Below are 212,210 nucleotides of genomic sequence, written 5' to 3'. Positions count from 1 at the left end.
AAGATCTTTATTTTTAGCCTCTCAGCTACCCTCTTTTTCAATCGGGTTGCAAAAGTAAAAACTTTATTTTATTTAACCAAAAATTTCTTATTTATTTTTTTAAACTTCTCTAAGCTTAAAACCCTTTCTTGAACCGGGTTGCAAAAGTAATCCCTCTATTCCTAATCACCAAATTTATTTTATTCTTTTTTAAAACTAATCGGCTCATTATCACTCCCTTACAACACCTTAAGATCTAATCCCTTTTTCTCAATCGGGTTGCAAATATACAACCTCTATCCTTACCAACAAACTTATTTTTTTAACTTCTACAACCTCTCCCCCAAAACACAAGCCCATCCTCAATCTTACAACTAAAAAAAATTTATACAAAAGAAGGTTTATAGGAAAATAATATGCTTTTATGAGCAGATGATAATAAATAAGTATTGGTAATGAGAACCAAGGAAATAAATGCAATACCATATAATGCAAAAAGGTTGATTGTATTAATAAACAAATACAATCAACCTTTTAAGGTGATATAAACAAAATCTATTTTATAGAGTATTTATCACTGTATTTTTTATTTAACTGTTTGTGCTTATCATCTAAATTAATATCTCTACCATTAATATATGCTTTGGTAATTACACTGGTACGCATATCTAATACATCGCCAGTGCTAATAATAATATTGGCATCTTTACCCACTTCTATACTACCAGATTTATTTGCTACACCTAATATTTTTGCTGCATTTAATGTAATGGCTGCTAATGCTTCTTCTTTAGTTAAACCGTAAGCGGCAGCTGTTCCAGCATTAAACATGAGGTTACGGCCTGTACTTTCAGCATGCTCATCAGTTATGGCAAATAAAACACCTGCTTTTTGTAGTATAGCTGGGGTTTTAAATGGTTGGTCAATATCATCATCTACTGAAGTGGGCAATGAGTGCATTTCTTCCAATATAACGGAGATATTATTTTGTTTTAATAGTGGTGCAATTTGCCAGCTTTCACTAGCGCCTACCAACGTTACATCAAACCCAAATTCCTTTACAAAATCAATAGCGGTTAGCATTTCTTTTACCACGTTGCAGTGTATGAATAGTTTCTGCGATTTATCAAACAACCCTTTAACTGCTTCAAACTTTAAATTGGTAACACCATTATTATTGCTAGCATTATAAGCTTTTGCTAAACGAAAAAACTGTTTCACATTTTCTATTCTATCTCGAGCAGCTTTTATAGGGTCAAAATTAGGATCAACGTTGTTACGGCCTGGTCTTGATAATAATGATGGCATGTAAAAATGTTGGGCGTTATCTTTTAAGTAAACAGCGTCTTCCCAATTCCAAGCATCAAATTGTACTACTGATGAAGTACCAGCTATTAATGAACCACGAGGCGTAACATTCGCAAACAAAATACCATTGCTTCGTAACGTATTAATAATTTTTGATTCGGTATTGTAGGCTACAATACTTTTGATGTTGGGGTTTAATTCACCTAATTCATTATAGTCGTTACTTGCTTTTACTTGATTGGCAATTTCACGTAAACCAATATTGGTATTTGATAAAATAAATCCAGGATATACTTGCATACCTGTTGCATCAAAAATGGTTGCACCAGTAGTATTTAAATTGATATCATTTCCAATTTTTTCAATTTTGCCATTGTTGACTTGGATGCTGGTATTCGCTAAAACAGTTCCTGTACCGGTGTGTATAGTACCGTTTTTAATAATGGTAATTCCTTTATTAGCAGGTGCAGGAGAAATATTATCCTGCGCTATAGCATTACTTGCAATGCTAGTGAGTAATATAAATAGTATTTTTTTCATTTCTAAATGAGTTTAATTGTTGCAGTTGAAATTTAGTTTTGATCATCATCTTCAATGTCTAACAAGCCATGTCCATGGTCATATGTTTCGCATTCGTTCACTCTACGAACTGAGCCACGTGCAGGTGTTGTTGCACCGCCGTCTTTTTTCTCATCGAGCAACTTTTGAATTAATCTATTTCTTTCTGCAGCAATATTTTTACGCATTGCAGCATCCATTGCCAAATCGTAATACAAAATACCGTCAACATAGGTTTTCTCAGCTTTTGCATAAATGCTCAACGGATTATCTGACCATAAAACGATATCAGCATCTTTACCCTTTTTAATACTACCCACTTGTTTATCAATGTGCAACATTTTAGCCGGGTTGATGGTTACCATATTCAATGCATCTTCTTCTGAAATACCACTGTATTTTACAATTTTTGCAGCTTCTTGGTTGAGTCTTCTAGCCATTTCAGGGTCATCGCTGTTGATGGCAACGTTTAAGCCCATTTTGCTCATTATACCTGCGTTATATGGTATTGCGTCTTGTACTTCTACTTTATAAGCCCACCAATCGCTAAAAGTTGATACGTTAACGCCATGGGTTTTCATTTTATCAGCCACTTTGTAACCTTCTAAAATGTGAGTGAATGTATTAATATTGAAACCAAACTTTTCAGCAAAACGCATGGTTTCTACTATTTCACTTTGTATGTAACTATGGCAAGTGATGAAGCGTTTACGTTCCATAATTTCCACCAATGCATCTAACTCCAAATCACGTCTTACCAATTTACCATTAGGGCCTCTTAATGCTGTGGCGTAATCTTTTGCTCTGGTAAATGCATCAATTTGTACTTGTTCAACCCCCATACGACTATCAGGAAAGCGGTTGTTACTTTGAGCTGGTGTACGCTTCACATTTTCACCCAAGGCGAATTTGATGAAGGGGTCAGCACCTGCAAACTTTAACGCAGTATCATTAGCACCCCAACGGTGTTTAATTAATTGTGTTTGTCCGCCAATGGTATTGGCACTGCCGTGTAAAATATGGGAAGTTGTAACACCCCCACCTAGTTGGCGATAAATATCAACATCATCAGGATCAAGGTTATCAGCAATACGTACTTCAGATGTAACGGATTGGCCACCTTCGTTGATAGATGCTGCGGCAATATGTGAGTGTTCATCAATGATACCGGCGGTTACATGCTTGCCCGTACCATCAACAATTGTAGCGTTTTTGTTTTCAAGATTTTTGCCTACAGCTGCTATTTTACCATTTTCAATTAATACATCGGTATTTAATAAAATACCTTCTTTTTCGCTTGTCCAGACCGTAGCATTTTTAATGAGTACTGTAGTGGCTTTAGGCATTTCTGTATAGCCATAAGCCATGTTAGGATAAGTAAGTGTTCCTATTGATACTGGTTTTTCTCTTCTTGCACTATCTATTTTTGTAACAAGGTCGCTCACAAAATCGGCTGACCAAACAATAGATGCGCCAGTACTATCTGTACCAGTTCCGTTCCACTGTTTGCCATTATTACTACCACTTAAACGATAGCCTTTTTTTGCTTTTTTTGTTTCGTTAAAATTGATTTTAACTGATTTGCCATCATTGCTATATTTGGTAGCGATGGTATCGTTTAAAATTAAATCAGCGCTTGTATTGTCTTTTACATCTATTACAAAATTTTTATTACCATTGCTGTTATAGATAGTAAGATTGTATTTACCTCTTGCTTCAGTACCAGCATCATCTTTCACTACATATTTTTCACCTTGTACCCAGTTTTGTAAAATGGTTGTTTTGTCAGCGAAAATGGGGCCATTGGTAATTATAAAATTTGCCAACTTACCAACTTCAATACTACCTGTTTCATTATACATATTTAATAACTGAGCCGGCACTTTTGTTAAGGCATCTAAAGCTGTTTTTTCTGAAAGTCCGTACTGTATTGCTTTACGTAAGTTTGGTAAAAATTGTTTAGGATCACGTAAATCAGCCGCTGTTAAACAAAAATTAATACCAGCTTTTTCAAAAGCAGCTGGGTTTGTAGGTGCCATTTCCCATTGTTTTAAATCGGCTAACGATACAAAACGAGTATCATTAGGATCTTCCACATCAATAGCAGCAGGAAAGTTTAAAGGTAAAATATAAGAAGCTTTTGTTCCTTTAACTTCGGCAATGCGTTGGTATTCGTTTTGGCCTGCCTTAATAATAAATTGATAACCAAATTCATCTCCAATTCTATCAGCCCTCAAATCATTCCACTTATCATTTGCTTCAAAAATTAACGGAAGGTTTAAATTATTATTCCATGCTTGTAAGCTTAGGTTGGTACCTTCGGTTGCTGGTTTATTTTTATACCATTGTGCATCTAAAAATGTTTGTCGTAACAAAGCAATTGAACCCATTAAACTACCCGGATAGCTTTGTGTAGAAGTTCCTTTATTGAAAGAAAAAAAAGATGCTGCTTTTTCTTTTAGCATGGCTAAATTTTCTTTTCGTTCAGATAAATCTACCACTGCACCAGTACCCCTAGCTATACCATCTTTTTGGTGAGTGAGTACAACACCAAAACCAATTTCTCTCAATGATTTTGCTTTGGCTTCATCAGTATTAAATAAATTAGCTCCATTTACTTCAGATTTTATTGCTTGGTTGCTACCAAAAGCTCCTTTTGTATTGGTACTTAATTGTGCCTGTGCAAAAAAGTTAAAAGCACCTGCAGTACGTGTTGGTGTTGCAATACCATAATCAGCAAATAAATCAATAAACGAAGGATAGATGAATTTGCCTGTTCCATCAACCACCACAGCATCAGCAGGAATAGCAGCTTTGTTGGCAACCGCTACAATTTTTCCGTTTTTGATGATTAAAGTAGCGTTGGTAATAGTGGTTTGTGCATCTTTTACAATGGTAACATTGGTAAAAGCATAACTGCCACTTCTAATATCTGCTACGCCATTAACGGATGCTGTTTCTTGAGCAACACTTGCAAGGCCACACAAAACGAGTACCAATAGCGGAACTGTTTTTCGCAATAATTTCATGTTTTATGTAAATTTTGATTAAAAAAGAACGGTAATTTAACAAAAGAATAGCAATCTTTTCCAGTTTTTATATGAGTGGATTTCAATTAAGTATTAGTGATGTTAAAACATTTAATGCTTCAACAAACTCAATGCCTTTCACTATTTTTGTAGTATGAACATAGCATCATACATTGACCACACCATATTAAAACCTACCACCACCGTTGCTGAGGTTGGCAAACTTTGCAGCGATGCAATGCAGTATGAGTTTGCAGCCGTTTGCGTACCACCATTATTTGTAAAACAAGCAAAGGCAATTTTACAAAATACGAATGTTAAGGTAGCCACTGTTATAGGTTTTCCTTTTGGTTACAGTGCTATTGAAGCAAAATTGGCGGAAGTTTTGCTAGCCATTGTTGATGGTGCTGATGAACTCGATATGGTCATTAATATTGCCGCATTAAAAAACAATGATTGGCAATACTTAGCTAGCGAATTAAATACCATTTTGCCTGTAATTAAGAGTAAACAAAAAGTAATAAAAATAATTATTGAAAGTGGTATTTTAACCAACGAAGAAATAATACAGTGCTGCGATTTATATGGTATTGCAGGGGTAGATTTTTTAAAAACATCAACGGGTTATGCAGAAAAAGGCGCAAGTATAGAAGCAGTAACTTTAATGCGAACGCATTTGGCTGATACCATTAAAATAAAAGCAAGTGGCGGTATTAAAACTTATGCATTTGCTAAAGCATTATTTAACGCAGGGGCAGATAGGTTAGGTTGTAGTAGTTCCATCCAAATTGTTGAAGAAAGTAATAAATAAATAATGAAAAAGATTTTTCAAATAGTGTGTGTTATGTTGCTTTTGCAGGTGAGTGTAAAAGCACAAAAAAATATTGATACTATACCAAATGGTACTTCTGTAGTGTATAAAGATGCTCGAATTGATATACTAGGAAAAAAAATGGCCGAGTACAATGAAAACCTTGGGTTAAATGCCAATGGCTTAAAGGCTGCAAAAGGCTATAGGTTGATGGTAATAAGTACCAACGATAGGGCTTTGGCTATGAAATTGCGTTCACAGCTATATCAAATTTTTCCAGATCAAAAGCAATACATGAGTTACCAAATGCCTAACATTAAAATTAAGTTTGGTAATTTTTTAGAAAAAGATGATGCTGAAAAAATGCGTAAACAAATAATGGCACTTAAGTTAGTAAGTAACAATATTTACGTTGTACCAGAAGTGGTAGAGGTGAAGCCAGAAAAGAAAGATAGCGATAGTAATAAATAAAGTATCTACACAAAAACTAACTGCCTTGCTACAACAAATAAAAGCCTTAGCTGCACAGTATAAACAAGATTTTATTGGTATACGCCAACATTTACATGCCAACCCAGAGTTGAGCTATGAAGAGTTTGAAACATCTGCTTTTATACAAACTACATTAACTAATTGGGGAATACCTTTTAAAGTATTGGCCAACACAGGCGTAGTGGGTATAATTGAAGGCAATAACCCAATAAGTAAGGTTATTGCCTTAAGGGCAGATATGGATGCATTGCCTATTACCGAACAAAATGATGTGCCGTACAAATCAACCAAGCCTGGCGTAATGCATGCTTGTGGGCATGATGTACACACCACTTGTTTGTTAGGCGCTGCAAAAATTTTGAATGAAACAAAACAACATTGGAGTGGCACTGTAAAATTGATTTTTCAATTGGGTGAAGAAAAAAACCCTGGTGGTGCTAGCTTAATGATCAAAGAAGGCGTATTGGACAACCCAGCTCCTTCAAAAATATTTGCTTTACATGTACACCCCGGTATGGAAGTTGGTACTTTTAGTTTTAGAGGTGGTATGGTTATGGCTAGTGCCGATGAAATTTATATTACCATTAAAGCCAAAGGAGGCCATGCTGCTGCACCACAATTTACGGCAGACCCTATTTTAATTGCATCACAATTAGTGGTATCGTTGCAACAAATAGTAAGCAGACAAAATGATCCATTTAACCCAACGGTATTATCTATCACTGCATTTAATGCAGGTAATACAACCAACGTAATTCCTAGTGAAGTAAAGCTTATGGGAACTTTTAGAGCTATGAACGAAGACTGGCGTTTTAAAGCCCACGATTTAATTAAGCAACAAGCCAAAGCATTGGTAGAATCTATGGGCGCTACTATTGACATTACGATTGATGTTGGTTACCCTTTTGTAAAAAATGATGTTAACTTAAGTGCTGCGGCTAAAGTGCTTGCTATTGATTTTGCTGGGGCCGACAATGTTAGCGAAACTGAGTTACGTATGGGTGCTGAAGATTTTGCTTATTACTCACAATTAATACCTGCTTGCTTTTTTAGATTGGGTGCAGGTAACAAAGCAAAAGGCATTACCAACAGCGTACATACACCCGTTTTTGATGTTGATGAAAATTGTATTGAACAAGGTATGGGCATGCTTGCATGGTTGGCTGTTAATAATTAATAAAAAGAAGATAATTTTTAAAGAAAAAGCAGTTGCGTTATTACATAACTGCATTTTTGTTGCTTCAAAATGTTGAATAAATGCACATTAGTTGCGCCTAGCCCCGGTTGCAATGAAAATGGGCAAGGCACGCAGCCCATTGTAATGTAAAACGGGTAACCACTGCTCAATAATGTTGATATGTTGCTGCTCCACAACATAAAAAATCAATAACTTACGTATACATTTTAACCATCTTAAATTCGCAATATGAATATAAGTTTTCATGGTGCTGCACGTACCGTAACAGGCTCAAAACATTTGATAACATTAGATAATGGCAAAAAATTGTTGTTAGACTGTGGTATGTTTCAAGGTATGGGTAAACAAACTATTGAGCTCAATAATAATTTCGGTTTTGATGCTAGTACGATAGATTATATGATACTATCGCATGCACATATTGATCATTGTGGCTTATTACCCAAGCTTGTTAAAGATGGTTATAAAGGCGTTGTATTTGCTACACCTGCAACAAAAGATTTAGCTAGTGTTTTGTTAGAAGATAGTGCCGGCATTCAAGAAAACGATGTAAAATTTGAAAATAAAAAAAGAGCCTTACAAGGTTTACCTTATGTAAAACCGTTGTATACTACTGATGATGCATTGTTGGCCATCACTCGTTTTAAAACGGTCGATTATAATACCTGGTTTGCCATAGATGATAGTATTTCATTTTGTTTTACCGATGCTGGGCACATCATAGGTAGTGCTGCTGTACATGTACGCATTGCCGAACATGGTAAAACTACACAAATAACTTTTAGTGGTGATGTAGGTAGGTATAGAGATATTATATTACGTTCGCCAGCAACTTTTGAACAAGCTGATTATATTATCATTGAATCAACCTATGGTAACAGCTTACATGAAGCATTTACATTTACTACTGATGAAATATTACATTGGATAGAAAAAACTTGTATTGAAAAGAAAGGCAAGCTCATTTTACCAGCATTTAGCGTTGGTCGTACACAAGAAATTTTGTACGCACTTAATCAATTAAGTTTAGAAAATAGGTTGCCAAAAGTTGATTACTTTGTTGATAGCCCTTTAAGCATGAAGGCTACAGCTATAGTAAAAAATTATCCGCAATACTTTAATGATACCATTCAAAAAGTTTTGGCGCATGATGATGATCCTTTTGGGTTTGATGGTTTACAATTTATACAATCTATTGATGATTCAAAACGCTTGAACTATACTAAAACGCCTTGTGTTATAATATCAGCAAGTGGTATGGCCGAAGCTGGTAGGGTAAAGCACCATATAAGTAACGGCATTGAAAATAGTAATAACAGTATTTTGTTAACTGGTTATTGCGAACCAAATTCACTTGGTGGTAAATTAAAACGCAACCCAAAAGAGGTGAGTATTTTTGGACAATGGCACCAAGTAAACGCTGAAATTGGACAAATTCGCAGCATGAGTGCCCATGGCGACTACAAAGATTTATTACAATTTTTAAGTTGCCAAGATGTTGCTAAAGTAAAAAAAGTATTTTTAGTACATGGTGAGTATGAGATGCAACAAGCATTTAGTGAAAAACTTCACCAAAAAGGGTTTACTTCTGTAGTAATACCCGAACCTCACCAAACAGAAAATTTATAAATAGGGTGTAATAGCTGCTTTGGTTAATACATTATTTACCGTTCTAAAAATACCTAATGGGTTTTCATTTTGAAGCTCCTTTGGCAACAAAGCATTGGGCCAGTTTTGGTAGGTTTGTGGTCTAGCAAAGCGTTTCATACCATCTGCACCTACTGATGTAAACCTACTATCAGTACTTGATGGGAACGGCCCTCCATGCTGCATCGCTAAACAAACCGTAACGCCGGTTGGTACATTGTTAAAAATAATTCTACCAGCTAAGTTTTTAATTTGTTGCATAAGAGTTGGGTGTTGTTCAAATCCTGCGTCAGTGGTAAAAATAGTGGCTGTTAATTGTCCTTTTAAATGTTGTGCAACAGCTTGCATTTCATCAATATTTTTGCAACACACCATTAATGAGAATGGACCAAATACTTCATCTTGTAAAGCTATATTAGCTAAAAATGCTTGAGCGGTTGTTTTAGCAATAGTTACAGCAGCTTCGGTTTCATTACTATTGTCAATTAAAGTAGTAACAGTTTGTTCTTGCAACATTTGTTGCTTCTTATCTTTAAAATTTAGGCCAATGCCCTTGTTCAACATGGTTTGCGGCGTTACTTTTTTACATTCAGTAACGAGCAGTGTTTCAAAATTATTATACGCTTCATCATTTACACAAACAATAATACCAGGGTTAGTGCAGAATTGACCTACATCTAACGTTATTGAAGCTGCAAGCTTTTGGGCTATATGTGCACCATCAATAGCTAATTTTTCAGGTAAAATAAAAACTGGGTTTACACTACTCATTTCAGCAAAAACAGGAATAGGTATTTCACGTTGGTTGCCCCAATCAAAAATTTGTTTACCGCCTTTATACGAGCCAGTAAATCCTACTGCTTTTGTAAGAGGGTGTTTAACAAGGGCCTCACCCGTTTCAACACTTATATCTTCAATATGTATAAAAATATCTTCTGGCAAATTACATATTTTTATAGCCTCACGTACGGCAGCGGCCACTAATTTGCCGGTTTCAACATGGCCTGGGTGTGCTTTTACAACCACAGAACACCCAGCTGCCAAACCCGAAGCAGTATCACCACCTGCTGTTGAATAGGCAAAAGGAAAGTTAGCTGCACCAAACACTAGTACTGGACCTAAGGGTACCATCATTTTACGTAAATCTGGTATAAGATGTTGTTGGTCGCTGGTATTATGGGTATCAATTCTTATATCCATCCATTCGCCAGTAGCACAATAATCGCCATAATTTTGCAATTGAAAAATGGTGCGTTTAATTTCTGTAAGTAATCTTTTATGCGATAAATGGGTTTCAGTTGCGGCAACTTCAATTAATGTTGATGAAATTTGTTGAATAGAATCGCCTATTTGGTGTAATAAAGTAGCTCTTTGTTGTAAGGTGCTGTGTTGGTAAATTTCAAAAGCCTTTTGCGAAGCTTCCATATAATGATGAACCGATTGGTAATTGTTGGGCATATTGTATATTTGATGCTGTAAAGTAAGGTTGAAGAAAGATTTTAAAAAATTTTTACAATAAAAATCTTCTTTTTTTTAAGAAGTTGTCAAAAATATTTGGTTGACAAAAAATCACTCCTTATCTTTGCCGTCCGAAAACGGAATGCCGCGTTGGTCAAGGGGTTAAGACGCTTCCCTTTCACGGAAGAGTCACGGGTTCGATTCCCGTACGTGGTACAAAAAAACCTTGCTATTTAGCAAGGTTTTTTTATTTTCAGTTAATTATAAACCCCTTTTTATATTATTGATTTTTCAAATTAACACTTTCCTCTATTGCAACAACATATCAAGTAAATCATATTGAGAATGAAAATTAGCAATCAATATGGAGAAACAAATATAGTTTTCGGTTAAAAGAAATAGCTACATATATGCTAAGGCTTTTAAATGCTTCTTATTGATATAGAATTGGTACAATTTTAAACTATATATTTTATGAGTTAGTTACATAAAAACATAACATTAATAACGCATTAATAACGACCTAAGCAAGTAATCTATAGCCTTAAAGTGGCTCTTATTGGTTTTACAAACGAATAGGTTAATTTACTATTTCCTTGATATGATAAAAAAGTATAGTTTTCGTAAACCTATTATCTCTGATACTATTTAATGGCTATTTAAGCTGATTTTTATTATCTTGAATTCTATTGCTGATAGATAGATTTAAAAGAATTAAATTATAAAATTTTTGAACTAGGTTAGATACAATAAAAAGGCTGCTCAAATGAGCAGCCTTTTTATTGTATCTAAGAAAGAAATATTAATTAGAAAACAATTACGCTTCCTGTTTTAATACGCTCACCTCTATTGTTCGTTAATTCAACTCTGTAAATACCAGCGTTGTGTACACCAAGGTTTACCCTCATTTGAGTGTATGGACCTACAATTGTATAACGTTGTGTGAATACTCTTGAACCTTTGCTATCATAAACATTTAACTGAGTTGCCTCATTAATTGTAGCAGATGCATTAGCATTATAGTATCTAACCTGGAATGAACCATTATTAGGACTAGGGTAAATATATAATGTGTTTGATGCACTAGCTGATAATAAAATATCAACAGGTGTACTAGAAACTGCGTTACATAAGTTTGCATCATTTACTCTAACAGTGTAAGTACCTAAACCATTTACATCAGCCACATAGGTGTTAGCAGTTGCACCTGGTATTGCAACACCATTGCGGAACCATTGGTAAGCAATTGGAGCTGTTGCTGAAGAAACAGCTGCTGTTAAAGTAGCCGTAGTACCTGGTTGAATTGTATTTGTTGGAGCAATGCTAATTACCACTACAGGAGCAGTATTAACAACACTTAACGTAGAAGCATTAGATGCTACCGCAGTACAGCCACCAGAAGTTACTAAAACTCTATATTGGTTGTTAACAAAAGAAAGCGGAATGTTATTAATTGTTAACGCTGAAGTTGTTACGTTAGCATAGTTAGCACCATTAGCTAAGTTAGTAAAGCTAACACCTCCATTAGTACTTACTTGCCATTGATAAGTTAAAGCATTACCAGCGCCTAAAGCTGCAATAGTTACTGAACCAAATTGGCAACCAACAAATGATGTTGGTGGTTGTGTTGCTATAGTTGCAGGGTTATTTACGCTTAATGTACTTGCTGTGCTTGTTAAGTTACCACCACAAGCACCAGTTACTAACACTCTAAATGAATTTCCAGTAGAAGTGATTGGAGCACCAGTAATAGTTAAGGTAGCAGTAGTTGCACCAGAGTAAATACCACCATTGGTAACGTTAGTCCAAACTGGAGTACCAGGAGCTGGAACTGTATTTATTTGCCATTGGTAAGTAGTACCATTAATTGTATTTACACCTACAGAAATTGTTGCGTTATTGCCTACACAAACATTAGTAGTTGCAGCAGGTTGCGTTGTAATAGCAACTGGAGGTGTAATCGTTATTGTTGCAGTACCAGATAAACCACTACCTACACAACCATTAGCGCCAGTAACAGATACTAAACTGTATGTAGTTGTTACATTAGGCGTAACATTAATTGTACCACCACTTGGATAGTTATTGTAAGTGATGTTGTTAGTACCGTCAGAATAAACAAGATTATAAGGACCAACACCACCTGTAACTGTTACAATTAAATTACTTACAGTATTAATACAAGTAGCAGCAGCAGGTGTTGAGTATTGTACTCTATCTAAACCAATAAAGTTTGAGTTAGCTCCAGCCGGACCACCATTAGGAACGAAATACCTGAATGCTAAACGGCCTGAAACTGTACCCGTTATACCAGAAACAGTGGCCGTGTATTGCGTCCAATTTTCAGGATAACCAGTTGAGGTTAAACTAGGATTCACAGTTAATATTAAAGTTGTAAAATCACCTACAGAAGTAGTCGTACTGCCCACATTGGTACTTGCGCCATTAGTGCTCAATCTTACCTCTAACCTATCTGGGAAAATACCACCACCAGTTGCAGCTCTTGTATAGAATGAAATATTATCTCCGTTTTTAATATTAATTGTTGGTGTAAATAACCAAGTACTAATATCAGCAACACCAGCACCATTATTAAAGTTTGCACCAACAGCTGCTGTAGGAGCTCCATCAAATGCTGGGAAAACAGCATTAGTACTTAAGAACCATGAGGTTGTACCTACTGGGTTACTATTATTTGTGATTAACCAACCTGCAGGTGCAGCATCAAAACCTTCGTTAATTTGGAATGTAGCTGCAGAAGCTGAGGTTAATACCGCAGCTGTAGGGGCACTATTTACCAAAGCTGTTGCAGTATTAGTACAACCTGTTGCGGTATTGGTACCTGTTACGGTATAAGTAGTAGTTGTTGTTGGGTTAGCTGTTACAGTTGCACCAGTTGTAGCATTTAAACCTGCAGCTGGTGTCCAAGTATATGTATTTGCACCACTTGCTGTTAATACGTTTGAAGGTGAACCACAAGAAGTTGTAGGAGAAACCGCAACTACTGGTAATGGGTTAACATTTACTGTTACATTATTAGCACCAGCACAAACACCACCAGAAAAAGTTGCAGTATATACAGAAGTTGCAGTAGGCTTTACAAACACTTGAGAAGCATTGCTACCAGCTACATAAGGTGTAGTGGCCGCTGCGTTCGTAAATATGGTACCTGCAGGACCTGTCCAGTTAATAGTAATTGCAGGAGCAAAAGTAATACTCCAACTAGTGATTTGACCAAAGTCACCAGCAAATTGATCAACACCATATAAACTCCATGTACCATTAAAGTTACCTGTAAAAGCAGACAGAACAGGGTTTACGTTATTTACAGTTCCAGGACCAGGGGCAGGAAAATTATCTCCACCTGCAGTGTTAGTACAACCGTATGTTCCACTTGGGATAGGATTTACCGATGGAATTGTTGGGAATCCATCTCTAAAAACCAAGTTAGCGTTTATAAAATCATTTGCACCTGCTGCATCCGACATTAAAATTACAGTAGTACCATTTGGGGCTACTAAAACTAAATCAAGATCAGAAGCGAATGTGTGTGAAACACCATTCAATTGTACTGAAGCAACTTGTAAACCTGTTGTAGGTATACCAGTTACAGAAATAGAAGATGGATAAGGGTTAAAGTTACCAGATGAAGGAATAGTGGTAACATTATTGTTGGAAAACGTTAAAGGAACCCCAGCAGGGTTAGCAGTTAATTGTTGTACAGCGCCAGCACAAATTGTAGGCGACACAGGTGTAATACACTGTGCTTGCACAAAATTCGCAAAAGCTGTAACAAAAACTGCAAGAAGAAGTATAATTCTTTTCATTTTGTTGTTTTTATGTGATTGATAGATATTACTTGTTTGAACGCTTTTTGTTTTCAGCATTAATTAATGCTAATTTCTTAGCTTCTGCTGCTTCTTGTTTTTGTTTTTCTTCTTTTTCTTTTACAGCTTTTAAATATTGCTGTTTAGAAATGGTTTCTGTTTTCTTTTGAGTTTCGCCCAATTTTTGAACTTGCCCAAATGAAATTAAACCGCATAAAACCAACAGGTTTAAGATGATTATTTTTTTCATTTTTATAAATTTTGAGTAAATGTATTTAAAATTAAAGATAAATATTAAGTTTTTGATAACTTTTTTGTGTAAAAAAAGTATTAAAAGTAAAAATTTCTACCAACTACCACTTGCGCCACCGCCACCACCGCTGCCGCCACCAAAGCCACCAAATCCACCACCGCCTCCGCCGCCTCGGCCACCGCTATTTAACAGCGCATTCCAAAATAGTACATCAGCAACACCGCTGTTTCTTATAACTGAACCACCACTGTTACCTCTTCCACCAGAAAGAATGGATATAATGATAATGATGATAAAAATGATAAAGAAAATATTGGAGCCGCCTTTACCTTTTTTTACCCTTGCAACTTTGTATTCGCCTTTAACAGCTTTTACAATAGCATCGGTACCGGCATCAACACCTCGGTAATAATCGTTTCCTTTAAAATTTGGAACGATAATGTTATTAATAATATCTGATGCAACTGCATCGGTTAAAGCACCTTCTAAACCATACCCTACTGTAATATCAAGCTTACGATCGTTTTTTGCAATTAATAAAATAACACCATTGTTATTTTGTTTTGAACCTACGCCCCATTTACGCATTAGTTCAACATTATAATCTGCAATGGTAGCGCCGTTTAATGTAGGTATTATTACCACAGCAATTTGTGTGGACGTACTATCATCTACCCTTACCAGTTTGGCTTCTAAACTTTGAATTTGCTCTGTTGTTAGGGTATTAGTGAAGTCGTTTACTAATTTTGGAGGGTTGGGCCTATCTGGCAAAGTTTGCGCTATTGCAAACACTGCAGTTAATATAAAAGTCCAAAATAGTATTATGTATTTAATATGCTTCATTATAAAATGTAAGGTGGTTATTCACCGAAGATGATATCATCCGGCAATTCATTGATATCCGTTTGCTTATTGTATGGAAATGTAGATTTTAATGTTTGTCCTACTTGATGAATGCAGTTTACAATACCTTCCACCAGTTCATCTTGTTTAAATTGTTGCAACATATTTGCTACAGCATTGTTCCAATAGGCAGCGCCTGTTCTATTGTAAATACCTTCATCACCAAAAAGCGCCACATTTTTATCTTTTACAGCTAGGTAAAGTAATACCGCATTTCTGTCTGCCGTTTTATGCATATCAAAATGAGCAAACACTTCTTTAGCTCTATCTACTGCATCTACATAAGCATTGCGACTTTCAACATAAATGCGAATTTCGCCACTGGTTTGTTGTTCGGCTAATTTTATAGCTTGTACAATTTTCAGTTTTTCAGCTTCAGTAAAAAAAACTGGTTTCTTCTTTATTGAAAAAATACCCATTAGAATTTTATTTCGGTGGCTTTATCTGTACCAGCATCTGCTGTAAAACCATCGTAAGTTTTAAAGCCTGTAAAAGATGCCACAATTTTTGACGGAAAATTTCTTACACTACTATTATAGTTTTGAACGGCTTCATTAAAATCTTTTCTAGCGACTTTTATACGAAGTTCTGTTCGCTCTAGTTGTGTTTGTAAGGTTGAAAAAGCTTGTGCCCCCTGCAATTCAGGGTATTTTTCAACAGCAATTAACAATCTATTAGTTGTTGCTGCTAATTCGTTTTGAGCAGTACTTTGTTGTTGAAAACTAGCACTATCTATTCCACTTACATTTATAGCCGTTGCTTTAGCCCTAGCATTTACAATGGCTTGTATGGTGTTGGCTTCAAATTCAGCTGCTCCTTTTACGGTGTTCACTAAATTAGGCACTAAATCAAGTCTGCGCTGGTAAGCATTTTGAACTTCGTTCCATTGTGCTTTTACCCTTTCTTGTTTTTTAATAAACCCATTATAGGTAACAATGAAGTACAATACCAACACTGCAAATATTGCACCTATAATGAGTATTAATTTTTTATTGTTCATGTTATTACTTAAACATTAAAATTTTACTTCTGGCGCTTTTTCTGCACCAGCATCAGCTTTAAAACCTTCTTTAGCTTTAAAACCAAACATACCTCCTAAAATATTCATTGGGAAAGAGCGTACTTTACCGTTGTAATTTTCAACAGCTTCGTTGAAAATTTTACGGGTGTTTTTGATATTGTTTTCAATACCTTCTAACTGACCTTGCAATTTGGTAAAATTTTCAGTGGCTTTTAATGTAGGGTAAGCTTCAACTGTAGCTAATAAGCGGCTTAATGAACCACTCAACTGCCCTTGAGCAGCCTGAAACTCTGCAATTTTTTCTGGTGTTAAATTATCTGCATTAATATTTACACTGGTAGCTTTAGCCCTAGCTTCTACTACTGCTGTTAATGTATTTTGTTCAAAATTGGCGGCACCTTTAACGGTGTTTACTAAATTACCTACTAAGTCTGATCTGTTTTGATATTCAGCCTGTACGTTGTTCCAAGCTTTTTTTACACTTTCATCTTGCTTTACTAAACCGTTGTATCCGTTACAACCCATAAAAAAAATGATGGCAATAATACCAAGTGTAACTAATAATCCTGTACGTTTCATGTTGTTTTATTTTAATTTTAGAAGTTAAATGTAATCAATTTTATATGTATTGATTATTCGTTTTTATATCATCAATTTTATTTCCATTTTTAATTTTGGTACTAATATGACAAACTGCTATTTATTTGACTTACAAATAACTCAATTTGGTCGTATGAAAAACATCAAAAGTTGCCAAAATGGCTTTTGGGTTTACGAAAATGAAAAATTAATGTGTAATATGGCGCATTTAAATTTGAAAGAGGGTATTCATTTAAAATATTTCTCCATTGCATCGTAACAAATTGTAGTTTTGCAACGCAAAATTTAATCATTACAAAATTTCTAATTATGAGTTCAGTAAAAGTTGCCATCAACGGTTTTGGAAGAATTGGTCGTTTAGTATTTCGCCAAATTCACAATTTAGATGGTATTGAAGTAGTAGCCATCAATGATTTAACCAGCCCTGCAACATTGGCTCACTTATTAAAATATGATAGTGCACAAGGTCGTTTCAACGAAACAGTAACCGCAACTGATAATGCAATAGTAGTAAATGGCCATGAAGTAAAGATATATGCCCAAAAAGACCCAGCACAAATTCCATGGGGTAGCCATGATGTTGATGTGGTAATTGAGAGCACCGGCTTTTTTACGGATAAAGATAAAGCTCAAGCACATATTACTGCAGGAGCAAAACGTGTAGTCATTTCTGCACCTGCAACAGGCGACTTAAAAACAGTGGTTTATAATGTAAACCATGCTATTTTAGATGGTTCTGAAACCATCATTAGTTGTGCAAGTTGCACCACTAACTGTTTAGCACCAATGGCTAAAACTTTAAATGATAACTTTGGTATTGAAACTGGTATCATGAGCACCATTCATGCATATACCAATGATCAAAATACTTTAGATGCGCCGCATGCAAAAAATGATTTAAGAAGAGGCCGTGCAGCAGCTGCTAATATTGTTCCAAATAGTACCGGTGCTGCGAAAGCCATTGGCTTAGTATTACCTGAGTTAAAAGGTAAGCTAGATGGTGGTGCACAACGTGTACCTGTAATTACTGGTTCAGTAACAGAGTTATACAGTATATTAAATAAAAAAGTAACTGCTGAAGAAGTAAATGCAGCAATGAAAGCAGCAAGCAACGAAAGCTTTGGTTATACTGAAGATGAAATTGTAAGCAGTGATGTTATTGGTATTACCTATGGTTCATTGTTTGATGCTACACAAACCAAAGTACAAACGGTGGGCGACAAACAATTAGTAAAAACCGTAAGTTGGTACGATAATGAAATGAGTTATGTATCACAATTGGTACGTACAGTTCATTTTTTTGCAGGTTTAATTAGCAAATAAATTACCACTATATTTTTTTAAAAGGCTTCCAATATTGGGAGCCTTTTTTTATTCAAAAAATTGAATTTGATGATAAAAGTTATACAACTCATAAAAATTTTAAAATTAGCAATCTGTTGTGAACATATAATTTAGGAGGCATTTAATTTCAATAAATCATTTTTAACCAAACTAATTATTATGACACAGAAACCATCAAACGCCTTTAAAGCTGCATCATGGATAGCACTAGGCATTGGCATTGTAGGATATTTTATTGGATTATGGAGAGCAGACATGCCACTCAACGAAAAAGGGTATTATTTTACAGTAGTAATGTTTGGTTTATTTTCAGCTGTTTCTGTACAAAAATGTGTACGTGACAAATTAGAAGGTATTGCTGTAACTGAAATTTATTATGGCTTAAGTTGGTTCAGCACTATACTATGTTTAGTATTACTTTCAATAGGTTTGTTTAATGCAACATTACTGCCAAGTGAAAAAGGGTTCTATGCTTTTGCCTATGTATTGGCTATATTTGGGGCTATTGCGGTTCAAAAAAACACCCGTGATACACAAAATATTAACCAAACTAAATAACGCTTATGGCTTTTACCATTGCAATTTCTCCCAACAGAACACCGCTTTTAAAAAACCGCTGGTTGCAATTTTTTATTATAGTATTCACTAGTGTGTGGGTGAGTACGCTTGTAGGTACTACAGATATGGCCAATTGGTTAATGGAAAATACTTTGGTGTTCATTTTTTTAATTTACTTAATAGCTAGTTTTAAAAAACACCAGTTTAGCGATGTAAGTTATTTACTCATTACCATTTATCTATGTTTACATGTATATGGTTCAAAATATACATACGCTGATAATCCATTTGGTTATTGGCTACAAGAAGTATTGCATACACAACGCAACCACTATGATCGTATTGTACATTTTTCATTTGGTTTTTTATTGGCCTACCCAATGAGGGAGCTTTTTTTAAACTATTTTAAATTTCCGGCATGGGTAGCATGGTCGTTACCAATTGAAATAACCCTCTCTATCAGTGCTTTTTACGAATTAATAGAATGGGCTGTGGCCGATATATTTTTCCCAGCACAAGGCGATGCCTATTTGGGTACACAAGGCGATATTTGGGATGCTCAAAAAGATATTTTTCTTGCATTTTCAGGTGCTATCATTGCCACTACAATTGTAACCATCATAAAAAAAACATTTAAGGTGTACCAAAAAGTAAACTAAAAAATACCCTTTAGTAAGTGTATATTTGGTTCATTATTTTATACATACAAAAGCTAATAAACAATGAGCACATTTGCTGATTTTAATTTTAAAGGATTAAAAGCATTGGTACGGGTTGATTTTAACGTACCGTTAGATGATCAATTTAATATTACCGATGATACCAGAATGACAGCTACAATTGGTACCATAAAAAAAATAATGAACGATGGTGGTAGCGTTATTTTAATGAGCCATTTTGGTAGACCTAAAGATGGCCCAACAGATAAATACTCCCTTAAGCATTTGGTAAAACATTTACACCAATTATTGGGTGGACAAACACCTGTTTTTTTTGCTGATGATTGTATTGGTTCGCAAGCTGCACTTACTGCAAGTATGCTAAAAGCAGGCGAAGTTTTATTGTTAGAAAATGTTCGTTTTTATAAAGAAGAAGAAAAAGGCGATGCCGAATTTGCAAAAAAACTAAGTACGCTGGGTGATGTATATGTAAACGATGCATTTGGTACAGCACATAGAGCACATGCTTCAACAGCAGTTATTGCTCAATACTTTACAACTGATAAACGCATGTTTGGTTTATTAATGGAAGCAGAAGTTAAAAGTGCCGAAAAAGTAATGCACCAATCAGAAAAACCATTCTGTGCTATTATAGGTGGAGCAAAAGTTTCTGATAAGATTTTAATAATCGAAAATTTATTGAACAGAGCTACTGATATTATTATTGGTGGTGGAATGGCCTATACGTTTATAAAAGCAAAAGGAGGTAATATAGGTAGTTCACTTTGTGAAGATGATCGCCTAGATACCGCCTTAGAAATATTAGATAAAGCACGTGAAAAAAATGTAAGCATTCACTTGCCAGAAACATCTGTTATTGCAGATAAGTTTGCAGCAGATGCTCAAACAAAAGATTGCCCTAGCGATCAAATACCTGATGGTTGGATGGGCCTTGATATTGGACCAAAAGCTATAGGCATTTTCAGTGAAATTATTCAAAAATCAAAAACCATATTATGGAACGGGCCCATGGGTGTTTTTGAAATGGAGGCTTTTCAAAAGGGCACTAAAGCCATAGCTGAGGCTGTAGCTGCTGCAACCCAACATGGTGCTTTTTCATTAGTAGGCGGTGGCGATAGTGTTGCTGCCGTTAATAAATTTAACTTAGCTAAAGAAGTGAGTTATGTAAGTACCGGTGGCGGTGCTTTATTAGAATATTTTGAAGGGAAAGTATTACCTGGTATTCAAGCAATTAAAGCATAACAAATAAATTTATAATGGAAGAAAACAAGTGTTGAATTACCTGTTTTCTTCCATTTTTTTTAATTGCTCTTTTGATAATTTACCTTCTGCTTCTAGCATACGCATACTTTTTGCATCTTGTAAAAACTCCGATGCAAAAATAAATTCATTGAGTTGTTTGTTATCAGAAAAAATAATGTCTTTGCTATTGCCTGTCCACTCTTTTTTACCTTGTACCATGTACAAAATATTATCGCCAATTTCCATCACACTATTCATATCATGTGTATTAATAATGGTGGTGATATTATATTCAATTGTAAGTTCATGAATCAGTTTATCAATTACCATCGATGTTACAGGGTCTAAGCCAGAGTTAGGTTCATCGCAAAATAAATACTTTGGGTTGAGTACAATAGCCCTTGCAATACCTACCCTTTTTTTCATACCGCCGCTAATTTCAGAAGGAAATTTTTTGTTAGCTCCCTTTAAATTAACCCTTTCTAACACTTCATTTACACGATCCATTTTTTTAGCATTACTATCTTTGCTAAACATGTTTAAGGGAAACTTAATATTCTCTTCCACCGTCATACTATCAAACAATGCAGAGCCTTGAAAGAGCATACCAATTTGTTGGCGCAACATTTTACGTTCCTCTTCATCCATTTCTGTAAAACTTCTACCATCGTAAATAATTTCGCCTTCATCTGGCTCAAATAAACCAACCAAACATTTTTGAAGTACTGTTTTACCACTACCACTTGTACCAATAATTAAGTTTGATTTACCAGTTTCCATTACATGGCTCACACCATCTAACACCACTTTATCACCAAATTGTTTTTTTATGTTTTTAAATTCAATCATAACAAATGCTTGTGAAAGTTGGGTTGTTAAAGTAATAATGCAGCCAAAACATAATCGGCCAATAATATCATAATGCAACTAATAACGACTGCTTTGGTTGAAGATCGCCCAATTTCGAGTGCACCACCGGTAACATGGTAACCAAAATACGCAGGTATTGAACTAATGATGAAAGCAAAAGTATAAGCTTTTATTAAGGCAAACCAAACATTGAATGCAGTAAAATTTTCGGTTAAACCTCTATCAAAAGTATCGTTCGATAATATGCCCGATGCATTACCAGCTAATCTTCCGCCCCAAATACCGAGCACCATTGATATTACCACTAATAAAGGGATCATTAATAAAGCAGCGGCAATTTTGGGCATTATTAAATAGGTTTTTGTATTAATACCCATAATTTCCAATGCATCAATTTGCTCACTTACCCTCATGTTACCTAGCTCACTGGCGATTTTACTCCCCACTACCCCGGCTAATACTATACAAACCAACGTGGGTGAAAATTCTAAAATAACCGTATCTCTTACAATTTGTGCAATGGTTGTTTTGGGAATTAACGGACTTACCAACTGATACGCCGTTTGCACAGCACTTACCGCTCCCATAAAAACTGATACAATAGATACAATACCGAAAGAACCAATGCCGATGTCGTTGCATTGAACCATAAACTCTTTCCAATAAACTTTAGCATTTTCGGGTTTGGCAATCATATCTTTCAACATGATGGTATACCTACCCAAGTGCGTAATAAAATTCATGTATCGTTTTATTTACTGATGATGTTGTACTCAACCATTAATTATGCCGAATTTTTGGTTCTACTTTTCCACCATTTATTGCGTTTAATTTCTTCGGGTGTAACAGGTGTTGTAATGGCACCTTTTTTACTTTTCGCTTGCGCATCTACCACTGCAATAACCACCATATTAAATATACTACGAATACTACTTCCCAATTGTAGTACGTGTACTGGCTTATTTAAACCCAATAAAATCGGACCAATACTATCAGCGCCACCCACCTCTTGCAACAAATTGTAGGCAATATTACCTGCTGCCAAGTTGGGGAAAATAAGGGTGTTTACATCTCCGTTTATAAGTTCAGAAAATGGATAGTTATCTTTTAAAATTTCTTTATTAAAAGCCAATATACCTTGCATTTCACCATCGCAAATTAATGATGGCTCTTTTTGTTTTACTATAGTATGCGCATCTTGTACCAAACGAGCTTCTGGCGAATCGCTGCTACCAAAGTTGGAGTATGATAGCATGGCTACTTTTGGAACAATATTAAATTGGCGTACTTCTCTAGCTACCAATAAAGTTATTTCTGCTAACTCTTCGGCGGTTGGGTTAAAATTGACGGTAGTATCTGCTAAAAATAATGGGCCTCGTTTGGTAAATAATAAATACATACCAGCAATTTTTTTAATACCTGGCTCTGTACCAATTATTTGTAATGCAGGACGAATAGTATCTGGATAATTTCTACTCAACCCACTGATCATACAATCGGCCACACCTGTTTCAACCATCATACAACCAAAATGGTTGCGTTCTTTCATGGCTTTGTTCGCTTCATACCTATTTACCCCTTTACGCTGGCGCTTTTCAAAGAAAATTTCACCAAACGATTTACGCATTTCTTCTGTATCATCATCTTTAGGGTTGATGATAGGCATACCTTCTAAATCAACTGAATTATCTTCTGCAATTTTTCTGATACGTTTTTCATCGCCCAATAAAATTGGGTATCCAATTTTTTCTTCTAACACCAACTGTGCTGTTTTCAACACTTTTGCATTTTCGGCATCCGCAAAAACAACTCGTTTAGGATCTTGACGAGCCTTGTTACCAATAGCCCTGCTCAATTGGTTATCTAAACCTAACCTACTATTCATTTCAATTTTATAGGCATCCCAATCTGTAATAATTTTACGTGCCACACCACTTTCAATAGCTGCTTTGGCTACTGCTGGTGCTACTGTTGCTAACAAACGAGGATCTAACGGCTTGGGTATGATGTAGTCGTTACCAAAGGAAAGATTTTTTTCATTGTAAGCAAGGTTTACAATATCTGGTACAGGGGTTTTAGCCAAATCAGCCAAAGCTTTTACAGCCGCTAATTTCATAGCTTCGTTTATACCAGTTGCTCTTACATCTAATGCACCTCTAAAAATATATGGAAAACCCAATACATTGTTTACTTGGTTGGGTGTATCGCTTCGTCCGGTAGCCATTATCAAATCTTTACGAGACTCTTTTGCCACATCATACATAATTTCTGGCTCAGGGTTGGCCATTGCGAAAACAATGGGATTTTTTGCCATTGATTTCACCATTTCTGGCGTAACAACATTACCTACACTTAAACCTAAGAAAACATCAGCATCTTTCATAGCACGAGCCAAATCCCAGTTGCTGAATTTTTTATCTTTTGTAAATTTTAATTGTACAGGAGGTATATCTGTACGGTCGCTGTGCAAAATCCCATCTTTATCAAAAACAAAAAAGTTTTCTGGTTTGGCACCTAATGATACATATAAATTCATACATGCGGTAGCCGCTGCACCTGCACCATTAACCACAAAATGTACTTTGTCTATTTTTTTCTTTTGTAACTCTAATGCATTTAGCAACGCTGCTGATGATATAATGGCGGTACCATGTTGATCATCATGCATTATCGGGATATTACATTGCTTTTTTAACTCTTGCTCAATGTAAAAACATTCTGGTGCTTTAATATCTTCTAAATTAATACCACCGAAAGTAGGCTCCAATGCTTTTACTATTTCAACAAATTTTTTAGGATCGGTTTCATTGATTTCAATATCAAACACATCAATATCAGCAAATATTTTGAAGAGTACACCCTTACCTTCCATTACCGGCTTACTTGCTTCAGGACCAATATTACCTAAACCCAATACAGCTGTACCATTTGAAATTACGCCTACCAAGTTACCTTTTGCGGTGTATTTATAAACATCTTCAGGGTTATTGGCAATTTCTTTACAAGGCTCTGCCACACCAGGTGAATAGGCTAATGATAAATCTCTTTGTGTTTTAGCTTCTTTAGTAGGTACCACCTCAATTTTACCTGGGCGACCTTTTGAGTGATATTCTAATGCTAGTTGTTTTCTTAATTCTTTTGCCATAAAATTTACAATTATGCCATGCAATACACTACAAAGTACAGCTATTTTAAACAGCGCTATTAACTTCGTATTACACCAATAAAGTGCAATTTACACAATAAAAAACAAGCGGTATTTTTATTAGGTTAAACCTTGGTTGTTTTGAGTTTAAACGACCATGTTACAGTGAATGAAGCAATTGTATTGCCTTCTTTATCAACACCCGTTGCATAAGCATTTACCACCATTGCCTTACCTGTTGCTTTTGCTTCGTTAATACATGCTAATATACGCTTCCCGTCATCGCAAGTAAAAGAGGTAATTCCGGTTGCTTTTTTTATAAATGTACCTTCAATTTTTTGCACTAGCATGCTTACTTGAGGTTCATTCTTATATAAATGCCCCATTGCCAACACACCGGTACTCATTTCAGCTGCCATTGAAAGGCAAGCAAAATAAGTACTATTGAATGGGTTTCGAGAAAACCATTTGTAAGGAACGGTTACCAAACATTTTTCTTGATCAACATAGCGAACCCTTACGCCACTGAAAAATGCACTGGGTAATTTTTTTAATAAAAATAAACGAAAACTAATAGGGTTATTGATTACATTGATGAACTGCTCGAACATTTTTTGTTGTTTTGGTAGGGTAAAAATAAGCATTTGCCAATAAAAAATGCCCCCATAAGGAGGCATTAGTACAATACATAATGATGTTATTTTTTTTCGCCATACATGGCTGGGTTTAATGCCCACGGACTCCACATTTCTAAAAAACTTTGCACTTTACGTTTATCATAACTACCCTTACCATCTTCTAAATACTCACTGTTTTGAGTGTGTATACGTTGCCCTTTTCCATTTAAAATAATGAAAGCAGGGTAACCAAAACGTTGCGGATATTGCAGTTTAGCAAACATGGCTTTATTGGTATTTTCTTTACTGTAATTTAAATGATACCAAACATACGCTGTTTTAATAACAGAATCTATTTGTGCATCAGCCTTTGCAAAACGGGCAAACTCAATACACCATTTACACCAGTTACCACCTGCTTGAATCAAAACGTATTTACCTTCTGCATTGGCTTTTTTGATGGCAGCAGCAATGTCTTTTTCAGCATTGGCCTCAGGGTTATACAGTTTGGCCTCTTGCGCTGTTGTTAGTAAGCTACATAAACAACCTATTATAATTAAAAAGATATTTTTCATAAAACTATTTTAGCAAATATAAACTTAAAGGAAGTAGTGGTTGTTGTAAAAAATGTTATTGTTTTTCAATTTCAACCAAACAAGCCACCAAGGCTTTTTCGCTAGTACCAGCGCTAAAATGTATAGCGCCATTACTTCCTTTACTATAATCAACATCTTTTGTTACAGCGGCAGCTACAGCATTGTTAAACTTGCGGTTAAAATCAGCTCCTGCACTATTGTTGATAGCTGTGTTCAGTGCTTTATAATCAAGCTCAGTTTTACTTACTACAATGCCCATAACATCTTTATTACCAATTTCATCAGCCTGTATGGATTCTTTTCGAGGAAATAACCTGTACCCAGTAATGCCACAATATGCAGAATGTATAGGTTTATAAGGAAACAACACTTCTGTTTGTCCGGCAGTATTTGGTGTAAAAATGTAAATGTAACAAGCTACTTCATTTTTAATTTCAATTTTAAATTTGTCGCCTTTTTTAATTGGACTAGCCGTTTTAAAAACGTTGCTACCACTGTATTGCATGGTAATATTTTGCTTGGTGCCGGTATTAAATAAACCTATATTACATTCAAACGTAGCATTTAAGGCAGCGCCTCTTTTTGGTAATGGATCTAACCCGTAAGCTTCTCTCACAAAATTTTTAAAATCGCCATAGCGTACATAAGCAAAACCATTTTGCCCCCACTCAGGCCCCCAGCTATTCATAATTTGAAAAGCGCCCCCTTCAATACGATCATCGTAACCCACTACACACATAGCATGCCCACCAAAACCAATCATTTGAGCATCGTCATTTGTTGGGTGCCACACTTTTGCCCCCATCATTTCTTGCATAAATGTACCGCCTACCATCATACCAATTACTACAGGCGCATCTTTTGCTAAGTGCTCTTTAATAGCACGGATGTTGATTCCGTTTACATCATCAGTTTCTGTTAAACGATGAAACCCATGAATTTTATTTTGATCAGCAACTTGAAATAATGTATTGTTGGCTTGCCTGCTACAATTATTTTCATCATAAGGAAAATCGTTGTACGATACTGCTCCACGTTGTTGCATAAACTCCATGGCACGTTGAATATAGGAGCCTTGGCAATCTTCTAAAGCGATGTTGTTGTATAAAAACGCAGGACTGTAAGCAATGCTATTAGGATCTTGATTAGTACTTACAGCTTCTAAAATTGTACGAGCTGCATATGCGCTACTCCATGCCACACAACTACCTTGTTTACCTTGATTTTGTACAGTAGGTGCAAAAGCAGCTAATGAAACCCTTTCTGGCAATGGGTTTTTAGCATTGTCATCTTCTAAACCTTCATACACTTGTGCTTTTTTAGTTTCATTAGGGTTAAAATTGTAGCCACTTTGTGAAAATAAACTGTTGGTAACATCTGAGTTAACAATATTGCTACAACTATTTTGGTTTAAAAGAAAATAACCAGCTACGGCAAGCACCAGTACAATTAATATACCTTTACCACCACAGCCACCACGGCCACTGCTGTTATTACCACCACCCCTGCTAAATAAACCTATTAAGAGGGGGAGAAAACTTAATAAACCGCCACCACCACTCATACCACCACCGCCAGTATTACTGCCGCCACCACTATTATCATCAACATAATCATCTTGACCATCTGGATCATCAACCATGTGTAAAGCCATACATTATTATTTTTAATAAAATTAAATAGATTTTTTTTAATGTGCTTTTTTAGACTATACTTTGCCTTTTAAAAGAATAAAAAATATGGAAAATATTGCCATTGAAATACTACAAACAAAAAATTGGATTGAGCAAGTGGTCATGGGTTGTAATTTTTGTCCGTTCGCAGCTAAAGTATTTCATGAGCAACGTATACGTTATGTTGTAGATAATAATAGTAACCCAAACAATACAATAGATTTGTTAATGGCAGAGTGCAATTATTTATCCGACAACCCTAGCACTGCCACTACTTTTATTATAATACCTAACAATTATAAAGACTTTTTTGAATATCTAGATGTAGTTATTAAAGCTGAAAAACAATTAAAAAAAGCTGGGTTAGAAGGGGTTTACCAAGTAGCTAGTTTTCATCCACAATATTGCTTTGCTGGTTCAAATAATAATGATGCAGCAAATTATACAAACAGATCGCCATACCCGATGTTACATATACTAAGGGAAAATGATGTAACAGCTGCATTAAATTTTTATAAAAACCCCGATGCTATACCTGAAAAAAATATTGCTTTTGCACAACAAAAAGGATTGGCGTACATGCAACAGCTTTTTAACAACAGCTTGCAATAATTATTTGTTTTCATCAATAATTTCAAACAGTCGAGTGATAGAAGCGCCTGTTTCATCAGTTAAAGTAATACTGTGTTTACCTGTGGCAGGGCTCAATGCTAATTGATGGTATTGTTGGGTTGTGCCTACAAATTCATTGTCCATCATCCAAAAAATTTTGGCTTGAGAATTACGATGAGTAGCAGTAAAAATAGTTTTACCTTTTTGCCCATCTATTTCTTTTGGTACATAAATTTTTGCATCAGATTGAGGATATACCAAATCCATTTGCTTTGTAACATTACTTACATTACAGCCCGGTTGAAAAGGCGGCAACACTTTATACGATGCACTGTGTTGCTTATAATAAAACTCCATAATCGGTGGCAAAATAAACCAACTAGCATGTTGCATAGTAGCAGGTGATGCACAACTTTCATTTACTTGAAATGTACCCGTAGCATCTAACTGTATAATTTTATGGTACGGACAAAGTGGCGACCGTAAAGCATTTGGAGGCATCAGTAACGTATCAACTTCGTTACAATCAATATTTGCCCTAAAGCCAGATTGCTTACAAACTGCTGTAAATACATAATTGTATGTTGGTTTTAAAAACCAATCAGCAGCGGGCAATTGCCTAAAAATATCGAACATAACTGGCGCTGCCACTTGTACGCCTATTAAACCTGCTTTACCTTCACCACTGGTGTTACCTGCCCAAACAGCTACCACATATTTAGATGTAACACCAATGCTCCAAGCATCTCTAAAACCAAAGCTTGTACCCGTTTTCCAAGCAATTTTTTGAGATGAGGTAAAGCGTTGCCATAACCCTTCTTCTCCCGGTCGCATTACCTCTTGCATGGCAGCAAATGTGTAGTAAATAGATGTTGCATCAATAGCTGGTAAAGTAGTAGTATTTGATTTTTTTATACGCTTATTTTGTGTGTATTGTGGTGGATGAAAATCAGCCTCATCAACAATACCCTTATATTTTTTTTGATGATTAAGCACTCGAGCTAATGATGCATACACACCTGCTAGTTCCCACATTTTAACTTCGCAACCACCTAAAATCATACTAAGGCCATAAAAATCTGCAGGGTTGTTTAAGGTATGAATACCACATTGTTGCAGCACTTCATAAAAGCGCTGGTATTTATATTGCTGTAAAATTTTTACTGCAGGTATATTTAAACTTCTGCTCAGGGCATTACTTGCTGGCACTGCACCATCATAATTTAAATCAAAATTTTGTGGGTTGTATCCACCAATTTGTGTTGGTACATCTGGCACTAAACTGTTGGGTAAAATAACCCCATCACTCAAAGCAGCAGCATACAAAATAGGTTTAAGTGCACTGCCGGGGCTACGAGGGGCATTTATTACATCTACATCACTTTGAATATTCATATCATTTACATGATACACATTACCAACATAAGCCAAGGTGTTTCCTGTTTCAACATCTAACACCAAAGCACACATATTATTGATGCCATTACTTTGCAAGTAAGGATGTTGCCGTTCGATAATTTGTGTAACTTCTTGTTGTAAAGATGTTTGTATAGTGGTAGTTATTTTTGTGACTGCACATGTAAGATTTTCTTGCTTAAACCTTTGTAATAAATGTGGTGCTAATTGCGGTAGCGGTAAGGGTTTTGTTGGTAAGGCTTCTGCTTTAGCCAAATTACATTCATCGACCGATAGTTTTTTATTAGCACAAAGTTTATCGAGTAAGGCATTACGTTTAGCTAATAATACAGTAGTATTTTTTCCCGGGTGCACCAATGCCGGGGCGTTAGGCAATACGGCTAACATTGCATACTCGGCCCAACTTAATTTTTGGGCCGATCTACCAAAGTATCGCCAAGCTGCAGCATCTAACCCCACCACATTACTACCAAACGATGCATTGGATGCATACAAGGCCATTATTTCATTTTTAGAATAACTTAACTCAAGTCTTAGTGCTAATAGCGATTCTATCGCTTTATTGAAAATAGAACGATTGGTATGTTGCAATGATAAACGCATTACTTGCATAGTAATGGTACTACCACCTTGTGTATTTTTATTGCCAGTAACATTGGTTTTAAAAGCACGAGCAATGGCACTCATATCAACACCTGCATGGGTATAAAAACGTTTGTCTTCATAAGTAGTGATACAGTCAATAAAATGTTGCGGTACATCATCATTATAAGGGAAACGCCATTGCCCATCAGCAGCAATTGTAGCATTTAATAAATTACCATCTGCATCTTCAATTACATAACTGGTAGGCGCTTTAAATAATGTACGAGGCAACAGAAAATAAAACAACAAAAGGAAACCTACCACTGCAAAAACAGTGATACGTTTCCTTAATGACCATTGCAATACAGTATGATAGAGCGATGTAAACAAAAGCAATTTTTAAAATGCTAATGTAGTTTTTTTGTATTGGTTGTTACGTTAATGGGTTATCTAATTTTGTATCTTTTTTTACATCCATCAACTCCATCAACTTCATACCTAATAAACCGTTTATGCCACCATCGGTTCCGTTGCTACCGCCAATTAAAATATCTGGCATCACTTTAATATTGCCTTTACCTATTTCTTCTGTTACTTTAAAACGAGTAAAGTTATCGCCACCCATAGCTTTTACTTGTAGCTCATACGCTTCAGCCGTTGATTTACCAATTGCCATAATTTTTTCAGCTTCTGCTAAACCTGTTTTACTAATTTTTTCAGCATCGGCACTTGCATTTAATTTGGTCGCTTCTGCTTGTGCACCTGCTCTTGCTTTGGTAGCCTCTGCTTCGGCATTCGCCCTCATTTTAGTAGCTGTAGCTTCCGCATCTACTTGTAGCTTTAAACTATTAGCATCGCCTTCTGCTTTTTTTACAGTAGCATCAGCTGTACGTTGCGCAATTTCAACACTTTGTTGTGCTTTTACAATTTCTTTTTGCATATCAGCAATAGCCGTTTCTTTTTCCATACCTTGACGTTGCTCTTGCGCCATTTTTTGGGTTTGATACGTTTTTTGTTCTTCCTCTGCAATTTTTCTATCTGTCAAGGTTTTCATCAATGCCTCTGGGGGAACAATATCACCAATTAAAGTATCCACCGCATTTACATTATACTCTTCTAAAACTTCACGTATATGCTCTTTAGCACTGCTTTGGCGTTCTTTACGAGTACTTAAGAAAGAGATTACATCACTGTCTTGTGCAGAGTTTCTAAAATAGTTACCAATGGTTGGTTCTAAAACTTGACTCACTAAATTATTCATACTACCAAAACGTGCAATTACTTTAGGTGCTTCGTTAGCAGGTATGTGAATGATTTGGCTTACATCTAAATTAAACGGGAAACCATCTCTTGAACGTACGGTAATAGTGCTTAAGTTTTTATCGAGTTGATGACTTTCGCTACGAGCATTTGCCCAATTAAGTACAAGGTTGGTAGTAGGCACCAATTCAACCTTCATAGTGTATTTATTAATGGGGTATTTACCTGGTCCGAAAGCTTCCATCCACACACCACGTTGTCCTTTACTTACAATATTACCATGTTTAAAACTATCGCCAGTAAGGTCTTTACCATCTTCACCAATATAACTAATAACAACACCTACATGGCCAATAGGTACATCTGTCATCGGCACTTCTTCTATTTGAATAGCCCAAGGGTTAATGTTGTAACTACCAGCCAATACAATGGTTGGTTGCAAACCTCTGTTACCATCATTTTTTAAGAAGGTATCAAAATCCTGAAAGTTATTATGACCATCAATGTACTTACCAGCAATTTGTCCACTTTCAATAGGGTGACCATCAAGCGTTGTTACAATACCTACCATGTTTTCATGAATGATTACCATATCAGCAATAGTAATGGTAAATGCGAATGTATTGATACGATAGGTACCTGCTGTGATGTAGGCGGTTTGACGACCTTTTTGACCACCATTAACCAAAAACTTTTCAGCATCTTGAAAGTTATCGCTATCTACTTTACGAGCTAATATAGCACCTGTAGGTATTTCTGCTCCATCGTTAGATAATACCAAACCAATTTTACCTTCAGGTATTACAGTGAACGATTGCATATCAACGCCATACTGCCAAGGCCACATGCCCCAGTAAAGGCCTGGTGCTAGTGCTTTTGCTTGAAAACCAGCTTCACCCTTTGTAGCAATAATACGGCCATCAGGCAATTCTTTGTTAGCACCGAAGAGTACAAATTTTTTGGTAACTAAACCAATACGGTTTTCGGGTACAATGACCATACCGAAGAAAACCCTGAGTACAAACTTGTAAAAAAGTACCAATAAAATAATTACGAATACCCACCAATAATGGGCAAAAAACAGTTGATAATCCATTGTTTGATTTTATTTAATTGTGATTGAAATGTATATGCATTTGGTAGTACAGATATATCGTAAGGGTATAACAATAACCAATATTATTACTTTTAATGTTACAATAAAACTGTAAATACAAAAAGATATTCAGTAGAAATTAACAGTAGCTGCCGGAAGGTGGTTTTACGTTTTGACGGTAGTTAAAAAGTAATGCAGCAAGTAAATGGCTCATTTTGTTAGTAGTGCTAGGCACTGGTTTATTTTGATACATCAAAGGTATATGTGTGTAATATTATTTGCCTAAATGATTGCGATAATTGGTACTTTGTTATTCACGAATGGTAAAGTATGTATGATGAATGGTAAGTAAAAAAAGATTTACATTTGGGTATAAATTGCTTTACAAACGTATCCTTATTAGGCTCCATACTCAACAAATGAATAACAATAATACACCGCTTAATACTGAAGTTAACCAGCCTAATAACCTACCCATTATTGTAATTACCCAAACACACAACAAAAAAGATACGTTACTTGAAAAAGAAATAAAAAAGTTTAACCACTACATTGAAAGTATTTATGAATATGAGCAAGAGGCTAAACGTATTGCTTTTGAAAAAGCACAGTTAGATACTTTGGTACGACAAAAAATTGTACCCCAATTGGTAGCCATAGCACAATCAAAAGTAAAATTGGTGCAACATGCTCAAAATATAATTACACAGCAAAGAAAAATACCAAAAGCCATTCATGAAAATTTTATTGTGTTTGCTATTGCTATGTTGAGCGATACGGTAAACTATAGTGAAGCTGCAAGAAATTTATACAATGAATTTGTTACACAACAAGCACAATTATTAAGTACCAAACAACAAAAGGTTAAAGAAAAAAACAAACAAAAGCAACAGCATAACAGTACCCAATATGCCAACAATGAAAACGAAACAGTTGAAAATGAAACCATACATGATAACACGGCTTATTATGACATTATAAAAGAAACCACAGCGGCACCTAATACCACTATTAAAGATCTTTATAAAACTTTAGCAAAAATGCTTCATCCAGATATGGAGCAAGATGTTGCAAAAAAGAAGCAGAAAGAGGCTTTAATGCAACAACTCACCGCTGCAAGAGATGCTGAAGATTTATTAGCCATGTTGCAATTACAACAACAAGCAAACGTATTAAATGCAGTAGTGGATACACAAAGCTTTTTTTCTATCGATAAATTAAAAGCATTTAATAAAGTACTTCGCCACAAATTATTACAACTTAAAAATGATGTAGATGAACATATTTTTGGACAAGCATGGCGGAAAGCAACACATACATCAAAACGAAAAAAAGTAACAACACCTCATGACAATGTCAACAAAGAATTAAAAGATTTAAAGCGCATAAAAAAATCGTTAGAAGATGACATTAAAAATATACACGATATAGATGATGTTGAATTTATGTTGATGGGGTTTATTAGTGATTTTTAAACAACATCTACTACTTTGATAATTGTTGTTCTTTATAAAAAATATAATAATACGTCAATAATAAAATGCCCACTGCAAAAGGTAATAAAGCAATATGTTTATAGGTGATAGCGCCTATTACAACCATTGTATCAAAATGTAAAAATTCGCTAATCATCCAATAACTATTGGCGGTGATCCAAAATGCAATGGCCAGGTTATGAAATAATTCACTCACAAATTGCCTTGTACGCCATGCAATTAAAATAGCAATAAACATAGTAGGTATAATCATTAAAATGCCCAAGGGTTTCCAAACCATACACCATGCAACATCTTTAAACAACCAAAAAACTATGTGTAGATTTTCTATTTTACGATAACGTAATGGTATGTTGTACACTGCATCATGCTGGCTCATCAATATAATTTTTGTATTTAAAATTAATTTAAAATACAAAAAAAGGAGTGTTCATCACACTCCTTATAAAAATCTTTTTTAAAATTTTTATGGTACCGCAGTAACCCTTACACCTTCGCTATTACTTGTAAACTCAGGTGCATACATACATTGAATGGTTGTAATGCCATTACTAAAATTACCAGCTGCAGTTACAAATAAACTATACTCAAACACATACATACCCTTAGGTATATTACTAAAAAAGAAGTTCGTACTAGCATCTTTAGTAGTTTCATAATACCCCAAACCTCCTTGCCATTTGTAACTGCTCAACGTGTTTAGGGGTTCCATACAAGCAGCACGTAAATCTTTCATATGCACATACTCCAAATCTCTATCTGTTTTCAGAGTAATTTTTACTACTACTTTATCGCCAATTTTTAATTCATCGCCTTCGCTAATAGGTGTTAATACCGGCCCTTTAAATGTATTACGTTGTAGATACAATTGCTTATTTAAACGTAAAGCAGTTGCTGAAGTTGTTACTTTATCAGCATCCTCAAAATATTGCCAATAAACAGCGCCATAAGAAGTTGTATTTTTTGTATCACCTGTTAACCTAACGGCAATATTGCCCATTTGAGTTGTAACTTTATCGGCAGGTATGAGTTTTTTAAAATAACCTGTACCAGCTTCTTTAGGTTGATCAGTACTTTTTATAACAGTATTACCCAAATTGATAGTTACTTCCTTATTATCATCTAACCAATTACTACCATTTAACAACAATGCATAACATGCTGCAGCAGTGGCCTTAGTACTAGCCCATTGTTGGGTTTGCTTTTGTTTAAGGAGCCATGTTTTTAATGCATCAACAGTAGCAATGTTTCCATCAATTTCTGAAAAAGCTTCAATTAATAAAGCTTGTGCCTCAATAGGTGCTTGGTGCCAATAGTAGCCAGCTTTGCTCATATCTTTCCAATACATCCCCATTTCATCATTTACAATGGCTGATTGTTGTAATGCTTTTATGATTGCCTTCGCTGTTTTTGAATCGCCATTTCTCTCTGCTGTTAAAGCAATCATTGCTTGTAAATATTTAGTTTGTGGCAACCAATACTTATTAGCTTGCTGTGTATAATATGCAACCGCTTTTTTATTTTTTGAAGCGATGTCAACCTCTTTAAAGAAGCTACGCATATACAAATAATGAACAACATTGGTAGACAGATTATTACCAGTCAAATTCGCTTTATACTTTATCAAATTATCGTACTGTTTTTTTATTTGCTCATCAGTAAAAGCAATTACTTTTAACAACATAGGTTGCAGCGTTGCCATATCTGCTTTTGAAATAGCTTGTAGCTTTTGTAAATGCCCAAAACTTTCAACAATGTATTGTGTAATATAAACATCTGACTGTCCACCTTTAAACCAAGCAAAACCACCATCGCCCAACTGCATTTCTTTCAGCTTATTAAACATGGCTATTTTCTCAGCATCTAACTTCAACAAATTAAATAATAACCCTATCTGCTTTTTTTGTTGTTGTTCATTTTGTGCATTTAAAACCCAAGGTGTTTCCTCTAATAAAACAGCTTTTAAATTTTCATTTTTTTGTAGGTTACTTAAAAACGCATTGGCGTTATTATTAGTACTATCATTTGCCCACTCATTAAAAATTGATTTTATTTTTGGAGTAGCACTAACAATTTGTGATGCTACCGCATTGGCAAAATACCTATTGAATGTTTGTTCAGCACACTCGTATGGGTACTCCATTAAATAAGGTAATGCTTGTACAGCATACCAAGCAGGGTTGTTCGTAAACTCTACTGTAATACCTTTTTGTGTTAAAGTGTTACTTTGTTCACTATTCAATAATTTTAAAAATTGAAACGATTTCGCTGTTTCATTTTTTAAATTAATGGGCAATGTTTCTGTAACTAAAATTCTATTACTTAAAATAGGTATTGCCGCCTCTTCACCATCGGTAAACATTTTATCGTTAGATGTTACCGTAATACGATACACTAGAGAACTATTAAAGTTACTAGGAATAGTAACCGGAAATTTTATAGCAACACTCTGCTGTGCTGGAACCGTAAAGTACTGTTGCGGAAATACGTTTTTAAACCAACCATCAACTGGTTGATTAGTGATAGCGTCTATTAATGTTAATGTAGCTGTACCTGTAATTTCTGTAGTAGCTGTGTTTACTACCTTAGCAGCCATTTCAAAAGAATCGCCTTCACGTAAAAAACGAGGTACAGTCGGTTGTACCATTATTGGTTTTTGTGTAATAGTTGTAGCCGCAGCCATACCACTAGCAGCCTCTTTTGTGTGGGCTAGTACCATCGTTTTCCATTGGGTTAAAGCCTCAGGCATCGTAAACGAGAAATGAATATCGCCTACACTATCTGTTTGTAACTCAGGAAAAAAGAAAGCTGTTTCGTTGAAGTTTTTTCTAACCTGAACTTCTTTAACAGGATCCTTGATATTGTTATTATTATTACTCTGCGAAACAATTGCATTATCATTGGTTTTAAAATTGAATTGCACTGAATCCATTTCAATACTTTTATCTACAACAACTATTTTAGACTTTGTAGAAGCGAATGTTGAAACGCCACGTATCATAATTTTTGAACGCATATTGATCAAGCTGTTATCGATTATAGTAGTATATATTTTAACTACCTCTTCAATAAAACCGCCTTTCTTTAAATCGTTTACTAAAGATGTTACTTTCTCAAAAGTGTTTGCGGTATAAAATGACGTATTGAATTTTGTTGACCAAAGCTCATTCAAATCATTCCAACTATGTGGTTTAATGGCATCTAATGAGGCGTCGTACATACTAATCAATGCTTCGGCAGCAACTTTATCAGCATGCTTACCTTTTATGTTAATCGTCCATTTTTCATTGCTACCCGGCAGTACTTTATCTCTAAAAGTGGTGTAAGTAATGTCTAATTGTTTATTAGTCCAAGGCACATCAATTAGTGTTGAGCCAGTATAAAACCGATTATGGTACACAGCAGCATATTGTAATTGAACGCCTCCTCTATCAGCCTCACTAATTTGTATAGTGTTATTCAACGGTTGCTGGTTTGAAAAAGTTGGATACGTAATTTTATATTGTTCATTTACAGTACTAATATTTTGTACTAACCAAACTTTATCAAATGCTGTAGAAATGGTGTAGGGCAATGCTTCTCCGGGTTGTACCATCTTTTTTGCTGTAGTTATTTTAATCGCTTCATCATTCAATATACTAGCGGCATTCATAATTTCTACAAAACGTTCTGCTGTAATCGTTGTACCATCAGTACTTAAAGTAGTTACTACAAATTTGTACCAACCAAGTTGTAAAGATGATGACCATTGCCATTTACCCATTGCCGAAGTAGTATCATTTTTTTGATAAACAACATCACCCTGCTCCCAAGTTGCAGGATCGTTTTCGTTTGCATATAAATCATCAGGGAAATTAGTATAATAGGTTGTTTTGTCCATCAGAAATACATCTGGCACTTCCCAATACCTTTCTCTAAAAAATTTATTAGGTGCTTTTAAAGCTATTACTTTTACCTGAATAGGCGTTTTTACAAAATCGTTATTAATATTATTACTTGTTATTCTTATTTGATGTACACTATCTTTCAATACTTTATCAGCTGCATCAATATTTAAAAATATATTTTGGTATGAAGCATTGATGGTTTGTGTGCCTGTTCTTGTTTCACCATTGATATCAGTAACATCTGCCACAATTTTAAATTGAAAAGTTGGCTGTGATTTTTTATCGATTGTTTCATCGGGCAAAGCCGTAAAAACAATATCAAAATTGCCATTAATGTCAGTTGTGGTAATACCGTTGGTTACTTCTACCTCTTTTACATTATAAATGGGTAATCTACTTTTATAAAACCACCAAATGGGGTAATCTACTGTTCGCAATACCCTATAACTCACTTTAGCACCATCAATATTATTACCTGCAAAAGCCTTTGCATTACCTGTAACTTTTATGCGGTCATTTAATTTAAAGATTCCTTTAGATGCAGCAATTGTAGTAGCAAATTTTGGACGTTTATATTCTTCTACACTAAAATATTGTTGCTTTTTAGTTAATGAATCTTGCAAATAAAATTGACCATTTAATAACCCCTGCGGTATGCTGAAACTACCATTATATGAGCCATAATTATTGGTGATGAGGTTTAAACGAGCTACTTTTTGTTGGTTATTATCATACAATACTACTGTTGTTTTTTGATTGGGCAATACTTGTGCATTTTTACCTAAAGTATCGGTACCTATCATAATACCTTTAAAGAATAGGGTTTGTCCTGGTCTGTAAATAGCCCTATCAGTAAATAAAAAACTGCTCTTTTGGGCAACTACTTTATTGTAACTATTGTATTGGCTTAAGTAAAAATAATCATCAGTAAACAATTGTTCGTTGTTGTAATTAATTTCAATTCTTTGATTATTATAATTTTTATCGACAGCTAATTTTACATATCCATTCTTATCAGTTATGTAACTTTTATTTTTTTGTAACTGATATGTTGATGTTTTACTATCGTATATACTATTATATATTTGAACCGTTGCCTTTTCAATAGGTGCGCCAGTAGTTCTATTGAGTACATATAATTCATTGTTATTATTACTAAAATAACTGATGCTACTCACATTGGTAACAGCACTGTTTAGAATATTATCACTCAATGAAAAATCAGGCTTTAAACTAGTAACTAAATAATACACACCTGCTGGTAAGCCATCTACCTTAATTTCTGCACCATGCATTTGATAATCATTTTGAGCCGGTATAGTAACAGTCCAACTTTTTAGAGCTGGCAAGTTTACTAACTTCTGCCATTTCATTTGTTCATCTTCTCCACGAAATAGGCTTACTTGTTCTTTATTGGTTTTTATAATTTTACAGTAAATAGTAGTTACGTTTTTAAAAGTAAGCAATGCCCTAAAAGCTTGGTTGGGTACATTTACTTCCTCTATTTGAAATGATATATTTGGTTGATCAATTTGAGCTATTAAATTTTTACAATTAATACCTCCTTCACTTTTCGGAAAGTTTTTATATCCCTTTTCTGCAATAGCCCTAGCAGTAACCAAGGCGAATTGATGGGTGGTGTTGGTATAAGCCTTGTACTCATTACCTAATTGTTCGTATATACTTGCTCGTAAAAAAGTAGCTTGTGCACTAACGGCGCTGTTGCTATAATTGTTTTCAATATTTTGTAACGCTGCTTCATACAATGTTTGTTTGTTATTGATGACAGCATGCTCGTTTACAAACGATATATATTTAAGGTATACATCTAACAAAGCATCAGCTTGTGCATCTTTTACATGAAACTTGATCAAATCTTGCATTAGTATTAAAGCATTGTAATACAAAGCAGACGTATCTTTTGTTGTAAAACGATGTTGTACCAATGCTGGTATGGGTGCAAAGACAGCCGTATCATTTATAATAAATTGACTGGTTGCTTCAGTAACATCATTTTCGGTACTCATAAAAAAACCTAACGCTTGGTGTGCCAACACATCATACAAAGTAGGTCGTAAGTGCTCTGTATTTTTACCCTTCTCCATAATGGCATTGTAGCTTGTGTATGGCGTATTTTGCAACAATGTTTTTTGTTGTAATGATGCTTTGTATAAATCAATAATTTTATTACGAAGCTGTTGTATACTCCATGTTTTAAAATCAGTATTGGTTTGTGCAGCTGTACCCTCAGTGGTACGATTGTATAAATTATACCGATTATTTTGTAAGTACGATAACAACATTTGTGCTTGCATACTTTGCAAAATATTTTTTGTAGGTGCTGTAGCTTTTTTTATAAGCGAATCAATAAGTTGGTAGTTTTTAGTTTCGCTATCATCAACCAAGGTTTGTTGAAAACGCATTTGGTACATCAATGCTTTCATTTGTTGCGGTTCGTTTTTTGTTTTTACAGCATCGCTATAAATTTTTAATACTTCTTGCAAACCATCTTTCACTAAACCTTTTTCTTCAAAAGCCTTTATTTTACTCCACTGTGTGTTGTACTCGTTTTTAATTTGTGCTTTCAACTGTATAAAATTTACGGATAATATTATGGCTAAAAGAGTGATTTGTTTCATGTTACTGCTCATTAAATGTGTTGTAAATTATGTGTTTTAGGTAGATGTGCTGTTAAGTTTTTTTACATAAAAGCCCTGCATTATTTTTCTTTAACTTTTTATTTTGTATTGTAATTTTTAATCGGCATATCATTTGAAATACATGGTATAAATACGATTCATCACTTTTTAAATTTAACCAAATGAAACAATTTTTTACACTACTCATTTCTTCGTTGGTTGCTTTAAGCAGTTTTGCTAGGCCACCACAAACCATTTTAAGCGTTTCTTCGTTTTCAAACACGAACCTACGCATTACCATAGATGGCTACAATTACAACTTTAATAACGATGATGATTTTGTACTGAACAACATTCAGCCTGGTCAACATCAAATTAAAATTTACAAAACAAAAAACAGGGGCTACGGTTATGGTAGCAATAATAGCACCATCATTTACCAAAGTAATGTCTTTTTACGAAATAACTATCATACTGATATTACCATTAATAGGTTTGGTAAAGTGTTTATTGATGAAGCGCCAATTGGTTTTGGTGGTTACAATAATTATCCAAATAATTATCCAAATAACTACCCAAACCAAACTTATAATAACCCAATGGGATTAGTAGGGTTTGAGGCTTTAAAAAGTTCAGTAAATAAAGAACGTTTTGATGACAGCAGGCTCAACATCATTAAACAAGCAGCCATTAACAACTACTTTAGTACTGATCAAATTAAACAGTTAATAGGCCTTTTTAACTTTGAAAGTACCAAACTGGAGTTAGCAAAATTTTTATATGGTCGTGCAACTGATAGAGAAAATTATTTTATCATTAACGATGTGTTTTCTTTCAGCAGCAGTAGAGATGCCTTATCTAAATATATAATTGAGTACAGACCGTAATAATAAAAAGAGCAAGTTTTTCAACTTGCTCTTTTTTTATCTTAAAAATCGTTCATTTTATTTTATAACAGAAGCCATTGTTTTACCAATATCAGCCGGGCTAGCCACTACATGTATACCACATGCAGCCATAATTTTCATTTTTGCAGCAGCGGTATCATCTTCACCACCAACAATAGCACCAGCATGGCCCATTCTACGGCCCGGAGGCGCTGTTTGTCCTGCAATAAAGCCCACTACTGGTTTTTTATTACCAGTGCTTTTAATATACTCTGCAGCTTCTGCCTCCATACCACCACCAATTTCACCAATCATTACAATGGCATCCGTTTCATCATCATTCATAAACAACTCAACTGCTTGCTTAGTAGTTGTACCAATAATTGGGTCGCCACCAATACCAATTGCAGTCGATATACCTAAACCGGCTTTCGCAATTTGGTCAGCAGCTTCGTATGTTAATGTTCCACTTTTTGATACAATACCAATACGGCCTTTCTTAAAAATAAAGCCTGGCATAATACCTACTTTACATTCATCAGCTGTAATAACACCTGGACAGTTAGGACCAATTAAACGGCTACTGCTACCTTGTAAATAATTTTTTACCCTTACCATGTCGCTCACCGGAATACCTTCTGTAATACAAACTACCAAAGCAATACCAGCATCTACTGCTTCCATGATAGCATCAGCCGCAAAAGCAGGTGGTACAAAAATGATACTTACATCAGCACCGGTAGTTTTAACTGCATCAGCTACTGTATTAAATACTGGCTTATCTAAATGCAAAGTGCCGCCTTTGTTGGGCGTAACACCACCTACTACATTCGTACCATATTCAATCATTTGTGTAGCATGAAAACTACCCTCTGTACCGGTAAAACCCTGTACAATTACTTTAGAGTTTTTATTTACTAAAACTGACATGTTAAATGTTATTGTTTAATGATTGTTGTAAAATTTCGGCAAAGATAAGGGTTGTACTAATAAGTAAATATATCTCTGCAACAAATAGCTACTTTTTAGGTTTAAATGCACTTTCATACTGATCTATCCATTGTTGTACTGTTACTTTACTAGCCAATTCACCAATTAAATCAAAAGGTATTTGGTCTACTTTTTTAAAGCGTATACAACTTTTGCCCATATCTAATTTTCCCTTAACCCTTTTAGCATATTCAGCGGCAAACCAATCATGCAAATTTTTATCAGCATACACCATCATGTGGTACACCGCAATAAAGTTTTTTTGTGAAGCTATATTCATAAAAGGCAATGGCAATTCAGGTGTACAATGGTAACCTGCAGGGTACAGTTTATGAGGTACCACATAGCCAATCATACCATAACTCATTACCTCTTCAAAGCCCTTCGGTATGTTTTTTTTAATAACTTTTCTCAGTTGTTCAATGGCATATTTTCTGTCATAAGCAAGGCTGTCAATATAAGCAGTAACGGTTGTTGCGGTTGATTGCATGGTATTTTTCTACTAAAATAATAAAAAATATGGGGCAGTCAACATATAAATACATGGCAACAGTGGTTCCGGCTATTCGTTGCAATGGGGCGCCTGCGTTGCCCCTATTTTCACTTCTATCCGGCAGCCTTTCAGCTATTAGTTCATTTTTCAGCTAATAATAATGTAGGTAACGAGGTAAACAAATAATGGTTATTCAAAGTGGTAAATGGTTAGCATAAAAGCATTGGTCGAAATAAAAATCAACTTCATCGATACAAAATAGCCTCACATTAACACCATCCTATATTTACAACAATATAAATAGCATTAATATTCTGTTATGAAAAATTTGTTTAAAATCGTTCTGTCATCATTGTATTTGTTGGCAATAACAAACATAGTTAGTGCACAAACTAACAGTAATATTTGGAGGGTTAGTAGTAAAGTAAGAACATTCCCTAACGGACAAAAATTTTTGTACGAATACACTTATGATAAAACAGGCAACATACAAACAGTAAAATATTATTCAGCTTCTGGTGTTTTAACCACAACCACCAATAATTTTCAATTTAATACCAAAGGCAAACCCACTGCCTACGTTGTAAATTGGAACCGAGAAAATGCCAGCGCCAAAGTTACCCTATCATACAACAACAATGGGCAACTTACCCAATTACAAAAGCTGTTAAACAATGGCGATAAAACTACCTACACATATAGGTATAGTAGTGGCAAAATAACTATTGTGGAGCAACTACCTAACTCATATACCACTACTAGCAATAGTACACTCAGTTATTATACTGATAATGGTGATTACGCAGTAAGCAATACTGATGCAGCCGCTAAAACTATAACCACAATAATTACAGTAAAACAAAACCCTGTACCAGCGCCAGAAAATGAGCCCACAGTGTTTTTTGGAGGGTATGAAGCACCTGCATTTTTAGGTACATCAACCAATGCAAATGACCCCACAATTACCTTTACCAAAAATGAAAATGGACTTATTACGACACGTACTATTACAAAACAAAACGGTGTACTCACCAACACGTATCAATACATTCATTTAAAAACGCCTATTGTTGAAACCCCAAGTAACGTAACCAACATTAAAACAAACATCAATTGTATACAAGGCAAACAAATAGTTGAACGAGTTTTAAAAGCACAAGAAGGTGTAACCAATGCCACTGTTGATATTAATACAGGTATGCTTGCACTCGATTATAGTAGTGATGGTACGCCCTATACTCAAATAACTAAGTTAATAAATGATGAGGGTTTCGATGCTGATAAAACAACATCCACACAACCCAATAAAAATCCATGTGCAACACCCACCTTTGAGTATGTTCAAAAAACGGGCAAAAATATTTTTGATGCTAGAAAAGGCTTTGCAACAACACCCATAAAATTTGTACCATTTGTAATAACTCCCGATGCTGCAAAAAAAGGGTTTAAACTAGATAGTGTGTACAAATGGGTAGCGCCTGATGGAAAGCAAAAAGTAGCTACAGGTGCTCAAATTTTACAACAAGTAAATGAAATGGAAGCCGAGTTAAATGCAAGGGGCCGTACACTCCGTAAAAAAAATGCATTTGCGGCACTTAGTTATAAACTGGTTAACCCTAATGCGCTTTTAAAAGTGCCACCCGTAGTACCCAAAAAATTAACTACTGCCATGTTAAATACCGGTGCTGGTAAAGTGTTTAACAAAATACCTATTATTACTACCAAACACAATACAATACCCAATGTTACAGGCATGTTGGCTAACATCATTAATAGCGATGTAGGTGTTTATTTTGGCCGTATCAGTAATACTTCTGGTGAATTTCAAGGCAATATTAGCACCACTAGTTTTGTTGATAATAGTAAATGTGTAAAGCAATGCCCTATTGATATAACCATTAGTATGGATGCAGTTAAAATAAAATCACTAAACATTACCAACACTATAGTTGAAATTTCAGCAAACCCTAATAGGTTGCCCAACGATAATGAAGTGCCTTTAGCTACTGGTAATTTCAATTTCAAAAACCCAATACGCACCAAGTACGGGTCTGAAAATATGATCGTAAGTGGCGATGCTCCCCCATCATTTCACACATTATATTATTTTTCAGTTACTTTAAACGATTTATCAAAATTGGGCATTGCCGAAGTTAAGCCTAAAAACTTTTACGTTTATATAAAGTTTTACAATAACAAAGGTGAATTATTGAGTTACAGTACCTACAATACTGCTATACTTCAAAATAAAATTGATGCCCCCATTTTTATAGCACAACAAAAAGAAGTAAAAGCTCAGTTTGATGATGCCTTTACTGACCCAACAGGCTTATTTGGCATGTACTACAAATCATCCAACATAAGTGCAACATATAAAACAGATAGAGATGATGCCACGTTAGTTGTATCTGAAAACAGCGAAGTAAATGGCCAAGTTGAAATAGGGGCACAATACTACAACTTTTGGTATTTGTTAGATGATGCACAACCAAAGTATGAAAGAAAATCGTTTGTTGCTGCCAACTTTACTTCAAAATATACCAACAAATACACTGAGGGTCGCCCATCTATAAGAATACCAGGGTACAGAAGCAATGAAATGAATAATTACGCTGGGTATGAGCTCAACTATTCTATTTATGATGGCAAAAAAAATAAAACGTATAACAAAGCATCTAACAGCACGGAAGCCGCTTCAGTTGAATATAATATTTTTGATGAACGCTTTTTTATTGGTCCTGTACCATGCCGTATTAAAGTTGATGTGAGTGGCAATGCTAGCTTTACCCGAATAGCCACTATGGATACTTTAACAGATGGTAAAGTAAGCATGGCCACCACTGTTACACCACATCTCGATCTTACTTTAAAAGGCGAAGGTGGTGTGGATGCTGCCATTGCTTATGCAAAAATTGTAGCCAATGTTAAAGTAATTGAGGTTGACCTACCCATTACCGCTATTGCTAGTAGAGAGGCAGATTTAAAAGCCGATTTAAAAATTACAGCCCTCTCTGGTCAAATCTATTTTACGGCAGGGCTCTGTATTCCCATACCTTGGTTTGATGATATATGTACCGATTTTAGGGTCGATATTTTTAACTGGACAGGCCCTAACAAAACATATACTTTGGTAAAATAGCAAACCGTTAAAAATAGTTTTCAATAATACCATCATGCATTATATAAAATTCATTTTCCTTTTAAGTACTAGCTTTATATCGAGTATAACCACTTATGCAAAACAAACCAATGATACGGTTCCGCCTTGTATTAAAAAAATGCTCGAAGCAAATATTCAACTAACCTTATCAATGTACCAATACAAAGGGCAACGGTGGTACGGTATCAGTGAAAACAAAAGTTATGCAGCTCAAAAAAAAGCCAATTATGTACGCACTATTTATTTGTATAACAACCATTGTTTATTGATGGCTACTTGGCAAACGGGTGGTAATGGTATCATCATCATCAACAAAATAGTACCTGATACGGTTGATACAAAAGCCATCAAAAAAATTATTAAAACAACATAAACAGCAGCACCCCAAAATAAAAATGATTACACAGTTCCTTATTTTTTTACATATTGGGGCTGTAAACTACCACAACATAGCAGCAGTTTTTCCGGCTATTCGTTGCAATAGGGGCGCCTGCGTTGCCCCTATTTACACTGCTATCCGGCAGCCTTTCAGCATAGTACTATAATCAACATTAAAAAAGCCGTTTCAACTCAATGAAACGGCTTTTTACAATTGTAGTTATATTTACACTGCACCTGCACCATGGCATTGCTTGTATTTTTTACCACTTCCACATGGGCAAGCATCATTTCTACCAATTTTTGGTTCTACTCTAATTGGTTCTTGCTTCACGGCTTCGCCACCACTTGGGTCAAAATAATCATTTTGGTTAGCAGCGTAATCATCACCAGCAGCTTCAATTTGCGCCTTATTCATGTTCATTTTACGCATATCTGTTTTTGCTTCTCTCCCCTCTTTAATTTGGCCTGCATTGGTTTCTTCCATTGGTATACCTGCATGGCATAAAAAGCTTACAATATCTCTGTTCACTTTATCATCCATTTCTTTAAAGGCAGCAAAAGCTTCTATTTTATAAATCACCAAAGGGTCTTTTTGCTCATACCCTGCAGTTTGTACACTATGTCGTAAATCATCCATCGCCCTTAAGTGTTCTTTCCATGCTTCATCAATAGTTGCTAAAGTAATGCTACGTTCTAAAGCAAAGCCCAGTTCAGTACCATTGCTGGCAAGGTATTTATCTAAATTGGCTAAAGCCTGTATCGCTTTTTTACCATCAGTAAAAGGCACGGCTACATTTTCAATATGGTTGCCTTGCTCTTTACGAATATTGCTTATAATAGGAAAGGTTTGTTCTGCTAAAGCTGCTTTCTTTTTAGTGTAGTTGGTTACAGCTTCTGCATATAATTTTTCAGCTAAAGTAGGCGCTGGTAGCTTTGCTAAATCATCTTCTGTAATGTTGGTATCCATTGCAAAATTAATGATGACAGCCAACTTGAAACCTTCGTAATCAGCAGCCTCTTTAAATGAATTAATTAAACCTTCAGCAACACTGTAAAAAGAATTATCAAGGTCAAGTGCCAAACGTTCGCCAAACAAAGCATGGTTACGTTTACCATACACAACATTCCGTTGTTTGTTCATTACATCATCGTACTCTAACAAACGTTTTCTGGTACCAAAGTTATTTTCTTCAACTTTTTTCTGTGCTCTTTCAATACTCTTAGTAATCATGCTATGCTGAATTACTTCACCTTCTTTATAGCCCATTCTATCCATTAAACCTGCAATACGTTCACTACCAAACATACGCATTAAGCTATCTTCTAACGATACAAAAAATATTGAAGTACCAGGGTCGCCTTGCCTACCAGCACGACCTCTCAACTGCCTATCTACCCTTCTACTTTCGTGTCGTTCCGTACCAATTATAGCCAAACCACCAGCTTCTTTAACGCCTGGGCCAAGTTTGATATCTGTACCACGACCAGCCATGTTGGTTGCAATTGTTACAGCACCTGCTAAACCAGCTTCAGCTACAATTTGTGCTTCTTTGCTATGTTGTTTTGCATTTAATACATTATGAGGTATACCTCTTTGGCGTAACGTACGACTAATTAATTCACTCACATCAACCGAAGTAGTACCTACTAATGTTGGGCGACCAGCAGCTCTGTTTTTTTCAACTTCATCAATAACAGCCTTGTATTTTTCACGGGTGGTTTTGTACACAAAATCTTCCCCATCAATACGAATAACTTTTACGTTGGTTGGTATGGTAACCACATCTAATTTATAAATGCTCCATAACTCTGCTGCTTCGGTTTCGGCAGTACCCGTCATACCTGCTAACTTATGGTACATTCTAAAATAATTTTGTAATGTAACCGTAGCATAGGTTTGGGTAGAAGCTTCAATTTTTACATTTTCTTTAGCTTCTAGGGCTTGGTGCAAACCGTCAGAATAACGCCTGCCCTCCATAATACGCCCCGTTTGTTCATCTACAATTTTTACTTCATCATCAATCACCACATACTCCACATCTTTATCAAATAAAGTGTACGCTTTAAGTAGTTGTTGTATGGTATGAATACGTTCTGATTTGGTAGCGTATTCCGTTAATAAATTGTCTTTTCGCTGTAACTTTTCTTCTGCAGTTAAATCAGTTTTTTCTATTTCAGCAATTTTTGTAGAAATATCTGGTAGTACAAAAAAATCAGGATCTTCACCAGTACGGGTAATTAAGTTTAACCCATTTTCAGTAAGTTCAACTTGGTTATTTTTTTCATCAATACTGAAATATAGCTCTTCATCAACTTTAGGCATTTGCTTTTGTTGATCAGCTAGGTAGTAGTTTTCGCTTTTTTGTAATTTAACTCGGTTACCTGGTTCGCTTAAAAATTTAATAAGTGCCCCATTTTTAGGCAAGCCACGGTAAGCCCTCATTAAAGCCAAACCTCCATCTTTTGGGTCATCATTACCTTCTGCAATTTTCTTTTTTGCTTCTATTAAAAAGTTGTTAACGGCTTTACGTTGTGTTTCAACTAATTTTTCAATACGTGGTTTTAAATCAAAAAACTGTTGGGTATTATCGCTATGTCCTACCGGACCACTAATAATTAAAGGCGTACGGGCATCATCAATCAATACACTATCTACCTCATCTACCATAGCAAAATGGTGCTTACGTTGTACCATTTCGTCAGGTGAGTGTACCATATTATCTCTCAAATAGTCAAAACCAAATTCGTTGTTGGTACCATAAGTAATATCAGCATTATAGGCTTTTCTACGAGCATCGCTGTTAGGTTCATGTTTATCAATACAATCAACACGAAGGCCCAACCATTCAAAAATAGGTCCGTTCCATTCGCTATCCCTCTTCGCCAAATAATCATTCACCGTTACAATGTGCATACCTTCACCTGCCAAAGCATTTAAATAGGCTGGCAAAGTACTCACTAAGGTTTTACCCTCACCTGTAGCCATTTCAGCAATACGGCCTGAGTGCAAAACAGCACCACCAATCAACTGCACATCATAATGTACCATGTTCCACTGTACAGTTGTACCGGCGGCTAACCAACTATTTTTATAAATAGCTTTATCGCCTTCAATAATTACATTTGATTTTTTAGTAGCCAATTCTCTATCTAAATCTGTAGCGGTAGCAACTACATTTTCATTTTCTTTAAAACGACGGCTTGTTTCTTTTACCACAGCAAAAGCTTCTGGCAAAATTTTAGTGAGAATTTCTTCAATTTTAGCATCTCTATCTTTCTTTAATGCATCTATATCTTTATAAATAGCATCTCTTCCGTCAATATCCGTAACAGCTAAAGCAGCGGCTAGTTGTTGTTTTTCTTCAATATCAGCATCTGTTGCGGCTAAATACTCCTTAATACGAGCTTTAAACTCCGTTGTTTTGGCACGAAGTTCATCGTTAGTAAGTGATGCATAAGAAGCAAAAAACTGATTCGCCTTTTCAATTTCTGGAAGAATTTTTTTTACGTCTTTTTCACTTTTATTGCCACCAAATAATTTAGAAATAAATCCAAGCATAAAAATATTTTAATATAGTGATGTTCTATTTATAATTGCCTTTGTCAAATATGGTGCTGCTATTCGCAGTTAGCCAAATTGGCATGGGTTGCAAATGTACAAATAAGTTTTTTTGTAGCGCATTACCTTATAATAACCTCAATTTTGTGAAATATAACCCTTTTGCCGTACATTTGCGCCCTAAAACTGAGTTACTAATACAAAAATAACTAAGGCATGAGTGGTGCATTAAAAGAGGTTAGAAACCGAATAGTAAGTGTTCAAAGTACACAACAAATAACCAAAGCCATGAAAATGGTGAGTGCGGCAAAATTACGTCGTGCACAAGATGCTATTACACAAATGCGCCCCTACGCACAAAAATTGCAAGAAATGTTGAGCAATATTGTGAGTAGTACCGAGGGTGATTTAACCAACAAATTAGCTGCAGAACGTACCGTTGAAAAAGTGATGATTATTGTAGTAACAAGTGATAGAGGTTTATGTGGTGGTTACAATAGTAATTTAATAAAACTTGCAAAATCGGTAGCTAAAGAAAAATATGCCTCACAACTTGCAAAAGGTAACGTAACTTTTTTACCAATTGGTAAAAAAGGTTACGAACATTTCACAAAAAATGGCTTTAATGTTATTGACAGTTTTTGGGAAATATTTTCAGGTTTAAGTTTTGAAAAAGTACAAGCAGCAGCTACTTATGCAATGAACGCCTTTGAAAAAAATGAGGTAGATGCTGTAGAAGTTATTTACAGCGAATTTAAAAATGCCGCTACACAAGAATATATTGCTGAGCAATTTTTACCAATAAAAAAAGCAACCAATACTGCTTCAAATAAAAACAGCGACTTTATTTTTGAACCTAGTAAAGAAGTGTTGATTGCTGAATTGATGCCTAAAATTTTGAATACACAATTATACAAAGCTGTGTTAGATGGTAATGCAAGCGAACATGGTGCACGTATGACAGCTATGGACAAGGCTAGTGATAACGCTAACGAATTATTAAAAGCATTGAAAATTAGCTATAACCGTGCAAGACAAGCAGCTATTACAACCGAACTTACTGAAATTGTAAGTGGTGCAGCTGCATTACAAGGTTAATAATCAACCTCGTTTTCTTATAACAAATATTAAATGCTATTACCTGCAACTCAATAATAATTGCAGTAATTAATAAAAATGGAAATATCTCAAATTATACCGCATATTGAAGCGCTTATTTTTGCAAGTGATAAAGCCTTATCAGCTGCTGAAATTACAGAGCTAATCAATACTGCATTGGGTTTTATTGAAGATAGGGCCGATATTGAACAAATTGAAACCGCCATTGAAGGTATTAAAGAAAAATACCAAGCTGAGTTTTACTCATTTGAATTAAAGCAAAGTGGCGGTGGTTGGCAGTTTTTAACCAAGCCGGCGTACCACAAAACAGTCGCATTAATTAATGGCGATAAATTCATTAAACGCCTCTCTACCGCTGCACTTGAAACGTTAAGCATTATCGCTTACAAACAGCCTATCACAAAAAGTGAAATAGAAAGTATACGTGGTGTAAACTGCGATTATGCAGTACAAAAACTTTTAGAGAAAGAACTCATTATCATCAGCGGTCGTAATGAAGATGCTGTTGGTAAACCGTTGATATATGCTACTTCAAAATCATTTATGGATTATTTTGGCATTAACAGTGCTGATGAATTACCCAAAATAAATGAAGTGTTTTTTGATGAAGTAGTGAAAGCAACTGAAGTAAGTAAAATTGAGTTTGATAGAAACGAAGCAATTGTTGAAGAAGACGAAACAACTACAGAAATTAATGAAAATAACAGCGACAACGCCTTAGTTACTGATGAAAATTTGGATGATACCAATAATGTAACTGCAACAGATACAACCTTAACTGTTGATGCTACTGATATGGAAGAAACTGAAGAAATAAAACAAAAGAAACAGAACGAAACTGACCCAGAGAATGTGTCTTAAAATATTTTAGTACCACTAATTATTAAAGCATTTCTCAAAAAGAAATGCTTTTTTTATATCAAAAAAATAAACTAAAAAAAATGACAAATCATCTTTCACACCAACAGTTAAACGAATTGGCCAACCAGTATGGCACCCCATTGTATGTTTATCAATCAGATAGTATTAAACATCAATACGAAAAATTAACCCATGCTTTTCGTAACTGTAATGCAAAGATATTTTATGCATGTAAATCGCTCACCAATGTTAATATTTTACGCTACCTACATAAATTAGGTGCCTCGTTAGATTGTGTGAGTATTAACGAAGTTAAATTAGGTTTATTAGCAGGTTTTGATAAATCTAACATATTGTATACCCCCAACTGTGTTGACTTTGAAGAAATTTTAGCAGCAAAAGAATTGAGTGTAAACATCAATATTGATAACATATCTATTCTTGAACAATTTGGTAATAAATTTGGCAACAGCTACCCCATTTGTATTCGTTTAAACCCACACATATTGGCTGGTGGCAATTATAAAATTTCAACCGGACATATTGATAGCAAATTTGGCATTTCTATTCACCAATTACGCCATATTGAACGTATTGTAAAAGCTACTGATTTACACGTAGAAGGTATTCACATGCATACTGGTAGCGAAATTAAAGACATCAACGTTTTTTTAGAGGGTTTAGAAGTAATGTTTAGCATGGCTACTCATTTTCCTCACTTAAAATATATTGACTTAGGTAGTGGCTTTAAAGTACCTTACCAACCTGGCGAAAAAGAAACCGATGTAAATTTATTAGGAGAAAAAGTAGCCGAAGCCTTCAAAAATTTTGAAGCAGAAACTGGCAAAAATTTACAAGTGTGGTTTGAACCTGGTAAATACCTCGTAAGCCAATGCGGTTACTTAATTGTGAAAGCCAATGTTATTAAACAAACAACTTCTGCAGTTTTTGTTGGGGTTGACAGTGGCTTTAACCACCTCATTCGCCCAATGATGTACGATGCTTATCATCATATCGAAAATGTAAGCAATAGCTTTGGTACATCACGTATTTATACCATTGTGGGCAATATTTGTGAAACAGATACTTTTGCTTGGGACAGACCATTACCCGAAGTACGTGAAGGCGATTATTTGGCATTTTATAATGCAGGCGCCTATGGTTTTGAAATGTCATCAAATTTTAACAGTCGCTTGAAACCTGCCGAAATTATGATAGAAGAAGGCGATGCTAGAATAATTAGGCGTAGAGAAGTTTTTGAAGATTTATTAAGAGGACAAGAATTATAAAACTTGCTTTCATCAATTTATGTAAACCCTTGGCAAATTGCTAAGGGTTTTTGTTTTGTAATATCAAAAAATAATGTAACATTTATATGGGCAACTTTTAACCTTTGCCTTTAAAAATTACCATCATGTACGCCTCATCATTCAAAAGTAACATCAACATTTTTACAAAGCTTATTGTCATTTTTTTTGGAATAACCATCATCGCTGTTAGTTGTAAAAAATCATCCAATAAGTGGATTGATGTTGACCCTGCCTTCGCAAAATATGTAGAAGCTTATACAACAGGTGTTATTTCAAAAACAAGTAGCATTCGTGTACAACTTTCAACAGAAGCAGCCACCACACACACTGTTGGGCAACCTGTTGATGATAATATTTTTGAATTATCACCATCAGTAAAAGGAAAAGCAACTTGGGTTGATGCTCGTACTATTGAATTTAAACCAGAAAAAAATTTAGTACCCGATCAATTATATAAAGTAAATTTTAAACTAGGTAAAACAACTAAAGTACCATCAAAATTCAACGAGCTACAATTTAATTTTCAAACTATCAAACCTTCGTTTAAAGTAACGAACGATGGTTTGCGGAGCGATGGTACAAAAAATAAGATGTTTTTAAATGGAAGTATTATCACTGCAGATGTTGAAGATGGTAAACTTGTAGAAAAATTATTGTCCGTAAAACAAAATGCAAAATCATACAACATTGTTTGGCAACACAATAATAACAGCAAAATTCACCAATACAGCATCAATAATATTGAACGTAGTGCAAACGGAGCAACACCTTTGTTGTTGAAATGGGATGGTGATGCATTAGATGTTAAACTAAAGGGCGAACAACCATTAGAAGTGCCTGCAGTGGGCGACTTTAAAGTACTTAACATTGTGCCTGTTAACGAAACACAACAATACGCATCAATACAATTAAGCGACCCCATTGCCATTGGGCAAGATTTACTTGGTCTTGTAAACATTAGCAATGAGCCAGATGTATCGTACAGCATCAATGGTAGTGAAATAAAATTATATTCAGATAAGCCGTTAGAAGGTAACTATACAGTAAATGTAAATACAGGTATCAAAAATAATTTTGGCGACAATTTACCATCAGGCTTTACGGGCAACATCATTTTTGAAAATACCAAACCATCTGTAAAAATATTAGGCAAAGGCAACATCTTACCCACATCAGGTAAATTAGTATTACCATTTGATGCCATAAATTTAAACGCAGTTGACATCAGTATCATCAAAATATTTGAAAACAATGTACCCCAATTTTTACAACAAAATGATTTGGGTGGTAAAGAAGATTTACGAAGGGTTGCAAAACCAATTGTTCAAAAAACATTGCGTTTAGATGATGATAAAACGTTAGACCTGCATACCAAACAACGCTTTTCGTTAGATATTGATAAATTTTTAAAAACAGAACCAGGCGCCATTTACAGCGTTACCATTGGGTTTAGACCATCGTACTCATTGTATTCAAAAACTGCTGTAGATACTACAGCAAATAATGAAAATAATGAAGATGAAGAAGGCTATGAAGATGAGTACAGTTACAATAATACCAGCGGTGTTGATGATGACGATGCCTTTTGGGATAATTACGATAACTACTACCCCAACGGTTATAATTGGGAACGCAGAGATGACCCTACAAGTAAATCGTATTACAATAAAGACAGATGGGCTACCCGAAATATTTTAGCCAGTAACATAGGCTTAACAGCAAAACGTGGTGGCGATAAAAACTTAATTGTTGCAGTGAGTAGCATACTTTCAACCGAACCTTTAAATTCTGTTGAACTTTTAGTACTCGATTATCAACAGCAAGTAATAGGCAAAGGAAGCAGTAGCAGCGATGGATTTGCTACCATCGATATCAAACAAAAACCTTACTTACTCATCGCTAAAAAAGGGGCTGAAAGAGGCTACCTTAAATTAGATGACGGCAATGCCTTACCGTTAAGTAGGTTTGATGTTAGTGGTGAAGCTATTAAAAATGGTATTAAAGGATTCATTTTTGGAGAAAGGGGTGTATGGCGACCAGGTGATAGCTTATTTATAAACAGTATTATTGCCGACCAAACCGGCAATTTACCCAACGATATTCCTGTTGAATTTAGTTTGTTTACACCACAAGGTCAGTTATACAAAAAAATATTACAAACCAATGCCAAAGATGGTTTCAATGTTTTTAAAACCACTACTGATGCTACATCACCAACAGGTAATTGGTTGGTACAAGTAAAAGTAGGTGGTGCTATTTTTGAAAAGCGATTAAAAATAGAAACCGTAATGCCTAATCGATTAAAAATAAATATCGATTTTGGAAAAGATGCAGTGCTGGGCAACGGCTCATTAAACGAAGGCAGTTTAAACAGTAATTGGTTATTTGGTACGCCTGCAAAAAATTTAAAAGCAAAAGTAGAAGCTTCTTTATATGCACGAAAAACTGTTTTTACAAACTTTAAAGATTTTACTTTTGATAATCCAACGTCTAATTACAATACCCAAACAAAAGTAATTTTTGATGCTACGTTAGATGAAAATGGACATGCAAATATAAAGCCCGATTTTCAAGTGGATGGTAATGCCCCGGGCATGTTAACCGCATCATTACTCACAAAAGTATTTGAACCTGGTGGTAGTTTTAGTATTGATAATATTACCATGCAGTACAGTCCGTACAAAACATACGTAGGCATAAAATTACCCACTGGCGAAAAACCTTTCAATTACTTACTTACTGGCAAACAACATACAGTTGATATTGCAAATGTTGATAGTAAAGGCAATGCATTAAGTGGTGCTCAAGATGTTGAAGTACAATTTTATAAAATTCAGTGGCGCTGGTGGTGGGATGAAGGAAGTGATAACCTCAGCAACTTTACGCAAGACAATTACAATAAACTCATTAGTAAAAATGATATAAGTTTAAAAAATGGCAAAGGTAATTGGAGTTTTAAAACCGGTAACAACGAATGGGGCAGGTATTTAATATTAGTAAAAGATAAAGTGAGCGGCCACATAACAGGTACAACTTTTTATGTAGATGAGCCCGGTTGGCAAAGTCGCTCAGGTAACGATGATCAATCTGCTGCCAGTATGTTATCATTTAGTAGCGATAAAACAAACTATAATGTAGGCGATAATATTAAACTAACCATACCTTCAGCAAAAGGTGGCCGTATGTTAGTGAGTATAGAAAGTGGCAGCAAGGTTTTGAAAACTTTTTGGCAAGAAACTACCCAAGGGCAAACAACAGTAAACATAAAAGCAGAGGCGAATATGGCACCTAATGTATATGCCAACGTTAGCTTATTACAGCCACATGCACAAACCATTAATGATTTACCTATACGAATGTATGGTGCTATTCCATTGTTTGTATCTGACAAAAACACCGTACTTACGCCACAAATAAGTATGCCTGAAACAGTAAGACCAGCAACAAATGTATCAGTAACCGTGAGTGAAAAAACTGGTAAAGAAATGACGTATTGCATTGCTGTTGTTGATGATGGCTTACTCGATTTAACCCGATTTAAAACACCTGACCCACATGCAGCATTTTTTGCAAGAGAAGCATTGGGTGTAAAAAGCTTCGATTTATTTGACCAAGTAATTGGCGCATGGGGAGGCGATTTAGAAAGAATATTAACCATAGGGGGCGATGAAGAAGCTGGTCCAGTGAAGCAAAAAACTGCCAACCGTTTTAAACCTGTGGTGAAATATTTTGGTCCGTTTACAATTGGCAGTGGCCAAAAACAAACACAAACTTTTATGATGCCGAATTATATTGGCTCCGTAAGAACCATGGTGGTGGCTGCACACAAAGGAAGTTATGGCTTTGCAGAAAAAACGGTAACGGTTAAAAAACCATTGATGATTGTTACTACTTTACCAAGGGTATTGGCACCATCAGAAATTATTAAAGTACCTGTTACCGTTTTTGCGATGGAGCGTAATATCAAAAATGTAAGTGTGCGTTTGCAACCCAATAATTATTTTGACATCATTGGCAACAATACCCAAACGTTGGTATTTGAAAAAACTGGTGAACAAGTAACTTATTTTGATGTAAGGGTAAAAAACATAACAGGTATCGGTAAAATAAATGTATTAGCTACAAGTGGTACTGAAAAAGCTACTGATGAAATTGAGTTAAATGTGAACAACCCTAACCCTACTATTAGTAATGTACAAGCTATTACATTAGCACCAAACCAAACATGGAATGCCACTATACAACCCATTGGTATAGCAAGTGCAGGCAGTTCAGTTATTGAAATATCAAGCATACCTGCTATGAATTTACAAAAGCGATTGAATTATTTAATCACTTATCCGCATGGTTGTATAGAGCAAACTACCTCATCAGTATTTCCGCAATTGGTATTAAATCAATTAACTGATTTGAGTGATGTACAAAAAGCAATGATCGATAAAAATGTAAAAGCAGGCATTGCTAAAATTCAACAATTTCAACGATTTGATGGTGGCTTTGGTTATTGGCAAGGTGCCAACGAAAGTGATGATTGGGGTACTTCATACGCAGGAAATTTTTTAATAGAAGCTCAAAATAATGGGTATGTGGTAGGCGATCAATTGCTAAACCAATGGAAACAATTTCAAACAGGTAAAGCCAATACGTGGGTACCAAGCACAAGTAATTTTTATGGAGGCGATTTAGCACAGGCCTATCGGTTGTATACTCTAGCATTAGCAAAAGCACCAGCGTTAGGTGCTATGAACCGTTTAAAAGAATTTAAATATTTATCTAATGAAGCAAAGTGGCGCTTGGCAGCGGCATACAAACTAGCCGGACAAGACAATACCGCTCTTGATTTAATAAGTGGCTTACCTACGAGTGGTACCATCGTAAAACAAGCAGGCTTTACATACGGCTCTAGTGAGAGAGATGAAGCCCTTATTTTAGAAACACTTACGCTCTTAAACAAACGATCACAAGCAGCCAGTATGGTAAATATAATTGGAGGTAAATTAGCATCAGATAATTGGTACAGTACACAAACTACTGCCTACAGTTTATTAGCCATTGCAAAGTATTGTGGCAAAAATGCATCGGGCAGTAAAATTATAGTGAATGCAGTGGTTGATGGTAAAACAAACAGCATAAACATAGCTAGTTACTTAAAGCAAATGCCCGTTGCTCTAAAGCAAACAGGCAATACGGTAAGTATGGTGAACAAAGGCAACAACCAATTGTATGTACGCATTATCACACAAGGGCAACCACTTACAGGCGATACCACTACCAAAGCAAGTAACAGCGCAGGTTTGAGCATGAGTGTAAGTTATATATCGCAAAATGGCACGGCTATAGATGTAAGTAAGCTCAGCCAAGGCACTGATTTTATTGCAAAAATAACTGTAAAAAATACAGGCGTAAGTGGCACGTATACACAAATGGCTTTGTCAACTATTTTCCCTGCAGGCTGGGAAATTTTAAACCCACGAATGATGGATGGTGAAAGCGCATTTAAATCATCGTTCAGTACTTATCAAGATGTGAGAGATGATAGGGTGTATACATATTTCAATATTAAACAAGGCGAAACACTCACTTACTATGTACAATTAAATGCAGCTTATGCTGGTAGGTATTATGCAGCAGGCGCCAATTGTAGTGCTATGTATAATAATAACATCACCGCAAATAGTATGGGCAAATGGGTAGAAGTATTGGTAAGTAATTAGAAAGTAATTGATGATGTAAATGATTAATAAAATGCATTGTTGGGGCTGTCAGCGGTAGTACAGTAGCAGCAGCTGTTCCGGCTATTCGCTGTACCTCCGCCGCCGCAGCGGCTACGGTGCCGCTGCTATCCGGCAGCCATTCAACAGTATCAATAAATGTTACAAGTGTAAACCTATAAGGTTTTAAAAACCTTATAGGTTTCGTAGCATACAAAAGTTCAAAAATGTACAACAGTACAAGGGCTGCGGCTGACGTTGGGATGTGTGTTGGCTTGCGCCGCAGGCCATAAGCCAACATACGGCACACCAACGGCACCGAACCTATGCTGCTACGTTGTTGTGGATGAAAGCCCCAAATGCTACTCCGTAATTTCTATGTTTTTGATGCTATTTTGTCCGTAAAAAATAGGGAAATACATAAGTGAAACTTTTGCTGGATTAATGAAATATTTACCCGTATAACGAACCTGCAATGGTATTTGCTGTGTAAACATACCTTTCTGTAAATTGGGTACAAACATTAAAATTTTATCTTTATAAAACTCTTTATAAATACCATTTTGATAAGCATTTTTTTGAGCCACATTACAGCCAGCTGGTATAGGAATTTCAATCATAACGTACTCCGCTTCCTTTAATGCATTGATAGTAACATTCATAATTACTGACTCACCAGCTTTTAATTGAGTAACTGTATTATTTGATTGTAAAAAAGATGTTTGTACAACAAAATTGGTATCAACAGTAATGGGGTTTGCATCAAAAAATTGTTGAAACGATGTAAAATAAGTGATACCATTACCCGATTTATTGATTTGTAAATTTTTGGAAGTACTACTTGTAAAAGATGCTTTGTAAGGAAACTTTGTTACAACAATATTGGTATCGCCTGCAATTGTAACTTTTGTGGGTTGCTGAACATCATTATTATTTTTTAATACTTCCGGCAAAATTGTTTCAATAATTGATGCAGTTTCAACGGTATTACTCCAGTAGCCATTGCCTCTTTTGCTAATAAAATATTGTATAATTTTGGGTAACATTGATTGATAAGCTGAATTATTTTCGAACACTTTATAGGCAATTAAAGTAGTAGCCACTTCGTTTGACTCCCAACGATAGTTTTGTGTACCCCAATGAATATCACCTAAAATGCCTGTTGATGCGGCTTTCATAACTTTTGTTAACTGATTGGCATAATCCATTTTCTGATTTTGTAAAATGCGAACATACTGCCATTGTGCATGTATGGATAATGAATCAAATTTTACTTTATTTAACCAACCCTCATAATTAATTACATGTTTACCCTCACTCAAAGTATGTAATGTAGCTATTAAACGCTCATTTGACAAAACGGGTAATTGATTTTGAAGGTATAAAAAGGCATTTCTGATATTTGATGCAACAGATGGATCATTATTAAATTTCAACAACACTTTTGTGATGTAGTTGGTTACATACACATCTTCATTACCATTTGGCCACCATGACCATCCACCGCTATACAATTGGTTGGTTTGAATTTTATTCAACAACATTGTTAATAGCTTTTGATCATCAAACGGCTTTTTTAATTTTTCGTTAATAATTTTAGTGAGCTGCAAGCCCATTAATTTAGAGGTAGTTTGTTCCATACAGGCGTATGGGTAATTTTTCAACTGTGCTAATTCATCAAGTAAAATATCAATAGTATTATTTACAATACCAATATGTAATGTTGCATTGGTGTTTGATGATGGTAATGCAAATGTTGTGTCGTTTGTTAATACCCAAAAATTACCAATAGCTTTTTCAGTACCTCTTTTAAAAACAGGAATACTGCGTTCCTCCGCATCAGTAAAACCAGTAGTGGTCTCAATACTAAAGGTAGTTTTAATACTATCACTATTACTAGCTTTCACCCATTGCTTGTTAATGTGAGCATCTGATGCATTAATTGTTGTAGTACGTTGGGCTGTAATATTATTATTAATTTTAAAAGTACTATTAACGGTATAAGCATCTGTAGTATAATTTAATACCTTACTTACATATGCGGCACTATCTCCTTCAATTAAAAAAGTAGGTGCATTTACTTGTGCTGCTATGGGTTTAAAAGCTTGTGTAAAAATATTAGTATTTAATATCCTATTCTTTATATCCATGCCTACTATAAAAGTTTTCCACCCCGTTATATTATCAGGGTACTTTACATCAAAACTAGCCTGGCCATTTTTGTCTGTAAAAAAATTGGGTACCCAAAAAGCATAGTCTTTAAAATTTTTACGAATGCCTTGTGTTTTTGTTTTTACCATAATAACCCCGTTGGCTCCTTGTGCACCAAACAATATAACGGATTTTGTTGCATCTAAAATATCAACTGATAAAATATCAGCTGGATTTATATCACTAAACTTTTTTGCATTTTGTATTATGCCATCTATTACTATCAAAGCTTCGTTGTTACCTGTTAAACTGCTGAGACCTCTTAACGAAATGCTTTCGCCAATAAATACACCATTATTGCTATTGGTAATATTGACCCCAGCAACTTTACCATTTAAAGCAATACTTACATTATCATTTGAACGGATAGATGCTGCTGCTCCTACCATTGAAAATTTCCGTTGCGTAGTAGCATAACCTGTTACCACCACTTCTTCTAATGACATTTTGCTTACACTAGCATAAATGGTAAGTGAAATATTTTGTGTATTTAAAGTAACGGTATAAAAATTGGTATTGTAACCAACTGCACTCACTAATAATTGATACGTTCCTTTACGTAAATTTTTAAACTGAAAAATACCTTTATCATTGGTGCTAGTACCATTTTGGTATCCATCTATCCGAATGGTTGCAAATGGAATAGGCTCTTTTGTTTTCTCATCAAGTAATATACCTCTTATACTTACTGCATCTCTAGCATCAAATAAATAAGGCTCCATTTGTGTTGGGTTGGATTGTTTAGTAAGTGAGAGAGCATACTGTAATTCTAATTTTTGCTGATATAAAATGGCCTCAGCTTTCAATTGAGTAACTATAGGATGATTGGGTACAAAAGTGAGTTTACCCAACTTTACAAAAGTGCTACCATATGGCATAACAACAATATGTTGTTTTGTAAATACGGTATTATTTGTAGTAATCAACAATACATCATACATTCCTGGTTTAATATAATCAATGTTATTATAGTAAAAATTATTAACCAGATACACGGTATCACAATGCATTAATACTACATATTTAATACTACTATCCGTTACAAATTGCAATTGTAACTTACCGTAGGGCAATTTATTACGCAATGCAGCAGCCCTAACGTAAGCATTGTTTTTTTCTATAAAATTAATGACAGTAGATTTCGGTATTTCGTTATAAGCTATTACTGGAGGTGCCACAAGCGTATCGCCCCAATTTGGTAGCAATGTATTTTTTAATTGTAATCGGTTATTGGTATCCTTAACAGGAAAGAGATACATTTTTTCAAGTCTAACTTTTTTAGGAGCAAAATCATATAAATAAGGTGATTCTAAATCAACATTAATATCAAAATGGTTAGGTTTATAAAATTGAACAGTACCATTATTAAAAGGCCCTATAACATAATCATTTTGGTTATTTACTAAATTAAAAACCCTATCGCTTTGCCAAATAAATGCACCATTGTTATTGTATGATTTTTTTACAACCATTATTTGTTTTTCAATCAAATTCATTTCTGCGATACTCCAATACTTTTTATTAGGTACAACCCTTGCATGTTTTGGCAAATCGGCCATATCAATAAAAAAATCATATTTATAGTTTGGTTGTACATACACACTATCTAAATAAATTGTTTTATCTAATAATCTAATTTCAAACTGTGTGTAACCAGGTTGCACTTCGTAAGCATACTTTTGTGGAACATTAACAGCATTATAATACACAAATTTTTTATTGACATAAAGCAAAAAGATTGGCTGTGGTACCATTTTATCAAATACCGAAATAGCCACTTGTGGCATTGCTGTATATATTACTTTCTTACTTGTATATACCTTATTTTGTTGAAGTAATATTTTATAATAATCCATTGTATCTAAACCAAACTTATGAACCCATCCACTGTTTTTTGAAAAGAAACTTTTTTCGTAAACATTATTTAAATCATCGTTTAAAAAAGTTTCGTAGTTAAGCGATTTTAACTGATGATAATTTACTAAATAAGGTAACTTAGGATATTTAATATCTTTATTGAATTCGTTATTATATGATACAGCAGTTAGATTGACACCCTGTACTGGCGTACCTTTATAATCAATTACGTTGAGCTGTATATTATCAATTTCGCCAGGGAATACGGTTGATTTTGCAGTAACATTTGCCGATAAAATATTATATGGAATAGTAAGATATTGTAACAAAGATTGTTCAACACCTCCCCAATAATATTGATATCGAACTTCGTAAAAATCCTTACTATTTTTTAAAAGACGTTGCCATGTAATATTTTTAGCTGAATCTTTACCTTGATAAATAATATCATTTTTATTAAATACCGTGTAATAAACAGGAATTTTATAGGGGTTGAATATTCGAAAACCTAGCGTATCTTTTTGAGTAATTTTTTCAAATTGTAATACATTACTCTTTGCATCAATTTCTAAAGTTTGAGTTGTTGCATTACTATCAACAGATTTTAATGTAATAGTTGCAACCAAAGGATTAATGGGTTGCATAAAGGGTAAATCTATTGTAAGGAATGGGGCATCATTAATTTGTATTAAGGCTTTTTTATGTACACTTTTGTTATTACTCAAAAAAGTAGCATAAACAGTATCATTTTTTTGTAGGAGTAAATAAGCTGATTTTTCGAAGAAGTAGTCTATATTTTTTTGCTCTGTATGTGTTTCATTATTTGCATTTGAAAATTTCAAAACAGCACTTAATGACATATTTGCTTTCGGAAAAAGTGCAGTAGGCACTTTAAATTTTGTATCGCCATTTGCTAATAATTTTGTAGTGGCAATATAAAGGGTATCAGCCACAAAAACAGTATCCGCAAAAGTTTCATACACTTGTGCTGTTGTTATAGTCAATGCTACAGTAGCATCTAAAACATTTAGTTGATTGGCATCTTTTGCAGAAGCAGTAAATTCTAATGTATCATTCAAATAATAATCTGTAGATGAACTACTAAATTGATAACTACTTACTTGATCTAACAAATAATCTTCTGTACTAAAACTAGCGGCTTTTAATATTCGTTGCTTGTATTTGAAACTAACACTATACGTTACATCTAAGGGCAATGTATCACTTAGTACAAATGAACCAACATAATCGCCTTTTGTAATAGGCGCTAAAGTATCTAAAACTTGTTCAACATATTTACCTTTATTTTTGTAATTCAAAATAACTTGTAGCGACTTTTCAAAAGGCTTTAATTGATCGTTGAGTAAATAAGCTTTGTATTTAACCGTATCCTTTATTTTATATTTGGGTTGATTAAAAATAATGTACCCATTGGTATTATATACTGGCTTACGGTGTTTTTTAAAGATGTTTGCAATTTTAGTAGGAATAAAATGTAATATTTTATAAAAAGTTGTCGTTTTAAATACTGCCTTTTTTTGATTGGTAATACTTACATCAGGTGATTTATCAACCGCTATGTTCGTATACAATGTATCATTTGAGGCATATACTTTTACAAAGGCCTCATCTATATTTCTGCTTTGTACTAAATATGTTTGTGATGCTGTATTAAATAGTACTTCTTTATTTTTTACAAAAACTTGCGCATTATTTAAATAAGTATTATTAGTTGTAGCTACTACTAACTGCAATTTATTTTTATTGTTTACGGTAAGCAATTTTAATGAAGAAATATTGATGAGTGTTGCTGTTATATGATAATCAACTATATCAATTTTTACATAGTTACCATTAGGTAATACATTTATATAAGTACTATCTGCATTTAAAATAAATTGAGGCGTAAATTTTTCAAAGCTTTCAATGGGTATGGAATCAATGGCTGTAAAATATTCAAATTGTTTAGATGTTATTTTATAATAATGACTAACCCAGCTTTTTTTTCGAATTTGATCAAATTTTACTTGTGCCTCACCATTGATTGCAATGAATATGATAAGTAAGCTGTATAATTTTTTCATAAGTATACCTTTTAAAATAAAGCAGTTAGGGGTACATTGTTAGAGATAAAAATATACATAAATGCTGCACGGCCGAAAAATGAACTATAGGCCAAGGGCTGCGGCTGACGTTGGGATGTGTGTTGGCTTGCGCCGCAGGCCATAAGCCAACATACGGCACACCAACGGCACCGAACCTGTGCTGCTACGTTGTTGTGGATGAAAGCCCCCATTATTAACAAACTTAATAAAGCACCATTTTTGATTGGTTTTTAAAGCCGTAAAATTCAATTATCTTCGCAGCCAAATAAGCTTACAATATGTTTAGATCGCATACTTGCGGCGAATTACGCATCGCTGATATTAGTAAAAGTGTAACCCTTGCTGGTTGGGTACAAACGGTTAGAAAATTTGGTAGTATCACATTCGTTGATTTAAGAGATCGCTATGGTATTACCCAATTATTGTTTAATGAAAGTTTAAACCATTTATTAGATGCTAACCCATTGGGCCGTGAGTTTGTGTTGCAAGTAAAAGGTATTGTAAACGAACGTAGCAATAAAAACAGTAACCTCCCAACAGGCGATATTGAAATATTGGTTAATGAATTTTCTATTTTAAATAAATCTATCACCCCTCCTTTTACCATACAAGATGATACCGATGGTGGCGATGATTTGAGAATGAAATACCGCTTTTTAGACCTGCGAAGAAATGCAGTAAAACGTAATTTAGAGCTCCGCTATGCTGTAGGCCGCAGTACCAGAAATTATTTACACGAAAATAATTTTATGGATATTGAAACACCTTTCTTAATTAAAAGTACGCCTGAAGGTGCTAGAGATTTTGTGGTGCCAAGTCGCATGAATGCAGGTCAATTTTATGCCCTACCACAAAGTCCGCAAACGTTTAAACAATTATTGATGGTGAGTGGTTACGATCGTTACTACCAAATTGTAAAGTGTTTTAGAGATGAAGATTTAAGGGCCGATAGGCAACCAGAGTTTACACAAATAGATTGTGAAATGAGCTTTGTAGAGCAAGAAGATATTTTACAAATGTTTGAAGGATTGGTACGTCGTATTTTTAAAGATGTAAAAAATATTGATTATACTGATGTAATTGAACGCATGACATGGACCAATGCCATGTGGACTTACGGCAACGATAAGCCCGACATTCGCTTTAATATGCAGTTATGTAACCTAAAATACCCAACACATACTTTTAGTGATAAACCAGTAATTGAAAACTTAATTAACGGTGCAGATTTTAAAGTGTTTGATGAAGCCGAAACTGTTATTGCAATAGCAGTACCAGGTTGTGCTGCTTATACTCGTAAACAAACAGATGACCTTACGGAGTGGGTAAAGCGACCACAAATTGGTATGAAGGGATTGGTGTTTATAAAGTGTAATGAAGATGGTACTTTTAAAAGCAGTGTTGATAAATTTTATAACGAGGAAAAACTCAAAGCCATTGCCGAAGCTGCACATGCCAAAGCAGGTGATTTAATTTTAATAGTAGCCGGAGCTGAAGAGCGTACCCGTAAAGCTGCTAGCGATTTACGCATGTACATGGGTACTACATTGGGTTTAAGAAAGGCTAATGATTTTAAATTATTATGGGTATTAGATTTTCCGTTATTTGAATACGCAGAAGAAGAAAACCGTTGGGTAGCAAGGCACCATCCGTTCACATCACCCAAGCCAAGTGATATTGATACCATGATCAATAATGAACCAAGCATTGCTAACCCTGCTGAATACTTAAAACACCCATACGCAAATATTAAGGCCAATGCGTATGATATGGTATTGAACGGTAACGAAATTGGCGGTGGCTCTATCAGAATTTTTCAAAAAGATTTACAACAAAAAATGTTTGCCGCTTTAGGAATGGATGAGCATGAGCAGCAACATAAATTTGGCTTTTTACTTGGTGCATTTGAATATGGTGCTCCTCCACATGGCGGCATTGCCTTTGGGTTTGATAGGCTTTGTAGCATTTTAGGCGGAAGTGAAAGTATTAGAGATTTTATTGCCTTCCCAAAAAACAATAGTGGTAGAGATGTTATGATTGATGCCCCATCAACCATTGATGAAAAACAATTCGACGAATTACAAATTAAGTTGGATATAAAAGAAAAATAGTTTTATATACGTATTAACATATTTCACATACATTTTATTAAACTAAAAGTTTTAAGTATTAATTTGCTTAAAACTTTTTTTATGCGTAGTTACGTCAGGTTAGCAATTTTGTGTACCACTTTAATGTTAGCTGCTTGTGGTAAAGATGAAAGTACTGGCAGCATACCACAAACAAATAATAATGTAGTAGCAACAAGTTTGCTTAATGTTGCATATGGTACTGATGCAGCACAAAAAATGGATATTTATTTACCGGCTAACAGAAATACTGCTTCAACTAAAACAATTGTATTGATACATGGAGGCGCTTGGAGCAGTGGTGATAAAGCTGATTTCAACAGTTTTGTAGATACGCTTAAAAGAAGGCTGCCAACTTATGCCATTGCAAATATTAATTATCGTTTAGCAGCTGCACCAGCAACCAATACTTTCCCCACACAAGAGCAAGATGTAAAAGCTGCATTTGATTTTATTGCTTCAAAAAGTAATGAATTTATTATATCAAATAAAACTGTAGCATTAGGCGCTAGTGCAGGTGCACACTTAGCCTTATTACAATCTTACAAATACAATTCAAACAATAATATAAAAGCCGTGGTTGATTTATTTGGCCCAACAGATATGACGGCTATGTATAATGACCCAGCATCGCCGCTTGCACCAAGTTCATCTATTGCATTATTATTAAATGGCACACCAGCTAGCAATGCAACATTATACAACAGCAGTAGCCCCATAAATTTTGTTACAAGCAGTACTATCCCAACTATTATATTTCATGGTGGCAGTAGCGATTTTTTGGTAAAAACGAGTCAGTCAACAGCATTAAGAGATAAGTTGGTACAAAACAATATTACGGTGCAATACACCATTTACCCAAATGAAGGCCATGGTTGGACGGGTAGCAACTTAATTGATACCTTTAACAAAATAGAAAGCTTTCTAACCCAATATGTACAGTAATCAGTTAAAATATGTGCTACTTACAACGTTTACCGTTTGCTGTAACTTATTAATACTTGCACAAAACAACCTGCCTGTTTTTAAAGACGCTGTAGCTAGTAAGCGAACTAAATTTTATACTACTTTAGTAAATAGTATTGAAAAAAATATACAACTGCCTATAACAAATGAAGATGCATGGCTTAATTGCTTTAACAACATTAATTTAATTAAGTATAAAGCTGATGTTGTAAAACAAAAACTCGACAATATAGCCAACAACATCCAGGTAGCTAGCCCTCATTTTTGGCGTAGTTTTTTAGAATTAATTAATAGTGATTACCCAAATCAATACAAAAAAGCAGTTACATATATTTATAACAATAGCAAAGATGATGTTACTTTAAAAGCAATGGCATTACATTATTTAATGCAACATGCGGATAGCAATAACCTCCACAAATGGATAAATGAAATTACCATCTTACTAAAAGCAAATAAAGAAGAAGTAGTATTACAAGAATTATTGTACAATTTAGAAAATCAATTACAACCAAAAAACATAACTGCTATATCATCTTTTTTTGATACAAATTATTTGCCTAAACATTTATTGGTATTTAGTTTACAAAGAAAAAATAGAAATTACCCCGGCATTGTAATTGTTAGAAAACCAGATGGCTCTTTTTTAAAGCATGATGACAATACTTTTTTTAGTGTACCACAATTAGCAAGAAGTGCTAGCAATATGCCAAGTTATATTAGCTTAGGCAATACGCCACAGGGTATTTTTAAACTCACAGGTTTTGATACTTCTAAAAGTTTTTTTATTGGCCCGAGTACCAATATTCAATTATCAATGCCGTATGAATATTGTAAAGTCACTATTAATAATCAGTTAGTAGATACTACGTGGACGCTGGAACAATATTGTAATTTACTTCCAAAGCCATTGCAACAATATCATCCCCTATACGGCTCTTATTTCGCTGGCAAAGCTGGTCGTAACGAAATAATAGCACACGGCACAACTATTGATCCATCTTACTATAAAAACGAAACCTATTACCCATTAACCCCCACTGCCGGTTGCCTTGCTACCACCGAGTTTTGGGGCAATACTACAGGACAAATACAACAAAGTGATCAATTACTATTAACGCAAGCCATACAAAAAGCTGGTGGACCCAAAGGTTATTTAATAGTGATAGAATTGGATGATGAACAACGTGCAGTTGAATTAAAAGATGTAAAACAATATTTACATTAAGGCTTTCCTAATATTACTGTAGTAGGATTTTCAAAAATATCTTTAGCATGCGCTTTTAATTGCAATGATAAACTTGATAACTCTGGTAAATAATTTTCTCTAGAAAGAACAAGTGTTGAAGGATGTTGCTTTAAATAAATATTAAGTAGAGTAACTGAATCAAAAACTACGATATTTTTATTTAAGTAAAAATTATAAGCAGGATTATAAATTTTGTAAGCCACTATTTCATTTTGTTGTTGCCACACATGTTTTGTTTGCTCTACAGGGTTGAGTTGATACAATGCTGGGTATGCAAATAACAACAGCACTATATTAAAAAGAATAGTGGCAATCAAAAACACTGAAACAGACAGTGCCTTATGTTTTGCATTTATAAACCATGCCACAAAACAACCAATAGGTAAAATAATGATACTAAAACTTACCCAAGCTAACTTTTGTGTTAGCCTATCATTTTTTAAAAGAAAAAAAACGGCAACAGTAAGTATCAAATAAAATAAAGCAATAAAAAAATATATCCTTTTATTTACGTTGGGTTGGTGATACCAATACAAAAATAACTGACCAATTATTATAGCAGCAAACGGATAACATGGCATCGCATAATTGGGTAATTTAGTTCCAGCCACACAATAAAAAATCAAATAAACTAAAACAACAATACTAGAAAATTTAAATAAATCATTTTCAATAAATTGAGTCTTCAATATTTTTACATTAAACAACCAAGCTGCTGCTGGCATTAAACCTATTAAAGCAAAAAGCCAAATCAAAATAAATACTCCACCATGTCCTTCCATAGGTGCCTTAAAACGATCTACATTATGCTTTAAAAAAAATAATGTTGTAAAATCTCCGTTTGTGTATTGATGAACAAGGTAAAACCAAGGCAAGGCAATTATAAAAAAGAAAACAACAGCAAACAGAATGTGAAAATTAAAAATACTTTTATAATTCTTTTTAAAAACAGCGAATATAAAAAAACTAATAATCGGCAATGCAACACCAACTGGGCCTTTACATAAAACAGATAAAGCCGCTAAAAAACTAGCAGCATACAAAAAATAAAATTGTTGCCGTTGTTGGTAATAAAATAAGCAAACTAAACAAGCTGTATTAAAAAAAATTAAATATGGATCGGGAACTGCCAATCGACATTCAAATAAAAAATGGGTTGACAAAGCTAAAGCCCATACTGCAGCAATTGCCCATTGCTCACCTCCAATTCTTTTAACAAACCTATAAATAATTACAATGGTAAATAACCCAGCTAACACTGAAAATAGACGAGCACCCATACTATTACTACCTAGCAAAGTGTAACCCAACTTCATCGCATAATAATGTAAGGGTGGTTTTTGTGCCCTTAACTCATTGTTGAAAGTGGGTACTATCCATTCATGTTGCTGTAGCATTTCTCTTGCACATTGTGCATTTCGAGCTTCATCTAATATATAAATTGTAGGCTGGTTTAGGTTACCTAATAAAACCACCGCAACATAAGCATACAGAAAAATAGGTTTTTTAAACCAATGCATCAACAGCTTCATGTGTAGTTTTAAAAGGGTCAGAAAAAATAAAATAGCAACCAGGTAATGCTGCCAATAAATTAACCAAATAAAATAGAAAGCCAGCAGTAACTGCTGCTGCTGCATCTATATCTAACCAATGCGCTCCCCACAAAAAAACAATTTCTCTAGCACCTATGCCACCAATACTTAATGGCAACACTGCTACTATACTAGCAACAGAAAATATAAACAATAACTGCAAAATATTATTACTACCAAGAGCATTCAAAATAAAAAACATACAAACCATTTGTAAAAACTGTACCGCTATACTCCAATAAAAACTATCAAATTTTATCAACCGAAATGAGTTCATAAAAAAGTGAAGTACTAAAAAATAAATTCCAATAATAGATAGCGCAACGGTTAACACTAATATTGAAATAACATTTAACCTAAATAAACATAACCAGATAATACTAGCAATAAAAGTTAACGCAGTAACACCACTCACTCTATCTAATAAAATACTCCATGTAAGCCACTTTACTGTTCCTAACTTTTTCTTAAAAAGATAAGCAACTTTAAAGGCATCGCCACTTATTGATCCTGGCAAAAACTGATTATAAAACATACCTAACCAATAAAGCCTGATGTTATTGTTGTGAGTAATTTTTGTACCTGTTGCACTAAAAAATTGATGAAGCCTATATGCAGATAAAATTTTTGAAACAATAAAAATACCAATTGCCGCCAATATCCATAACCAATTTGTTGTATATAAAACCGATACTATTGTTTCCCATGATAATTTATAATAAACATACATTAAGCAAGCAAGGCTTATTATTATTTTTAAAATTAATTTAGCAGTATTACTAAAACCTACATTATTTTTTACTGAAATATCAATTTGCATGAATAGTATTTTTAGGTGTGTTTTTATTTAGTTTTACCCCATCCAAATATTTACGCCAATTGAGTTTAGGGTGCAATACTAAAAAAGTAATTACTAAGCCTATGATACCACCTGCTAATACATCTTCAGTAAAATGTTGTGATAAGTACACTCTTGAAAAAGCTACCATAATTGAGAAACTAGCACACAACAATTGCCACCAAATTTTCTCACTCAAATAAGCAAGCGTACAACCAATTAAAAATGCTGTTGAAGCATGTCCAGAAGGGAATGTTCGACTAAGATTCATTTTAACATGATTGATGATATATAATGGTTTACCTAAGTCCCTAAAAACAGCAACTGGCCTATTTGCATCGGGAAACAAATAAAATTTACTGATCCATATTAATAACGAAATAAGTAGCAAAGCCAACATCATTTTAATAGCTAACATTGTATTTCTAAAAAATAAAATGATGCATATTAAAATAGCACACATTCCATCACCCAAATGCGTAATCATCGAAAAAAAATAATCAAAATATGTTGAATGAAAACTGTTTACTTTACTATGAAGTTGTATTGGCTCAACCAATAAAATAATAAGGAAAGTAAATAAAAACACCAAAGAACATAATGTCAAATAAAAACTAATTAATGGCGATGTTTCATTTTTTGCAATCCATTTCATGATGCAATTTCTCAAGTGAGTGTTAAGAAATTGTAAGTGAATAATTAAAGAAATGATAACCAATTGTTATGAACACATAAACATATGTGGCTTTACTTATTTGTATATTTAAGCTTAAATTATTGATATGATTAATGTTGCTATAATAGGCTTTGGATTATCTGGCAGGTATTTACAAGCCCCATTTTTCGAAGCAAACCATGCATTTGAACTGAAAACAATTGTAAGTAACAGTCAAAATCCGGCTTTGTTTTTTCCAAATGTAAAAGTTGAAAAAAATATTGAGGCTGTTTTAAATGATGATGGTATTGACTTGGTAAGTATTTGTTCGCCCAACGAAACACATTTTGAATATGCTAAAAAAGTATTGTTAGCAAATAAGCATGTATTGGTTGAAAAACCATTTACTGCTACCGTTGAAGAAGCTACCACATTAATAAATATAGCGAAGCAACAAAATAAAGTAATCGCTATTTTTCAAAATAGGCGTTTTGATAGTGATTTTTTAACCATTCAAAAAATCGTACAAAGTAATGTATTAGGCAGTTTGGTAAATGTTCAAATTCAATATAACCGATACAAACCATTACTCAACCCAAAAAAATGGAAAGAAACCCCTGCCCCAAGTAGCGGTATTATTTACGATTTAGGAGCACATATAATTGATCAAGCAATTGCACTTTTTGGTGAGCCACTTAAAGTAGAAGGCTACACTTTTACACAAAGAGTAAATTCATCAATTGATGATGCCTTTGATATTACATTGCATTACAAAACTCTGAAAGTACAGCTACGTTCAAGTTTATTAGTAAAAGCTGATACACCTCGATATATTTTACATGGCACCGAAGGGTCATTTATAAAGTATGGTATTGATGTACAGGAAGATCAATTAAAATTAGGCTTACAACCAACAGATGATACATTTGGTGTGGAACCAATAATACAAAAAGGAAGTATAACCACCACCATTAATGGTATTGAATTGCAAGGTACCGTAACAACCGAAAAAGGAAATTGGATGTTACTATTTGACAACTTAGCAAATGCAATCAATAATAATGAACCATTAATAGTAGCACCAGCGCAGGTGGTAGCACAAATAAAAATTATTGAGGCTATAAAACAACAATGCGTTCCAATTTAGAAAAATTGCAACGCATAAATTTGTTGAGACCGAATTAAAACCAAAACTTCAGATATTACCACTATCCTACTAAGTTTCAATATTTTTATTAGAGTGTTACCAAGGCATCTTCCTTAACAGTAACATCTTCTACTACTTTTGTATTTGCTGTAAATGATTTTTGATATTCTTTTCCACCTGTTGAAAAATTGAAAACAATTTGTTGACCATCTTTCTTTTCAATTTTAAAAATTTGGTAAGGTGCTTTGCTTACCCAGTTTTGTGAATACAATTCACCTTCTGATTTATCATTAATTCTTAAAAGGCCATTATTACTAACTGCTTTAAACTCAACTTTAAAAACCAGGTAATTATCTTCTACACCTTCATACTTCACTACAAAATTTTTATCATCAACAAAACGTACTGCTTTAAAATTTTGTGCATTTACTGAACCAATTAACACAAAAAATGCTGTTACTGCTGTTGCTAAAACTTTTAAACTTTTCATACTTCTAGATTTTTTTGTTACTTATTTGAAAGCGATAATTTGATTGTGTTTCACTTTCATAATGTAAACTTACACCCACATGGAAGGATAAATAAATCGAATTTTTATTGATTTATTTATTCCAAAATAAAAATATTATTTACGAAACCCTTTACTGTATTGCGTTTTAATGATTTTATTTTATTATACCCAACCATTTTTGGAGAGTGAAAAAAAATTAAAAAAAGGAGATTTTTATTAGTCTATTATACAAATAGACTACTTTTTACTTACAGAAGACAAGTATTTTTCATGTAAAATAACACTCATCGGTTTTTTATGAACCTTTGCCTCAAGCCAACTTATTATATCTAAATAGGCGAATACCCTAGTTTCAAAACGATTACGCTCTAAATCTTTTATTTTATGCAGAAATAACTCTAATTCATGTTGCAACATTGATTTTGAAACGTGGAACGACTTCCTTAAAAACTTAAACATAGCATCTTCCACCACCGTAAAACTTTCTTTTTTTGACATAAACCTGTAAACAGATTTTGTCAACGATTCCATCAATTCATAATTACCTAACTCAAAATGAGCAATAAGGTGCATTAAACGGGCATAGCTTTGTAAATCGTTTCTTACTTCACCGCTTTCATTAATAATTTTTTGGAGATAATCAATACATACATCATAATTACCATCTCCAAAATACATACTGGCAATTTTATAGTTAAATACCATAATGCGATGCTCATCAATAAACAAAGCATCTTCTTCTAACTGTTGCAAAATGGCTGGCACTTCTGCAATACCTTCTTTAAATGTTCCCAACATATTATGCTGGTTAATTTTGGCACTATTTATATAAATGAAAGCTTGGGTTCTAAAATTATCATGCAACCGAACCCTATCCGTTTTTGCAAATGCTTCAAACTGCTTTAATACTTTATCAAACCTGTGAAAACTTCTCAAATCAAATAAGGCATTCAATAATGTATGAAAACCTTTTATGTAGTGGCCCGTTTCAACCCTCACCATCATAGGTTGTTCATCAAATAAATTCACCCACTTTTGAGCATATTTAAAATACAATAAAAAATCTTGCAATATATAGGCATACCAACTATAGCTTTGGTATAAATACAATCTTTCATAAAAGCCTTGCGCTTCCCATGCATTTGCAGGCAATTGTTCTTCTAAATATGCTTTTACATTTTGTACATCGGCAGCGTTTCTTACATGTCCGTTTTTTATAAACCAACTGTGCAAAAGCATTACTAAATTACTGAGCCTTGAGAGGTTGTCAATTTTATGGTTCACCTCGTTAATTTCTGCAGTTAACAACTCTGCCCTCAACTGCATCGATCGATTGATATGTAAGGTTTCAATCCTTTTTTCTAAAGTGATGGCTTGTAATAAAAAATTTACCTTTTGATTGGCTTTGGCTGTTTCTTTGGCCTTATCTAAAATTTTTAAACTTTGGTGGTATAGCCCTTTTTTGTAAAGTATATGAGCATAATCAAATTGTTCATTGAGCTGCAAATCAATACTATCAGCACTTTTAAGCAATCGCAAGCTAGCTAATAGCTGTTTGTACAAATGTACTTTTATATTGGCCAACTGCGGTTTTTTAATACTCTTAAGCTTTTTAAGCAACACCGCTTCATCGTAAGAAGTTAATTTATCTAAGGCATCAAACAGCTCTATAATTTTTAAATCTTCGTTACCTGAATTACGTTTAATGAATAATTTAAAATGACGTTTTTCAGACTTCTCCAAAGACTGCACCAATTGAAACAACGTATCCGTGAATGTATTGGTCATATTAAAAATTTAATGCCTTATAAAATATCGATTGACACTTTACAATTTTTACAAAGATGTAATAAATATTTTAAAAATAGTAATATACTATACTGAAACGATAGACTGATAAAAAAATTCATATTAAAAATAACTAACCTTTAAAAGCCAACCAAAAATCATCGCTTTGTAGTACTTATTGATTAAATTTGGAAAGATGTGCCACAGCACAATCAACCCAAACAAATATTAATTGAATATGAAGAAATTATTAAGTCTTATAACATTTACCATCATTATTACAAATGTAATTGCACAAGCAAATACGAATAAGCAAGATGCTGCATTTGATGCTTTTAAAGAACGATTTATTTTAGCCCTTTGGCAACAATACCCCAATTGGGCCAGCAGTGAGGGTTTTCATAAATATGATGCTGTTTTGAGCATACCAGATCAAACAACTCGTAACAGTAATAATTCATTTTGTAAACGCTATTTAGACTCACTCAAAAAATTTGATACCAAAAATTTATCAGTAAATAACCAAACAGATATTGCACTCATTCAAAATAAATTAACATCATCTATTTGGTACAATACTACTTTTAAGGCATATGAATGGAACCCAGCACAGTATAATGTTTGCGGACAATTTGCCGTAATGTTAGCGGATGATTATGAACCGTTAGATAATCGCCTTCGCAACTTTGCAAAAAAAATGGATGGCATTAGTGCCTACTACAAAGCAGCAAAGGCAGCTATTAATAACCCTACTGTTGAACATACCCAATTAGCTATTGCTCAAAACAAAGGTGGACAATCTGCTTTTAAACAAGACCTGCAAGCCGCTCTTGAAAAATCAGGTTTAACAGACAATGAAAAAGTAGCCATTACAGCTAAAGCTGCAGAAACTGTTGCTATTATTGATGACTACATTAATTTTTTAACCAACCTCAAAAACCCAACGCCAAGGAGCTTTCGCATTGGTTTAAATTTATACAGTAAAAAGTTTGAATACGATATTCAATCAGCTTATACAGCTTCGCAAATATTTTCATTTGCGGTACAAGAAAAACAAGCTTTGCACATAAAAATGTACCAACGTACCAAAAAGTTATGGAGTAAATATTTTGCTCAAACACCTATGCCAACTGATACTTTAATAGCCATCAGAAAAATGATTGATACCTTATCTATCAACCATGTTAGTGCTGCTGCTTTTCAAACAGAAATTGAAAAACAAATACCGCAATTGGTAGCGTTTGTAAATGAAAAAAACTTACTCTATCTCGATCCTTCAAAACCTTTGGTAGTACGTAAAGAGCCAGATTACATGGCTGGTGTTGCCGGAGCATCCATATCTGCACCGGGCCCTTACGATAAAAATGCTAATACATATTATAATGTTGGTAGCATTGCCAATTGGGATGCTGAAAGAGCCGAAAGTTATTTAAGGGAATACAATGAGTACATCTTACAAATTCTCAATATACACGAAGCAATTCCTGGTCACTATACACAGTTAGTATATTCTAACCAATCACCGAGCATCATCAAAGCTATTTTAGGTAATGGCGCTATGGTAGAAGGTTGGGCCGTATACACAGAACGTATGATGCTCGAAAATGGCTACGGTAATTTTGCAGATGAAATGTGGCTGATGTATTATAAATGGAACCTACGTACCGTTTGTAATACCATTTTAGATTACAGTGTGCATGTAAATAATTTAAGTAAAGAAGCTGCCATCAAATTATTAATAAACGAAGCGTTTCAACAAAAAGCAGAGGCAGAAGGCAAATGGAAAAGAGTTTCCGTTTCGCAAGTACAACTTTGCTCATACTACACCGGATATAAAGAAATTTATGATTTAAGAACCGCCCTTCAAAAAAAGCAAGGCAGTCAATTCAACCTTAAAAAATTTCATGAAACATTTTTAAGCTTCGGTAGTGCACCCGTAAAATACATTAGCACTATTATGAACCCATAATTTAAAAAAAATACAAAACTGCTTTAATTCACTTTAAAGCAGTTTTTTTATGCACCTACACACACATAACCGTTTAATAAGCTTTTACTTTGCACTATATTTCAATTGTGTATTATGAACAATAGCCCATTAGCAGAACGTTTACGTCCGCATACTTTAGATGCATTAATTGGCCAGCAACACTTAACAGGAAAGGGCAGTATTTTAAGAACCGCAATTGACAGTGGTAAAGTACCTTCAATGATATTATGGGGCCCACCAGGCGTTGGTAAAACCACCATTGCCAACATTATTGCCCATACTTTACAACAACCCTTTTATACGTTAAGTGCCATATCATCTGGCGTAAAAGATATTAGAGAAGTTATTGAAAAAGCACAAGCACAACAAGGCGCTATCTTATTTATTGATGAAATACATCGTTTCAATAAATCACAACAAGATGCACTGTTAGGTGCTGTTGAAAAAGGTACCATTACACTCATTGGCGCTACAACTGAAAATCCTTCATTTGAAGTAAACAGTGCCTTACTCAGCAGAAGCCAAGTGTATGTTTTAAAAGCTTTGCAAAAAGATGATTTAATTCAATTACTACATCATGCCATTAAAACTGATGCTCGTTTACAACAATACAACATCACCCTACAACAAACGGAAGCACTCATCAATATTTCTGGTGGCGATGCTCGTAAACTATTGAATTTACTAGATTTGGTGGTAGAAACTACCATTGCACAACAAAAAAATAATGACGTCATTATTACAGATGCTTTGGTAATGCAAGTAGCACAACAACGCATTGCACTGTACGACAAAAAAGGCGAACAACATTATGATATAATTTCTGCCTTCATAAAAAGTATGAGAGGTAGCGACCCCAACGGAGCCGTGTATTGGTTAGCTCGTATGATTGAAGCAGGTGAAGATGTAAAATTTATTGCTAGGCGTATGCTCATTTTTGCAAGTGAAGATGTTGGCAATGCCAACCCCAACGCATTGCTGCTAGCCAACAATACTTTTCAAGCAGTGGCCGTAATTGGGTATCCGGAGAGTCGTATTATATTATCGCAATGTGCCATATACTTGGCCACATCAGTGAAAAGCAATGCTAGCTACATGGCTATTAACGATGCGCTAGCAGCTGTGAAGTTGCAGGGCGATTTACCAGTACCATTACATTTACGAAACGCTCCCACAACACTAATGAAAAAAATGGATTATGGTAAAGATTATAAATATGCACACAACTACGAAAACAATTTTGCAGAACAAGAGTTTTTACCAGATGCTATCAGCAATACCACGTTTTACACACCGCAACAAAATGCAAGAGAAGAAGAAATTCGAAAATTTTTAAAAGTACGTTGGCAACATAAATATGGTTATTAGCAGGGGCTTTCAGCAGCAGTACTTTTAGCAACATGGGTTCGCTGTTCGCCTACAATATTTTGTTCGTTCCTCACAAAATGATTTTCGGCTAAACAGCGCAGCCCTTCAACAAATTTTAATAATGTAGCCAACAAGGCAACTAACAAAGAGAAAAATATGCAATGGCATTGTAAACATTTTAATGAATTAACCGCTCAAGAAATCTATTCAATTTTGCAAATACGAAGTGCCGTTTTTGTAGTGGAGCAAAACTGTGTGTATCAAGATGTTGATGATAAAGACACGAACGCTTATCACCTATTTGCAATAATTAACCAAGAGATAGTGGCGTATGCAAGGTTATTAGCACCAGGTATATCATATACAGAAGCTAGTATTGGCAGGGTTTTAACAGCACCAAAGCACCGCCAATATGGTTATGGAAAAATACTCATGCAACATGCAATTACACGTACACAACAATTATTTAATGTAGAGAGCATTAAAATTGGTGCTCAATTTTATTTGCTTCAATTTTATAATAGCTTGGGCTTTGTACAAACCAGCGATTTGTATGATGAAGATGGCATTGACCATATTGAAATGAAATGGATTGCAACACAATAAAATAATACCAGCGCCGTTATATACCTGAGAAAGCAAAATATATAACAGAAGCTGGTATTAATAAAGTAATTATAATCTTATACATTACTTACCTCTGAAACCACATCGATACTGATTTCGTTACTATTTTTTGCGTAACTTCTCAGCAAGTTTAAATTCTTCTTTAAGGTATATTGCTGTAAAACTTTCTTTTACATTAAGCATACCTTTGGGTTCACCTTGGTACAATACTTTACCACCGCCGCTACCCCCTTCGGGGCCAATATCTATTATATGATCGGCCACTTTTATCATATCTAAATTATGTTCAATTACCATAACGGTATTGCCTCTGTCAACTAATTTATTCAAAACATCAAGCAAGTGTTGAATATCTTCAAAATGCAAACCTGTGGTAGGTTCATCTAAAATATAAAATGTTTTACCCGTATCACGTTTACCTAATTCAGTAGCCAATTTAACTCGTTGTGCTTCGCCACCACTAAGGGTTACAGCACTTTGCCCTAGTGTGATATACCCCAAACCAACTTCTTGCAACACTTTAATTTTACGGTAAATAAAAGGTACAGCATTAAAAAATTCAACAGCAGTATCAACTGTCATATCTAACACATCACTAATAGATTTTCCTTTATATCGAATTTCAAGTGTTTCTCTATTATATCGTTTACCGTTACATTTTTCACAGTGCACATACACATCTGGTAAAAAGTTCATTTCAATTGTACGCATACCACCACCTTCACATACTTCACATCTTCCACTTTTTACATTGAATGAAAACCTACCGGCATTGTAGCCTCTAATTTTAGCTTCAGGCACCGCAGCAAACAAGGTTCGTATATCAGTAAAAAAACCACAGTAAGTAGCAGGGTTACTCCTTGGTGTACGACCAATGGGGCTCTGATCAATTTCAATCACTTTATCTACATGCGCTAACCCACTTATTGACTTATAAGGCATTGCTGCACCTTTACTGTTATAGCAATGCGTAGCTAGTAAAGGGTATAAAGTCTCATTTACCAATGTTGATTTTCCACTACCGCTAACACCTGTTACTAAAATCATTTTACCCAATGGTAATTGAACGGATACATTTTTTAAATTATTGCCCGTTGCTCCTTTTAATTCTATAAAAGCTCCATTACCTTTTCTTACTTCTTTGGGTATGGGTATCCATTTTTCGCCTTTGAGGTATTTCGCAGTTTCTGAACCTGATGCTAGTACTTCTGCTGGTGTACCTGCGGCAACAACAGTACCACCGTAGGTTCCAGCTTTCGGACCAATATCTATTAAATGATCGGCAGCTAACATGATGTCTTTATCATGCTCTACCACCAAAACACTATTACCAATATCTCTCAAGTTTTGTAATGCCGTAATTAACCTTGTGTTATCACGTTGGTGTAAACCAATACTAGGTTCATCTAAAATATAAGTAATGCCTTGCAACTGACTACCTATTTGTGTAGCAAGGCGTATACGTTGGTATTCACCTCCGCTTAAACTTTTTGAAGGACGATATAAAGTCAAATATGTTAAACCTACGTTTATTAAAAAAGATAAACGTTCCCTTATCTCCTTCAACAAATCTTTGGCAATCGTATTTTGTTTGGCATTTAAACGTTTCTCCAATTTTTCAAACCAATTAAACAAAACATCTAAATCCATATTGCTGATATCAGCAATATTTTTTTCATCAATCTTAAACCATAAGCTTTCTTTACGTAACCTAGTACCAGCGCAACTTTGACAGGTACTTAATTTCATAAATTGTTCCGCCCATTCTCTTACACTTTCACTTGAAGTACTGGCGGTAAACCATCTTTTAACCATCGTAACCACCCCTTCATATTCTGTTTGATAAAAGTTTTCTGAAGGCTGTTCCATATCCATATCAACCTCGGTACTCACAGCAACTTCATCAATGGTTTCTTTACCATACAATAACACATTTAATGCTTTTGTTGGCAAATCTTTTATAGGTTTGTCTAAAGCTATTTTATATTTTTTTGCAATACCTACCACTTGCTTATAAGTAAACGCTTCTCTTTCTTCGCCCAATGGTGCTATACCACCAGCTTTTACGGTTAAGGTATTATCAGGTATAATGGCATCCATATCTATCTGATAAACGGTACCCAAGCCTTTACAAACAGGACAGGCACCGTATGGCGAATTAAATGAAAATGCATTTGGCGAAGGTTCTTCGTAACTAATGCCTGTATCAATACACATGAGTTGCTTACTGTACTGTGCCAACTCTTTGTCGTCGTTTACTAAAATAAACAACAAATCTTTACCCATTTGTAAGGTACGTTGCACACTTTGGCTCAGCCTAAACTTCATATCATCTGTAACCTGCAAACGATCAACCACAACTTCAATATCATGTACTTTGTAGCGATCAACTTGCATACGAGGCACTAAGTCAAGCACTTCACCATCAACCCTCACTTTTAAAAAACCTTTTTTTCTAATATCTTCAAACAGCTCTCTGTAATGCCCTTTACGGCCACGTACCAAAGGTGCTAACAGACTAATTTTTTTATTGGCATATTTTTTATAAACAGATTGTACAATTTCTTCTTCAGAAAACTTCACCATTTTTTTACCGGTGTTGTAACTGTAAGCCTCCCCCACTCTAGCATACAGCAAACGCAAAAAATCGTAAATCTCTGTAATGGTACCCACAGTACTACGTGGATTTTTATTAGTAGTTTTTTGTTCAATTGAAATTACTGGAGAAAGACCCGTTATTTTATCAACATCTGGTCGTTCCATATCACCCACAAATTGCCTAGCGTACGCTGAAAAACTTTCCATATAACGACGTTGCCCCTCGTTATAAATGGTATCAAATGCCAACGATGATTTACCGCTACCACTTACACCAGTAAAAACCACTAACTTATTTTTGGGAATACTGATATCAATATTTTTTAAATTGTGCTCTCTTGCACCAAACACTTCAATCATTTCTGCTGCCGCTATTGGCAAAGCCTTCGTTGCTTTTTTTGTAGCCATAATGTTACTCCTTGTGGTAAAGATACAAACAATATCAACGCTTCATTTTCTAAATAGGTAGTAAATATACATTACTTTAAAAAAAATAATTACACGTAAACCCTTATCCACATTGAATTATAGAATGCAACAACAACAATAAACAAAAATAAATTTGGAAATAAAATATAACCGACAATATATTTGCAATAGATCTTAACACATACTTATCAAGAAAGGTAGAGGGTAATGGCCCGATGATACCTTGACAACCTCCTTCAAATTTATTTGAAGAAAGGTGCCAAATCCATCCGCTGCAAAGCGGAAAGATAAGTCAGACACAGCTACTCAAAAATATTAACATATTTTAAAAAGCTCATCTGATGTATCGGATGAGTTTTTTTGTTTTATGCAATAGCTCATCTGGTATTACACTCACACTCTCTGATAAGTGTTATTTTATAAAAATTAAAAAACAAATATCATGAGCAACGCAACACAACTCATTCACAGCATTCCAACAGATCCATTAACTGGTTCATTAGCTGTACCTATTTACCAAACCAGTACGTTTGTACAAGAGTCGCCCGGTGTAAATAAAGGCTACGATTATGCAAGAAGTGGTAACCCTACAAGAGCCGCATTAGAAAAGGTGATAGCACAACTAGAAGCTGGCACCACAGGTATTGCATTTGGCAGTGGATTAGCTGCTATTGATGCTGTACTCAAACTTTTAAAAGCCGGCGATGAAATAGTAGCGGTTGATGATATTTATGGTGGTGCATTCCGTTTATTTACGCATGTGTATGAAAAATTTGGTATTACCGTTCATTATACTGACACAACTGATGCTACAAACGTGTTCAATGCCATTACCCCAAAAACTAAGTTGATTTGGATAGAAACACCTACCAACCCAACCTTAAAAATTAGTGATATAAAAGCTATTGCAAAAATCGCTAAAGCGCATGCCTGTTGGCTTTGCGTTGATAATACTTTTGCTTCACCCGCCTTACAACAACCTCTTTTATTGGGAGCTGATATTGTAATACACAGTGCTACTAAATACTTGGGCGGACATAGTGATTTAATTGCAGGTTTGGTGGTTACAAAAGATGAAGTTTTAGGTGCTAAAATTAAATTTATTCAAAATGCTAGTGGTGCCATACTATCTCCATTTGATAGCTTTTTAGTAATACGTGGTATTGAAACTTTGCATTTGAGGGTACAGCAACATTGCAGCAATGCCCAAGCGGTGGCTGAATTTCTTGCAACGCATCCTCTTGTAGAAAATGTGTATTATCCCGGTTTAACATCACACACAAACCATAACATTGCCGCTTCACAAGCCAAAGGCTTTGGAGGCATTGTATCATTTACTTTAAAAAATGATACCGAAGCTGCAGCTGTTGCATTTGTAACCAATACACAATACTTTAAACTAGCTGAAAGTTTAGGCGGTGTAAAAAGTTTGCTTTGCCACCCAGCACAAATGACCCATAAATCAATACCAGTAGAGAAAAGAAGAAGTGCAGGTGTTACCGATAGTTTAATAAGGCTAAGTGTAGGTTTAGAAGATGCCGCAGATTTAATCAATGATTTAAAGCATGCTTTTAAAGCGGTAGCTACGCTTGAATCAGCCATCAAACAAACAACCAACATTTAAACTTAATAAGATGTCAAATTCAAAAAAATTACAAATTGGCTTAGTGGGATTTGGTGTAGTGGGTAAAGGATTGTATGATGTGTTACAAGCTACGCCAACATTGCAGGCCAACATCAAAAAAATATGTATAAAAAATGCTCAAAAAAAACGAGCAATTGATGCCTATTATTTTACTACAGCAATTAATGAGTTGTTAGATGATGAATCTATAAATGTAATTGTTGAACTAATTGATGATGCAACAGCTGCTTATGATATTGTTACCGCTGCATTTAAAAAAGGTAAACATGTGGTAAGTGCAAATAAAAAAATGATTGCAACACATTTTAAAGAACTTTTATTATTACAACAGCAGTATAAAGTAGCATTTTTATATGAAGCAGCATGTTGTGCAGGTATACCCATTATTAGAAATTTAGAAGAGTATTATGATAATGATTTATTATCGAAAGTATCTGGCATCGTTAATGGCTCAACCAATTTTATTTTATCAAAAATTGCAGCCGAGGGTTTAACTTTTGAAGAAGCCCTATATATTGCTCAACATGAAGGCTTTGCCGAAAGTAACCCTGCATTAGATATTGAAGGGCATGATGCAGCAAACAAATTAACCATACTAGCAGCACATGCTTTTGGAACCATTATTGCTACTCACGAAATTATTTATACTGGCATCACACAAATTAACCCAATCATTAATCAATGGGCAACACAACATGATTACACTATCAAACTATTAGCCCATGTTATAAAGGTGGATGATAGCTATTTCGCTGCATTTGTATTACCGCAACTCGTGAAAAAAGACAGTGATTTTTACAATGTAAACAATGAGTTTAATGCACTGGAAACCGAAAGTTGTTTTGCGGATAAACATTTTTTTAAAGGTAAAGGTGCTGGTGCTTTTCCTACAGCTGCTGCGGTGTTAAGTGATATTGCAGCATTGCGATATGATTACAAATACGAGTATAAAAAAATACAGTTGGGGCAACAAATTTCATTGACTTACAACTACCATTTAAACATCATCATAACAGCTAAAAGCCTTGAGCATATTAACTTACAAGCCTTTACTCAAATTGAAGTTTTAGAGCAAACCTCTTCGGCTGTTTTTATTAAAGGGAAAATTGCAGCACAACAACTCATCAAAAATAATTGGTGGAAAGAAAATGGGGTTTCACTTGTATTAGCTGCTGATGCTATTGCTGTACTTAACAATAAAGTAGCTATTCAATCAAGTACAGCAGCTGCAATTACATAATTTTTATAATTAGAAAAGGCTACCACTGGTAGCCTTTTCTAATATAATCTATCATTAAATGATGTTTATCTTCTTCCCATACCCGGCATACGGCCCATTGGCATTTTATTCATCATTTTCATCATTGATTTCATTTGCTCAAATTGTTTTAAAAACTGATTGAGTTCATTCAAATCTTTGCCACTTCCTTTTGCAATCCTATTTTTTCTACTTGGATTGATTAAATCAGGGTTACGCCTTTCTTCAATCGTCATTGAATTAATCATGGCTTCAATACCTTTAAAAGCATCATCATTAATATCAACATCTTTCAACTGTTTACCAACACCAGGTATCATACCCATCAAATCTTTGATGTTACCCATCTTTTTAATTTGTTGGAGTTGGGTTTTAAAATCTTCAAAATCAAATTGGTTTTTACGGATACGTTTTTCCAATTTTGCCGCTTCAGCAGCATCAAATTGTTCTTGCGCTTTTTCTACTAAACTCACAATATCACCCATGCCTAAAATACGCTGGGCCATACGCTCAGGGTAAAACACATCTAACGTATCCATTTTTTCGCCACTGCTCATAAACTTGATAGGTTTATTCACCGTGTACTTAATAGATAACGCAGCACCACCTCTGGTATCACCATCTAACTTGGTTAATACCACACCACTAAAATCTAACCTCTCATTAAATGCAGCAGCTGTATTAACTGCATCTTGACCGGTCATACTATCTACAACAAATAAAATTTCATGAGGGTTCACAGCTGCCTTCACGTTGGCGACCTCTGTCATCATTACTTCATCTACAGCTAAACGACCAGCAGTATCTATAATTATAACATTTTTGTTTTTTGAACGGGCTTCTTTTATAGCATTCTGTGCAATTGAAACAGCGTCTTTATTTTCTCTTTCACTATAAACATCTACCCCAATTTGACCACCCAATACTTCCAATTGATCAATAGCCGCCGGACGATAAATATCTGCCGCTACAAGTAAGGGTGATTTCCCCTTTTTGGTTTTAAGATAGTTAGCTAACTTACCACTAAAAGTTGTTTTACCAGAACCTTGTAAACCTGCAATTAATATGATGGCTGGGTTACCAGTTACATTAAATTCACTTTCAGTACCACCCATTAAAGCCGTTAATTCATCCTGCACAATTTTAACCATTTGCTGGCCAGGATTTACGGATAGCAATACTTTTGAACCTAGTGCGGTTTCTTTTACTTTATCAGTAAACTCTTTCGCAATTTTATAATTCACATCAGCATCTACTAATGCCCTTCTAATATCTTTTACCGTATTGGCAATGTTGAGCTCACTAATTCTACCCTCACCTTTTATATTTTTAAAAGCACTTTCGAGCTTTTCACTTAACGAATTGAACATAATAATTCTCTATTTAAAATAACCTAACCTAATGTATTATATACTAAATGCCGTATCAATAATTTCTGCTTGCTCTTTTGCATGAATTTTTGAATAGCCCGATGCCGTTGATGCACTTGCTTTTCTGCTGATGATATGGAAATTGATACCTTCAACATTCATACGTAAATAACTTGCAGCACCCATATTTAATGGCTCTTCTTGCACCCAATACCAAATAGCTTTACTGTATTTTTTGTACAACTCATCTAACTGGTGTTGTGGTAATGGATACAATTGTTCTAAACGAATAATGGCAACATCTTTACGTTGATCTTTGTCTCTTCTATCAGCCAAATCAAAATATATTTTGCCCGTACACAACAATACTTTTGTAACAGCCGTTGAATCAATATTGCTAACATCGTCTATCACTTCTTTAAAACCACCTTCAGTAAACTCAGTAACTGCACTGTATGTTGCTGGTAAACGCAAATTTGCTTTTGGTGAGAAGTTGATCAATGGTTTTCTAAATGGCCATGCTAATTGCCTGCGCAACATGTGGAAGAAATTAGCAGCCGTAGTTATGTTGGTTACTACAATATTTAACTCAGCACATTGTTGTAAAAAGCGCTCTAACCTTGCACTGCTATGCTCTGGCCCCTGGCCTTCGTAGCCATGCGGTAACAACATCACTAAACCATTCATGCGCTGCCATTTGGTTTCTGCGGCTGCAATAAATTGATCAATAATAATTTGTGCACCGTTTACAAAATCGCCAAACTGAGCTTCCCACAACACCAATGCGTTGGGGTTAGCTAGAGCGTACCCATATTCAAAACCTAAAACAGCGTATTCACTTAATAATGAATTGTAAATTCTGAAAGGTGATTGTGTTTCGTTGAAATGATTTAAACGGTTGTAGCCTTCATTGGTATTTTCATCATAAATAACTGCATGGCGATGGCTGAAAGTACCACGTTTAACATCCTGACCACTCATACGTACATCATTACCATCTAACAATAAACTAGCGTATGCCATTAACTCAGCTGTAGCCCAATCAATTTTTTGGGCATCAGCAAATAATTTTACTTTATCTGCAATTAACTTCTCTACTTTTTTTAATGGTTTAAAACCTTCTGGCCATTTCATTAAACCATCAAACAATTGCTTTACTTGCTCTTCTTTTATGGCGGTAATAGGAGAGCGTACAAAATCATCAGCCGTTGCTTTACGTAATTGGTTCCACCACTCTTCTGGTTTTTGGTACGTGTATGGTAATGGGTGTTGTTTTACTTCATCTAAACGCTCTTGCAACTGTGCCAAAAAGGTTTGCTCCATTTCTTTAGCAAGTGCCTTAGCATCTGGCTCACCATTTTCAATTAAATATTGGGTGTACACTTCCCTAGCATTCATGTGCTTATCAATTAATTGATAAAGCTTAGGTTGCGTAAACTTAGGTTCATCACCTTCGTTGTGGCCGTGCCTGCGAAAGCACACCATATCAATAAAGATATCGCTGTTAAATGTTTGTCTGTAACGAGTGGCTATTTCAGCTACTTTTACTACTGCCTCAGGGTCGTCGCCATTTACATGTAATACTGGCGCTTGCACCATTGCGGCAACAGAGGTACAATAATCTGCACTACGGGCATCATCAAAATCGGTAGTAAAACCAATTTGGTTATTAATAACAAAGTGAATGGTACCACCTGTATAATAACCTTTTAAATCGCTCATTTGTAATACTTCGTACACAACGCCTTGCCCGGCAACTGATGAATCGCCGTGTATTAAAATTGGTAACACTTTATCAAAATCGCTATTGTACAAAACATCTGCCTTGCTACGTACGTAACCAATAACAACTGGGTCAACGGTTTCGAGGTGAGATGGGTTAGGTGTTAGTTTTAAGTGAATTTTTTCGCCATCAAATGTTTCAACTTCGCTGCTAAAGCCCAAATGGTATTTTACATCGCCACTACCCATGGTGGTGTCGGGTGTTGCCGTACCTTCAAACTCAGTAAATATTTGTTCGTATGTTTTACCTAAAATATTAGCCAATACATTCAGCCTGCCCCGGTGAGCCATACCAATAACGGTTTCTTTTACACCTTCTTTTGCAGCGGTATTTATGATGGCATCTAAAGCGGCAATAGTACTTTCACCACCTTCTAAACTAAAGCGTTTTTGACCAATATATTTTGTGTGTAAAAACTTTTCAAACATAACGCCTTCATTCAATTTTTGAAGAATGCGTCTTTTTTGTTTGATGGCAATGGGTTGGTGAAAATTAACTTCCATTTCGTTTGCCAACCAGTGTATTTTTTTTAGATCATTCAATGCGCTGTATTCCACCCCAACATGGTGTGTGTACGATTTTTTTAGATGATCAACAATTTGTTGTAAAGTAGCTTTGCCTAGGTTTAAAAATTTACCAGCTTCAAAGGTGGTGTTTAAATCAGCTTCAGACAAACCTAAATCAGCCAATGCAATGTTAGCGTGCCTGTTTTTTCTTTCACGTATCGGATTGGTTTGCGCCACCAAATGCCCTTTTTTTCGGTACGCTTGTATTAATTGGTATACTGCAAATTCTTTATCCAGATTAGTGATGGCTACATTATTTGTAACACTTGAAGTTTGCTTTGTTGCAATCCCGTTATTAACAGCAAAGTCGAACCCTTCAAAAAACTTTTTAAATTCAGCATCAACGCTTTCAGGGTTTTTAATATAATCGTTGTATAAGTTTTCTACATACGATGGATGCGAACTAGTGATATATTGAAAATCCTTCATTTTAAACTACTTATAATAATTTTGAAAAATATTGCGTTGAAATTGGGTGCAAATATCGGATTTTAACCGTTGAAAATGAGCAACATTTGCAGAAACACTCAAAAAAAGTGGGCACATTTAAAAATAAAATGTAGTAAAAGTTGCTGGTTTAAAGAATAATCCTATCTTTGCAGCCCAAAAATAAGAATAATGGCAAATCACTCAGCTACCAAAAAAGACGTAAGACAAAGTGCAAAACGCAATGAGCGTAATCGTTACTATGGTAAAACAACCCGTAATGCAATTCGTGATATTAGAGCGATTGATGATAAAAATGCTGCTGCTGAAAAATTACCTTCTGTAGCTTCGATGATTGATAAATTGGCAAAACGTGGTACTATTCACAAAAATAAAGCAGCAAATTTAAAGCGTAAATTAGCGTTAAAAGTAAATGCTTTAGCAAAATAATACTTAGTATAAAATTATAATATAAAAGCCCGTTAATGCAATATTAACGGGCTTTTTGTTGATATTAAGTTAACAACGTTTCGAATGTTTTATAGTAATTTTGCGGCTCAAACAATTGATGCATGAAAAAAATTTACTTAAGCATTGTGTTGGCTTGCACTTTTATGTTAGGCTATACACAATCGGTTTCCATTACAAGTACGGGAACTGCCTTTACACAAGATTTTAATACGTTGGCCTCCACAGGTACAACAAACGCCATTACAACATTACCAACGGGTTGGACATTTTTAGAAGCAGGTACAAATGCTAATACAACCTACGCTGCAGATAATGGTAGTGCAAATGGTGGCAACACTTACAGCTATGGTACAACTAGTAATACAGATAGAGCATTAGGTGGCGTTCAATCTGGTAATGTAATCCCTACAATTGGAGCTCAGTTCATTAATAATACAGGCTCTACAATTACTTCATTATCGATAGCTTATACGGGTGAACAATGGCGATTAGGGGCTTTAAGTAGAGTAGATAGATTAGATTTTCAATACAGCACCAACGCAACTTCTTTATCAACCGGTACTTGGACAGATGAAAACAGCCTTGATTTTACTGCACCTACTCAAACAGGTACAGTAGGGCCAATAGATGGTAATGCAACAGCTAATAAAATGGCTATCAGCTTTACCATTACAGGTTTAAATATTGCAAATGGTGCTACAATTTGGATAAGATGGACGGACTTGAATGCTGCTGGTGCTGATGATGGTTTAGCTGTTGATGATTTTAGCATCACAGCAACTGGTGGTGCAGGCCCTGATGTTACCCCACCTACTGTAACAACTTTAACACCGCTTGACAATGCAACAGAAATATCTGTAAATACCAACTTACAAATTACATTTAACGAGCCGGTATTAAAAGGTACTGGTAACATTGTTATCAAAAAATCTAGCGATAACAGTGTAGTACAAACTATTGATGTTACAACAGCGAATGTTAGCGTTAATACAACAACGGCCACTATAACCATTAATCCGCTTATATTAAACACAAGTTATTATATTGAGATTGATAATGGCGCTTTCACTGATGCTGCTGCTAATGCATTTGCAGGTATTACTGGTGCAACTACTTGGAATTTTACAACCACAAGTATTCCTGCTGCTGGTGTTTTAGCACAAAACTATAGTTTCACTGATTGTGCTACTTTTTTACCAGATGGTTGGAGAACCTTTAATGTGGTTGGTGCTCAAGTTTGGACATGCGCTACTGGTGGAAGAACAGCCGACAATGCAATGTTTATGAACGGTTTTTCTGGTACAGCACAAACAAATGAAGATTGGTTAATATCGCCTCCATATGATTTAACAGGCGTAACAGCACCTACTTTAAAGTTTTATTCTAAGAGCCAATTTGCAGGTAATACGCTTGAATTAAGAGTTTCAACGAATTATATCCCAGGTACAGACCCAAATACTGCAACATGGACAACTATTACGGGTAATTTCCCTGCAGTGAACTCAAACGTATTTACATTATCAGATAATATTGACTTATCAGCATTTAACACCAGCAATGTAAAAATTGCATGGGTATACATTTCAAATACAACCACTGGCGCATCACGTTGGACGATTGATGATGTATCAGTGTATTCAACTGTAGTATTACCTCCATGTGTTGAACCTGCAGATCAACCAACCAATGTAACATTATCAGCAACACCTACATCAATTAGTGGAAGCTTCACATTGCCTGCAACCGCTGCTGATGCTTATTTAGTTGTGAGAAGTACATCAAGTACATTATCATCATTACCGGTAGATGGTACAAATTATAATGTTGGACAAACAGTTGGTGGCGGCACCGTTATTTTAAACGGCACCCTAACATCGTTTACTGATAATGGTTTAACACCAAGTACACAGTATTATTATTTTGTATTTAGCTACAATAATGAAAACTGTAGTGCAGGCCCTAACTACTTGCTAACATTAAACCCTGCACCAACAGGTAATACCAATACAGCTACTACACTAGCTTTGGCGCCATGTGTAGAGCCAACAGCAGCTCCAACAGCATTGGTTTTAAATGCTACTAATGCTACCATTACTGGTAGCTTTACCGCAGCAGCTAGTGCTAATAGGTACTTGGTGATTTATAGCACAGCCAATACACCAGTGCCTACACCTGTAGATGGCACAACGTATACAGTTGGTGCAGCCATTGGTAATGGTTTTGTTGGTGCTTATACTACCAACACCAACTTTACTATTACAGGTTTAACTGCTGCAACACAGTATTACATTTTTGTATACAGCGCTAATGCTGAATGTACTGGTGAGCCTGATTACTTTACAGGTGCCAATTTAGGCGGAACAGTTACTACTACTAATGGTACTGGTGTTCCAGCAGGATATTATGATGCTGCTACTGCATTAAACTGCCAGCCTTTAAAAACAGCTGTAAAAAATATTATTACAAATGGTGCAAACACATTAACCTATACGCCAGGTTTATGGAACTTATACCAATACTCTGATTTACATCGTAACGATGCTAACACAGCAGATATTATTTGGGATATGTATAGTGATAACCCAACTGGGCCAGAACCTTATACCTACACTTATAATACAAACCAATGTGGTACTTATACTGGCGAAGGCGGTTGCTATAATAGAGAGCACAGTACGCCACAATCATGGTTTAACCAGGTAAGTCCGATGGTATCAGATGCTCACCATATATTCCCAACAGATGGTAAGGTAAATGCCACTAGAAGTAATTTCCCTTACGGAGAAGTAACTACGCCAACTTCAACCTCATTAAACGGCAGTAAATTAGGCTCAGGTAATAATTTTGGTTATACTAGTACAGTATTTGAACCAATCAATGCATATAAAGGCGATTTTGCACGTGCAGGCTTATACATGGCTGTTCGTTATGAAGATGAAATTATCAGCCAAAATTGGTCACAGTTCGGCAATGCCAACCAAGTATTTTTAAGTGCTGCTGACGAACCAGATGCAGCCAAAAGAAGATTACAGATTTATGATGCTTGGTATTTACAAACATTAATTAAGTGGCATACCAATGATCCAGTAAGTCAAAAAGAAATTGATAGAAATAATGCAATTTATTACCAACCAGTAATTTCATCAGGATCTACGCCAATTGCACAAGCTAATAGAAATCCATTTGTTGATCATCCTGAATATGCTGCATTAATGTTCCAATGCACTGGTTTATTACCTGTTACTTTAATTGACTTTACAGCTCAAAAAAATAACAACGGTATATTATTGAAATGGTATGCAACTTTTGAAACTTCATTTAAACAATATGATGTTGAAAGAAGTGTTGATGGTAATGTATTTAATAAAATTGGACAAGTACAAGGTAACAACTTAACCAATTATTCATTTAACGATGATAAATTACCTGCAACATCAGTAGTGTATTACAGGTTAAAAATGATTGACCTTGATGGTAAATTTAAATACAGTAAAATAGTATCAGTTAAGTTAAACAACAACTTATCAAACGCTATCGTTTACCCTAACCCAACAATGGGTGCATTAAATGTTCGTTTGGTGGAAACTTTACAACAAAACAGTCAACTACAAATTATTGATGTTGCTGGAAGAATTGTAAAACAACAAAGCGTTAATGCTAACCAAATCAACATTAATTTAGATGTTCAAAATTTAGCTGCTGGTAGGTATTTTATCAAAATAAAGAACAATACACAGGTGATTCAACAATCATTTGTAGTGATAAAATAATTATCATTCAAACTTGTAAAAAAGCGGTTGCCTATTGGTAACCGCTTTTTTTATGCCTACATTTTACAAAATAGCTAGTTATAATTTCAATATTTTTGAAGCATGAAATATATTGTTATCCTATTGTTCACCTTGCTTACAAATATTTGTAAAGCTCAATTAACCATATTTGAACAATCAAACGGAACAGCCACAGCAACCTACGCTCAAATCATCAATTTTTACAAAACACTTGCTGCTAACGATAGTCGTTTTTTATTGAAAACCATGGGCCCGACGGATGCACATTATCCTTTACATACAATGTTGGTGAGTAACGATAAAAATTTTGAACCCACAAAATGGCATCAACAAAACAAAATTGTCATCTTCATTAATAACGGAATACACCCTGGCGAACCTGATGGCATTGATGCCAGTATGCTTTTATTAAGAGATATTCATACCAACAAAATAAAACTACCTAACAATATTGTATTGGCTGTAATACCGGTTTATAATATTGGCGGGTGCTTAAATAGAAACAGTAGCACCAGAGTAAACCAGAATGGCCCTATTGAATATGGCTTTAGAGGTAATGCCCAAAACCTTGACTTAAATAGAGATTTTACCAAAAATGATTCAAAAGAAGCTAAAACATTCGCCACTATTTTTCATTGGTTACAACCACAAATTTTTATTGATAACCATGTAAGCGATGGTGCTGATTATCAGCATACCATGACGTTGATTACCACACAATACAACAAACTTGGCCCAACCGCAGGCACTTGGTTACGAAACTTTTTTGAGCCTCAATTGTACGCTGGTATGCAACAAAAAAAGTGGGATTTAATACCTTATGTAGAATTTGATGGCGCCAATTTCAATAAAGGCATTGATATGTTTTATGAAACGCCTCGTTACAGTAGCGGCTATGCTGCTTTGTTTGGCACATTTGCCTTTATTCCAGAAACACATATGCTTAAGCCTTATAAAGAAAGGGTTACAGCCACTTACGACTTGCTCAATACATTTATAGAAAAAGCTGCAATTAATGCAACTACACTTTTAAAAATACAACAACAAGGCATTGCTGAAATAAGTACGCAAAAAACATTTCCCTTAAAATGGCGTATAGATAGGAGTGTGTACGATAGCATTATTTTTAAAGGGTATGAGCAAGATACAATGTTAAGTGCCGCTACCGGACTACAAAAAATGTATTACAATAAATTAAAACCATATACCCGTAGCATTAAGTACTTCAACAATTTTAAGCCTGAAAATATGGTTGAAAAACCAATGGCTTACTTTATACCAACTGGGTGGAATGATGTTATTGAAAGATTACGTTTAAATAAAATAAACGTAACGCAACTAAAAAATGATACCATCATCAACGTTACTGTTTACAGAATAGAAGATTACAAAAGCCGACCAACCGCTTACGAAAAACACCATGTAAATTATCAAGTAAAAACAAGCAGTTCACAACAACCTATTCAATTTTTAAAAGGCGATTACATCATCTACCTCAACCAAAAAAATAACCGGTACATTATTGAAATGTTGGAGCCTACTGGTGATGATAGTTTTTTTGCTTGGAATTTTTTTGATGGCATTTTACAACAAAAAGAGGGCTACAGCGATTACCGTTGGGATGATATTGCAGCCGATATTTTAAAAAACGATGCCGATTTACAAAAAAAATTAGCTGATAAAAAAGCCACCGATGCCGCTTTTGCTCAAAACAGCAATGCCATTTTAAACTTTATTTACAAAAACAGCAAGTGGTTTGAAAAAGCATATTTACAGTATCCGGTATACAGAATTGAGCACCAACAATCAATCAATAACTAAAAATGACTGTATAAAGGGTTAAAAATGAATAAAATAGCTTTGAATTCATTAAATTAAGGGCTTAAAGCATCTATTTCAATTAAATTTTCTTACTTTTGCAGCCCATTTACAATTAATGGGAAAATAATATTTTAAACAAATAAAAATCAGGGAAATGAGCAACTACGAATTGATGGTGATTTTTACCCCTGTGCTTTCTGAGGAAGAATTTAAAAACGCTCAGAAAAAATACGAAACGCTTGTTAAAGAAAACGGCGGAGAAGTATTGCACACTAATCCCTGGGGACTAAAATCACTGGCCTATCCAGTAGCCAAAAAGACTACAGGTCTTTATTGGGTAATGGAATATTCAGCGCCAACCAGCTTCAATGAAAAGTTGAAAATTCAACTTTTACGTGACGAATCAGTAATGCGTCACATGTTTACCGTACTCGATAAATACGCCGTGGAGTACAATGCAAAAAAGAGAAGTGGTGTAAAACATTCAGAACCACAAAAATCGGAGGCATAAGTTATGGCAAAGACAAACGAAATCAAATACCTTACAGCTATAAAGGCTGACAAGCGTCCGAAGAAATATTGTCGTTTTAAAAAGATGGGCATTCGCTACATCGATTATAAAGATGGCGATTTCTTAAAGAAGTTTTTGAACGAACAAGGTAAATTATTACCACGTCGTATCACTGGTAACTCTTTAAAATTTCAAAGAAAAGTAAGTGAAGCAGTAAAAAAAGCACGTCAAATGGCTATTTTACCGTACGTAACTGACTTAATGAAATAGAACAAACTTTTAAACCACCCTAATCCGCCTACGGCGGAGAAAGCAGCTGTTAAAGCAGTTGGGTAAAAATGCAACATTATGCAGGTAATATTAATACAAGATGTAAATAATTTAGGCGGTGCTAATGAGTTAGTTACTGTAAAAAATGGTTACGGTCGTAACTATTTAATTCCTAAAAAAATTGCTGTTGAAGCTAGTCCGAGTAACTTAAAACAGTTACAAGAAAAGTTAAAACACCAAGCGAAAAAAGAAGCTAAATTATTGGCTGAATTAAATAGCGTTATAGCAGTATTGAAAGATGGTGCTTTAAAAATTGGTGCAAAAACTGGTACTAGTGGCAAAATTTTCGGTAGCGTAACTTCAGTTCAAATTGCTCGTGCAATTAAAGAACAAAAAGGCTATGAAATTGACCGTCGCAGAATCACAATAGCAGAAGATATTAAAGAATTAGGCGCTTATAAAGCTACAATTGACTTTGGTAACGGTAACGAAACTGAGGTTGAATTTGAAGTTATTGGTGAATAATTGTTTAAACTCACTTTTAAAAATGCCGCAAATTGTACAATTTGCGGCATTTTTTATGCCTAAAACACTGATAAATAGGCTTTTATTGCCAAAAAAGTAGCACCCAAAAAAATTAAACAGAAATGTACGTTAGATTGATTTAACCCTTACATTTGTAGAGTCTCTAGGATTTAGTTTTAAATGTTGGCTGATTTTTTCTTTTCGTAAGTAGTTTTCAGTTCATTGTAGCACTAATGCCTAAGGCATAATTTAATTTATTTTTAAAAGTTTATTACAATGAACATTTACGTAGGTAATCTTAGCTGGTCAATGACTGACGAAGATCTAAACACTCTTTTTGCAGAGTATGGTACTGTTAGCAGTGCAAAAATTTTGAAAGACAAAATGAACGGTCGTAGCAAAGGATTTGGTTTTGTTGAAATGGAAGACGAAGAAGCAGCTAAATCTGCAATCGCTAACCTTAACGAAGTTGAAATTCAAGGTCGTAAGTTAATCGTTAACGAATCACAACCTCGTCCTGAAGGTGAAGGTTACAAAAAACGCAGCGGTGGCGGTGGTTACGGCGGCGGTGGTAGAAGCAGCGGCGGTTACGGTGGCGGCGGCGGAAGAAGCGGCGGTTACGGTGGCGGCGGTGGTAGAAGCGGCGGCTACGGCGGCGGCGGAAACAGAAACGGCGGCGGCGGTTACAGCAAAGATTATTAATATCTTAATATAACATCCTTTAAAAGCTCCTTCAAATGATGAAGGAGCTTTTTTATTACACGTACTTCACATTATTTTATGATATAACTTTTGATGTGCTAAACAATTTGCACAATTATTGTAATAGTTTTTCTAAAGAAATAGTAAAACAATTATTTGATTAAACGAATACATTAAAAATGAAGACATCAAAAAAACTAATTTATGCAACTGCAGCAGTTGCACTTACAGGCTTAATTATATATGCCATTAGAAAAAAGAATACAAAAAATAGGGTTGCACAAGTTGCTGATGAAGGGTACGAAACAGCAGCAGATGTGTTACACCCTACAAAAAATAGTAGGTTTAAAAAATTACATTATGGCCCCGTTTTGCCACACCATAGCTTTTAAATAATAAAGCCGTTGAACTTTTCAACGGCTTTATTATTAATATGATGATGATATTTTATTTGGCACCCGGAGGGCAATTTTTCTTTATAAAGTTAGTGTACAATGTAGCTAAATGTATAAATGTACCAGCTCCTTCACTAATACTGTGACTTCTATTAGGGTAAGCCATAAATTCAAATTGCTTATTGTAACGAATTAATTCGTTCAATAACATTTCAGCATTATCATAATGCACATTATCATCCCCAGTGCCATGTATGTATAATAATTTACCCTGTAAACCTTTTACATTATTTACTGGTGAGCCTTTTACAAAGTCTTCTAAATTTTCTTGAGGTAAGCCCATGTATCTTTCTTGGTAAATATTATCATAATTTAATTGATTACCTACTGCTGCAATGGCCACACCCGTTTTAAATATTTCGGGGTATTTAAACATTAAATTTAAGGTTGATGAACCGCCGCCACTCCAACCCCAAACGGCTACCCTATTTTTATCCATATAAGGTGCTTCTAATATTTTTTTTGCTCCCATGGCATAATCCCTAATATTGATATTACCTATTTTTCTGTAAATAGATTTTCGCCATTTTGCACCTTTTAATGAAGGTGTACCACGGTTATCAATAGAAACTTGTATATACCCATCGCCACTCATATTACCATTGTACAAATAATTTGTGTGTGCCCCATACTCATCGTTTACAGTTGAGGCTGCTGGCTCACCATATACATAAAATACCACTGGGTATTGTTTACTGGCATCAAAATTATTGGGTTTGTTGATCCAGGCGTCTAACAAAATATTATCTTCTGTAACAATTTGTAAGTACTCAATATTTTTTCTGGTATCAGTCTTTATATTATTAGCAATGCTTTTTGCTGCTGATGTTACTTTTAAATCAGGTAAAGTTAACCACTCCGAAACAGGTGGCGTATTCGAATTGCTGAAGCTGTGTAAAGCAAATTTTGCAAAAGGACCAATTTCATATTCATGCGTACCCTTTAATTTACCTAGTGTTACTAACTCTGGCTCATCTTTACCATTTAGAATTCTTACTCTATATAAATAAAGCTGCGTAGCATTATTAGGAGATGCACTGAAGTAGATGTAATTATTCAATTCATCAACAGCTAAGAGTTTACCAATATCATAATTGCCTTTTGTAAGCAATGTTGTTGTTTTTCCATCTCTACTAATTTTATAGATATGCCTCCAACCATCTTTTTCACTAACCCAAAGAAAATCTTTGCCTTGGTTAATCCAGTTCCAGCCAACAGGGTTATCGGTATTTAAATCAACCCAAGCATCATCGCTTTCAGCCCAAAAAGTGTAACTGCTACCATCACTTACTTTGCAATACATAAGTTTACTTTCTTGTTGCTTTCTGTTGAGTTGTTGTACAATCAATTCATTAGGGCCACTCCACTCCATTCGGGTAATGTAATGTTGTTGAGGATCACCTTCAATATTCATTTTACGAATTTGCCCACCTGCTACATTTACTACCAAAATACTAGCTGGCGATGGGCTTTCACCAACTTTAGGGTACTCTACCGGAATTACTTTTGAGTAAGGCGAATCAGTGGTATTGAGCATATAATAATCCCTAATTTTAGTAGCATCAATTTGCCAAAATGCAATTTGCTTACTATCGGGGCTCCACCTAAAACCATCTCTACAATTAAACTCTTCTTCATAAGCCCAATCGAACGTACCATTTATAAATTTTCGGGTGCCGTTGTTGGTAAGTTTTTTAATTTGGCCAGTTGCAACATCTTCCACAAAAATATTGTGTTCACTTACATAAGCCACCTGTTTACTATCAGGCGAAAATTTAGCAAACATTAATGATTGTGGGGCTAAGCCATTACCTAATTTAGTGAGGTTATTATTGGCTACGTTATACACCCAATAATCGCCACGGGTGTTATAACGCCACACTTTAGCCGTATTAGTAAACAACAACAATTTCGATTTATCGTAACTAAAATCAAATGATTGTGGCACCAAACTCGTACTGGCATTTTTAGGTTGCAGCGACTCCTTTTTTACCAATACTATAGCGGCTTCTGTTTTAGGATCAACCTTTACGATATTACCATCTTGTACCTCATAAAAACCAGTACCATCTGGCACCCACTTAATACCATCTTGTTGTGCCATTGCAAACATGGTTGCCAATACACAAAGTATTATTAAAAAACTACAGCGTTTCATCATAAACTTATTATTTAAAAATAAAAATACACATTAAGCTACATAACCCATACCCAACATAAAATAATTAGGTATAATTTTACAAAATAGATGTGAACCATGGAAAAAGAAAAATTAAGGATAGATAAATATTTATGGAGTATTAGGCTATTTAAAACCAGAAGTTTAGCTGCTGAAGCATGTGAAAAAGGCAAAGTAAAATACAATGGCAGTAATGTAAAAGCATCAAAACAAGTAAACATTAATGAAACGTATGAGGTAAAAACAGAAGCCAAAAAATGGGTAATAAAAGTAAGTGGCTTACTCCACAACCGTGTACAGTATAGTGAAGCTATTCATTACTATGTTGATATAACACCTGAGGAAGCTGTTGATAAAATACAATACCAAGCAGCGGCTTTTCATACGGGTAAACGATTGAGTAAAGTAGGCCGCCCTACCAAAAAACAGCAACGAGATTTAGAAGGGTTTATGGGAGATACTATTTAACTGTATCGTTTGTATTTTATTAATTAAAAAAAAGTATGAAAATAGATATCATCAGCGTTGTACCGGATTTACTTACCTCTCCTTTTTCGCACTCTATTATGAAAAGAGCCGCCGATAAAGGTTTACTGCAAGTAAATATCATTAACCTTAGGCAATATACCACCTATGCTAGGGCTCAGGTAGATGATTATCAATTTGGAGGTGGTGCAGGTATGGTTTTAATGATGGAACCTTTGGTAAATGCAGTGGAGGCTTTACAGCAACAAACTAGCTACGATGAAGTAATTTATTTAACGCCTGATGGTGAAACGTTTAACCAACCAATGGCTAATCAATTATCGCTTAAAAATAATTTATTGATGATTTGTGGCCATTACAAAGGTATTGACCAACGCTTTAGAGATCATTTTGTAACGAAGGAAATTTCTATAGGTGATTACGTGTTGAGTGGCGGCGAATTGGCTGCTGCCGTACTTACTGATGCTATTGGCCGCTTGATACCAGGTGTTTTAAACGACGAAAGCTCTGCACTTACTGATTCGTTTCAAGACAATTTATTAGCGCCACCTGTGTATACCCGACCAGAAAATTTTAGAGGTTGGACCATACCCAATGTACTCAAAAGTGGCAACCACCAACTAATTGATCAATGGCGTTATGAACAAGCCCTTGAGCGTACAAAAACAAGAAGACCCGATTTGCTGGATGAATAAAATAAAAAAGCAGCTTCATTGTTGAAACTGCTTTTTAGTATGATTGATGATGCAATTAGTTTTTGAAAATATTTTCATCCACTTTTATGTTTGACTCAATTTTATCAAAAACAATTGTGCCTTGTGGTGTGGTGCTACTATAGGAAAACCAAAAACCATCAGCATTTTGTTTGTAATCATCATAGGTAGTTTCTTGATCAACTTCGCTACCATCAGGTGCTTTACTCTTTGAAACCACTTTTAATAATCGGTAATTTTTGCTATCAACAAACATAGTACTTACCTTACCTGCTTTGTTGGTCACTTTTAATTTAAACACATCTGCATTATTATACTTTTCAGTACCCAATAACTCAACTGACATACCTTTATCTTTATAATTCAAGAAAGCGCTTTGAATTTCTAATGAGCCTTGAGCAGCCTTTAATTGATCTTCATCAAAATCTTTTGGTTCAGTCATACCTTGAATCGGGAAAAATATAAAACCTTTTTGAGGCGTAACCACTTGGTAATTTGCCGTTCCCATAATATCTAAATCAAGACGGAAACCTTTTTGTTGTAACACAGTCATTACCACAGGTATATCATACCCTTGTGCAGATAATGTACCTGTTTTTTTAACCGAAGTTAAAGTGGCTAATTTAGCAGCACCACCCATACCTTCAATATGTTTGGCAACAATTTCATCAGCCGTTTGGGCGTTTGCATGTAACGATGCTACCAATGCTGCAGCCATCATTACGTTTTTAAATAATTTCATGTTGTGTAGTTGTTTTGTTTGACTTTTAAAAATATAACGATACAAATATAGTAGTTCAATACATTTGCAAGTAGGTTGATTTTTTAAAATCATTTTTAATTTACATAAACGGCTACGCCAGCATTTTAATGGCCCCATATTATGACGATAAAAGGTAACATTGTTGATATTTTAAACAAACAAATTTTTGTAGGCACCATAGAAGTAGCTGATGAAAAAATAAGTGCCATTATCAAATTACATGATGCTATTGATGAACGTTACCCCTATATAATGCCAGGCTTTATTGATAGCCATGTACATGTTGAAAGCAGCATGCTTATACCATCAGAATTTGCAAAATTAGCCGTAATACATGGCACTACAGGTACTATTAGCGACCCTCACGAAATTGCCAATGTATGTGGTGTAGCTGGTGTACAATTTATGATTGATAATGGCAAAACGGTCCCTTTTAAATTTCACTTTGGTGCCCCGAGTTGTGTACCTGCAACTGTTTTTGAAACAGCAGGGGCCGCTATTGATAGCGATGCGGTAGCTACTTTATTAGCCAACGATGATATTTTTTATTTGAGTGAAATGATGAACTTCCCCGGCGTATTAAATAATGATGCCGAAGTACTTAAAAAAATTGCCGCTGCTAAAAAAATAAACAAACCTATTGATGGCCATGCACCAGGCTTAAGAGGTGCTTTAGCCAAGCAATATATAGATGCTGGCATGAGTACCGATCATGAATGTTTTACGGCTGATGAAGCATTGGATAAATTACAATACGGCATGAAAATATTAATTAGAGAAGGTAGTGCCGCCAAAAACTTTGATGCCCTTATTGATTTAATGCATGAGCACTATGAAAATATGATGTTTTGTAGTGATGATAAGCACCCTGATAGCCTTGCTACCAATCACATTAATGCATTGTGTGCAAGGGCAGTAGCTAAAGGTATTGATATTTTTAAAGTATTACAAGCTGCATGTGTAAACCCTGTGCTACATTATAACATGACAAACGGTTTGTTGAGAGTAGGCGATGCTGCTGATTTTATTGTTGTAAAAAACCTCCTCAATTTTGAGGTAAATGAAACCTTTATTAACGGCACATTGGTAGCTTCTGATGGTAGTTCGTTTATACCTACTATACCTATTACGCCAATTAATCAATTTAACTGTTCCCTTAAAAAAGAAACAGATTTTAAGGTGGCGTTAAAAGATGGACAACAATACATCCATGTAATTGAGGCGTTGGAAGGGCAACTCATTACCAATAAACTTACCCTACCTGTATTTGCTCATAAAGGATTTATTGAAAGCAATGTTGCAAATGATATTTTAAAAATTGTGGTTGTAAACCGCTATAATGATGCACCAATTGCCATATCGTTCATAAAAAATATTGGCTTAACCAATGGCGCCATAGCATCATCTGTAGCGCATGATAGCCATAATATTGTAGCCGTGGGTGTTGATGATGAAAGTATTTGCGAAGCTGTTAATTTGGTTATAAAAGCACAGGGTGGTATTAGTGCTGTTTCTGAAAACAAAGAAATGGTTTTACCCTTACCCATTGCTGGTTTAATGAGTGCTGATGATGGTTTTAAAGTAGCCCATGATTATACCACCATCAACAACTTTGCCACCAACGAGTTAGGCAGTACCATGGCAGCTCCATTTATGACATTATCATTTATGGCTTTACTAGTAATACCACAATTAAAGTTGAGCGATAAAGGTTTGTTTGATGGCAACAGCTTTTTTTTTATTGAAAATGGCTTATAATCTAGCCAAGTAACAAAATTTTTATTTTACAAACGTTGCTTTTACAATTTTAAAACCAACACTATCCGTACCCTTTGGAGTAAAATATTTGCTTTTAAATTTTACTGATTCACCCGGACCAACATTTTCATAAATCGTTTCGTGGTCTTCTTCTAAAAGCACACCCGTTTTGCTGTAAAAACTCAATTTTACATCAACATCTTTATAGGTAACCATTTTAGCGTTGTTAAAAATAGTAGCCCTTACTACACTTTGGCGAAGTATATTTTTTTTATAGCCTCCATTAACCACTAAAAAATTTAAAGGTGTTTCTTTTTCAACAGTTGCTAAATCAGCTTTTGTTTTTTCATATTTTTTTTGAGCATTTGCCTCTTGCTTTTCAGTACTATTACAAGCAATAAAAATTATGGTAAAAATGATGGCAGAAAATATATACTTCATAAAGATGTTATTGTTGTTTTTATTAGATGATTGGGAGCTATTTAAAGTAAAATTTACATCTTTTTAAATTGTAGCATTCATTTATTTTACAATACCCAATATTTAATTCACCAAAAATAGATTTCACACACAATTTTATTTTAGATTTGATGGATTTTAAAAAAACTATAACAACCTTATAAAAGGTACATTTTACATAAAAAGATGGTTTACAACTTTAGTACAGAGCACTCATTAATAAGCAATTGGGTAAGTGAATTAAGAAATGTTGCTATACAGCAAGACAGACTTCGTTTTCGCAGAAATTTAGAACGTATTGCCGAAGTAATTGGCTATGAAATTAGTAAGCAAATGGAAACTGAAGATGCTGCTATAACAACACCTATGGGTATCGCAAATTGTAAAGTTTTAAAAGACCAGCCTGTACTAGCCACTATTTTAAGAGCAGGGTTAGCTATGCACAATGGCTTATTAAGCTATTTTGATAGAGCAGATAATGCATTTTTAAGTGCTTACCGCAAACATAATGATGATGGTAGTTTTGAAATTGCGTTGGAGTATATGAGTTGTCCGCCCATTGAAGGCAGGGTGGTTATTGTAAGCGATCCCATGTTAGCAACAGGCGCATCATTAATAAAAGCAATTCAGTTTATTAAAGAGGCTGGCAACATTAAAAAATTACATGTAGTATGTGCCATTGCTGCTACTAAAGGTATTGAAGCATTGCAAGCAGCCATACCAGAAGTTACAATTTGGTGTGGTGCTATTGATGATGAACTGTCAGATAAAGGGTATATTATACCTGGCTTAGGCGATGCCGGTGACTTGGCTTATGGTTCAAAAATGCAAAAATAAATGAGCATAAAAGCCAACAACAACGCTGCTTCAACAAAAAAAGTGTGTTTGGTTAATAACTTTCAAATAAATGAGGCAGCATTTTAAGTGATTTACTTATCTTTAAGTAATAGAATCGTATAGCAAATGAGAAAACTTTTATTAGCAGTTGTGGTGTGTTGTATGGCATTTGTAGCACAAGCACAAGATCCGCATTTTTCACAATTTTTTGCCTCTCCCCTTACATTAAACCCTGCATTTACTGGTAAGTTTGATGGTCAATGGCGTTTGGCTGTAAACCATAGAGACCAATGGCCTAGCATACCAAAAGCTTACGTAACCACTAGCGGTTCATTTGATTTTGGTATTATGAAAGATAAATTACCACAAGGTGATGTTTTTGGTATTGGTATTTCTGGTTTATCTGATGCTAGTGCTGATAACCAATTAAAATTGAATTACGGTTCATTGTCAATGTCGTACCACAAAGCTTTAGATGAAGATGGTTACAATACCATCGGCTTGGGTTTTCAGGGTACGTATAGCAGTTTAACTATTGATGATAGTAAACTCACTTTTGAAGATATGTTGCGCCAAAATGGATTTACTGGTGCCCGTACTGATTTTTTAACCAACGGCAATAACCAAAGCTATATCGATTTTAATGCTGGTTTATTATTTTCTGGTTCAAGTAATGGTGTTAATAACTATTATGCTGGTGTATCGGCCTATCATATTAACAGACCAAAAGTTGGCTTTAAAGATCAAAATTATTTTCTTGCCAATAGGTTAACATTACATGCAGGTGGTACATTGCCCATTACGGATGTATTGAGTTTAAGTACATCTATCATCCATCAAATACAAAATAAAGCAAGCGAAACAACTTTAGGTGGCGCAATATCTTACAGTTTAAATAATAATGAAGAATCACCATCTGCATTAAATATAGGCTCATGGGTTCGTTTAAACGATGCTATTATTCCATACATTGGTTTAGAAGTGGGTGGGTTAAGAATAGGTGCTAGTTATGATGTTAATATTAGCAGTTTAAAATCAGCAACAGCTAGTCGTGGCGGTTCGGAATTTTCTTTAATTTATGTAAAACGCAAAGTTGAAAGCAAGGGTATTCCTTGTCCTAAATTTTAATTGTAAATAACTACTTTAAAAGCCACAGTTAAATACTGTGGCTTTTTTATTGGCTAAAATGCAATTTCACAATAACTATTTTATTTTTTACGTAGTAGATGTGTAACTTTAAAGCCATTAAATTGTGCGTTTACCATTCAAGCTATGCTAAAAGAAATCATTATCTCTTTCCAATCGTTTTTTGATGCCCACCGTTTCATTATAAAAAATAAATTATGGAAATGGATTATGATACCCGGCATAATTTATTGTTTACTCTTTATGACGGGCTTGTATTTTTTTGCCATTAGTAGTGTAAACGCCATTGAATTTATATTTTTAAAAACGGGTTTAAGGGCTTGGTTAGATGGTATGGAGGAGAGTTGGTTAAACCTATTGGTAATTGTTGGTCAAGGTATTATTATGACCGTTCTTTTTTTCTTCTACTTCTCCTTATTCAAATTTTTATTTTTAATAATTGGTTCGCCAGTATTTGCCTATTTAAGTGAAAAAACTGAAAGTATTTTAGAGCAAAAAGAATTTCCATTTAGCTTTAAACAACTTTTAATTGATATAGTACGAGGTACAAAAATTGCTTTAAGAAATTTATTATGGCAATCGGTATACGTACTCACCATTTTAATATTTTCAATAGTACCAGTAATTGGTTGGATAGCTCCATTAATTGCCCTACTTACTGAGTGCTACTACTTTGGGTTTTCAATGTTAGATTATAGTTGCGAACGCAATAAACTTACAACTGTACAAAGTGTACAATTTATTGGTAGGCACAAAGGCCTAGCTATAGGTAACGGACTTGTATTTTATGTAATGCATTTATTACCATTTGTTGGCTGGTTACTTGCACCCTCTTATGCCGTAATAGCAGCAACTTTAAGTTTACACAAAGCCAAAGAAAAACAAATATTTTTGTAACCATTATGGCAACCATTTACTTAATTCCTTGTGTGCTGGCAGATGATGTTAGCGAAACCATACCTACTTATGTTGTTGATGCTATAAAGCAATGCAACGTGGTTTTTGCAGAAAATGAACGTACGGCTCGTAGGTTTTTTAAGTTGATGGATAAAAGCATTGCTATTGAGCAGTTTGAATGGTTTGCAATACACAAAGTAGAAGCTGAACAAATAAGTAGCTTCAAACAGAAAATAAAGGAAAATAAAACCATTGCAATTATTAGCGAAGCTGGTTGTCCTGGCATTGCTGACCCCGGGCAAATATTAATTGCCGAAGCCCAAAAATTACAATGTACCATAAAGCCTATGGTAGGACCAAGTTCAATATTATTAGCCTTAATGGCCAGTGGTATGAGTGGGCAACAATTTGAGTTTGTAGGTTACTTACCTATTGATAATGGCGAACGCATCAAAGCAATTAAAGCTTTAGAAGCTGCTTCTTTAAAAAATAATAGTACAAAAATTTTTATTGAAACGCCGTACCGTAACAATCAATTGGTTGAAACCATTTTAAAAACTTGCGATAAAAATACCAAGCTTTGTATAGCAGCTAATATTACTGCCCCCAACGAAAGCATTATCACAGCAACGATTGCGGAGTGGCAAAAAAAAATACCGGCGCTTCATAAGCAACCGGTTATATTTTTAATACATGCTGGTATTTAAAATAAGTTACTCAGCATCTCTCATTGATAAAATACTATCAACAATATACACAGTATTGCCACGCCATGGCACTACACCATTATATTCATTGTATTGCAAATCAAAATACTTACCGCTATTCATTTTCAAAATATCGTAAATACGTTTGTTTTTAATGGAAAACTCAAACTCGTTAGATTGTACGGTGGCTGTACCTTTTGACTTAATACCTTGTTGAATAAGTTTGCCTTCATAGGTTTTAAACATTTGTCCTTTATACACCACATAATTTAAGTAGCCAGACTTTACACCTTCTTTACCAAAAGCATAAAAATATTTCCACCAAATAAAAATACCCAATACTAATACAATTACTATTAAAAATTTGTAAATAAACTTTTTAAACTTACTTGTTGGTTTTGGTGGTTGCGCTGCAATTTGAGCTTCATGCGCTTTAAAAGTTACATCATCCATTGTTTATAATTTAAGAGTTATCAAAGTCCGTATTCACTTACTAACCAAATTAAGGCGGCCATATTGGCTGCACCTAAATCTAATTCACGTTTGCTTACTGATTCAAAAACGTCTGTTTCAGCATGGTGTAAGTCGAAATAGCGTTGGCTATCGGTTCCTAATCCTGCTAAAGCAGTGCCAATTTCTTTTAACGGACCAATATCTGAGCCACTACCCGTTTCTTTAAAATCATACACGCCATAATTATAAAAAAATGGCGCCCATTGCTGTATGGTTGCTTTTTTTGTTGAAGGCATATCTAAGTTAAAACCTCTTGGTGTAAAGCCACCAGCATCACTTTCCAAGGCAAAAACATGTTGTTCTTTTAAAAGTTTAGCTTGTTGCAAATACGCTTTAGCCCCACCGCCACCATTTTCTTCATTCATAAATAATACGGCCCTAACAGTACGTTTTGGTTGCATACCTGTGGCTTTTAATACCCTAATTACCTCAATACTTTGTACAATACCTGTACCATCATCTTGAGCCCCTTCTGCCAAATCCCAGCTATCTAAGTGGCCTCCTACTGTAATAATTTGTTCAGGGTAAGTACTTCCTCGTAATTCGCCAATTACGTTGTAACTTTTTACCATGCCTAACATAGTACAATTATTTTTTAAATAACCTATTACTGGTTTACCGGTTAGTAATGATTTATGAAGCCTTTCAGCATCATTTGTGCTAATGGCTAAAGCAGGTATTTTAGAGAATGAATCGTTGTAAACCGTTGTTCCTGTATGAGGATGCCCATCTTCATTACTTGCTAAAGAACGCACCATTACTGCAATTGCGCCATATTTAGCTGCAATAGAAGGACCACTTCGCCTGCCCACACCACTTTCGCCATACGCTTTAAAAGTGCGTATGTAAGTTGGATTCATAGCTATGTTTATAAATACAATTGCCCCTTTAATATTTTTAGTAGCCAACTCATCAATATTGGTTACTTCAACAATAGGTGCATTGATGAGTTTGCCTTTTGTGCCTTCGCTGTTGCCTAACGATGTTAATTGTAGGTTCATTTTTTGGCCGCCTACTATTACATAGCCTACCTCTTTTGCACCACGTACCCAGTGAGGCACCATACATGGTTGTAAATAAACGGTATCAGCACCGGCAGCTTTCAACATATTTAAGCCTGCAGTTATGGCTTTTTCAGCACCCAAAGAACCACTTAAACGAGGGCCAATTTTTTTACATAATACACGAAGGTTTTCATATGCTGCTTTACTTTTCATAACATCATCTACCATACGCTTAATGATGATGCTATCTTGCGTAAAGTTTTGTTGTGCATGAACGACTGTTGCAAATAAGATAGTAATGAAAAAAAATATTGACTTCATGAAATCTACAATTGTAATGATGGTATAATTAGAAACGTATCAATAACGACTTTTACGTATTACAAACATACAATTTTACAATGCTTTACAATTACTATGTAACACAATTATTAATTTTTAAGTAGTTAAAGCTTAATAAATAAACGATTTTGATGCCCCCATTTTTTTTATCATTACATTGCAACATCAATTTTTGAGACGCTTAATTTCTGGCCGAATTAAATACCAGTTGTACGTTTATTGGTAGCAGAAATTATCAAATAAAATGAACACATGAATATTGCCATAGTATGCTACCCCACTTTTGGAGGTAGCGGTGTTTTAGCTACAGAATTAGGAAAAGCCTTGGCTGATATGGGCCATAGCATACACTTTATCACCTACCAACAACCAGTTCGTTTAGGCGGATTTCATGCTAACATTTTTTACCATGAGGTGAGGGTTCCCACCTATCCATTATTTGATTTTCCGCCATACGAAACGGCCTTGGCAAGTACTATGGTTGATGTTGTTAATAATCATGCAATTGATTTGTTACATGTACATTATGCAATACCACATGCATCTGCCGCATATATGGCCAAACAAATTTTGGCGAAGCAAGGTAAACATATACCCGTTATAACAACGTTACATGGTACTGATATTACTTTAGTTGGTAGAGATAAAACTTATAGCCCTGTTGTAACTTTTTCAATGGAAGAAAGTGATGTGCTCACAGCAGTATCTAACAACTTAAAAGCTGAAACCTATAAATATTTTGATATTGTTAAACCAATAGAAGTTATTTACAATTTTGTTGATGTAAAACGCTTTCATAAAAAACCAATTACTGCATTTAAAAAATTGATAGCTCCTGATGGTGAACGTATTATTATTCATGCTTCGAACTTCAGAAAAGTGAAAAGGGTTGATGATGTTATCAAAACATTTTTATTGATAGCAAAAGAAATTCCTGCTAAGTTATTGTTGATTGGCGATGGACCAGAAAGACCTGAAATTGAATCAATGACAAGAAATTGTACTGCAAAAGATGATATTAAATTTTTAGGCAAGCAGGAACAAATGGAAGATTTGTTACCTATTGCTGATTTATTTTTACTACCAAGTGAATATGAAAGTTTTGGATTAGCCGCCTTAGAGGCGATGGCTGCTGAAGTGCCCGTAATTTCATCAAACGCAGGTGGTTTGCCAGAAATTATCATTAACGGCGATTGTGGTTATATGAGCAATGTAGGTGATGTGGCTGATATGGCAGCAAATGCAATTAAAATTTTAAAAGATGATGCTGTATACGCTACTTTTAAAGCCAATGCTTTGCTACAAGCCCAGCGTTTTGACATTGAAAATATTGTACCTCAATATGAAGCTATGTACCAAAGAATTATCAATGAATTAACGCCTGCGTAACCATTTTTCAGGGTCTAAATCAGTGTAGCCTTTAGCGCTTTTAAAATCTATAGCACCAATACCATCTAAATTAGCAGCCGCTCTGCCTAATACTTGCCCAGTTGTAACTTCTTGGTTTGTTTTTACAGTTAAGCCAGTAAGGTTTACGTATGAGGTAAAGTAATTACCATGTTTTACTGTTACCATGTACTTTCCATCTTCAGGCTCTGCAACTAATATAACTGTACCTTGAAAAACTGCTTTTACTGGAGCCCCAATACTAGTGGCAATAGTAACACCTTCATTGATCCAAGTTGTACCACTTTCATATTTATTAGGCCCATAATGAAACAACACTGAACCATTATCAACAGGCCAAGGCAAACTGCCTCTATTGCGTTCAAAGCTGGCATTTAAAGCTACATTTTCGGTATTAAAGTCTGAAGTAGCTGGTGCTGTTTTTACAGTAGGTTCTTTAATAGGAGTTTTTGTTTTTACAACATCTGTTTTCTTAGGCTCTACATTTGTTGCTGTAGCATTTTTAGCATCTTCCACTTTCTTCAATCTTGCTACTTCATCTGCTATTTTCTTTAAACGCTTTTCTTCTGCAATCCTACGATCATTTTCATCTTTTATAGCTTTGGCAATAGCAGCTTTTACTGCATCATTTACTTTCTTCATTTGCTTTTGCTTAGCAGCAATACTAGCATTTAAACTTTTACCTTCTTTTTTAAGTTGCGCAACTATTTTACTTTGTTCATTTTTTTGTTTGGCTAACTCTTCTAGTTCTTTATTTTGTTCGTCTAACGTTAGGCTTTTTTTCTTTTTTGAAACGCCTAAATCTTCTAATTTTTTTCTTCTTAATTCTTGTGTACGCAAAATATTTTGCCCTTGCATTTCTCTAAAAGTTCTATAGCTTTTTAAATAGGCAATACGTTTAATTGCATCATTAAAATTATCGGCAGAAAAAATAAAATTCAAGAATTCGTAATTGCCCCTGTTTTTATAAGCATACACCATACTTTTAGCATACTCTTGTTTTAAAGTATCTAATAAGCGATCGTATTTATTAATATCTTTTTGTATGGTGTAAATATTATCATCTAACAAATGCAAATCTTTTTCAATTACATTTAGGAGTCTATCTTGTAAATTGACTTTATTGCTAATCATGTAATAGCCTGATAATGATTGTTGGGTGGCTTGTTTGTTTTTATCTAACAACTTTTGAGCTTCATCAATTTCTTTCTTTAATTGTTGGCGTTGCCTTTCAAGCTCTTGTGTATTGGCTTGGGCTTGTGTACTGGCAACAAATAAACAACAAAACATTATAGAAAGAAATACTCTCATCATAGCTGAATGGTTTAACAACAATTGCACACACGATTTACTATATGTGTATACAATCACAAATAATTAGTAATACTTAAAAATAAGCATTAATTCTTTTTATAGTTTTTTGGAACGCTAAAAGAAACCGATAATTCTTTGTTAAACTCAAATTGCTTGAAGTTCATACGAACATCTAATTTATTTTTTTCTGTAGCAATTATTTGTCTGTATGTAGAGAAAACACCCCCATTGGCATTGGTGTAACTATCATAGGTAAAGTCTGCGGTTCTGTTTCGTAGAGGGTCTACATCATCGAGTTTGCTATGTTGTAGTAAATTATCTTTTGTGGTGTAAGTAAGTAAATTTTTAAAATCTTTTGCAGCGGATGATACTAAGGTAAAATCATCATATTTTTTTACTGTTACATTTTTATCATCGAAAAAAACAGGGTTGCCGATAATTAAATTTTGAAGGGTTTTAAAATCAAACGGTATATCTGTAATTTCTTGTAAATAACTGATTGATCTATATTGTACTTCTTTCTCTTGTTTGTTTAAAAGTATCACACTGTCTTTGTTAATAAACACCCTAAACACTTCCACATTTAAAATGGTTGCAGATATTGAGATCCAAATGGCGCTGTCTTTAATCATGCGTATATTGGCAACTAAGTCTGGCTTTTTACCTTTAGCATCCTCAATATCTAACTTAATTTTTGCTGAAAATGTATTGAAATCAATAGTTGATTTTTTAATATTGTCTCTTGTGCTATTAACCAAAATCAAAGAATCATCTGAATTGTTTACTTGAACCAATTTTGTAGTGTCTCTTGGTGCAATCGCTTTTGTAATCATTTTACTTGATTTGCACTGTGTAAATGAAAAAGCCACTGTTAATAAAATTAAACTGAGTAAAAACTTCATTTATTCAAATTATTTAATTCACAAATAGTAGTTACTATAATGAGAAAGATGATAAAAATTATACGCCAGTATGGCCAAAACCACCTGCGGCTCTTTGTGTTTCATTCAATTGTTGTACCAATATTAATGTTGCTTTTTCAACCTTTGCAACAACAAGTTGAGCGATACGCTCATTGTGATTAATTGTTTGAGGTTGATTGCTTAAGTTGATGAGCAGTACATGAATTTCACCTCTATAATCACTATCAATAGTGCCTGGCGTATTTAAGCATGTAAGTCCGTTTTTCAGCGCTAATCCGCTCCTTGGCCTTACTTGAATTTCGTACCCTTCTGGTATTTCTGCAAATAAACCGGTAGGAATCAGCGCTCTCTCTAGTGGTTGTAATATAACGGGTGTTTCTAAATTTGACCTTACATCCATACCAGCTGAGCCAATAGTGGCATAACTAGGGATTTCATTAGATGATTTGTTGATGATGTTGATTTGTACCGTATTCATAAAACTTTATATTTTTTGTAATAATACTGATGCATTAGCAAATAATCCTTCTTCTCTACCTGCAAAACCCATTTTTTCAGTAGTAGTGGCTTTAATTGAAATATCATCCACTGTTATGTTTAGTATTGCAGCTATTACAGTTCGCATTTGTGCTGCATAAGGCATAATTTTAGGTCGCTCTAAGCAAACGGTAGCATCAATATTTACAACTGAATAGCCTTTATTATTGATAAGATTGTATGTTTGCTGCAACAAAATTTTGCTATCAATATTTTTTAAGCTTGCATCCGTATCTGGAAAATGCTTACCAATATCTCCTAAGGCTAGCGCTCCCAATAACGCATCACAAATAGCATGTAGCAATACATCTGCATCACTATGGCCTAATGCTCCCTTTGTGTGTGGTATTTTAACTCCCCCAATGTATAAATCTCTCCCCTCAACCAACTGGTGAAAATCAATACCAGTACCAATTCTATAACTCATGTATATTTATTTGTTGCAAAGGTGCACAATTAATGCATAAAAAAAAAGCGCTTCACATTAATGTGTAGCGCTTTTAAGTATGTTGTTAGGTTGGTTATTATTTATCAATATCAAATAATAAACTGAAACGAATCGTATTTGATAATGGATTACGGCTGATACCTGCACCAGAAGGGAAGATATAAGCAAGGTTTAAACCAATAACATTATATTTTAAACCAGCACCTACTGTTGCATAACGACGATTACCTTTTTGTGGGCTTTCGTAGAAATAACCAGCACGGAAAGAGAATTGATCTTTGTAAGTATATTCAGCACCAACTGATGCAGTTACTTCACGTAATTCTTCAGAACCACCACCTGGTGCGTCACCAAATGATTTACCCCAGCTTTCAACTACACCTTGATTGCGGTAGTTAGCCAAGCTTGCAGCCGTAGTATCTGGAGTTGGTACTAATAATTTGTTAACATCTGCTGCAAAAGTTAATTTGCTATCAGCATCAAAAACTTTTGTATAAGCAGCACCTAAACCTAGGTTGGCTGGTATAAAATCTTTTTGATTATTATCATCAGTGTAAGAAATTTTAGAACCAAGGTTGCTTAAAGTAACACCCCAGTTAAAACCTTCACCATTTTCTTTAGCACCGTTGTGGAAATAATGAATATCACCAGCAACTGAACTACCTTTTTTGTAGTTAACACCATTGTAGCTACCAGACGCTAAATCCGAACTGATGTAACGAACACCAATACCTAAACCAGATTTTGCTCCTAATTTTCTAGAGTAACCAACTTCAGCAGCAAATTCACGTGGGCGATTGTTACCAATGTTGTTACCAGATGCGTCAGTGAATTGAATATCACCTAAGCTAAAATATCTAACACCAGCTGAAATTGCTTGTGTTTCATCTAATTTGTAGTAACCGGCTAAAGAAGCAATGTATACATCTTTTAAATCTAAGTCATTTAACCATGGAGTGTAAGTAGCTCCAATAGATGCATTTTTCTTTGCAAAAGGAGTTTTACCTAGATTCCAAAAGTTAGAGTAGGCATCTGCACTAGTTGCAATACCTGTTTCACCCATACCAGTGCTACGTGCATCTGGAGATACTCTTAAGAATGGTACAGCTGTAGTTACAACATTAATGTTGTTGCTAGCCGTTGTTTGAGCTTTTGCAATGCTTGTTGTACCGCCTATTATCATTGCAATGGCAGCTAGTTTCAAAGTTGCTTGTTTCATGCGTTTTTTTTGTCTTGGTTAGGTAGACGTAACCTCTATAAGCGTTTAATTTAATTGATTTTTGGATAAACTTTACATTTATGCAGTTAGATTGTTTGCTAAATTATAAATAAATGTTAAAGAAAATCAAATTATTATTCAAATATATAAACATTTTGTTTTTATAAACAATAATTTTTTAAAAAATTTCTTTACAAACAATATTACTATTCAATGAATTAGTTATGGCATCACAATAAAAATTAATGACATAATTTTTTTAGTAAACGTTGCTTTTATGTCAAAATTGTACATAAAGTTTAAAAAAATTAAAAAATTGAATGGCATGTTTGAAAGTTTATCCAAAACAATTATATTCGCAAACTATATTAATTTTTATAAACAATAAGAACATAATTTTTTCGTTCAATAATCTAGAAAAACGACAGTAAACATGTTAAAAACATTCTCCGGCAAATATTTTATTCTTGTAGCAGTTGCAGCCTTGTCTTTTGGTGCTTGTAAAAATGGAAGTATTTTCAGCAAAAAGAAAGGCAAATCTTCAGCAACGGGTTGGAATTACGATGATAAAAACATGGGTAACTTCCATGTGGCAAAAGTTAAGTATCCAAAAGCTGGACCTGGGCTTGTGTTTGTTCAAGGTGGCTCATTTGTAATGGGTGCTAAAGATGAAGATGTAATGGGCGATTGGAACAATGTTCCTCGTAGGGTTACTGTACCATCTTTCTTTATTGACGAAACAGAAGTTGCCAATGTACACTATCGTGAATATTTGTATTGGTTAGAAAATACTTTCAGTAATGATAGTAACATCATCAACAAAGCATTACCAGATACTTTGGTTTGGAGAGAAGAATTAGCATACAACGAACCTTATGTTGAATATTATTTCCGCTATCCATCTTACAACTATTACCCGGTAGTAGGTGTTACTTGGCAACAAGCACATGATTTTTGTATATGGAGAACTGATAGGGTAAATGAACTAAACCTTATTAAAAAAGGTTACCTAAAAAAAGATGCTGCAAAAAAAGAAATGAAAGGTGGCGGATCTGATGGTTCATTCAACACAGAAGCTTATTTAATTAACCCTGAGTTGGTTCAAATGGCAAAGAGCAAACCAAAGAAAACTGACCTTAAAGATATTAATGGTAAGCCAAGGGCCAACGTACGTATGGAAGATGGTATTTTAAACATGGGGGACCGTTTACCAACTGAAGCTGAGTGGGAATATGCAGCCTATGGTTTATTAGACCAAAACCCAAATCCACGTAAAAAAGAAAAACAAAGTGGTGAGGAAAATAGAACCAATCAACAGGTTTACTCTTGGTCAAAAAATCCTAACGGTTTAAGAGATAACCGTAGAGGCAGCTGGCAAGGTAAGTTTTTAGCTAACTTTAAAAGAGGTAGTGGTGATAATATGGGTATTGCTGGTGGCTTAAACGACCGTGCAGCTATCACAGGTCCTGTTAAATCGTTTTACCCTAATGCATTTGGTTTGTACAACATGAGTGGTAACGTAAGTGAGTGGGTGGGTGATGTATACAGACCAATGACTTCACTCGATGCACAAGATTTCAACTATTTCCGTGGTAACAAATTCCAAAAATTATACAAAAATGCTTCTGGCGAATATGAAAGAGATAGTTTAGGAAGATTAAAGAAAACAGAAATTTCTGACGAAGAAGTTAAAAACAGAGCTAACTACCAAAAAAATAACGTTATCAATTACCAAGATGGTGATTCATCAAGCCAAGTTTATTATGGCTATGGTATTACATCTTTAATTAATGATGAATCGAGGGTTATTAAAGGCGGTAGCTGGAACGATAGAGCTTATTGGTTATCACCTGGTTCACGTAGGTATATGCAAGAAACGCAAGCTGCAAGCACAGTAGGTTTCAGATGTGCTCAAACATACCTTGGACCACCAGAAGGCCCTGGTTTTAAAGATGCGAACAACTTCCCATCAAGAAAACAAAACTCAAGAAAAAAACGATAATAATTTTTAGAAAAGCCCTTCAATTTGAGGGGCTTTTTTATGCCCCATATTTAAGTGATCATCATTATTTTTGTTACATGAATATTGCAGCCATTTACGAACTTTTTTTAGCACACCCAAACGTAACCACAGATACAAGAAAAATTACTGAAGGTGCTATTTTCTTTGCGTTAAAAGGGCCTAATTTTAACGGTAATAATTTTGCTGCAAATGCTTTAGCACAAGGAGCTGCATACTGTATTTGTGATGAAAAGCAACCTACCAATGACCATCGTATTATATATACTGACGATGTATTAACCACTTTGCAAGCAATTGCAAAGCACCATCGCCAACAATTTAATATTCCATTTATAGCTATTACAGGTAGCAACGGTAAAACCACTACCAAGGAGCTAGTACATGCAGTTTTGAGTGAACATTATAAATGTTATACCACTGTAGGTAATTTAAACAATCATATCGGTGTACCACTTACCATATTATCAATAAAAAAAGATGCTGAAATAGCTATTATTGAAATGGGAGCTAATCACCAAAAAGAAATAGAAAGTTATTGTACATATACCCTGCCTACCCATGGCTTAATAACCAATTGTGGTAAGGCTCATTTAGAAGGTTTTGGTGGTGTAGAAGGCGTTCGAAAAGGTAAAGGTGAATTGTTTAAATATTTAGCTTCAAATAATGGTACGGCCATTATTAATACTGATTTAGATTATTTAGTGCCGATGAGCGCTGGCATTAAAAATATTGTAACCTACGGTACCCAAAATGGCCGTATTACTGGGTTTGTAAAAAATGATGCCCATTTTGTAGAAGTGAGCATTAACCATAATGAAACACTTCAAAGCATACACACACAATTAGCAGGCGGGTATAATATTGCTAATATATTAAGTGCTGTGTGTATTGGCAAATTATTTAATGTACCTGATGAAAAAATTAAAAACGCATTGGAACATTACACTCCAAGCAACAGCAGGTCACAAATAATTATAAAAGATACCAATACCATTATTTTAGATGCGTATAACGCTAACCCTAGTAGCATGAAGGCTGCCATTGAAAACTTTGCTCATATGGAAGGCAATAAAAAAGTGGTAATTATTGGGGGGATGATGGAATTAGGTGAGGATAGTGTTGCTGAACATACTGCTATTATTAAATTGTTACAAAAATATCATTGGTACCATGTAGTACTGGCAGGTAAAGACTATGTAAACGTACCTGAAACATATTTAAAATTTGATGATGCAAGTGCAATTGCAAATTGGTATCATCAACAACAATTTGAAAATACACATATTCTAATTAAAGGCTCAAGAGCCATGGCTATGGAAAAAGTATTAGGGTAATATTTTGCGGAGACGAAGGGATTCGAACCCTTGATACAGTTTCCCGTATACACACTTTCCAGGCGTGCTCCTTCAACCACTCGGACACGTCTCCTTTATTATTTGTAGGCTGGCAAAAGTACATGATGCATTTTATACTTTAAATAGTTTTTCCGCATTGTTTGTTGTGATGTTGATTACATCATTTATATCTATTTCTTTTATATCAGCTAACTTTTGTGCAACAAAGGGTAAATAGGCACTTTCATTTCGTTTACCTCTTTTAGGTACAGGTGCTAAATAAGGTGCATCAGTTTCTAAAACAATATGAACCATATCAATTTCTTTCAAAACAACATCTAAGCCTGCATTTTTATAAGTAAGTACGCCACCAATGCCCAATAAAAATCCTAAATCAATAATTTGTTGTGCCTCTTCAACACTACCTCCAAAACAATGAAAAATCCCTTTTAAATCAGGGTGTTTATGTGCTGTAATAACATCAATTGTTTCTTGGGTGGCATTACGTGTATGTAGTATTAATGGCAGTTTAAAATTAATTGCCCATTCAATATGTTGTTGTAATGATTGGTACTGAGCGGCTTTAAAAGTAGTATCCCAATAAAAATCTAACCCAGTTTCACCAATAGCCACTACATTTTTTTGTTGCAACATCGTTTGCACTTTTAATAACTCATCAGCTACATTTTCTTTTACATAACAAGGGTGTAACCCTGCCATAGCAAAACAATGTTGTGGGTATTGTTGTTGTAGTTGTAACATAGGTGCTATGTAGTTGCTATCAATAGCAGGCATCATCATTTTAAGAACACCAGCTGCAATAGCCCGTTGTATCATTTCATGTTGATCCGTTTTAAATTCTTCGCTATATAGGTGCGTATGTGTATCGATCATGTTAACAATTGAATAACTAAAAAGTAATTAAAAAAAATTTGGCTGTAATGAACAAAATATTATCTTTGCATCAGTTTTCATAGGGTACGGATTAAAAAAGGACCAGGGTTTCTACCCAGGTCCGTTTTATTTTAGGCAAGTCCTGTTTGTAATAAGCTCCGTAATTTTTTCAAATACATACCCTTTATCAGTAAAATATTGTAATACTTTAGGCAAAGCATAATACATACGTTCAGCAGCTTTATCACTATCATGAAATACAATAATAGCCCCATTAGTAGCTTTTAGCAATACATTTTCTGCACATGTTTCTTTTGTAATACTCGTATCAAAATCGCCACTTAAAACAGTCCACATAATTATCTTGTAAGGTTTTTGAAGTGTAGTTAACACCTTCGCTTGAAAGCGCTTGATACGTCCATAAGGTGGTCGAAATAAGTTTGATTTAATTACATCAGCTGCATCATTTACTTCTTTTAAATACATTTCATCTTTAACAACATAACCGTTTACATGGTTATATGTATGGTTACCAATAGCATGGCCTTCATCAATAATTTGTTGGTAAATATGAGGGTATTGCACTACATTTTTACCAATGCAAAAAAAGGTTGCTTTAGCATTATACTGTTTTAAAATATTCAATATAAATGGGGTGTGCACAGGGTGAGGACCATCATCAAAAGTGAGGAACATTTCATTTTTTTGAGTAGCCGCCTCCCATATCATATTGGGGAAAATACTTTTAAACCAACCCGGCGATTTTATCAAATAATACATGCGTAAAAATAATTATTTAAAACCATTAAACTTTAAAAACCAACATAGGTCTATGCTTTTACAAAATAACTTCTTAAAATTTTAAATACATACAAATGAAATCATTATTAAAACTAACAGGTATTGCATTAGGTATTTCCATTGCTTTTACATCATGTAAAAAAGATAACAGTGTTGATAACACTGAGTTTGAAACTACATTTACCCTCAGCTCATACGAAGGTATTTCCGAAAATTTAATGCAAGATGCGAATGATGTTTTGAACGAAGTTGCTGCTGATAATAATTTACAAGGCACTAATTTCACTAGTGGTGCAGCTGAAACCAACGGTATTTTAAACTGTGCTACGGTAACTATTACACCTGCTAACAGCTTCCCTAAAACCATTGTAATTGATTTTGGTGCAGGCGGTTGCACCTCTCCCAACGGCATTGTACGCTCTGGTAAAATAAATGTAACCTTAACAGATTCATTACGTCGCCCAGGTAGCGTTGCAACCCTCAACTTTGATAACTATTTTGTAAGTGGTTTTAAAAAAGAAGGTAATGTTACCTGGACCAACACCAGCACTGCTAACACAAAAAGCTGGCGAAGAACCTGCACCAATGGAAAAATTACCGCTCCAAATGGCAACTATTGGTTACACAGTGGCACACAAAATGTTACCCAAATTGCAGGCAATAACACCCCATTAAATTTAATTGATGATGTATTTACTATAACAGGCAACCGTACTATCACCAACGCAGCAGGTAATACTCGAGTGGGTACTATTATAAATGCGCTACAAAAAAAGGCTAGTTGCGAAAATATTGATCAAGGTACTTACCAAATTCAAGGCCCTAACCATACAGCTACTATTGATTATGGTAATGGCGCTTGTGATAAAATTGCCACCATATCAATTGATGGTCGCCCTGCAAGAACTTTCTTGTTAAGATAACATCACAAATAATATATTTAAAAAGGTTGTACCATTTGGTGCAACTTTTTTGTTTGTAAACTATTGGGTACTAAAACTGCATTTATAGTTGATGCAGTATCTTTGCAACCTATGAGTAAAGTACGAGTACGATTTGCCCCGAGCCCCACAGGCGGCCTACACCTTGGTGGTGTACGAACAGTTTTGTTCAATTATTTATTCGCCAAAAAACATGGTGGCGATTTTATATTGCGTATTGAAGATACCGACCAAACCCGTTTTGTGCCGGGAGCTGAAGCCTATATTTTTGAATGTTTACAATGGTGTGGCATCACTGCTGATGAAAGTGTGTTAGCAGGTGGTCCTTATGCACCCTATCGTCAAAGCGAACGTAAACCCATTTATAAGCAATATGCCGAGCAATTGGTAGCAGCAGGTAAAGCTTATTACGCTTTTGATACGCCTGAAGAAATTGAAGCCATGAGGGCACAACGTAAAGCAGAAGGCAGCGGTAGCTTACAATATGATGCTGGCATACGCATGCGCATGAACAATTCGTTGCGTTTGTTACCGCAGGAAACACAAGCTTTAATTGATAACGGTACGCCGTATGTTATTAGAATAAAGGTTGACCCTAATGACATACTATCTTTTACAGATATGATTAGAGGCGATATTGAATTTGATACCACTAATGTTGACGACAAGGTATTGCTGAAAGCAGATGGTATGCCTACGTATCACTTAGCGGTAGTGGTAGATGATTATTTGATGAAAATTACCCATGCTTTTAGAGGTGAAGAATGGTTACCTAGTGCACCCGTACATATTTTATTATGGAAGTATTTATTTGGGTTAGAACATATGCCACAATGGGCACATTTACCGCTTATTTTAAAACCAGATGGTAATGGCAAATTAAGTAAAAGAGATGGTGATCGCTTGGGCTTTCCGGTATATGCTATGGATTGGCAAGACCCTAAAACCAAAGAACTAACCAAAGGTTTTAAAGAGTTAGGTTTTTTACCTGAAGCATTTATGAACTTATTAGCCATGCTTGGTTGGAACCCCGGTACTGAACAAGAGGTATTTAGCATAGATGAACTCATTGCAGCTTTTAGTATGGAAAGGGTACAAAAAGCAGGTGCTAAATTTGATTTTGAAAAAGCCAAATGGTATAACCATGAATGGATTAAAAAATTACCAGCTGCGCATTATCTACCACAAGTAAAAAGTTTACTGGCAGCACAGCAAATTGAAATTACTGATGATGCCTATTTGGTAACTATTATGGAAATGGTAAAAGAGCGCTGTACTTTGTTGACAGATTTTTATGAACAAACGGCCTACTTTTTTAAAGCCCCTACCCAATGGGATGTAGCCTCTGTAAAACCAAAATGGTCAGCAGAAAAAGCAAGTTTTTTCGAAGTATTGATAGCACAAATTCAAACAATGCCACAGTTTGATGCGCCTGCACTAGAACTGTTATTCAAAGCATTGGCAACAGAAAAAAACATAAAACCGGGTGAGTTACAATTGCCCTTACGTATTATGTTAGTAGGCGCTAAGTTTGGACCAGGTGTTTTTGATATTGCTGAAAAAATAGGTAAGCAAGCAACTATTGAACGTATACAACAAGCATTTCCACGATTTTTATAAAAACGTTTAAGTAAAATATTAAAACGCATCTATTGAAAAATGGATGCGTTTTTTTTGTTACGGTACTCAATTTTTAAATTCTACAAAATCATTTCCCACAACATATTTTTAATTACTTTTACGCTTATTAAAATTTCGTTTTTGTGAGCCAAACATTAAACAGACCTGTAAGAGTATTAGTTGCCAAAGTTGGTTTAGATGGGCATGATAGAGGCGCTAAAGTAATTGCCACCGCACTCAGAGATGCTGGTATGGAAGTAATTTATACAGGCCTACGCCAAACACCTGAAATGGTGGTAAATGCTGCATTGCAAGAAGATGTAGATGCCATTGGCGTAAGTATTTTAAGTGGTGCTCACATGACGGTTTTTCCGAAAATAATGACTTTATTGAAAGAAAAGGGCATGAATGATGTGTTACTCACCGGCGGTGGCATTATACCAGAAGATGATATGAAAGCCCTTAACGATATGGGTACTGGGCGCCTTTTTCCGCCAGGCACTACCACCACCGAAATTGCAGATTATATAAAAAATTGGGTGGTTGAAAATAGATCATTTTAAAAGTTGCCTTTTGTTTTATTACTCAAATATTAGGCAATTGCAAGCGGTTTCTTTTTGAGTAAATTCTGATAGCGATTACCAATACCACACAAATAATTAAGTTGATTTCTTTATCAATATTGGTTTGTTTGAGTAACAAATAAATAGCACCGCCAATAGCACAAGCCGTTGCGTATAACTCTCCTCTCTTAAATAAATTAGGTACATCGTTGCAAAAAATATCAGCAATCAAGCCACCGAAAGTGGCTGAAATTACACCCATAATTAATGCATAGGGTTGGTTAACACCTTGTGCCAATGCCACTTCAATACCTGCAGCTGTAAATAAACCAATACCCAACGCATCAGTAAAAAAAATGGTTTTGCTAAATTTATTAACGCCTTCTTTCAATAAAAAAGTAATAATACCACCTGCTACCACCAACGCCAACGCTACATAATCATTTACCCAATTCACAGGTCTTATTCCAATTAAAACATCTCTAATGGTTCCGCCACCATAAGCCGTTGCAAAAGCTACCACTAAGCCTCCGAAAATATCCATCTGAAATTTTCGGGCTTTTAAAGCACCGGTTAATGCAAAAACAAAAGTTCCGGTATAGGTAATGAATTGGAGCAACGTCATGCCGTAAAGTTATCAAATGTATTATCTTCGATGCTGAAAAAATATACCAAATGAATTTTACCACATTACTATTTGCCATTGAAAATGGTACCGCAATTATAACCATTAACCGACCTGATAAACTAAATGCATTAAATAAAGATGTATTTACTGATGTAGAAGCTGCCATTGACCATATTCAAAACAATACCGACATAAAATCAGCCATCATAACTGGTGCCGGCAGCAAGGCTTTTGTTGCAGGTGCTGATATTAGTGAATTTAACGGCCTAACAAATGAAGAAGCCATGGCACTTTCAAAACGTGGACAAGATATTTTCTTTAAAATAGAAAACAGTAAAAAGCCTGTAATAGCTGCTGTTAATGGTTTTGCTTTAGGTGGTGGCTGCGAATTAGCCATGGCTTGTCATTTTAGATTATGTAGTGATAATGCCAAATTTGGTCAGCCCGAAGTAAACCTCGGCTTAATACCAGGCTATGGTGGTACGCAACGGCTTACGCAATTAATTGGTAAAGGTAAAAGCATGGAGTTGCAAATGACGGCTAATATGATTGGCGCTACTGAAGCCTTACAGTTAGGTTTGGTAAATTATGTTACCACGGCTGATGAATTATTGCCAAAGGCAAAAGAAATTTTACAATCCATACATACCAAAGCACCTATTGCAATCAGCAAAGTAATTGAATGTGTAAACGTTGCAGTAGTGAGCGACAGTGCCTACACCAATGGTAAAAGCGGCTATGAGTTAGAAATGGCTGCCTTTGGCGAAACCTTTGCTACTGATGATATGAAAGAAGGTACTACCGCCTTTTTAGAAAAACGAAAAGCAATTTTCACCGGAAAATAAATTTCAAAAACGCACTACTTTTAGTGCGTTTTTTATTGAATAATTCTAATCACTTTTACGAAATGGGTTTTGTAATACCCTGTAAAATTATTGATGATTACACCTACATTTTTACCTGATGTTGAATGAATAAACTGCGGTACTTTACCGCCTGCAGTTATGATACCCATATGGCCCACAATGCCGGTACTATTATCGCTTCCTGTAAATAAAATCAAATCACCTGGTTGAGCATCTTCATAAAATATGGTAGCGCCTTCATTGGTAAAATCAACGGAAGTTCGAGGTGTTTTTACATTAAAATGGGTAAACACATATTGAATAAAACCGGAGCAATCTAAACCATTTTTGGGGTTAGCCGAGCCATACTTATATGGTGTACCTAACAGTGTTTTGGCAAAAGCCACTAACTCATTTCTGTTTAAAACAATCAACTGTTTAAAGGTTTTAGCTTTAGGGTTCATTACCACACTGGTACTTTTTGTTACTTCTGTAGCTTTTGAAAGTTTTTTACTGCTACCACATGCCAATAAAAAAAAGGATACAAAACATACTATAAAAAAAACTTTACCATTCATGGATTATAAAAATTGATGGGTTGTTTACAAGATAGTAATTATTTGTTTCAACTATCTTTGCACCTCATTATAAAATCATTATTACACCATGGAATACAGAATTGAAAAGGATACAATGGGTGAAGTAAAAGTGCCTGTAAACGCTTACTTTGGTGCACAAACCCAACGCAGTATTGATAATTTTAAAATTGCACAAGATATTAATAAAATGCCCAAAGAAATTATTAAGGCATTTGCATATTTAAAAAAAGCAGCTGCATTAACTAATAAAGATGCTGGTGTATTATCAACCGAAAAATGTGACCTCATTGGTAAAGTGTGTGATGAAATTTTAGCCGGGCAATTAGATGAATATTTTCCTTTAGTAGTTTGGCAAACCGGTAGTGGTACGCAAAGCAACATGAATGTAAATGAAGTAATTGCTTACCGTGGGCATGTTTTAAATGGTGGACAGTTAGGCGATAAAGAAAAGTTTTTACACCCTAATGATGATGTAAACAAAAGCCAAAGTAGTAACGATACTTTCCCAACGGCGATGCATATTGCAGCCTATAAAATTTTGGTTGATGTTACCATACCAGGCATAAAAAAATTAAGAGATACATTAGCGCAAAAAGCGGAGCAATATAAAAACGTCGTTAAAATTGGTCGTACCCATTTTATGGATGCTACACCACTAACCGTAGGACAAGAATTTAGCGGCTATGTATCGCAACTCGACCATGGCTTACGTGCCATCAACAATACATTAGCGCATTTGAGTGAACTAGCTTTGGGTGGTACGGCTGTTGGTACTGGTATTAACACACCTGCTGGTTATGCTGAAAATGTGGCTAAATATATTGCTGATTTAACCGGCTTGCCATTTGTAACAGCCGAAAATAAATTTGAAGCATTGGCAGCGCATGATGCTATTGTAGAAGCACATGGTGCTCTAAAAACTGTTGCCGTAAGTTTAATGAAAATTGCTAATGATGTAAGGATGTTATCAAGTGGACCACGTAGTGGCATTGGTGAACTCTTTATACCTGATAATGAACCGGGCTCTTCTATTATGCCAGGCAAAGTAAACCCAACACAATGTGAGGCTTTAACCATGATAGCTGCTCAAGTAATGGGTAACGATGTTACTATTGGTATTGGCGGTAGTAATGGGCATTTTGAGTTAAACGTTTTTAAACCAGTAATGATTTATAATTTTTTACACAGCGCCCGTTTAATTGGCGATGGTTGTGTATCATTCAACGATAAATGTGCCGTAGGTATTGAGCCTATTGAAGCCAACATAAAAAAACACGTTGATAATTCGTTGATGTTGGTAACGGCTTTAAATACTAAAATTGGTTATTACAAAGCAGCCGAAATTGCACAAACAGCTCATAAAGAAGGCACTACTTTAAAAGAAATGGCTATTAAATTAGGCTACGTAACTGCTGAAGAATTTGACCAATGGGTAGTACCTGCTGATATGGTGGGTAAAATTTAATAAGCGTTTTACTTTATAAAAAAACCGTTTCAAATGTTGAAACGGTTTTTGTTTTTATAATATTTCTTTCCAAGTATGATCTGCTAATAATTGTACTTTAGCGTAATGCGATTTAAATGGTTTTTTACCCCTGCCCCATTCTTTTGGGCTCACCATACTAATCATATAACTGCCATCTTCTTTTTCATACAAATGATAAACTTGCCCAATTACTGGTTGAAAATTAAGTTTAGCACTATATATAATCATGGAGAGTTGTTTCCTTGATTGTATTTCTTGTGCCTGCATAGCTAATAGTTCAATTTGCTTGCGTATCTGATCTAACTGCATATTGGTTTGCTCTTCCATAGCAGTAAGGGCTTTGTGGCGAATAATGCCAGCCTCGGTGGGTTTTATAACAGCACCGCTAACACTTGTACTATAAGGCAACACACTCATTTGCTTGTGATACCATTCTACATTAGTAAACGTTGCACCTTCTTTATTAATGCCCTTTTGGGTAATTTTTAAATACCCGTTGGGTTGAATTTCGTGTACCACTTCTAAAACCTGCGTACCATTTTTTTCAAAAATAATTTCGAAAATAATTCCACTCAAAAAATTGCCCTTTACATGTGTGGCCCAATCTTGTTGTGTAAAATCTTGTAGCTGACCATCCACAATAAATTTATATTGTGTACCCACCGCCACATTTTCAAGTGTAACCCAGCTTGTATTAATGAGCAACTCATTACTAACATCAGTAGTACTTATTTGAAAATAGCCGCTTTTGGGGCGTTCGCCTTGCTCGTAGGTTCCTTTTTCAGGAAATAGTTGCCATGAGGCCAAAAAATTATATGCTGCTGTCATGTTTTAAATTGCTGGCAAAATTAGTAACATTTTAAAGTTATTTGTTACGATATGGAGTAATAAACAAATGAGCGTTAGTTTATTGCAAAAAAAAGCATATTCAAATTGAATATGCTATATATAAATTTATGAAAATCAATTATTACATGGCAGCAAGCTGTACTTTTTGTTGCAATTCTAAAACGCTTTCTTTAAACAAGCTATCGGTATCCATTAAATCTTTCACCGTTTGGCAGCTGTGTATAACGGTAGTATGATCTCTACCACCAAAATGCTCACCAATGGTTTTTAATGAATTTTTTGTGAATGCTTTTGATAAATACATGGTAATTTGACGAGCCTGTACAATTTCTCTTTTACGAGTTTTTTGTAAAAGCTTATCATAAGCCACATCAAAATATTCGCATACCATTTTTTGGATAGCGTCTATCGTAATCTCTTTAGTAGATGACTTTACAAAATTTCTAAGTACTTTCTTTGCCAATTCGAGGTCTATTTCTCTTTTATTTAGCGAAGATTGTGCCAATAACGAAATTAAGGCGCCTTCTAACTCTCTTACATTACTATTAATGTTATAAGCAATATATTTTACTACTTCACGAGGCATATCTAAGCCATCGTTTTTCATTTTAATATCTAAAATTTCAATTTTTGTTTCGTAGTCGGGCACTTGCAAATCAGCACTTAAACCCCATCTAAACCTACTTAGCAAACGCTCTTGTACACCTTCTAAATCTTTAGGTGATTTATCGCTGGTTAAAATTAGTTGCTTACCACTTTGGTGTAAGTGGTTAAATATAGAAAAGAAAGCATCTTGTGATTTTTCGGCACGGTTAAAAAACTGAATATCATCAATAATCAATACATCAATCATTTGATAAAAATGAATGAAATCGTTGATGGCATTGTTACGACCGTGATCAATAAATTGGTTGATGAATTTTTCTGAACTAACGTACAATACAACCTTGTTAGGGTTTAAATTTTTAACCTCATTACCAATGGCTTGTGCTAAATGCGTTTTTCCTAAACCTACACCGCCATACACTACCAATGGGTTAAACGAAGTACCGCCTGGTTTTTCAGCAACTGTTTTACCTGCTCTACGGGCTACACGGTTACAATCACCCTCAATGAAGGTATCAAAAGTGTATGCAGGATTGAGTTGCGGATCAATCTGCATCTTTTTTAAACCCGGTATTACAAACGGGTTTTTAACAGGATTGTTTATAACCAGCGGAAAATCCATTTCGTTGTTTGAATATGATTTGTATCCATGCCCAGGCACATCCATGGTAAGCGGCTTATTTTTACTATTGCCACTATCAACCATAATTCTGTATTCAAGCCTAGCCTCTTTCCCTAACTCTCTTTTTAAGGTTTTAGCAAGGAGCGATACATAATGCTCTTCAAGATACTCATAAAAAAACTGACTTGGTACTTGAATCGTAAGAATTTTTTCTTTCAGGCTGATAGGCTTGATAGGTTCAAACCACGTTTTAAAGTGCTGCCATTCTACAATATCTTTGATAATGTCCAAACAAGAAGCCCATATTTTATCAAAAGATTTCTCCATTAGTAATACAACAATTTTTTACTTACAGTATTCAGTTAGTTTTGGTCCAATAAAATGGTAAAACACACACCAATTTTTATGGGGACAGCGAATATCAAAATAAATTGTTGATAAAAAAAACTTTTTATTGTTTTTAAAAAACCCATTGGCAAAAAAAAATATCAAATGCTGCTTTCTTCAAAAAAAATAATTTTCTATAATTCAATACAGTACTACATCTTATCATTTTTTTCAAATGAAATATAATTTTTCATCAGATTAAAAAAAAATTAAAAAAAATACATATTATATTTTTTGTAAATGTGTATAAGCATGAAAACAGTAGAATTTTTTCGTAAAAAAATTACTTAAAAAAGGCTGTAGATTATCATCCGTAAGAATCCATAAAATACCGCTAATTTTGAAGCCTAAAAAATAATGATATGAGTTATGAATTAACGGGTAAATTAATTGCAAAATATGACACCGTTCAACGTACCGAAACTTTTAAGACAAGAGAATTTGCTGTTGAAAAAATTGATGATGTGCAAGGCCGTTCTATTGTGAACTATGCAAAATTTCAATGTGTACAAGATAAAACAGCCATATTAGATAAGGTAAATATTGGCGATGACATTAAAGTATATTTTAATATTAAAGGAAGCAAATGGGAAAAAGACGGCAAAACCAATTACATTACCAATTTAGATGCTTGGCGAATTGAGCAACTGTTAGCCCCAAATACAGGTAATAACAACAATGCTGCAGATACTTTTGAACCAATGGACAATTTTACTGCAGAAGATGATAAGGATGATTTACCGTTTTAAATAACCCACACAAACCACTTTAACAAGTGGTTTGTGTTTATAAATGTTTGTAAGGAGAAGACCTTACCCATACAATATGCAACAAAAATTAAGTTTTAAATTATTACCAGCCGAAGCGGCTAGCGATGTTACAATAAAACAATATATAGCTAGTGCTACTTCACAAAAAATAACCAACATTACTGGTTATAAAATTCAAAAAAAATCTATTGATGCCCGTGGTAAAACCGTGTATGTAAACCTCACGTTACAAGCGTTTATTAATGAGCCTTTTCACCAACATACACCCACTCATTTTCAGTTTAAAGATGTACATAATGCTAGCAAAAAAGTAATCATTATTGGTGCCGGGCCTGCAGGTATTTTTGCTGCATTACAATTATTAGAAAAAGGAATTCAACCTATAATTTTAGAAAGAGGCAAAAATGTTAGGGCAAGGCGTAGAGATTTAGCTGCATTAAATAAAGAAGGTATTGTAAACCCCGAAAGCAATTATTGCTTTGGTGAAGGAGGTGCTGGCACGTATAGCGATGGTAAGTTGTATACCCGTAGCAACAAAAGAGGTAACATAGATCGTATTTTACAATTATTTGTACATTTTGGTGCTCCTGAAAATATTGTATACGATGCACACCCACATATAGGTACCAATAAATTACCACAAATTATTACCGCCATGCATGCGCATATTATTGCATATGGCGGACAAGTATTGTTTGAACAAAAGGTAACCGATTTTACTGTTGAAAATAATCAAATAAAAAACGTTGTAACGCAACAAGGGCATAGCTTTTCAGGTGATGCATACATATTAGCAACTGGCCACTCTGCCAGAGATATTTTTACGTTACTTCACCATAAAAATATTTTAATAGAAGCGAAGCCATTTGCATTAGGCGTACGAATTGAGCATCCTCAACAACTTATTGATAGTATACAATACCACTGTAATATTGAAAGAGATATTCATTTACCACCAGCCAGTTACTCACTTGTACAACAAGTAAATGAAAGAGGCGTTTTTTCATTTTGTATGTGCCCAGGTGGTATTATTGCCCCAGCAGCAACCGACCCTAGTGAATTGGTTGTAAACGGATGGAGCCCATCAAAACGAAACAATGCGTTTGCCAATAGTGGCATGGTAGTACAAACAGAAAAAAAAGATACTTATGCTATTATGAAAAAACTGGGCATTGCTGAAAACGACCCTTTACTTTTCATGAAATTTCAACAGTTAATTGAACAAAAAGCATTTACAGCAGGTGGCGGAAATTTTGTAGCACCTGCACAACGCATGCAAGATTTTATCAATAAAAAAACTTCATCAACTTTACCAGCCAACTCCTACTTACCCGGCCTAAAAAGTGCTGATTTAACAACCGTTTTACCTCCCTTTATTTATGAATCGCTAATGGGTGGGTTTAAAGCATTTGGTAAAAAATTAATAGGTTACTTAACCAACGAAGCAGTAGTGGTTGCGGTAGAAAGCAGAACATCGAGCCCTGTAAGAATACCAAGAGATGCTGATACATTACAACACCCACAAATAAACAATTTATACCCTTGTGGCGAAGGAGCAGGCTATGCAGGTGGTATTGTAAGTGCCGCTATGGATGGTGAACGTTTGGCATTAATAATTACAGAACAGTTACAACCTACTTAAACCTAATTTTTACCACTCATAAATTTTATTAATTACTGATAATTATATTGGTATTACTTTTAATATCAAATAATATTACTATGCATTTATTGCAACTAGAAAATATCAAAAAATATTTTGCAACACAAAAGGCGGTTGATGATATCAGCTTTAACATTCCTAAAGGATCAATATTTGGTTTGCTAGGTCCAAATGGTGCTGGTAAAACCACTTTACTGCGAATGATTACGGGTATTTTTTATCAAGATAGTGGTCAAATCATTTTTAACGGAAAACCCTACCAACCTGAAGATGATAGTGTCAATATTGGTTACATGCCTGAAGAACGAGGTTTGTATAAAAAAATGAAAATTGGTGAACAAGCCTTGTATTTAGCACAATTAAAAGGCCTTAGTAAATCGGAAGCATTGGCCAAGGTGCAGTATTGGTTTGAAAAATTTGAAATGCAAAGTTGGTGGCATAAAAAGGTAGAAGATTTGAGTAAAGGCATGCAACAAAAATTACAATTTGTAATTACGGTTTTGCATGAACCGAAGTTGATTATTTTAGATGAACCCTTTAGTGGCTTAGATCCTGTAAATGCCAATTTAATAAAAGATGAAATTTTTAGGTTGGCTCAAAACGGTAGTACCATCATTTTTAGTACACATAGAATGGAGCAAGTTGAAGAAATTTGCGACCACATCATCTTAGTTAACAAAGGGAAAAAAATATTAGATGGAACGGTACAACAAGTAAAACAAGCACATAAAGAAAACCTATACAGTATTAGTAGTAACAAGCCGTTAGCAAATATTGAGCATCATTCAATGTTTACGGTTATTGAACACAACCAACATCAATTACTATTACAGTTGCAACCCAATACTAATACAAATGATGTGTTACAATGGTTTATTCAACAAGGTGTTCAAATAAATGAATTTAAAGAACTACTACCATCACTCAATGATATTTTTATAAAATTAGTAGAAGGTACTTCAAAAGCCCGTCAATTTCAAAACATATAATTACAACAAATGAAAAATAAAATAGGTTTAGTTATTAGTAGAGAATATTTATCGAGGGTTCAAAAAAAATCATTTTTACTCACTACTATTTTAGTGCCACTAGTATTTATTGCATTTTATATTGGCATCATTGCCATTACCATGAAAGGCAGTACTGATAAAGAAAAAATTGCTGTTATTGATGAAGCCAATATTTTAAATAAAGCTTCGCTAGATAGTTTGGGTAATTATGTTTTGATAAATAATAAAACGGAGAAAGTTTTTGTAAATGAATATAAAGATGCTGGCTACAAAGCATTTTTATACATCCCTTCTATTAATATTGATAGCCCTAAAAATATTGTGCTGCATAGCAAATCAACTATGAACTTGAGCACTTCTTTTAAGATAGAACAACTGGTTAACAAAGCCATAGAAGCTAAAAGATTAGCTGCATCGGGCATTGCAGCAGAAACATATAAAAAAATAAAAGCCGATGTAGATATTGAAAATACGATTGATACTGAAACTGGTAGTAAAAAAAGTGTGGCAGGTGTAGCTTACGGTGTATCGTTTATTTGTGGTATGCTCATTTATATAATGATGATTATTTATGGTACCCAAGTAATGAGAGGCGTAAGCGAAGAAAAAACGAATAGAATTGCAGAGGTAATGGTGAGCTCTATTAAACCATTTCAATTAATGATGGGTAAAATTATAGGCATTGGTGCAGTTGGGTTAACACAATTTGCTATTTGGATTATTTTAATGGTAACGATGCAATTGTTTATACCACTTATTTTCCCTGATTTGTTAAGCAATGCAACCGCTGCAAATGCTACTGCCGCTGCAAACACAGGTGTTACAAGTACTATTTTAACTGGCTTATCATCATTACCATTGTTAAAAATTGGCCTTTCTTTTACATTCTATTTTTTAGCAGGTTACCTCACTTATGCTGCATTGTTTGCTGCAGTAGGTAGTATGGCTACTGATGATCAGCAGGAGTCGCAACAATTGATGTTTCCTATTTTAATGCCAATAATTCTAGGGTTTGTCATCATGACAAAAGCAGTATCTGACCCTCAAAGTGGTTTAGCAGTTTTTGGTAGTTTGTTCCCTTTAACATCACCAATTGTGATGATGGGCAGAATTACCTATGATGTACCTTGGTGGCAAATGGCCTTATCAATGGCCTTGTTAATAGGTTGCTTTATATTCTTAACGTGGCTTACGGCAAAAGTGTACCGTATGGGCATATTAATGTATGGAAAAAAACCAAGTTGGAAAGAAATGTTTAAACTAGCTTTTAGAAAAAACTAAGCGGTAGTTTGATTATTTAATTTACTATCAATAGAAGATTTGATTTGCTTGTTGGCATATTTATAAAGTATATCAGCAATAAAAATTAATGAAAACAAAATAAGCCCTAAAATAAACCCACCAAATGCATATACCATTTTAGATGGCTTAACAGGTATAAATGGCGGTTCTGGTCTGTCAAGTATTTCGATAATAGGCGTAACTTTTTGTAAGCGCCACAAGGCTTCTTCTCTATTAGATACGGCATTGTTATATTGTGCTAAAACTAACAATTTTTTATTTTCTAAATTTTCAACAGGAACAGTATATTGTAGTTTTGATGGGGGTACAAAAATACTTTTGTTGTTAATATCGATACGCTCTTTATCGTATTGGTTTATGAGGTTTTGAAATGAATCAACCTTACGTTGGGTAAAATCAAAGTCGTATTGCGCTTTTTTAATTTTTAATTCTTTATAAAATGTAGAAATTTTATCAATTAAAACATACGTTGTAGGACTGATCAAGTCTTTATCTTTACTTGTAAAATCTACTTCTAACAAACTATTTTTATTGATTTTTACAGTATAATAACCTGCCAATAAACTTGAGCCTGTGGCAGCTAATGCAACTGTATCTTTTGGCGTAGCTAATTCAGGGGCGCTGTATGATTTGTATTTGTTATAGTTATCAATTAATACCTCCGCAATAGTTTTATTTTTAAATTGGGGTAAACGAACCAGCGCTACGGCTTCTCTCGTTTTTCTACTTTTGGCAACTTCTTCAATATTTACATTAGCATCATCAGTAATACTTTTTGAATTTGCGCCATTAGCGCCTAATATTTCTCCAATTCTTGATGAGGCAGAACTATTATCAGAACCAGATGTAAGAGGAAAAACTGTTGCTTTTATGCTGTAAGATGTAGGTAAACTATTTACATAAAAATATAACAATACTGCTAGTATTAATGCAGCGCCTAGTATCACAAATTTGAATTTGTTTAATCTATCTAATAAATTTTTAATGAGTATTTGGCTAGTCATTTATAAGAAAAATTAATTGATATACTTCAATATAAGGGCTGTAACCAGCACTGGTACTAAACTTGTGGCTGTTGTTCTAATAACGTCAGTAATTTCTTGTCCTTCTGGTCTGCCAGGTATTGTAATTACCGACCCTTCTTCTACTCTTGGGTAAAAATGAAAGAAGAAGAAATTTTTTGTACGCTTACTTTTACCATTGGCGTATGTTACAAAAACCCTACGTTTCCAAGGTCTTATACCAAAACCACCAGCTTTGTCTACGTAAAAAGCAACATTGGTATGCTCTTTATCAAAAACTATTTTGAGTGGCGATTGTACTTTACCTTCTACACTTACAAAAGGATTAATTTCAGGAATAAAGATGATATCATTTTCTTGTAAAATAATATCGAATTTAGAATTCTTATATTTTAAGGCTTTATACAAATCAATACTTACTGGTTCATCAATATTTTTAATTTTTTTAGCTGTCTCAATTGCGTTTCCAACACTATCATACTGTGTTTCACTTACTTGCTTTTCTCTTAAATTTTCTGTTTTGCGTCTATATAAAACCGCACCTGATAAGTTAGCATTCTCTTTAAAACCACCAGCTCTAGCAATATAGGATGATAATTTTTCGTATTTATCTAATCGTGGGTATAAACCTGGGTATTTTACCAAGCCTTTTATTTCAATATTTTGTTGCAGTTCAAATGTGGGATTTTTTCTCACTAATACTTGATCGTAAGGTTTCATTAATATTTGAGCAGCAGCTGAGTCAATTTGCAAGTTTTGATCAATTGCATAAGATTTTACAACGGTTCTTGTTGGTTTTAAACCTTTACGTGCAGAGTCAACATCTACAATACTTGAAATTTCTAAACGGCCAAATTCAGCCGATGGTTTTAAGCCGCCAGACAAATACAATAAATCTTGCAACGTCATGCCGCCATATTTTCTTTGAGTGCCTGGTTTTCTTACTTCACCAAAAATTTCAACATTAATGGGTTCAGAAAATTCATAGCTACCAAAAAGTAATACAACATCATTGGGTTGTAAAGCCACGTTATTTTTACTTAATATATTGTTGTTTGAAATATCTGTTAAATCGACTTCTAACCTATCAGATTGTAAAGAGGTTGAATCACCAGCACCTCTAAAAACATAAGCTCTATTTAAGTAGGTATTACGAGTAACACCACCTGCTCTGTTAATTAAGTCAAATAATTTATCACCATCTCTGTACTCATAAGTATCAGGATATTTTACTTCTCCTTTAATTTCAACTTTATTGATGATACCATTTTTTACCAAATCTGCCTTCAAAATATCACCATCTTTCAATAATTCATCTTGACCTGCAATTTTTAAAATAGCATTTGCATTGATATCTCTAATAATTTGGCTTTCATTTTCAACCCTAACAATTTTTAAATTAGAAGCTAATGCTCCTGAATTTAAACCCCCACTGTATTTTAGTAATGCTTTTACCCCTTCATCTTTACGTAATTGATAATACATAGGGCGCTTAAACTCCCCGGTTACCAACACTTTCTTTTCATAAAATGGTACTATAATGAAATCATTATTTTGTAGATAAATATGCTTGCCAAAATCGCCAGTTTGTAAATATTTATAAACATCTAACTCCTCAATAACCCTACCATTGCGTTTAATTTGAATATTGCGCAAATTGCCTTGATTGGTGACGCCGCCAGCTTTGGCAATTACATTAAATGCATTACTAAATGCCGAAACGGTATAAATACCTGGGTTATTTACTTCATTAACAACATTAATATTTATGGTACGTGGCTTACCTAAAGCAATATCAATATTAGTACCTACAGGAACTACGGCTGAAAAACGACTGTATAATAACCTTCGTACATTTTCAAATACCAACCCTCCTACATAAATTTTACCCATACCCTTAGGGAAAATTGATCCATCAGAACCAACAACATAATTATTTTGAAACTCAGCTCCTCCGTATAAACTCACAATAATTTCATCGCCTACGCCTATAGGATAATCAAGTGGTGGTGTAGATAATTCAGCCACATTGGTTTGTGCTGCGTTTGAAAATACGTTAGCACCGTATGTATTTTTAGGACTGTACTCGTTTTTAGAACCACTATTATCGGTTAAGCTATCCTTATAAACTTTATTGTTTTTATATAAGTCAGCATTTCTATCCTTACCAGCATCAGTATTATTACCATCTGCCAAAACCGATTGTAGCTGTGGGTTTGTTAGGTTAACTGGAGGTGTATTTATAGTAGGCACCCCAGATGGATTTGTAGTAGGAGGCGGCTGTGAAAAAGTGATGGTTGATACTATTACTGATAATAACAATAATAATAATCTTGGTATTGAAACCATTGATCCTCTATGCATTACTCTAAGGATTGTTTTACAAATTGATTGATTACGGCAAATATAGTATTATTTGCCTAAGGCAGTTAATAATTCGTTGTATTCCAGCCATATCTCTTGCACTATGTCAGCCGCTGGCTGTATGGTTTTTATTAAGCTGGTTACTTGTCCTATTTCCAATTCACCCTCTACCAAATCGCCTTCAAACATGCCTTTTTTGGCACGACCTCTACCGAGCAATTGTTCTAAGGTAGTTTTATCAGCATGTGCATTTTCGGCCGCAACTACTTTGTTAAAAAATTCATTTTTAAGTAACCGTACGGGTGTGAGTTGCTTTAGGGATAGTTGTGTACTGCCTTCTGGCGCTGCCACAACAGCATTTTTAAAATTAATATGGCAACTGGCTTCGTTACTTGCTACAAACCTGCTACCAATTTGCACAGCACTTGCACCTAACACCATTGCCGCTAACATTTGCCTTCCCGTTGCAATACCACCTGCTGCAATAACTGGTATATCTAAGGCTGCGGCCACAGCTGGTATCAAAACCATTGTGGTAGTTTCTTCACGTCCGTTATGGCCACCGGCTTCAAAACCTTCTGCCACCACTGCATCACAACCTGCAGCCTGTGCTTTTAAGGCAAACTTTGTACTACTTACTACATGTACAACCTTAATGCCATGCGATTTTAGGGTAGCAGTGTAAGTATTAGGATTACCTGCACTTGAAAAAACTATTGGTACTTTTAGGTCGATGATGGTTTGTATATGCGCATCAATAGAAGGGTATAATAAAGGAATATTTACAGCAAAAGGCTTATCCGTTGCAGCTTTACATTTTATAATTTGATTTTTAAGTACCTCAGGGTACATACTTCCGCTCCCAATAATACCCAGTCCGCCTGCATTGCTAACAGCGCTAGCCAGTTCCCAACCACTGGCCCATATCATACCGGCCTGTATAATGGGTTTTTCTATACCAAATAAATCAGTAATTCTTTTTGATGTAATCATATAAAATTAACGTGGCCCGCCACCTAAATCGATAGCAGTATTATCTCCTATATTTAAACTTCTACTTACGCCTCTAACTTCTGCATCACTACCTATGAGTGAACTATTTAATACAATTTCGTTTAGGTTAGAATAGGCACCTATGATGGAATCTTTAATAAGGGCATGGTTTACGGTTGTATTATCGCCAATGGCTACATTTGGGCCTACAACAGAGTTTTTAATGATGCAACCATTACCAATACTCACCGGAGGAATAATAATTGTATTGGTTAATGATACCGTTTCCGCCACATAGTTGCCAAACTTTTGTAATAGGGTAGCGTTTGATGAAATAAGTGTTTCTTTTTGCCCACAATCAAACCAGTTAGATACCTTCATAGCTTTAAACGAAGCACCACTTTGAATCATACAATCTAAAGCATCGGTTAAATTAAAAGCATCGTAACTACTGGTCTTTAAATCTTGAATTTTACGCAAACAATCAAATAAAATAGCCGTTTCTTTAATTTTATAAATACCTACCAACGCCATATTGCTTTTAGGTATTGCAGGTTTTTCAACTACCCTTGTAATGTTGCCATGATCATCTATTTCAGCAACTCCAAAATTTCGTGGATCATCCACTTTTTTTACAGCCAAAATTGAATGAGGTGCGGCAATCATTTGTTGAATATCAAACTCAGCAATAGTATCACCTAATACAATCAATATTTCATCATTACCTACCAATTCTTTAGTAATATCGATGGCATGCCCCGTTCCGTTACGTTCATTTTGAGTAATAAAATGTGTGTGTAATTCAGGATAATGGGTCAACACATAATCTTGAATTTTTTCACCCAAATACCCAATTATAAAAATAAAATCACAAACACCTGCGTCTTTTAGTTGATCAATTATAATGCTTAAAATAGTTTTACCTGCTAAAGGAATCAGCGCTTTAGGTTGTGTATAAGTGTGTGGCCGTAATTTGGTACCTGCACCGGCCACTGGTATAATTGCCTTCATGTATTAATGTCGTTTATAAAAGTCGTTTTATGCCAAAAATTACTTGCTTACCAATTAACTAAGTGAAATTAACGATTTTAAAATTAACCATAATAAGCCACTGTTACATTAGTTAAAAATGCACGGCGTATATTTGCAACACTAAAATTATTTTATGCAAAGAGATACTGCCTTGTTTGATTTGATTGAAAAAGAGTTGCAAAGACAACAGCATGGAATTGAATTAATTGCTAGTGAAAACTTTACAAGTCCGCAAGTAATGGAAGCCATGGGCTCGTGCCTTACCAACAAATATGCTGAAGGGTACCCTGGTAAAAGATATTATGGAGGTTGCGAAATTGTTGACCAAGTAGAGCAATTAGCTATTGATAGAATTAAACAAGTATTTAATTGCGAATATGCCAACGTACAACCACACAGTGGTGCACAAGCAAATGCCGCTTTAATGTTGGCTATTTTACAACCTGGCGATAAAATTTTAGGGTTAGATTTAAGTATGGGTGGCCACCTTACCCATGGCTCACCAGTTAACTTTTCAGGAAAATATTTTAAACCATCATTTTATGGTGTTAAAAAAGATACAGGACTTATCGACTATGAAATGCTCGAAGAAAAAGCCCGTACTGAAAAGCCTCAATTAATTATTTGCGGTGCATCAGCTTACAGTCGTGATATTGATTATGCACGAATTAGAAAGGTGGCAGATGAAGTAGGTGCCTTTGTTTTATGCGACATGGCACACCCTGCTGGCCTTATTGCTAAAGGGTTATTAAGCTCACCATTTGAACATTGCCATTTTGTTACAAGTACTACCCACAAAACATTACGTGGACCAAGAGGCGGTATCATTTTAATGAAAAAAGATTTTGAAAACCCAATGGGTTTAAAAGATTTAAAGGGTAACCTTCGTATGATGAGCAATGTAATTGACATGGCTGTTTTTCCGGGTACGCAAGGCGGTCCTTTAGAGCATGTAATTGCAGCAAAGGCTGTTGCGTTTGGCGAATTATTGAGCGATGAGTTTACAACATATATTACACAAGTGCAAAAAAATGCACAAGCAATGGCCAAAGCTTTATTGGCAAGAGATTATCAAATTATTAGTGGTGGTACTGATAATCATTTAATGTTAATTGATTTACGCAACAAAAATATTACTGGTAAAAAAGCACAAGAAACCCTTGATAAAGCCCATATTACCTTAAACAAAAACGCTGTGCCATTTGATGATAAAAGTCCGTTTGTTACCAGCGGTATCAGAATAGGTGTGGCAGCTATCACCACCCGTGGTATGGTTGAAAGTGATATGGAAAAAGTGGTTGATTTAATTGATAGAATACTTAAAGATATTGATAACGAAGCAACCATTGAAAACGTAAGAAACGATGTAAAAAATTGGATTTTACAATTTCCATTATACGCCACCAAAGCTTAAAATAAAATATTAGTTTATGTTACAACGCATTCAATCAGTTTGGTATTTTTTAGCGGCAATTGCTGTTTTTTTAACACTAAAATTTCCAACATACAGTGGTACTAATAAAGAATTAATACCATCTACTTTTTTAAATGGTACATCATCTTTAATCATGATTTTTGTAACATTAGCTGTAGGTATTATTTGCTTAATTACTATTTTCTTGTACAAGAACAGACCACTACAATTAAAAATTTCATTGCTTGCTTTGTTATTGCAAGTGGTACTCATTTATTTGTACTATAATGCTATTAGCAGTTTTGTACAAGGCACTTTATCATTAACATCTGTATTGCATGCATTAGTTATTGTATTTATTATATTAGGTATCCAAGGGGTGAGAAGAGATGAAAAAATTATAAAAGATAGTAATCGCTTACGATAATAAATGAATATGTAAAAAACAACAAAACCCTATAAAAATTATAGGGTTTTGTTGTTTAAATGAATTGTACTATATTTAATTTGTTGAAATATTTAGCAACATACCAACAACCACTTTTAGTTGTAACTACTAACACAACTACCACAACCCGTTAAGGGTTGCATATTTTCATATAACCAACTGGGCAAATGCTTTTCGTAACAACAACGTTGTAGCACAATATTCATTCATTATAATTCAAGAAAATATGGAGGTTTTAAAATTTGGCGGTAGCTCTGTAGCCAATGCAAATAATATTCAAAAAGTCATCAACATCATTCAACAAAAAGCCAACAAACAACAAATTATAGTGGTAGTGTCGGCATTAAGTGGCATTACTGATATGCTGTTACAATGTTGTAAAACAGCTGCCAATGGCGATGATAGCTACAAAAGTATTATTCAAGAAATTGAAAGGAGGCATTTAGATACTGTTCGTTTATTGATTGATGTTACACAGCAAAGTAGTGTTCTGAGTTATGTAAAAAAGCAAATGAATGATATTGAAGATGTTTGTAATGGTATTTATTTATTAAAAGAATTATCACTTCGTACAAAAGATAGAATTGCTGGGTATGGTGAATTATTATCTTCAACCATCATTTGTGCTGCTGTAAAAGCACAACATATTGATGCCAATTGGGTTGATAGCGGCAGCCTTATAATTACGAACGACCATTTCGGTAATGCTGCCGTAAACTTTGATAGTACCAATAAAAACATTGAAACATATTTTCAACATAACCAAGCCAAAGTATTTATAGCACCCGGTTTTGTAGCATCAACAAGCAGTGGTTTACCTACAACTTTAGGGAGAGGTGGCTCTGATTATACAGCAGCTATTTTTACTGCAGCCACCAACGCAGCTTGTGTTGAAATTTGGACAGACGTTACTGGCATGATGACGGCCGACCCTCGTTTGGTACCTAATGCAAAAACCATCGCTACACTGTCGTATCAAGAGGCTATGGAGTTATCGCACTTTGGAGCAAAAGTTATTTACCCTCCTACCATACAGCCTGTAATGAATAAGCAAATAAGTGTGTATATAAAAAATACTTTTGCACCTAATGAAACAGGTACACTTATTCAACAAAATAGCAATACGCAAAGTGAAACCATTGTTACAGGTATTTCAAGCATCAATGCGATTACGTTAATAAGTTTAGAAGGCAGCGGCATGGTAGGTATCCCTGGTTTTTCAAAGCGTTTATTTGAAGCATTGGCAGCCGAAAAAATTAATGTAATACTCATTACACAAAGTTCATCAGAACATGCTATTTGTGTAGGCATTAATGAAGCAGATGTTTTGGCTGCAACAAAAGCAATTGATGCTGCATTTGAGATTGAAATGTTACAAAAAAAGATTGACCCTCTCGTTATAGAAAACAATTTGGCCATAGTAGCATTAGTGGGTGATGGTATGAAAAACCACACCGGCATTAGTGGTAAGTTATTTAATGCATTAGGGAAAAATGGTATCAACATCAGGGCTATTGCTCAAGGCTCATCGGAACGTAATATTTCTACAGTGATACAAAAAACAGATGTTAAAAAAGCAATGAATGTTATTCACGAAGCCTTTTTTGAAACCGTATTAAAAGAAATAAATGTGTTTATAGCAGGTGTAGGAAATGTTGGCAGTAAACTGATTGAGCAAATAAAAAAACAACAACCGTTTTTAAGAGACCAACTTCGTATAAAATTAAAAGTAGCAGGCATTGCTAATAGTAAAAAATATATCATCAACGAAGATGGTATTGCGTTAGATGATTGGCAAACAGCGTTGATCAATGGCACCCCGGCTGATATCAATGAATTTAATAATGCTATTATACAACATAATTTACGCAACAGTGTATTTGTAGATGTTACGGCAAATAATACGGTTGCTACAACTTACCCCACATTTTTAGCAAAAGCAATCGCTGTAGTGGCTTGTAATAAAGTGGCTTGTTCTGCTGATTATGCTTCGTACAAAAATTTAAAATTACTTTCTAAAGAATACAACGCACCATTTTTATTTGAAACCAATGTAGGGGCAGGCTTACCTATTATTGGTACCTTAAATGATTTAATTAGCAGTGGCGATAAAATTCATAAAATGGAAGCCGTATTGAGCGGTACATTAAACTTTGTTTTTAATAATTACGATGGTACTAAAAGTTTTGCTGCTGTTGTAAAACAAGCCCAACTAGAAGGCTATACAGAGCCTGATCCACGACTCGATTTAGGAGGTAAAGATGTAATGCGTAAACTGCTTATTTTAGCCAGAGAAAATGGAGATACAATAGAGATGGATGATATCGCTAATCATTCATTTATGCCAGCTGCATGTATGGAAGGAACTGTCGATGATTTTTATAACAGTATGGAACAACATGAACAGCATTTCAAAAACTTGTTAGCCGAAGCTAATACCCAAGGTTGCAAACTTAAATTTGTAGCATCATATAATCAAGGTAAAGCCATTGTAGGCTTACAACATATTAACCCACAACATAATTTATACCATTTATACGGAAAAGATAATGTGGTATTATTTTATACGGAACGATACCCTGTGCAACCCCTAGTAATAAAAGGTGCAGGGGCCGGTGCCGATGTTACCGCATCAGGTATTTTTGCAGACATTATCAGAACTTCAAAATTATAATATGCAACAAAAAAAAGTTACCATACATGCTCCTGCAACTGTTGCTAATTTAGTTTGTGGCTTTGATGTTTTAGGTATGTGCATTGATGCGCCTTTTGATGTAATGGAGGTTGAATTAATAAATACACCTGAAGTGATTATTAAAAACACAGACAGTTACCACTTACCTACTGCACCTCATTTAAATGCAGCAGGTGCTCCTTTGTTAGAATTAATGTTGAGCTTTAATAAACCTATTGGTTTTAAAATAACCAGCAATAAAAATATAAAGCCTGGTAGTGGCTTAGGCTCCAGCGCTGCCAGTGCTGCAGGTGCTGTGGTAGCGGCGAATTATTTATTAGGCAACCCATTTTCAAAAAACGATTTGGTGCGTTTTGCCATGGCAGGCGAAAAAGTTGCTACTGGCATAAAACATGCTGATAATGTAGCACCATGTATTTATGGAGGCGTAACCGTTATAAGAAGCATTTTTCCTTTAGATGTGATAAATATAGATGCGCCACCGCTCTATGTTACCGTAGTACATCCACAAATTGAAATTAAAACAGCTGATGCTCGTCAAATATTAAGAAAAGAAGTCTTACTAAAAGATGCGATTAAACAATGGGGTAATATTGCTGGTTTAGTGGCAGGATTTATGAAAAAAGATGTGAACCTCATTGCCAATAGTTTGGAAGATGTTATTATTGAACCTATTAGAAGTATATTGATTCCAAGGTTTGATGATATAAAACAAGCCTGTAAAAATGCTGGGGCTTTGGGTGGTGGCATTGCAGGTTCAGGACCTTCTATTTTTATGCTGAGTGAAACAAAAGCCATTGCTGATACTGTTGCGCAAGTGATGCAACATACTTATACAGAAATAGGTTTACCTCACTTTACATATGTATCACAAATTAATAATGAAGGTGTAAAAATAATTCAATCGTAAAATGTATGCAGTATTACAGTACCAATAAAAGTGCTCCAAGTGTTGATTTTAAAACAGCTACTATTGCCGGACAAGCTCCCGACAAAGGATTATATTTCCCTGAACATATACCCGTATTTCCGAAAAAAATAATCGAAAATATAGAAGGGTATAGCAATACTGATATTGCATTTGAAGCCATTAAACCATTTGTAGGCAATTGTATTCCTGATGATGTATTGCATAATATAGTAAAAGAAACTATTAACTTCAGCATACCCTTAATGCCAATAAATAATGATATACAATCGCTTGAATTGTTTCATGGACCCACATTGGCTTTTAAAGATGTTGGGGCTCGATTTATGAGCAGGTGTTTGAGTTTTTTCTTGAAAAATGAACAGCAAAAAGTAACAGTATTAGTAGCTACATCTGGCGATACAGGCGGTGCTGTGGCAAATGGCTTTTTCAATGTACCTAATATTGATGTGGTAATTTTATACCCATCGGGTAAAGTAAGTAAAGTACAAGAGCAACAACTCACCACTTTAGGAGGCAATATACATGCGTTAGAAATACAGGGCAATTTTGATGATTGCCAACAGTTAGTAAAAAAAGCTTTTACTGATGCTGATGTTACATCTAAATTATTTTTAACATCTGCCAATTCTATAAATGTAGCCAGATGGTTACCACAACAATTTTATTATTTTTTTGGATATAAACAATGGACTGATAAAAATAATGCACCAGTAATAGCAGTGCCCAGCGGCAATTTCGGTAACATTTGTGCTGGCTTAATTGCACAAGCTAGTGGTTTACCCATTACGCATTTTATTGCAGCATGCAATGCCAATAATACCGTACCCAATTATATGGCCAACCATACATACAAACCCCAAAAAGCCATTGCCACCATATCAAATGCTATGGATGTGGGTGACCCTAGTAATTTTATAAGGATACGCACTTTACTAGCACATGCTGATAAAAATATTCATACTATTTTATCAAGCGAAAGCATCAGCGATAACATAACAAAAGCAACTATCAAAAATGTGTTTGAGCAATTTCATTATTTACTTGATCCACATACAGCAGTGGGATATGCCGCTTTATCAAATTATTTACAACAACATCCTTCAAAAAAAGGAATGGTTATTAGTACAGCACACCCTGTAAAGTTTTATGATGTTGTAACGCCTATTATTGGTCAACCAATTCATTTACCCAGTATAGTTCAATCACAAATGAACGCCATTAAAAAAAGTACGTTGCTGCCCAATGAGTATGATGCTTTAAAAAATTGCTTATTACAATTAATTTAAAAAATGAGGGTAATATCAAAACAATAAAAAAGCTGTAATGCCTTTAAATACCGCATCACAGCTTTTTTATTAAATAGTTTTTATGATTATAAAAACTTTCCTGTATAACTTTCTTTTACTTTTTTAATATCAGCAGGTTTACCAGCAAAAACAACATTACCGCCTTTATCACCTGCTTCCGGACCTAAATCAATTAACCAATCTGCACTTTTTAAAACATCGGTATTATGTTCAATTACCAATATACTATGGCCTTGCTCAACCAATGCATTCATACTAGCTAATAACTTTTTTATATCATGAAAATGTAAACCTGTTGTGGGTTCATCAAATATAAAAAGTATATGACCTTGTGCTTTACCTTTCCCTAAAAACGAAGCTAACTTTACCCTTTGTGCTTCGCCACCACTTAAGGTGTTGGATGATTGGCCTAATTTTACGTACCCCAAACCAACATCACTTAAAGGTTGAATTTTTTTAGCCACATCTGCACCGTTATCACTTGATGTTGTTTTACTTTTTTCAGCATTACCTACAAAAAAAGTAATGGCTTCATCAACACTCATTTCTAATACATCATGTATATTTTTACCCTTGTATTGTACCTCTAGCACTTCTTCTTTAAAACGTTTGCCATTACATACATCGCATACCAAATGTACATCTGCCAAAAACTGCATTTCTACTAATTGTTCACCTTCTCCTTTACAAGCATCACACCTACCAGCATCTACATTAAATGAAAAATGCTTCGGCATAAAACCTCTAATTTTTGCAAGTGGTTGGTTGGCAAACAATTCCCTAATTTCATCATAAGCTTTTATGTAAGTAACAGGGTTACTCCTACTACTTTTACCAATCGGGTTTTGGTCAATCATTTCTAATCGAGTAACCGAATCAATATCGCCAGAAATTTTTCTGTACAACCCAGGCTTATCAGCTGGTTCACCTTTTATTTTTTGTAAAGCCGGGTACAAAATCTGTTTCACTAAAGTAGTTTTACCGCTACCACTTACACCCGACACTGCACACAATACATGTAGTGGAAATTCCACTGTTACGTCTTTTAAATTATTTTGTTTAGCACCTTCAATTTTTATTGATTCATTCCATTTTCGTAAAACCTTGGGTACATCAATGGTTAATGCACCACTTAAATATTGACCAGTTAAACTTTGCTTATTTTTTATAATAGCATCATAATCACCTGCTGCTACTACCTTACCGCCTAAGTGGCTTGCAAACGGGCCCATATCAATTATATGATCAGCTTCTCTCATCATTAATTCATCATGCTCAACTACCACTACCGTATTGCCTAAGTCTCTCAACTCTTTTAAAACCACAATTAGTTTCTCAGTATCTCTACTATGTAAACCAATTGAAGGTTCGTCTAAAATGTACAATGAGTTGGTGAGGTTGCTGCCTAAACTTCTGGTTAATTGTATGCGCTGGCTTTCACCGCCACTGAGTGAGTTGGCTAATCTATTCAATGTTAAATAGCCCAAACCTACATCAATCAACGTTTTTATACGATGCTGTATTTCAATTAAAATACGCTTGGCCACTTGTTCATCAAAAGCACTTAATTGTAGTTTTTGAAACCATACTTGCAAATCCTTTACAGGTATTTCACAAAGTTCACCAATATGTTTACCGCCTACCTTTACATACAAAGCTTCTTTACGTAAGCGATACCCATGGCAATCTGTACACAATGTTCTTCCCCTATACCTGCTTAATAAAACTCGATATTGTACTTTGTATAAATTTTGTTCTACCTCTTTAAAAAAATCATTGATACCTTCTGTATATTGATTGCCTTGCCATAAATCTTTCAATTGTTTTTCTGTAAGATCCATTATTGGCTTGTGTACAGGAAAGTCAAACTTTTTGGCATTGTGTATAAAATTATCTTTCCATAATCCTAATTTTTCACCTCTCCATGGTGATACAGCTCCTTCGTACACACTCAAGCGTTTATCGGGTAAAATCAAATCTTCATCTAACCCTAACACTTGCGAAAACCCTTCACAAGTTGGGCAAGCTCCAAATGGATTATTAAATGAAAATAAATTAGGTACTGGTTCTTCAAACTGTATACCATCTAGCTCAAACTTATTACTAAACTTTAGTGGTTTATCGTCATTCAACTGAACAAACATAGTACCTTCGCCTTCGTAAAATGCTGTATTGGCAGAGTCTGCAATACGGTGAAGATCTTCTTCATCAAAATCTTTTTTTATAAGCCTATCAATTAAAATATAGGCTTCATGTTTCATTTTTTTGGGTAAGCCTTCTTCAATAATATCTTCAATATTTACAATGGCATTATTTACATATAGCCTTGCAAAACCTTTTTGTAATAAAATATTAAGCTCTTCTTTTACATCTCTATTGGCATGGCTTTTAAAAAGTGCTAATATCAATATTTTAGTACCGTCATCGGATTGCTGAATAGCATTAACTACATCAGGAACATCATCTTTTTTAACTTCTCTACCACTAATAGGTGATATGGTTTTACCTGTACGGGCAAATAGCAAACGTAGGTAATCATATAGCTCTGTCATACTACCTACGGTACTTCTGGGCGTACGTGTAATTACTTTTTGCTCAATAGCTATTGCTGGGCATAAGCCCTTAATATAATCTACATCAGGCTTGTTCATCCGTTGCATAAACTGCCTTGCATATGCACTTAAACTTTCAGCATAACGGCGTTGCCCTTCGGCAAACAAAGTATCAATGGTAAGTGATGATTTACCAGAGCCAGAAACCCCTGTAACTACTACTAATTTGTTTCGAGGAATGGTTACAGTAACATTTTGCAGATTATGAACACGAGCACCTTGTATTAAAATATCGTCATTACGATCAATAGCCATTTTTTTGTTCGGTGGCACCGAAGTTGTTTTCAGCATATCATTTTATTAAAATCTTTTACCACATTGCTTTTCAGCATTTTCTACCTACTTATTCGTAACTGTACGATGTAAAATTACGGGCAATTACTGCCTTTTTTAAAATCATTTCGTAATTCTCGAAAATTTTACAAAATTTTTTATCGAAAAATTTGGAATTTCAAAATACTTGTTATATTTACATAACAATAGCCAATTGATTAAAGAGCGAATCGTCTTCCAATCCAAGAGACCATGCCACTTTTTTCTATTGGTAATATTAACCAATTGTCCAAATAGTTCAAAACAAAAAAAATGAAAAACCAAATCCAATTAACGGACCAACAGGTCGTACACATGTACATGAACGGCGAATCCAACGCCATGAACACTTTAATTAGTCGTTACAAAGACAAAATTTTTACTTCCATTTATTTATTAGTTAAAGACAGGTATTTAGCTGAAGACATTTTCCAAGATGTATTCATTAGAATTATTGATACATTAAGAAGTGGACGTTACACCGATGAAGGAAAGTTTTTACCATGGGCCATGAGAATTGCTCATAACTTATGTGTTGATCATTTCAGAAAAATTAAACGCAACCCAACTATCAAAACGAGTGATGATAGAGATATTTTTGAAGTATTAAACTTTTCTGAAGCTGGCGTTGATAGTCGTATTATGAACGAACAAACTTCTGATAAAGTACGCAGAATGATTGATTTGTTACCAGAAGACCAAAGAGAAGTAATTATTTTACGCCACTATGCAGATTTAAGCTTCAAAGAAATTGCAGACCTTACTAATTGCAGTATTAACACAGCCCTTGGCAGAATGCGTTATGGTTTATTAAACCTTCGCAAAATGATGACCGAGAAACAAATAGCTCTATAGCAGTATGATTGATTGATTGATTACAAAGATTCCTGTTTTAAAAAGACAGGAATTTTTGTTTGTAGTAAACTCGTTACTTTGTAAAAAAATGAACATGACTATAAAAATGATGGGATTCCTTTTTTGTTGCATCATTTTAGTACAATGCCATACTGCTCAACATATGCAAAACAACCATACTATATCGCATGCAATTCGTTTAAAACCAGGTGACGACCTACGAACCTCCATTGAGCAATATGTAGCACAACATCATATTGAAGCAGGGTGGTTGGTTACTTGTGCTGGCAGCCTCACCGCATACAATATTCGGTTTGCCAATCAACAAAATGGAAACACCGGAAATGGGCATTTTGAAATTGTGAGTTTAACAGGCACCCTATCAACCAACGGCAGCCATTTACACATTAGCATCAGCGATAGTACAGGCCATACCATTGGCGGCCATTTATTAAAAGGCTGTACCGTGTATACTACAGCAGAAATTGTATTACAAAGCAACCCCAACATGGTATTTAAACGCATGAAAGATGGTACAACCCCTTGGGATGAATTACAAATTGAAAATAAAAATTAATATTTTGGAGCTCAGCTGTTGTTTATAGTGGGGCATTTGTCCCGCTTTTAGCAGTACGCCTCGTTTCGTTCGTTCCTCACTGCACTGTGGGGTACTTTCTGCAATTAGGGCTATGATGGCAACGGTATTGCATTGCTGAACTTTATTTTTAATTACTGTTTCTTATTAAATGTAGTTAAACCATTTTGCAACCATAATAAATACTCTTTGGCTGATGGTGTATAACCTGTAGGTACATTTAATAATTTTTCGTTGGTATCAACAATAGCATAATATGGTTGTGCATTATTTTTAAAATTTTCTGTTTCAAACAACGACCATTTATCGCCTACCGTTGTTACCTTCCTTTTACTACCATCTTTACTAGTATATGTAAACCTTTTTTCAATAGGCAACTGTTTTTTATCATCAACATACAACGATACTATAATGAAATGTTGCTTTAACAATTCAAACACTTCTCTGTCGCTCCATACATTTTCTTCCATACGCCTGCAATTCACACAAGCATAACCGGTAAAATCTATAAGCATTGGTTTGTTTTGTTCTTTAGCCATACGCAACCCTTCTTCATAATCTTTAGTACAATTAAGGTTTAATACACAATCACTTTTACCAGCATACACACTGTAATACAATGGCGGCGGAAACCCACTAATAAGTTTTAAATTAGCGTAAGCGGTGTTGGTTAAACCTGGCACTAAATACATTGTAAAAAAAGCTACTAAGGTGCCCAATAACATGCGAACGACAGGTACTTTTTTTAACTTCATTTCATGCTTAAAACGTATAATATCAAATAAGTAAAGCGATAGCAAAACACCGATTACAATCCAAATTCCAATAAAAATTTCACGTTTTAATAAACCCCAGTGTTTTACTAAATCAGCATTCGACAAAAATTTAAATGCCAAAGCCAATTCTAAAAAGCCCAACACCACTTTAACGGTGGTAAGCCAACCACCACTTTTTGGTAACGACTTTAATAAACCAGGAAACAAAGCAAACAAAGCAAAAGGCAATGCTAAGGCCAAGCCAAAGCCGCCCATACCAGCAGTTAATTGCATAGCACCACCATCTGCCGTTAAAGAGCCAGCTAACAATGAGCCTAAAATGGGACCAGTACACGAAAATGACACCAATGCCAATGTTAACGCCATAAAAAATATACCGATGATATTACCAGCACCAGCTTTACTATCTGTTTTATTAGTGAACGATGATGGTAATGTAATTTCATACAACCCAAAAAATGATAAGGCAAACACAATAAAAATCACAAAAAACACCACATTTAAGGTAACATTGGTTGATATGTTATTGAGTATATCAGGGTTCAGTTTATCAATAAAATGAAAAGGAACACTGAGCAACACATAAATAAAAAATATAAAAAAGCCGTATAAAAATGCATTGCGTATACCGGCTTGTCTTGTTTCAGATTTTTTTGTAAAAAACGACACCGTTAGTGGTATCATTGGAAATACACATGGCGTAAGTAAAGCCACCAAACCACCTGCAAACCCTAACAAAAACAATGCGAATAAGCCTGTTTGCGATTCGGTTTTATTTGCCGTTGCAGTTGCAGTAGCATACGTATCAACAGGTTGTTCTATATTTATTGTGGGTATTAAAATTCTATTTGATGTTACAACATTATTTTTTGAGGCATCAGTATTTACAATAAGCGATTGCGTTTCTGTTATAAAAGCTTCGTTACTGCCTAATTCGTAAGAAAGCTTTAAAGCAATAGCTGTTAATGGTTTTGTTGCTGTTACTTGCTGCTCTATTACCACACTATCAGTAACTGTGTATAAATTGGCAAAGGGCAGTACATCTTTTGCTGCAATAGTTCCTTTGGTAATAATATTGGGCGCCATAAAATTAGCGGTGCTATCTTCACTTATTATGGTAATACCTTCTAAAGATGCTTCAGTATTGGCTTTTGTGTATACATGCCAACCTTTTTGTATGGTGCCCACCAACTTAACTGTGTAGTTAGTAGCATCCTTTTTTTGTATGGCAGCGGTCCATTTTACTTGAACACTATCTTGTGCAAATGTGGTGTTTATTACACTAAAAAAAATAATGAAAAGTAAAGTGTATTTTAATTGCAAGCGCATGGTAACATTTTTTATAAAAAAAGGCTGTTCCATTATTGAAGCAACCTTTTAATATTTTATAATTTGAAATGATATCAATTATGATTTAGGATCTATCTTGATCGAGAATGGTACATCTTTAGGAGGTAAACATTTTTTATCGTTACAAACCATGTATGTAACAGTACCTTTAGCAATAGTACTTATGGGTGATTTTAGTTTTACCTTTTGTATAAAATCAACTTTATTGCCATAAAACTGCAGGGTTGAGTTAAAATTTTTATCGAATTGCTTCTCTAACTTACCTATTTCAGTAACAGCCCCTTCTAATTTTATAATAGGGTTTTTCGCAAACGAAAATGCTGTAGGCTCAGGCCCCTCACCTGCTACTTGCGCATATATATGCCACTTGGGCTCAAGCACGGCTGTCATGTGTAGTTCGTACACATCAGCTTTCACTTTTTTAGCAGTGTAAGTCCATTTTACGGGGTTTTCAATTTGGGCATTTACGCTAATGGCTAAGGTAGTAACCAATAAAAACAGTATTATTTTTTTCATATAATGTATGTTTAAACATTGTAATGCTGCTTAGTAAATTTAGTGGTACTAAAAAATAACAATAAATAAGGCAACTTTCTATGCAAAGTTATAATGTTGTAGCATTAATACGTTGTTAAAACGATTTCCTAACAACCGCTCAAAAAAAATTATGCAATAATGTTTTGTGCTATAACACCTAATAAGGTTTCAAATACTTGCACACCATCTTGATTACCAAGGGCAGCATTGCAAGCTCTTTCGGGGTGAGGCATCATGCCAAACACATTGCCTTGTGCATTTTTGATACCTGCAATATTATTGGTAGTGCCATTGGGGTTACTTTGCTCGTTTACATTACCTGCAGCATCGCAATAACGATAAATTACTTGATGGTTGGCTTCAATAGCAGCCAACACATCAGGCGCTGCATAAAACCTACCTTCGCCATGTGCAATAGGTATCATTAAAGGTGTTGCCGAAGCGTCATTTGTATTTTTAATGTATACATTTTTACAAACAAATTGTTGGTTGGCATTGGCTAATAAAACACCCGGTAATAAACCACTTTCGCACAAAATTTGGAAACCATTACACACACCCAACACTTTACCACCTTTATTTGCAAATGCAATAACACTTTGCATCATTGGGCTAAAACGAGCAATGGCACCACAACGTAAGTAATCGCCATAACTAAAACCACCGGGCAACACAATACAATCATTGGTTGTAAAGCTTGCTATATCACTATCTTTATGCCATAAAGCCACTACTTCTTGTTGTAAATCATGCTGCAAAGCATCTAACATATCTCTATCGCAATTGGAACCGGGGAATATAACTACACCAAATTTCATGGAAGCATTGTTTAATTATTGCAAAAATACTGCATTTATTTATTGCTACTTTTTTTAAGATAGAAAGTAATACAGATAATATAAACATGAAATGATTAACCAACACTTTTTTGGAAACGCTAGCGCAAGGGATTGCAGCGGCTACCCCACAGCTGAAGCCTTGTGGGTAGGCTTGTGGCGAGGCGTAGTAGCGTAAAGCCCGACCCTTTGCCAACAATGGTAGCTACTTGATATAATTGAAGAAATACTTACGAAATTTTGCAGCAGCAAAGGGTTGCGCCACTATTTATTAAAAAATTGAACTGCTAAGTAAATGCCTACAAAACTCCAATGTAATAAAAATGGCAGCCATTTTTTTTGAGGATAAAAAAAGCTAGCTGCAACCACTGGCGCTAAGGGTACTGCCAACAAAATGAAATAAGTAAAGTTTACCCCAGCATTTAATAGTGGTACAATAGCAGCTACAAAAATGTATAAAAATAACAACTGCCAACTTTTACGAGTTTGCACAACTTGCCTACGCATGTTAGCATTTATAAAATATAACCCCATTATTACGGATAATGATAGTATGATACCTGCTACTATATACCACTTACTGTTACTAATATGTGGCAATGAAAAGTGAAACCCGGGGTATTTATAAGTGCTCCATTTGTTATTTATAAATAAGTATGATGCAAAAAAGTATATAGGAGTGATGATACCTAACAAACCTAATAACCACTCTTGTAACCTAAATGGCCGAGCTATACCAATACCTATTATAATTAATAGCAAAAAGCATACTGAGGGAAAATAAAAAAATGCTGCAATACCAGTTGCTAAACCAATATTAAAAATGCTTGTTTTAGGGTTAGGGTTATTGTACAATGTGCAAAGGCGACCCCAAATCCAGATTAAAATGGTATTTACAATTAACGGTGCAGATAGTGTAAACCATTCACTAAATATGGAGGTGATGAGTAAATAACTCATTCCGGTTAAATAATTGTGCTGTTTTAGTAATCGTTGTCCGTTTACAATGCTATTAAAACTTATTGCTTGAATAAAGAGTAGTAAAAAAGTAATGACGCCATAAAAACTCGAAAACCCTTTACCAATAGGCGCTATTGCATTAAGTAATAATTTATAAAAAATACCATCAAGCGGTTGTAATTGTGGCATTTGCCCATGTATAAATAATGGCAGTTTTAATAAAATGGCATATACAAATAAGAGTGCATTGCCAGATGGATTATTGGCTTTAAATATGCCCGTCACGCTACTAAAAATTATATTGATAAAAATGCAAAGCTAAAAATCAATTTTTGCAAATGCAATATTGTTTCTTACGGTACAAGGTACAATCATTTGGCGATAGCCTGTTTGGCGTGCTAACCTTGGCATAAAATTGTAGCCATTTTCCCTACTTTTTAAGGTAGCATACCTAATAATAGTACCATCTGCCTGCAAGGCTTGACAGCTTAAAATTTGACGGTTATTATCTTTTTGTAAAAATAAAAAATAGATTTCGGCCCCTGCGTTCATGTTAGCAAATGATAAAAAGTTATCAGTTTCAACATCGCTAGTAGTTTTATTAATGATGCTGTTCCATTGCATTTGCAAATTTTTATTAAAGCTAAAATTTATTACATCATTATAATTGTAGATGATATCTCTATTACTACCATCATTATAAGGCCTGTAATAACCGTAATAACCTCTGTTGTACAAATAATAATCAGACGGCGATGCATAAAATTGGTTGTAAGGGTTTCGATAATAATATCGATCATCAAACCCACTACCAAAGCGCCTGCGGCGATAATACTCTTCTGTAATAGCGATAAAGCCACCGTCTTTTCTTAATATAATATTACGGAGTTGAAAATCATCGAAGGCAGAACGCCAATCGGGCTTACCAGATAGTTTTGAGCGTACACTATCATCAAAAATATTTATAGCTTTATTTTCAATGGTAAAATTTGATTGATTAATAACTGCTGTAAATAACCCTTCTACATTTCCATTATTTTTTTTGTACAAAAAAGTATTGATAACATAGTGAGCATTTAGGTTATCTATTTTAATGTTAGGCTCTTGTATTAAGCGATCATCAAGTGGTATTGCAGTTGTAAAAAGTGTATCGTTATAGAGTTTTTTAAAATGTAATGCTAATGTATTAATATACTCCTCACGTGCATTTTCTTTTACTTTAAAGAAGATGATATTACCAGCATTATCAATTTGTAATTCACCAAAATCTTCTCTGCGGTTGTTATATGATAATAGTTTACGGGAACTATCCAATAAAATTAATTGATCGTTATAAACTTTAGTAGTTAAGTTAAAGTCATCATTTTTATTTTGTGTTTTATAGAGCAGGAGTTTCTTTTTGTCTTCACTCCATGTAAAGTGATAGTATACACTGTTTGAAAAGAAACCTAATTTAGTAGTATCTAAATCTTGTACCGTTCCAATTAATTGTCCATTACCATCCATTTTAGCCGCTTTACAATAAAACACATTTCCTTTTTGAAATTGCCATACCATAATAAAAGCGTTGGGGTAGGTAACAAAATCAATGTTATTCGTTTTATCAGAAATAAAATCAAGTTTGATGTTATCTTTAATGGTCATGTCGTTATTGTAAATGGTAATATCCTGCCTTTTATTAAGGTTTTTATACACCAAATAATTGCCCGAAAAATTTCCCAGTATTTCAAAATTCAAATTTCTACCATCAGCTTTCTCAATTTCTGAGTAAGTGATATTTTGAGCCTTTACAACAGCCGAACTACACATACAAATTAATGCAACTATAAATCTACCTGCCTTCATACTATTTATTTTGTGGTAATACTGTACCAATGATATTATAAAAGTTCAATTATTATTTGAAATGACATTTTAAACAAAATAAAAATCTTTCAATATAACTGCTTTATAAAATTACGAATTAAATGAAGTACTAAATGTTTAAATAATTACAATTTTGGCTACCAATTTGTTAGATAACTTTGTAATACTAAAATTTAATTTATGCGAACGATATTGGTTACAGGCGGCACCGGTTTGGTTGGTACAGCATTAATAAAACATTTAACAGAAAAACACTATAAAGTAATTATTTTAACAAGAAGCTTGAAAGATAAAGTGGCTACTGCAAATGTGAGTTATGCCTTGTGGGATGTTAACAATAATAGTATAGATGAAAATGCTGTAACCAATGCTGATGCGATTTTTCATTTAGCAGGTGCAGGTGTAATGGATAAAAAATGGACACCTGAATACAAAAAGGTGATTGAAGAAAGCAGAACAAAAAGTAGTGCACTATTAGTAAATACTTTAAAGCGCATTAATCATCATGTAAAAGTTATTGTAAGTTCATCAGCTATTGGCTGGTATGGACCAGATATTAAACCCCATCATTTTTTTACAGAAGATGAACCTGCTGATGCAGCTTATTTAGGAAAAGTTTGCGATGCTTGGGAAAAAAGTATTGGTGAAGCCAGTACTTTAGGCATAAGGGTTTGTAAATTAAGAACCGGTATTGTTTTAAGCAAAAAAGGTGGTGCTTATGCTGAATTTAGAATGCCTCTAAAATTTGGTGTAGCCAGTATTTTAGGTGATGGTAAACAAATGGTAAGTTGGATACATATAGATGATTTGTGTAAGCAATTTATTTTTGCTTTAGAAAACGACCACATGGAAGGAAGCTACAATGCTGTAGCACCAAAGCCCGTAAATAATAAAACCCTCACTTTAGCCATTGCTAAAAAAGTGAAAGGTTCATTTTACATTCCATTACATGTGCCCACTTTTGTTTTAAAACTTATGTTGGGCCAGCGTAGTATCGAGATTTTAAAAAGTGCTACGGTGAGTGCTCAAAAAATACAGCAACAAGGTTATACGTTTTTGTATAATGATATTAATACTGCGGTTGCTGCAATAGAAAATGAAGCATAATACATACCAACGCTGCTTATAAATCAGCGTTGGTATATTTTTTACGACTCCATACAACAAATAAAACAATGTAAAAAATAGCGAAAGCTACTACCAACCAAGTATAATCAGTAGGTAAAACTGATTTTGCCATGGTTTTTAATGGGTTTTCGGGGAAGGTTAGTAAACCATCAGAAGCATTTAATGGTAAATAATCACCTACACTACCTAAATCAGCACCCGTATCTTTTTTCAATTTTATACTGCCAATATCAAGCATTTGTGAAACAAAATTTTCTAGCACCACATAAATCATATAAAGACCAATAGCAAAGCCTGTCTTTTTAATAATCACAGAAATTAATACAGCGAATAAACAATAGGTTAATGCTTTTAAAAAGAAAAAGCCAACGTGAGAAACGCCATTTAAACCAAAGCTAGTACCTGATGCAAACCCAAAACCTAAAGCAGTTAATATTACTAAAATAGTACTTACTACAGCAAATAAAAGAGCCAAAACTAGTTTTACTGAAATAAACTCATGCCTACTCCAACCATCAATAATATTTTGGCGATTGGTTTTAAAAGTATACTCATTTGTAATGATGATGATGAGCAACATTGCAGGTAATATGATTAAAAAACCGGTTGCATAGCTAGTGGTTTGCCAAGTATTATTAAAACTATATGGCGAAAATGAAAGCATTTGTGCACCTTCACTTTTACCGATCACATTTTTATTAAAAATATACACTAGGTAATTTGTAAGTATGACTCCTACTACAAAAAATATAGCTAATACTTTAAAAGCGCCATAATGCTTTAGTTTTAACCATTCAATTGATAATAATTTTTTCATTGTATACGTTCAGTTAGTTGTTGGTGAGTTGTAAAAATTTACTTTCGAAATTGCTTTTCTTTAATTGTAAATGCGATAGCACAATACCTTTTTCAAAACAATATTGATTGATTGCTGCTAAATCAACCGTACCTGCGGTAAAAGCAACTTCAACCATGCCATTTAATATAGTGGCTTGCTGAGCGGTGGGATATTGTGAAACAATATTTAACAAAGCATCTATTGATGATGATGCTAGTTGTACAATATCATTACCTGCAAATACTTCTTTTACAGGGCCTGATGTTAGTAACGTACCTTGTTTTAAAATAGCTACATGCGTACATACCTTTTCAACCTCATCTAACAAATGGCTGGCCATTATAATGGTTTTACCTTGTGCTGATAAGTTTTTAATAAGTGTTCTTATTTCAGCAATACCTACAGGGTCTAAACCATTGGTAGGTTCATCAAAAACCAATACATCAGGGTTACCTAATAAAGCTGCACCAATAGCTAGGCGTTGTTTCATACCTAATGAGTAACTACTAAAAGGCGAATCTTTACGTTTTAATAAATCAACGGTTGCTAATACATGCTCAATATCATCTGTACCTAAACCTTTAATAGCAGCTGTAATTTTCAAATTTTGTACAGCCGATAAATAATGATAAAAATTAGGTGTTTCTAATAATGTTCCAATCTTTTTGCGGTGTGCATCGGTTGCAGGTTCACCAAACAATTGGTATGAACCACTACTTGCTTTTAGCACATTCATAATGATACCTAACAGCGTTGTTTTACCACTACCATTAGGGCCTAATATGCCGTAAACACAGCTATTGGGTACTTTAAAACTTACACCTTTTAAAGCTGCTATTTTGCCGTAATTCTTTTTTAAATTATCAACCGAAAGTATAGCCATTCGAAATATTTTGCTGTAAAGAAATGATTAACTTATAACAATTAAAAATAATATTATTTAAATGGTTTATAAAAAACGTAATTGGTATTATTTATTTACCAGCATTTTTTACAAATTTTATCAACCACTCATTTTGCTCCCAAAGCATATGTAATAAATTTTCTTTTCCTCTATAGCTATGGGCTTCGTAAGGTAAAAAAACAAAACGAACGGTACCGCCATTGCCTTTAATTGCAGCATACAAACGTTCGCTGTTTATAGGGAAAGTACCTTGGTTATCATCACTATCACCATGTATTAATAACAATGGTGTTTTAATTTTATCAGCATAACTAAAGGGGCTCATTTCATTATACAACTGCGGCGCTTGCCAGTACGTTCTATCTTCATTTTGAAAACCAAACGGTGTTAAGGTTCTATTATAGGCACCACTACGAGCTATACCTGCTTTAAATAATTTGGTGTGTGCTAATAAATTAGCTGTCATAAATGCGCCATAACTATGACCACCTACTGCTACCCTATTACTATCGGCCACACCCATTGCAGCTAATGTACTGATAGCTGCACTTGCATTCATTTTTAACTGATCAATAAAATTATCATTTGGTTTTTTTGTACTATCTGTACTTACAATAGGCATTTCTGCATTATCTAAAATAGCAAACCCTTGTGTAACATAAAATATAGGGCTAGCCCAATTTATAGTTGTAAAACGATTACTACTACCTCGTATTTGAGCAGCATCAGCTGCACTATTAAACTCACGAGGGTATGCCCAAATAAGTAATGGCAGCGGACCTTGTTTTGCAGCATCATACCCTTTAGGCAAATATAAATCGCCTGTTAAATCAACACCATCGGCACGTTTGTATTTCACTTTTTGTTTGGTAACACCATCAAGCGACGGGTACGGGTTACTGAAGTTTGTAATAGCAACATCAGCCATTCTCAATTTCAAATTCTTGATATAATAATTAGGAACTTCTTTTTGAGCTTCTTTTCTCGTTAATAATACTAAATTATCAGCATCAACTACATCCACTACGTATTCGTAATTATCATCACCACAGCGCCACAATATGGTTGATTGTTTGGTTGCTAAATCAAACTTAGCCAAGAAGGGTAAATCGCCTTTTGGAGATGAACCCACCGGGTTGTTCATTAAAAGTGTATTGTTCATCACTTTTATTACATTTCTACCAAAGCTATTTTTTTCAGTGATTGGGCTACCAGGGTTGGCGTAGGCATCAGTTGTATTACGTTCAAACAACTTCTCAACAGTATTTGTGGTAGGGTTATAGCGGCTCACTCTTGTAACTTGTTTACCAGTTAAGCCTTCTGAAACCCAAGCAAAAGTTTCATTACCCCATGTAACGCCTCTAAAACGCATATTGGTTTTAAACAATTCTTTTGCATCTGATTTAAATGGTGCTTCTAATGCATATACAGCATCATGAAATTCCATTTTATTAGCCATTAAACCACCATCTAATGGTTTACTGTAAATAATAGTTGCTGGCTTGTCGGCTCTCCAATTAAACCCTCTTGAAATATCTTGCACATTATCGCTACCGGAAGGCCTTGTTTCACTACTTGGTAATTCAGCTACTACTTTTACCAATTTGCCTTCAGCATCTAACACTGAAACAGTTGAAGGGAAGTCGCTTGAAGGCACTACATAAGAAAATGGTTTGTGGATTGTTTCGGTTAAAATATATTTTTTATCTGGCGAAACATCAATACTATTAAATATTGCTGGTGCACCAATATTGGTTTCAATACCATTATTATTACGCACCAATTGTGATGTTGCTAAAAATTCAAATATTGCTTCATCGTACGGCGTTTTAATCATGTCTTGATAAGTACGACCTGGTGCTGCTTTACCAATATTTTGTTGTACCGTTGGGCCATTGGGCGTAATTGGCTTTTTGGGTGCTTTACTTACAGGTGCTACTGCCACTTGGTACATGACTGCATTATCATCGAACCAAAACAAGCCTTCGCCACTTACCAAATTAAGCGGACGTTTATTTACTTTGGTTGCTTTATGTGCAGCCACATCAATAATATAAGCATCTATACTTGAGTTGGTGGTATTGGTAAAAGCAATTTTAGTTTGGCTACTGTTCCAACTTACGTTACTAGCTAATAAATTTTTAGGTAAGCCTGTTATTGTAAACGTAGCATTCGTTTTAATATTTTTTAAAGTAAAGTTGTTAATGTACGATTGCCTGCTTGGCGAATAATTATTAGGATTTAAACGTAGCCCAGCTATACGCAACTCGGGTTGACCTAACTCTTCAACAGTAGGATATGAATTGCGTTCACTAATTAACATCCAAACTGCTTTTTCATCAACACTGATACTAGGTGTTGGTTTTGCTAATAATAAATCTGCAATTTCTTTTGGAGGTTGTTTATAACCGACAGCATCTTGTGCACTAGCATTGTAGCTAACCAACACAATCATTAAAAAAATAGTACATTTTACTATCCACTGCATACGTTTCATATCTCAAAAATTTTGAAGATTGAAGATAACTAATATCAATAAGTAAAAGTTTGAAATTGAATAGGAACATAAAAAAAGTCGCCAAAATTGGCGACTTTGTACATTTTTAAATAACGATTAATTTCTTAAAGGTTTACCTGTTTTTAAAATACTTTGTATTCTTTCTAAGGTTTTCTTTTCGCCAGTTAAGCTAAGGAAAGCCTCTCTTTCAAGGTTCAATAAATATTGTTCGCTCACCAATGTTTGTTCACTTAAATCGCCGCCGCACATTACATATGCTAATTTTTTTGCAACGGTAACATCGTGATCGGTGGCATATTTTCCTTTGTGCATACCATTGATACCAGCATACATTGCACCTAAACCAGCCCTGCCCAATACTTTAATATCTGTACGTTGCACAGGCATTACATAACCATCATCATATAAATCAATCACCGCTTTTTTAGCATCGGCAATACGCCTGCTGAGGTTCATAGCCACGGCATCGGTACCATTTCTATAAATACCATTTTCAAAAGCTTCAAAGGCTGATGTAGCTACTTTTGCAGTTGCAATATTTAAGAAGCGATTTTGTAAGGTAATGGTTTCAGGTTCGCCAGCATGCATTTCATCTGCAGCCCTTAACACAAACTCTTTGGTGCCACCGCCACCAGGTATTACACCTATACCAACTTCAACCAAACCTGTATATGTTTCAGCAGCAGCAATTACTTTATCAGCATGTAAACAAATTTCGCAACCACCACCTAAAGCCAAACCATGCGGTGCTAATACAACTGGTATGGATGAATATCGTACCCTCATCATAGTATTTTGGAACATACGAATGGCCATATCAATTTCATCATAATCTTGCTCAATAGCCAACATAAATATCATACCTACGTTTGCGCCAGCACTAAAGTTGGGGCCTTCGTTTGCAATTACCAACCCTTTATATTTTTCTTCTGCTAAGCCAATTGATTTTTGAATACCCTCTAATACTTCGCCACCAATGCTACCCATTTTAGTATACCACTCTAGGCCCAAAACATCATCTCCTAAATGGTAAGTTCTGCAAGCACTGTTTTTCCAAACGGTTTCATTGGCAAAGTTGCGCATTACAATAAAGGCACTACCACCTGGCAATACTTTGTAAGCATTGGTAACCACATCATAGCAATATTTTTTACCGTTTTCAGTTTTGTAGAAAGTGGTTATTCCGCTGGCCAACATGTTGTCAATCCAGCTTGGAACTGCATAACCAGCTGCTTTCATAGCTTCTGTTGTTTTGGCAACACCAAGTGCATCCCAACTTTCAAATGCGCCAATTTCCCAACCAAAACCTGCCATCATACCATCATCTACTCGGTATAATTCATCACTTATTTCTGGTATACGATGGGCAATGTAAGAGAACAATGCATAGTGAAATTGTTTGTAAAATTCACCAGCTTTATCTTGCCCTGCTACCAATGCTTTTAACCTCGTTTTTAAATCATCAATTGGTTTTGCTGCTTCAAGTGTAGCAAATTTTGGCTTTTTACGTGGCTCATATTCAAGCGTTGTTAAGTTTAAAACATGAATATCTTTTGCACCATCAGCTGATTTTGTTTTTTTGAAAAAACCTTGTCCAGACTTATCGCCCAACCAATTATTTTCAATCATTTTATTAAGCCATGTAGGTATATTGAATATAGCTTTCGCCTCATCATCAGGACAATTTGCTGCTACGCCATTGGCTACTTTTACCAATGTATCAATACCAACCACATCGGCCGTACGGAAGGTAGCTGATTTAGGTCGGCCAATGATAGGACCTGTTAAAGCATCTACCTCATCAATTAACAAACCTAATTTTTCCATGGTGTTCATAATAGCCATCATGCCAAAAACGCCAATACGATTTGCAATAAAAGCAGGTGTATCTTTTGCTAATACGGTCGTTTTACCTAAATACAAATCTCCATAATGCATTATAAAATCAACCACTTCAACATCAGTAAATGGCGTTGGTATAATCTCTAATAAACGTAAATACCTCGGCGGATTAAAAAAGTGGGTGCCGCAGAAATGCTTTTTAAAATCATCGCTTCTACCTTCAGCCATCATGTGTATAGGAATACCCGATGTGTTTGAGGTGATAAGCGTACCGGGTTTACGATATTTTTCTACTTCTGTAAAAATAAGCTGCTTAATATCTAAACGTTCTACCACCACTTCAATAATCCAATCGGCGGTAGCAATATCTTTCATGTTATCAGTAAAGTTACCTGTGGTTATTTTTTTTACAACCGACTTTGTAAATACTGGTGATGGATTAGATTTTATGGCAGCTGCCAAAGCATCGTTTACAATTTTATTACGTTCTGCAGGTTTTGCATCAGCAGCAACATCTTTAGGAACCATATCTAACAACAAAACGGGTAAACCAATGCCAGCAAAATGTGCTGCAATTCTGCTACCCATTACACCGCTGCCCAACACGGCTACTTTTTTAATTGTACGTTTCATTTGATTATGTTTATTATTTTTTCTATTTGCTTAATAGGGTACAAGTTGGTTGCACCATCAACTTTTATCAATTTTTAAAATTTAGTTAGTTAAACAACTATTTTTAAAAACCGAAGTTAGGATTTTTAAATTACGAGCAAAAGAAATTTAATATTGAGCTAATATTCACCTTTTTTAAGGTACAATAATGGTGTAGGCACCAATAGAATCTTTTGAGGAATTGATGTTGAAAGAAGTGATTTTAATGGCATCAGTTATACTGAAACGTGGCGATACTGCTGTAGATGCACCAGTATTTATAACTTTTACTTTCATTATATGATCACCTTTAGTGAGGTTATTTAACTGATGTTCGTAAGGTGTTGAAGAAAGTTGTAGAGAATCGATGATGAGTGTATCATCCAAATACAAAGCGATGGAAGCTGCATTATTTAAACCATCATTCCAAACACCAATAGTGGCACTATTACCTTTAAGCGTTGTACTGCCTTGGTTGGTAACATTTTTATAAATACCGGTTTTTGTAAAAATATAATTGTAAATACCGCCACCAATGGCAAAAGCAAATAAAACAATAACCAATATATATTTTTTACGCATATTTTAAGGTAAATAAACTTTATGAATGTTAGTGACAATACCTGCCTTAAAAGTAAGCAAGTATAGGTTATTTTTAAATTGTTTTACGAAGATTTTCTTTGACATTACTGCTCTTTTATTTGTTAGATTTTCTTCTGTAAATACAGCATTGTTTGCCACTGCAAAAGTACGCACAATAGGTTGTTGGTTTACAATAATATAATCATTGGCTACATAAATATTGGTAATTTTTGTGCCGTCGTCATTATAAGTAGTATCAGCCAAACCTTTTTGTTGTGCAGCTTTTATAGCTTGTTTACCTGTAAGCATCTGTACAAAATCTGCTGCTATAAATGTTGTATCATTTTTTGTATACACATTGGTTATATATGCATACTGAGTATCAATTTTATTATAATCAATTGTATAAGATGCAGCTAAACAAATGAACGCCATTATTAAGAAACATTTCATCACTTAAATTTTTTGTAAAATTATCAATGAAAAAGAGCGCTACAGTAACGTTCAACGATTCGTATGGTCATTTGGTCGACAAATAAAAAAGCCCTTCCAAAAAGGAAGGGCATATATAAAAGGACAAATGAAAAAACTATTCTACAAAAAATTCATCACCATTGGTATTAATATAACCCACTTTACCACTACTGGTTTTTATTTGTAAATACTTACTATTACGATTGATAATACGTACATCAGCATACTTGGGTGCAATAGTGGTATTATCCATAAAATAAAAACCTTTCATATTGTTATTATCGGTTACTACAAAACCTCCATTGTTATCATAAGTAATATCAGCAAAACTGTTACTAATAACATCATTGTTCATGATATCTTTCACGTATGTTTTACCATCTTTTTTAACGATAACATAATCTTTATTATTATCAGCTTTTATTAAAACTAAATTTGAATACTCAGGAGCAATATCTTGTACACCATCACCTTTAATAATACCATTCATTTCATTTTTACGCACTTGTAAAAACTGTGTTCCGTTTGATTGTATACGTTTGATACTGTTATATTCAAAAGGAACAATTGTTTCGAACTTACTATTAAAAACACCGTACAAATTATTTTTTTGAGCAATGTAAAATGTTTCATCGTTACCCGGCACTTTATAATCATCAACTACCTTGTCAAACAAACCATTGTTATTAGGTAAGCTGTATGTTTTTTCAATAGTAACAGATTCAATTGGAATACGATTTTCAACTACAGCATTTTCATTAATAGCAGGACATTTGGTGAGTACTACACCTTTAGCTGTAATACATTTTTCATATCCGCTAGCATCTAATGAAGCGCCAGCAAATAAGATAGAATCGCCACCTGCTTTATTTGCGTTAGGTACATAACCTTTTCTAAATGATTTTGCTACAGTAAATTTTGCAGGTATTACCAACTTACCTTGTTTGTTGATATAACCCCATTTTGATCCAATTTGTACTGCTGCTAAACCTTCTGAAAACCAGTTTACATCGTTATACTTTGGTGCAATTACTATATTTTTTTGAGCATCCGCAAAACCCCATTTATTGCCTTGTCTGTATGGCACTAAAGAATAATCAATTGTTTGGGCAAACAAACTGGTACTAATTGCCAACAATACTAAGAGGAAGCTATATTTCTGTTTCATAAAAATGTATATTTTAATGTATTATGTATTTGTATTAACATGAAAAGCAAATGTGTTACCAAAATTAGAATGCCTACATTATTAACCTTATTTAAATATACTTGTGGAATAAAGGCAACACTTGGGGGAAATAAAAAAGCGAAAACCAAGTTTTCGCTTTTTACAAATAATATTAAATATATTAGCTTACACCAGCACCATTATTCGTTGTTTCATTGGGTGCTACAAATTTTAATTTGCCAGCAGCATCTTCTGCCATTAAAATCATACCATTACTTTCAATACCCCTCATTTTACGGGGTGCTAAATTAGCCACCACTACTACCTGTTTACCAATAATAGCATCTGGGGTAAAATGTAAGGCAATACCACTTACAATGGTGCGTATTTCAAAACCGAGGTCAACGGTAAGTTTTAATAATTTATCAGCTTTTTCTACTTTTTCAGCGGCGGTAATAGTACCTACTTTCAAATCAATTTTTGCAAAGTCATCAAACTGAATTGTATCTTTTAATATAGGTGCAGCAGGTGTTTCAGCCGCATCGGTTGATTGTTCGTTCATTTTAAGTTGGTTACTTTTTTGTTGTAATTTTTCAATTTGTGCAGCCACTTCAGCATCTTCAATTTTTCTAAATAATAATTCGGGTGCTCTTAAACTATAACCTACACTCAATAACTTGGTTGTGCCTGCATTATCCCAATCGAGCATTTTATCAACCACCTTCATCATATAACACATTTTTTTTGCTGTGTTTGGTAAAAATGGATTGATGAAAATTGCCAAGTTTGCTGCTAACTGTAAGCAAATGTGCATGCAATTATCAATGAGTGCTTGTGCTGCTTCAGTTGGCTGGCCATCATCGCCTATTTGCTTAGCTGTGATCCATGGCTGTTTATCTTGCATGTATTTATTTCCCTTACGTGCCAATGCAATAACTTCGGCAAGTCCATCACGAAAATGATAGGTTTCAATACTTTTTTCAATAGTTGCTTTAGTGGTAAGTATATCAGCCAACAATTGCTTATCAGCATCATCCATTAAATCATTGTGAAACTTTGGCACTTTACCCCCACATAACTTATGCATTAATACAAAAGCTCTGTTAATGTAATTACCAAAAACAGCAACGAGTTCGCTATTAACAGCATCTTGAAAACCCTTCCATGTAAATTCACTGTCTTTTGTTTCGGGTGCAATAGCGGTGAGGTAATAACGTAAAGCATCTACCAATTGTTCGCCACCGTTGGGTTGTTTTACAAAATCGTTGATGTAATCTTCCATCTCAATACTCCACCCTCTGCTGGTACTCATTTTATCGCCCTCCAAATTCATAAACTCGTTACTAGGCACATTGTCTGGTAAAATATTACCATGCAGTTGCAACATTACAGGGAAGATGATAGCATGGAAAACGATGTTATCTTTTCCAATAAAATGCACCAATTTGGTTTCCTTATCATTCCAATAAGGTTTCCAATCTTTATCATGATCAAGTGCCCATTGTTTTGTAGCACTGATATAACCAATAGGCGCATCAAACCAAACATAGAGCACTTTTGAATCGGCACCTTTAACAGGTACGGGTACACCCCAATCTAAATCTCTAGTAACGGCACGTGGCTGCAAACCTAAGTCGAGCCAGCTTTTACATTGGCCTAACACATTTGATTTCCAATCATTTTTATGATCTTCTAAAATCCATTTACGTAAAAAATCTTCGTGTTTGTTGAGGGGTAAATACCAATGTTTAGTAGCTTTTTTGATGGGCGTATTACCACTTAAAGTGCTACGAGGGTTTATTAACTGCTCCGGACTTAATGAAGTACCACATTTTTCACATTGATCACCAAAGGCATTATCGTACCCACAAACAGGGCAAGTACCTACAATATATCGATCCGCTAAAAATGTTTGTGCTTGTTCATCATAAAACTGTTCAGTTTCGTGTTGCTCTAAAAAACCTTTATCATTTAAATCGGTAAAAAAAGCTTGCGCTGTTTCATGGTGTAAAGGTTCAGAAGTACGATGGTAAATGTCAAAAGAAATACCTAAATCAGCCATATTGCTTTTAAGCATTGCATGGTATTTATCAACAATTGCTTTAGGCGTTGTATTTTCTTTCATGGCTTGTATAGTAATAGCAGCGCCATGTTCATCGCTTCCACAAACATACACCACGTCTTTTTTTTGTGCACGTAGGTAACGTACATATATATCTGCAGGTAAGTAAGCACCGGCAAGGTGACCAATATGTTTTGGACCATTGGCATATGGTAGGGCTGATGTTACTAAATATCGTTTAGGTGTTGTCATATATAAATTTTTAAAAGCCGTTCATTCAATACATGCGAAACTATTGCGACTATGAACGGTTATTTTGCTGCAAAAATATCGAATGTAATGGCAATAGCGAAATTTGAGTAAATTGAACTAATAAAAAGCTAAAACAGCACTTTATGCATCGAAAAAAATTTATCAGCGCTTTTTCAATGGCACTTACTTCATGGAGTGTGTTTGGCGATACAACAAAATTAATCAATTCAGGTACCATAAATTCATCTACCAAAATACCACCCTATTTAAAAAAAGGCAGTTGTATTGGTATTACTAGTGCTGCTGGCTTTATTAATGAAGTTGATTGTAAAGATGCTGTTGAGATGATGCAAAGCTGGGGTTTTCGGGTAAAGATGGGTAATACAATTGGCAAAAAATATTTCACATTTGGCGGTACAGATGTTGAGCGGTTAGCAGATCTACAATCGATGTTGAACGATGACTCCATTGATGCTATCATGATTGCAAGAGGCGGTTATGGATTGATAAGAATTGTAGACCAAATTAATTTTTCAAAATTCAAACAACACCCTAAATGGATTATTGGTTTTAGTGATGTAACCGTTTTACACAGCCATATACAACGTCAGTTAGGTATAGCAACAATACATGCAAAAATGTGTAACAGTTTTGTAAACCCTTCCATAGCTGAACCTGTTCAACTAGCAACGTTGCAAAGTATTGAACAATGTTTAAAAGGCAATGCAATGCAGTATGAAGCCATACCTCAGTCTCAAAATAAAACAGGTATTGTTACTGCGGCATTAGTTGGCGGCAATTTAAAAACAATTGAAACCCTTGCTGGTTCTGTTAGCGATATTAATACAGCAAATAAAATTTTAGTTGTAGAAGATACTGGTGAATATTTGTATAGTATTGATAGAATGTTTTATAATTTAAAAAGAAGTGGCAAGTTGCGCCAATTAGCAGGCTTAATTATTGGTGGTTTTAAAATTAAAAAAGATGATGAAGGTGAAGACTTCGGCAAAACGATTGAGGAGATTGTTTTAGAAAAAGTAAATGAATACAATTACCCAGTATGTTTTAACTTTCCTGTTGGGCATCAAAAAAATAATTACGCCTTAAAGTTGGGTGCATTACATGAGTTAAATGTTTCAAGTAATTTTGTGCAATTAAAATCATTACAATAAGATGTTGATTCCTCCATATTTAAATGCTGGTGATACAATTGCTATTACTTGTCCGGCTGGTTATATGCCTTTAAAAAATATTAAAACTTGTGTATCAGTTTTACAAAAACAAGGGTATAAAGTTGTAATTGGTAATACAGTTGGTAGTAAATCAAAAAATTATTTTAGTGCTTCAGATGCAGATCGTTTAGCAGAGTTACAACAATTTTTAGATGATAAAAACATCAAAGCTATTTTATGCGGTAGGGGTGGTTATGGAACAGGTCGCATTATTGAGGACATTAATTTTTCAAAATTTTTAAAACACCCTAAGTGGATTATTGGTTTTAGTGATATTACAATTTTACATACGCATTTGTTTGAACAATATAAAACAGCTTCTCTTCATGCTTCTATGGCAGGTGCGTTTAATAACGATGAATACAAAAATCCCTATGTACAATCACTATTAGCGGCACTAATTGGCCACAAAGCACAATATGAAGTGGCGCCACATAACTTCAATAAATTAGGTAAAGTAAAAGGAAAATTGATTGGTGGCAACTTAACATTATTAGCACATACCATGGGCACCAGCTCAGCGCCTAAAACAAAAAACTGTATTTTATTTTTAGAAGATTTAGGTGAGCAATTATACCATATTGACAGAATGATGTATCAACTAAAACGCAATGGCAAATTAGATGAGTTAGCAGGATTAATTATTGGAGGCTTCACAGATATGAAAGATACAGAAAGGCCTTTTGGTAAAACGGTATATGAAATAATCAAAGATATAGTAGCCCCTTACCCATACCCCGTTTGTTTTGATTTCCCCGTAAGCCATGCAAAGGAAAACTATGCTTTAAAACATGGGCTCGTACATGAATTAAATATCAGCAAAGAGACCGTAACGTTGAAAGAACTATAATAATTTTTTTAACGCTGAGTAATAGCTTGGTTGAATGTTTATATTTTGATGATCAGCACCATCAATCGTTATAAAAGTATCATTCGTTTTAAATACATTTTTTAACTTTAAGGCATTGCTGTAAGGTATTACACCATCATTAGTACCATGAAAAATGGTTACAGGATATTTTACTGCACTTAAAAAAGTATAAGTGGGTAATTTGTATTTACACATTAATGAAGTGGGGTATATAAAAGCATATCTTTTAAACAACGATTGCATGCTATAGTATGGCGTTTCTAAAATTAACTGTTGTGCAGGTGATTCGCTAGCTACATACGCTGCGATACTAGTACCTAATGATTTTCCGTAAATGATAATTTGTTCGGTCTTAAATTGAGCATCTGCCATTTTTTTTACTTGCAATGCTTGGCTGTACAATTTTTGTTCTGTTAATACGCCTACACTTTTACCAAAGCTAGGGTAATCTTCCATCCAAACATCGTAACCGTTATCAGTAAAAGGTTTCACAAAACTAGCGTACCTGGTAATGTTGCCTCTGTTACCATGATAATAAAGCACAACGCCTTTTTTAAGTGTATCGTCTGTAAAAAATTTAACTACACTTAATGTATCATCATCATTAATGGGTAAACGTACTTCTTCAAATTTTTGTGTAAAATGAAACGAATCCTTTGCTGCCATTGGTGTGGGGTGAAAAATAAATTTTTCTTGCAAATAATATAAGGCTATACCAATGAGTGCATATATTAACAAAGTAATTTTAATGATACGGTAAATTTTATATGGCTGAATGGGCATGCTGATTGTTTAGTATTGTAAAATATCTCTCAATAAATTATGATAAGCATTAAAACTAGGTAAATTATTATGCCCACCGCCTTCTATACGTAACAGCGTAATTTTTTTGGGGCTCAATGCTTGTAATTTTTCACTGTTGCTAATGGGTATTAAAAAATCTTTTGTACCGTGTATAATGTAGGTATGACAGTTAACATGCTTGATCCATTTATCTGTTCGTAAATGATAACGCAACAAATATCTTATGGGTAAAATTGGCAAAAAACGTTCAATAGCTTTTGTAAAACTAAAATATGGTGCATCTAAAATTAAATACCGAGGCTTATTATCACTAGCTATTTTTGCAGCAAAACCACTACCTAAACTTCTACCATAAACAATAATATGGTGCTCTGTATACTGCACTGCAAGCGTATCATACACAAACTGCATATCTTTCAACATATCATGTTCATTACGTTTGCCGGTACTTTTACCAAAGCCACGGTAATCAACCAACACTACATCATATTGATATCTTAAAAAATCTCTGGCGTATTTTGCCCAACCCTTAATACTACGGGTATTTCCATGAAAGTATAAAACCAAGCCCAAAGGTTTTTTAACGGTAAAATGCAACCCGTTGATACGAACACCATCTTCTACATCAAAAAATAATTCTTTAAACGGTATATCGTAAACGTATTGAAAATCTTGCTGTAGTTTTTCTGGCTTAAAAATAAAGTACTCTTGTATAAAGTACACCAATGCCATGAGTACAATGTAACCAACAATGATATAAACTAAAGTACTATTCAAAAAAAGTGGTTTGCAAATAATTAAACAATATCACCGAAAGTGTTACGCCATGCATACATACCTCCTTGTAAGTTAGTTAAATTAGTGTATCCAAATTTTTCCTCTAACCTTTGAATTACTATACCGCTTCTTATACCCTTGGCACAATACAATACAACATTACCAGTTAACGGTATTTCATCAATGCGTTCTAACACTGTTTGCATGGGTATTAATGTACCGCCTATATTAAAATCGTGATGCTCAAACGGCTCTCTCACATCAATTAATACCAACGACTCACCTGATTGTATTTGTTGTTGTAATGCAGTAGGCGTAATACTTTTCAATGGTAACAGCTGGTTTAAAAAGTGATGTTAATACCCTTCTTCTTCGTTATGAAATACCCTGGTCATTTTTAATTTACCAATAGGTGCAACTACCAACGGAAATTTCTCTACCATCACATTACTTTGTTCTAAACCAAAACCCCTTTCTTCACTCAACGAAATTTCTTTGATCCAGAAATAACCTTTCATAATCAATTTTTCGAAGAAAGGCAGTTCATTATCTTGACTTAAAAATTTCTCTAAAACAATAAATTGAAAATCGCCTACTATATTATTACGTTGCTGGCTTTCGTACCTACTCGTAATGTTTACTTCTCGGTTGGCCACTAAATCTTCTACCACTCGTTTAAACATGAGGTTAATTCGAGGTGCTATTCTAAAGCCCAACCTAAATTCAACCCTAATAATATCATTTGGTATAATATGTGTTACGGAGTATTCTGATGTATACGGGTCATCTAAAGTATCAACGTGTACAAACCAATAAATATCGGCTCGTTTTGGTTTGCCACTTAATATGCTGTAAATAATTTTGTGTTCAATTTCTTTAGGGTTATCGGCACTGGTTAAATATACCAAGTGCGTAGCAAACTTAGGTACAGTGGTATCGTTACTAAGCTCTTCTAACTTTGGCACATACTCATCAACCCTTACAAACTCAACATACCTATTTTTAATTTTACGAGCCCTAAACCATATATACATAACAGCGAACAATAAGCCGCCAATAATTAAAGTAACATAACCACCATGTGAAAATTTATTAAGATTAGCTAACAAGAAACTAATTTCAATACTTAAAAACACAAAAAGGAATACGTATATCAACCATTGGTTTACCCTTTTGGTGATCATATAATTGGCCATTAGAATAGTAGTAGCCAACATACACAATGTTATAGCTAAACCATACGCAGCGCCCATAGCACCTGATGTTTGAAAGTATAATACAATACCACAACAACCTAAGTACAACATGGTATTAATGCCCGGTATAAATAATTGTCCCTTCGCTTCTGAAGGATAATTAATTTTCATACGAGGCCACAAGTTTAAACGAATGGCTTCACTTATTAAAGTAAATGAACCGCTTATTAAAGCCTGACTAGCAATAATGGCTGCAATAGTAGCTATTACAATACCAATGGTTAAAAACCAACTAGGCATTAAACCATAAAACGGATTACTCATTTCTTTTGCCAAAGGGTGTAAGGCCATAAAGGTTTTATCTTCTAAAAACTCTTTGGTGGCAAATATGGTTCCTCTATGTTCTTTCAATAAATATGCACCTTGACCTAAATAATTTAATATCAACGCTGTTTTTACAAATATCCAACTGTAGCGAATGTTGCCTCTACCACAATGCCCTAAGTCGCTGTAAAGAGCTTCAGCACCGGTGGTACACAAAAACACGGCTCCTAATAATAAAAATCCTTTAGGGTAATGCGCCAATAAATCAAACGCATAATAAGGGTTAAATGCTTTTAAAATTTGTAAATCGTCTGCAATATGTGCTGCTCCTAAAACGGCTAACATTGCAAACCAAATAATCATAATTGGTCCAAATAATTTGCCTATGGAGTTGGTACCAAACTGCTGCATAAAAAACAGCACAGATAAAATCACCAATACAATTATTATAATGGTTTTAAGCTGTATACCATGCAATATGGGGAGGTTATCAAGCCCTTCCACAGCAGCAGTAACGGTAATGGGAGGCGTAATCATACCATCAGCCAAAAGCGCTGCACCACCAATCATTGCTGGTAATACCAACCATTTTTTTTGTCGCCTCACTAAGGTGTACAGCGAAAAAATACCACCTTCACCCTTATTATCAGCCTTTAAAGTAAGTATAACGTACTTAATGGTAGTTTGTAAGGTTAAGGTCCAAATAATACACGATAGCCCACCAATGATTAAAAAATCATTAATAACTTTACCGTTAATAATTTCACTGAAAACGTAGAGTGGAGAAGTACCAATGTCTCCATAAATAATGCCCAGCGCAATAACAATACCTGCAGCTGAAACTTTGTTGATATGTTTACCCACAAAAAAAGATTTTTAAAACTTTGTTAGCAAAAAAACTAACAAAACTTTTACAAATGTAAACGGAAAATTTTGAATAAACCGATACAGATTTCTGCACATTTTATTATAACCAACTTTACAAAAAGCAACCCCATAACTACATGACAAGCTTTGATATTCACCAGCCGTACTTACTCGAAAATGAACGTGTACGGTTAGCGCCATTAACAACCGAACATTATTACTTTTTAAAGCATTTCGCAATAGAACAGCCCAATTTGTGGCAATACTCCTTGGTAGCCGTAAACGGCGCTAATGGTATGCAGCAGTATATTGAAACTGCTTTACACGATAATCTACAAGGTACCGCCTACCCTTTTGCGGTATACGATAAACAATTACAACAATATGCAGGTTGCACCCGATTTTATGATATTCAATTAAAATATGGAACTACACAATTAGGGTATACTTGGTATGGTCAACAATTTCAAGGTACAGGGCTTAACAAACATTGTAAATATTTACTACTCAACTTTGCGTTTGAGCAAATGAGTATGCAACGTGTAGAATTTAGGGCTGATGATCGTAATCAAAAAAGCATCGCCGCTATGAAAAGTATTGGCTGTACCGTTGAAGGTATTTTACGTAGCCATTTACCCAACCTTCAAGGTGGTAGGCGTAATAGTATTGTTTTGAGTATACTAAAAAATGAGTGGGAGCAACAGCTAAAAACAGCTTTATTTCAAAAATTAGTTTAGGGGCTCTCAACCAAAGCTACTACTGCAACACTTAACCGGCTGTACGCTGTACCTTCACCGCCGCAGCGGATTCGGTGCCGCTTCCATCCGGCAGCCCATCAGCAACAGTACATACATCATCAGCAAACTAACGCATACCTTACAATAAAACACAAGCCCCTTTCATTGCTGAAAGGGGCTACACAAACTGTAAACATAAACACAAAACAACCGAAGCCTAGCTTCAGAGTAAGCATTGTTAATCAGGCTTTTTGCCGTCTAAAAAATTATTAATGGTATTAATTTCACCTTGGTTTTTATCATCGCTACTTACCGTGTAATTGCTGTAAAATGTTTCAACATCAGCAATTTGGTTGTGCATTTCCATATTGCGGCGAAGGTAAGCTGGCACTGTTTCAAACTCGTTGTTAGGATCAGCCGCATTAACGTTGAAAGATAAATTTCTCAACTTAGCGATACGATCCATAGCCCGGCGCCTAAGCTCATCTGATTCGTCCTGCATCGCAGGTTCCTCAACAGGTTTGCTCATAAAAGGCTGAGTGTGGTTAGGTGTTGCAGGCTTTTCCTCCGCCGCTTCTAAGGTTTCTTTAACTACCAAATGCATTTCAATAACAGGTTCGTCGTTCTGCATTGGTGTTTGCACAGGTAGTGGTTCCTCTACCGATGTGGATTTTAAAACTACAGGCGATTCCTCCACGTAAATTTGTGTTGGTTTCACCAGAAAGCCCCCCGACGAAAGGTGGCTTTTATTGCTAGCCTCTTGATTAATATTATTATTTATTTGCGCTACTGGCGTTACTGGTGCAGTAACTTCTGGTGCAGGTGTAGCTACCATTTCAGTATCAAACTGTACTACCGGTATTTGATCAACCGCTGTTGAAATTTCAAAAAATACTGGTGCATCATCAGCCACTGTTGGTGTAGTTTCAACTGTTTGCTCTTTAACTTCGGCACTGCCTAAAGTTGGTTCAACAACTGGCATTTCAGTAGCTTTTGTAGCGGCTATAGCATCTTCTAAATCAAACTGTAAAGTAGGCTGCGATGCGGTTACAGGTACAGGCTCGTTCACCACAGTTTTTGCAACCGGTGCAGGCGTAGTAGGCATTTCTAATTGCATAACTACTTTGTCAGTTGTAGGTTGTGTAACTGCTGTATTTACTTTATTTTGAGGAAACGGATCTTTATGTTCAAAGCCCGTTGCAATTAAAGTAATACCAATTTTATCACCTAAAGTATTATCATATCCTAAACCTAAAATAACATCTGTTTCTTCACCAGCTTGGCTTAAAATATAATTTTGAATCACTTCAACTTCATCCATAGTAAACTCATGTTCACCTTCATTAGAGTTGATGTTGATTAATATCCACTTAGCGCCTCTAATATCATTATCATTTAATAATGGTGAGGTTAAAGCATTTTCAATAGCAAGGTGTGCCCTGTTTTCACCAGCTGCGGTAGCACTTCCTAAAATGGCTACGCCACCATTACTCATTACGGTGCATACATCGGCAAAATCCACATTAATTTGTCCGGTACTATTAATAACATCTGTAATACATTTAGCAGCTGTTGCTAAAATATCATCAGCTTTATTAAACGCTTCTTTCATTTTTAGGTTACCAAATTGGTGACGCAATTTATCATTGCTAATCACCAATAAGGTATCAACGTGGTTTTTCAACAACATAATTCCCTCTTCTGCTTGGGCAATTCGTTTTTTACCCTCGTAAGCAAAAGGTGTGGTAACAATACCAACGGTTAGTATATTTAAATCTTTACAAATTTTGGCAATTATAGGTGCACCACCTGTACCTGTACCACCGCCCATGCCAGCAGTAATGAATGCCATTTTTGTATTGACTTCTAAAATGCGTTTTATTTCTTCTAGGCTTTCTTCAGTAGCTTGTCTACCAATTAATGGGTTAGCACCAGCACCTAAACCTTGTGTAAGGTGTGGACCAAGTTGTATTTTGTTAGGCACTTTACTTTGTGCAATCGCTTGAGCATCTGTATTGCAAATAATAAAGTTTACGCCTTCAATATTTTGTGCAAACATATGGTTTACAGCATTGCTTCCGCCACCGCCAACACCTATTACTTTTATAATAGATGATTGATCTTTTGGCAAATCAAAATGTATCATGTTTGTTGAATTTATGTGTTAAAAAATTTAATGGGTTTGTTAGCCTGTTACTTTAAAACTGACCGTCTTCTTCTTCTTTAAACATTTCAATAAGGTTGGTTTTAAAACTATCCATAAAACCTTTGATTGTTTTTTTACGTTTTACCACTTCTGGTTCAGCTGGTGTTTCAATAGCTGGTGCTGTTTCGTCAACAGTTGTTTCTGTTGTGGTTTGTAAAATACCCACAGTACTACCAGCTACTTTAATAAAGTTTTGGCCTAACTTTTTATTTTTATTTTCGTAATCGTTGTATCCTTTTAAAATTAACCCGATACAAGTGCTGTACATTGGTTTTGATAATTCATCAATTTGATTAGCTGCTAAATGCTCATTAGGGAAGCCTATACGTGCATTTAAACCAGTTGCATATTCTGTTAATTGCAATAAGTGTTTTAATTGTGCACCACCACCAGTTAAAATAATACCGCCGTTCAGCATACGATTATCTAGCCCCACTTGCTTTAAATGGAAGCTAACAAAATCTAAAATTTCACCCATACGAGCCTGTATAATATTGGCTAAATTTTTAACCGAAATTTCTTTTGCAGGCATACCTCTTAAACCAGGTATGGTAATAAATTGATTGGCTTTTGTTTCATCGCTTAACGCACTACCAAATTGTATTTTCAATTGCTCTGCTTGGGTTTTTAAAACGCCCAAACCAGTTTTAATATCTTGCGTTATGTTTTCGCCACCAAAAGGTATAACAGCCGTGTGCTTTAATATACCTTCATAAAATACGGCTAAATCTGTTGTTCCACCACCAATATCAACAATTGCTACACCTGCTTCTAAATCTTGATCGCACATTACGGCAGCGGCTGATGCTAATGGTTGTAACACTAAATCTTTGGTAATTAAACCTGATTTTTCAACGCTGCGGTTAATGTTACGAATGGCATTTTTATCACCGGTGATGATGTGAAAATTAGCCCCCACTTTTACCCCACTATAGCCAATAGGGTTTGGAATATTTTGAAAATTATCTACCGTAAACTCTTGTGGAATTACATCAATAATTTGATCACCAGCAGGTATGTAAGTACGGTACTGATCAGCTATTAATTTATCAATTTCTTCCTGACGAATTTCATCATCATTTTGTTGGCGTACAATATCGCCTCTTGTTTGTAAACTTTTAATGTGGTGCCCAGCAATACCAACATATACTTCGCTGATTGATAAGCTTGGGTTTGATGCATAACAGTTTTCTAAAGCGGCAGTAATAGCTTTAATGGTTTGATCAATATTCAATACCATACCATGTGTTACGCCGTTGCTATTGGCTCTACCGAAGCCTAAAATTTCTAACTTACCAAATTCATTTTTACGGCCTGCAATGGCTGCAATTTTGGTTGTTCCGATGTCGAGGCCTACAATAACCGGTTGTTCGTTGTTCATAATGTTGTTTGTTTATGTGTTTGTGTGTTTGTGTTTCAATTTAATATTCGTTACTGTTTTTATTTGTTACAGCCGCCTTTTTAATAACTGGTTTTTTTTCTACTGGTTTTTTATCAGGCGCTTTTTTTATAAGTGGCTTTGCCATCATTTTAGTTTGAGCCGTTTTTAATGATTTATTGGGTGGTGGTTTAGCTGGCAATTTTTCTACCTTTTGTACCACTGCAGGTTTAACTAAAGTTGATGGTTTAACAGATGTTGTAACTGGCAAAGTTGATGCTGGAGTTTTGTTGGTGTTAGCAACTGCTGCTGTATTACTAAAAGCAGGTGAACTATTTTCTACTTGCTCTTCTCTCTCAAATGATTGTTGCAACAAGCTACTATCTGCATTGGCTCTATCAGCATCAGCAATAAAAATTTGCGATGAATCAGCCGAACGTTTTGCAGCATCTGCGGCAATAAACTGCATGAGTTCCATTGTTCTAAGTGAATCAGCCGTAACATCTTCTTTACCTCTAATTTTAGCTACTACTTGGTTTTTATATTGCAGGTTTATAATGTTGTAACGGTTCCACCCTACATTGGTGATTACATCTTTATAAAACATTTTTAGTTTATCAAATTTTGCAGCAATATCAACTGCTTCGCCAAAAATAATTTGTTGGTTACCTAACTTAGGCACCAAATCAAATGTGGCATTGCTATTAATAATTACTTGATCAATCATTGCTGTTAAAAAAGGATCAGCATTTATAGCTGTACTTAATTTTTTAATACTTAGAACTATACTACTATCTTGCTTTGATAAAATAATTGCTTCAGTTGCGAAGCCAGTAAAAATGGGCACTCTAGCAGAAAACTTTTCACTCAATGGTAATACCTTACAACTACTATCAATGTAAAAAGTATTACCACCATTCGTAAATATTCTTGCTATTGGTGCTCTTTCTTGTACTGCAACGTTTAAAATATTATTGTTATCAAAATACAATTCAGCATCTTTAATCCATACATCATTTTCAAGTTGCTTTTCAATTTTTTTCAAATCAATACTAGCTATGCTTCTTTGTTGCGTAGTATCGCCACCATATTTTTTTATAATTTGATAAACATCATTTTTATCAATAAAAAAATTATTGTTGATGCCTTCAATATCAATCAACAAGCCCTTACATAAAGCTGCTTCTTTATGGCGTACAGCTGCCACCAATAGCATGATACAGCTACTGGCAATCAGCATCCAAAAGATGCCCAATAAAATTTGCTTTATTTTAATTTTATTAATGGGCATTGTTTGTAATAATATTTTTTATGTCGGTTAACATCGCATCAATATCTCCAGCACCTGCCGTAATAAATAAGGATGGCTTATTTGTTTGTAACCATTCAAGCAAAGCACCTTTTTCTTTAACGCTCTTTTTTGCGTTGGTCATTTTATTTAAAATCAATTCACTGGTTACGCCGGGCATTGGCAACTCTCTTGCTGGGTAAATTGGCAACAAAATCGTTTCATCAGCCATACTCAATACTTCAGCAAAGCCTTCTGCTAAATCATTGGTTCTACTAAATAAATGTGGCTGAAATACCACTGTACATTTTTTGTTAGGATATAACTCCTTTGCACCATTAATGAGCGCCCTCAACTCTTCTGGATGATGTGCATAATCATCAATCATTACAACATCATCAGATTTTATAATGTACTCAAACCTGCGTTTTACCCCTTTAAAATTGGCAACAGCTGATTTGATTTTTTGTTCATCTACTTTTAATAGAAATGCCACTGTTATAGCTGCCGTTACATTTTCAATATTGTGTTTACCACCCATATTGAGCAGTACATCTTTAATGATATAATCGTTTATCACTACATCAAACAAATAACTACCATTTACAACTTTTAAATTGCTTACATGAACAGAAGCCTTTTCGTTAAATGCAGTATAGGTTAATGTTGTAGTTGCTTTAAACTCATCAATACGTTGTAAATTATCTTTTATAATAAGTGTACCGTTAGCTTTAATTTGATTTACAAAACTGATAAACGCATTTTGCATATTTTCTTCGGTACCATAAATATCTAAATGGTCAGCATCCATTGCGGTTATAATAGCAATGTCGGCAAATAGCTTTAAAAAACTACGGTCATATTCATCTGCTTCCACAACCGTTACATTACTATCACCACCCCAAAAGTTTGTATTGTAGTTTGCAGCAATGCCTCCTAAAAATGCATTGCACCCAAAACCACTATCTTTTAAAATATGAGCAATCATGGCACTTGTTGTAGTTTTACCATGTGTACCTGCTACACAAATATTAAAAGTATCTTTTGTAAGTAAACCTAACACATCGCTACGCTTCAGCAAAGGGTAATTGTTATTTTTATAAAAATTTAACTCTGTATGATTGGCTGGTATAGCAGGTGTGTACACTACTACATCTACATTTTTATCAATCAAATTAACATCATCAATAAAATGTATGTGTATACCTTCACTCACTAACAAATCTGTAAGTGGCGTTGGCGTTTTATCGTACCCAGAAACTTTAATACCTTTTTGGTTAAAGTAACGAGCCAATGCACTCATACCAATACCTCCGATACCGGCGAAGTAAATAGATGATATGTTATTTATATTGATCATACAATTTATATAGCTGCTAATATTTGATTAGCAATAATTTCATCTGCATTGTTAATGGCTAATGTTGATATATTAGCTATCAATTGTTGTTGATGTTGTTCATTATTTACCAATGCTGTTAGCGTATTCATTAATAGTGCCATTACATCTTTATCGTTCACTAATAAAGCTGCTTTTTTATTCACCAATGCCATTGCGTTAGCTGTTTGATGATCTTCTGCGGCAAATGGATATGGTACAAAAACAACAGGCTTTTTCACTAAGCATAATTCAGCTACTGCCATTGCTCCACTTCTACTCACCACTACATCTGCGGCAGCATACGCATATTCCATTTGGGCAATAAAGTCACTCATATAAATATTATCAAAACCTTTTACAACTTCTTTTGCTTGTTGATAAAACGGCTTGCCAGTTTGCCATATGAGTTGCCATTGCTGTTGTTGAAACAATGCAATATTTTGTGCAATACATTCGTTAATAGATTTAGCACCCAAACTACCACCTACAACTAAAATGGTTTTTTTATTAACACTTAAATTAAAAAATTGAACTGCCTCATTTTTTTGAACAACACTATTACTAATGGTTTGACGAACAGGGTTACCCGTAATTACAATTTTATCATTAGGAAAAAATTGTTGCATACCATCGGTAGCAGTAAAAATTTTAGTTGCTTTTTTACCGAGCATGATGTTGCTTTTACCTGCAAATGAATTACTCTCATGTAAAAAAGTTGGTATGTTTTTACTTTGAGCATAACGCAAAACAGGAAAACTAGAATAGCCACCTACACCAATTACAGCTGTTGGTTTAAACTTTTTAAAAATAGCACCTACCTGAAAAAAACTTTTAACAAGCTTGTAAGGCAAACTAATATTTTTTAATAATGAACTTCTGTTAAAACCAGCAATATCAAGTCCTTCAATATTAAAACCTGCTTGCGGAATTTTTTCCATTTCCATTTTACCTTTAGCCCCAACAAATAAAAACTCCGTATCAGGATGTATTTTTTTTATGGCATTGGCAATGGCAATAGCCGGAAAAATATGTCCGCCAGTACCACCACCAGCTACAATAATGCGTTGGCGTTGGTGATGATGTTGATATGTTGGTTGGCTACTCATTATGCTGCTGCTGTATTATCAGTTATTGTTTCGTTTGAAGCAGCAACTTTTTGTTCTGCTAGTTTACCTTCTTGTTGTTCTACATTACGAGCTACACTTAATATAATACCGATTGATAAACAAGTGAATAAAAAACTACTACCACCCATACTTACCAAAGGCAAGGTTACCCCTGTATTTGGAAATAAATTTACGTTTACACCCATGTTGGCAACCGCTTGTATTACCAATGTAAAACTGAGTGCTAATGCTAAAAATGCACCAAATGCATAAGGGCATTTTCTATAAATACGAATACACCTATACAAAAACAATAAATAAATAAAGCACATAATGGCGGCGCCAAATATGCCGTACTCTTCAATGATGATTGCATAAATAAAATCGCTATAACTATGTGGTAAAAAGTTTCGTTGCTCACTGTTACCAGGGCCTTTACCTAACCAACCACCTTTTGCAATAGCAATTTTGGCTTGGTTAATTTGGTATAACTTTTCATTATCATCTTCTTTTTTACTGTATACAAATGTTTGTATACGACCGATCCATGTAGGTATACGACCTGCAGATAGAATTGCTGGTAGTTTTTTGGACTCCCCTGTTTTTGAATCGTAAGTGGATACTGCAATAGATATTAAAAACAATACAGGTATCATTGCTAAAGCCATCGTTAATAAAATATGCTTGGTACTAACCCTACCAATAAACATGAGCATAAAACTGGTGCCTGCAATAAGTATAGCTGTTGATAAATTAGCAGGTGCAATGAGCCCACAAATAATTACAACGGGTATTACAACTGGTAAAAAACCTTTTTTAAAATCTTTAATTACTTGTTGCTTTTTACTTAATTGCCTACTCATGTACATGAACAAAGCCAGCTTTGCTAAATCTGATGTTTGAAATGTCATGTTAATAACCGGAAGTTTTATCCAACGACTACCTGCATTTAATTGTACACCAAAAAATAAAGTATATAACAACAATGGTATTGATATCAAAAATAAAATGAGTGCCAACCTTGAATACAACGTATAATTAATACGATGAGCAAAATAAATAACCAATAAGCCCAACATTATAAAAGCAAACTGCTTAAACAAATAGCTTTCGGTACTTTTACTCATACGGTAAGCCAATGAGCCTGTACTGCTATACACCAACAATAAACTAGCTAACGTTAATATAATAACGATCGCCCAAATAACACGATCGCCCTTGGTTTTGTTGACCAAGTTGCCACCCATATTTGCTAAGTCTGGCTTAAAATATTCTTTTATGTTGATGTTATCTAACATGAATGATTTTACTTATAAATCTTTTACAGCTTGTTTAAATTGTTGACCTCTATCTTCATAATTTTTAAATAAATCAAAACTTGCACAAGCAGGGCTCAATAAAACAACGTCACCTTTTTCAGCAAAATGAAAAGCAGCTTGTACTGCATCTTTTGCATTTTCTGTATTAACCATTAGTGAAACGATATCACCAAAAGTTTCATGAATTTTTCTATTATCTAATCCCATACAAACAATGGCTTTTACTTTTTCTTGTACCAATTCTTTGAGTGCAGTGTAGTCGTTTCCTTTATCTACTCCTCCTAAAATTAAAATCACTGGTTTTTGCATGGTTTCTAAAGCATACCAAGTACTGTTAACGTTAGTGGCTTTACTATCATTAACAAACTCAACACCTTTAATTACAGCCACAGACTCCATGCGATGCTCTAAACTTTCAAAAGTTTGCAAGGCTTCTCTAATTTTTTCTTTACGTATACCTACGGCTGTACCTGCCATGCTAGCTGCCATGCTGTTATATTGATTGTGTTTTCCTTTAATTGCAAAATCTTCAACGCTCATTTGCATATCTTCTCCTTTCCATTTCAAATGCATTTGTGCGTTTGTGAGGTATGCCCCTTCTGGTAATTCTTTGCTCATGGTAATAGGTGCTTTAATTGATCTAATGTTAAATTTTGTTAAGTTATGTTGGATAGTAGGGTCATCAATATTATAAATGAACACATCATCTGCTGTTTGATTTGCTACTATGTTGAATTTGCTTTTTATATAATTATTTATATTGTATTCATACCTATCTAAATGATCTTCTGTGATATTGGTTATTACTGCAACATCAGGTTTAAATGTTGAAATATCATCTAACTGAAAAGAACTTACTTCAATTACATACAATGCTTTCGGCGCTTCAGCCACTTGACGAGCAAATGAATAGCCGATATTACCCACTAATGCACAATCAGCCCCACCAGTTTTACAAATATGATAGGTTAATGCGGTAGTAGTGGTTTTGCCGTTACTACCAGTAATTGCAATAATTTTACTATCTCCTTTATAACGAAATGCAAATTCAATTTCACTCACTACCTCAATGCCTTGTTGTCGAATTTTTTGTACCAAGGCGTTTTTATCAGGTATGCCAGGACTCTTCATCACAATATTTGCAGAAAGCACTTTTGCTTCGTTGTGTGAACCTTCTTCAAAATCAATTTGATGTTGTACCAAATCATTTTTGTAATTAGGTTTAATAGCACCTCCATCACTTACAAAAACTTCAAACCCTTGTTGCTTAGCAAGTATAGCCGTGCCAATACCACTTTCGCCAGCACCTAATATGACCATTAACTTTTCCAACACAATTCGTTTATCTTAATTTTAATGTTATGATGGCAACCGCCACACATAGTATGGTTAATATCCAAAACCTTACTGCAATTTTACTTTCATGATAACCTAACTTTTGGTAATGATGATGTAAGGGGCTCATTAAGAAAACCCTTCGCCCTTCTCCATATTTCTTTTTTGTGTATTTGAAATAACTTACCTGTATCATTACGCTGCACAATTCAACAAAAAATGCCAAACAAAAAATAGGTATCAATAATTCTTTACGAACTATAATAGCTAGTGCAGCAATGATGCCGCCCAAAGCTAAACTACCGGTATCACCCATGAAAACCTGCGCTGGATATGAGTTATACCATAAAAACCCAACGCATGCCCCTACAAAAGCTGCAATAAAAATAGAGAGCTCACCCAAATTTGGTATGTACATAATGTTGAGATACTCTGCAAATTTTACATTGCCACTTACATAAGCAAAAATGCCTAAGCAAATTCCAATAATGGCACTAATACCTGTTGCCAAACCATCTAAACCATCGGTTATATTAGCAGCGTTAGATACTGCTGTAACAATAAATATTACAATGCCGATGTAAACGATATACGTATAATCTTCTAAACTCTTCGGCAATAGCTTGGCGTAGTTAAACTCATGATTTTTTACAAACGGTATAGTTGTAATGGGGGTTTTTACTGATACAAAGCGATGTTGTTTACCATCTATCATCAAAGTATCTTCATTCAACTTTTTTTCGCCTCTTTGTAGATAGGCTGTAGCATCAGTATTTACAACTTCTCTTTTTACAGTCACACTTGGGCTAAAATAAAGCGTTACGCCAATGATAATACCAATACCAACCTGACCAAAAATTTTAAACCTACCTGCTAAACCATCACTATCACTTTTTTTATAATCAACGCCTTTTTGTTTTGCAAGACGTTTACTTTTTATTTTTAAATAATCATCAATAAAACCAATAGCACCCAACCAAACCGTACATAGCAACATAAGGCGTATGTAAACTTTATCGAGATTAGCTAATAAGATCGTAGGAATAATAATGGCTAAAATGATGATGATACCACCCATTGTTGGTGTACCTTTTTTTTGTTGTTCGCCTGCAAGCCCCAAATCACGAACGGTTTCACCTACTTGTTTGTTTAATAAAATTTGAATTAGCTTTTTACCATAAACGGTAGTAATAACCAATGACAATATCAATGCAATGATTACACGAACACTAATGAACTGAAATAGTCCACTCCCCGGGAAACTATTTCCTGTCCAGTGATTTGTGAGCCAATCGAATAAGTGATAAAGCATTGTTTAAATTTTGTTGTTATTTTAATTCGTTTTTTGTTGGTTATTTTTCTAGCAAATCAAACAAATCAAGCAGTACTTGTTTATCATCAAAGTCGTGTTTAACACCATTTATTTCTTGGTACTTTTCGTGTCCTTTTCCTGCAATCAATACAATATCATCAGCAGTTGCAAAGCTGATGGCCGTTTTAATCGCTTCATATCTATCTGCTATTGAAATTGTTTTTCTACGAGCCACTACATTAACACCAGCTTCCATATCTTTCAAAATATCAGCAGGGTTTTCAGTACGTGGGTTATCTGATGTAAGAATTACTTTATCGCTGTACTCACAAGCAACCTGTGCCATAATAGGGCGTTTGGCTTTATCTCTATTACCACCACAGCCCACTACCGTTATTACTTTTTCGTGCCCACGTTTTAAATTTTTGATGGTGGCCAACACATTCAACAGCGCATCTGGCGTATGTGCATAATCAACAATACCTATTATACTTTCTGTTTTACTCACACTGTATTCAAACCTACCTTCGGCTCCTTCAATACTACTGAGTGCTATTAAAAGTTCATCTTTAGCAATTCCCAAACAAATACCAGCACCATATACTGCTAATAAATTATACGCATTAAAACCACCTATTAATTTAAAATGAACATCAACATCATTTACCAACATGTGTAGCCCTGCAAGACTATTATCTAAAATTTTTCCTTTAAAATCAGCTAGGGTTTTTAAACTGTAATAATATTTTTTGGCAGCTGTATTTTGTAACATTACAGTACCACGTTTATCATCAGCATTACTGATGGCAAAAGCAGTTGCAGGCAAACCATCAAACCAAGATTTTTTTACTCGGATGTACTCATCGAAAGTTTTATGATAATCTAAATGATCATGTGTAATGTTTGTAAACAAAGCACCTGTAAACTGTAAACCTGCAATGCGTTGTTGATGAATGGCATGACTGCTACTTTCCATAAATACATATTCACAATGAGCAGTTGCCATTTGGTGCAACAATTTATTAAGACTGATAGCATCTGGCGTAGTATGTGTTGCAGTAAAAACTTTACCAGCAATTCTATTTTCAACCGTACTTACTAAGCCACATACATAGCCAAGTTTGGTAAATAAATTATACAGCATTGTAGCAACTGTAGTTTTACCGTTTGTACCTGTAACACCTACTAATTTAAATTGTGCCGATGGTTCATTATAAAAATGATGTGCCATTATACCTGCTGCAACACCTGTATTATCAACAGTTACATAAGTTATACCATCATGTAACATTGTTGGTAATTGTTCTACAATTATAGCAATAGCTCCATTTTTTATAGCCGTTTCAATAAAATCATGTCCATCAACCACAACACCTTTTATTGCAATGAAACAACTGTTAGACATTACTGAACGGGAGTCGATGTGTAACGAATTTACCGCTACATCAGTACTACCCTGTACCGCTTTAATACCAACTTTATATAATAATTGTTGCAACATTAATTTAAAAACAGTGTTATTTTTTGACCTTTAATAAAATTGCTACCTGCCAATACATCTTGACTTATTACTTTCCCTTTTCCTTGAAAAGCTATTTTTAAACCTTTGTTTTCTAATACATACACCGCATCTTTCAACCCCATACCTACAACACTTGGCATTATATTAGTATTTGATTGTGGTATTGCTGTAGTTGATAATGTTGCTGTATTTTGCGCTAGCTGTACATTACGCCAAGTACCATTGGTTGCTTGATCTGCCATTGGTATACGCATATATGAAAAAATAGTGTTTACATCATTTTTTAAACCAATAGCGTTGTTTACCAATGTATCTTTTGAAATAGCAGCATTAAACGTGGGAGAAGTTAAATAACGTGTATACAACTTATCGCTAATTTGTTTAAATACCGCACCTGATACGGCTGCCCCATACACTAGCTTTGACTCCCTACTATTTTGTATTACCACTGCAATAGTATACCTCGGTGCTTCTGCAGGAAAATACCCAATAAAAGAAGCTTGATAAATTTTAGCTCCTTTGTTATAACCTTTATTATCTAAAGCTGTAACTGCTGTACCTGTTTTGCCAGCAATTTTGTATACACTATCTTTTATAGCATGAGCCGTACCATGCACACTTTCCACTACTTCTAACATGGCTTCTTTTAACATGGCAACTGTTTGTGGGCTACAAATTTGTGCATCTAACACCTGCGGCTCAAATTTTTGAATGGTAACACCATAGTCACGAATTTCATTAACTAAATAAGGCCGCATCATTTTACCATTGTTAGCCACAGCATTGTATAGCGTAAGCATATTTAATGGCGTAACCAACTCTTCATACCCATGGGCCATGTATGGTATAGTGGTACCGCTCCACGATTTTGATGTAAGTTTTTTTATTAATGGAAAACCTGATGATGCAATAATTTCAACACCTGTTAAAGTATCTAAACGCATTTTGTGTAAATGATCTAAAAACTTTTGTGGCTGTGCACCGTAATATTGGCTAGCTAATTTTGCAAAGGCCACATTGCTACTTGCTGCAAAAGCTTCTTTAACGGTGGTTTCGTATGTACCCAAGTGAGAATCTTTGATGCGTAAACCCGAAAAAGATTTTATTCCGCCTTCGCAATTAACAATCGTATTTAAGTCAACATACTTATCTTCCATTAAGCTCATTAGGGTAGCTAATTTAAAAACAGAGCCTGGTTCAGTTTTTTTACCGATGCCATAATTCAGGTCTTCTAAATAAGTGCCATCAGGCTGTTTACCTAAGTTAGCAATAGCTTTAATTTTACCTGTTGCAGTTTCCATTACTATGGCAGTTCCATGTACAGAATTGTTACCCACCATCATATTCATGAGGGCATTTTCAGTAACATCTTGAATGTATGTATCTAAAGTGGTAACAATATCTTTACCATTAACAGGATCAAGCTCTGCACCCTCAACAGGCATGTAGGTACCTGCAGCATAACGCATTAAACGTTGGCCTGTAGTGCCTCTTAACAAACTATCGTACGTTAACTCTAAACCAACGTTTTTAGTAACATCTTGCCTTGATAAACCAATGGTTCTGTTGGCCAATAAAACATATGGGTTTATTCGTTTATCTTTTGACTCGATGATAAAACCACTTTTGTTACGACCTAAACGCACCAAAGGAAAATTGCGTAATTGCAAATATTGATCGAAGGTCATTTTCTTTTTAAGAATAAAATATCGATCTGATTCTTTATAGGCTTGTTGCAACAATTTTTTGTATTCTGATGATGTTTTGTCTGCAAATAAATTCGCCAAACAAATACTTAACGAGTCAACATTATCTTTAAAACGTTTGCCTTGTTTTTCTCTTAAACCATCTGCTGCAAAATCAACAAACACATCAAAAATAGGAATTGATGTACTGAGCATATTACCATCTTCACTATAAATAGAGCCTCTTTCAGCCAATATAGGTTGGTATTTTAAATGCAAGCTATCGCCCATACCAATCCAAAATTTACCTTCTGCTCTTTGAATATAAATGGCCCTACCTAACACAAAAACGCAAAGCACTACTATGCACAAAAAGCACAAGTACACTCTCCATAATATGTCTTTTTTTATATCCACTATTTATATTTCTACTTTTTTGTTGTGTCAATTTTTTGATATGCAGTATCGCCTAACAACATGGGCGGCACTTTGGGCTCTTTTAAACCCAATGGTTCAACTGCTTTTACTAATTCTGATGCTTTACTTCTAAATATTAAATCGCTTTTTATGGTTTTGTATTCATACTCCAACTCCTTAATATTTTTTTCTGTAACAGCAATTTTTCTTACCAACTTATCGGCATGGTGACCGTTGTATATGTATAACACAGCCAACACTGCTAAAAAAAGAAAGAAAGGAATGTTTTTAACTATACGGTTATAGCTAAACACTTTTTTCCAATCTGCCTTTGGCAATTTTGTTGACGTTTGTGTTTTTTCTGCCATACTATTTTTTTTGTGCAATACGCAATTTTGCACTCCTGCTTCTGCTATTTAGTTTTTGCTCTGTTGCTGATGGTATCATTGGCTTTTTTGTAATTACAGTAAATACATTTTCAGCTTTACGACCAAAAACATCATCATCATCTTGCTCATGAACATAACCTGTTTTCATAAAATTTTTCACCATTCTATCTTCTAGCGAATGAAAAGTAATGACAGCTAAACGTCCGTTAGATGCCAACACATCTTTGGTTTGTTCCAACATTTCTTCTAACACCAACATTTCATCATTTACTTGAATACGCAATGCTTGAAACACTTGTGCCCAATACTTGTTTGGGTTGCCTTTAACAATAGCACTAATAGCTTGTTTAAAAGCATTGGTGGTCGTAAATGGTTTAATAATACGTTGTTCAACAATGGTTTTAGCTAAGGTTTTTGCATTGGTTACTTCGCCATACTTTTCAAACATTTTATGTAACTGTTGCTCTGTAAATGTGTTTAAAATGGAGGCAGCTGTTATGGTTTGCCTACTATCCATCCTCATATCTAAATCAGCATCAAACCTTGTAGAGAAACCTCTTTCAGCAGTATCAAATTGATGACTCGATACACCCAAATCAGCCAAAATACCATCTACCTTATCAGCTTTGTGCAATCGTAAAAAACGTTTTAGGTATCTAAAATTTTGCGGCACAAATACAATTCGGTTTTCGCCTGCTGGTATATTTTTTTTAGCTGCTTCATCTTGATCAAAAACAATTAACCTACCGCTGCTGTTGAGTTGTTGTAAAATAGCCATGCTGTGTCCGCCGCCACCAAAAGTGCAATCAACATACACACCACTCGGTTGTATATTTAATGCAGCAACCGCCTCATGTAGCATCACGGGAATGTGATAGGCCGCATTTGCCACAGGCGTATTATTTTGGGTTGCTTCATTATGTGTAACTGCCATCTTTTCAACTTTAATTGTTCAGCTAAATCGTATTTATTAACCATTTGATGATGGTGGATTCATTACTTCATTAGCTATTTTACTAAAAGCCTCATCTGTTACCGAATCAAAGAACTGATCATATAATTTTTTATCCCAGATCTCAATTTTGTTTAAAGCAGAAACCAGCACAATATCTTTTGCAAGCGAAGCATACCCTACTAAATTTTTGGGAAGCAGTAACCTACCAGCACTATCCATTTCAATGGGTGAAGCACCGTTTAAGAAGTAACGACGAAATGCCCTAACGTTGGGGTCAAAATCATTTAACGTACTTATTTTTGCAAATATGGGTTCCCAGCTTTGTACCGGGTAAAGGGTTAAACATTTTTCAAATCCTCTATTTATAACGAACTGAGCCCCATCACCATTCGGCAGCTGTTTTTTAAACGCTGCTGGCAAAAGGAAACGTCCCTTTGCATCGATGGTAGATTCATATTCGCCTAAAAAGCTGATCATTGTACTGAAAAATGTTATTTATTGCTATTAATCTACACAAAATAACACTTTTTCCCACTTACGAACACTTTTTAGGAAAAACATATTTTTCCACAGTACCTAAATGCAGTACTGCAGTGGTTTTAAACCCCATTTTTGGGGATAAACCTTTGCGTTTAATGTGAATTACTGTGGATATACTGTGAATAGCTAAAAAATGTAGTTATTTAGCTAAAGGAAAAGTGATGGTGAAAGTGCTGCCTTTTCCTATAATACTCTCGGCTTTTATGGTACCCTTATGTGCTTCAACCATTGATTTTACATAACTTAAACCTAAGCCAAAACCCTTTACATTGTGTACATTACCGGTATGTGCCCTATAAAATTTTTCAAAAATTCGAGACAAGGTTTCTTTATTCATACCAATGCCATTGTCTTCAATTTTAATTCGAAGTTGGTTATTAACGTTAAGTGTGGTTAATTTTATAACAGGGTTTTCTTTTGAATATTTTAGGGCATTATCTAATAAGTTATTGACAAAGTTGGTAAAATGAACATCATCAGCCAAAATCACATCTTTTGTTGCCTCATAATTTATTATCAATTCACCGCCTTTTTCGCTAACGGGCAACGAAATATTATTTACGGCGTTTGTTATTAAATCAGTAGCCGCTAATTTTTTGAGGTTTAATTGTATCTCTTGCTTATCTAACAACGCAGCTTGTAAAATAGTTTCTACTTGCTTGTTCATGCGTTTGTTTTCTTCTTTAATAATGCCAGTAAAGTAGGCTGTTTTTTCTTTATTGCCTACAACCTTTTCGTTTTTTAAAGCATCAACCGCCAATGAAATAGTGGCTAGTGGTGTTTTAAACTCATGGGTCATGTTATTGATGAAATCTGATTTTATTTCACTCAATTTTTTCTGATTAAATAATGTACGCAAGGTTACATAAAAAGCAATAATGATAATGGTTGTAAACACTAAAGCACCTATAATGAACCAAATTAATTGCTTAAAAATAATAGCTTTTTGGTGTGGTACTACCACTACTAAAAACTCCTGTGGTACTAAGTTTTCCATATTTGAGCCTGTAAATGGCTCCAACATAACGGTATGATTAAGATTCCCAGCTGAATCGGCATATTGCTTAAAAAAGTTTTCTGATTCTACCTGGTCGCCTGTTAAAGTACCCTCAGTAACCGCAAATTCAAAAGGAGTATTTTTTATATTATTTTTTGCTAATTCATCTTTAATGATTTTAGCAATTTCATCTTTACTAAAACGCTGTACAACAGTATGCTTTCTAAAATCAAACCGTAAACGTTCGTTGGTAATAAGCAGGTCTGATTTTCGTGGAAATAACAAGGCGGGCTTTTCTTCCATAAGCCTCACTCCTGCTGAACCTGCTGCTTTTATAACATTATCTTCCAGTACTCTTTCCTTATAATCCCTTACACTATCAAGCCACAAAAGTTGAAAAAATATTAATCCAACTAGGCTGATAGAAATAAGTATGGTAATGATGGGGAAAGTTTTTTTCATGGAAACCTTTTCGTTAACAAATAATGTTACAAATGTAGTGTTTATGCGGTTTTTTAAATAGTTAATAATAAACAAAAAATGCGAAAAATTCCTAAACCTAGCGTAAACAACTTCAATGAGGCATAATTATTAAATTTTCAATTGCATATAATTTCATTAATTTGTAATCATGTCAACAATATACACAGGCCAATTATTGATTGCTGAACCATTTTTAAAAGATCCAAGCTTTGAACGGAGTGTAGTACTCATTTGCAGGCATGATGATGTTGATGGCACTTTTGGTTTTACCATCAATAAATTTATAGATGTTACGGTAGATGAAGTGATTGATGACATGAATGGTTGGCCATTACCGTTGTTTTTAGGTGGGCCCGTTGAGCACCAAAAATTACATTTTATTCACCAGTATCCTGATTTAATACCAGATGCTGTAAAAGTAGCAGATGGTATTTATTGGGGCGGCGATTTTGAAATTTTAAAATCACTAATTTTTAATGGCACTATTACTTCAGAAAAAATTAAATTCTTTTTGGGGTATAGTGGTTGGGATGCTCAACAACTACAAGATGAAATAGCAGAAGGTGCTTGGTTTACCACAGCAGCTACAACGGCCCTCATTTTTAATACTCCAGCACCACAGGTTTGGGCTTCAAGTTTGCAAAGTATGGGTGGTAAATATGCGATGATGGTACATTTACCAACAGACCCACAATTAAATTAAACGTTAACGCATTGCTGTACAAATTACTTCATTTTCCTGCACGATTAGCCTTTACCATTTGGTGCAGACATATTAAAATTAACCAACCAGCTATTGTAAAAATTAAGGGCCCTGTATTACTTGCTGCCAACCACCCCAATTCATTTTTAGATGCTATTATGTTGTGCAGCATTTTTAAACAACCTATTTATTCTTTAGCAAGAGGCGATGCATTTAAAGGGAAGTTGATCAATCATATTTTAAGATCATTAAAAATGTTTCCTGTATATCGTTTGAGTGAAGGCGCACATAACCTCGACGAAAATTATAAAACATTTGATGAGTGCATAGAAGTATTTAAGCAAAACCACATTGTATTAATTTTTAGTGAGGGTCGTTGTATTAACGAATGGCATTTACGTCCTTTAAAAAAAGGCACAGCAAGACTTGCATTAAGTGCATGGCAACAAAATATACCGTTGCAGGTTATACCAATTGGTATTAATTATTCATCATTCACATCATTTGGAAAAAACGTTGAACTAAATATTGGAAGCCCCATTACACATCAACAAATTGAGCACAACAATGCAGTAGGCACCCAAATTCAAACTTTTAACCAACAATTACAACAACAATTACAACAGCTAGTTTTTGAAAGTAAGCCAGTAAATAAAAAAATAGTACAACAATATTTTAGGGTAGAAATATCGTCAATAAAAAAAACATTACTGGTAATACCTGCAACACTTGGGTATATTTTACATGCACCATTATATATACCTATACAAAAATTTGCTTTTAAAAAATTTGGCAAAATTGATCATTATGATTCCGTTATGGTAGGGCTACTTTTTTTAACGTATCCTATATATGTGTTACTTATAACTATAATAATTGCGTTTTTTATAAGTGGCTATTGGTGGTTGCTAACACCATTTATTTTATCATTTTGTGCTTATAGTTTTGTGCAGATAAAGAAACAGTTTTAATTAAATTATAATATCTAATTTTATTTTAAATTAGATACATGCTTTCGCAAGACGATCATCTTTTACTGAAAAAAATTAATACTTTTTTAACTGAAATTGGTATCAACATCACTGAAGCGGCAATTCAAGAACCTTCTTTTTTACCAGGCTTACAAATTAAAAATGGCAGCTTAATAATTGATGTAACTCAATTAAAATATATTGGTGATATTTTACATGAAGCCGGCCATATTGCCATTGTACCTTATAATGAAAGGATTCATTTAAACGAAGCTGATATTGCCTTACGACCCAACCGAGAGGCTGAGGAAATGATGACCATTGCTTGGAGTTATGCTGCCGCAACAGCTTTAGATATTGACCCTTACATTGTTTTTCATGATAATGGATATAAAGGTGGCGGATCGTATTTAGCCGATAACTTTAACCAAGGCAGGTATATTGGTGTGCCCATGTTGCAATGGAAAGGCATGGCAATTGAAAAAAGAAATGATGATAACAACGATTTACCAATTTACCCTAAAATGATACATTGGCTTCACCCTTAAAATTATACAAGCATGAGTGCTCAAATTATTCACATTCCTCAACTTTTGACGGCAAATGAATTAATTCAAATTGATGATCTTATTGCTACAGCACATTTTGTTGATGGTAAAACAACTGCAAGTAGTGCTGCAAAAGAGGTAAAAAATAATTTACAAATAACACCAAATGATACTGCATTACAACAAATTCAAAGCATCATCAATACTGCTTTACAACAAAGTCCGCTGTTTAATATTGCTGCATTACCCAAACAAATTTATCCTTTTGTAGTAAGTAAATACCAAAATAACCAATCGTATGGTTGGCATGTTGATAGCCCAATAATGGGTTCACCTGCAATACGTACTGATTTAGCCATGACCATCTTTTTGTCTGACCCAAACAGCTACCAAGGCGGAAGCTTAATGATACAAAACGATCAAAATGTTGTTACACTTAAACCTGCGAAAGGCGATGCGGTGCTATACCCTTGCCAATTTTTACATTGTGTTGAACCTATAACCGCTGGTGAACGTTTAGCAGCAGTGAGCTGGATACAAAGCAATGTAAAAGATTCGGCACAAAGACAAATACTTTTTCAACTAAACCAAGTACATGGGGCTTTACATGAGCAAGCGCCACATGCACCTGCCACTAATTTACTGTTACAAACACATAGCAATTTATTTAGAATGTGGGCCGATGTTTAATTTTTGTTGAAGGGCTTTTTCCATGTCATCTGCTAATTGATGACCTATTGGGGTTTGCTGTAGTCGTAAATTTTTAATAATTTCTAATTGTGCTGCAACATCAAATTTTTCTGGAGTAGCTGATTCTTTTATTTGTAAATATTGAGGTGTAGTAAAAAGTTGTTGTACCCATTCGTTGGCAAAGGCATCTATAACCAAATGAATTCTATCATCATTACCCTCATTTTTTAAAGCATGTGGCAATGTAAAATTCATATACCAACAAGAGCCAACATCAAGTTTTAATAATGTACCATCTAAATTAAAACTCACTTTATTATTGGTTTGTATAGGAATATGAAAACGTACCAAACCATCTTCTACACACAAATCTGCATCTTTGTGTTCATGTATAATGGTTCCTGCAGCTAGTTTGAGCAAACGAACTGCTAACAATTCACACTCAAAAAATGATAATACTTTTTGAATGCTTGGGCATTGCTGTAAAAAGATTGTATCAGCATATACAGGCGCTTCGTTTGGTGCAATAAAAGTATTGTTAACGTCGCCTCCAATACTTCGTAAAGGTAACGCACTCCAATTACCTGAGTAATGTTTTACTTGAAAATGGAGTTTCCAAAAGGCATCATCAAATTGTTGCAACTCATGCAATACAGGTGTTACATCAAAAAACTTATTTATTTGACAATACTTAATCATGCTTAGTAATTATATATTGATGTAATACTAGTACCTCTATTGCACTATTCATAAAAAAATGAATAATATCATGTGGTGTTTCAACTATTGGCATTCCTTTTTTGTTGAGTGAAGTATTTAATAAAACTGCAATACCTGTTGCTGTGTACCAATGTTTTAATAGACTATAATATGGCTCATTATCACTAGTTACCGTTTGTACCCTACAACTACCATCAACATGTACAATACCAGGCATTAATGCTGCAAATGATGGTTTAATTTTATCTACTAAAATCATGTATGGGCTTTCAAAGCCATCTTCAAAATATACATCTTTATAGTCATATAACACTGATGGGGCAAAGGGTCTAAAATCTTCTCTACATTTAATTGTTCCGTTTATGTATTGCTGAATATCTTTAATACGAGGGTCAGCAATAATGCTTCGTTTACCCAAGGCTCTTGGGCCAAACTCAGCACCACCTTGAAACCAAGCTATAGTTTTACCATTGAGTAAATAAGGTATTGTTGCAGTAGCCACATCATCTACTTTTTTTATTTTATAAGATGTTGGCAATAGTTTCAAAGCCTGCTCAATTTCATTATTGAAATAAGTTTTACCTAAAAATGTTGATCCATTATGCAATACTTTAGGCTTGCCTAATACTGATAACCAACCATAATAAGCACAACCAATAGCCAACCCATTATCACCTGCGGCTGGTTCTATATAAAAATTTTTATCAGGGAAATTTTTGAGTAGCTGTGCATTAGCAACAGCATTGAGGGCTACGCCACCTGCATAACAAATATTGGGAGTATTTACTAGTGGTAACCTATGTTGAAATACATATAAAATTGCTTTGGTAGCTTGTGTTTGAACCCAATAAGCAATATCAGCATAATACTGAAAATAATCATTAAAGGGCCTATCAATAGGATCCATCGGTTGGGTAAAATACTGATGCATCACTGTTTCATTTACCCAAACAGTATCATCTTTTAAAATAAATAAATCATCAGTATAAATATTTTTTCTGCCGTAAGGTGCCAAACCCATTAATTTTCCAACATCATCAAAATCACCAAAACAATAGTTACTAGCCATAGCATACAAACCGCCTATAGAATGGTTTGATGTTGGCAAATAAACTTGATGGGGTTGTTGTTTAAAATCAATGATTGAAAAATCTTTAAAAATTGGTTGCAACGTTACACCATCGTAATAATAAAAACTATCTTTTTCGCCATACAAACCTGGTTGTTGCTGCACTGTTGCAGGAATAAAAGCACCAACCAAATCATCGCTTTGATGGTAAAAGCTGCCACACCCGTCAATAATCATTACAGCACAGGTTTCAAAAGGTGATGTTCCTAATGCACTATAAGCATGTGCCAAGTGATGTGATATGGTAAAAATTGGTGGCTGTTGTGCATTGGTAAATAAACGCTTTCCCTTAAATTTATTTGGTAATATTTCGTGTTTCTCAAAATTGGCACATTGTACCACTAGGCTCACCTCATTTAATGTAATGCCTGCAGCATCCAAACAATATTGTACGGTATCATAATCATTACCGCCGTCATGTTTTATTCTAGTTAACCTTTCTTTTTCAATGGCTACTACAAGCTTACCATCTTTAAGCAAACAGGTTGAGCCATCATGACTCAACCCGGTTCCTAAAATATAAATTGGTGCATTGTTCATTATGCAACTGCTCGTTTCCAACGGTTATTCGTAGTTCCTACCATTAAGTTATCAAAATGAACCATACGCTTGTTTCCATCTTCATCAAATTCAACATCAATTTTTCCAACCACTACGCCACTATGGCCAATATGGTTTACAATAACTTCCGTTTTTTGTTTGGTTGCTAAAACATACGGGCTCACTAAGAATTCATTAGAGGCACCTCCTAAAATCACATCAATGTGACTAGTGCAATTTGCTAACGCTTCATCATTTTTTCCTTTTGGTGTATTTAGGCCAAGGTGCGATAAACATATTACTAAATTACATTGGTGGTTGCTTTTTAAATCACTAGCCAATGCATCAGCTGTTTGTAATGCAGCTTTGTATTTTACAAAACTTCTTAAACGTGGGCCAGCACTTATAATTCCTATTTTGTATTTACCTTTTTGTATTATTTTAAAAGAGGCAGTTTTTACACCTTCAACCTCATAATTACTTGCCACAACGGGTAGTTGTGTTACAACACTTTCGGTAAATGCGGTTCCTTTTTTTAACTCATTAATCCCAAAATGTACAGCATCGTATTGCAATTGCTGCATTTTTTGTACAGTTTTTAATTGATCTTTTTGGTTAGATGCTGCGGTGAAATTTCCAGCATCGAGCAACAATGTATTATCAGTTGTTCTTTTAATACGATAAATTAATTCCGCAGCCTGGTTAAAGCCACCCAAACCAGCATAAACTGAGCTATCAGCAAGTTCGCCCAAACAATTTTGAATATCAGAAGTATGTAAAATAGTTAATTTATTTTCTTGATTATTTCCAAGTGAAAAAAATGATTGCCCTTTAGCTAAAACATTTATTGGTTTTTGCGCTAAAATTGCGGCAGCAGCTAAGCCACTGTTTCTTAGAAATAAACGCCTTGATTTCATGGTTGTTAGTTTTGGTTGTAACGAAAGTTTTTAAACTTAGATACACAAATTAATACATTTTTTGAAACCAATTAAAAAAATAAAAAATTTGTTAAATTGAATTAAATTCTTAACTTCAAATTAATTTTAAAACTAATACCAAACTAACATTATGGAAGGAACTATTGCTGAAATCCGCATGTTCGCAGGAAATTTTGCACCCCGTACCTGGATATTTTGTAACGGACAAACAATGTCGATTGCACAAAATACAGCTATGTTTTCTTTATTGGGAACAACTTATGGAGGTAACGGACAAACAACATTTGGTATTCCTGATTTCAGGGGCCGTGTAGCGGTGGGAACTGGTACAGGTCCTGGTTTACCCAACATACAACTGGGTGAAATTGCAGGAACACCTACTGTAACCATCACCACAGCTCAGATGCCTGCACACAACCACCAGGTTGTAGGCAACATTACGCCACGTGCATATGCTGACCTTGGCAGTTTGGAAAGTCCTGAAAATGCTTACCCAGCAGGCTCTAGCACCAAACCTTATAATGCAACGGCAGATGTGAATATGCAGCCCATTGCCATCAACCTGCCAACTACGATTGTTGGAAATAGCCAGCCAATCAGCATTATGCAGCCTTATTTAGGTATGAATTATATTATCTGTCAGTTTGGTATTTTCCCATCGAGAGACTAATATTCCCTTTTATTAACAATTAAAACATTAATATATATGGAAGGAACATTGGCGGAAATCCGCATGTTTGCAGGTAATTTTAATCCCCGAGGTTGGTTGTTTTGTAATGGAGCTCTTTTATCGATAGCTCAAAATACTGCATTATTTTCTCTTTTGGGTACTACGTACGGAGGTAATGGACAGGTTACTTTTGCAGTTCCCGATTTTAGAGGAAGGGTGGCGGTTGGTGCCCAGTTTAGCCAAGGGCCGGGGTTACCTGCTTATCAATTGGGCGAAATGGGAGGTATCAACAACATTACATTGCTCTCAATCAATTTGCCTGCGCACAATCACCAAGTAACAGGCAATATTACACCAAGAACATTTGCTGACCTCGGTAACCAAGAGTCACCGGAAAACAATTTTGCGGCCGGCTCTTCAACCAAGCCTTATAATGGCACAGCTGATGTAAATATGCAGCCAATTCCTGTTAATTTACCTACAACTATTGCAGGGAGCAATACTCCTATGAGTATCATGCAACCATATTTAGGAATGAATTATATTATATGCGCTGAGGGTATTTATCCCAGCCGTGACTAAGCAGTTGCTCACATATTTTTATCCCTCTTCTTTAAACAGAAGGGGGATATTTTTTGAAAAGCATCGTATAAACATAAAACTGCTCCAACCTGAAAGCCAATAGGGGCTTTAAATTCATATGTTTAATGTAATGACAATAAAAACTACCAACCAGTATGTTTTAAAAAATGAATTTGTATAAATTGCAAATCAAATATTAAACCGATTTTAATATATGCTACGAATAGGTATGCTCACCCCACGCTCTACCCTATACCCAACAATAAGCTTCGACATGCTCAATGGGCTGAAAGCAGGTTTTGAGCAACTTAACTTTAACGACTTTACTTTATTCACTGAAAACATCGGTTTTGGTACTGATGAATCAGAAATATATACCAAGGCCGAAAAAATGATACTTGGTGATAATGCAGATGTGGTAATAGCCTGTTGCGATAGTCGCATTGCCGCTATGCTGCAACCTTTGTTTGCAGCAGCAGGCAAGCTATTACTGGTAACCAATATGGGTGCCAACCTGCCTGAAGACTGGCAACCCCATCCTACCACTATAACCCATTCATTGAACTTTTGTTTCAATACTTCACTTACTGGAGCACTGGCAGCGACAGCCGGTACTGGAGCACTAGCTGCCTCTTATTATGATGCTGGCTATAATCAGGTGTACACTACTTTAACCAGATTTCAACAAAAAGGAGGAAGCATTTTATACAATCATGTAACCCATCTCAAAAACGAGCACTTTACCTTAGCGCCACTCCAGGCATTCATGGCCAGTGAGCAAGGTACGCCCAATTTACTTTGTCTTTTTTGTGCTGATATGGCTGAACTTTTTTATAAAGCGGTCGCTGCAATACAGTTAAGCCAAGAAGCAAACCTTTTTGTATCGCCCATGATGCTGGAAGAATCTCTTGCCAGCAATCTCAAACATCAGGTATTACTTAAAAATGTTCAAGGTTATACCCCATGGCTATCCACATTTACCAATACGAACAACCAGGCCTTTGTTGCCACTTACGAAGCTGTATATGGCAAAAGGCCCAATGTATTTGCAGTGTTAGGTTGGGATACTGCCCTATTGTTGGATCGTTTTAATAAAGAATTGGCAATACATAAAAATACTGCCGCAGCAATCAAAGCCATGGGTGAAGCACCACCATTACCTAGTCCACGTGGCTGGATTAAGTTGGATCCCCTTACCAATCATATTTATGGGCCTGCCAATTTGGTAAAGGCCAGCAACTACTTCGATCTAACCATTGATGAAAATAGCAACTTAGAAATAGATGATGAGTGGCAGCGCTTTAAGGAGGAAGTTATGTTACCTTCCCCCGAAACATCTTCAGCATGGAGGAATACCTATCTATGTATTTAACACAATTCTTAAAACAAATATGTCAGATTTAAAAGCCATAATACTTTGTAACAACCCCCTTTCCCTGCCCGGTATTAAAGAATTTTTGTTTTATGGCAAAGTAGGAGCTTTGGTAACCACCAAAAGTAATGGTGAAATGCAGTTTTTGTTACAACAGTTAGCTGAAGGTACAGGTGTGCCTATTTTAAAAGTAGATAAAAAGAACTACATCCAAGAGATAAGTGAAGCTATTAAAGCATATAACATAAATGTAGGCTTGGTTATGACTTTTCCATTCATTTTACCCAAAAGCATCATTGAGCTGACCGAGAAGGGATTCATCAATTTCCATTATGGTCTTTTGCCACAGTGCCGAGGTCCTCAGCCAATTTTGTGGCATATTCTCAATGGTGATGCAGATGGCGGTATTACCCTACACCTGATGGATGATGGCATAGACACAGGTCCGGTTATATTGCAAGAAAAACTGCCGATTGGCCCTACAGATACTTATGGCATCCTGCAGTCTAAATTAGCACATTTGGGAGCAAAATCGGCTGCTATCCTTTTAAAGATTCTATCTTTTGGTAGCATCATACCCTCAACAGCACAGGATGAAACCAAAGCGAAATACTTTAAAAACCCAACAAGCGAAAACCTTACTATCAGTTTTAAAACCATGGACAGTCATCAAATATTACGCACTATCAATGCCTGTAATCCCTGGAACAAAGCTGCTGGTGCAAAGCTAAATAATTGGGTTTTTGGTATTACCGAAGCTGAAATTAGTAACGAAGTTGCAGATAATAATGCTAAAATTGGTAGTATTGCTGCTATTAATAAAGAACAGGGACTGCTGGTAAAAACAAAAGACGAAAAACTTCTTAAAATAAATATAGTTTATTTACAGGAAGGTTTTTTTAGCGGCGCAAGGCTGGCAGATTTCGGGATAAAACCCGGCGATTGCTTTGATTAAAACTAAAAACCAAAAGTTTTGCTGGTTTTGTTGTTTTTTATATTGTAATTTTATAAATATTATTAAAACGTATAATCTATTATGAAACTTTTTTACAAATTAAGTATTACGTTTGTCTTTTTCTTCTTTGTTAATAAGCATATCCAAGCTCAGGTACTTATTGGCGATATAGCCTTTACAGGGTATAATTCCAGCCCTGCTGCTGGAAGCGATGATTTTACCTTTATAATTTTAAAACCTGGTGGTTTACCTGCTAGTTCTGTAATTAATTTCACGGATTGTGGATGGGGGGGTAACCTTGCAGCTGCCTGTAACAGTAATAATCTTTTTGCAACCAATGGTACTACAGAAACTGATATTGCCTGGACTTCCCCCGGTTCCGTGCTGGCTTATGGCACACAGGTAAGGATTTCAGGCCTTACCGCTTCAACTGGTACAGTTACGGGTACAACACTCAGCCTTTCAGGCATTGGCGACCAAATTTTAGCATTTACTGGTGCAAGAACTGCCCCAACTTTTATTGCGGGCATACAAATGAATATTGATGCTGGTGCTACAGGTAACACTTGGGACAATATAGCCGTTTCTTCAACAACAGCCTCCAACCGTCCTGCCTGCCTTACAGATGGTGTTTACTCTGTATGGCTAGGTCCAACTGAAACCGACAATGCAGCTTTTAAGTGTGGTATTACAATTTCATCAGTTCAGGCTACTGCACTTGCTCAAATAAATAATCCTGCAAATTGGGATCAGCAGGATGCAACAGCTTATGTAATTCCAAGAGGATGTTTAGTAGTTCCAGTTACACTTCTAAACTTTCAGGCAATAAATAATTTAACTAACGTTGGTATAAGATGGAAGGTAACAGGTCAGCAAAATCTGGAAAAGTATGAACTGGAGCATAGTTTTGATGGAAGCAACTTCAGATGGCTTACAACTGTAATGCCGCAAATAGGAAGCGGAGATAAAACATATAATTATACCGACTTTGAAAGTTTAAAAAGCAATGCTAAACAAATATACTATCGCCTAAAATCAATTGACTTTGATGGTAAATTCAGCTACTCAAATATCGCAACAATTAGCAATAAAAAAGGTGTGTCGATTATTGTAGATAATTTTGTAAATCCAATAAATGACAAACTAAACTTTAACCTCACCGTAAAAAATGCTGGTATGCTTACTATGCAACTTACAGATGTAAATGGTAAAATAGTATACACTAATTACCAAAAGGTAACTGCTGGCACCAGTAGCATATCGATACCAGTGAATGCTGCTTTATCCAAGGGCGTTTACTTCTTACGGATCACTACCGAAACAGAAAGTATTGTAAAAAAATTGGTTAAATAAAGAGCACTTTACAAAAAAGAGCAGGTTCTGTTAACCTGCTCTTCTTATAATAGTTTTTATTTACAAGATGTTTTTTTACTATGCAAAAAATTATCATTTTTTCTGTAATAACCAAAATGAAGAAAATATTACGCTTTCAAAATGTGTCAATTAATTATGGAAAAAATTTAATTTTACACTGAATATTTTTATATAAATAATTAAACAATTTAGTAACTAAAGAAATTAATAATAACTCATTAAAAATAATCGGTATTTATACTTGGTTGGTTTAAGTTATTTTTTATATCTTTATTTCAGGTTAAGTCACAATACCCTTAAATACCCCCTAACCGTATAGTTGTTTTTTGCATCTAAGAATAAACAATGTAAAAAAAGAATTCTCCCCCAATCTTTTCTTACGTTATTGGTAATGGCATAATATGAATAAATAAATAAAATTATGTCTCCTGCCTATTATTTTTATGCGGTAAGTAACTGAGATTTTGTTTACTAAATACTTAAAATAAAACAACAACTTAAGTTTATTTATATTATAGTTATTTCTATATTACGTTTTTAATTTACCAAGAACCAAAACCAATTGCCATGGACAAAGTCTACGCAAGCTTTATGAGAAAGCTCCTTGCTGCTTTTTTTCTTTTAACCATTTTTACCAATACTGTTAAAGCCCAAACTACTCTAGTAGCTGGCGACATCGCTTTTTCAGGCTACACTTCTAATACGGTAGCCGGAGATGAGTTTTCGTTTGTGCTGTTAAAAGCAGTTACCGCAGGAACAGTTATTAATTTTACCGATAACGGTTGGCTGAGTACCAATGTTTTTCGGACAGGGGAAACAACAGTTACCTGGACGAGCACGGGAGCAATGGCTGCTGGTACGGAAATTAAAATAAATGGCACCACTGCCACTTTAGTAGGTGGTGGCGCTGGCGGTACAGTAACAGGTACGGCACTAAGCCTGAGCACACTGGGCGATCAGGTGCTGGCTTACCAAGGCAGTGCCGCAACACCTACCTTTATCAGCGCTATCCACATGAATGTGTTTGTAAATGGTGTGGATCCCTTTGGCTTAAGCACAACAGCCTCAGCATGGGATGGTACAGCTAATTCAGTTAGCGGTAGTGCACTTCCTCCTGGTCTTACCACAGGGGTAAATGCCATCTGGATTGGTACACAAGATGTGAGTGCATCTGAATTCGATAATTCATATTTTACCGGTTGTGCATTGAATATTAGTACGGCTGCATTAGCAAGAACAGCTTTAAACAATCAGGCCAACTGGACTTCAGATGTTTCCAGCCCTCCAAGCTTTACTTTGCCAACGGGCTGTTCGTATATCGTAGCAGTACCTGCTCCTACTTTTACACTCAACCCTACTAACAGCAGTGTGTGTTTAGGATCTAGTACAAGCTTTACCGTTACTGCTACAAATGCTACAGACTACCAATGGCAAGTAGATAATGGTGGCGGCTTTGTTGATATCACTAATGATGTCATATATTCTGGTGCTACTACAACTGTTTTAACGATTACTGCAGCACCTCTGTCTTTTAATACTTATCAATACCGCTGTGTGGCCAGCAATGGTTCTGGTTCTACCAACTCAAACGCAGCCACGTTTAGTGTACTAGCTTTACCAGCAAGTCCCACGCTACTAGCTAAAACACCTGCTACGGCTACTGTTGCCGATGGTACGCCAGTGAGCGCTACCTTCACTGCTGGAAGCGGCGGTACAGGATGTTCGGATGATTACCGCTACACTACAAACGGTGGTGCAACTTATTTACCATACACACCAGGAAGCAATATCAGCACCACTGGCTTAGCTGCAAGTGGCGGTACAGTTACTATTGAAGGACGTAGGGCCAATTGCTCCTCTGGATGCCAGGGCGTTTACACAGCATTGGCTTCATGGATAGTAACCCCATTACCTGCTGGAGCTACAACACTTAATGCTGGCGATGTTGCATTCAGCAGCTATGCTTCTGCAAACGACGAGTTTTCAATTGTTTTATTGAGAAATATTGGCCCAGGAACAGCAATAAACTTTACTAACAATGGTTGGTTGAGCACCAACGTGTTCCGCACGGGTGAAGAGACGATCACTTGGACCAGTAACGTAGCTTACGGAGCTGGTACCGAAATCAAAATCAGCGGATTAACTGCTACTTTAGTTACTGGTGGTTCTGCTGGCATAGTTACCGGAACTGCATTAAGCCTAAATGGAACAGGCGACCAAATTTTAGCTTATCGTGGATCTGCAGCAGCACCTACTTTTATTACTGCTATACACATGAATGTAAATTCTACTTTGGGTGGTGATGCGGTGAGTACTACAGCTGCTGCATGGGATGGTACCGCAAATAATGTGAGTTCTAGCAGCCTACCTACAGGCTTAACTACAGGTACCAATGCTATTTGGATTGGCACACAAGATGTAGTGGCTACAGAATTTGACAATGCTCGTTATGGCAATTGTTCGAATCCTGCTACAGGTGGTTCAATAAGTGCGTTGCGTACTGCATTAAACAATCAATTAAATTGGATAAAAAATAATAATACTGTTACGCCAGGCTTTACAATACCAACGGGTTGCAATTACTTACAACAAGTAGCTGCACCTAATATTACAGGTCAACCTGCTAATACGGCCGTTTGCGAATTAAGCAACACTAGCTTTTCTGTAACAGCTACTGGTGCCACAACTTATCAATGGCAGGTAGATCCAGGAAGTGGTTTTGTAAATATCACAGATGACGCCATTTATTCTGGCGCCACAACAGCCACACTGAATATTACTGCGGCGCCATTTACTATAAACAATACACAATACCGTTGTGTTGTAGCAAATGGAACTGGCTCAACAACATCCAACGGAGCGTCTCTTACGCTTACTCCTTTAGCAGTAGCACCAACATTACTAGCAAAAACACCTGCTACGGCTACTGTTGCAGACGGTACAGCAGTAAGTGCCACATTTAATAATGGTAGTGGCGGCGCTATTTGCATTGATGATTTCCGCTACTCTACAGATGGTGGTATTACATATTTACCTTATACACCTGGTTCTAATATCAGCACCATAGGTTTGGCAGCTGGTAGCGGAACAGTATTTATAGAAGGTAGAAGAGGCGGTTGTTCTGGAATATTGGCTTGCGATGCTGCTTACAGAGTTTTGGCATCTTGGTTTGTATCGCCACTTCCTACCGCCGCTACAACACTCAATGCTGGTGATATTGCCTTCAGCAGCTATTCATCTAATACAGATGAGTTCTCCTTTGTTTTATTAAGAAATATTGGAGCAGGTACTGCTATCAATTTTACCAATAACGGCTGGCTTAGCACCAATGTATTCCGTACAGGTGAAGAAACGATAACTTGGACAGCACCTACAGGCGGAATGGCCGCAGGTACTGAAATTAAGATTGCTGGTCTTACAGCAACCAAGTCAGGTGCCGGAGCAGCAGGTACGGTAACAGGTACTGCCTTGTCGTTAAATGCAACGGGTGATCAAATATTAGCGTACCGTGGCTCGGCTGCTGCACCTACCTTTATTGCGGCCATCCACATGAATGTACTTGTAAATGGTGTAGATCCTTTTGGAATAAGTACTACTGCTGCAGCTTGGGATGGCGCTGCAAACAGTGCAAGTGCAAGTGCATTACCAACTGGCTTAACTACTGGTACCAATGCCATCTGGATAGGTACACAAGGTATAAGTGGTTCGGAATTTGATAATGCTGCATATGGTAATTGTGCTGGCTTTGGTACACTTGGCCCAATAGCAGGGCTGAGAGCTGCTTTGAATAACCAGACTAACTGGATAAAGAATAATAATGTTACACCTGGTTTTGCGATACCAACAGGTTGTAATTATCTTTCAATACTAGCCCCATCAATTAATGTTACGGGTACACCATTAGCAGCATTTACAGCTTGTGCTGGTAGTGTATCTACTGAACAAAACTTTACAGTTTCTGGTAGCGCACTTACATCAAATATTATCATTACTGCACCAGCAGGTTTTGAAATTTCCACAACAAGTGGTAGTGGCTTCGCTACTACTGTTACTTTAACACAAACTGGTGGTTCAGTACCTAACACCATTATATATGTAAGAATGGCTGCCTCAGCTACTGGTACACCATCAGGAAATATAACAATAGCTTCAAGCGGTGTAACTACAATAAATGTGGCCGTTGCAGGCACGGTAAATCCATTACCAGCTACACCTACTATTACCGCAGGAGGCCCCACAACATTCTGTGCTGGTGGCAGTGTTACATTAACTTCTTCGTCAGCATCCGGTAACCTTTGGTCAACAGGTGAAACTACACAATCTATTATTGTTACCACTTCCGGAACCTATACCGTTACGGTAACCACTGCTGGTTGTACATCTGCACCATCAGCAGGTACAACAGTTACAGTAAATCCATTACCTGCTACACCAACTATCACTGCAGGTGGACCAACTACATTCTGTACAGGTGGTAGCGTCGTATTAACTTCTTCGTCGGCTACAGGAAATTTATGGTCTACAGGAGCAACTACAGCATCTATTACAGTTACAACAGGAGGAACATATACAGTTACTGTAACCAGTGGTGGTTGTACATCTGCACCATCTGCTGGTACAACAGTTACCGTTGATGCTTTGCCGACTACATCAAATGCAGGTCCTGATATCAATGCATGTATTAACCCGGGCACAGCTAATATGGCTGCAAATAATCCCACAGTAGGTACAGGTGCATGGTCGCAAATAGGTGGCCCAGTTGCCACCAGTTTTGGAGTAAATAACCCTGTTACGATTGTAGTTGGATTAAATACAGCTGGTACCTATACTTATGTTTGGACAATCAGCAATGGTACTTGTGCTCCTTCAAGGGATACTATGACCATTACGGTTAACCCTAACCCGGCAAACTTTACATTGGTAGGCGGCGGTACTTTCTGCCCTGGTACAACTACCCTAACAGGTCCAGTTGATCCAAACTATAGTTATACATGGCAAAGAAGCCTTTCAGGCATTGCCAATCCAAATAGTTATACCAATTTTGGAGGTACAA

161 protein-coding genes, 2 tRNA genes and 1 riboswitch (1 of these 164 cut by a window edge) are annotated in these 212,210 nt (G+C 35.0%); of the genes, 76 read left to right on the top strand and 87 right to left on the bottom strand.

Annotated elements, in window-relative coordinates; all coding sequences use genetic code 11:
* Window positions 1-534: 534 nt before the first annotated feature.
* Window positions 535-1,827 (bottom strand): amidohydrolase family protein, encoded by a 1,293-nt coding sequence (locus ACFOWM_RS11805; protein ID WP_379710315.1) that lies wholly within the window; start codon window positions 1,825-1,827, stop codon window positions 535-537.
* 32 nt (window positions 1,828-1,859) lie between these two features.
* Window positions 1,860-4,874: an amidohydrolase family protein gene (locus tag ACFOWM_RS11800; RefSeq protein ID WP_379710312.1), complete on the bottom strand. Its 3,015-nt coding sequence runs from the start codon at window positions 4,872-4,874 to the stop codon at window positions 1,860-1,862.
* A gap of 154 nt (window positions 4,875-5,028) precedes the next feature.
* Between ACFOWM_RS11800 and deoC the strand changes: the two genes are divergently transcribed.
* The 4 genes from deoC to ACFOWM_RS11780 all read left to right on the top strand — a co-directional run bounded on the left by deoC (window position 5,029) and on the right by ACFOWM_RS11780 (window position 9,004).
* Window positions 5,029-5,685: a deoxyribose-phosphate aldolase gene (gene deoC, locus ACFOWM_RS11795; protein WP_379710310.1), complete on the top strand. Its 657-nt coding sequence runs from the start codon at window positions 5,029-5,031 to the stop codon at window positions 5,683-5,685.
* Between the two features lie 3 nt (window positions 5,686-5,688).
* Complete coding sequence (locus ACFOWM_RS11790) at window positions 5,689-6,156, top strand: SPOR domain-containing protein (protein WP_379710308.1); 468 nt, start codon at window positions 5,689-5,691, stop codon at window positions 6,154-6,156.
* 25 nt (window positions 6,157-6,181) lie between these two features.
* Complete coding sequence (locus ACFOWM_RS11785) at window positions 6,182-7,354, top strand: M20 metallopeptidase family protein (protein WP_379710306.1); 1,173 nt, start codon at window positions 6,182-6,184, stop codon at window positions 7,352-7,354.
* 249 nt (window positions 7,355-7,603) lie between these two features.
* Window positions 7,604-9,004, top strand: a complete 1,401-nt coding sequence (locus ACFOWM_RS11780; protein ID WP_379710304.1) for an MBL fold metallo-hydrolase RNA specificity domain-containing protein — start codon at window positions 7,604-7,606, stop codon at window positions 9,002-9,004.
* Here ACFOWM_RS11780 and ACFOWM_RS11775 read toward each other — a convergent pair.
* Window positions 8,999-10,480, bottom strand: coding sequence for an aldehyde dehydrogenase (NADP(+)) (locus tag ACFOWM_RS11775; RefSeq protein ID WP_379710302.1), 1,482 nt, complete (start codon window positions 10,478-10,480; stop codon window positions 8,999-9,001). The genes ACFOWM_RS11780 and ACFOWM_RS11775 overlap by 6 nt on opposite strands.
* Window positions 10,481-10,624: 144 nt before the next feature.
* On the opposite strand from ACFOWM_RS11775, the gene ACFOWM_RS11770 reads away from it, so the two are divergent.
* Window positions 10,625-10,696 (top strand) — tRNA-Glu (locus ACFOWM_RS11770).
* A gap of 590 nt (window positions 10,697-11,286) precedes the next feature.
* Here the strand turns inward: ACFOWM_RS11770 and ACFOWM_RS11765 are convergent.
* From ACFOWM_RS11765 to ACFOWM_RS11740, 6 genes are all read right to left on the bottom strand, one after another.
* Window positions 11,287-14,307 (bottom strand): choice-of-anchor J domain-containing protein, encoded by a 3,021-nt coding sequence (locus ACFOWM_RS11765; RefSeq protein ID WP_379710300.1) that lies wholly within the window; start codon window positions 14,305-14,307, stop codon window positions 11,287-11,289.
* 28 nt (window positions 14,308-14,335) lie between these two features.
* Window positions 14,336-14,557 (bottom strand): hypothetical protein, encoded by a 222-nt coding sequence (locus ACFOWM_RS11760; protein ID WP_379710298.1) that lies wholly within the window; start codon window positions 14,555-14,557, stop codon window positions 14,336-14,338.
* Window positions 14,558-14,653: 96 nt separating this feature from the next.
* Complete coding sequence (locus tag ACFOWM_RS11755) at window positions 14,654-15,403, bottom strand: TPM domain-containing protein (protein WP_379710296.1); 750 nt, start codon at window positions 15,401-15,403, stop codon at window positions 14,654-14,656.
* A 17-nt stretch (window positions 15,404-15,420) separates the two neighbouring features.
* Window positions 15,421-15,882, bottom strand: a complete 462-nt coding sequence (locus ACFOWM_RS11750; protein WP_379710294.1) for a TPM domain-containing protein — start codon at window positions 15,880-15,882, stop codon at window positions 15,421-15,423.
* Entirely contained in the window at window positions 15,882-16,463 is a 582-nt protein-coding gene (locus ACFOWM_RS11745) for a LemA family protein (RefSeq protein ID WP_379710292.1), read from the bottom strand. The genes ACFOWM_RS11750 and ACFOWM_RS11745 overlap by 1 nt, the downstream gene beginning before the upstream one ends.
* A 15-nt stretch (window positions 16,464-16,478) precedes the next feature.
* A complete protein-coding gene (locus ACFOWM_RS11740; protein ID WP_379710290.1) occupies window positions 16,479-17,063 on the bottom strand; it encodes a LemA family protein in 585 nt (194 codons plus the stop codon).
* Between the two features lie 154 nt (window positions 17,064-17,217).
* Here ACFOWM_RS11740 and ACFOWM_RS11735 point away from each other — a divergent pair, with 154 nt between their 5' ends.
* From ACFOWM_RS11735 to ACFOWM_RS11715, 5 genes are all read left to right on the top strand, one after another.
* Entirely contained in the window at window positions 17,218-17,343 is a 126-nt protein-coding gene (locus tag ACFOWM_RS11735; RefSeq protein WP_379710288.1) for a hypothetical protein, read from the top strand.
* 50 nt (window positions 17,344-17,393) lie between these two features.
* Entirely contained in the window at window positions 17,394-18,407 is a 1,014-nt protein-coding gene (gene gap, locus ACFOWM_RS11730; RefSeq protein ID WP_379710286.1) for a type I glyceraldehyde-3-phosphate dehydrogenase, read from the top strand.
* 180 nt (window positions 18,408-18,587) lie between these two features.
* Complete coding sequence (gene yiaA / locus ACFOWM_RS11725) at window positions 18,588-18,986, top strand: inner membrane protein YiaA (RefSeq protein WP_379710283.1); 399 nt, start codon at window positions 18,588-18,590, stop codon at window positions 18,984-18,986.
* A 5-nt stretch (window positions 18,987-18,991) separates the two neighbouring features.
* Window positions 18,992-19,645, top strand: coding sequence for a DUF2238 domain-containing protein (locus ACFOWM_RS11720; RefSeq protein ID WP_379710280.1), 654 nt, complete (start codon window positions 18,992-18,994; stop codon window positions 19,643-19,645).
* A gap of 63 nt (window positions 19,646-19,708) precedes the next feature.
* On the top strand, window positions 19,709-20,908 hold the full coding sequence (locus ACFOWM_RS11715) for a phosphoglycerate kinase (RefSeq protein ID WP_379710278.1): 1,200 nt from the start codon (window positions 19,709-19,711) through the stop codon (window positions 20,906-20,908).
* A 36-nt stretch (window positions 20,909-20,944) separates the two neighbouring features.
* Here the strand turns inward: ACFOWM_RS11715 and ACFOWM_RS11710 are convergent, their stop codons facing one another.
* The 6 genes from ACFOWM_RS11710 to ACFOWM_RS11685 form a co-directional block, all read right to left on the bottom strand.
* Window positions 20,945-21,757 carry an ABC transporter ATP-binding protein gene (locus ACFOWM_RS11710; RefSeq protein WP_379710275.1) on the bottom strand — a complete coding sequence of 271 codons (813 nt, stop codon included), beginning with the start codon at window positions 21,755-21,757 and terminating at the stop codon, window positions 20,945-20,947.
* A gap of 26 nt (window positions 21,758-21,783) precedes the next feature.
* Window positions 21,784-22,521, bottom strand: coding sequence for an MlaE family ABC transporter permease (locus ACFOWM_RS11705; protein WP_379710272.1), 738 nt, complete (start codon window positions 22,519-22,521; stop codon window positions 21,784-21,786).
* A 41-nt stretch (window positions 22,522-22,562) separates the two neighbouring features.
* Entirely contained in the window at window positions 22,563-24,923 is a 2,361-nt protein-coding gene (locus ACFOWM_RS11700) for an NADP-dependent malic enzyme (RefSeq protein WP_379710270.1), read from the bottom strand.
* Window positions 24,924-25,048: 125 nt separating this feature from the next.
* Window positions 25,049-25,534, bottom strand: a complete 486-nt coding sequence (locus ACFOWM_RS11695) for a DUF4442 domain-containing protein (RefSeq protein ID WP_379710268.1) — start codon at window positions 25,532-25,534, stop codon at window positions 25,049-25,051.
* Between the two features lie 86 nt (window positions 25,535-25,620).
* The gene (locus tag ACFOWM_RS11690; protein ID WP_379710266.1) at window positions 25,621-26,115 is read right to left on the bottom strand and encodes a thioredoxin family protein; all 495 of its coding nucleotides are present in this window, start codon (window positions 26,113-26,115) and stop codon (window positions 25,621-25,623) included.
* A gap of 55 nt (window positions 26,116-26,170) precedes the next feature.
* Window positions 26,171-27,790, bottom strand: coding sequence for a C1 family peptidase (locus tag ACFOWM_RS11685; RefSeq protein ID WP_379710264.1), 1,620 nt, complete (start codon window positions 27,788-27,790; stop codon window positions 26,171-26,173).
* Between the two features lie 85 nt (window positions 27,791-27,875).
* On the opposite strand from ACFOWM_RS11685, the gene ACFOWM_RS11680 reads away from it, so the two are divergent.
* The gene (locus tag ACFOWM_RS11680; RefSeq protein ID WP_379710261.1) at window positions 27,876-28,421 is read left to right on the top strand and encodes a DUF1415 domain-containing protein; all 546 of its coding nucleotides are present in this window, start codon (window positions 27,876-27,878) and stop codon (window positions 28,419-28,421) included.
* Here the strand turns inward: ACFOWM_RS11680 and pbpC are convergent, their stop codons facing one another.
* The gene (gene pbpC / locus ACFOWM_RS11675; protein ID WP_379710258.1) at window positions 28,422-30,812 is read right to left on the bottom strand and encodes a penicillin-binding protein 1C; all 2,391 of its coding nucleotides are present in this window, start codon (window positions 30,810-30,812) and stop codon (window positions 28,422-28,424) included.
* 43 nt (window positions 30,813-30,855) lie between these two features.
* Window positions 30,856-32,778 (bottom strand): SPFH domain-containing protein, encoded by a 1,923-nt coding sequence (locus tag ACFOWM_RS11670; protein ID WP_379710256.1) that lies wholly within the window; start codon window positions 32,776-32,778, stop codon window positions 30,856-30,858.
* Between the two features lie 419 nt (window positions 32,779-33,197).
* On the opposite strand from ACFOWM_RS11670, the gene ACFOWM_RS11665 reads away from it, so the two are divergent.
* Window positions 33,198-34,253: a hypothetical protein gene (locus tag ACFOWM_RS11665; RefSeq protein ID WP_379710254.1), complete on the top strand. Its 1,056-nt coding sequence runs from the start codon at window positions 33,198-33,200 to the stop codon at window positions 34,251-34,253.
* A gap of 10 nt (window positions 34,254-34,263) precedes the next feature.
* Here ACFOWM_RS11665 and ACFOWM_RS11660 read toward each other — a convergent pair whose 3' ends face one another.
* Both ACFOWM_RS11660 and ACFOWM_RS11655 read right to left on the bottom strand, forming a co-directional pair.
* Window positions 34,264-34,653: a hypothetical protein gene (locus tag ACFOWM_RS11660; protein WP_379710252.1), complete on the bottom strand. Its 390-nt coding sequence runs from the start codon at window positions 34,651-34,653 to the stop codon at window positions 34,264-34,266.
* 87 nt (window positions 34,654-34,740) lie between these two features.
* Window positions 34,741-40,800, bottom strand: coding sequence for an alpha-2-macroglobulin family protein (locus ACFOWM_RS11655; RefSeq protein ID WP_379710250.1), 6,060 nt, complete (start codon window positions 40,798-40,800; stop codon window positions 34,741-34,743).
* 182 nt (window positions 40,801-40,982) lie between these two features.
* On the opposite strand from ACFOWM_RS11655, the gene ACFOWM_RS11650 reads away from it, so the two are divergent.
* Entirely contained in the window at window positions 40,983-41,687 is a 705-nt protein-coding gene (locus ACFOWM_RS11650) for a DUF4476 domain-containing protein (RefSeq protein WP_379710247.1), read from the top strand.
* A gap of 57 nt (window positions 41,688-41,744) precedes the next feature.
* On the opposite strand, the gene sucD is transcribed toward ACFOWM_RS11650, so the two are convergent.
* Together sucD and ACFOWM_RS11640 are read right to left on the bottom strand one after the other, a co-directional pair.
* The gene (sucD, locus tag ACFOWM_RS11645; protein WP_379710245.1) at window positions 41,745-42,617 is read right to left on the bottom strand and encodes a succinate--CoA ligase subunit alpha; all 873 of its coding nucleotides are present in this window, start codon (window positions 42,615-42,617) and stop codon (window positions 41,745-41,747) included.
* A gap of 88 nt (window positions 42,618-42,705) precedes the next feature.
* Window positions 42,706-43,167 (bottom strand): DUF1801 domain-containing protein, encoded by a 462-nt coding sequence (locus ACFOWM_RS11640; RefSeq protein ID WP_379710243.1) that lies wholly within the window; start codon window positions 43,165-43,167, stop codon window positions 42,706-42,708.
* 322 nt (window positions 43,168-43,489) lie between these two features.
* Here ACFOWM_RS11640 and ACFOWM_RS11635 point away from each other — a divergent pair, with 322 nt between their 5' ends.
* A complete protein-coding gene (locus tag ACFOWM_RS11635; RefSeq protein WP_379710240.1) occupies window positions 43,490-46,309 on the top strand; it encodes a heavy-metal-associated domain-containing protein in 2,820 nt (939 codons plus the stop codon).
* A gap of 34 nt (window positions 46,310-46,343) precedes the next feature.
* The gene (locus ACFOWM_RS11630) at window positions 46,344-46,703 is read left to right on the top strand and encodes a hypothetical protein (RefSeq protein WP_379710238.1); all 360 of its coding nucleotides are present in this window, start codon (window positions 46,344-46,346) and stop codon (window positions 46,701-46,703) included.
* A 231-nt stretch (window positions 46,704-46,934) separates the two neighbouring features.
* Here the strand turns inward: ACFOWM_RS11630 and secA are convergent, their stop codons facing one another.
* A complete protein-coding gene (gene secA, locus ACFOWM_RS11625; protein WP_379710236.1) occupies window positions 46,935-50,270 on the bottom strand; it encodes a preprotein translocase subunit SecA in 3,336 nt (1,111 codons plus the stop codon).
* 216 nt (window positions 50,271-50,486) lie between these two features.
* Here secA and atpG point away from each other — a divergent pair, with 216 nt between their 5' ends.
* The 4 genes from atpG (at window position 50,487) to ACFOWM_RS11605 (ending at window position 59,274) form a co-directional block, all read left to right on the top strand.
* Window positions 50,487-51,368 (top strand): ATP synthase F1 subunit gamma, encoded by an 882-nt coding sequence (atpG, locus tag ACFOWM_RS11620; RefSeq protein WP_379710234.1) that lies wholly within the window; start codon window positions 50,487-50,489, stop codon window positions 51,366-51,368.
* A gap of 78 nt (window positions 51,369-51,446) precedes the next feature.
* Window positions 51,447-52,250 carry an SMC-Scp complex subunit ScpB gene (scpB, locus tag ACFOWM_RS11615; RefSeq protein ID WP_379710232.1) on the top strand — a complete coding sequence of 268 codons (804 nt, stop codon included), beginning with the start codon at window positions 51,447-51,449 and terminating at the stop codon, window positions 52,248-52,250.
* Window positions 52,251-52,330: 80 nt separating this feature from the next.
* A complete protein-coding gene (gene lysA, locus ACFOWM_RS11610; RefSeq protein ID WP_379710230.1) occupies window positions 52,331-53,539 on the top strand; it encodes a diaminopimelate decarboxylase in 1,209 nt (402 codons plus the stop codon).
* A 125-nt stretch (window positions 53,540-53,664) separates the two neighbouring features.
* The gene (locus tag ACFOWM_RS11605) at window positions 53,665-59,274 is read left to right on the top strand and encodes an alpha-2-macroglobulin family protein (RefSeq protein ID WP_379710227.1); all 5,610 of its coding nucleotides are present in this window, start codon (window positions 53,665-53,667) and stop codon (window positions 59,272-59,274) included.
* Between the two features lie 359 nt (window positions 59,275-59,633).
* Here the strand turns inward: ACFOWM_RS11605 and ACFOWM_RS11600 are convergent, their stop codons facing one another.
* On the bottom strand, window positions 59,634-65,423 hold the full coding sequence (locus tag ACFOWM_RS11600; RefSeq protein ID WP_379710224.1) for a carboxypeptidase-like regulatory domain-containing protein: 5,790 nt from the start codon (window positions 65,421-65,423) through the stop codon (window positions 59,634-59,636).
* Window positions 65,424-65,722: 299 nt separating this feature from the next.
* Here ACFOWM_RS11600 and aspS point away from each other — a divergent pair, with 299 nt between their 5' ends.
* The 3 genes from aspS to ACFOWM_RS11585 all read left to right on the top strand — a co-directional run bounded on the left by aspS (window position 65,723) and on the right by ACFOWM_RS11585 (window position 69,767).
* A complete protein-coding gene (aspS, locus tag ACFOWM_RS11595; protein WP_379710221.1) occupies window positions 65,723-67,555 on the top strand; it encodes an aspartate--tRNA ligase in 1,833 nt (610 codons plus the stop codon).
* 81 nt (window positions 67,556-67,636) lie between these two features.
* Window positions 67,637-68,518: a prolyl oligopeptidase family serine peptidase gene (locus ACFOWM_RS11590; protein ID WP_379710219.1), complete on the top strand. Its 882-nt coding sequence runs from the start codon at window positions 67,637-67,639 to the stop codon at window positions 68,516-68,518.
* Window positions 68,519-68,531: 13 nt separating this feature from the next.
* On the top strand, window positions 68,532-69,767 hold the full coding sequence (locus ACFOWM_RS11585) for a hypothetical protein (RefSeq protein ID WP_379710217.1): 1,236 nt from the start codon (window positions 68,532-68,534) through the stop codon (window positions 69,765-69,767).
* On the opposite strand, the gene ACFOWM_RS11580 is transcribed toward ACFOWM_RS11585, so the two are convergent.
* Genes ACFOWM_RS11580 through ACFOWM_RS11570 form a run of 3 tightly spaced genes read right to left on the bottom strand, consistent with a single transcriptional unit; the run spans window position 69,764 to window position 72,873 of the window.
* Complete coding sequence (locus ACFOWM_RS11580; RefSeq protein WP_379710214.1) at window positions 69,764-71,320, bottom strand: ArnT family glycosyltransferase; 1,557 nt, start codon at window positions 71,318-71,320, stop codon at window positions 69,764-69,766. The two genes, ACFOWM_RS11585 and ACFOWM_RS11580, sit on opposite strands and share 4 nt — an antisense overlap.
* Complete coding sequence (locus ACFOWM_RS11575; protein WP_379710211.1) at window positions 71,295-72,200, bottom strand: lysylphosphatidylglycerol synthase transmembrane domain-containing protein; 906 nt, start codon at window positions 72,198-72,200, stop codon at window positions 71,295-71,297. The genes ACFOWM_RS11580 and ACFOWM_RS11575 overlap by 26 nt, the downstream gene beginning before the upstream one ends.
* Window positions 72,190-72,873, bottom strand: coding sequence for a phosphatase PAP2 family protein (locus tag ACFOWM_RS11570; RefSeq protein ID WP_379710208.1), 684 nt, complete (start codon window positions 72,871-72,873; stop codon window positions 72,190-72,192). Before ACFOWM_RS11570 ends, ACFOWM_RS11575 begins: the two co-directional genes overlap by 11 nt.
* Before the next feature lie 127 nt (window positions 72,874-73,000).
* On the opposite strand from ACFOWM_RS11570, the gene ACFOWM_RS11565 reads away from it, so the two are divergent.
* Window positions 73,001-74,020, top strand: coding sequence for a Gfo/Idh/MocA family oxidoreductase (locus tag ACFOWM_RS11565; protein ID WP_379710205.1), 1,020 nt, complete (start codon window positions 73,001-73,003; stop codon window positions 74,018-74,020).
* An 88-nt stretch (window positions 74,021-74,108) separates the two neighbouring features.
* On the opposite strand, the gene ACFOWM_RS11560 is transcribed toward ACFOWM_RS11565, so the two are convergent.
* Both ACFOWM_RS11560 and ACFOWM_RS11555 read right to left on the bottom strand, forming a co-directional pair.
* The gene (locus ACFOWM_RS11560; RefSeq protein WP_379710202.1) at window positions 74,109-74,510 is read right to left on the bottom strand and encodes a hypothetical protein; all 402 of its coding nucleotides are present in this window, start codon (window positions 74,508-74,510) and stop codon (window positions 74,109-74,111) included.
* Between the two features lie 258 nt (window positions 74,511-74,768).
* On the bottom strand, window positions 74,769-76,319 hold the full coding sequence (locus ACFOWM_RS11555; RefSeq protein ID WP_379710199.1) for a hypothetical protein: 1,551 nt from the start codon (window positions 76,317-76,319) through the stop codon (window positions 74,769-74,771).
* 238 nt (window positions 76,320-76,557) lie between these two features.
* Here ACFOWM_RS11555 and ACFOWM_RS11550 point away from each other — a divergent pair, with 238 nt between their 5' ends.
* From ACFOWM_RS11550 to ACFOWM_RS11540, 3 genes are all read left to right on the top strand, one after another.
* Window positions 76,558-78,288, top strand: a complete 1,731-nt coding sequence (locus tag ACFOWM_RS11550) for a DUF885 domain-containing protein (RefSeq protein ID WP_379710196.1) — start codon at window positions 76,558-76,560, stop codon at window positions 78,286-78,288.
* Window positions 78,289-78,402: 114 nt separating this feature from the next.
* Window positions 78,403-79,677 carry a replication-associated recombination protein A gene (locus ACFOWM_RS11545; protein ID WP_379710193.1) on the top strand — a complete coding sequence of 425 codons (1,275 nt, stop codon included), beginning with the start codon at window positions 78,403-78,405 and terminating at the stop codon, window positions 79,675-79,677.
* A 156-nt stretch (window positions 79,678-79,833) separates the two neighbouring features.
* Window positions 79,834-80,283 carry a GNAT family N-acetyltransferase gene (locus tag ACFOWM_RS11540; protein WP_379710190.1) on the top strand — a complete coding sequence of 150 codons (450 nt, stop codon included), beginning with the start codon at window positions 79,834-79,836 and terminating at the stop codon, window positions 80,281-80,283.
* 123 nt (window positions 80,284-80,406) lie between these two features.
* Here the strand turns inward: ACFOWM_RS11540 and uvrA (ACFOWM_RS11535) are convergent, their stop codons facing one another.
* Complete coding sequence (uvrA, locus tag ACFOWM_RS11535) at window positions 80,407-83,310, bottom strand: excinuclease ABC subunit UvrA (RefSeq protein WP_379710188.1); 2,904 nt, start codon at window positions 83,308-83,310, stop codon at window positions 80,407-80,409.
* Between the two features lie 203 nt (window positions 83,311-83,513).
* A riboswitch (SAM riboswitch) is annotated at window positions 83,514-83,625 on the top strand.
* Between the two features lie 148 nt (window positions 83,626-83,773).
* On the opposite strand from uvrA (ACFOWM_RS11535), the gene ACFOWM_RS11530 reads away from it, so the two are divergent.
* The gene (locus ACFOWM_RS11530) at window positions 83,774-84,955 is read left to right on the top strand and encodes a trans-sulfuration enzyme family protein (RefSeq protein ID WP_379710185.1); all 1,182 of its coding nucleotides are present in this window, start codon (window positions 83,774-83,776) and stop codon (window positions 84,953-84,955) included.
* Between the two features lie 10 nt (window positions 84,956-84,965).
* Window positions 84,966-86,216 (top strand): homoserine dehydrogenase, encoded by a 1,251-nt coding sequence (locus ACFOWM_RS11525; protein ID WP_379710183.1) that lies wholly within the window; start codon window positions 84,966-84,968, stop codon window positions 86,214-86,216.
* 65 nt (window positions 86,217-86,281) lie between these two features.
* Here the strand turns inward: ACFOWM_RS11525 and ffh are convergent, their stop codons facing one another.
* The gene (gene ffh / locus ACFOWM_RS11520) at window positions 86,282-87,604 is read right to left on the bottom strand and encodes a signal recognition particle protein (RefSeq protein ID WP_379710180.1); all 1,323 of its coding nucleotides are present in this window, start codon (window positions 87,602-87,604) and stop codon (window positions 86,282-86,284) included.
* Between the two features lie 36 nt (window positions 87,605-87,640).
* A complete protein-coding gene (locus tag ACFOWM_RS11515) occupies window positions 87,641-90,382 on the bottom strand; it encodes a 2-oxoglutarate dehydrogenase E1 component (protein WP_379710178.1) in 2,742 nt (913 codons plus the stop codon).
* Between the two features lie 189 nt (window positions 90,383-90,571).
* Between ACFOWM_RS11515 and rpsT the strand changes: the two genes are divergently transcribed.
* The 8 genes from rpsT (at window position 90,572) to ACFOWM_RS11475 (ending at window position 98,862) form a co-directional block, all read left to right on the top strand.
* Window positions 90,572-90,829 carry a 30S ribosomal protein S20 gene (gene rpsT / locus ACFOWM_RS11510; protein WP_379710175.1) on the top strand — a complete coding sequence of 86 codons (258 nt, stop codon included), beginning with the start codon at window positions 90,572-90,574 and terminating at the stop codon, window positions 90,827-90,829.
* A gap of 122 nt (window positions 90,830-90,951) precedes the next feature.
* A complete protein-coding gene (locus tag ACFOWM_RS11505) occupies window positions 90,952-94,620 on the top strand; it encodes an endonuclease (protein WP_379710172.1) in 3,669 nt (1,222 codons plus the stop codon).
* Between the two features lie 102 nt (window positions 94,621-94,722).
* Entirely contained in the window at window positions 94,723-96,462 is a 1,740-nt protein-coding gene (locus tag ACFOWM_RS11500) for a M14 family zinc carboxypeptidase (RefSeq protein ID WP_379710170.1), read from the top strand.
* A gap of 154 nt (window positions 96,463-96,616) precedes the next feature.
* Window positions 96,617-96,973 (top strand): 30S ribosomal protein S6, encoded by a 357-nt coding sequence (gene rpsF, locus ACFOWM_RS11495; protein ID WP_379710168.1) that lies wholly within the window; start codon window positions 96,617-96,619, stop codon window positions 96,971-96,973.
* A 3-nt stretch (window positions 96,974-96,976) separates the two neighbouring features.
* Complete coding sequence (gene rpsR, locus ACFOWM_RS11490; protein ID WP_379710165.1) at window positions 96,977-97,243, top strand: 30S ribosomal protein S18; 267 nt, start codon at window positions 96,977-96,979, stop codon at window positions 97,241-97,243.
* Between the two features lie 78 nt (window positions 97,244-97,321).
* Window positions 97,322-97,768 (top strand): 50S ribosomal protein L9, encoded by a 447-nt coding sequence (gene rplI, locus ACFOWM_RS11485; RefSeq protein ID WP_379710163.1) that lies wholly within the window; start codon window positions 97,322-97,324, stop codon window positions 97,766-97,768.
* A 276-nt stretch (window positions 97,769-98,044) separates the two neighbouring features.
* On the top strand, window positions 98,045-98,470 hold the full coding sequence (locus ACFOWM_RS11480; RefSeq protein WP_379710161.1) for an RNA recognition motif domain-containing protein: 426 nt from the start codon (window positions 98,045-98,047) through the stop codon (window positions 98,468-98,470).
* A gap of 179 nt (window positions 98,471-98,649) precedes the next feature.
* On the top strand, window positions 98,650-98,862 hold the full coding sequence (locus ACFOWM_RS11475; protein ID WP_379710159.1) for a hypothetical protein: 213 nt from the start codon (window positions 98,650-98,652) through the stop codon (window positions 98,860-98,862).
* A 55-nt stretch (window positions 98,863-98,917) separates the two neighbouring features.
* Here the strand turns inward: ACFOWM_RS11475 and ACFOWM_RS11470 are convergent, their stop codons facing one another.
* On the bottom strand, window positions 98,918-101,086 hold the full coding sequence (locus ACFOWM_RS11470; RefSeq protein ID WP_379710156.1) for a S9 family peptidase: 2,169 nt from the start codon (window positions 101,084-101,086) through the stop codon (window positions 98,918-98,920).
* 96 nt (window positions 101,087-101,182) lie between these two features.
* Between ACFOWM_RS11470 and ACFOWM_RS11465 the strand changes: the two genes are divergently transcribed.
* Both ACFOWM_RS11465 and trmD read left to right on the top strand, forming a co-directional pair.
* Window positions 101,183-101,572 carry an RNA-binding S4 domain-containing protein gene (locus ACFOWM_RS11465; protein ID WP_379710153.1) on the top strand — a complete coding sequence of 130 codons (390 nt, stop codon included), beginning with the start codon at window positions 101,183-101,185 and terminating at the stop codon, window positions 101,570-101,572.
* 35 nt (window positions 101,573-101,607) lie between these two features.
* Window positions 101,608-102,285, top strand: coding sequence for a tRNA (guanosine(37)-N1)-methyltransferase TrmD (trmD, locus tag ACFOWM_RS11460; protein ID WP_379710151.1), 678 nt, complete (start codon window positions 101,608-101,610; stop codon window positions 102,283-102,285).
* A 55-nt stretch (window positions 102,286-102,340) separates the two neighbouring features.
* Here the strand turns inward: trmD and ACFOWM_RS11455 are convergent, their stop codons facing one another.
* A complete protein-coding gene (locus ACFOWM_RS11455; RefSeq protein ID WP_379710149.1) occupies window positions 102,341-103,045 on the bottom strand; it encodes a hypothetical protein in 705 nt (234 codons plus the stop codon).
* A gap of 141 nt (window positions 103,046-103,186) precedes the next feature.
* Here ACFOWM_RS11455 and ade point away from each other — a divergent pair, with 141 nt between their 5' ends.
* The gene (ade, locus tag ACFOWM_RS11450) at window positions 103,187-104,824 is read left to right on the top strand and encodes an adenine deaminase (protein ID WP_379710146.1); all 1,638 of its coding nucleotides are present in this window, start codon (window positions 103,187-103,189) and stop codon (window positions 104,822-104,824) included.
* Window positions 104,825-104,845: 21 nt separating this feature from the next.
* Here the strand turns inward: ade and ACFOWM_RS11445 are convergent, their stop codons facing one another.
* Window positions 104,846-105,265, bottom strand: a complete 420-nt coding sequence (locus ACFOWM_RS11445; protein WP_379710144.1) for a hypothetical protein — start codon at window positions 105,263-105,265, stop codon at window positions 104,846-104,848.
* Between the two features lie 204 nt (window positions 105,266-105,469).
* On the opposite strand from ACFOWM_RS11445, the gene upp reads away from it, so the two are divergent.
* The 4 genes from upp to ACFOWM_RS11425 all read left to right on the top strand — a co-directional run bounded on the left by upp (window position 105,470) and on the right by ACFOWM_RS11425 (window position 108,870).
* Entirely contained in the window at window positions 105,470-106,120 is a 651-nt protein-coding gene (gene upp / locus ACFOWM_RS11440) for a uracil phosphoribosyltransferase (protein ID WP_379710142.1), read from the top strand.
* A gap of 126 nt (window positions 106,121-106,246) precedes the next feature.
* Window positions 106,247-107,248 carry a PorP/SprF family type IX secretion system membrane protein gene (locus ACFOWM_RS11435; protein ID WP_379710139.1) on the top strand — a complete coding sequence of 334 codons (1,002 nt, stop codon included), beginning with the start codon at window positions 106,247-106,249 and terminating at the stop codon, window positions 107,246-107,248.
* A 144-nt stretch (window positions 107,249-107,392) separates the two neighbouring features.
* Window positions 107,393-108,163 carry an EI24 domain-containing protein gene (locus ACFOWM_RS11430; protein WP_379710136.1) on the top strand — a complete coding sequence of 257 codons (771 nt, stop codon included), beginning with the start codon at window positions 107,393-107,395 and terminating at the stop codon, window positions 108,161-108,163.
* A gap of 5 nt (window positions 108,164-108,168) precedes the next feature.
* The gene (locus ACFOWM_RS11425) at window positions 108,169-108,870 is read left to right on the top strand and encodes an SAM-dependent methyltransferase (RefSeq protein WP_379710134.1); all 702 of its coding nucleotides are present in this window, start codon (window positions 108,169-108,171) and stop codon (window positions 108,868-108,870) included.
* 6 nt (window positions 108,871-108,876) lie between these two features.
* On the opposite strand, the gene ACFOWM_RS11420 is transcribed toward ACFOWM_RS11425, so the two are convergent.
* The gene (locus ACFOWM_RS11420; RefSeq protein WP_379710132.1) at window positions 108,877-109,323 is read right to left on the bottom strand and encodes a hypothetical protein; all 447 of its coding nucleotides are present in this window, start codon (window positions 109,321-109,323) and stop codon (window positions 108,877-108,879) included.
* Between the two features lie 20 nt (window positions 109,324-109,343).
* Window positions 109,344-110,708, bottom strand: a complete 1,365-nt coding sequence (locus tag ACFOWM_RS11415; protein WP_379710130.1) for a M20/M25/M40 family metallo-hydrolase — start codon at window positions 110,706-110,708, stop codon at window positions 109,344-109,346.
* Window positions 110,709-110,981: 273 nt separating this feature from the next.
* Here ACFOWM_RS11415 and bshA point away from each other — a divergent pair, with 273 nt between their 5' ends.
* Window positions 110,982-112,118 (top strand): N-acetyl-alpha-D-glucosaminyl L-malate synthase BshA, encoded by a 1,137-nt coding sequence (bshA, locus tag ACFOWM_RS11410; protein ID WP_379710127.1) that lies wholly within the window; start codon window positions 110,982-110,984, stop codon window positions 112,116-112,118.
* Here bshA and ACFOWM_RS11405 read toward each other — a convergent pair.
* The 5 genes from ACFOWM_RS11405 to porV form a co-directional block, all read right to left on the bottom strand.
* On the bottom strand, window positions 112,104-113,450 hold the full coding sequence (locus ACFOWM_RS11405; protein ID WP_379710125.1) for a murein hydrolase activator EnvC family protein: 1,347 nt from the start codon (window positions 113,448-113,450) through the stop codon (window positions 112,104-112,106). The genes bshA and ACFOWM_RS11405 overlap by 15 nt on opposite strands.
* Before the next feature lie 86 nt (window positions 113,451-113,536).
* The gene (locus tag ACFOWM_RS11400) at window positions 113,537-114,352 is read right to left on the bottom strand and encodes a DUF4292 domain-containing protein (protein ID WP_379710123.1); all 816 of its coding nucleotides are present in this window, start codon (window positions 114,350-114,352) and stop codon (window positions 113,537-113,539) included.
* Window positions 114,353-114,410: 58 nt separating this feature from the next.
* Window positions 114,411-114,851, bottom strand: a complete 441-nt coding sequence (gene dut, locus ACFOWM_RS11395; protein WP_379710118.1) for a dUTP diphosphatase — start codon at window positions 114,849-114,851, stop codon at window positions 114,411-114,413.
* Between the two features lie 6 nt (window positions 114,852-114,857).
* Window positions 114,858-115,337 (bottom strand): 2-C-methyl-D-erythritol 2,4-cyclodiphosphate synthase, encoded by a 480-nt coding sequence (ispF, locus tag ACFOWM_RS11390; RefSeq protein ID WP_379710116.1) that lies wholly within the window; start codon window positions 115,335-115,337, stop codon window positions 114,858-114,860.
* Window positions 115,338-115,434: 97 nt separating this feature from the next.
* Window positions 115,435-116,577, bottom strand: coding sequence for a type IX secretion system outer membrane channel protein PorV (gene porV, locus ACFOWM_RS11385; RefSeq protein ID WP_379710113.1), 1,143 nt, complete (start codon window positions 116,575-116,577; stop codon window positions 115,435-115,437).
* A 433-nt stretch (window positions 116,578-117,010) separates the two neighbouring features.
* Between porV and ACFOWM_RS11380 the strand changes: the two genes are divergently transcribed.
* Window positions 117,011-118,579, top strand: a complete 1,569-nt coding sequence (locus ACFOWM_RS11380; protein WP_379710110.1) for an SUMF1/EgtB/PvdO family nonheme iron enzyme — start codon at window positions 117,011-117,013, stop codon at window positions 118,577-118,579.
* A gap of 77 nt (window positions 118,580-118,656) precedes the next feature.
* Window positions 118,657-119,934: a UDP-N-acetylmuramoyl-tripeptide--D-alanyl-D-alanine ligase gene (locus ACFOWM_RS11375; protein ID WP_379710107.1), complete on the top strand. Its 1,278-nt coding sequence runs from the start codon at window positions 118,657-118,659 to the stop codon at window positions 119,932-119,934.
* 7 nt (window positions 119,935-119,941) lie between these two features.
* Here ACFOWM_RS11375 and ACFOWM_RS11370 read toward each other — a convergent pair.
* The 3 genes from ACFOWM_RS11370 to ACFOWM_RS11360 form a co-directional block, all read right to left on the bottom strand.
* Window positions 119,942-120,028: transfer RNA gene (locus ACFOWM_RS11370), tRNA-Ser, on the bottom strand.
* A 38-nt stretch (window positions 120,029-120,066) separates the two neighbouring features.
* Window positions 120,067-120,828, bottom strand: a complete 762-nt coding sequence (locus tag ACFOWM_RS11365) for a TatD family hydrolase (RefSeq protein ID WP_379710105.1) — start codon at window positions 120,826-120,828, stop codon at window positions 120,067-120,069.
* Window positions 120,829-120,954: 126 nt separating this feature from the next.
* Complete coding sequence (locus tag ACFOWM_RS11360; protein ID WP_379710102.1) at window positions 120,955-121,608, bottom strand: polysaccharide deacetylase family protein; 654 nt, start codon at window positions 121,606-121,608, stop codon at window positions 120,955-120,957.
* A 95-nt stretch (window positions 121,609-121,703) separates the two neighbouring features.
* On the opposite strand from ACFOWM_RS11360, the gene ACFOWM_RS11355 reads away from it, so the two are divergent.
* The 3 genes from ACFOWM_RS11355 to ACFOWM_RS11345 all read left to right on the top strand — a co-directional run bounded on the left by ACFOWM_RS11355 (window position 121,704) and on the right by ACFOWM_RS11345 (window position 124,753).
* Window positions 121,704-122,552, top strand: coding sequence for a hypothetical protein (locus tag ACFOWM_RS11355; protein ID WP_379710099.1), 849 nt, complete (start codon window positions 121,704-121,706; stop codon window positions 122,550-122,552).
* 111 nt (window positions 122,553-122,663) lie between these two features.
* Complete coding sequence (gene gltX / locus ACFOWM_RS11350) at window positions 122,664-124,190, top strand: glutamate--tRNA ligase (RefSeq protein ID WP_379710097.1); 1,527 nt, start codon at window positions 122,664-122,666, stop codon at window positions 124,188-124,190.
* A 143-nt stretch (window positions 124,191-124,333) separates the two neighbouring features.
* Window positions 124,334-124,753 carry a cobalamin B12-binding domain-containing protein gene (locus ACFOWM_RS11345; RefSeq protein WP_379710094.1) on the top strand — a complete coding sequence of 140 codons (420 nt, stop codon included), beginning with the start codon at window positions 124,334-124,336 and terminating at the stop codon, window positions 124,751-124,753.
* 22 nt (window positions 124,754-124,775) lie between these two features.
* Here the strand turns inward: ACFOWM_RS11345 and ACFOWM_RS11340 are convergent, their stop codons facing one another.
* Entirely contained in the window at window positions 124,776-125,378 is a 603-nt protein-coding gene (locus tag ACFOWM_RS11340; protein ID WP_379710091.1) for a trimeric intracellular cation channel family protein, read from the bottom strand.
* A 50-nt stretch (window positions 125,379-125,428) separates the two neighbouring features.
* On the opposite strand from ACFOWM_RS11340, the gene ACFOWM_RS11335 reads away from it, so the two are divergent.
* On the top strand, window positions 125,429-126,226 hold the full coding sequence (locus ACFOWM_RS11335; RefSeq protein WP_379710089.1) for an enoyl-CoA hydratase/isomerase family protein: 798 nt from the start codon (window positions 125,429-125,431) through the stop codon (window positions 126,224-126,226).
* A gap of 32 nt (window positions 126,227-126,258) precedes the next feature.
* Here ACFOWM_RS11335 and ACFOWM_RS11330 read toward each other — a convergent pair whose 3' ends face one another.
* The gene (locus ACFOWM_RS11330; RefSeq protein WP_379710086.1) at window positions 126,259-126,804 is read right to left on the bottom strand and encodes a C40 family peptidase; all 546 of its coding nucleotides are present in this window, start codon (window positions 126,802-126,804) and stop codon (window positions 126,259-126,261) included.
* 88 nt (window positions 126,805-126,892) lie between these two features.
* Between ACFOWM_RS11330 and fumC the strand changes: the two genes are divergently transcribed.
* Window positions 126,893-128,290, top strand: coding sequence for a class II fumarate hydratase (gene fumC / locus ACFOWM_RS11325; protein ID WP_379710084.1), 1,398 nt, complete (start codon window positions 126,893-126,895; stop codon window positions 128,288-128,290).
* A 54-nt stretch (window positions 128,291-128,344) separates the two neighbouring features.
* Here fumC and ACFOWM_RS11320 read toward each other — a convergent pair whose 3' ends face one another.
* Both ACFOWM_RS11320 and dnaA read right to left on the bottom strand, forming a co-directional pair.
* Window positions 128,345-129,139, bottom strand: coding sequence for a DUF2452 domain-containing protein (locus ACFOWM_RS11320; protein ID WP_379710082.1), 795 nt, complete (start codon window positions 129,137-129,139; stop codon window positions 128,345-128,347).
* Window positions 129,140-129,281: 142 nt separating this feature from the next.
* Window positions 129,282-130,715: a chromosomal replication initiator protein DnaA gene (gene dnaA, locus ACFOWM_RS11315; RefSeq protein WP_379710079.1), complete on the bottom strand. Its 1,434-nt coding sequence runs from the start codon at window positions 130,713-130,715 to the stop codon at window positions 129,282-129,284.
* A gap of 422 nt (window positions 130,716-131,137) precedes the next feature.
* Between dnaA and ACFOWM_RS11310 the strand changes: the two genes are divergently transcribed.
* The 4 genes from ACFOWM_RS11310 (at window position 131,138) to ACFOWM_RS11295 (ending at window position 135,499) form a co-directional block, all read left to right on the top strand.
* Window positions 131,138-131,524, top strand: a complete 387-nt coding sequence (locus ACFOWM_RS11310) for a DUF3127 domain-containing protein (RefSeq protein ID WP_379710076.1) — start codon at window positions 131,138-131,140, stop codon at window positions 131,522-131,524.
* 76 nt (window positions 131,525-131,600) lie between these two features.
* Window positions 131,601-133,187: an NAD(P)/FAD-dependent oxidoreductase gene (locus tag ACFOWM_RS11305; protein ID WP_379710073.1), complete on the top strand. Its 1,587-nt coding sequence runs from the start codon at window positions 131,601-131,603 to the stop codon at window positions 133,185-133,187.
* Between the two features lie 80 nt (window positions 133,188-133,267).
* A complete protein-coding gene (locus ACFOWM_RS11300; protein WP_379710071.1) occupies window positions 133,268-134,197 on the top strand; it encodes an ABC transporter ATP-binding protein in 930 nt (309 codons plus the stop codon).
* A 9-nt stretch (window positions 134,198-134,206) separates the two neighbouring features.
* Window positions 134,207-135,499 carry an ABC transporter permease gene (locus ACFOWM_RS11295; protein WP_379710068.1) on the top strand — a complete coding sequence of 431 codons (1,293 nt, stop codon included), beginning with the start codon at window positions 134,207-134,209 and terminating at the stop codon, window positions 135,497-135,499.
* Here ACFOWM_RS11295 and ACFOWM_RS11290 read toward each other — a convergent pair.
* From ACFOWM_RS11290 to ACFOWM_RS11275, 4 genes are read right to left on the bottom strand one after another with little or no spacing between them, the layout of a single operon-like run.
* Window positions 135,496-136,524 (bottom strand): hypothetical protein, encoded by a 1,029-nt coding sequence (locus ACFOWM_RS11290; protein WP_379710065.1) that lies wholly within the window; start codon window positions 136,522-136,524, stop codon window positions 135,496-135,498. The genes ACFOWM_RS11295 and ACFOWM_RS11290 overlap by 4 nt on opposite strands.
* Window positions 136,525-136,536: 12 nt before the next feature.
* A complete protein-coding gene (locus tag ACFOWM_RS11285) occupies window positions 136,537-138,906 on the bottom strand; it encodes a polysaccharide biosynthesis/export family protein (protein ID WP_379710062.1) in 2,370 nt (789 codons plus the stop codon).
* 48 nt (window positions 138,907-138,954) lie between these two features.
* Window positions 138,955-139,899, bottom strand: coding sequence for an NAD(P)H-dependent flavin oxidoreductase (locus tag ACFOWM_RS11280; protein ID WP_379710059.1), 945 nt, complete (start codon window positions 139,897-139,899; stop codon window positions 138,955-138,957).
* A gap of 6 nt (window positions 139,900-139,905) precedes the next feature.
* Window positions 139,906-140,910 carry a sugar phosphate nucleotidyltransferase gene (locus ACFOWM_RS11275; protein WP_379710056.1) on the bottom strand — a complete coding sequence of 335 codons (1,005 nt, stop codon included), beginning with the start codon at window positions 140,908-140,910 and terminating at the stop codon, window positions 139,906-139,908.
* 154 nt (window positions 140,911-141,064) lie between these two features.
* On the opposite strand from ACFOWM_RS11275, the gene ACFOWM_RS11270 reads away from it, so the two are divergent.
* The 5 genes from ACFOWM_RS11270 to thrC all read left to right on the top strand — a co-directional run bounded on the left by ACFOWM_RS11270 (window position 141,065) and on the right by thrC (window position 147,705).
* On the top strand, window positions 141,065-142,345 hold the full coding sequence (locus tag ACFOWM_RS11270; RefSeq protein WP_379710053.1) for a serine hydroxymethyltransferase: 1,281 nt from the start codon (window positions 141,065-141,067) through the stop codon (window positions 142,343-142,345).
* A 16-nt stretch (window positions 142,346-142,361) separates the two neighbouring features.
* Window positions 142,362-142,772 carry a DUF4293 family protein gene (locus tag ACFOWM_RS11265; protein ID WP_379710051.1) on the top strand — a complete coding sequence of 137 codons (411 nt, stop codon included), beginning with the start codon at window positions 142,362-142,364 and terminating at the stop codon, window positions 142,770-142,772.
* A gap of 247 nt (window positions 142,773-143,019) precedes the next feature.
* Window positions 143,020-145,467, top strand: coding sequence for a bifunctional aspartate kinase/homoserine dehydrogenase I (gene thrA / locus ACFOWM_RS11260; protein ID WP_379710048.1), 2,448 nt, complete (start codon window positions 143,020-143,022; stop codon window positions 145,465-145,467).
* Window position 145,468: 1 nt separating this feature from the next.
* Window positions 145,469-146,398: a homoserine kinase gene (locus ACFOWM_RS11255; RefSeq protein WP_379710045.1), complete on the top strand. Its 930-nt coding sequence runs from the start codon at window positions 145,469-145,471 to the stop codon at window positions 146,396-146,398.
* Window positions 146,399-146,403: 5 nt separating this feature from the next.
* Window positions 146,404-147,705 (top strand): threonine synthase, encoded by a 1,302-nt coding sequence (thrC, locus tag ACFOWM_RS11250; RefSeq protein WP_379710041.1) that lies wholly within the window; start codon window positions 146,404-146,406, stop codon window positions 147,703-147,705.
* An 86-nt stretch (window positions 147,706-147,791) separates the two neighbouring features.
* Here thrC and uvrA (ACFOWM_RS11245) read toward each other — a convergent pair whose 3' ends face one another.
* Window positions 147,792-150,629 (bottom strand): excinuclease ABC subunit UvrA, encoded by a 2,838-nt coding sequence (uvrA, locus tag ACFOWM_RS11245; protein WP_379710038.1) that lies wholly within the window; start codon window positions 150,627-150,629, stop codon window positions 147,792-147,794.
* A gap of 336 nt (window positions 150,630-150,965) precedes the next feature.
* Here uvrA (ACFOWM_RS11245) and ACFOWM_RS11240 point away from each other — a divergent pair, with 336 nt between their 5' ends.
* Complete coding sequence (locus ACFOWM_RS11240) at window positions 150,966-151,505, top strand: RNA polymerase sigma factor (protein WP_449267378.1); 540 nt, start codon at window positions 150,966-150,968, stop codon at window positions 151,503-151,505.
* 163 nt (window positions 151,506-151,668) lie between these two features.
* Window positions 151,669-152,082 carry a PPC domain-containing DNA-binding protein gene (locus tag ACFOWM_RS11235; protein ID WP_379710036.1) on the top strand — a complete coding sequence of 138 codons (414 nt, stop codon included), beginning with the start codon at window positions 151,669-151,671 and terminating at the stop codon, window positions 152,080-152,082.
* Between the two features lie 152 nt (window positions 152,083-152,234).
* Here ACFOWM_RS11235 and ACFOWM_RS11230 read toward each other — a convergent pair whose 3' ends face one another.
* The 5 genes from ACFOWM_RS11230 to ACFOWM_RS11210 form a co-directional block, all read right to left on the bottom strand.
* On the bottom strand, window positions 152,235-154,238 hold the full coding sequence (locus ACFOWM_RS11230) for a protein-disulfide reductase DsbD family protein (RefSeq protein WP_379710034.1): 2,004 nt from the start codon (window positions 154,236-154,238) through the stop codon (window positions 152,235-152,237).
* 45 nt (window positions 154,239-154,283) lie between these two features.
* Window positions 154,284-154,742 carry a protein-disulfide reductase DsbD domain-containing protein gene (locus tag ACFOWM_RS11225; protein WP_379710032.1) on the bottom strand — a complete coding sequence of 153 codons (459 nt, stop codon included), beginning with the start codon at window positions 154,740-154,742 and terminating at the stop codon, window positions 154,284-154,286.
* 149 nt (window positions 154,743-154,891) lie between these two features.
* Window positions 154,892-155,581, bottom strand: a complete 690-nt coding sequence (gene purQ / locus ACFOWM_RS11220) for a phosphoribosylformylglycinamidine synthase subunit PurQ (protein ID WP_379710029.1) — start codon at window positions 155,579-155,581, stop codon at window positions 154,892-154,894.
* A gap of 282 nt (window positions 155,582-155,863) precedes the next feature.
* On the bottom strand, window positions 155,864-156,844 hold the full coding sequence (locus ACFOWM_RS11215; RefSeq protein ID WP_379710027.1) for a DUF6427 family protein: 981 nt from the start codon (window positions 156,842-156,844) through the stop codon (window positions 155,864-155,866).
* 33 nt (window positions 156,845-156,877) lie between these two features.
* On the bottom strand, window positions 156,878-158,404 hold the full coding sequence (locus ACFOWM_RS11210; protein ID WP_379710025.1) for a hypothetical protein: 1,527 nt from the start codon (window positions 158,402-158,404) through the stop codon (window positions 156,878-156,880).
* A 201-nt stretch (window positions 158,405-158,605) separates the two neighbouring features.
* On the opposite strand from ACFOWM_RS11210, the gene ACFOWM_RS11205 reads away from it, so the two are divergent.
* Window positions 158,606-159,532, top strand: coding sequence for a TIGR01777 family oxidoreductase (locus ACFOWM_RS11205; protein WP_379710023.1), 927 nt, complete (start codon window positions 158,606-158,608; stop codon window positions 159,530-159,532).
* Window positions 159,533-159,548: 16 nt separating this feature from the next.
* Here ACFOWM_RS11205 and ACFOWM_RS11200 read toward each other — a convergent pair whose 3' ends face one another.
* The 8 genes from ACFOWM_RS11200 to metG all read right to left on the bottom strand — a co-directional run bounded on the left by ACFOWM_RS11200 (window position 159,549) and on the right by metG (window position 170,844).
* Window positions 159,549-160,370 carry an ABC transporter permease gene (locus ACFOWM_RS11200; RefSeq protein ID WP_379710020.1) on the bottom strand — a complete coding sequence of 274 codons (822 nt, stop codon included), beginning with the start codon at window positions 160,368-160,370 and terminating at the stop codon, window positions 159,549-159,551.
* A gap of 13 nt (window positions 160,371-160,383) precedes the next feature.
* On the bottom strand, window positions 160,384-161,274 hold the full coding sequence (locus ACFOWM_RS11195; RefSeq protein WP_379710018.1) for an ABC transporter ATP-binding protein: 891 nt from the start codon (window positions 161,272-161,274) through the stop codon (window positions 160,384-160,386).
* A gap of 91 nt (window positions 161,275-161,365) precedes the next feature.
* On the bottom strand, window positions 161,366-163,792 hold the full coding sequence (locus ACFOWM_RS11190) for an alpha/beta hydrolase family protein (protein WP_379710016.1): 2,427 nt from the start codon (window positions 163,790-163,792) through the stop codon (window positions 161,366-161,368).
* Window positions 163,793-163,909: 117 nt separating this feature from the next.
* On the bottom strand, window positions 163,910-166,288 hold the full coding sequence (locus ACFOWM_RS11185) for a 3-hydroxyacyl-CoA dehydrogenase/enoyl-CoA hydratase family protein (RefSeq protein ID WP_379710014.1): 2,379 nt from the start codon (window positions 166,286-166,288) through the stop codon (window positions 163,910-163,912).
* Between the two features lie 174 nt (window positions 166,289-166,462).
* Window positions 166,463-166,888, bottom strand: a complete 426-nt coding sequence (locus tag ACFOWM_RS11180) for a hypothetical protein (RefSeq protein WP_379710012.1) — start codon at window positions 166,886-166,888, stop codon at window positions 166,463-166,465.
* Between the two features lie 3 nt (window positions 166,889-166,891).
* The gene (locus ACFOWM_RS11175; protein ID WP_379710009.1) at window positions 166,892-167,341 is read right to left on the bottom strand and encodes a hypothetical protein; all 450 of its coding nucleotides are present in this window, start codon (window positions 167,339-167,341) and stop codon (window positions 166,892-166,894) included.
* Between the two features lie 136 nt (window positions 167,342-167,477).
* The gene (locus tag ACFOWM_RS11170; protein ID WP_379710007.1) at window positions 167,478-168,530 is read right to left on the bottom strand and encodes a WG repeat-containing protein; all 1,053 of its coding nucleotides are present in this window, start codon (window positions 168,528-168,530) and stop codon (window positions 167,478-167,480) included.
* 181 nt (window positions 168,531-168,711) lie between these two features.
* A complete protein-coding gene (gene metG, locus ACFOWM_RS11165; RefSeq protein WP_379710004.1) occupies window positions 168,712-170,844 on the bottom strand; it encodes a methionine--tRNA ligase in 2,133 nt (710 codons plus the stop codon).
* Window positions 170,845-170,987: 143 nt separating this feature from the next.
* Here metG and ACFOWM_RS11160 point away from each other — a divergent pair, with 143 nt between their 5' ends.
* The gene (locus ACFOWM_RS11160) at window positions 170,988-172,016 is read left to right on the top strand and encodes a S66 peptidase family protein (protein WP_379710002.1); all 1,029 of its coding nucleotides are present in this window, start codon (window positions 170,988-170,990) and stop codon (window positions 172,014-172,016) included.
* A 1-nt stretch (window position 172,017) separates the two neighbouring features.
* A complete protein-coding gene (locus ACFOWM_RS11155; RefSeq protein ID WP_379709999.1) occupies window positions 172,018-172,926 on the top strand; it encodes a S66 peptidase family protein in 909 nt (302 codons plus the stop codon).
* On the opposite strand, the gene ACFOWM_RS11150 is transcribed toward ACFOWM_RS11155, so the two are convergent.
* The 4 genes from ACFOWM_RS11150 to ACFOWM_RS11135 are packed head-to-tail and all read right to left on the bottom strand — an operon-like array spanning window position 172,921 to window position 176,912.
* Window positions 172,921-173,730, bottom strand: coding sequence for an alpha/beta hydrolase (locus tag ACFOWM_RS11150; RefSeq protein WP_379709997.1), 810 nt, complete (start codon window positions 173,728-173,730; stop codon window positions 172,921-172,923). The genes ACFOWM_RS11155 and ACFOWM_RS11150 overlap by 6 nt on opposite strands.
* 9 nt (window positions 173,731-173,739) lie before the next feature.
* Complete coding sequence (locus tag ACFOWM_RS11145) at window positions 173,740-174,528, bottom strand: alpha/beta hydrolase (RefSeq protein WP_379709994.1); 789 nt, start codon at window positions 174,526-174,528, stop codon at window positions 173,740-173,742.
* Between the two features lie 20 nt (window positions 174,529-174,548).
* Window positions 174,549-174,857: a rhodanese-like domain-containing protein gene (locus ACFOWM_RS11140; protein ID WP_379709992.1), complete on the bottom strand. Its 309-nt coding sequence runs from the start codon at window positions 174,855-174,857 to the stop codon at window positions 174,549-174,551.
* 27 nt (window positions 174,858-174,884) lie between these two features.
* Window positions 174,885-176,912, bottom strand: a complete 2,028-nt coding sequence (locus ACFOWM_RS11135; protein ID WP_379709990.1) for a KUP/HAK/KT family potassium transporter — start codon at window positions 176,910-176,912, stop codon at window positions 174,885-174,887.
* A 140-nt stretch (window positions 176,913-177,052) separates the two neighbouring features.
* Between ACFOWM_RS11135 and ACFOWM_RS11130 the strand changes: the two genes are divergently transcribed.
* On the top strand, window positions 177,053-177,652 hold the full coding sequence (locus tag ACFOWM_RS11130; protein WP_379709987.1) for a GNAT family N-acetyltransferase: 600 nt from the start codon (window positions 177,053-177,055) through the stop codon (window positions 177,650-177,652).
* 238 nt (window positions 177,653-177,890) lie between these two features.
* Here the strand turns inward: ACFOWM_RS11130 and ftsZ are convergent, their stop codons facing one another.
* The 14 genes from ftsZ to ACFOWM_RS11060 form a co-directional block, all read right to left on the bottom strand.
* On the bottom strand, window positions 177,891-179,798 hold the full coding sequence (ftsZ, locus tag ACFOWM_RS11125) for a cell division protein FtsZ (protein WP_379709984.1): 1,908 nt from the start codon (window positions 179,796-179,798) through the stop codon (window positions 177,891-177,893).
* A gap of 52 nt (window positions 179,799-179,850) precedes the next feature.
* Window positions 179,851-181,239, bottom strand: a complete 1,389-nt coding sequence (gene ftsA / locus ACFOWM_RS11120) for a cell division protein FtsA (RefSeq protein ID WP_379709982.1) — start codon at window positions 181,237-181,239, stop codon at window positions 179,851-179,853.
* Between the two features lie 40 nt (window positions 181,240-181,279).
* Complete coding sequence (locus tag ACFOWM_RS11115) at window positions 181,280-182,527, bottom strand: cell division protein FtsQ/DivIB (protein ID WP_379709980.1); 1,248 nt, start codon at window positions 182,525-182,527, stop codon at window positions 181,280-181,282.
* Window positions 182,517-183,884, bottom strand: coding sequence for a UDP-N-acetylmuramate--L-alanine ligase (gene murC, locus ACFOWM_RS11110; RefSeq protein WP_379709978.1), 1,368 nt, complete (start codon window positions 183,882-183,884; stop codon window positions 182,517-182,519). The genes ACFOWM_RS11115 and murC overlap by 11 nt, the downstream gene beginning before the upstream one ends.
* A gap of 5 nt (window positions 183,885-183,889) precedes the next feature.
* Window positions 183,890-185,011 carry an undecaprenyldiphospho-muramoylpentapeptide beta-N-acetylglucosaminyltransferase gene (murG, locus tag ACFOWM_RS11105; RefSeq protein WP_379709975.1) on the bottom strand — a complete coding sequence of 374 codons (1,122 nt, stop codon included), beginning with the start codon at window positions 185,009-185,011 and terminating at the stop codon, window positions 183,890-183,892.
* Window positions 185,011-186,309: an FtsW/RodA/SpoVE family cell cycle protein gene (locus tag ACFOWM_RS11100; protein WP_379709973.1), complete on the bottom strand. Its 1,299-nt coding sequence runs from the start codon at window positions 186,307-186,309 to the stop codon at window positions 185,011-185,013. Before ACFOWM_RS11100 ends, murG begins: the two co-directional genes overlap by 1 nt.
* Window positions 186,310-186,321: 12 nt before the next feature.
* Entirely contained in the window at window positions 186,322-187,665 is a 1,344-nt protein-coding gene (gene murD, locus ACFOWM_RS11095; RefSeq protein ID WP_379709971.1) for a UDP-N-acetylmuramoyl-L-alanine--D-glutamate ligase, read from the bottom strand.
* A 7-nt stretch (window positions 187,666-187,672) separates the two neighbouring features.
* Window positions 187,673-188,977, bottom strand: a complete 1,305-nt coding sequence (mraY, locus tag ACFOWM_RS11090; protein ID WP_379709968.1) for a phospho-N-acetylmuramoyl-pentapeptide-transferase — start codon at window positions 188,975-188,977, stop codon at window positions 187,673-187,675.
* Window positions 188,978-189,017: 40 nt separating this feature from the next.
* Window positions 189,018-190,478 carry a UDP-N-acetylmuramoyl-L-alanyl-D-glutamate--2,6-diaminopimelate ligase gene (locus ACFOWM_RS11085; RefSeq protein WP_379709965.1) on the bottom strand — a complete coding sequence of 487 codons (1,461 nt, stop codon included), beginning with the start codon at window positions 190,476-190,478 and terminating at the stop codon, window positions 189,018-189,020.
* The gene (locus ACFOWM_RS11080; RefSeq protein ID WP_379709963.1) at window positions 190,478-192,601 is read right to left on the bottom strand and encodes a penicillin-binding protein; all 2,124 of its coding nucleotides are present in this window, start codon (window positions 192,599-192,601) and stop codon (window positions 190,478-190,480) included. Before ACFOWM_RS11080 ends, ACFOWM_RS11085 begins: the two co-directional genes overlap by 1 nt.
* Window positions 192,602-192,612: 11 nt before the next feature.
* Window positions 192,613-192,969 carry an FtsL-like putative cell division protein gene (locus ACFOWM_RS11075; protein WP_379709961.1) on the bottom strand — a complete coding sequence of 119 codons (357 nt, stop codon included), beginning with the start codon at window positions 192,967-192,969 and terminating at the stop codon, window positions 192,613-192,615.
* Window position 192,970: 1 nt separating this feature from the next.
* A complete protein-coding gene (gene rsmH / locus ACFOWM_RS11070) occupies window positions 192,971-193,924 on the bottom strand; it encodes a 16S rRNA (cytosine(1402)-N(4))-methyltransferase RsmH (RefSeq protein ID WP_379709958.1) in 954 nt (317 codons plus the stop codon).
* Window positions 193,925-193,960: 36 nt separating this feature from the next.
* Window positions 193,961-194,422 (bottom strand): division/cell wall cluster transcriptional repressor MraZ, encoded by a 462-nt coding sequence (mraZ, locus tag ACFOWM_RS11065; protein WP_379709956.1) that lies wholly within the window; start codon window positions 194,420-194,422, stop codon window positions 193,961-193,963.
* A 202-nt stretch (window positions 194,423-194,624) separates the two neighbouring features.
* On the bottom strand, window positions 194,625-195,944 hold the full coding sequence (locus ACFOWM_RS11060) for a sensor histidine kinase (RefSeq protein WP_379709954.1): 1,320 nt from the start codon (window positions 195,942-195,944) through the stop codon (window positions 194,625-194,627).
* 169 nt (window positions 195,945-196,113) lie between these two features.
* Here ACFOWM_RS11060 and ACFOWM_RS11055 point away from each other — a divergent pair, with 169 nt between their 5' ends.
* Genes ACFOWM_RS11055 through ACFOWM_RS11040 form a run of 4 tightly spaced genes read left to right on the top strand, consistent with a single transcriptional unit; the run spans window position 196,114 to window position 198,877 of the window.
* Window positions 196,114-196,668, top strand: a complete 555-nt coding sequence (locus ACFOWM_RS11055; RefSeq protein ID WP_379709952.1) for a YqgE/AlgH family protein — start codon at window positions 196,114-196,116, stop codon at window positions 196,666-196,668.
* 11 nt (window positions 196,669-196,679) lie between these two features.
* The gene (locus ACFOWM_RS11050; RefSeq protein ID WP_379709949.1) at window positions 196,680-197,639 is read left to right on the top strand and encodes a 1-acyl-sn-glycerol-3-phosphate acyltransferase; all 960 of its coding nucleotides are present in this window, start codon (window positions 196,680-196,682) and stop codon (window positions 197,637-197,639) included.
* Window positions 197,640-197,677: 38 nt separating this feature from the next.
* Entirely contained in the window at window positions 197,678-198,187 is a 510-nt protein-coding gene (locus ACFOWM_RS11045) for a hypothetical protein (protein WP_379709946.1), read from the top strand.
* A 12-nt stretch (window positions 198,188-198,199) separates the two neighbouring features.
* A complete protein-coding gene (locus ACFOWM_RS11040) occupies window positions 198,200-198,877 on the top strand; it encodes a Fe2+-dependent dioxygenase (RefSeq protein ID WP_379709943.1) in 678 nt (225 codons plus the stop codon).
* Here ACFOWM_RS11040 and ACFOWM_RS11035 read toward each other — a convergent pair.
* Genes ACFOWM_RS11035 through ACFOWM_RS11025 form a run of 3 tightly spaced genes read right to left on the bottom strand, consistent with a single transcriptional unit; the run spans window position 198,851 to window position 202,183 of the window.
* Window positions 198,851-199,576, bottom strand: a complete 726-nt coding sequence (locus ACFOWM_RS11035) for an aspartyl/asparaginyl beta-hydroxylase domain-containing protein (RefSeq protein WP_379709940.1) — start codon at window positions 199,574-199,576, stop codon at window positions 198,851-198,853. The two genes, ACFOWM_RS11040 and ACFOWM_RS11035, sit on opposite strands and share 27 nt — an antisense overlap.
* Window positions 199,569-201,266, bottom strand: coding sequence for a carbamoyltransferase family protein (locus ACFOWM_RS11030; protein WP_379709938.1), 1,698 nt, complete (start codon window positions 201,264-201,266; stop codon window positions 199,569-199,571). Before ACFOWM_RS11030 ends, ACFOWM_RS11035 begins: the two co-directional genes overlap by 8 nt.
* Complete coding sequence (locus tag ACFOWM_RS11025) at window positions 201,266-202,183, bottom strand: hypothetical protein (RefSeq protein WP_379709936.1); 918 nt, start codon at window positions 202,181-202,183, stop codon at window positions 201,266-201,268. The genes ACFOWM_RS11030 and ACFOWM_RS11025 overlap by 1 nt, the downstream gene beginning before the upstream one ends.
* A gap of 151 nt (window positions 202,184-202,334) precedes the next feature.
* Between ACFOWM_RS11025 and ACFOWM_RS11020 the strand changes: the two genes are divergently transcribed.
* The 6 genes from ACFOWM_RS11020 to ACFOWM_RS10995 all read left to right on the top strand — a co-directional run.
* A complete protein-coding gene (locus ACFOWM_RS11020; RefSeq protein ID WP_379709934.1) occupies window positions 202,335-202,874 on the top strand; it encodes a phage tail protein in 540 nt (179 codons plus the stop codon).
* 36 nt (window positions 202,875-202,910) lie between these two features.
* The gene (locus tag ACFOWM_RS11015; protein ID WP_379709932.1) at window positions 202,911-203,456 is read left to right on the top strand and encodes a phage tail protein; all 546 of its coding nucleotides are present in this window, start codon (window positions 202,911-202,913) and stop codon (window positions 203,454-203,456) included.
* 214 nt (window positions 203,457-203,670) lie between these two features.
* Window positions 203,671-204,828 (top strand): ABC transporter substrate-binding protein, encoded by a 1,158-nt coding sequence (locus tag ACFOWM_RS11010; RefSeq protein WP_379709930.1) that lies wholly within the window; start codon window positions 203,671-203,673, stop codon window positions 204,826-204,828.
* Between the two features lie 19 nt (window positions 204,829-204,847).
* A complete protein-coding gene (locus ACFOWM_RS11005; RefSeq protein ID WP_379709927.1) occupies window positions 204,848-205,783 on the top strand; it encodes a methionyl-tRNA formyltransferase in 936 nt (311 codons plus the stop codon).
* Between the two features lie 81 nt (window positions 205,784-205,864).
* The gene (locus tag ACFOWM_RS11000; RefSeq protein ID WP_379709925.1) at window positions 205,865-207,136 is read left to right on the top strand and encodes a T9SS type A sorting domain-containing protein; all 1,272 of its coding nucleotides are present in this window, start codon (window positions 205,865-205,867) and stop codon (window positions 207,134-207,136) included.
* Window positions 207,137-207,748: 612 nt separating this feature from the next.
* Window positions 207,749-212,210 carry the 5' end (the start) of a T9SS type A sorting domain-containing protein gene (locus tag ACFOWM_RS10995; protein ID WP_379709922.1) on the top strand. The gene runs 5,369 nt beyond the window's last position, so the window shows 4,462 of its 9,831 coding nt (coding positions 1-4,462); it begins with the start codon at window positions 207,749-207,751; the stop codon falls past the right edge of the window.

The organism is Ferruginibacter yonginensis (genome assembly GCF_042651465.1).
GTDB classification, from domain to species: domain Bacteria; phylum Bacteroidota; class Bacteroidia; order Chitinophagales; family Chitinophagaceae; genus Ferruginibacter; species Ferruginibacter yonginensis.
The sequence above is the reverse complement of the archived record's forward strand: the minus strand, read 5'-3'. Positions and strand labels throughout refer to the sequence as shown.

What these genes read in the sequence shown, in the direction of transcription:
- ACFOWM_RS11805 (WP_379710315.1), bottom strand. Translation starts at nt 1,827, where the DNA reads ATGAAAAAAATACTATTTATATTACTCACTAGCATTGCAAGTAATGCT.
- ACFOWM_RS11800 (WP_379710312.1), bottom strand. Translation starts at nt 4,874, where the DNA reads ATGAAATTATTGCGAAAAACAGTTCCGCTATTGGTACTCGTTTTGTGT.
- deoC (WP_379710310.1), top strand. Translation starts at nt 5,029, where the DNA reads ATGAACATAGCATCATACATTGACCACACCATATTAAAACCTACCACC.
- ACFOWM_RS11790 (WP_379710308.1), top strand. Translation starts at nt 5,689, where the DNA reads ATGAAAAAGATTTTTCAAATAGTGTGTGTTATGTTGCTTTTGCAGGTG.
- ACFOWM_RS11780 (WP_379710304.1), top strand. Translation starts at nt 7,604, where the DNA reads ATGAATATAAGTTTTCATGGTGCTGCACGTACCGTAACAGGCTCAAAA.
- ACFOWM_RS11775 (WP_379710302.1), bottom strand. Translation starts at nt 10,480, where the DNA reads ATGCCCAACAATTACCAATCGGTTCATCATTATATGGAAGCTTCGCAA.
- ACFOWM_RS11765 (WP_379710300.1), bottom strand. Translation starts at nt 14,307, where the DNA reads ATGAAAAGAATTATACTTCTTCTTGCAGTTTTTGTTACAGCTTTTGCG.
- ACFOWM_RS11760 (WP_379710298.1), bottom strand. Translation starts at nt 14,557, where the DNA reads ATGAAAAAAATAATCATCTTAAACCTGTTGGTTTTATGCGGTTTAATT.
- ACFOWM_RS11755 (WP_379710296.1), bottom strand. Translation starts at nt 15,403, where the DNA reads ATGAAGCATATTAAATACATAATACTATTTTGGACTTTTATATTAACT.
- ACFOWM_RS11750 (WP_379710294.1), bottom strand. Translation starts at nt 15,882, where the DNA reads ATGGGTATTTTTTCAATAAAGAAGAAACCAGTTTTTTTTACTGAAGCT.
- ACFOWM_RS11745 (WP_379710292.1), bottom strand. Translation starts at nt 16,463, where the DNA reads ATGAACAATAAAAAATTAATACTCATTATAGGTGCAATATTTGCAGTG.
- ACFOWM_RS11740 (WP_379710290.1), bottom strand. Translation starts at nt 17,063, where the DNA reads ATGAAACGTACAGGATTATTAGTTACACTTGGTATTATTGCCATCATT.
- ACFOWM_RS11735 (WP_379710288.1), top strand. Translation starts at nt 17,218, where the DNA reads ATGAAAAACATCAAAAGTTGCCAAAATGGCTTTTGGGTTTACGAAAAT.
- gap (WP_379710286.1), top strand. Translation starts at nt 17,394, where the DNA reads ATGAGTTCAGTAAAAGTTGCCATCAACGGTTTTGGAAGAATTGGTCGT.
- yiaA (WP_379710283.1), top strand. Translation starts at nt 18,588, where the DNA reads ATGACACAGAAACCATCAAACGCCTTTAAAGCTGCATCATGGATAGCA.
- ACFOWM_RS11720 (WP_379710280.1), top strand. Translation starts at nt 18,992, where the DNA reads ATGGCTTTTACCATTGCAATTTCTCCCAACAGAACACCGCTTTTAAAA.
- ACFOWM_RS11715 (WP_379710278.1), top strand. Translation starts at nt 19,709, where the DNA reads ATGAGCACATTTGCTGATTTTAATTTTAAAGGATTAAAAGCATTGGTA.
- ACFOWM_RS11710 (WP_379710275.1), bottom strand. Translation starts at nt 21,757, where the DNA reads ATGATTGAATTTAAAAACATAAAAAAACAATTTGGTGATAAAGTGGTG.
- ACFOWM_RS11705 (WP_379710272.1), bottom strand. Translation starts at nt 22,521, where the DNA reads ATGAATTTTATTACGCACTTGGGTAGGTATACCATCATGTTGAAAGAT.
- ACFOWM_RS11700 (WP_379710270.1), bottom strand. Translation starts at nt 24,923, where the DNA reads ATGGCAAAAGAATTAAGAAAACAACTAGCATTAGAATATCACTCAAAA.
- ACFOWM_RS11695 (WP_379710268.1), bottom strand. Translation starts at nt 25,534, where the DNA reads ATGTTCGAGCAGTTCATCAATGTAATCAATAACCCTATTAGTTTTCGT.
- ACFOWM_RS11690 (WP_379710266.1), bottom strand. Translation starts at nt 26,115, where the DNA reads ATGAAAAATATCTTTTTAATTATAATAGGTTGTTTATGTAGCTTACTA.
- ACFOWM_RS11685 (WP_379710264.1), bottom strand. Translation starts at nt 27,790, where the DNA reads ATGGCTTTACACATGGTTGATGATCCAGATGGTCAAGATGATTATGTT.
- ACFOWM_RS11680 (WP_379710261.1), top strand. Translation starts at nt 27,876, where the DNA reads ATGGAAAATATTGCCATTGAAATACTACAAACAAAAAATTGGATTGAG.
- ACFOWM_RS11670 (WP_379710256.1), bottom strand. Translation starts at nt 32,778, where the DNA reads ATGGATTATCAACTGTTTTTTGCCCATTATTGGTGGGTATTCGTAATT.
- ACFOWM_RS11665 (WP_379710254.1), top strand. Translation starts at nt 33,198, where the DNA reads ATGAATAACAATAATACACCGCTTAATACTGAAGTTAACCAGCCTAAT.
- ACFOWM_RS11660 (WP_379710252.1), bottom strand. Translation starts at nt 34,653, where the DNA reads ATGAGCCAGCATGATGCAGTGTACAACATACCATTACGTTATCGTAAA.
- ACFOWM_RS11655 (WP_379710250.1), bottom strand. Translation starts at nt 40,800, where the DNA reads ATGAAACAAATCACTCTTTTAGCCATAATATTATCCGTAAATTTTATA.
- ACFOWM_RS11650 (WP_379710247.1), top strand. Translation starts at nt 40,983, where the DNA reads ATGAAACAATTTTTTACACTACTCATTTCTTCGTTGGTTGCTTTAAGC.
- sucD (WP_379710245.1), bottom strand. Translation starts at nt 42,617, where the DNA reads ATGTCAGTTTTAGTAAATAAAAACTCTAAAGTAATTGTACAGGGTTTT.
- ACFOWM_RS11640 (WP_379710243.1), bottom strand. Translation starts at nt 43,167, where the DNA reads ATGCAATCAACCGCAACAACCGTTACTGCTTATATTGACAGCCTTGCT.
- ACFOWM_RS11635 (WP_379710240.1), top strand. Translation starts at nt 43,490, where the DNA reads ATGAAAAATTTGTTTAAAATCGTTCTGTCATCATTGTATTTGTTGGCA.
- ACFOWM_RS11630 (WP_379710238.1), top strand. Translation starts at nt 46,344, where the DNA reads ATGCATTATATAAAATTCATTTTCCTTTTAAGTACTAGCTTTATATCG.
- secA (WP_379710236.1), bottom strand. Translation starts at nt 50,270, where the DNA reads ATGCTTGGATTTATTTCTAAATTATTTGGTGGCAATAAAAGTGAAAAA.
- atpG (WP_379710234.1), top strand. Translation starts at nt 50,487, where the DNA reads ATGAGTGGTGCATTAAAAGAGGTTAGAAACCGAATAGTAAGTGTTCAA.
- scpB (WP_379710232.1), top strand. Translation starts at nt 51,447, where the DNA reads ATGGAAATATCTCAAATTATACCGCATATTGAAGCGCTTATTTTTGCA.
- lysA (WP_379710230.1), top strand. Translation starts at nt 52,331, where the DNA reads ATGACAAATCATCTTTCACACCAACAGTTAAACGAATTGGCCAACCAG.
- ACFOWM_RS11605 (WP_379710227.1), top strand. Translation starts at nt 53,665, where the DNA reads ATGTACGCCTCATCATTCAAAAGTAACATCAACATTTTTACAAAGCTT.
- ACFOWM_RS11600 (WP_379710224.1), bottom strand. Translation starts at nt 65,423, where the DNA reads ATGAAAAAATTATACAGCTTACTTATCATATTCATTGCAATCAATGGT.
- aspS (WP_379710221.1), top strand. Translation starts at nt 65,723, where the DNA reads ATGTTTAGATCGCATACTTGCGGCGAATTACGCATCGCTGATATTAGT.
- ACFOWM_RS11590 (WP_379710219.1), top strand. Translation starts at nt 67,637, where the DNA reads ATGCGTAGTTACGTCAGGTTAGCAATTTTGTGTACCACTTTAATGTTA.
- ACFOWM_RS11580 (WP_379710214.1), bottom strand. Translation starts at nt 71,320, where the DNA reads ATGAAGCTGTTGATGCATTGGTTTAAAAAACCTATTTTTCTGTATGCT.
- ACFOWM_RS11575 (WP_379710211.1), bottom strand. Translation starts at nt 72,200, where the DNA reads ATGCAAATTGATATTTCAGTAAAAAATAATGTAGGTTTTAGTAATACT.
- ACFOWM_RS11570 (WP_379710208.1), bottom strand. Translation starts at nt 72,873, where the DNA reads ATGAAATGGATTGCAAAAAATGAAACATCGCCATTAATTAGTTTTTAT.
- ACFOWM_RS11565 (WP_379710205.1), top strand. Translation starts at nt 73,001, where the DNA reads ATGATTAATGTTGCTATAATAGGCTTTGGATTATCTGGCAGGTATTTA.
- ACFOWM_RS11560 (WP_379710202.1), bottom strand. Translation starts at nt 74,510, where the DNA reads ATGAAAAGTTTAAAAGTTTTAGCAACAGCAGTAACAGCATTTTTTGTG.
- ACFOWM_RS11555 (WP_379710199.1), bottom strand. Translation starts at nt 76,319, where the DNA reads ATGACCAATACATTCACGGATACGTTGTTTCAATTGGTGCAGTCTTTG.
- ACFOWM_RS11550 (WP_379710196.1), top strand. Translation starts at nt 76,558, where the DNA reads ATGAAGAAATTATTAAGTCTTATAACATTTACCATCATTATTACAAAT.
- ACFOWM_RS11545 (WP_379710193.1), top strand. Translation starts at nt 78,403, where the DNA reads ATGAACAATAGCCCATTAGCAGAACGTTTACGTCCGCATACTTTAGAT.
- ACFOWM_RS11540 (WP_379710190.1), top strand. Translation starts at nt 79,834, where the DNA reads ATGCAATGGCATTGTAAACATTTTAATGAATTAACCGCTCAAGAAATC.
- uvrA (WP_379710188.1), bottom strand. Translation starts at nt 83,310, where the DNA reads ATGGCTACAAAAAAAGCAACGAAGGCTTTGCCAATAGCGGCAGCAGAA.
- ACFOWM_RS11530 (WP_379710185.1), top strand. Translation starts at nt 83,774, where the DNA reads ATGAGCAACGCAACACAACTCATTCACAGCATTCCAACAGATCCATTA.
- ACFOWM_RS11525 (WP_379710183.1), top strand. Translation starts at nt 84,966, where the DNA reads ATGTCAAATTCAAAAAAATTACAAATTGGCTTAGTGGGATTTGGTGTA.
- ffh (WP_379710180.1), bottom strand. Translation starts at nt 87,604, where the DNA reads ATGTTCAATTCGTTAAGTGAAAAGCTCGAAAGTGCTTTTAAAAATATA.
- ACFOWM_RS11515 (WP_379710178.1), bottom strand. Translation starts at nt 90,382, where the DNA reads ATGAAGGATTTTCAATATATCACTAGTTCGCATCCATCGTATGTAGAA.
- rpsT (WP_379710175.1), top strand. Translation starts at nt 90,572, where the DNA reads ATGGCAAATCACTCAGCTACCAAAAAAGACGTAAGACAAAGTGCAAAA.
- ACFOWM_RS11505 (WP_379710172.1), top strand. Translation starts at nt 90,952, where the DNA reads ATGAAAAAAATTTACTTAAGCATTGTGTTGGCTTGCACTTTTATGTTA.
- ACFOWM_RS11500 (WP_379710170.1), top strand. Translation starts at nt 94,723, where the DNA reads ATGAAATATATTGTTATCCTATTGTTCACCTTGCTTACAAATATTTGT.
- rpsF (WP_379710168.1), top strand. Translation starts at nt 96,617, where the DNA reads ATGAGCAACTACGAATTGATGGTGATTTTTACCCCTGTGCTTTCTGAG.
- rpsR (WP_379710165.1), top strand. Translation starts at nt 96,977, where the DNA reads ATGGCAAAGACAAACGAAATCAAATACCTTACAGCTATAAAGGCTGAC.
- rplI (WP_379710163.1), top strand. Translation starts at nt 97,322, where the DNA reads ATGCAGGTAATATTAATACAAGATGTAAATAATTTAGGCGGTGCTAAT.
- ACFOWM_RS11480 (WP_379710161.1), top strand. Translation starts at nt 98,045, where the DNA reads ATGAACATTTACGTAGGTAATCTTAGCTGGTCAATGACTGACGAAGAT.
- ACFOWM_RS11475 (WP_379710159.1), top strand. Translation starts at nt 98,650, where the DNA reads ATGAAGACATCAAAAAAACTAATTTATGCAACTGCAGCAGTTGCACTT.
- ACFOWM_RS11470 (WP_379710156.1), bottom strand. Translation starts at nt 101,086, where the DNA reads ATGATGAAACGCTGTAGTTTTTTAATAATACTTTGTGTATTGGCAACC.
- ACFOWM_RS11465 (WP_379710153.1), top strand. Translation starts at nt 101,183, where the DNA reads ATGGAAAAAGAAAAATTAAGGATAGATAAATATTTATGGAGTATTAGG.
- trmD (WP_379710151.1), top strand. Translation starts at nt 101,608, where the DNA reads ATGAAAATAGATATCATCAGCGTTGTACCGGATTTACTTACCTCTCCT.
- ACFOWM_RS11455 (WP_379710149.1), bottom strand. Translation starts at nt 103,045, where the DNA reads ATGAAATTATTTAAAAACGTAATGATGGCTGCAGCATTGGTAGCATCG.
- ade (WP_379710146.1), top strand. Translation starts at nt 103,187, where the DNA reads ATGACGATAAAAGGTAACATTGTTGATATTTTAAACAAACAAATTTTT.
- ACFOWM_RS11445 (WP_379710144.1), bottom strand. Translation starts at nt 105,265, where the DNA reads ATGAAGTATATATTTTCTGCCATCATTTTTACCATAATTTTTATTGCT.
- upp (WP_379710142.1), top strand. Translation starts at nt 105,470, where the DNA reads ATGGTTTACAACTTTAGTACAGAGCACTCATTAATAAGCAATTGGGTA.
- ACFOWM_RS11435 (WP_379710139.1), top strand. Translation starts at nt 106,247, where the DNA reads ATGAGAAAACTTTTATTAGCAGTTGTGGTGTGTTGTATGGCATTTGTA.
- ACFOWM_RS11430 (WP_379710136.1), top strand. Translation starts at nt 107,393, where the DNA reads ATGCTAAAAGAAATCATTATCTCTTTCCAATCGTTTTTTGATGCCCAC.
- ACFOWM_RS11425 (WP_379710134.1), top strand. Translation starts at nt 108,169, where the DNA reads ATGGCAACCATTTACTTAATTCCTTGTGTGCTGGCAGATGATGTTAGC.
- ACFOWM_RS11420 (WP_379710132.1), bottom strand. Translation starts at nt 109,323, where the DNA reads ATGGATGATGTAACTTTTAAAGCGCATGAAGCTCAAATTGCAGCGCAA.
- ACFOWM_RS11415 (WP_379710130.1), bottom strand. Translation starts at nt 110,708, where the DNA reads ATGAAGTCAATATTTTTTTTCATTACTATCTTATTTGCAACAGTCGTT.
- bshA (WP_379710127.1), top strand. Translation starts at nt 110,982, where the DNA reads ATGAATATTGCCATAGTATGCTACCCCACTTTTGGAGGTAGCGGTGTT.
- ACFOWM_RS11405 (WP_379710125.1), bottom strand. Translation starts at nt 113,450, where the DNA reads ATGATGAGAGTATTTCTTTCTATAATGTTTTGTTGTTTATTTGTTGCC.
- ACFOWM_RS11400 (WP_379710123.1), bottom strand. Translation starts at nt 114,352, where the DNA reads ATGAAGTTTTTACTCAGTTTAATTTTATTAACAGTGGCTTTTTCATTT.
- dut (WP_379710118.1), bottom strand. Translation starts at nt 114,851, where the DNA reads ATGAATACGGTACAAATCAACATCATCAACAAATCATCTAATGAAATC.
- ispF (WP_379710116.1), bottom strand. Translation starts at nt 115,337, where the DNA reads ATGAGTTATAGAATTGGTACTGGTATTGATTTTCACCAGTTGGTTGAG.
- porV (WP_379710113.1), bottom strand. Translation starts at nt 116,577, where the DNA reads ATGAAACAAGCAACTTTGAAACTAGCTGCCATTGCAATGATAATAGGC.
- ACFOWM_RS11380 (WP_379710110.1), top strand. Translation starts at nt 117,011, where the DNA reads ATGTTAAAAACATTCTCCGGCAAATATTTTATTCTTGTAGCAGTTGCA.
- ACFOWM_RS11375 (WP_379710107.1), top strand. Translation starts at nt 118,657, where the DNA reads ATGAATATTGCAGCCATTTACGAACTTTTTTTAGCACACCCAAACGTA.
- ACFOWM_RS11365 (WP_379710105.1), bottom strand. Translation starts at nt 120,828, where the DNA reads ATGATCGATACACATACGCACCTATATAGCGAAGAATTTAAAACGGAT.
- ACFOWM_RS11360 (WP_379710102.1), bottom strand. Translation starts at nt 121,608, where the DNA reads ATGTATTATTTGATAAAATCGCCGGGTTGGTTTAAAAGTATTTTCCCC.
- ACFOWM_RS11355 (WP_379710099.1), top strand. Translation starts at nt 121,704, where the DNA reads ATGAAATCATTATTAAAACTAACAGGTATTGCATTAGGTATTTCCATT.
- gltX (WP_379710097.1), top strand. Translation starts at nt 122,664, where the DNA reads ATGAGTAAAGTACGAGTACGATTTGCCCCGAGCCCCACAGGCGGCCTA.
- ACFOWM_RS11340 (WP_379710091.1), bottom strand. Translation starts at nt 125,378, where the DNA reads ATGACGTTGCTCCAATTCATTACCTATACCGGAACTTTTGTTTTTGCA.
- ACFOWM_RS11335 (WP_379710089.1), top strand. Translation starts at nt 125,429, where the DNA reads ATGAATTTTACCACATTACTATTTGCCATTGAAAATGGTACCGCAATT.
- ACFOWM_RS11330 (WP_379710086.1), bottom strand. Translation starts at nt 126,804, where the DNA reads ATGAATGGTAAAGTTTTTTTTATAGTATGTTTTGTATCCTTTTTTTTA.
- fumC (WP_379710084.1), top strand. Translation starts at nt 126,893, where the DNA reads ATGGAATACAGAATTGAAAAGGATACAATGGGTGAAGTAAAAGTGCCT.
- ACFOWM_RS11320 (WP_379710082.1), bottom strand. Translation starts at nt 129,139, where the DNA reads ATGACAGCAGCATATAATTTTTTGGCCTCATGGCAACTATTTCCTGAA.
- dnaA (WP_379710079.1), bottom strand. Translation starts at nt 130,715, where the DNA reads ATGGAGAAATCTTTTGATAAAATATGGGCTTCTTGTTTGGACATTATC.
- ACFOWM_RS11310 (WP_379710076.1), top strand. Translation starts at nt 131,138, where the DNA reads ATGAGTTATGAATTAACGGGTAAATTAATTGCAAAATATGACACCGTT.
- ACFOWM_RS11305 (WP_379710073.1), top strand. Translation starts at nt 131,601, where the DNA reads ATGCAACAAAAATTAAGTTTTAAATTATTACCAGCCGAAGCGGCTAGC.
- ACFOWM_RS11300 (WP_379710071.1), top strand. Translation starts at nt 133,268, where the DNA reads ATGCATTTATTGCAACTAGAAAATATCAAAAAATATTTTGCAACACAA.
- ACFOWM_RS11295 (WP_379710068.1), top strand. Translation starts at nt 134,207, where the DNA reads ATGAAAAATAAAATAGGTTTAGTTATTAGTAGAGAATATTTATCGAGG.
- ACFOWM_RS11290 (WP_379710065.1), bottom strand. Translation starts at nt 136,524, where the DNA reads ATGACTAGCCAAATACTCATTAAAAATTTATTAGATAGATTAAACAAA.
- ACFOWM_RS11285 (WP_379710062.1), bottom strand. Translation starts at nt 138,906, where the DNA reads ATGCATAGAGGATCAATGGTTTCAATACCAAGATTATTATTATTGTTA.
- ACFOWM_RS11280 (WP_379710059.1), bottom strand. Translation starts at nt 139,899, where the DNA reads ATGATTACATCAAAAAGAATTACTGATTTATTTGGTATAGAAAAACCC.
- ACFOWM_RS11275 (WP_379710056.1), bottom strand. Translation starts at nt 140,910, where the DNA reads ATGAAGGCAATTATACCAGTGGCCGGTGCAGGTACCAAATTACGGCCA.
- ACFOWM_RS11270 (WP_379710053.1), top strand. Translation starts at nt 141,065, where the DNA reads ATGCAAAGAGATACTGCCTTGTTTGATTTGATTGAAAAAGAGTTGCAA.
- ACFOWM_RS11265 (WP_379710051.1), top strand. Translation starts at nt 142,362, where the DNA reads ATGTTACAACGCATTCAATCAGTTTGGTATTTTTTAGCGGCAATTGCT.
- thrA (WP_379710048.1), top strand. Translation starts at nt 143,020, where the DNA reads ATGGAGGTTTTAAAATTTGGCGGTAGCTCTGTAGCCAATGCAAATAAT.
- ACFOWM_RS11255 (WP_379710045.1), top strand. Translation starts at nt 145,469, where the DNA reads ATGCAACAAAAAAAAGTTACCATACATGCTCCTGCAACTGTTGCTAAT.
- thrC (WP_379710041.1), top strand. Translation starts at nt 146,404, where the DNA reads ATGCAGTATTACAGTACCAATAAAAGTGCTCCAAGTGTTGATTTTAAA.
- uvrA (WP_379710038.1), bottom strand. Translation starts at nt 150,629, where the DNA reads ATGCTGAAAACAACTTCGGTGCCACCGAACAAAAAAATGGCTATTGAT.
- ACFOWM_RS11240 (WP_449267378.1), top strand. Translation starts at nt 150,966, where the DNA reads ATGTACATGAACGGCGAATCCAACGCCATGAACACTTTAATTAGTCGT.
- ACFOWM_RS11235 (WP_379710036.1), top strand. Translation starts at nt 151,669, where the DNA reads ATGCAAAACAACCATACTATATCGCATGCAATTCGTTTAAAACCAGGT.
- ACFOWM_RS11230 (WP_379710034.1), bottom strand. Translation starts at nt 154,238, where the DNA reads ATGGAACAGCCTTTTTTTATAAAAAATGTTACCATGCGCTTGCAATTA.
- ACFOWM_RS11225 (WP_379710032.1), bottom strand. Translation starts at nt 154,742, where the DNA reads ATGAAAAAAATAATACTGTTTTTATTGGTTACTACCTTAGCCATTAGC.
- purQ (WP_379710029.1), bottom strand. Translation starts at nt 155,581, where the DNA reads ATGAAATTTGGTGTAGTTATATTCCCCGGTTCCAATTGCGATAGAGAT.
- ACFOWM_RS11210 (WP_379710025.1), bottom strand. Translation starts at nt 158,404, where the DNA reads ATGAAGGCAGGTAGATTTATAGTTGCATTAATTTGTATGTGTAGTTCG.
- ACFOWM_RS11205 (WP_379710023.1), top strand. Translation starts at nt 158,606, where the DNA reads ATGCGAACGATATTGGTTACAGGCGGCACCGGTTTGGTTGGTACAGCA.
- ACFOWM_RS11200 (WP_379710020.1), bottom strand. Translation starts at nt 160,370, where the DNA reads ATGAAAAAATTATTATCAATTGAATGGTTAAAACTAAAGCATTATGGC.
- ACFOWM_RS11195 (WP_379710018.1), bottom strand. Translation starts at nt 161,274, where the DNA reads ATGGCTATACTTTCGGTTGATAATTTAAAAAAGAATTACGGCAAAATA.
- ACFOWM_RS11190 (WP_379710016.1), bottom strand. Translation starts at nt 163,792, where the DNA reads ATGAAACGTATGCAGTGGATAGTAAAATGTACTATTTTTTTAATGATT.
- ACFOWM_RS11185 (WP_379710014.1), bottom strand. Translation starts at nt 166,288, where the DNA reads ATGAAACGTACAATTAAAAAAGTAGCCGTGTTGGGCAGCGGTGTAATG.
- ACFOWM_RS11180 (WP_379710012.1), bottom strand. Translation starts at nt 166,888, where the DNA reads ATGCGTAAAAAATATATATTGGTTATTGTTTTATTTGCTTTTGCCATT.
- ACFOWM_RS11175 (WP_379710009.1), bottom strand. Translation starts at nt 167,341, where the DNA reads ATGAAATGTTTCTTAATAATGGCGTTCATTTGTTTAGCTGCATCTTAT.
- ACFOWM_RS11170 (WP_379710007.1), bottom strand. Translation starts at nt 168,530, where the DNA reads ATGAAACAGAAATATAGCTTCCTCTTAGTATTGTTGGCAATTAGTACC.
- metG (WP_379710004.1), bottom strand. Translation starts at nt 170,844, where the DNA reads ATGACAACACCTAAACGATATTTAGTAACATCAGCCCTACCATATGCC.
- ACFOWM_RS11160 (WP_379710002.1), top strand. Translation starts at nt 170,988, where the DNA reads ATGCATCGAAAAAAATTTATCAGCGCTTTTTCAATGGCACTTACTTCA.
- ACFOWM_RS11155 (WP_379709999.1), top strand. Translation starts at nt 172,018, where the DNA reads ATGTTGATTCCTCCATATTTAAATGCTGGTGATACAATTGCTATTACT.
- ACFOWM_RS11150 (WP_379709997.1), bottom strand. Translation starts at nt 173,730, where the DNA reads ATGCCCATTCAGCCATATAAAATTTACCGTATCATTAAAATTACTTTG.
- ACFOWM_RS11130 (WP_379709987.1), top strand. Translation starts at nt 177,053, where the DNA reads ATGACAAGCTTTGATATTCACCAGCCGTACTTACTCGAAAATGAACGT.
- ftsZ (WP_379709984.1), bottom strand. Translation starts at nt 179,798, where the DNA reads ATGATACATTTTGATTTGCCAAAAGATCAATCATCTATTATAAAAGTA.
- ftsA (WP_379709982.1), bottom strand. Translation starts at nt 181,239, where the DNA reads ATGAACAACGAACAACCGGTTATTGTAGGCCTCGACATCGGAACAACC.
- ACFOWM_RS11115 (WP_379709980.1), bottom strand. Translation starts at nt 182,527, where the DNA reads ATGCCCATTAATAAAATTAAAATAAAGCAAATTTTATTGGGCATCTTT.
- murC (WP_379709978.1), bottom strand. Translation starts at nt 183,884, where the DNA reads ATGATCAATATAAATAACATATCATCTATTTACTTCGCCGGTATCGGA.
- murG (WP_379709975.1), bottom strand. Translation starts at nt 185,011, where the DNA reads ATGAGTAGCCAACCAACATATCAACATCATCACCAACGCCAACGCATT.
- ACFOWM_RS11100 (WP_379709973.1), bottom strand. Translation starts at nt 186,309, where the DNA reads ATGTTAGATAACATCAACATAAAAGAATATTTTAAGCCAGACTTAGCA.
- mraY (WP_379709968.1), bottom strand. Translation starts at nt 188,977, where the DNA reads ATGCTTTATCACTTATTCGATTGGCTCACAAATCACTGGACAGGAAAT.
- ACFOWM_RS11085 (WP_379709965.1), bottom strand. Translation starts at nt 190,478, where the DNA reads ATGTTGCAACAATTATTATATAAAGTTGGTATTAAAGCGGTACAGGGT.
- ACFOWM_RS11075 (WP_379709961.1), bottom strand. Translation starts at nt 192,969, where the DNA reads ATGGCAGAAAAAACACAAACGTCAACAAAATTGCCAAAGGCAGATTGG.
- rsmH (WP_379709958.1), bottom strand. Translation starts at nt 193,924, where the DNA reads ATGGCAGTTACACATAATGAAGCAACCCAAAATAATACGCCTGTGGCA.
- mraZ (WP_379709956.1), bottom strand. Translation starts at nt 194,422, where the DNA reads ATGATCAGCTTTTTAGGCGAATATGAATCTACCATCGATGCAAAGGGA.
- ACFOWM_RS11060 (WP_379709954.1), bottom strand. Translation starts at nt 195,944, where the DNA reads ATGAAAAAAACTTTCCCCATCATTACCATACTTATTTCTATCAGCCTA.
- ACFOWM_RS11055 (WP_379709952.1), top strand. Translation starts at nt 196,114, where the DNA reads ATGTCAACAATATACACAGGCCAATTATTGATTGCTGAACCATTTTTA.
- ACFOWM_RS11045 (WP_379709946.1), top strand. Translation starts at nt 197,678, where the DNA reads ATGCTTTCGCAAGACGATCATCTTTTACTGAAAAAAATTAATACTTTT.
- ACFOWM_RS11040 (WP_379709943.1), top strand. Translation starts at nt 198,200, where the DNA reads ATGAGTGCTCAAATTATTCACATTCCTCAACTTTTGACGGCAAATGAA.
- ACFOWM_RS11035 (WP_379709940.1), bottom strand. Translation starts at nt 199,576, where the DNA reads ATGATTAAGTATTGTCAAATAAATAAGTTTTTTGATGTAACACCTGTA.
- ACFOWM_RS11030 (WP_379709938.1), bottom strand. Translation starts at nt 201,266, where the DNA reads ATGAACAATGCACCAATTTATATTTTAGGAACCGGGTTGAGTCATGAT.
- ACFOWM_RS11025 (WP_379709936.1), bottom strand. Translation starts at nt 202,183, where the DNA reads ATGAAATCAAGGCGTTTATTTCTAAGAAACAGTGGCTTAGCTGCTGCC.
- ACFOWM_RS11020 (WP_379709934.1), top strand. Translation starts at nt 202,335, where the DNA reads ATGGAAGGAACTATTGCTGAAATCCGCATGTTCGCAGGAAATTTTGCA.
- ACFOWM_RS11015 (WP_379709932.1), top strand. Translation starts at nt 202,911, where the DNA reads ATGGAAGGAACATTGGCGGAAATCCGCATGTTTGCAGGTAATTTTAAT.
- ACFOWM_RS11010 (WP_379709930.1), top strand. Translation starts at nt 203,671, where the DNA reads ATGCTACGAATAGGTATGCTCACCCCACGCTCTACCCTATACCCAACA.
- ACFOWM_RS11005 (WP_379709927.1), top strand. Translation starts at nt 204,848, where the DNA reads ATGTCAGATTTAAAAGCCATAATACTTTGTAACAACCCCCTTTCCCTG.
- ACFOWM_RS11000 (WP_379709925.1), top strand. Translation starts at nt 205,865, where the DNA reads ATGAAACTTTTTTACAAATTAAGTATTACGTTTGTCTTTTTCTTCTTT.